223 protein-coding genes, 5 tRNA genes and 1 riboswitch (2 of these 229 only partly in view) are annotated in these 228,542 nt (G+C 59.9%); of the genes, 142 read left to right on the top strand and 86 right to left on the bottom strand.

The window, feature by feature from the left end:
- The 32 genes from fliG to BLU01_RS04615 all read left to right on the top strand — a co-directional run.
- Positions 1-649, top strand: the 3' portion of a protein-coding gene (fliG, locus tag BLU01_RS04765) for a flagellar motor switch protein FliG (RefSeq protein WP_092271459.1). It extends 371 nt beyond the left edge of the window; only the last 649 of its 1,020 coding nucleotides appear in the window; its start codon lies off the left edge, out of view; the stop codon is at positions 647-649.
- 7 nt (positions 650-656) lie between these two features.
- Positions 657-1,523: a flagellar assembly protein FliH gene (gene fliH / locus BLU01_RS04760; RefSeq protein ID WP_092271457.1), complete on the top strand. Its 867-nt coding sequence runs from the start codon at positions 657-659 to the stop codon at positions 1,521-1,523.
- On the top strand, positions 1,513-2,871 hold the full coding sequence (gene fliI, locus BLU01_RS04755; protein ID WP_092271455.1) for a flagellar protein export ATPase FliI: 1,359 nt from the start codon (positions 1,513-1,515) through the stop codon (positions 2,869-2,871). Before fliH ends, fliI begins: the two co-directional genes overlap by 11 nt.
- Positions 2,872-2,877: 6 nt before the next feature.
- Positions 2,878-3,327: a flagellar export protein FliJ gene (gene fliJ / locus BLU01_RS04750; protein WP_092271453.1), complete on the top strand. Its 450-nt coding sequence runs from the start codon at positions 2,878-2,880 to the stop codon at positions 3,325-3,327.
- A 153-nt stretch (positions 3,328-3,480) separates the two neighbouring features.
- Positions 3,481-3,786 (top strand): STAS domain-containing protein, encoded by a 306-nt coding sequence (locus BLU01_RS04745; RefSeq protein ID WP_092271451.1) that lies wholly within the window; start codon positions 3,481-3,483, stop codon positions 3,784-3,786.
- A gap of 5 nt (positions 3,787-3,791) precedes the next feature.
- Complete coding sequence (locus BLU01_RS04740) at positions 3,792-5,498, top strand: fused response regulator/phosphatase (RefSeq protein ID WP_092271449.1); 1,707 nt, start codon at positions 3,792-3,794, stop codon at positions 5,496-5,498.
- Positions 5,499-5,529: 31 nt separating this feature from the next.
- Positions 5,530-5,877, top strand: a complete 348-nt coding sequence (locus BLU01_RS04735; RefSeq protein WP_092271447.1) for an Hpt domain-containing protein — start codon at positions 5,530-5,532, stop codon at positions 5,875-5,877.
- Between the two features lie 105 nt (positions 5,878-5,982).
- Entirely contained in the window at positions 5,983-7,362 is a 1,380-nt protein-coding gene (locus BLU01_RS04730; protein ID WP_092271445.1) for a flagellar hook-length control protein FliK, read from the top strand.
- Between the two features lie 220 nt (positions 7,363-7,582).
- Positions 7,583-8,089: a flagellar basal body-associated protein FliL gene (gene fliL / locus BLU01_RS04725; protein ID WP_092271443.1), complete on the top strand. Its 507-nt coding sequence runs from the start codon at positions 7,583-7,585 to the stop codon at positions 8,087-8,089.
- Between the two features lie 9 nt (positions 8,090-8,098).
- Positions 8,099-9,067, top strand: a complete 969-nt coding sequence (fliM, locus tag BLU01_RS04720) for a flagellar motor switch protein FliM (protein WP_092271441.1) — start codon at positions 8,099-8,101, stop codon at positions 9,065-9,067.
- 69 nt (positions 9,068-9,136) lie between these two features.
- Positions 9,137-9,595, top strand: coding sequence for a flagellar motor switch protein FliN (fliN, locus tag BLU01_RS04715; RefSeq protein ID WP_092271439.1), 459 nt, complete (start codon positions 9,137-9,139; stop codon positions 9,593-9,595).
- The gene (fliO, locus tag BLU01_RS04710; RefSeq protein WP_092271437.1) at positions 9,596-10,069 is read left to right on the top strand and encodes a flagellar biosynthetic protein FliO; all 474 of its coding nucleotides are present in this window, start codon (positions 9,596-9,598) and stop codon (positions 10,067-10,069) included.
- Complete coding sequence (fliP, locus tag BLU01_RS04705; protein ID WP_092271435.1) at positions 10,069-10,827, top strand: flagellar type III secretion system pore protein FliP; 759 nt, start codon at positions 10,069-10,071, stop codon at positions 10,825-10,827. The genes fliO and fliP overlap by 1 nt, the downstream gene beginning before the upstream one ends.
- The gene (fliQ, locus tag BLU01_RS04700; protein WP_092271433.1) at positions 10,824-11,093 is read left to right on the top strand and encodes a flagellar biosynthesis protein FliQ; all 270 of its coding nucleotides are present in this window, start codon (positions 10,824-10,826) and stop codon (positions 11,091-11,093) included. The genes fliP and fliQ overlap by 4 nt, the downstream gene beginning before the upstream one ends.
- Before the next feature lie 3 nt (positions 11,094-11,096).
- Positions 11,097-11,879, top strand: coding sequence for a flagellar biosynthetic protein FliR (gene fliR, locus BLU01_RS04695; protein ID WP_092271431.1), 783 nt, complete (start codon positions 11,097-11,099; stop codon positions 11,877-11,879).
- Between the two features lie 3 nt (positions 11,880-11,882).
- A complete protein-coding gene (gene flhB, locus BLU01_RS04690) occupies positions 11,883-13,022 on the top strand; it encodes a flagellar biosynthesis protein FlhB (RefSeq protein WP_092271429.1) in 1,140 nt (379 codons plus the stop codon).
- 477 nt (positions 13,023-13,499) lie between these two features.
- The gene (locus BLU01_RS27930; RefSeq protein WP_231987094.1) at positions 13,500-13,802 is read left to right on the top strand and encodes a transposase; all 303 of its coding nucleotides are present in this window, start codon (positions 13,500-13,502) and stop codon (positions 13,800-13,802) included.
- Positions 13,799-14,635 (top strand): IS3 family transposase, encoded by an 837-nt coding sequence (locus BLU01_RS04685; protein ID WP_331716149.1) that lies wholly within the window; start codon positions 13,799-13,801, stop codon positions 14,633-14,635. Before BLU01_RS27930 ends, BLU01_RS04685 begins: the two co-directional genes overlap by 4 nt.
- Before the next feature lie 242 nt (positions 14,636-14,877).
- Entirely contained in the window at positions 14,878-17,007 is a 2,130-nt protein-coding gene (flhA, locus tag BLU01_RS04680) for a flagellar biosynthesis protein FlhA (RefSeq protein WP_092271426.1), read from the top strand.
- A gap of 11 nt (positions 17,008-17,018) precedes the next feature.
- On the top strand, positions 17,019-18,353 hold the full coding sequence (flhF, locus tag BLU01_RS04675) for a flagellar biosynthesis protein FlhF (protein WP_092271424.1): 1,335 nt from the start codon (positions 17,019-17,021) through the stop codon (positions 18,351-18,353).
- A gap of 116 nt (positions 18,354-18,469) precedes the next feature.
- On the top strand, positions 18,470-19,300 hold the full coding sequence (fleN, locus tag BLU01_RS04670; RefSeq protein ID WP_003184001.1) for a flagellar synthesis regulator FleN: 831 nt from the start codon (positions 18,470-18,472) through the stop codon (positions 19,298-19,300).
- On the top strand, positions 19,297-20,037 hold the full coding sequence (gene fliA, locus BLU01_RS04665; protein ID WP_092271422.1) for an RNA polymerase sigma factor FliA: 741 nt from the start codon (positions 19,297-19,299) through the stop codon (positions 20,035-20,037). Before fleN ends, fliA begins: the two co-directional genes overlap by 4 nt.
- A gap of 167 nt (positions 20,038-20,204) precedes the next feature.
- Positions 20,205-20,576, top strand: a complete 372-nt coding sequence (locus tag BLU01_RS04660) for a chemotaxis response regulator CheY (RefSeq protein ID WP_024012118.1) — start codon at positions 20,205-20,207, stop codon at positions 20,574-20,576.
- Positions 20,577-20,598: 22 nt separating this feature from the next.
- Positions 20,599-21,387, top strand: a complete 789-nt coding sequence (locus BLU01_RS04655; RefSeq protein ID WP_092271420.1) for a protein phosphatase CheZ — start codon at positions 20,599-20,601, stop codon at positions 21,385-21,387.
- A gap of 54 nt (positions 21,388-21,441) precedes the next feature.
- Positions 21,442-23,721: a chemotaxis protein CheA gene (locus tag BLU01_RS04650; protein ID WP_092271418.1), complete on the top strand. Its 2,280-nt coding sequence runs from the start codon at positions 21,442-21,444 to the stop codon at positions 23,719-23,721.
- Positions 23,722-23,770: 49 nt separating this feature from the next.
- Positions 23,771-24,961, top strand: a complete 1,191-nt coding sequence (locus tag BLU01_RS04645; RefSeq protein WP_092271416.1) for a protein-glutamate methylesterase/protein-glutamine glutaminase — start codon at positions 23,771-23,773, stop codon at positions 24,959-24,961.
- Positions 24,961-25,701: a flagellar motor protein gene (locus BLU01_RS04640; RefSeq protein WP_092271414.1), complete on the top strand. Its 741-nt coding sequence runs from the start codon at positions 24,961-24,963 to the stop codon at positions 25,699-25,701. Before BLU01_RS04645 ends, BLU01_RS04640 begins: the two co-directional genes overlap by 1 nt.
- Before the next feature lie 15 nt (positions 25,702-25,716).
- A complete protein-coding gene (gene motD, locus BLU01_RS04635; RefSeq protein ID WP_092271412.1) occupies positions 25,717-26,607 on the top strand; it encodes a flagellar motor protein MotD in 891 nt (296 codons plus the stop codon).
- Between the two features lie 43 nt (positions 26,608-26,650).
- Positions 26,651-27,439 (top strand): ParA family protein, encoded by a 789-nt coding sequence (locus tag BLU01_RS04630; RefSeq protein ID WP_092271410.1) that lies wholly within the window; start codon positions 26,651-26,653, stop codon positions 27,437-27,439.
- Positions 27,439-28,335: a CheW domain-containing protein gene (locus BLU01_RS04625; RefSeq protein WP_092271408.1), complete on the top strand. Its 897-nt coding sequence runs from the start codon at positions 27,439-27,441 to the stop codon at positions 28,333-28,335. The genes BLU01_RS04630 and BLU01_RS04625 overlap by 1 nt, the downstream gene beginning before the upstream one ends.
- An 87-nt stretch (positions 28,336-28,422) precedes the next feature.
- Positions 28,423-28,908: a chemotaxis protein CheW gene (locus tag BLU01_RS04620; protein WP_059407544.1), complete on the top strand. Its 486-nt coding sequence runs from the start codon at positions 28,423-28,425 to the stop codon at positions 28,906-28,908.
- A complete protein-coding gene (locus BLU01_RS04615) occupies positions 28,909-29,301 on the top strand; it encodes a DUF2802 domain-containing protein (RefSeq protein ID WP_092271406.1) in 393 nt (130 codons plus the stop codon).
- A gap of 190 nt (positions 29,302-29,491) precedes the next feature.
- On the opposite strand, the gene BLU01_RS04610 is transcribed toward BLU01_RS04615, so the two are convergent.
- Both BLU01_RS04610 and fliK read right to left on the bottom strand, forming a co-directional pair.
- The gene (locus BLU01_RS04610; RefSeq protein WP_092271404.1) at positions 29,492-29,821 is read right to left on the bottom strand and encodes an EscU/YscU/HrcU family type III secretion system export apparatus switch protein; all 330 of its coding nucleotides are present in this window, start codon (positions 29,819-29,821) and stop codon (positions 29,492-29,494) included.
- Complete coding sequence (gene fliK / locus BLU01_RS04605; protein WP_092271402.1) at positions 29,818-31,383, bottom strand: flagellar hook-length control protein FliK; 1,566 nt, start codon at positions 31,381-31,383, stop codon at positions 29,818-29,820. Before fliK ends, BLU01_RS04610 begins: the two co-directional genes overlap by 4 nt.
- A gap of 219 nt (positions 31,384-31,602) precedes the next feature.
- On the opposite strand from fliK, the gene ccmA reads away from it, so the two are divergent.
- The 12 genes from ccmA (at position 31,603) to BLU01_RS04545 (ending at position 39,871) form a co-directional block, all read left to right on the top strand.
- Positions 31,603-32,238: a cytochrome c biogenesis heme-transporting ATPase CcmA gene (gene ccmA / locus BLU01_RS04600; protein WP_092271400.1), complete on the top strand. Its 636-nt coding sequence runs from the start codon at positions 31,603-31,605 to the stop codon at positions 32,236-32,238.
- The gene (gene ccmB, locus BLU01_RS04595; RefSeq protein WP_007980754.1) at positions 32,235-32,903 is read left to right on the top strand and encodes a heme exporter protein CcmB; all 669 of its coding nucleotides are present in this window, start codon (positions 32,235-32,237) and stop codon (positions 32,901-32,903) included. The genes ccmA and ccmB overlap by 4 nt, the downstream gene beginning before the upstream one ends.
- A 95-nt stretch (positions 32,904-32,998) precedes the next feature.
- A complete protein-coding gene (locus tag BLU01_RS04590) occupies positions 32,999-33,754 on the top strand; it encodes a heme ABC transporter permease (RefSeq protein ID WP_092271398.1) in 756 nt (251 codons plus the stop codon).
- The gene (gene ccmD / locus BLU01_RS04585; protein ID WP_092271396.1) at positions 33,751-33,927 is read left to right on the top strand and encodes a heme exporter protein CcmD; all 177 of its coding nucleotides are present in this window, start codon (positions 33,751-33,753) and stop codon (positions 33,925-33,927) included. The genes BLU01_RS04590 and ccmD overlap by 4 nt, the downstream gene beginning before the upstream one ends.
- A complete protein-coding gene (gene ccmE, locus BLU01_RS04580) occupies positions 33,924-34,379 on the top strand; it encodes a cytochrome c maturation protein CcmE (protein WP_092271393.1) in 456 nt (151 codons plus the stop codon). The genes ccmD and ccmE overlap by 4 nt, the downstream gene beginning before the upstream one ends.
- Positions 34,380-34,383: 4 nt before the next feature.
- Positions 34,384-36,372, top strand: a complete 1,989-nt coding sequence (locus BLU01_RS04575) for a heme lyase CcmF/NrfE family subunit (protein WP_092281466.1) — start codon at positions 34,384-34,386, stop codon at positions 36,370-36,372.
- Complete coding sequence (locus BLU01_RS04570) at positions 36,369-36,905, top strand: DsbE family thiol:disulfide interchange protein (protein ID WP_092271391.1); 537 nt, start codon at positions 36,369-36,371, stop codon at positions 36,903-36,905. The genes BLU01_RS04575 and BLU01_RS04570 overlap by 4 nt, the downstream gene beginning before the upstream one ends.
- On the top strand, positions 36,902-37,372 hold the full coding sequence (locus tag BLU01_RS04565) for a cytochrome c-type biogenesis protein (protein WP_092271389.1): 471 nt from the start codon (positions 36,902-36,904) through the stop codon (positions 37,370-37,372). The genes BLU01_RS04570 and BLU01_RS04565 overlap by 4 nt, the downstream gene beginning before the upstream one ends.
- Positions 37,369-38,568, top strand: coding sequence for a c-type cytochrome biogenesis protein CcmI (gene ccmI / locus BLU01_RS04560; protein ID WP_092271387.1), 1,200 nt, complete (start codon positions 37,369-37,371; stop codon positions 38,566-38,568). Before BLU01_RS04565 ends, ccmI begins: the two co-directional genes overlap by 4 nt.
- A gap of 14 nt (positions 38,569-38,582) precedes the next feature.
- Positions 38,583-38,999, top strand: a complete 417-nt coding sequence (locus tag BLU01_RS04555; protein WP_092271385.1) for a hypothetical protein — start codon at positions 38,583-38,585, stop codon at positions 38,997-38,999.
- A gap of 255 nt (positions 39,000-39,254) precedes the next feature.
- Positions 39,255-39,467, top strand: a complete 213-nt coding sequence (locus BLU01_RS04550) for a type II toxin-antitoxin system HicA family toxin (protein ID WP_092271383.1) — start codon at positions 39,255-39,257, stop codon at positions 39,465-39,467.
- Positions 39,467-39,871, top strand: coding sequence for a type II toxin-antitoxin system HicB family antitoxin (locus BLU01_RS04545; RefSeq protein WP_092271380.1), 405 nt, complete (start codon positions 39,467-39,469; stop codon positions 39,869-39,871). The genes BLU01_RS04550 and BLU01_RS04545 overlap by 1 nt, the downstream gene beginning before the upstream one ends.
- Positions 39,872-39,962: 91 nt before the next feature.
- On the opposite strand, the gene BLU01_RS04540 is transcribed toward BLU01_RS04545, so the two are convergent.
- On the bottom strand, positions 39,963-41,168 hold the full coding sequence (locus BLU01_RS04540) for an MFS transporter (protein ID WP_092271378.1): 1,206 nt from the start codon (positions 41,166-41,168) through the stop codon (positions 39,963-39,965).
- A 234-nt stretch (positions 41,169-41,402) separates the two neighbouring features.
- Here BLU01_RS04540 and BLU01_RS04535 point away from each other — a divergent pair, with 234 nt between their 5' ends.
- The gene (locus tag BLU01_RS04535; protein WP_181381685.1) at positions 41,403-42,032 is read left to right on the top strand and encodes a DUF5666 domain-containing protein; all 630 of its coding nucleotides are present in this window, start codon (positions 41,403-41,405) and stop codon (positions 42,030-42,032) included.
- Positions 42,033-42,214: 182 nt separating this feature from the next.
- On the opposite strand, the gene BLU01_RS04530 is transcribed toward BLU01_RS04535, so the two are convergent.
- The 8 genes from BLU01_RS04530 to gcl form a co-directional block, all read right to left on the bottom strand.
- Complete coding sequence (locus BLU01_RS04530) at positions 42,215-43,210, bottom strand: sulfate ABC transporter substrate-binding protein (protein WP_092271375.1); 996 nt, start codon at positions 43,208-43,210, stop codon at positions 42,215-42,217.
- Positions 43,211-43,314: 104 nt separating this feature from the next.
- Complete coding sequence (locus tag BLU01_RS04525; protein WP_092271372.1) at positions 43,315-44,139, bottom strand: ion transporter; 825 nt, start codon at positions 44,137-44,139, stop codon at positions 43,315-43,317.
- 21 nt (positions 44,140-44,160) lie between these two features.
- Positions 44,161-45,075 (bottom strand): urea transporter, encoded by a 915-nt coding sequence (locus tag BLU01_RS04520; RefSeq protein ID WP_092271370.1) that lies wholly within the window; start codon positions 45,073-45,075, stop codon positions 44,161-44,163.
- 166 nt (positions 45,076-45,241) lie between these two features.
- Entirely contained in the window at positions 45,242-46,657 is a 1,416-nt protein-coding gene (gene pyk, locus BLU01_RS04515; protein WP_092271368.1) for a pyruvate kinase, read from the bottom strand.
- Positions 46,647-47,927, bottom strand: coding sequence for a glycerate kinase type-2 family protein (locus tag BLU01_RS04510; RefSeq protein ID WP_092271366.1), 1,281 nt, complete (start codon positions 47,925-47,927; stop codon positions 46,647-46,649). The genes pyk and BLU01_RS04510 overlap by 11 nt, the downstream gene beginning before the upstream one ends.
- A gap of 159 nt (positions 47,928-48,086) precedes the next feature.
- Positions 48,087-48,980, bottom strand: a complete 894-nt coding sequence (locus BLU01_RS04505; protein ID WP_092271364.1) for a 2-hydroxy-3-oxopropionate reductase — start codon at positions 48,978-48,980, stop codon at positions 48,087-48,089.
- A 149-nt stretch (positions 48,981-49,129) separates the two neighbouring features.
- Positions 49,130-49,912 carry a hydroxypyruvate isomerase gene (gene hyi / locus BLU01_RS04500; protein ID WP_092271362.1) on the bottom strand — a complete coding sequence of 261 codons (783 nt, stop codon included), beginning with the start codon at positions 49,910-49,912 and terminating at the stop codon, positions 49,130-49,132.
- 159 nt (positions 49,913-50,071) lie between these two features.
- Complete coding sequence (gene gcl, locus BLU01_RS04495; protein ID WP_092271359.1) at positions 50,072-51,847, bottom strand: glyoxylate carboligase; 1,776 nt, start codon at positions 51,845-51,847, stop codon at positions 50,072-50,074.
- Between the two features lie 268 nt (positions 51,848-52,115).
- Here gcl and BLU01_RS04490 point away from each other — a divergent pair, with 268 nt between their 5' ends.
- Complete coding sequence (locus tag BLU01_RS04490) at positions 52,116-52,556, top strand: GlcG/HbpS family heme-binding protein (RefSeq protein WP_092271357.1); 441 nt, start codon at positions 52,116-52,118, stop codon at positions 52,554-52,556.
- Between the two features lie 99 nt (positions 52,557-52,655).
- Positions 52,656-53,723 carry a hypothetical protein gene (locus BLU01_RS04485; protein WP_092271355.1) on the top strand — a complete coding sequence of 356 codons (1,068 nt, stop codon included), beginning with the start codon at positions 52,656-52,658 and terminating at the stop codon, positions 53,721-53,723.
- A gap of 57 nt (positions 53,724-53,780) precedes the next feature.
- Here the strand turns inward: BLU01_RS04485 and BLU01_RS04480 are convergent, their stop codons facing one another.
- Positions 53,781-54,389, bottom strand: coding sequence for a TetR/AcrR family transcriptional regulator (locus BLU01_RS04480; protein WP_092271353.1), 609 nt, complete (start codon positions 54,387-54,389; stop codon positions 53,781-53,783).
- A 152-nt stretch (positions 54,390-54,541) separates the two neighbouring features.
- Between BLU01_RS04480 and BLU01_RS04475 the strand changes: the two genes are divergently transcribed.
- Positions 54,542-55,453 carry a DUF808 domain-containing protein gene (locus BLU01_RS04475; RefSeq protein ID WP_092271351.1) on the top strand — a complete coding sequence of 304 codons (912 nt, stop codon included), beginning with the start codon at positions 54,542-54,544 and terminating at the stop codon, positions 55,451-55,453.
- Positions 55,454-55,655: 202 nt separating this feature from the next.
- Here BLU01_RS04475 and BLU01_RS04470 read toward each other — a convergent pair whose 3' ends face one another.
- Together BLU01_RS04470 and BLU01_RS04465 are read right to left on the bottom strand one after the other, a co-directional pair.
- Positions 55,656-56,444: an MlaA family lipoprotein gene (locus BLU01_RS04470; protein ID WP_092271349.1), complete on the bottom strand. Its 789-nt coding sequence runs from the start codon at positions 56,442-56,444 to the stop codon at positions 55,656-55,658.
- The gene (locus BLU01_RS04465; RefSeq protein WP_092271347.1) at positions 56,437-57,735 is read right to left on the bottom strand and encodes a serine/threonine protein kinase; all 1,299 of its coding nucleotides are present in this window, start codon (positions 57,733-57,735) and stop codon (positions 56,437-56,439) included. The genes BLU01_RS04470 and BLU01_RS04465 overlap by 8 nt, the downstream gene beginning before the upstream one ends.
- Before the next feature lie 225 nt (positions 57,736-57,960).
- Between BLU01_RS04465 and BLU01_RS04460 the strand changes: the two genes are divergently transcribed.
- The gene (locus BLU01_RS04460) at positions 57,961-58,329 is read left to right on the top strand and encodes a hypothetical protein (protein ID WP_092271345.1); all 369 of its coding nucleotides are present in this window, start codon (positions 57,961-57,963) and stop codon (positions 58,327-58,329) included.
- Positions 58,330-58,449: 120 nt separating this feature from the next.
- Here the strand turns inward: BLU01_RS04460 and BLU01_RS04455 are convergent, their stop codons facing one another.
- The gene (locus tag BLU01_RS04455; RefSeq protein ID WP_092281462.1) at positions 58,450-60,045 is read right to left on the bottom strand and encodes a glycoside hydrolase family 17 protein; all 1,596 of its coding nucleotides are present in this window, start codon (positions 60,043-60,045) and stop codon (positions 58,450-58,452) included.
- 34 nt (positions 60,046-60,079) lie between these two features.
- Here BLU01_RS04455 and BLU01_RS04450 point away from each other — a divergent pair, with 34 nt between their 5' ends.
- From BLU01_RS04450 to BLU01_RS04435, 4 genes are all read left to right on the top strand, one after another.
- Complete coding sequence (locus BLU01_RS04450; protein ID WP_231987130.1) at positions 60,080-60,265, top strand: hypothetical protein; 186 nt, start codon at positions 60,080-60,082, stop codon at positions 60,263-60,265.
- A 79-nt stretch (positions 60,266-60,344) separates the two neighbouring features.
- A complete protein-coding gene (locus BLU01_RS04445) occupies positions 60,345-61,196 on the top strand; it encodes a glycine betaine ABC transporter substrate-binding protein (protein ID WP_092271341.1) in 852 nt (283 codons plus the stop codon).
- Between the two features lie 283 nt (positions 61,197-61,479).
- A complete protein-coding gene (locus BLU01_RS04440; RefSeq protein WP_092271339.1) occupies positions 61,480-61,791 on the top strand; it encodes a DUF485 domain-containing protein in 312 nt (103 codons plus the stop codon).
- On the top strand, positions 61,788-63,446 hold the full coding sequence (locus BLU01_RS04435; RefSeq protein ID WP_092271337.1) for a cation acetate symporter: 1,659 nt from the start codon (positions 61,788-61,790) through the stop codon (positions 63,444-63,446). Before BLU01_RS04440 ends, BLU01_RS04435 begins: the two co-directional genes overlap by 4 nt.
- A gap of 538 nt (positions 63,447-63,984) precedes the next feature.
- On the opposite strand, the gene gltA is transcribed toward BLU01_RS04435, so the two are convergent.
- Positions 63,985-65,274: a citrate synthase gene (gltA, locus tag BLU01_RS04430; RefSeq protein ID WP_003222994.1), complete on the bottom strand. Its 1,290-nt coding sequence runs from the start codon at positions 65,272-65,274 to the stop codon at positions 63,985-63,987.
- 349 nt (positions 65,275-65,623) lie between these two features.
- Between gltA and sdhC the strand changes: the two genes are divergently transcribed.
- The 12 genes from sdhC to BLU01_RS04370 all read left to right on the top strand — a co-directional run bounded on the left by sdhC (position 65,624) and on the right by BLU01_RS04370 (position 80,195).
- On the top strand, positions 65,624-66,010 hold the full coding sequence (gene sdhC / locus BLU01_RS04425) for a succinate dehydrogenase, cytochrome b556 subunit (RefSeq protein WP_178076575.1): 387 nt from the start codon (positions 65,624-65,626) through the stop codon (positions 66,008-66,010).
- The gene (gene sdhD, locus BLU01_RS04420; protein ID WP_092271335.1) at positions 66,004-66,372 is read left to right on the top strand and encodes a succinate dehydrogenase, hydrophobic membrane anchor protein; all 369 of its coding nucleotides are present in this window, start codon (positions 66,004-66,006) and stop codon (positions 66,370-66,372) included. Before sdhC ends, sdhD begins: the two co-directional genes overlap by 7 nt.
- A gap of 3 nt (positions 66,373-66,375) precedes the next feature.
- Positions 66,376-68,151, top strand: a complete 1,776-nt coding sequence (gene sdhA / locus BLU01_RS04415; RefSeq protein WP_092271333.1) for a succinate dehydrogenase flavoprotein subunit — start codon at positions 66,376-66,378, stop codon at positions 68,149-68,151.
- Between the two features lie 11 nt (positions 68,152-68,162).
- Entirely contained in the window at positions 68,163-68,867 is a 705-nt protein-coding gene (locus tag BLU01_RS04410) for a succinate dehydrogenase iron-sulfur subunit (protein WP_092271331.1), read from the top strand.
- 259 nt (positions 68,868-69,126) lie between these two features.
- A complete protein-coding gene (locus BLU01_RS04405; RefSeq protein WP_092271329.1) occupies positions 69,127-71,958 on the top strand; it encodes a 2-oxoglutarate dehydrogenase E1 component in 2,832 nt (943 codons plus the stop codon).
- 42 nt (positions 71,959-72,000) lie between these two features.
- A complete protein-coding gene (gene odhB, locus BLU01_RS04400; protein WP_092271327.1) occupies positions 72,001-73,230 on the top strand; it encodes a 2-oxoglutarate dehydrogenase complex dihydrolipoyllysine-residue succinyltransferase in 1,230 nt (409 codons plus the stop codon).
- Between the two features lie 99 nt (positions 73,231-73,329).
- Positions 73,330-74,766, top strand: coding sequence for a dihydrolipoyl dehydrogenase (gene lpdA / locus BLU01_RS04395; RefSeq protein ID WP_092271325.1), 1,437 nt, complete (start codon positions 73,330-73,332; stop codon positions 74,764-74,766).
- Positions 74,767-74,981: 215 nt separating this feature from the next.
- Positions 74,982-76,148 carry an ADP-forming succinate--CoA ligase subunit beta gene (gene sucC / locus BLU01_RS04390; protein ID WP_092271323.1) on the top strand — a complete coding sequence of 389 codons (1,167 nt, stop codon included), beginning with the start codon at positions 74,982-74,984 and terminating at the stop codon, positions 76,146-76,148.
- Positions 76,148-77,029 carry a succinate--CoA ligase subunit alpha gene (gene sucD, locus BLU01_RS04385; protein WP_092271321.1) on the top strand — a complete coding sequence of 294 codons (882 nt, stop codon included), beginning with the start codon at positions 76,148-76,150 and terminating at the stop codon, positions 77,027-77,029. The genes sucC and sucD overlap by 1 nt, the downstream gene beginning before the upstream one ends.
- Before the next feature lie 454 nt (positions 77,030-77,483).
- Positions 77,484-78,797 (top strand): branched-chain amino acid transport system II carrier protein, encoded by a 1,314-nt coding sequence (gene brnQ / locus BLU01_RS04380; protein ID WP_092271319.1) that lies wholly within the window; start codon positions 77,484-77,486, stop codon positions 78,795-78,797.
- Between the two features lie 259 nt (positions 78,798-79,056).
- Positions 79,057-79,794, top strand: a complete 738-nt coding sequence (locus BLU01_RS04375; RefSeq protein ID WP_092271317.1) for a DUF599 domain-containing protein — start codon at positions 79,057-79,059, stop codon at positions 79,792-79,794.
- Positions 79,794-80,195, top strand: a complete 402-nt coding sequence (locus BLU01_RS04370) for an MAPEG family protein (protein ID WP_092271315.1) — start codon at positions 79,794-79,796, stop codon at positions 80,193-80,195. Before BLU01_RS04375 ends, BLU01_RS04370 begins: the two co-directional genes overlap by 1 nt.
- Before the next feature lie 67 nt (positions 80,196-80,262).
- Here BLU01_RS04370 and BLU01_RS04365 read toward each other — a convergent pair whose 3' ends face one another.
- Entirely contained in the window at positions 80,263-80,532 is a 270-nt protein-coding gene (locus BLU01_RS04365; RefSeq protein WP_092271313.1) for a hypothetical protein, read from the bottom strand.
- Between the two features lie 157 nt (positions 80,533-80,689).
- Between BLU01_RS04365 and BLU01_RS04360 the strand changes: the two genes are divergently transcribed.
- The 3 genes from BLU01_RS04360 to htpG all read left to right on the top strand — a co-directional run bounded on the left by BLU01_RS04360 (position 80,690) and on the right by htpG (position 83,601).
- A complete protein-coding gene (locus BLU01_RS04360) occupies positions 80,690-81,166 on the top strand; it encodes a PaaI family thioesterase (protein WP_092271311.1) in 477 nt (158 codons plus the stop codon).
- A complete protein-coding gene (locus BLU01_RS04355) occupies positions 81,163-81,615 on the top strand; it encodes a PaaI family thioesterase (RefSeq protein ID WP_092271309.1) in 453 nt (150 codons plus the stop codon). The genes BLU01_RS04360 and BLU01_RS04355 overlap by 4 nt, the downstream gene beginning before the upstream one ends.
- 81 nt (positions 81,616-81,696) lie before the next feature.
- The gene (gene htpG / locus BLU01_RS04350) at positions 81,697-83,601 is read left to right on the top strand and encodes a molecular chaperone HtpG (RefSeq protein ID WP_092281460.1); all 1,905 of its coding nucleotides are present in this window, start codon (positions 81,697-81,699) and stop codon (positions 83,599-83,601) included.
- 236 nt (positions 83,602-83,837) lie between these two features.
- Here htpG and BLU01_RS04345 read toward each other — a convergent pair whose 3' ends face one another.
- Positions 83,838-84,698 (bottom strand): pirin family protein, encoded by an 861-nt coding sequence (locus BLU01_RS04345; RefSeq protein WP_092271307.1) that lies wholly within the window; start codon positions 84,696-84,698, stop codon positions 83,838-83,840.
- A 61-nt stretch (positions 84,699-84,759) separates the two neighbouring features.
- The gene (locus tag BLU01_RS04340) at positions 84,760-85,176 is read right to left on the bottom strand and encodes an OsmC family protein (protein WP_092271305.1); all 417 of its coding nucleotides are present in this window, start codon (positions 85,174-85,176) and stop codon (positions 84,760-84,762) included.
- Positions 85,177-85,344: 168 nt separating this feature from the next.
- Here BLU01_RS04340 and BLU01_RS04335 point away from each other — a divergent pair, with 168 nt between their 5' ends.
- Positions 85,345-86,352: an amidohydrolase family protein gene (locus BLU01_RS04335; protein ID WP_231987158.1), complete on the top strand. Its 1,008-nt coding sequence runs from the start codon at positions 85,345-85,347 to the stop codon at positions 86,350-86,352.
- Positions 86,353-86,502: 150 nt separating this feature from the next.
- A complete protein-coding gene (locus BLU01_RS04330; protein ID WP_092271301.1) occupies positions 86,503-88,128 on the top strand; it encodes a methyl-accepting chemotaxis protein in 1,626 nt (541 codons plus the stop codon).
- A 191-nt stretch (positions 88,129-88,319) separates the two neighbouring features.
- Here the strand turns inward: BLU01_RS04330 and BLU01_RS04325 are convergent, their stop codons facing one another.
- From BLU01_RS04325 to purM, 3 genes are read right to left on the bottom strand one after another with little or no spacing between them, the layout of a single operon-like run.
- A complete protein-coding gene (locus BLU01_RS04325) occupies positions 88,320-89,033 on the bottom strand; it encodes a DUF3108 domain-containing protein (RefSeq protein WP_092271299.1) in 714 nt (237 codons plus the stop codon).
- 8 nt (positions 89,034-89,041) lie between these two features.
- Entirely contained in the window at positions 89,042-89,692 is a 651-nt protein-coding gene (gene purN / locus BLU01_RS04320; protein ID WP_092271297.1) for a phosphoribosylglycinamide formyltransferase, read from the bottom strand.
- Positions 89,693-89,703: 11 nt separating this feature from the next.
- Positions 89,704-90,762 carry a phosphoribosylformylglycinamidine cyclo-ligase gene (gene purM, locus BLU01_RS04315; RefSeq protein ID WP_092271295.1) on the bottom strand — a complete coding sequence of 353 codons (1,059 nt, stop codon included), beginning with the start codon at positions 90,760-90,762 and terminating at the stop codon, positions 89,704-89,706.
- Positions 90,763-91,155: 393 nt separating this feature from the next.
- Between purM and BLU01_RS04310 the strand changes: the two genes are divergently transcribed.
- From BLU01_RS04310 to BLU01_RS04285, 6 genes are all read left to right on the top strand, one after another.
- Positions 91,156-92,226, top strand: a complete 1,071-nt coding sequence (locus BLU01_RS04310; protein ID WP_092271293.1) for a DUF2066 domain-containing protein — start codon at positions 91,156-91,158, stop codon at positions 92,224-92,226.
- 38 nt (positions 92,227-92,264) lie between these two features.
- Positions 92,265-93,338, top strand: coding sequence for an AI-2E family transporter (locus BLU01_RS04305; RefSeq protein ID WP_092271291.1), 1,074 nt, complete (start codon positions 92,265-92,267; stop codon positions 93,336-93,338).
- A 230-nt stretch (positions 93,339-93,568) separates the two neighbouring features.
- The gene (gene hda, locus BLU01_RS04300) at positions 93,569-94,273 is read left to right on the top strand and encodes a DnaA regulatory inactivator Hda (protein WP_054049492.1); all 705 of its coding nucleotides are present in this window, start codon (positions 93,569-93,571) and stop codon (positions 94,271-94,273) included.
- A 226-nt stretch (positions 94,274-94,499) separates the two neighbouring features.
- A complete protein-coding gene (locus tag BLU01_RS04295; protein ID WP_092271289.1) occupies positions 94,500-95,138 on the top strand; it encodes a C40 family peptidase in 639 nt (212 codons plus the stop codon).
- Positions 95,139-95,303: 165 nt separating this feature from the next.
- Complete coding sequence (locus BLU01_RS04290; protein ID WP_092271287.1) at positions 95,304-95,846, top strand: C40 family peptidase; 543 nt, start codon at positions 95,304-95,306, stop codon at positions 95,844-95,846.
- Positions 95,847-95,867: 21 nt separating this feature from the next.
- Complete coding sequence (locus tag BLU01_RS04285) at positions 95,868-96,521, top strand: O-methyltransferase (RefSeq protein ID WP_092271285.1); 654 nt, start codon at positions 95,868-95,870, stop codon at positions 96,519-96,521.
- A 258-nt stretch (positions 96,522-96,779) separates the two neighbouring features.
- On the opposite strand, the gene BLU01_RS04280 is transcribed toward BLU01_RS04285, so the two are convergent.
- Together BLU01_RS04280 and BLU01_RS04275 are read right to left on the bottom strand one after the other, a co-directional pair.
- On the bottom strand, positions 96,780-98,090 hold the full coding sequence (locus BLU01_RS04280) for a PQQ-dependent sugar dehydrogenase (protein ID WP_092271283.1): 1,311 nt from the start codon (positions 98,088-98,090) through the stop codon (positions 96,780-96,782).
- 89 nt (positions 98,091-98,179) lie between these two features.
- Complete coding sequence (locus BLU01_RS04275; protein ID WP_092271281.1) at positions 98,180-98,764, bottom strand: hypothetical protein; 585 nt, start codon at positions 98,762-98,764, stop codon at positions 98,180-98,182.
- Positions 98,765-98,918: 154 nt separating this feature from the next.
- Positions 98,919-99,150, top strand: a riboswitch (cobalamin riboswitch).
- 81 nt (positions 99,151-99,231) lie between these two features.
- On the opposite strand from BLU01_RS04275, the gene cobO reads away from it, so the two are divergent.
- From cobO to BLU01_RS04210, 14 genes are all read left to right on the top strand, one after another.
- On the top strand, positions 99,232-99,843 hold the full coding sequence (cobO, locus tag BLU01_RS04270) for a cob(I)yrinic acid a,c-diamide adenosyltransferase (protein ID WP_092271279.1): 612 nt from the start codon (positions 99,232-99,234) through the stop codon (positions 99,841-99,843).
- Between the two features lie 10 nt (positions 99,844-99,853).
- Positions 99,854-101,254, top strand: coding sequence for a cobyrinate a,c-diamide synthase (locus tag BLU01_RS04265; RefSeq protein ID WP_092271277.1), 1,401 nt, complete (start codon positions 99,854-99,856; stop codon positions 101,252-101,254).
- Positions 101,251-101,901: a 5,6-dimethylbenzimidazole synthase gene (gene bluB / locus BLU01_RS04260; RefSeq protein ID WP_092271275.1), complete on the top strand. Its 651-nt coding sequence runs from the start codon at positions 101,251-101,253 to the stop codon at positions 101,899-101,901. Before BLU01_RS04265 ends, bluB begins: the two co-directional genes overlap by 4 nt.
- Positions 101,898-102,806 carry an adenosylcobinamide-phosphate synthase CbiB gene (gene cbiB / locus BLU01_RS04255; RefSeq protein ID WP_092271272.1) on the top strand — a complete coding sequence of 303 codons (909 nt, stop codon included), beginning with the start codon at positions 101,898-101,900 and terminating at the stop codon, positions 102,804-102,806. Before bluB ends, cbiB begins: the two co-directional genes overlap by 4 nt.
- Positions 102,799-103,791, top strand: a complete 993-nt coding sequence (gene cobD, locus BLU01_RS04250) for a threonine-phosphate decarboxylase CobD (RefSeq protein ID WP_092271270.1) — start codon at positions 102,799-102,801, stop codon at positions 103,789-103,791. Before cbiB ends, cobD begins: the two co-directional genes overlap by 8 nt.
- Positions 103,788-105,239: a cobyric acid synthase gene (locus BLU01_RS04245; RefSeq protein ID WP_092271268.1), complete on the top strand. Its 1,452-nt coding sequence runs from the start codon at positions 103,788-103,790 to the stop codon at positions 105,237-105,239. Before cobD ends, BLU01_RS04245 begins: the two co-directional genes overlap by 4 nt.
- Positions 105,240-105,353: 114 nt before the next feature.
- Entirely contained in the window at positions 105,354-105,875 is a 522-nt protein-coding gene (gene cobU, locus BLU01_RS04240) for a bifunctional adenosylcobinamide kinase/adenosylcobinamide-phosphate guanylyltransferase (protein ID WP_092271266.1), read from the top strand.
- Entirely contained in the window at positions 105,872-106,927 is a 1,056-nt protein-coding gene (cobT, locus tag BLU01_RS04235) for a nicotinate-nucleotide--dimethylbenzimidazole phosphoribosyltransferase (protein ID WP_092271264.1), read from the top strand. The genes cobU and cobT overlap by 4 nt, the downstream gene beginning before the upstream one ends.
- The gene (gene cobC, locus BLU01_RS04230) at positions 106,924-107,499 is read left to right on the top strand and encodes an alpha-ribazole phosphatase family protein (protein WP_092271262.1); all 576 of its coding nucleotides are present in this window, start codon (positions 106,924-106,926) and stop codon (positions 107,497-107,499) included. The genes cobT and cobC overlap by 4 nt, the downstream gene beginning before the upstream one ends.
- Before the next feature lie 2 nt (positions 107,500-107,501).
- Positions 107,502-108,236, top strand: coding sequence for an adenosylcobinamide-GDP ribazoletransferase (locus BLU01_RS04225; protein WP_092271260.1), 735 nt, complete (start codon positions 107,502-107,504; stop codon positions 108,234-108,236).
- A gap of 249 nt (positions 108,237-108,485) precedes the next feature.
- Positions 108,486-108,890, top strand: a complete 405-nt coding sequence (locus tag BLU01_RS04220) for a MarR family winged helix-turn-helix transcriptional regulator (protein WP_092271258.1) — start codon at positions 108,486-108,488, stop codon at positions 108,888-108,890.
- A gap of 52 nt (positions 108,891-108,942) precedes the next feature.
- Positions 108,943-110,151, top strand: coding sequence for an MFS transporter (locus tag BLU01_RS04215; RefSeq protein WP_092271256.1), 1,209 nt, complete (start codon positions 108,943-108,945; stop codon positions 110,149-110,151).
- Positions 110,148-110,282 carry a hypothetical protein gene (locus BLU01_RS28170; protein ID WP_258306366.1) on the top strand — a complete coding sequence of 45 codons (135 nt, stop codon included), beginning with the start codon at positions 110,148-110,150 and terminating at the stop codon, positions 110,280-110,282. Before BLU01_RS04215 ends, BLU01_RS28170 begins: the two co-directional genes overlap by 4 nt.
- Before the next feature lie 55 nt (positions 110,283-110,337).
- The gene (locus BLU01_RS04210; protein WP_092271254.1) at positions 110,338-110,892 is read left to right on the top strand and encodes a glutathione peroxidase; all 555 of its coding nucleotides are present in this window, start codon (positions 110,338-110,340) and stop codon (positions 110,890-110,892) included.
- Between the two features lie 85 nt (positions 110,893-110,977).
- On the opposite strand, the gene BLU01_RS04205 is transcribed toward BLU01_RS04210, so the two are convergent.
- The 3 genes from BLU01_RS04205 to BLU01_RS04195 form a co-directional block, all read right to left on the bottom strand.
- Complete coding sequence (locus BLU01_RS04205) at positions 110,978-112,249, bottom strand: OmpP1/FadL family transporter (protein ID WP_092271252.1); 1,272 nt, start codon at positions 112,247-112,249, stop codon at positions 110,978-110,980.
- Between the two features lie 146 nt (positions 112,250-112,395).
- Positions 112,396-112,878, bottom strand: coding sequence for a hypothetical protein (locus BLU01_RS04200; protein ID WP_092271250.1), 483 nt, complete (start codon positions 112,876-112,878; stop codon positions 112,396-112,398).
- A 289-nt stretch (positions 112,879-113,167) separates the two neighbouring features.
- Positions 113,168-113,392: a hypothetical protein gene (locus BLU01_RS04195; protein ID WP_092271247.1), complete on the bottom strand. Its 225-nt coding sequence runs from the start codon at positions 113,390-113,392 to the stop codon at positions 113,168-113,170.
- A gap of 1,070 nt (positions 113,393-114,462) precedes the next feature.
- Between BLU01_RS04195 and BLU01_RS04185 the strand changes: the two genes are divergently transcribed.
- Together BLU01_RS04185 and rmuC are read left to right on the top strand one after the other, a co-directional pair.
- Positions 114,463-114,786, top strand: coding sequence for an SEL1-like repeat protein (locus BLU01_RS04185; protein ID WP_092271245.1), 324 nt, complete (start codon positions 114,463-114,465; stop codon positions 114,784-114,786).
- Between the two features lie 249 nt (positions 114,787-115,035).
- The gene (gene rmuC / locus BLU01_RS04180) at positions 115,036-116,400 is read left to right on the top strand and encodes a DNA recombination protein RmuC (protein ID WP_167370464.1); all 1,365 of its coding nucleotides are present in this window, start codon (positions 115,036-115,038) and stop codon (positions 116,398-116,400) included.
- 174 nt (positions 116,401-116,574) lie between these two features.
- On the opposite strand, the gene BLU01_RS04175 is transcribed toward rmuC, so the two are convergent.
- Positions 116,575-120,045 (bottom strand): hybrid sensor histidine kinase/response regulator, encoded by a 3,471-nt coding sequence (locus BLU01_RS04175; RefSeq protein ID WP_092271241.1) that lies wholly within the window; start codon positions 120,043-120,045, stop codon positions 116,575-116,577.
- A 225-nt stretch (positions 120,046-120,270) separates the two neighbouring features.
- Positions 120,271-120,810, bottom strand: coding sequence for a TetR/AcrR family transcriptional regulator (locus BLU01_RS04170; RefSeq protein WP_092271239.1), 540 nt, complete (start codon positions 120,808-120,810; stop codon positions 120,271-120,273).
- A gap of 91 nt (positions 120,811-120,901) precedes the next feature.
- Here BLU01_RS04170 and BLU01_RS04165 point away from each other — a divergent pair, with 91 nt between their 5' ends.
- The 4 genes from BLU01_RS04165 (at position 120,902) to BLU01_RS04150 (ending at position 125,767) form a co-directional block, all read left to right on the top strand.
- Positions 120,902-122,095 (top strand): MFS transporter, encoded by a 1,194-nt coding sequence (locus BLU01_RS04165; protein ID WP_092271237.1) that lies wholly within the window; start codon positions 120,902-120,904, stop codon positions 122,093-122,095.
- A 59-nt stretch (positions 122,096-122,154) separates the two neighbouring features.
- Complete coding sequence (locus BLU01_RS04160) at positions 122,155-122,466, top strand: cupin domain-containing protein (RefSeq protein WP_092271235.1); 312 nt, start codon at positions 122,155-122,157, stop codon at positions 122,464-122,466.
- A gap of 130 nt (positions 122,467-122,596) precedes the next feature.
- Entirely contained in the window at positions 122,597-123,793 is a 1,197-nt protein-coding gene (locus BLU01_RS04155) for a TDT family transporter (protein ID WP_092271233.1), read from the top strand.
- Positions 123,794-123,892: 99 nt separating this feature from the next.
- A complete protein-coding gene (locus tag BLU01_RS04150; RefSeq protein ID WP_092271230.1) occupies positions 123,893-125,767 on the top strand; it encodes an MFS transporter in 1,875 nt (624 codons plus the stop codon).
- Positions 125,768-125,883: 116 nt separating this feature from the next.
- Here the strand turns inward: BLU01_RS04150 and sugE are convergent, their stop codons facing one another.
- From sugE to rdgC, 3 genes are all read right to left on the bottom strand, one after another.
- Positions 125,884-126,198: a quaternary ammonium compound efflux SMR transporter SugE gene (gene sugE / locus BLU01_RS04145; protein WP_092271228.1), complete on the bottom strand. Its 315-nt coding sequence runs from the start codon at positions 126,196-126,198 to the stop codon at positions 125,884-125,886.
- 117 nt (positions 126,199-126,315) lie between these two features.
- Entirely contained in the window at positions 126,316-127,281 is a 966-nt protein-coding gene (locus BLU01_RS04140) for a bile acid:sodium symporter family protein (protein ID WP_092271226.1), read from the bottom strand.
- Positions 127,282-127,431: 150 nt separating this feature from the next.
- Positions 127,432-128,352, bottom strand: a complete 921-nt coding sequence (gene rdgC, locus BLU01_RS04135; RefSeq protein ID WP_092271223.1) for a recombination-associated protein RdgC — start codon at positions 128,350-128,352, stop codon at positions 127,432-127,434.
- A gap of 159 nt (positions 128,353-128,511) precedes the next feature.
- Here rdgC and BLU01_RS04130 point away from each other — a divergent pair.
- The 4 genes from BLU01_RS04130 to BLU01_RS04115 all read left to right on the top strand — a co-directional run bounded on the left by BLU01_RS04130 (position 128,512) and on the right by BLU01_RS04115 (position 129,050).
- A tRNA-Val gene (locus BLU01_RS04130) sits at positions 128,512-128,587 on the top strand.
- Positions 128,588-128,606: 19 nt separating this feature from the next.
- Positions 128,607-128,683 (top strand) — tRNA-Asp (locus BLU01_RS04125).
- A gap of 199 nt (positions 128,684-128,882) precedes the next feature.
- Positions 128,883-128,958, top strand: a tRNA-Val gene (locus BLU01_RS04120).
- A 15-nt stretch (positions 128,959-128,973) separates the two neighbouring features.
- Positions 128,974-129,050 (top strand) — tRNA-Asp (locus BLU01_RS04115).
- 309 nt (positions 129,051-129,359) lie between these two features.
- Here the strand turns inward: BLU01_RS04115 and BLU01_RS04110 are convergent.
- Positions 129,360-130,499: a catalase family protein gene (locus BLU01_RS04110; RefSeq protein WP_092271221.1), complete on the bottom strand. Its 1,140-nt coding sequence runs from the start codon at positions 130,497-130,499 to the stop codon at positions 129,360-129,362.
- Between the two features lie 3 nt (positions 130,500-130,502).
- Positions 130,503-132,335, bottom strand: a complete 1,833-nt coding sequence (locus BLU01_RS04105) for a di-heme-cytochrome C peroxidase (protein ID WP_092271218.1) — start codon at positions 132,333-132,335, stop codon at positions 130,503-130,505.
- A gap of 270 nt (positions 132,336-132,605) precedes the next feature.
- Between BLU01_RS04105 and BLU01_RS04100 the strand changes: the two genes are divergently transcribed.
- From BLU01_RS04100 to BLU01_RS04070, 7 genes are all read left to right on the top strand, one after another.
- Positions 132,606-133,322: an FKBP-type peptidyl-prolyl cis-trans isomerase gene (locus BLU01_RS04100; RefSeq protein ID WP_092271215.1), complete on the top strand. Its 717-nt coding sequence runs from the start codon at positions 132,606-132,608 to the stop codon at positions 133,320-133,322.
- Between the two features lie 296 nt (positions 133,323-133,618).
- Complete coding sequence (locus tag BLU01_RS04095; protein WP_092271212.1) at positions 133,619-134,074, top strand: YkvA family protein; 456 nt, start codon at positions 133,619-133,621, stop codon at positions 134,072-134,074.
- Positions 134,075-134,187: 113 nt separating this feature from the next.
- A complete protein-coding gene (locus BLU01_RS04090; protein ID WP_092281458.1) occupies positions 134,188-134,529 on the top strand; it encodes a helix-turn-helix domain-containing protein in 342 nt (113 codons plus the stop codon).
- On the top strand, positions 134,526-134,897 hold the full coding sequence (locus BLU01_RS04085) for a hypothetical protein (protein WP_003223109.1): 372 nt from the start codon (positions 134,526-134,528) through the stop codon (positions 134,895-134,897). The genes BLU01_RS04090 and BLU01_RS04085 overlap by 4 nt, the downstream gene beginning before the upstream one ends.
- On the top strand, positions 134,898-135,290 hold the full coding sequence (locus tag BLU01_RS04080) for an SEL1-like repeat protein (RefSeq protein WP_092271209.1): 393 nt from the start codon (positions 134,898-134,900) through the stop codon (positions 135,288-135,290).
- An 86-nt stretch (positions 135,291-135,376) separates the two neighbouring features.
- Positions 135,377-136,585, top strand: a complete 1,209-nt coding sequence (gene chrA, locus BLU01_RS04075) for a chromate efflux transporter (protein ID WP_092271206.1) — start codon at positions 135,377-135,379, stop codon at positions 136,583-136,585.
- A gap of 106 nt (positions 136,586-136,691) precedes the next feature.
- Positions 136,692-138,236: a class I SAM-dependent methyltransferase gene (locus BLU01_RS04070; RefSeq protein WP_092271203.1), complete on the top strand. Its 1,545-nt coding sequence runs from the start codon at positions 136,692-136,694 to the stop codon at positions 138,234-138,236.
- 158 nt (positions 138,237-138,394) lie between these two features.
- Here the strand turns inward: BLU01_RS04070 and BLU01_RS27500 are convergent, their stop codons facing one another.
- The 4 genes from BLU01_RS27500 to BLU01_RS04055 form a co-directional block, all read right to left on the bottom strand.
- The gene (locus BLU01_RS27500) at positions 138,395-138,796 is read right to left on the bottom strand and encodes a hypothetical protein (protein WP_157720140.1); all 402 of its coding nucleotides are present in this window, start codon (positions 138,794-138,796) and stop codon (positions 138,395-138,397) included.
- Between the two features lie 18 nt (positions 138,797-138,814).
- Positions 138,815-139,965, bottom strand: a protein-coding gene (locus tag BLU01_RS04065; RefSeq protein WP_092271200.1) for an IS3 family transposase whose coding sequence is annotated in 2 segments (ribosomal slippage) — positions 138,815-139,731 and positions 139,731-139,965 — 1,152 coding nt in all. Because the reading frame shifts where the segments join, the coding sequence is not laid out codon by codon here.
- A gap of 67 nt (positions 139,966-140,032) precedes the next feature.
- Positions 140,033-141,823 carry a bifunctional diguanylate cyclase/phosphodiesterase gene (locus tag BLU01_RS04060; protein ID WP_092271197.1) on the bottom strand — a complete coding sequence of 597 codons (1,791 nt, stop codon included), beginning with the start codon at positions 141,821-141,823 and terminating at the stop codon, positions 140,033-140,035.
- Positions 141,824-141,954: 131 nt separating this feature from the next.
- Positions 141,955-144,036 (bottom strand): carboxy terminal-processing peptidase, encoded by a 2,082-nt coding sequence (locus BLU01_RS04055; RefSeq protein ID WP_167370463.1) that lies wholly within the window; start codon positions 144,034-144,036, stop codon positions 141,955-141,957.
- Positions 144,037-144,176: 140 nt separating this feature from the next.
- Here BLU01_RS04055 and BLU01_RS04050 point away from each other — a divergent pair, with 140 nt between their 5' ends.
- Positions 144,177-145,139, top strand: coding sequence for an NAD(P)H-quinone oxidoreductase (locus BLU01_RS04050; RefSeq protein WP_092271191.1), 963 nt, complete (start codon positions 144,177-144,179; stop codon positions 145,137-145,139).
- Between the two features lie 150 nt (positions 145,140-145,289).
- On the opposite strand, the gene BLU01_RS04045 is transcribed toward BLU01_RS04050, so the two are convergent.
- From BLU01_RS04045 to BLU01_RS04015, 8 genes are all read right to left on the bottom strand, one after another.
- A complete protein-coding gene (locus BLU01_RS04045) occupies positions 145,290-146,114 on the bottom strand; it encodes an IS3 family transposase (RefSeq protein WP_231987151.1) in 825 nt (274 codons plus the stop codon).
- Between the two features lie 8 nt (positions 146,115-146,122).
- Complete coding sequence (locus BLU01_RS27925) at positions 146,123-146,425, bottom strand: transposase (RefSeq protein ID WP_231987094.1); 303 nt, start codon at positions 146,423-146,425, stop codon at positions 146,123-146,125.
- 435 nt (positions 146,426-146,860) lie between these two features.
- The gene (locus BLU01_RS04040) at positions 146,861-147,514 is read right to left on the bottom strand and encodes an HAD family hydrolase (protein ID WP_092271188.1); all 654 of its coding nucleotides are present in this window, start codon (positions 147,512-147,514) and stop codon (positions 146,861-146,863) included.
- A 34-nt stretch (positions 147,515-147,548) separates the two neighbouring features.
- Positions 147,549-148,538, bottom strand: coding sequence for an ABC transporter ATP-binding protein (locus BLU01_RS04035; RefSeq protein ID WP_092271185.1), 990 nt, complete (start codon positions 148,536-148,538; stop codon positions 147,549-147,551).
- Positions 148,535-149,335: an ABC transporter permease gene (locus BLU01_RS04030; protein WP_092271182.1), complete on the bottom strand. Its 801-nt coding sequence runs from the start codon at positions 149,333-149,335 to the stop codon at positions 148,535-148,537. The genes BLU01_RS04035 and BLU01_RS04030 overlap by 4 nt, the downstream gene beginning before the upstream one ends.
- Positions 149,322-150,158, bottom strand: coding sequence for an ABC transporter permease (locus BLU01_RS04025; protein WP_167370462.1), 837 nt, complete (start codon positions 150,156-150,158; stop codon positions 149,322-149,324). The genes BLU01_RS04030 and BLU01_RS04025 overlap by 14 nt, the downstream gene beginning before the upstream one ends.
- Positions 150,159-150,163: 5 nt before the next feature.
- A complete protein-coding gene (locus BLU01_RS04020) occupies positions 150,164-150,970 on the bottom strand; it encodes an alkaline phosphatase family protein (protein ID WP_092271176.1) in 807 nt (268 codons plus the stop codon).
- A gap of 142 nt (positions 150,971-151,112) precedes the next feature.
- A complete protein-coding gene (locus tag BLU01_RS04015; RefSeq protein ID WP_092271173.1) occupies positions 151,113-152,177 on the bottom strand; it encodes an ABC transporter substrate-binding protein in 1,065 nt (354 codons plus the stop codon).
- 361 nt (positions 152,178-152,538) lie between these two features.
- On the opposite strand from BLU01_RS04015, the gene BLU01_RS04010 reads away from it, so the two are divergent.
- The gene (locus BLU01_RS04010; RefSeq protein ID WP_092271169.1) at positions 152,539-153,252 is read left to right on the top strand and encodes a UTRA domain-containing protein; all 714 of its coding nucleotides are present in this window, start codon (positions 152,539-152,541) and stop codon (positions 153,250-153,252) included.
- Positions 153,253-153,458: 206 nt separating this feature from the next.
- Here the strand turns inward: BLU01_RS04010 and BLU01_RS04005 are convergent, their stop codons facing one another.
- The 8 genes from BLU01_RS04005 to minC all read right to left on the bottom strand — a co-directional run bounded on the left by BLU01_RS04005 (position 153,459) and on the right by minC (position 161,915).
- Positions 153,459-154,796: an amidohydrolase gene (locus BLU01_RS04005; protein ID WP_092271166.1), complete on the bottom strand. Its 1,338-nt coding sequence runs from the start codon at positions 154,794-154,796 to the stop codon at positions 153,459-153,461.
- 67 nt (positions 154,797-154,863) lie between these two features.
- Positions 154,864-157,020, bottom strand: a complete 2,157-nt coding sequence (locus tag BLU01_RS04000; protein ID WP_092271161.1) for a mechanosensitive ion channel family protein — start codon at positions 157,018-157,020, stop codon at positions 154,864-154,866.
- Positions 157,021-157,097: 77 nt separating this feature from the next.
- Positions 157,098-157,274: a hypothetical protein gene (locus tag BLU01_RS27725; RefSeq protein WP_167370416.1), complete on the bottom strand. Its 177-nt coding sequence runs from the start codon at positions 157,272-157,274 to the stop codon at positions 157,098-157,100.
- A 147-nt stretch (positions 157,275-157,421) separates the two neighbouring features.
- Positions 157,422-158,711 carry a M18 family aminopeptidase gene (locus BLU01_RS03995; protein WP_092271158.1) on the bottom strand — a complete coding sequence of 430 codons (1,290 nt, stop codon included), beginning with the start codon at positions 158,709-158,711 and terminating at the stop codon, positions 157,422-157,424.
- Between the two features lie 332 nt (positions 158,712-159,043).
- A complete protein-coding gene (locus tag BLU01_RS03990; RefSeq protein ID WP_092271155.1) occupies positions 159,044-159,679 on the bottom strand; it encodes an RluA family pseudouridine synthase in 636 nt (211 codons plus the stop codon).
- 230 nt (positions 159,680-159,909) lie between these two features.
- A complete protein-coding gene (gene minE, locus BLU01_RS03980) occupies positions 159,910-160,164 on the bottom strand; it encodes a cell division topological specificity factor MinE (protein ID WP_007898843.1) in 255 nt (84 codons plus the stop codon).
- Complete coding sequence (gene minD / locus BLU01_RS03975) at positions 160,164-160,976, bottom strand: septum site-determining protein MinD (protein WP_092271146.1); 813 nt, start codon at positions 160,974-160,976, stop codon at positions 160,164-160,166. Before minD ends, minE begins: the two co-directional genes overlap by 1 nt.
- A gap of 201 nt (positions 160,977-161,177) precedes the next feature.
- Positions 161,178-161,915 carry a septum site-determining protein MinC gene (gene minC / locus BLU01_RS03970; RefSeq protein WP_092281456.1) on the bottom strand — a complete coding sequence of 246 codons (738 nt, stop codon included), beginning with the start codon at positions 161,913-161,915 and terminating at the stop codon, positions 161,178-161,180.
- Positions 161,916-162,033: 118 nt separating this feature from the next.
- On the opposite strand from minC, the gene BLU01_RS03965 reads away from it, so the two are divergent.
- Together BLU01_RS03965 and BLU01_RS03960 are read left to right on the top strand one after the other, a co-directional pair.
- Positions 162,034-162,966: a lipid A biosynthesis lauroyl acyltransferase gene (locus tag BLU01_RS03965; protein WP_092271143.1), complete on the top strand. Its 933-nt coding sequence runs from the start codon at positions 162,034-162,036 to the stop codon at positions 162,964-162,966.
- Between the two features lie 157 nt (positions 162,967-163,123).
- Positions 163,124-164,296 (top strand): patatin-like phospholipase family protein, encoded by a 1,173-nt coding sequence (locus BLU01_RS03960; protein ID WP_092271140.1) that lies wholly within the window; start codon positions 163,124-163,126, stop codon positions 164,294-164,296.
- 106 nt (positions 164,297-164,402) lie between these two features.
- On the opposite strand, the gene BLU01_RS03955 is transcribed toward BLU01_RS03960, so the two are convergent.
- The 8 genes from BLU01_RS03955 to puuE all read right to left on the bottom strand — a co-directional run bounded on the left by BLU01_RS03955 (position 164,403) and on the right by puuE (position 172,513).
- The gene (locus BLU01_RS03955) at positions 164,403-165,188 is read right to left on the bottom strand and encodes an outer membrane protein OmpK (RefSeq protein WP_092271137.1); all 786 of its coding nucleotides are present in this window, start codon (positions 165,186-165,188) and stop codon (positions 164,403-164,405) included.
- 376 nt (positions 165,189-165,564) lie between these two features.
- Complete coding sequence (locus BLU01_RS03950; protein WP_092271134.1) at positions 165,565-166,350, bottom strand: outer membrane protein OmpK; 786 nt, start codon at positions 166,348-166,350, stop codon at positions 165,565-165,567.
- Positions 166,351-166,512: 162 nt separating this feature from the next.
- Positions 166,513-167,871, bottom strand: coding sequence for a nucleobase:cation symporter-2 family protein (locus BLU01_RS03945; protein ID WP_092271131.1), 1,359 nt, complete (start codon positions 167,869-167,871; stop codon positions 166,513-166,515).
- A 139-nt stretch (positions 167,872-168,010) separates the two neighbouring features.
- Positions 168,011-169,312: a urate hydroxylase PuuD gene (locus BLU01_RS03940; protein WP_092271128.1), complete on the bottom strand. Its 1,302-nt coding sequence runs from the start codon at positions 169,310-169,312 to the stop codon at positions 168,011-168,013.
- A gap of 50 nt (positions 169,313-169,362) precedes the next feature.
- Entirely contained in the window at positions 169,363-169,866 is a 504-nt protein-coding gene (locus tag BLU01_RS03935) for an ureidoglycolate lyase (protein ID WP_008005655.1), read from the bottom strand.
- A 125-nt stretch (positions 169,867-169,991) separates the two neighbouring features.
- On the bottom strand, positions 169,992-170,987 hold the full coding sequence (gene alc, locus BLU01_RS03930) for an allantoicase (RefSeq protein ID WP_092271125.1): 996 nt from the start codon (positions 170,985-170,987) through the stop codon (positions 169,992-169,994).
- A gap of 87 nt (positions 170,988-171,074) precedes the next feature.
- Entirely contained in the window at positions 171,075-171,590 is a 516-nt protein-coding gene (gene uraD, locus BLU01_RS03925) for a 2-oxo-4-hydroxy-4-carboxy-5-ureidoimidazoline decarboxylase (protein ID WP_092271122.1), read from the bottom strand.
- Positions 171,587-172,513, bottom strand: a complete 927-nt coding sequence (gene puuE, locus BLU01_RS03920) for an allantoinase PuuE (RefSeq protein ID WP_092271119.1) — start codon at positions 172,511-172,513, stop codon at positions 171,587-171,589. The genes uraD and puuE overlap by 4 nt, the downstream gene beginning before the upstream one ends.
- Positions 172,514-172,943: 430 nt before the next feature.
- Here puuE and uraH point away from each other — a divergent pair, with 430 nt between their 5' ends.
- Positions 172,944-173,297, top strand: a complete 354-nt coding sequence (gene uraH, locus BLU01_RS03910; RefSeq protein ID WP_010456673.1) for a hydroxyisourate hydrolase — start codon at positions 172,944-172,946, stop codon at positions 173,295-173,297.
- Between the two features lie 181 nt (positions 173,298-173,478).
- Here the strand turns inward: uraH and BLU01_RS03905 are convergent, their stop codons facing one another.
- The 7 genes from BLU01_RS03905 to BLU01_RS03875 all read right to left on the bottom strand — a co-directional run bounded on the left by BLU01_RS03905 (position 173,479) and on the right by BLU01_RS03875 (position 178,864).
- A complete protein-coding gene (locus tag BLU01_RS03905) occupies positions 173,479-174,105 on the bottom strand; it encodes a LysE family translocator (protein WP_092271114.1) in 627 nt (208 codons plus the stop codon).
- A 104-nt stretch (positions 174,106-174,209) separates the two neighbouring features.
- On the bottom strand, positions 174,210-175,559 hold the full coding sequence (locus BLU01_RS03900) for an NCS2 family permease (protein ID WP_092271111.1): 1,350 nt from the start codon (positions 175,557-175,559) through the stop codon (positions 174,210-174,212).
- Positions 175,560-176,077: 518 nt separating this feature from the next.
- A complete protein-coding gene (locus BLU01_RS03895) occupies positions 176,078-176,449 on the bottom strand; it encodes a glutathione S-transferase N-terminal domain-containing protein (RefSeq protein WP_092271108.1) in 372 nt (123 codons plus the stop codon).
- Positions 176,450-176,550: 101 nt separating this feature from the next.
- Complete coding sequence (folE, locus tag BLU01_RS03890; RefSeq protein WP_003204506.1) at positions 176,551-177,096, bottom strand: GTP cyclohydrolase I FolE; 546 nt, start codon at positions 177,094-177,096, stop codon at positions 176,551-176,553.
- A 77-nt stretch (positions 177,097-177,173) separates the two neighbouring features.
- Positions 177,174-177,731: a Smr/MutS family protein gene (locus BLU01_RS03885; RefSeq protein ID WP_092271105.1), complete on the bottom strand. Its 558-nt coding sequence runs from the start codon at positions 177,729-177,731 to the stop codon at positions 177,174-177,176.
- Positions 177,732-177,821: 90 nt separating this feature from the next.
- Complete coding sequence (locus BLU01_RS03880) at positions 177,822-178,142, bottom strand: hypothetical protein (RefSeq protein ID WP_092271102.1); 321 nt, start codon at positions 178,140-178,142, stop codon at positions 177,822-177,824.
- A 131-nt stretch (positions 178,143-178,273) separates the two neighbouring features.
- Positions 178,274-178,864, bottom strand: coding sequence for a cysteine hydrolase family protein (locus tag BLU01_RS03875; protein WP_092271099.1), 591 nt, complete (start codon positions 178,862-178,864; stop codon positions 178,274-178,276).
- Between the two features lie 253 nt (positions 178,865-179,117).
- On the opposite strand from BLU01_RS03875, the gene prmB reads away from it, so the two are divergent.
- Positions 179,118-180,026: a 50S ribosomal protein L3 N(5)-glutamine methyltransferase gene (gene prmB, locus BLU01_RS03870; protein WP_092271096.1), complete on the top strand. Its 909-nt coding sequence runs from the start codon at positions 179,118-179,120 to the stop codon at positions 180,024-180,026.
- A gap of 168 nt (positions 180,027-180,194) precedes the next feature.
- Here prmB and BLU01_RS03865 read toward each other — a convergent pair whose 3' ends face one another.
- Together BLU01_RS03865 and BLU01_RS03860 are read right to left on the bottom strand one after the other, a co-directional pair.
- Positions 180,195-180,986, bottom strand: coding sequence for a hypothetical protein (locus BLU01_RS03865; protein ID WP_092271093.1), 792 nt, complete (start codon positions 180,984-180,986; stop codon positions 180,195-180,197).
- Between the two features lie 99 nt (positions 180,987-181,085).
- Positions 181,086-182,039 carry an alpha/beta hydrolase gene (locus tag BLU01_RS03860; RefSeq protein WP_092271090.1) on the bottom strand — a complete coding sequence of 318 codons (954 nt, stop codon included), beginning with the start codon at positions 182,037-182,039 and terminating at the stop codon, positions 181,086-181,088.
- 194 nt (positions 182,040-182,233) lie between these two features.
- Between BLU01_RS03860 and aroC the strand changes: the two genes are divergently transcribed.
- From aroC to mtnC, 5 genes are all read left to right on the top strand, one after another.
- Positions 182,234-183,325: a chorismate synthase gene (gene aroC, locus BLU01_RS03855; RefSeq protein ID WP_092271087.1), complete on the top strand. Its 1,092-nt coding sequence runs from the start codon at positions 182,234-182,236 to the stop codon at positions 183,323-183,325.
- A gap of 34 nt (positions 183,326-183,359) precedes the next feature.
- Positions 183,360-184,505, top strand: a complete 1,146-nt coding sequence (locus BLU01_RS03850; RefSeq protein ID WP_092271084.1) for an MFS transporter — start codon at positions 183,360-183,362, stop codon at positions 184,503-184,505.
- Positions 184,502-185,128, top strand: a complete 627-nt coding sequence (locus BLU01_RS03845; RefSeq protein WP_092271081.1) for a methylthioribulose 1-phosphate dehydratase — start codon at positions 184,502-184,504, stop codon at positions 185,126-185,128. Before BLU01_RS03850 ends, BLU01_RS03845 begins: the two co-directional genes overlap by 4 nt.
- Positions 185,129-185,221: 93 nt before the next feature.
- Positions 185,222-185,767, top strand: a complete 546-nt coding sequence (locus tag BLU01_RS03840; protein WP_092271078.1) for a 1,2-dihydroxy-3-keto-5-methylthiopentene dioxygenase — start codon at positions 185,222-185,224, stop codon at positions 185,765-185,767.
- Positions 185,768-185,771: 4 nt separating this feature from the next.
- The gene (gene mtnC, locus BLU01_RS03835) at positions 185,772-186,455 is read left to right on the top strand and encodes an acireductone synthase (RefSeq protein ID WP_092271075.1); all 684 of its coding nucleotides are present in this window, start codon (positions 185,772-185,774) and stop codon (positions 186,453-186,455) included.
- A 217-nt stretch (positions 186,456-186,672) separates the two neighbouring features.
- Here the strand turns inward: mtnC and BLU01_RS03830 are convergent, their stop codons facing one another.
- A complete protein-coding gene (locus BLU01_RS03830; protein WP_092271072.1) occupies positions 186,673-186,951 on the bottom strand; it encodes a DUF3509 domain-containing protein in 279 nt (92 codons plus the stop codon).
- Between the two features lie 343 nt (positions 186,952-187,294).
- On the opposite strand from BLU01_RS03830, the gene BLU01_RS03825 reads away from it, so the two are divergent.
- The 7 genes from BLU01_RS03825 (at position 187,295) to BLU01_RS03795 (ending at position 192,856) form a co-directional block, all read left to right on the top strand.
- Positions 187,295-189,133 (top strand): long-chain-acyl-CoA synthetase, encoded by a 1,839-nt coding sequence (locus tag BLU01_RS03825; RefSeq protein ID WP_092271069.1) that lies wholly within the window; start codon positions 187,295-187,297, stop codon positions 189,131-189,133.
- 96 nt (positions 189,134-189,229) lie between these two features.
- The gene (locus tag BLU01_RS03820) at positions 189,230-189,748 is read left to right on the top strand and encodes an ankyrin repeat domain-containing protein (RefSeq protein ID WP_092271066.1); all 519 of its coding nucleotides are present in this window, start codon (positions 189,230-189,232) and stop codon (positions 189,746-189,748) included.
- 159 nt (positions 189,749-189,907) lie between these two features.
- Positions 189,908-190,438, top strand: coding sequence for a hypothetical protein (locus tag BLU01_RS03815; RefSeq protein WP_092271063.1), 531 nt, complete (start codon positions 189,908-189,910; stop codon positions 190,436-190,438).
- 71 nt (positions 190,439-190,509) lie between these two features.
- Complete coding sequence (locus BLU01_RS03810) at positions 190,510-190,701, top strand: PLDc N-terminal domain-containing protein (RefSeq protein ID WP_092271060.1); 192 nt, start codon at positions 190,510-190,512, stop codon at positions 190,699-190,701.
- 255 nt (positions 190,702-190,956) lie between these two features.
- Positions 190,957-191,832, top strand: a complete 876-nt coding sequence (gene speE / locus BLU01_RS03805) for a polyamine aminopropyltransferase (protein WP_092271057.1) — start codon at positions 190,957-190,959, stop codon at positions 191,830-191,832.
- A 228-nt stretch (positions 191,833-192,060) separates the two neighbouring features.
- Positions 192,061-192,294: a hypothetical protein gene (locus BLU01_RS03800; RefSeq protein WP_092271054.1), complete on the top strand. Its 234-nt coding sequence runs from the start codon at positions 192,061-192,063 to the stop codon at positions 192,292-192,294.
- Positions 192,295-192,514: 220 nt separating this feature from the next.
- Entirely contained in the window at positions 192,515-192,856 is a 342-nt protein-coding gene (locus BLU01_RS03795) for a ribonuclease E inhibitor RraB (RefSeq protein WP_092271051.1), read from the top strand.
- A gap of 311 nt (positions 192,857-193,167) precedes the next feature.
- Here the strand turns inward: BLU01_RS03795 and BLU01_RS03790 are convergent, their stop codons facing one another.
- Complete coding sequence (locus tag BLU01_RS03790; RefSeq protein WP_092271048.1) at positions 193,168-193,989, bottom strand: c-type cytochrome; 822 nt, start codon at positions 193,987-193,989, stop codon at positions 193,168-193,170.
- A gap of 606 nt (positions 193,990-194,595) precedes the next feature.
- On the opposite strand from BLU01_RS03790, the gene BLU01_RS03785 reads away from it, so the two are divergent.
- The 3 genes from BLU01_RS03785 (at position 194,596) to BLU01_RS03775 (ending at position 198,789) form a co-directional block, all read left to right on the top strand.
- A complete protein-coding gene (locus BLU01_RS03785) occupies positions 194,596-195,801 on the top strand; it encodes an acetyl-CoA C-acetyltransferase (RefSeq protein WP_092271045.1) in 1,206 nt (401 codons plus the stop codon).
- A gap of 25 nt (positions 195,802-195,826) precedes the next feature.
- Positions 195,827-197,971, top strand: a complete 2,145-nt coding sequence (locus BLU01_RS03780; RefSeq protein WP_092271041.1) for a 3-hydroxyacyl-CoA dehydrogenase NAD-binding domain-containing protein — start codon at positions 195,827-195,829, stop codon at positions 197,969-197,971.
- 95 nt (positions 197,972-198,066) lie between these two features.
- Positions 198,067-198,789 carry an amidotransferase gene (locus BLU01_RS03775; RefSeq protein WP_092271038.1) on the top strand — a complete coding sequence of 241 codons (723 nt, stop codon included), beginning with the start codon at positions 198,067-198,069 and terminating at the stop codon, positions 198,787-198,789.
- Positions 198,790-198,833: 44 nt separating this feature from the next.
- Here BLU01_RS03775 and BLU01_RS03770 read toward each other — a convergent pair whose 3' ends face one another.
- From BLU01_RS03770 to BLU01_RS03760, 3 genes are all read right to left on the bottom strand, one after another.
- Positions 198,834-199,805: a magnesium and cobalt transport protein CorA gene (locus BLU01_RS03770; protein ID WP_092271035.1), complete on the bottom strand. Its 972-nt coding sequence runs from the start codon at positions 199,803-199,805 to the stop codon at positions 198,834-198,836.
- Between the two features lie 143 nt (positions 199,806-199,948).
- Positions 199,949-200,671, bottom strand: coding sequence for a 1-acylglycerol-3-phosphate O-acyltransferase (locus BLU01_RS03765; RefSeq protein ID WP_092271032.1), 723 nt, complete (start codon positions 200,669-200,671; stop codon positions 199,949-199,951).
- 213 nt (positions 200,672-200,884) lie between these two features.
- A complete protein-coding gene (locus BLU01_RS03760) occupies positions 200,885-201,574 on the bottom strand; it encodes a crotonase/enoyl-CoA hydratase family protein (protein ID WP_092271029.1) in 690 nt (229 codons plus the stop codon).
- Positions 201,575-201,881: 307 nt separating this feature from the next.
- On the opposite strand from BLU01_RS03760, the gene BLU01_RS03755 reads away from it, so the two are divergent.
- The 6 genes from BLU01_RS03755 (at position 201,882) to BLU01_RS03730 (ending at position 204,508) form a co-directional block, all read left to right on the top strand.
- Positions 201,882-201,971: transfer RNA gene (locus BLU01_RS03755), tRNA-Ser, on the top strand.
- A gap of 182 nt (positions 201,972-202,153) precedes the next feature.
- Entirely contained in the window at positions 202,154-202,474 is a 321-nt protein-coding gene (locus BLU01_RS03750; protein WP_092271026.1) for a YbjQ family protein, read from the top strand.
- Positions 202,475-202,715: 241 nt separating this feature from the next.
- Positions 202,716-202,904 carry a hypothetical protein gene (locus tag BLU01_RS03745; protein ID WP_092271023.1) on the top strand — a complete coding sequence of 63 codons (189 nt, stop codon included), beginning with the start codon at positions 202,716-202,718 and terminating at the stop codon, positions 202,902-202,904.
- A 329-nt stretch (positions 202,905-203,233) separates the two neighbouring features.
- Positions 203,234-203,605 carry a YMGG-like glycine zipper-containing protein gene (locus BLU01_RS03740; protein WP_092271020.1) on the top strand — a complete coding sequence of 124 codons (372 nt, stop codon included), beginning with the start codon at positions 203,234-203,236 and terminating at the stop codon, positions 203,603-203,605.
- A gap of 170 nt (positions 203,606-203,775) precedes the next feature.
- Entirely contained in the window at positions 203,776-204,198 is a 423-nt protein-coding gene (locus BLU01_RS03735) for a hypothetical protein (RefSeq protein WP_092271018.1), read from the top strand.
- Between the two features lie 127 nt (positions 204,199-204,325).
- A complete protein-coding gene (locus BLU01_RS03730) occupies positions 204,326-204,508 on the top strand; it encodes a hypothetical protein (protein WP_092271015.1) in 183 nt (60 codons plus the stop codon).
- Positions 204,509-204,766: 258 nt separating this feature from the next.
- Here BLU01_RS03730 and BLU01_RS03725 read toward each other — a convergent pair whose 3' ends face one another.
- A complete protein-coding gene (locus BLU01_RS03725; RefSeq protein ID WP_092271012.1) occupies positions 204,767-205,186 on the bottom strand; it encodes a DUF6896 domain-containing protein in 420 nt (139 codons plus the stop codon).
- Positions 205,183-210,006, bottom strand: a complete 4,824-nt coding sequence (locus BLU01_RS03720) for an RHS repeat-associated core domain-containing protein (RefSeq protein WP_092271009.1) — start codon at positions 210,004-210,006, stop codon at positions 205,183-205,185. The genes BLU01_RS03725 and BLU01_RS03720 overlap by 4 nt, the downstream gene beginning before the upstream one ends.
- Before the next feature lie 258 nt (positions 210,007-210,264).
- Between BLU01_RS03720 and BLU01_RS03715 the strand changes: the two genes are divergently transcribed.
- Positions 210,265-210,960 (top strand): HAD-IA family hydrolase, encoded by a 696-nt coding sequence (locus BLU01_RS03715; RefSeq protein ID WP_092271006.1) that lies wholly within the window; start codon positions 210,265-210,267, stop codon positions 210,958-210,960.
- Between the two features lie 55 nt (positions 210,961-211,015).
- Here the strand turns inward: BLU01_RS03715 and BLU01_RS03710 are convergent, their stop codons facing one another.
- On the bottom strand, positions 211,016-211,762 hold the full coding sequence (locus tag BLU01_RS03710) for a 3-oxoacyl-ACP reductase family protein (RefSeq protein ID WP_092271004.1): 747 nt from the start codon (positions 211,760-211,762) through the stop codon (positions 211,016-211,018).
- A 124-nt stretch (positions 211,763-211,886) separates the two neighbouring features.
- Between BLU01_RS03710 and BLU01_RS03705 the strand changes: the two genes are divergently transcribed.
- Positions 211,887-212,810 carry a LysR family transcriptional regulator gene (locus BLU01_RS03705; protein WP_092271001.1) on the top strand — a complete coding sequence of 308 codons (924 nt, stop codon included), beginning with the start codon at positions 211,887-211,889 and terminating at the stop codon, positions 212,808-212,810.
- Positions 212,811-212,917: 107 nt separating this feature from the next.
- On the opposite strand, the gene BLU01_RS03700 is transcribed toward BLU01_RS03705, so the two are convergent.
- The 3 genes from BLU01_RS03700 to BLU01_RS03690 form a co-directional block, all read right to left on the bottom strand.
- Positions 212,918-213,646 (bottom strand): aspartate/glutamate racemase family protein, encoded by a 729-nt coding sequence (locus BLU01_RS03700; protein WP_092270998.1) that lies wholly within the window; start codon positions 213,644-213,646, stop codon positions 212,918-212,920.
- Between the two features lie 56 nt (positions 213,647-213,702).
- Positions 213,703-215,232 (bottom strand): NCS1 family nucleobase:cation symporter-1, encoded by a 1,530-nt coding sequence (locus BLU01_RS03695; RefSeq protein WP_092270995.1) that lies wholly within the window; start codon positions 215,230-215,232, stop codon positions 213,703-213,705.
- A gap of 556 nt (positions 215,233-215,788) precedes the next feature.
- Positions 215,789-216,529 carry a phosphoadenylyl-sulfate reductase gene (locus tag BLU01_RS03690; RefSeq protein ID WP_092270992.1) on the bottom strand — a complete coding sequence of 247 codons (741 nt, stop codon included), beginning with the start codon at positions 216,527-216,529 and terminating at the stop codon, positions 215,789-215,791.
- 173 nt (positions 216,530-216,702) lie between these two features.
- Here BLU01_RS03690 and thrH point away from each other — a divergent pair, with 173 nt between their 5' ends.
- Entirely contained in the window at positions 216,703-217,320 is a 618-nt protein-coding gene (gene thrH, locus BLU01_RS03685) for a bifunctional phosphoserine phosphatase/homoserine phosphotransferase ThrH (protein ID WP_092270989.1), read from the top strand.
- 117 nt (positions 217,321-217,437) lie between these two features.
- Here thrH and pabB read toward each other — a convergent pair whose 3' ends face one another.
- The 4 genes from pabB to rloA form a co-directional block, all read right to left on the bottom strand.
- On the bottom strand, positions 217,438-218,775 hold the full coding sequence (pabB, locus tag BLU01_RS03680) for an aminodeoxychorismate synthase component I (protein WP_092270986.1): 1,338 nt from the start codon (positions 218,773-218,775) through the stop codon (positions 217,438-217,440).
- Between the two features lie 267 nt (positions 218,776-219,042).
- Complete coding sequence (locus BLU01_RS03675; RefSeq protein WP_092270983.1) at positions 219,043-220,029, bottom strand: alpha-L-glutamate ligase-like protein; 987 nt, start codon at positions 220,027-220,029, stop codon at positions 219,043-219,045.
- Entirely contained in the window at positions 220,029-221,561 is a 1,533-nt protein-coding gene (gene rloB / locus BLU01_RS03670) for an osmotic stress tolerance membrane protein RloB (RefSeq protein ID WP_092270980.1), read from the bottom strand. Before rloB ends, BLU01_RS03675 begins: the two co-directional genes overlap by 1 nt.
- Positions 221,562-221,566: 5 nt before the next feature.
- Positions 221,567-222,103 (bottom strand): retropepsin-like aspartic peptidase RloA, encoded by a 537-nt coding sequence (gene rloA / locus BLU01_RS03665; RefSeq protein WP_092270977.1) that lies wholly within the window; start codon positions 222,101-222,103, stop codon positions 221,567-221,569.
- A gap of 303 nt (positions 222,104-222,406) precedes the next feature.
- On the opposite strand from rloA, the gene BLU01_RS03660 reads away from it, so the two are divergent.
- The 5 genes from BLU01_RS03660 to prpF form a co-directional block, all read left to right on the top strand.
- Positions 222,407-223,132, top strand: a complete 726-nt coding sequence (locus BLU01_RS03660; protein WP_092270974.1) for a GntR family transcriptional regulator — start codon at positions 222,407-222,409, stop codon at positions 223,130-223,132.
- Entirely contained in the window at positions 223,129-224,019 is an 891-nt protein-coding gene (gene prpB, locus BLU01_RS03655; RefSeq protein WP_092270971.1) for a methylisocitrate lyase, read from the top strand. The genes BLU01_RS03660 and prpB overlap by 4 nt, the downstream gene beginning before the upstream one ends.
- A 217-nt stretch (positions 224,020-224,236) precedes the next feature.
- The gene (gene prpC, locus BLU01_RS03650) at positions 224,237-225,364 is read left to right on the top strand and encodes a bifunctional 2-methylcitrate synthase/citrate synthase (RefSeq protein WP_092270969.1); all 1,128 of its coding nucleotides are present in this window, start codon (positions 224,237-224,239) and stop codon (positions 225,362-225,364) included.
- A gap of 182 nt (positions 225,365-225,546) precedes the next feature.
- Positions 225,547-228,144 (top strand): Fe/S-dependent 2-methylisocitrate dehydratase AcnD, encoded by a 2,598-nt coding sequence (acnD, locus tag BLU01_RS03645; RefSeq protein ID WP_092270966.1) that lies wholly within the window; start codon positions 225,547-225,549, stop codon positions 228,142-228,144.
- Positions 228,145-228,199: 55 nt separating this feature from the next.
- Positions 228,200-228,542: the start of a 2-methylaconitate cis-trans isomerase PrpF gene (gene prpF / locus BLU01_RS03640; RefSeq protein ID WP_092270963.1), read on the top strand. 860 nt of this gene lie beyond the right edge of the window; 343 of the gene's 1,203 nt are visible here — the first part of the coding sequence; its start codon is at positions 228,200-228,202; its stop codon lies off the right edge, out of view.

Raw genomic sequence — 228,542 nt, 5'->3', positions numbered from 1 at the left:
CGCCGACGTGATCCGTTTCGAACACCCGCAGATCCAGGCGATCGTGGTCGCGTATCTCGACCCGGACCAGGCCGGCGAAGTGCTCGGCAACTTCGACCACAAGGTGCGTCTGGACATCATCCTGCGCGTCTCGTCGTTGAATACCGTGCAGCCAGCGGCCCTGAAAGAACTCAACCAGATTCTCGAGAAGCAGTTCTCCGGCAACTCGAACGCCTCGCGCACCACCCTCGGTGGCATCAAGCGTGCGGCCGACATCATGAACTTCCTCGACAGCTCGATCGAAGGTCAGTTGATGGATTCGATTCGCGAAGTCGACGAAGACCTGTCCGGTCAGATCGAAGACCTCATGTTCGTGTTCAACAACCTGTCCGATGTCGATGACCGCGGGATTCAGGCGTTGCTGCGCGAAGTGTCCTCCGACGTGCTGGTGCTGGCCCTCAAGGGTTCGGACGAAGGCGTCAAGGAAAAGATCTTCAAGAACATGTCCAAACGAGCGGCCGAACTGTTGCGCGACGACCTCGAGGCCAAAGGCCCGGTGCGCGTCAGCGACGTCGAAACCGCGCAGAAAGAAATCCTCACCATTGCCCGCCGTATGGCCGAAGCCGGAGAAATCGTTCTCGGTGGAAAGGGTGGCGAAGAGATGATCTAAGGTCACTATGTCGTCCAAACATGATGAGTCCAATACCGACCTGATCCGTGGCAAACAGGTCGGCAATTTCGATATCTGGTCGCTGCCAAGCTTCGACCCGCATGTGCCTGAGCCCGAGCCGGCCCCCGAGCCTGAACCGCCGGAAATGGAAGAAGTGCCGCTGGAAGAAGTCCAGCCACTGACCCTCGAAGAGCTCGAAAGCATCCGCCAGGAGGCTTACAACGAAGGCTTTGCCACGGGCGAGAAAGAAGGTTTTCACAGCACCACGCTCAAGGTTCGCCAGGAAGCGGACGTCGCTTTGTCGGCCAAGCTTTCCGCGCTGGAGCAATTGATGGGGCATTTGTTCGAACCCATCGCCGAGCAGGATTCGCAGATTGAAAAATCCCTGGTCGATCTCGTGCAGCACATCACCAAACAGGTGATTCAGCGCGAACTGGCCATCGACTCCACGCAAATCGAAAGCGTCATGCGCGAAGCGCTCAAGCTATTGCCGCTGGGTGTGGGCAATGTGCGGCTGTACATCAATCCGCAGGATTTCGAACAGGTCAAAGCCCTGCGCGAGCGCCATGACGAAACCTGGCGCATCGTCGAGGACGAAGCGCTGCTGCCCGGCGGTTGCCGGGTTGAAACCGAGCACAGCCGCATCGACGCGACCATCGAAACCCGCGTTGCGCGGGTAATGGACAAGCTGTTCGATCAGTTGCACGAACAAGCGCTGCACCCGGCCGCGCCGGACTTGAGTCTGGAACTGCCGGTCGACGCCAAACCGCCTGCCGAGCCAGCTGCCGAGCCAGTTGCCGAGCCAGTTGCCGAGCCTGGTTTTGCGCCAGATGCCAAATTGCCTGCCGAACCGGACCCGACCGATGCGCCTTGATCGCACCAGTTTCGCCAAGCGCCTCAGCGGTTACGTCGAGGCCACGGAGCTGGAAGGCGCGCCGATCCTCGAAGGGCGCTTGCTGCGCATGGTGGGCCTGACCCTCGAAGCCGAAGGTTTGCGCGCCGCCATGGGCAGCCGCTGCATGGTCATCAACGACACCAGTTATAACCCGGTGCAGGTTGAAGCCGAAGTCATGGGCTTCTCCGGCAGCAAAGTATTCCTGATGCCGGTCGGCAGCGTCGCCGGCATTGCGCCCGGCGCACGTGTGGTGCCGCTGGCCGATACCGGTCGTTTGCCGATGGGCATGAGCATGCTCGGGCGGGTGCTTGACGGCGCCGGCCGCGCGCTCGACGGCAAGGGTGGGATGAAAGCCGAGGATTGGGTGCCGATGGACGGCCCGACGATCAACCCGCTCAAACGCCACCCGATCAGTGAACCGCTGGACGTCGGCATTCGCTGCATCAACGGTTTGCTGACGGTCGGTCGCGGCCAGCGTCTGGGCCTGTTCGCCGGTACCGGCGTGGGTAAATCGGTACTGCTGGGGATGATGACGCGCTTCACTGAGGCCGACATTATTGTCGTCGGGCTGATCGGTGAGCGGGGTCGTGAGGTCAAGGAGTTCATCGAGCACATTCTGGGTGAAGAAGGCCTCAAACGCTCCGTCGTGGTCGCCTCGCCGGCGGACGATGCGCCGCTGATGCGCATGCGCGCCGCGATGTATTGCACACGCATTGCCGAGTATTTCCGCGACAAGGGCAAAAACGTCCTGTTGCTAATGGATTCGCTGACCCGTTTCGCCCAGGCCCAGCGCGAAATCGCTTTGGCCATTGGTGAGCCGCCGGCGACCAAGGGTTATCCGCCGTCGGTGTTCGCCAAGTTGCCGAAACTGGTGGAACGCGCCGGTAACGCCGAGAAGGGCGGCGGTTCGATTACCGCGTTTTATACGGTGTTGTCCGAGGGCGACGACCAGCAGGATCCGATTGCCGATGCCGCGCGAGGCGTGCTCGACGGCCACATCGTGCTGTCGCGGCGTCTGGCCGAAGAAGGTCATTACCCAGCCATCGACATCGAAGCTTCGATCAGCCGGGTGATGCCGTCGGTGGTGACGCCGGAACACATGATGCGCGCGCAGTATTTCAAGCAATTGTGGTCGCGTTATCAGCAGAGCCGCGACTTGATCAGTGTTGGCGCCTACGTCGCTGGCGGTGATCGCGAAACCGATTTGGCTATTTCGTTGCAGCCGCAGCTGGTCCGCTACTTGCGCCAGGGGCTGAACGACAGCATCAGCCTCGGCGAAAGCGAAGCGTACCTCGGCAGCATTTTCGCCCCAGCGGCCGGCGGTTAACCGGCCATGGCCCAGAGCCGAGCCGGGCGTTTGGCGCCCGTGGTCGAAATGGCCGAAAAAGCCGAGAAGGCTGCGGTCCAGCGTCTCGGGCATTTTCAGGGCCAGGTACGCCTGGCCGAAAGCAAGCTCGCTGACCTTGAAGCCTTTCGCCTCGACTACCAGGAACAATGGATCGTGCGCGGCAGCGGCGGCGTGTCCGGTCAATGGCTGCTCGGTTATCAGGGCTTTCTCGCGCAACTCGGGACGGCCATCGACCAGCAGCGCCAGAGTCTCGCTTGGCACCAGAACAATCTGAATAAGGCACGGGACGCTTGGCAGCAGGCGTTTGCCCGGGTCGAGGGTTTGCGCAAACTGGTCCAGCGCTACATGGACGAGGCGCGCAAGCTCGAAGATCGGCGCGAGCAGAAGTTACTCGATGAACTGTCGCAGCGGTTGCCGCGACAGGATCCGTATTGAGCCAGATCGAGCGCGTTATCGTTGTTCGCGGGCAAGCCTCGCTCCTGCAGCGAAGGCGATCTGGCTGGCGCGACAATATTTCCTGCCTTGCCGCCTTTCACGGCAGGTGCTAAACCTTGTACACACATTGTTCAATGACAAGGAAGCCGTTAAATGTCAGTCGTTACAGAACTAACTCCGGATGGGCAGAAACTGACGATTGTGATCTCGGGACGATTCGATTTTGCCAAGCATCAGGAATTTCGCGAATCCTACGAAAATCTCCAGCCGAAACCTGAGTCCTTCGAAGTCAATCTCAAGGACGCCACCTATCTCGACAGCTCGGCGCTCGGCATGTTGCTGCTGTTGCGCGATCACGCCGGTGGCGAGGACGCGAACATCAAGTTGTCGTACGCCAACGCCGATGTCCGGAAAATTCTCGCCATCTCCAATTTCGAACAAATCTTCGACGTCGCGTGAGCGCTGTGCAGTCCTCCTTCGAACCGCTGACGATCCTCATCGCTGAAGACAGCGCCGCCGATCGCATGCTGCTGTCGAGCATCGTCCGGCGCCAGGGCCATCAAGTGCTGACGGCCGCCAATGGCGCCGAAGCGGTGCAAGCCTTCCGTCAGCAGCGCCCGCAACTGGTGTTGATGGACGCGATGATGCCGGTGATGGACGGTTTCGAGGCGGCGCAGCAAATCAAGGCGCTCGCCGGGGAAACCCTGGTGCCGATCATCTTCCTGACGTCGCTCACCGAAAGCGAAGCCCTGGCCCGATGCCTGGAGGCCGGCGGCGACGATTTTCTGGCGAAGCCGTACAACCAGGTGATCCTCGCCGCCAAGATCAAGGCGATGGATCGCTTGCGCCGCTTGCAGGCAACGGTACTCGAGCAGCGCGACCAGATCGCCAAACACCACGAATACCTGCTCAACGAGCAACGGGTGGCGAAAGCGGTGTTCGACAAAGTCGCGCATTCCGGTTGCCTCAACGCGCCGAATATTCGTTACCTGCAATCTCCTTACGCGCTGTTCAACGGCGATTTGCTGCTGGCCGCGTTTACCCCGGCCGGCGACATGCACGTGCTGCTCGGCGATTTCACCGGGCACGGTTTGCCGGCAGCGGTCGGCGCCATGCCGCTGGCGGAAGTGTTTTATGGCATGACCGCCAAGGGGTATGGCTTGTCGGAAACCCTTCGGGAAATGAATGCCAAGCTCAAACGCATCCTGCCGGTGGACATGTTTTGTTGCGCCACGTTGTTGTGCCTGAGTTTTCAGAGCCGCTCGGTGGAAGTCTGGAATGGCGGCATGCCCGACGGTTATCTGCACCGCATCGCCACCGGCGAGCGCACGCCGCTGCCGGCGCGGCACTTGCCGTTGGGCGTGTTGAGCCCGCAGACCTTCAATGATCGTACCGAAGTGTTTCCGATGGCACAGGGTGACCGGGTGTTCCTGTTGTCCGACGGGGTGATCGACACCTGCGATGCCAACGACCAGCTATTTGGCGTCGAGCGTTTGCAGCAAGTGTTTGCCGCCAATCGCCAGCCTGACCGGTTGTTCGAGGACATCGAGCAGGCCCTGCGCGACTTTCGTGGCGAGGCGCGGGACGATGTGAGCATGGTCGAGATCAGCCTGCTCGACGCGCAACAGGTGAGCCCGCCAGCGCCGGTATACTCCGACAGCGGCCAGTCGTGCCCGCTGGACTGGTCGGTGAGTTTCGAATTCCGCGCCGCCTCCCTCAAGCGCTTCAATCCATTGCCGTACCTGCTGCAGTTGTTACAGGAAGTGCACGGCCTGCGGGCGCAGAGTGGCGCGTTGTATAGCGTGCTCGCCGAGCTGTATTCCAACGCGCTCGAGCATGGCGTGCTGGGCCTCGATTCCAGTCTCAAGCGCGATGCCTCGGGTTTCGCCCGCTATTATCAGGAGCGCAATACCCGCCTCGATCAGTTGCAGGACGGTTACGTGCGCCTGCATTTGCAGGTCACGCCGACCGAGCAGGGCGGTCGCCTGAACATACGCGTCGACGACAGCGGCAAGGGATTTGATATCGCGCGGGTGATGCAGCGGCCGGTGGATGGCGTCCGTCTGTCGGGCCGTGGCGTCAGTCTGATCCGGCAATTGAGCCACAAGGCGAGCTGGTCCGACGATGGTCGTAGTGCGCACGTGGAGTTTTACTGGGAGGCTCTGGCATAATTCCGCGAATTCTTGATCAAGGAGTGAACAAGTGGCTGATACACATCTGGATCGCGACGTGCTCAGCGCGTTGCAAGAGGTGATGGAAGGTGAGTATCCGACGTTGCTCGATACCTTCATCGCCGATTCCGAAGAGCGCTTGCGCGTGCTGCGCAAGGCCGACGATGCGGTGCAATTGATGAACGCCGCGCACAGCTTCAAGGGCAGCAGCAGCAACATGGGCGCCACGCGCCTCGCCGAGCTGTGCAATGAGCTTGAGCAACGTGCCAAAGATCAAAAGCTGGCCGGAATCGAAAAACTGGTCGGCGAAATCGACGGCGAATTCGCCATCGTCCGTCCACTCTACGAAGCCGAGCGCCAGCGTTCACTGGCTGAGTAATCCCACCGTTCAGCGATTTTTTCTCCGCTGCGGGCATTCTGGCTCGCACCTTGCAATCACCTTTCACAACTGTACCTACGATCCCAGTGCAGCGGAGACCGCGTCATGCCCGTTACCCCCAATTTGCTTCTTCAGGCCGCTACCAAGGCCAAATCTCAAGCTGCCACCGCCAATAACCCGGTAGCGGCCGCTGAGCCTGGGGATAAGGCAGCCAGCTTCGCCAACGTCTTCGCCAAACAGGCGCAAAAAAAGCCTGCCATGCTGGCCGAAGCGCCGGTCAAACCGGCGCGTGACAAGGTCGCGGACGCGCCTGCCAAGAAAGACTTGAGCAATGACAAATCTGCCGCTGCGGACCAGAAGGTTGCCGATAGCGGCAAATCCTTGCCCGCCGATAAACCGGCGGCAGCCGATGACAAGGGTGCCAGCGAGCAAGACGCAGACGCCGCCGAAACGCCGGTAGCTGTGGATGCGCCGCCGGTTGATCCGACGCTCGACCCGGCGCTGGCGCAAGCCACTCAAGCCGTGGCGCCCGCACCTGCGCCGGAAACGCCGCCGACAGTCGCCACCGAGCAACCGCAAGCGCCTGCCGCCGCCGCCGCTGCTGCTGCGGCCGCTGCTGCACTGCCGGTTGCAGTCGCTGCTACTGGCGACACTGATTTCGATCCGGAAGCCGATCCGCTGGATGCCTTGCCGGCCCTGCGCATGGCCATGGAGCAAAGCGGTCACGTTTCGGCCTCCAGCCAGAATCAATCGAAAGCCACCGCGGCGCAGCTCTCCGCCGATGGCGAGCCGACAGCCGCGCAGAACTTCACTGCCGGCATGGCGAACATGCTCGACGTGCAAAGCGACAAGGCCGGCACCGGTCAGGGCGGCGACAAGGCGTTCAGCGGCTTGCTCAATGAAGGCCTGAAAGACTTGTCGTCGAGCAGCAGCGACACCCGCGTCGATGATTTCGCCAGTCGTCTGGCGGCGTTGACCCAGGCCGCTACGCCGAAGACCGCGAACGTCGCCGTGCCGGTCAATCAGCCGATCGCCATGCATCAAAGCGGCTGGACTGAGGAAGTGGTCAATCGCGTCATGTACCTGTCCAGCGTCAACCTGAAGGCTGCTGACATTCAGTTGCAACCGGCTGAGTTGGGGCGCCTGGATATTCGCGTGAACATGGTCCCGGACCAGCAAACCCAAATCACTTTCATGAGCGCGCACCCGAGCGTTCGCGAAGCGCTGGACGGGCAAATGCATCGCTTGCGTGACATGTTTGCGCAGCAGGGCATGGGCCAGGTCGATGTCAACGTCTCCGACCAGTCGCGCGGCTGGCAGGGTCAGGGCCAGGAGCAACAGGCCCAGCAAGGGCAGGGCGGCCGCACCAGCGCCAGTGGCGGACGCGTTGATTCGATGGACGAAGAGATTGCGCCGACGGTTGCCGAAGTGGCGGCCAGCAGCACCAGCGTTATCGGCTCCAGCGCCGTCGATTACTACGCCTGATCAAACGCCAAACCTGTGGGAGCGAGCTGGCTCGCGATTACGGTTCTACATTCAACATTCGTGTCGACTGTGGAATCGCAATCGCGAGCCAGCTCGCTCCCACATTGGTTTTGCGCTGGCTGGCGATCCCTGCTTAAGCGATCTGCAACACTTCTGGCATAACACTTGCTCTTGCCTTGCCGTGCGACTGTGAAAACCTGAATAGTGACGGATTATTGGCATGGCGAAGAGTGAAGCGGCAGCAGTGGTTAAAGACCCTGCAACCAAAGGCAAACTGAAGCTGATCATATTGATCGTGGTGGCGGTGCTGCTGGCCATCGGCTTGTCCGTGGGGGCCACGTGGTACTTCATGCACAACGCTCAAAGCAAGCCCGCCGAGACGGCTGAAACCGCCGCGACCGGCAAACAACCGGCGATTTTCGAAGCGATGGCGCCAGCCTTCGTCGCCAACTACAACCAGAACGGCCGCCAGCGCTACATGCAGGTGAGCATCACCATGCTCGGGCGCAATCAGGCTGACCTTGAGGCACTGAAAGTGCACATGCCGGTCATCCGCAATAACCTCGTCATGCTGTTCTCCGGCCAGGATTTCGCTACTCTGGCGACGCCGGTTGGCCAGGAAATGTTGCGGCAGAAGGCCACTGCCAGCGTCCAGGAAGTGGCGCAGAAAGAACTCGGCAAAGTGGTGATCGAACAGCTGCTTTTCACTAATTTCGTACTGCAGTAGGAACACGACATGGCCGTGCAGGACCTGCTGTCCCAGGATGAGATCGATGCGCTGTTGCATGGCGTCGACGATGGTCTGGTGCAGACCGATACCGCTTCCGAACCCGGCAGCGTCAAAAGTTACGACCTGACCAGCCAGGACCGGATCGTCCGCGGACGCATGCCGACCCTGGAGATGATCAACGAGCGTTTCGCCCGTTACACACGCATCAGCATGTTCAACATGCTGCGCCGCTCGGCCGACGTTGCTGTGGGCGGCGTGCAGGTGATGAAGTTCGGCGAATACGTGCACTCGCTGTACGTGCCGACCAGCCTCAACCTGGTCAAGATCAAACCGTTGCGCGGCACTGCGCTGTTCATCCTCGACGCCAAACTGGTGTTCAAACTGGTGGACAACTTTTTCGGCGGCGATGGCCGTCACGCGAAGATCGAAGGGCGTGAGTTCACCCCGACCGAACTGCGTGTGGTGCGCATGGTGCTGGAGCAGGCGTTCATCGATTTGAAAGAAGCCTGGCAGGCGATCATGGAAGTCAATTTCGAGTACATCAACTCGGAAGTGAACCCGGCCATGGCCAACATCGTCGGCCCGAGCGAAGCGATTGTGGTGTCGACGTTCCACATCGAACTCGATGGCGGTGGCGGCGACCTGCACGTGACCATGCCGTACTCGATGATCGAGCCAGTGCGTGAAATGCTCGACGCCGGTTTCCAGTCCGACCTCGACGATCAGGACGAGCGCTGGGTCAATGCCCTACGCCAGGACGTGCTCGACGTCGATGTGCCGATCGGCGCGACCGTGGCCCGCCGTCAGTTGCGTCTGCGCGACATCCTGCACATGCAGCCGGGCGACATCATCCCGGTCGAGATGCCGGAAGAAATGATCATGCGCGCCAACGGCGTGCCTGCGTTCAAGGTCAAGATGGGCTCGCACAAAGGCAACCTCGCGTTGCAAGTGATCGAGCCGATCGAGCGCCGCTGACCGGCGCTCAATTCCCCCTATTTAACACTGGCCGCTTCCTGTTAAAGAGCGGCCCGCCGAGGACACACGATGAACGACGATATGAACGCCCAGGACGACCAGGCACTGGCTGATGAATGGGCCGCCGCGCTGGAAGAAACCGGCGATGCCAGCCAGGCCGATATCGATGCGCTGCTGGCGGCCGACACCGGCGGCTCGGCGTCCAACCGTCTGCCGATGGAAGAGTTCGGCAGCGTGCCGAGGAACAATGATCAGGTCACCCTGGACGGTCCGAACCTGGACGTGATCCTCGACATTCCGGTGTCGATTTCGATGGAAGTCGGCAGCACCGACATCAACATCCGCAACCTGCTGCAACTCAACCAGGGATCGGTGATCGAGCTTGATCGTCTGGCCGGTGAGCCGCTCGACGTGCTGGTCAACGGCACGCTGATCGCGCATGGCGAAGTAGTGGTGGTCAACGAAAAGTTCGGCATTCGCCTGACCGACGTGATCAGCCCAAGCGAACGTATCAAGAAGCTGCGCTGAGTGAACAAGGTACTGGGTTCTCTGACGGCATTGCTGCTGGCATTGCCAGCCAGTGTGCTCGCGGCCGAGCCGGTTGCGGCGACGGCAGCGACGGCAGCGGCCGCGGCCGCAGCGCCAGCGGTCAACAGCGGCGTGGCCGGGCAATTGACGCAATTGGTCTTCGGCCTGCTGCTGGTGCTGGGGTTGATTTTCTTCCTCGCCTGGCTGTTGCGGCGGGTGCAGCAGGCCGGCCCGGCGGGCAAGGGCCAAGTGATCGAGATCGTCGGTTCGCGCGCACTCGGTCCGCGTGACCGATTGATGCTGGTACAGGTCGGCAACGAACAGATTCTGCTGGGCCTGAGCCCGGGCACCATCACTGCGTTGCATGTGCTCAAGGATCCGGTGCACGTCCCGAGCGCCACGGAAAAAACCACCCCGGAGTTCGCCCAGCGCCTGATGGAACTGTTGGGCAAGGATCAGAAGGATAAGAAGTAATGGGTGCGTTACGCATCGTCTTGACGCTGGCATTGATGCTGGCGGCGCCGCTGGCGTTGGCCGCCGATCCGTTGTCGATCCCGGCAATTACCCTCGGCACCAACGCGCAAGGCGCGCAGGAATACTCGGTCAGTCTGCAGATTCTGCTGATCATGACGGCGCTGAGTTTTATTCCGGCGTTCGTCATGCTGATGACCAGTTTCACCCGGATCATCATCGTCTTCTCGATCCTGCGTCAGGCCCTCGGCCTGCAACAGACGCCGTCGAACCAGATCCTCACCGGCATGGCGCTGTTCCTCACCATGTTCATCATGGCGCCGGTGTTCGACCGGGTGAACAACGATGCCCTGCAGCCGTACCTGGCGGAAACCATGACCGCGCAGGACGCCGTGCTCAAGGCGCAAGTGCCGATCAAGGACTTCATGCTCGCCCAGACGCGCACCAGCGATCTGGAGTTGTTCATGCGTCTGTCCAAACGCACCGACATCGCTACCCCGGATCAGGCGCCGTTGACCATTCTGGTGCCGGCGTTTGTCACCTCCGAGCTTAAAACCGCGTTCCAGATCGGCTTCATGATCTTCATTCCGTTCCTGATCATCGACCTGGTGGTGGCCAGTGTGCTGATGGCGATGGGGATGATGATGCTGTCGCCGCTGATCATTTCGCTGCCGTTCAAGATCATGCTGTTTGTGCTGGTGGATGGCTGGGCGCTGATCATCGGCACGTTGGCCAGCAGTTTTGGAGGTGTTTCGCCATGACCCCGGAAGTCGCCGTAGACATATTTCGCGAAGCGCTGTGGCTGACCACGATGATGGTGGCGGTGCTGGTGATCCCGAGTCTGCTGGTCGGCTTGCTGGTGGCGATGTTCCAGGCCGCAACGCAGATCAACGAACAAACCCTGAGCTTCTTGCCGCGCTTGCTGGTGATGCTGGTGACGTTGATCGTCGCTGGCCCGTGGCTCACGCAAACCTTCATGGAATATATCCTGCAGTTGTACGGCAATATTCCTACGGTCATCGGCTAAGCCATGTCCCTGCTGCAGCTGACCGATACCCAGATCAGCACGTGGGTGGCAACGTTCATGTTGCCGCTGTTTCGCGTCGGCGCGGTGCTGATGTTCATGCCGATTATCGGCACGACCCTGGTGCCGCGTCGCGTGCGCGCCTACTTTGCGCTGGCGATAACCGTGGTCATCACGCCGGCACTGCCGCCGATGCCGCCGGTCAACCCGCTGGACCTGAGCGGGCTGCTGCTGATTGGCGAGCAGATCATCATCGGCGCCGTGCTGGCGTTCTCCTTGCAGCTGTTCTTCCAGGCTTTCGTGATCGCCGGGCAAATCGTAGCGATCCAGATGGGCATGGGCTTCGCCTCGATGATCGACCCCACCAACGGCGTCTCGGTGGCGGTGATCGGGCAGTTTTTCACCATGCTGGTGACGCTGCTGTTCCTGTCGATGAATGGCCACCTTGTGGTGTTCGAAGTGCTCACCGAAAGCTTTACCACGTTGCCGGTCGGCAGCGGGTTCATGGTCAATCATTTCTGGGAATTGGCCGGCAAGCTTGGCTGGGTCCTTGGCGCGGCACTGGTGCTGGTGTTGCCGGCGGTCACGGCGTTGCTGGTGGTCAACATTGCGTTTGGGGTGATGACCCGGGCGGCGCCGCAGTTGAACATTTTCTCCATCGGTTTCCCGCTGACGCTGGTGCTCGGCATGTTCATTCTCTGGGTCAGCCTCGGCGACATTCTCAATCAGTACCAACCCATGGCCTCCGAAGCCCTGCAGTTTTTACGCTCACTGGCACAGGCGACCTGAGCCATGGCTGAGAGCGAAAGTGGTCAGGACAAAACAGAAGACCCCACGGAGAAAAAGAAAAAGGACGCCCGCGACAAGGGCGAGACCGTGCGTTCCAAAGAGCTCAATACGCTGGCGATCATGTTGGTCGGCGCCAGCGCGCTGTTGATTTTCGGCGGTGCCCTGGCGGAAAAATTGATGGGGCTGATGAGCCTGAATTTTTCGCTGCCGCGCGATGTGGTCCTTGATCCGAACTACATGGGCCGCTACCTGATGCAATCCGGGCTGGTGGCCTTGCTGGCGATTCAGCCGATCATGATTTCCCTGGTGCTGGCGGCGCTGATCGGGCCGATTTCTCTCGGTGGCTGGTTGTTCGCGGCGAGCGGTCTGGCACCGAAATTCAGCCGGATGAACCCGTTGAGCGGCCTCAAGCGGATGTTCTCGACCAAGGCCTTGGTGGAGCTGCTCAAGGCCTTCGCCAAATTCATCATCGTGCTGTTTGTGGCGTTGGCGGTGTTGTCGTCGGACATCGACGATTTGCAGCGCATCGCCCACGAGCCGCTGGAGATGGCGATCATTCACAGCTTGCAAGTGGTCGGCTGGAGCACGTTGTGGATGGCCTGCGGCTTGATCATCATCGCCGCCGTCGATGTGCCGGTGCAGTTGTGGGAAGGTCACAAGAAGCTGCTGATGACCAAGCAGGAAGTGCGCGACGAGCACAAGGATCAGGAAGGCAAACCCGAGGTCAAGCAGCGCATCCGTCAGTTGCAGCGCGAGATGTCGCAGCGGCGGATGATGGCGGCGATCCCCGAGGCCGACGTGGTGATTACCAACCCGACGCACTACGCCGTGGCCCTCAAGTACGACCCGGAGAAGGGCGGGGCGCCGATGCTGCTAGCCAAGGGCAGCGACTTCCTGGCGTTGAAAATCCGTGAAATCGCCGTCGCCAATGAAGTGTTGCTGCTCGAATCGCCGGCGCTGGCGCGGTCAATCTATTACTCCACCGAACTCGATCAGGAAATCCCCGGCGGTCTGTACCTGGCGGTCGCGCAAGTGTTGGCCTACGTCTATCAGATCCGCCAACACCGCGCCGGCAAGGGTAAACGCCCGGATCCGCTCAAGGATGACTTGCCGATCCCGCCGGATCTGCGCCGCGATTCCTGATCATCCATAACCTGCGCAAGCGCTCAATCACAAAACCGGCGTGCGAACCCTGTCCCCTGTAAGAGCGAGCTTGCTCGCGATGGCGTCGTATCAGTCAGTTGGGTGTCGGCTGACCCACCGCTATCGCGAGCAAGCTCAGCTCCTACAGAGTTTTGTGCTGGGGCCGGGATTTGTGGTGTGGCCCTAATCCCTGTGGGAGCTGAGCTTGCTCGCGATGGCGTGGTGTCAGTGATTGAAGGATCGGCTGACCCACCGCTTTCGCGAGCAAGCTCAGCTCCTACAGAGTTTTGTGCTGGGCCGGGATTTGTGGTTTGGCCCCAATTCTTGTGGGAGCGAGCTTGCTCGCGATGGCGTGGTGTCAGTGATTAAAGGATGGGCTGACCCACCGCTTTCGCGAGCAAGCTTGAACTGGCCTAATGATTTTGGACACTTCAATCGGGCGCTATGATGGCGCCCAAATCTGAGGTGTTTTTGGATATGCGTAATTCTTATTCAACTGAGTTCAAACTCAAGGCTGCTGGCATGGTGCTGGATGAGGGGATATCGGTTCCCGAGGTTTGCGCCAGTTTAGATATTGGCCCTACCGCCTTGCGTCGCTGGGTCGATCAGGTGCGTAAAGAACGCCAGGGTTCGACCCCGGTGGGAGCCAAAGCGATCACGGCTGACCAGCGAGAAATCCAGGAACTCAAAGCCTTGCTCAGGCAAAAAGACCGGGATATCGAAATCCTAAAAAAGGCCAGTGCTCTCCTGCTTTTGGACGCCAAAGATCATTCTCACTGATCAATGAGCTGGGTGAGCGATACGGCGTTAACGACTGCTGCCGGGTGTTTGAAGTCAGCCGCAGCAGTTTTTATGCCTGGCGTCAGCGCCAAGGCAAGGTGAACCCTGAGCGGGAGAAACTCAAAGCCATGCTGGTCGAGCATCACAAGGAATCCAGAGCTTCCGCGGGGGCGCGCACCCTTTCCAGGGAGCTGCAAGCCAAGGGGCATCGCGTCGGGAGGCACATGGCTCGCAGCTTGATGCGAGAAGCCGGCGTGGTCAGTCGTCAGCGCCGACGTCACAAATACAAGTCATCTGGCGTTGAAGCCTTGGTGGCGCCGCACGTGCTTAAGCGCGAGTTTGATGTCACGGCGATCAACCAAGTGTGGTGCGCGGACGTGACGTACATCAAGGTCGGCACGCGGTGGATGTATTTTGCAGCGGTTCTGGATCTGTTCGCCCGCCGGCTCGTGGGGTGGGCGTTTTCGATGATCTCGGATGCGGAGCTGACCTGCGAGGCCCTACGGATGGCGGTTGAGCTGCGAGGCAAACCCAAAGACGTGCTGTTTCACTCCGATCAAGGCTGCCAGTACACCAGCCATAAGTTCAGGAATGAGTTGCTGGCGAATGGACTGCGGCAAAGCATGAGTCGTAAAGGCGAATGCTGGGATAACGCCCCGATGGAGCGTTTCTTTGGAAGTCTGAAATCAGAGTGGGTGCCTGAAGCCGGTTACCGCTCGGAGTATGAAGCCCGGGCTGATTTGCAGCGCTACGTGGTGCGCTACAACAACTTCAGGCTCCATAGCTACAACGATTACCGTTCACCGGTCGCCATGGAGAAAATGGCGGCGTGAAAAAACCGTAATTGGTGTCCAGGATTACTTGACCAGATCAGCTCAGCTCCTACAGGGTTTTGTGCTGGCGCCAATCCTTGTAGGAGTGAGCCTGCTCGCGATGGCGCCGGTCCGGACCACGCAAATCCTTCAATGAGCACCTCTATTCCCACCCTCTGCGAAAGTTGGAAGGCTTCTTGCAGTAGCCGTCCTGCGCCTGCTTCGGGCGTCAAAAGTTTGCTTTAAAGGAACGGGGAAAACCGGTGGATCGCTCTCAGTTACTCAACAGTGCTCGCACAAACGTCGCCGACTTGAGTCGGGGAAATCTGGGTGTGCCGCTGTTGCTGCTGGTCATGTTGGCGATGATGATGTTGCCGATCCCGCCGTTCCTGCTGGACGTTTTTTTCACGTTCAACATTGCCTTGTCGATCGTCGTTCTGCTGGTCTGCGTCTACGCCTTGCGGCCGCTGGATTTCGCCGTGTTCCCGACCATTTTGCTGGTGGCGACATTGATGCGCCTGGCGCTCAACGTCGCATCGACGCGGGTGGTCATGCTCCACGGCCAGGACGGCCACGCCGCCGCCGGCAAGGTGATCCAGGCCTTCGGTGAAGTAGTGATCGGCGGTAACTACGTGGTCGGTATCGTCGTGTTCGCGATTTTGATGATCATCAACTTCGTCGTCGTGACCAAAGGTGCCGGGCGTATTTCCGAGGTGAGCGCGCGCTTCACCCTCGACGCCATGCCCGGCAAACAGATGGCCATCGACGCCGACCTCAACGCCGGCCTGATCGATCAAAACCAGGCCAAATTGCGCCGCATGGAAGTCGCCCAGGAAGCCGAGTTCTACGGTTCCATGGACGGTGCGAGCAAATTCGTTCGCGGTGACGCCATCGCCGGCCTGCTGATTCTGTTTATCAACCTGATCGGCGGCATGGCGGTCGGTATCTTCCAGCACGGCATGACCTTCGGCGACGCCGGCCGGGTTTACGCGCTGTTGACCATCGGTGACGGTTTGGTGGCGCAATTGCCATCACTGCTGTTGTCCACCGCCGCGGCCATCATGGTGACCCGAGCGTCCGGCTCGGAAGACATGGGCAAACAGATCAATCGGCAGATGTTCGCCTCGCCCAAAGCCTTGGCGGTTGCAGCCGGTTTGATGGCGGTCATGGGCCTGGTGCCGGGCATGCCGCACTTCTCCTTCCTGAGCATGGCCGCGTTGGCGGCTGGCGGTGCTTACCTGTTCTGGAAGAAGCAAAGCGTGGTCAAGGTTCAGGCCTTGCAAGAGGTCAAGCGTCAGCAGGAATTGCTGCCATCGCCGGCCCGCGCCCAGGAAACCAAGGAACTCGGCTGGGACGACGTGACTCCTATCGACATGATCGGCCTGGAAGTGGGCTACCGGCTGATCCCGTTGGTCGATCGCAATCAGGGTGGTCAGTTGCTGGCGCGGATCAAAGGCGTGCGCAAAAAGCTCTCGCAGGATCTGGGCTTCCTGATGCCGACTGTGCATATCCGTGACAACCTCGACCTTGCGCCGAGTGCTTATCGCCTGACCCTGATGGGTGTGATCCTCGCCGAAGCGGAGATTTACCCGGATCGTGAACTGGCGATCAACCCAGGGCAGGTCTACGGCTCGCTCAACGGCATTACCGCCAAAGATCCGGCTTTTGGTCTTGAAGCGGTCTGGATCGAAATCAGCCAGCGTGCGCAGGCCCAGTCACTCGGTTACACCGTGGTCGATGCCAGTACGGTAGTGGCAACCCACTTGAACCAGATTTTGTACAAGCACTCCAGTGAGCTGATTGGCCACGAAGAAGTGCAGCAACTCATGCAATTGCTGGCCAAAAGCTCGCCAAAACTGGCGGAAGAGCTGGTGCCGGGCGTGGTGTCGCTGTCGCAGCTGCTCAAGGTTTTGCAAGCGCTGCTGGCCGAACAAGTGCCGGTTCGCGACATTCGCAGCATTGCCGAGGCCATCGCCAACAATGCCGCCAAGAGTCAAGATACTGCCGCGCTGGTGGCTGCAGTGCGCGTTGGCGTAAGCCGCGCAATCGTCCAAAGCATTGTAGGGACTGAGTCTGAGCTGCCAGTTATCACCCTGGAGCCAAGGTTGGAACAGATATTGCTCAATAGTCTGCAGAAGGCAGGACAAGGCTCGGAAGAGGGCGTTCTGCTGGAGCCAAGCATGGCGGAAAAGCTGCAGCGCTCGTTGATCGAAGCGGCGCAGCGTCAAGAGATGCAAGGTCAACCGGTGATTCTGCTGGTGGCCGGTCCGGTTCGCGCGATGCTCTCGCGATTCGGCAGGCTGGCAGTTCCGGGTTTGCACGTGTTGGCGTATCAGGAAATTCCTGACAACAAGCAAGTGACCATCGTTGCGACAGTAGGGCCCAACGGCTGAGGTAGCAGTTTATGCAAGTTAAGCGTTTTTTCGCCGCCGATATGCGTCAGGCCATGAAGCTGGTTCGTGATGAGCTGGGCGCTGATGCCGCAATCATCGGCAACCGCCGGATCGCCGGCGGTGTCGAGCTGACGGCTGCGCTGGATTACAAATTGTCGGCGCTGGCCCCGCGCGTTCCGAACATGGAACTCGAGGACGAGCTGCGCAAGACGCAGTCGCGCATCGCTACCGCCCAGGCCGAATTGACCCTGCGCAGCGAAGGCGAGACCGAAGGTGACAAGACCACCAATCGCCAGTTGTTCGCCGGCCTGCCACTGACCGCCGCCGAGCCGCTGATCGAACCGACTTACAGCGAACCACGTCGTGCTGCGCCGGCCCCTGCGCCAGCCGCCGGCGGGGTCGACCCGCGCGCTTTCGACTCGATGCGTTTCGAGCTCAACAGCCTGCGCGAACTGATGGAAGTGCAACTTGGCTCGCTGGCCTGGAATCAGCTGCAAGGCAGCCGTCCGGCCCAGGCCAACCTGTGGCGTCGTCTGCAACGCATCGGCTTGTCCGGCCCGTTGTCGCGCGACCTGCTGGCGCTGATCACCGAAATTCAAGAGCCTCGTCAGGCCTGGCGCATGTTGCTGGCGCACCTGGCGCGGATGATTGCGACCCCGGAAGTCGAGCCACTGGAAGAGGGCGGCGTGATTGCCATGGTCGGCCCTGCCGGTATGGGCAAGACCACCACGCTGGCCAAACTCGCCGCGCGCTATGTGCTCAAGTACGGCGCGCAAAGCATCGCGCTGGTGAGCATGGACAGCTACCGCATCGGGGCGCAGGAACAACTGAAAACGCTGGGCCGAATCCTCAATGTCTCGGTGACCCACGTCGATCCGGGTCAGTCGCTGGTGCAGGCATTGGATCCGTTGCTGCGCAAACGGGTGATTTTGATTGATACTGCCGGCCTTCAGGCCAGCGACCCGGCCCTGCGTATGCAGCTCGAAAGCCTGGCCGGTCGCGGCATCAAGTCAAAGAATTATCTGGTTCTGGCTACCACCAGCCAGAAACAGGTGCTGACCGCCGCTTATCACAGTTACAAGCGGTGCGGGCTGGCCGGCTGCATCCTGACTAAACTGGATGAAACGGCAAGTCTGGGCGAGGTGTTGAGCCTGGCCATCAGTCATGAATTGCCGGTGGCTTACCTCACCGATGGCCCGCGTATTCCAGATGATCTGCATCTGCCGCGACGTCACCAGTTGGTCAGTCGCGCGGTCAGCGTGCAAATGCAGGAAGAACCCAGCGAAGAAGCCATGGCTGACATGTTCGCTGATATTTACCACAGTCCGACCAAGCAGGTGGGCTGAGGTGCTAATGAACAGTTTTTGTACCTACATCGATGGTCTGCCATGCATTGTTCAGATTGTGAACGCGCAGCCAGTAATGTGGCCTCCGTCTATGCAAGACAAGGTAAAGAAATAACATGGGCAGCATGCATCCCGTACAGGTGATCGCGGTGACCGGCGGCAAAGGTGGCGTCGGCAAGACTAACGTGTCAGTGAACTTGTCCCTGGCTCTGGCAGAGCTTGGCCGACGGGTCATGCTGCTGGACGCCGATCTGGGTCTGGCGAACGTTGACGTTCTGCTGGGACTGACGCCCAAACGTACTCTGGCCGACGTAATTGAAGGCCGCTGCGAGCTGCGCGACGTTCTGTTGCAAGGCCCCGGCGGCATTCGCATCGTCCCGGCCGCGTCCGGCACGCAAAGCATGGTTCATCTGACCCCTGCGCAGCACGCCGGCCTGATCCAGGCGTTCAGCGATATCGGCGATAACCTCGACGTATTGGTGATCGACACGGCTGCGGGTATTGGTGACTCGGTAGTCAGTTTTGTTCGCGCCGCCCAGGAAGTGTTGCTGGTGGTGTGCGACGAGCCGACTTCGATTACCGACGCCTACGCGCTGATCAAGTTGCTCAACCGCGATTACGGCATGAACCGCTTCCGTGTCCTGGCCAACATGGCCCAGAGCCCGCAGGAAGGTCGCAACCTGTTCGCCAAGTTGACCAAGGTCACGGACCGCTTCCTCGACGTCGCCCTACAATACGTCGGCGCCGTGCCTTACGACGAAAGCGTGCGCAAGGCTGTGCAGAAACAACGTGCTGTCTACGAAGCCTTCCCGCGCTCCAAGTGCGCACTGGCGTTCAAGGCGATTGCACAGAAGGTCGACACTTGGCCGTTGCCCGCCAACCCGCGCGGACACCTGGAGTTTTTCGTCGAACGTCTCGTGCAACAAACCGCAGGACCCGTCCTATGACAGCCAGTGGCTACAACCTCTACCAGAAGTCGGCACGTGATGCGCAATACGAGCTGATCGAGCGTTACGCGCCACTGGTCAAACGCATTGCTTACCACTTGCTGGCGCGTTTGCCGGCCAGTGTCCAGGTGGAAGACCTGATCCAGGCCGGGATGATCGGCCTGCTTGAAGTGTCGACCAAATATGACGCCAGCAAAGGCGCGAGCTTCGAAACGTACGCGGGCATTCGAATCCGTGGCGCGATGCTCGATGAAGTACGCAAAGGGGACTGGGCGCCACGTTCGGTCCACCGCAATACCCGCATGGTCAGCGACGCAATTCGCTCGATTGAAGCTAAAACCGGTCGTGACGCTAAAGATCACGAGGTTGCGGCCGAACTCCAATTGAGTCTCGACGATTATTACGGGATTTTGAACGATACCTTGGGCAGCCGCCTGTTCAGTTTCGACGACCTGTTGCAGGACGGCGAACACGAAGGGCTGCACGAGGATGGCGCCAGTGCTCATCTGGAGCCGTCGCGCGATCTGGAAGATGAACGCTTCCAGGCCGCTTTGGCGGACGCGATTGCCAATTTGCCGGAGCGTGAGCGGCTGGTGTTGGCGCTGTACTACGACGAAGAGCTGAACCTCAAGGAAATCGGTGAAGTCCTTGGCGTCAGTGAATCGCGGGTCAGCCAGTTACACAGCCAGTGCGCGGCCCGTTTGCGGGGGCGTTTGGGGGAGTGGCGAGCGCGCTGAAGGCAGTGTGGGGACACTGCGAACGAGGCTGGTGCGGTGATGAACCGCAGCGGTCTCGATCTGTTGTGCTCCAGACAGTCATCGAATGCTTTGCCTGATTGAATGAAATGGCGTGTCCAGGTGCTGGGCGCGTTTAAGACTGCTTGGAGGTCGAATTGGACAAGAACATGAAAATCCTCATCGTTGATGACTTCTCAACGATGCGGCGGATCATTAAAAACCTGTTGCGTGACCTCGGGTTCACCAACACGGTCGAGGCTGACGATGGCACCACTGCCATCCCGGTTCTCAACAGCGGCAGCATCGACTTTCTGGTAACGGACTGGAACATGCCGGGCATGACCGGCATCGATCTGCTGCGCCACGTGCGCGCCGATGAAAAACTCAAGCACTTGCCAGTGCTGATGGTGACCGCTGAAGCCAAGCGCGAGCAGATCATCGAAGCGGCCCAGGCCGGTGTAAACGGCTATGTGGTCAAACCCTTCACGGCCCAGGCGTTGAAAGACAAGATCGAAAAGATTTTCGAACGCATCGGTTGAGCAACTGCGCCACGGGGGAGCTATGGAGCATAAAGAATCTTCACAGGGCGATTTTGAGTCGACCCTGAAAAAACACGCCGTCGAACTGGTCGAAAGCCTTGAAAAGGGCAGGTTTGGCGACGCTGTGCAACTGATCCATGAGCTCAACCAGACCCGTGACCGCGGCCTGTATCAGGAAGTGGGCAAGCTCACTCGCGAGCTGCATAGCGCGATCGTCAATTTTCAGATTGACCCGAATATGCCGCAAGCCGAGGAAGTCTCGCAGATCACCGACGCCACCGAGCGTCTGGGGTATGTGGTCAAGCTCACCGAGGCCGCTGCCAACCGCACCATGGACCTGGTGGAAAACGCCACGCCGCTGGTCAATGGCCTGAGCACTGAAGCCCAGGCATTGAGCGCCGACTGGGGCCGGTTCATGCGTCGCGAAGTCGGGGCTGAAGAGTTCCGTGAGCTGGCGCGTCGTGTCGACGGTTTCCTGACACGCAGCAGCGAAGACAACCGCGTGGTGTCGAGCAATCTCAACGACATCCTGCTGGCTCAGGATTACCAGGACCTCACCGGTCAGGTGATCAAGCGCGTGACCCAGTTGGTCACCGAAGTCGAAAGCAATCTGCTCAAGCTCGTACTCATGGCCAGCCAGGTAGACCGCTTTGCGGGTATCGAACATGACCGTGACGCGATGCTGGCTGAAAAAGATCCGCAAAAACATCTCTCTCAGGGTGAAGGTCCGCAGATTCATGCCGATAAGAGAGAAGACGTTGTGTCCGGTCAGGACGATGTGGACGATTTGTTATCCAGCCTGGGATTTTAGAGTTTTAGAATTTTAGGTTTTTTAGGTTTTTAGACCTGTAGGAGCACCCCCTTAATGAGCTTCGGCGCCGATGAAGAGATCCTTCAGGATTTCCTGGTTGAGGCCGGCGAGATTCTAGAGCTACTGTCCGAGCAACTGGTCGAGCTGGAAAGCCGACCGGATGATGCGGACTTGCTCAATGCAATTTTTCGCGGTTTTCACACTGTAAAAGGGGGCGCCGGCTTCCTCCAGCTCAATGAACTGGTGGAGTGCTGTCACATCGCCGAGAACGTGTTCGACATCCTGCGCAAGGGTGAACGCCGCGTCGACTCGGAACTGATGGACGTGGTTCTCGAAGCGCTGGATGCGGTGAACGGCATGTTCACCGAAGTCCGCGAACGCAGCCCGATCACCGCTGCCACTCCAGAATTGCTCGCGGCACTGGCCCGTCTGGCCGAGCCGCAATCCGCCGACGAAGCCGCCCCGGTGGCCGACGTGGTGGAAGAACCGACCGCTGAAAGCGCCTCCGGCGACGACAGCGGCGACATTACCGACAATGAATTTGAACAACTGCTGGATTCGCTGAACGCCGTCAAGGCTCAGGCTGAAGCCCCGGCACCCGTCGCTGCGCCAGCGCCGAGCAGCAGCACCGCCGCCGCCAGCGACGAAATCACCGATGACGAGTTCGAGTCGTTGCTCGATCAGTTGCACGGCAAAGGTCAGTTCGCGGTGGATGCCGTCGCTGCGCCTGCGTCCGCGCCAAGTCCCGCAGCACCGGCCGCGCCAAAAGCGGCGGGCGACAGCTCGGACATCACCGACGACGAATTCGAAGCGTTGCTCGATCAACTGCACGGCAAGGGCAACTTTGCCGTTGACGCACTGGAGTCGGCCATTGCCGCGACACCAGTGCCGGCAGCACCTACCGCGAAAGCGGCCGGCGGTGATCTGATTTCCGATCACGAGTTCGAATCGCTGCTCGACGAATTGCACGGCAAAGGCAAGTTCACCGAAGTCGGCACTGGCGCAGTGGTTTCTGCTCCTGTGGCCAAGGCCCCGGCGCCTGCGGCAGCACCCAAGCCTGTGGCGAAAGCGCCTGAGCCGAAAGCTGAACCGGCCAAGCCTGCGGCAGCTCCAGCGCCTGCCCGCGCTGCGTCGCCGCCACCGGCGGAAAAACCGGCCAGTGAAGCCGAGACCACCGTGCGGGTTGATACCGCGCGTCTCGACGAAATCATGAACATGGTGGGCGAACTGGTATTGGTGCGTAACCGCTTGGTCCGTCTGGGCCTCAATAGCGGCGACGAAGCCATGTCCAAGGCTGTGTCGAACCTCGACGTGGTCACCGCTGACCTGCAAACCGCGGTCATGAAGACCCGGATGCAACCGATCAAGAAAGTCTTCGGGCGCTTCCCGCGCCTGGTTCGTGACCTGGCTCGCCAGCTCAAGAAAGAGATCAACCTGGAACTGGTCGGCGAAGAAACCGACCTCGACAAGAACCTTGTCGAGGCCTTGGCCGACCCGCTGGTCCACTTGGTGCGCAACGCGGTCGACCACGGCATCGAGTCGCCGGAAGAACGCGAAGCCTCGGGCAAATCCCGTGGCGGCAAAGTGATTCTGGCGGCTGAACAGGAAGGCGATCACATCCTGCTGTCGATTTCCGATGACGGCAAAGGCATGGACCCGAACGTCCTGCGTTCGATCGCGGTAAAACGCGGCGTGATGGACAAGGACGCGGCCGATCGCTTGAGCGATACCGAGTGCTACAACCTGATTTTCGCCCCGGGTTTCTCGACCAAAACCGAGATCTCCGACGTGTCGGGTCGTGGCGTGGGCATGGACGTGGTGAAAACCAAGATTTCCCAGCTCAACGGTTCGATCAACATTTATTCGACCAAGGGCCAGGGCTCGAAGATCGTCATCAAGGTGCCGCTGACCCTGGCGATCATGCCGACGCTGATGGTCATGCTCGGCAACCAGGCGTTTGCGTTCCCGCTGGTCAACGTCAACGAAATCTTCCACCTCGACCTCTCGCGCACCAACGTCGTCGACGGTCAGGAAGTGGTGATCGTGCGGGACAAGGCGCTGCCCTTGTTCTATCTCAAACGCTGGCTGGTCAGCTCCGCCGCTCATGAAGAGCAGCGCGAGGGCCATGTGGTGATCCTTTCGGTGGGCACGCAGCGGATCGGATTTGTCGTCGATCAACTGGTGGGCCAGGAAGAAGTGGTGATCAAGCCATTGGGCAAAATGCTCCAGGGAACCCCCGGCATGTCCGGCGCCACCATCACCGGTGACGGGCGCATTGCGCTGATTCTGGATGTACCGAGCATGCTCAAGCGTTACGCCGCACGGCGTATTTGATTCTGGTGGAGCGGGGCGACTGTGCCTCGCTCCGTCTAACGGAGTGTTTATGGTAGTCAAAGTCCTGGTGGTCGACGATTCGGGTTTTTTCCGTCGCCGCGTTTCGGAAATTCTTTCAGCAGATCCGAACATCCAGGTTGTCGGTACGGCGACCAACGGAAAAGAGGCGATTGATCAGGCCCTGGCCCTCAAGCCAGACGTGATCACCATGGACTACGAGATGCCGATGATGGATGGCATCACGGCGGTGCGGCACATCATGCAGCGCTGCCCGACACCGGTCTTGATGTTCTCCTCACTGACGCACGAAGGCGCCCGGGTCACTCTGGATGCGCTGGACGCCGGTGCGGTGGACTTCCTGCCGAAGAATTTCGAAGACATCTCGCGCAACCCCGAGAAGGTCAAGCAACTGCTGTGCGAGAAGATCCTGAGCATCTCGCGCAGTAACCGTCGCGCCAACACCTACAGCGCCCCGGCGCCAGTGACGGCACACGCCCCAACGCCAACACCAACACCAACACCAACACCTGCTCCGGCACCCAGCCATTCAAGCCATGGCAGCACCAGCAGCTATGGCAGCAGCACGCCCGCGCGTCCGGCCCCGGCACCATTGCCGGCCCGTGCGCCAGCGCCGGCGAGCACGCATTCAAGTGCTTCGTCCGCCAGTGCCAAACGCAAAGCCTACAAACTGGTCGCCATCGGCACGTCCACCGGCGGCCCGGTGGCGCTGCAGCGGGTATTGACCCAGTTACCGGCGAACTTCCCGGCACCGATCGTGTTAATCCAGCACATGCCGGCGGCGTTCACCAAGGCGTTCGCCGAGCGTCTGGACAAGCTCTGCCGCATCAGCGTCAAGGAAGCCGAGGATGGCGACATCCTGCGTCCGGGCCTGGCCTTGCTGGCGCCGGGCGGCAAGCAAATGATGGTCGATGGCCGGGGCGCGGTGAAAATCCTCCCAGGCGATGAGCGTCTGAACTACAAGCCGTGCGTGGACATCACCTTCGGCTCGGCGGCCAAGTCCTACGGTGACAAAGTTCTGGCGGTGGTGCTCACCGGCATGGGCGCCGACGGTCGTGAAGGTGCGCGTCTGCTCAAGCAGGGCGGCAGCTCGATCTGGGCGCAGGATGAAGCCAGCTGCGTGATCTACGGCATGCCGATGGCCATCGTCAAAGCCGACCTCGCCGACGCGATCTACAGCCTCGACGACATTGGCAGACACCTGGTCGAGGCGTGTATCTGATGGATGTACTGAGCCTTATCGGGATCATCATGGCGTTTGTCGCGATCATCGGCGGCAACTACCTTGAAGGCGGTCACCTCGGCGCATTGGCTAACGGCCCGGCGGCGTTGATCGTGATTGGCGGCACCGTCGGCGCGGCGCTGCTGCAATCGCCGATGAGCGCATTCAAGCGCTCGATGCAGATCCTCGCGTGGATCCTGTTTCCGCCGCGCGTGGACTTGGCCGGCGGCATCGATCGCGTGGTCAACTGGAGCCTCACGGCACGCAAGGAAGGCCTGCTTGGCCTGGAAGGAGTGGCTGACGCCGAACCGGACAATTACTCGCGCAAAGGCCTGCAATTGCTGGTCGATGGCGCCGAGCCGGAAGCGATTCGGAGCATCCTCGAAGTCGATTTCTACACCCAGGAAAGCCGCGACATCGAAGCCGCCAAAGTCTTCGAAAGCATGGGCGGTTATGCGCCGACCATCGGCATCATCGGTGCGGTGATGGGCCTGATTCACGTCATGGGCAACCTCGCCGATCCGTCGCAACTGGGCAGCGGGATTGCCGTGGCGTTCGTCGCGACCATCTACGGCGTGGCCAGCGCCAACCTGGTGTTGCTGCCGGTCGCGGCCAAACTCAAGTCCATCGCGTTGCGCCAGTCGCGTTATCGCGAAATGTTGCTGGAAGGAATTCTGTCGATCGCCGAAGGTGAAAACCCTCGCTCTATTGAGTTGAAGCTTCAGGGCTTCATGGATTGATGGGAGACATGGACCATGGCACGTCGCCGGCAACCTGAAGAACACGTCAATCACGAGCGGTGGCTGGTTTCGTATGCCGACTTCATCACGTTGCTGTTCGCGTTCTTCGTGGTCATGTACTCGATTTCTTCGATCAACGAAGGCAAGTACAAGGTCATCTCCGAAGCGTTGGTCGGCGTGTTCACCGATTCCGACCGTGCCCTCAAGCCGATCCCGATTGGCGATGAGCGACCGCACACGGTGACTCCGGCCAAACCGCTGGTGCAGGACGCCGAGCAGATCGACGCGGGCATCGCCGGTGGCAGTGATCCGCTGAAAAGCATCGCCGATGACATCAGCGCCGCGTTCGGCGACTTGATCCGCTCCAACCAGATGACCGTGCGTGGCAACGAGTTGTGGGTCGAGATCGAACTCAATTCCAGCCTGTTGTTCGGCAGCGGCGACGCGATGCCGAGCGACATGGCGTTCAACATCATCGACAAGGTTGCGGGCATTTTGAAACCGTTCGACAACCCGATCCACGTCGAAGGTTTTACTGACGATCAGCCGATCCGCACCGCGCAGTACCCGACTAACTGGGAACTGTCTTCGGCGCGTTCGGCGAGCATCGTGCGCATGCTGGCGATGCAGGGCGTCAATCCCGGTCGCCTGGCTTCGGTGGGTTACGGTGAATTCCAGCCAGTCGCCAATAACGCCACGGCTGAAGGGCGCGCGCGCAATCGTCGGGTGGTGTTGGTGGTTTCGCGCAATCTCGATGTGCGCCGCAGCCTGACCGGCACCGGCACCGCTCATGCACAACCGGACGCGGCGTTGAAGCGTGCTGGCACACAAACTGCACCGACCCCGGTCAAGTCGCCGGGACGAGAGAGCGCCGTCAATTCTCCGTCACCCGCATTAACACGTTGAGCTATTTCTCGGTCGGCGCTTTCGCCCGAGAGGAACCATTCGAATGAGAGTCTGGGCAGTTGCCAATCAAAAGGGTGGTGTTGGTAAAACCACTTCCTCTATTGCTTTAGCCGGTTTGCTGGCCGAGGCGGGCAAGCGCGTGGTCATTGTCGACCTCGACCCGCACGGCTCGATGACCAGCTATTTCGGTTACGACCCCGACAGCCTCGAGCACAGCTGCTACGACCTGTTCCTGAATCGCGGCAGCGTGCCTCAAGGGTTGCCCGGGCAGTTGCTGTTGCCGACCAGTCACGAAAGTATTTCGCTGTTGCCGTCGAGCACCGCGCTGGCGACGCTGGAACGTCAGTCGCCGGGGCAAAGCGGTCTGGGCCTGGTGATCGCCAAGAGTCTGGCGCAATTGTGGCAAGACTTCGATTACGCGGTGATCGACAGCCCGCCGTTGCTCGGCTTGTTGATGGTCAACGCCTTGGCCGCGAGCCAGCAATTGGTGATCCCTGTGCAGACCGAGCACCTGGCCGTCAAAGGCCTGGAGCGCATGGTCAACACGCTGGCGATGATCAACCGTTCACGCAAACAGGCGTTGCCGTTCAGCATCGTCCCGACCCTGTTCGACCGCCGGACTCAGGCGTCCCTCAGCACCTTGCGTGTGCTGCGCGACAAATACCCGGAAGAAATCTGGCAGGGCTACATCCCGGTCGATACGCGCTTGCGCGATGCGAGCCGGGCCGGGGTCACGCCTTCGCAATTCGACGGTAAAAGCCGTGGAGTGCTGGCGTACCGCGCGTTGCTCAAACATTTGCTGGCCGCCCAACTTGTTCCGGCGGTGGCCTGATGAACCGTCCGGTCAAAACCACTTCGCGACCGCAACTGGCGCTGCAAACCTACCTCGACAATTTGTTGATGGAGGCGACTGAAGTGTTGCCGGCGCCCGTTGAAGTGGTGGCTGAGGTCGTTGAGGTCATTGAGGTCGTTGATTCGGTCGAAGAGCAAGCAGCGCTGGATGAGTTTCAGGCTGCGATGCTGGAAGAGCAGGCGCGTGATGCGTTGCCAGCGGCTGTCGAAGCTGCGCCAGTGCATACGCCGGTTATCGAGAAAGCGCCGCTGACGGTGATTGAAGCGCCGGCGCCGGTACTGGCCTCGGTCTCGACCATTGCGCCGCTGTTGCAAGCGCTGGTGCCGCCGGTGGTCGAAGTCCACATGCCGCCGAGCATCACGCCGCCACCGGTGGAAACCGATGGCCGTCCGACGTGGGCTGCCGAGCCGTTCGAATGCCTGTTGTTCGATGTCGCCGGGCTGACCCTGGCCGTGCCGCTGGTGTGCTTGGGCTCGATTTATTCGCTGGCCGGTCACGAGCTGACGCCGTTGTTCGGTCAGCCGGAATGGTTCCTCGGGATCCTGCCGAGCCAGGCCGGCAACCTGAAAGTCCTGGATACCGCGCGCTGGGTCATGCCCGACCGCTACCGCGACGATTTCCGCCAGGGCCTGCAATACGTCATATCGGTGCAGGGCTATGAGTGGGGGCTGGCGGTGCATCAAGTCAGCCGTTCGTTGCGCCTGGACCCCAACGAAATCAAATGGAGAAGTCATCGAGGTCAGCGGCCATGGCTCGCGGGCACGGTGATTGAGCACATGTGTGCGCTGCTGGACGTTGCCGCGCTGGCCGAGTTGATCGCCAGCGGTGGGGCAAAGCACATTGGCGGCAGCAAGCCGCTACACAAATCGACATAACAGCCGACATAACAAGTAGGCGACGGCATTGTTGAATGCCGCCACACAGAACACACACCGCCAGAAGCGGTTTTCGAGGGGTCAGGTATGAGTAATCACGCGACGAATGCAAAGGGTTCTGAAGATCCGATCCTGCAATGGGTAACCTTCAAACTGGACAACGAAACCTACGGCATCAACGTGATGCGCGTTCAGGAAGTCCTGCGTTACACCGAAATCGCCCCGGTCCCGGGTGCCCCGAGCTACGTGCTGGGCATCATCAACCTGCGCGGTAACGTGGTCACCGTGATCGACACCCGTCAGCGCTTCGGCCTGATGAATGCCGAGATCAGCGACAACACCCGGATCGTCATCATCGAAGCCGACAAGCAAGTCGTCGGGATCATGGTCGACAGCGTTGCCGAAGTGGTTTACCTGCGTCAGTCGGAAATCGAAACCGCGCCAAACGTCGGTAACGAAGAATCCGCCAAGTTCATTCAGGGCGTGTGCAACAAGAACAACGAACTGCTGATCCTGGTCGAGCTCGACAAGATGATGAGCGAAGAAGAATGGTCGGATCTGGAGAACATCTGATTGATTCTTGAGGTTGCTGTCATTGTCCTGTTCCTGTTTTGGGCAGGCACGCTGGCGATGTTCCTGGCCTACATCCGCGGCCAGCGGCTGATCGCCGCGCAACAGGCCGAGGGTGATGCGCTGCGCGATCAGCGCATCAAGGACCTGGCCAAACGCGTCGACAACTATCAGAACGGCATCGTGCGCATGGGTGAAGACCTGCACGAACTGCGCGCCGTCGTCAGCCCGTTGCCAGACAAACTGGCGACCCTGGAACAGCGCGACCCCTCAAGCCTGTCGTTCGCCCAAGCGGCACGCCTGGTCGGCATGGGCGCCAGCGTCGATGAACTGACCCAGTCCTGCGGCCTGACCCAGGCTGAGGCGGAATTGATGAGAAAGATGCACAAGAACTGATCCTTGCGGCTCAGCTCGGAACGCTTCGCGAGCAGGCTCGCTCCCACAGTAGATTGGCGATGTGCACAGATTTGTGTCCATCACCCGCCTGCTGTGGGAGCGGGCCTTCTTGTTATGGCGGGTTTGAAGTCTTTTACTGGAGGCGATGAGTTTCCTGTGGCGTGAGTTCGCCGCAACGCAAGTCCGCCGATCAGTAGTCATCCCCCCGATCGGTAATGTCCTTCTCCACCATCGGCGCATTCGGATCCTGGCCCGCCGGGAACTTGCCCTTCAGATTCCACGCGAATGCGATGATTTCGGCGATCGTGCGATACAGCTCTTCCGGGATGCTGTCGCCCAATTCCATTTTCGCCAGCAGCCTGACCAGTTCCGGGTTTTCGTAGATCGGCACTTCACATTCGCGGGCGATTTTGAGGATGGCTTCGGCCAGTTCTTCGTCGCCCTTGGCGGTGAGGGTCGGGGCGTGGCTGCCGTCGTATTTGAGGGCGATGGCCTGGCGTGGGGCGTTTGGGTTTCTCATGCGGTTTCGTCGACCCAGCGTTGTTCGAGACGGGTTTGCGCGCCTTGGGGTGGGGTGCCGAGGTGGCAATCGAGGTCGCCGACATTGAGGCCGGACGCCAGTAATTGCTCGCGCAAGGCTGCCAGATTGCTTTCGATCAGGCTCGCGGTGTACGGCCGTTCGGCCCACAACTGGCTGGACAGGCTGCCCTGAATCAGTTGCGCCTGAACCTGCAATGGGCCGAGCGGTTCCATGTCGAAGGCGAGTTCCACGCGCCACAGTTGTTGCTTGGGTTCGCGCTCGTCACGCCGTTCGTTTTGCGGCTGTTTTTCCGGCGCTTCTTCGCGCTGGAATTTGACTTGCAGCGGCACGATGTCCTGCAAGTTGCGCATCGGAATCTCAAGCTGCCATGTGCTCATCAACCGACCATCGTCGGTGACGCCGGTTTGTTCCAGGCTCGACAGTTGGTGGCTCTGCAGGCGTGAAACGGCAGCGGCGGCCAGGCGCAGCAGATGTTCCAGATCACCTTCGCCGTCCTGGCTCTGCAGCGATCGCTCGGGCAAAGGGAAATGCGTCGGCAATGGTTTGGCGCTGACCTGGCCGAGCATGCCCAAGGCGCTGCGGACGAAACTTGGCATCGCCTGAGCGAGGGTGTTCGCGGCAATCACCGCGCCGAGGTTGCTGTTGGGCGGCGTCAGTTGCGCGATGAGTTTCAGCAGGTCGGCTTTCATGTCCGGGGCGAGGGTGGGCGTCTGCCCTGCGAGCAATTTTGATTCGAGGAACAGACCGCTGTTGGCCAGCGCCAACGCCAGGCCTTTGGGCGTGCTCAATTGTTGAACGTCCGGCAGGCCGGCGAGCAATTTGTTCACGGCCGCTCGCAGGTCCGCGGAGGTTTCGTCGGTCGGCGGCAAGTTCTGCAAGGCGCTGAGCAAACTGTTCAGCGAACCTTGGCGGCTCTGCTGAGTAGTCAACTGCTGGGTCACTGCCAATTGGTCCTGACGATTGCTCAACGGCACGAATTTCAGGGTTTGCGTGTCTTGCACCAATGCGCTCAGCAAAGTGCCGATGCGCAGCGGCTGCGGGCTGTCGATGGTCAGCGTGCTGCCGCTCAGCGCGGTATTCAGGAGACTGACCATCGAACGAAAAACCGTCGGTTGCCCCGGCGTCTGCGGCAGCACTTGCGACGTCAGCACTTTACCCTGCAGCAAGGTGCCGGCCGGCAGTTGCGCGGTGTCGATGCGGGTGAGGGTGGCGACGTTGGAGGCCACAGTCTGTTGCACCGCAATCGCCAGGTTGCTGGCGGACGGTTGAGTGATCGCGAGGTTGGTGCCGGTCGGCAACGGTTGCGTACTGGTGGCCTGGACCGTGGTCTGGCGACCGCCATCGACGGTGACTTTGAGCAGCAATTGAAAGGTCTGGTCCGCCTGTTTCAGCGACAACACTTCGGCATTGGCAGTCTTGCCCGCACTGATCAGGCCCTCGATCGGCGTCAATAACTTGAGCAAATCACCGCTGACCACCTGCGGGCGCGTGGCCGTCGGGGTGGTCGGGGGCACTGGGAGGATGTTCATTTCGCCTGTCATACGCGGTCACAACCTTCGGAAAATGCGCTCTTTAGAGTAAGGCATGGCATGTATAATGCCGCCCGTCTTCAGGGAGCGGTGAAAACATTCAATTGTTTTGATCCAGCTCTCTAAAACCGGCTGCCGATGCATCTATGCTGCATCTCTTTAGCGGCCGCGCCACTGCTGACTTGAACCCGACTTGAACCGCCGACTTGAAACGTAAAGGCCTTTGATCTCTTGACCAGTCCAGTCCTGCAAACCGTTGACCTCGCCTGTGAGCGAGACCTTCGGCTGCTTTTCGAAAATCTCGAATTGCGACTGTGCAGTGGCGAAATGCTGCAGATCAGCGGCCCCAACGGCAGCGGCAAGACCAGCTTGTTGCGTTTGCTCAGCGGCCTGATGCAACCGACCGCCGGCCAGGTGCTGCTCAATGGCCAGCCGCTGAACGCGCAACCCGGCGAACTGGCGCGCAATCTGTTGTGGATCGGGCATGCCGCCGGGATCAAGGATTTGCTCACGCCGGAAGAAAACCTCAGCTGGCTCTGCGCCCTGCATCAACCGGCGAGCCGTGAGGCGATCTGGCAAGCGCTGGCCGCGGTCGGTTTACGCGGTTTCGAGGATGTGCCGTGCCACACCTTGTCGGCAGGCCAGCAGCGGCGCGTGGCTCTGGCGCGGCTTTACCTCGACAGCCCGCCGCTGTGGATTCTCGACGAACCGTTTACCGCGCTCGACAAGCAAGGCGTGGCGCAGCTCGAAGAACACCTGGCCGGGCACTGCGAACGCGGCGGCATGGTGATCCTGACCACGCATCACACACTGAGCCGAATGCCGGCCGGCTACCGCGACATTGATCTGGGGAACTGGGCCGTATGAGTGTTTTCGGCCTGTTGGTCGCCCGAGAAGCGCGCTTGCTGTTCCGTCGTCCGGCGGAATTGGCCAATCCGTTGGTATTCTTCGCCATCGTGGTGTCGCTGTTCCCGTTGGCGGTCGGACCCGAGTCTCAATTGTTGCAAACCTTGTCTCCGGGACTGGTCTGGGTCGCAGCGCTTTTATCGGTCCTGCTCTCGCTGGACGGGCTTTTCCGCAGTGATTTCGAGGACGGATCGCTGGAACAGTGGGTCCTTTCGCCGCACCCCCTGGCTCTTCTGGTTTTGGCCAAGGTACTGGCACACTGGGCCTTCTCCGGGCTGGCGCTGGTGTTGCTCGCGCCACTGCTGGCGTTGATGCTCGGTTTGCCTGCCGCCTGTCTGCCGGTGTTGCTGCTTTCTTTATTGCTGGGTACACCGGTGCTGAGCCTGCTCGGTGCGGTGGGCGCAGCGTTGACGGTAGGATTGAAACGCGGCGGCCTGTTACTGGCGCTGCTGATTCTGCCGCTGTACATCCCGGTGTTGATTCTCGGCAGTGGCGCCTTGCAGGCAGCCTTGCAGGGCATGCCGGCGACCGGTTATCTCCTGTGGCTTGGTAGCCTGACCGCCCTGGCGATAACGCTTACACCCTTTGCAATAGCTGCTGGCCTGAAGATCAGCGTCGGCGAATAATAATGAGGTCTGGTTATTTTTTAACCATGTTGGTTAAAGCCAGCAGACCCTTGGCTAGCTCGTGACAACGAGCAGCAACCGTGATGGAAACAGCAATGAACTGGACCTGGTTTCATAAGCTCGGCTCACCCAAATGGTTTTATGGCATCAGTGGCAGACTGCTGCCGTGGCTGAGCGTCGCGGCGTTGCTGCTGATCGCCGTCGGCGTAGTCTGGGGCCTGGCCTTCGCGCCGCCGGATTACCAGCAGGGCAACAGCTTTCGCATCATCTATATCCACGTTCCGGCGGCGATGCTCGCGCAGTCCATCTACGTGATGCTGGCGGTGTGCGGCATCGTCGGGCTGGTCTGGAAGATGAAACTGGCCGACGTCGCTCTGCAATGCGCGGCGCCGATCGGTGCCTGGATGACCGCCGTGGCGCTGGTCACTGGGGCGATCTGGGGCAAACCGACGTGGGGCTCGTGGTGGGTCTGGGACGCACGACTGACGTCGATGCTGATTCTGCTGTTTCTGTACTTCGGGTTGATTGCGCTGGGTAACGCCATCAGCAATCGCGACAGCGCGGCCAAGGCCTGCGCGGTGTTGGCGATTGTTGGCGTGATCAATATCCCGATCATCAAATACTCGGTGGAGTGGTGGAACACCCTGCACCAGGGCGCGACATTCACCCTCACCGAAAAACCGGCGATGCCTGCCGAAATGTGGCTGCCGCTGCTGCTGACGGTGCTGGGTTTCTACTGTTTCTTCGGTGCGGTGCTGTTGCTGCGCATGCGTCTTGAAGTGCTCAAACGCGAAGCGCGGGCGAGCTGGGTCAAGGCCGAAGTGCAGAACAGTCTGGAGGTCGCACGATGAGTTTTGCTTCATTCGGCGACTTCATCGCCATGGGCCATCATGGCCTGTATGTCTGGTCCGCCTATGGCATCTGCCTGGCCGTGCTGGTCCTCAACGTGGCGGCGCCGATCCTGGCCCGCAAGCGGTATCTGCAACAAGAGGCGCGTCGTTTGCGCCGGGAGAACGGCAAGTGAATCCGCTGCGCAAAAAGCGTCTTATCATCATTCTCGCGATTCTCGTCGGGGTCGGCGCAGCCGTTGGCCTGGCCCTGAGCGCGCTGCAGCAGAACATCAATCTGTTTTACACACCGACCCAGATCGCCAACGGCGAAGCCCCGCAAGACACGCGCATCCGTGCCGGCGGCATGGTCGAGGCAGGGTCGCTGCAACGTTCCGGTGATTCGCTGGACGTCAAATTCATCGTCACCGACTTCAACAAATCCGTGACCATCAGCTATCGCGGGATCCTCCCGGACCTGTTCCGCGAAGGGCAGGGCATCGTTGCGCTGGGCAAAATCAACGCCGATGGCGTAGTGGTCGCCGACGAAGTGCTGGCCAAGCACGACGAGAAATACATGCCGCCCGAAGTCACCAAGGCGTTGAAAGACAGCGGTCAATCCGCGCCCACCCCAGCAAAGGAGGGTTGATGTGATGACCTCTGCACTGTTCATTCCGGAATTGGGCCAACTGGCCATGATTCTCGCGCTGTGTTTTGCGCTGGTTCAGGCCTTCGTGCCGTTGATGGGCGCCTGGCGCGGCGACCGCTTGTGGATGAGCCTCGCGCAGCCCGCCGCGTGGGGCCAGTTTGCCTTCCTGTTGTTTTCCTTCGGTTGCCTGACTTACGCGTTCATGACCGACGATTTCTCCGTCGCTTACGTGGCCAGCAATTCCAACACCGCGTTGCCGTGGTACTACAAATTCAGTGCAGTGTGGGGCGCGCACGAAGGCTCGTTGCTGCTCTGGGCGCTGATCCTCGGCGGCTGGACCTTCGCGGTGTCGGTGTTCTCCCGCCAGTTGCCGCAAGTCATGCTCGCCCGCGTACTGGCGGTGATGGGCATGATCAGCACCGGTTTCCTGCTGTTCCTGATCCTCACGTCCAACCCGTTCGCGCGCATCCTGCCGCAGATCCCGACTGATGGTCGTGACCTCAATCCATTGCTGCAAGACATCGGCCTGATCGTGCATCCGCCGATGCTGTACATGGGTTACGTCGGTTTCTCGGTCGCTTTCGCTTTCGCCATCGCCGCACTGTTGGGCGGTCGACTGGATGCGGCATGGGCGCGCTGGTCGCGGCCGTGGACCATCGTTGCATGGGCGTTCCTCGGCATCGGCATCACGCTGGGCTCGTGGTGGGCGTATTACGAACTCGGCTGGGGCGGCTGGTGGTTCTGGGATCCGGTGGAAAACGCTTCGTTCATGCCTTGGCTGGTCGGCACGGCGCTGATTCACTCGTTGGCGGTCACCGAAAAACGTGGCGTGTTCAAGAGCTGGACGGTGTTGCTGGCAATCGCCGCGTTCTCGCTGAGCCTGCTCGGGACATTCCTCGTGCGTTCAGGGGTGTTGACCTCGGTGCACGCCTTCGCCTCCGATCCTGAGCGCGGCGTGTTTATCCTGATCTTCCTGCTGTTTGTGGTCGGTGGTTCGCTGACGCTGTTCGCCCTGCGCGCGCCAGTGGTCAAAAGCCATGTCGGTTTCAACCTCTGGTCCCGCGAAACCCTGTTGCTGGGCAATAACCTGGTACTGGTGGTGGCCGCTTCGATGATCCTGCTCGGTACGTTGTACCCGCTGATCCTCGATGCGATGACCGGCGCCAAGCTGTCGGTCGGCCCGCCGTACTTCAATGCGTTGTTCATTCCGTTGATGGCATTGCTGATGGTAGTGATGGCCATCGGCATGCTGGTGCGCTGGAAGGACACCCCGGTCAAATGGCTGGTCGGCATGCTGACCCCGGTGTTGCTCGGCAGCGCGGCGTTGGCCGTGGTCGCCGGCATTGCCTACGGCGATTTCAATTGGGCGGTGCTCGCCACGTTCATGCTCGCCGCGTGGGTGTTGCTGGCCGGCGTGCGCGACATCATCGACAAGACTCGCCACAAAGGCCTGATCAAAGGCCTGCCGAGCCTGACCCGCAGCTATTGGGGCATGCAGATTGCGCACTTGGGCATCGCCGTGTGCGCGCTCGGCGTGGTGTTGTCGAGCCAGAACAGTGCCGAGCGCGACTTGCGCCTGGCGCCGGGCGAGTCCATGGACCTGGCCGGTTATCACTTCATCTTCGAAGGCGCCAAGCATTTTGAAGGGCCGAACTTCACGTCCGACAAGGGCACCATCCGCGTTGTGCGCGATGGCAAGGAAGTCAGCGTGCTGCACCCGGAAAAACGTCTGTACACGGTGCAAAACTCGGTGATGACCGAAGCCGGGATCGACGCCGGTTTCACCCGCGACATCTACGTCGCCCTCGGCGAACCGCTGGGCGATGGCGCCTGGGCCGTGCGTGTGCACGTCAAACCGTTCGTGCGCTGGATCTGGTTCGGCGGCTTGCTCACCGGCGCCGGCGGCTTGCTCGCGGCGATGGACCGGCGTTATCGGGTCAAGGTGAAAAGCCGCGTGCGTGAAGCATTGGGCATGACGGGAGCCACGGTATGAAACGTTGGTTGATGGTGTTGCCGCTGGCGATTTTCCTGCTGGTGGCGGTGTTCCTTTATCGCGGCTTGTACCTGGACCCGGCCGAGCTGCCGTCGGCAATGATCAACAAGCCGTTCCCGGAGTTTTCCCTACCGGCCGTGCAGGGCGACAAAACCCTGACCAAGGCTGACATCCTCGGCAAACCGGCGCTGGTCAACGTTTGGGGCACCTGGTGCATTTCCTGCCGGGTCGAACACCCGGTGCTGAACAAACTGGCCGAGAAGGGCGTGGTGATCTACGGCATCAACTATAAGGACGTCAATGCCGACGCCTTGAAGTGGCTGGCCGAATTTCACAATCCCTATCAACTGGACATCCGTGACGACGAAGGCACGCTGGGCCTGAACCTCGGTGTCTACGGCGCGCCGGAAACCTTTTTCATCGACGCCAAGGGCATCATCCGCGACAAGTTCGTCGGCGTGATCGACGAACAGGTCTGGCGCGAAAAACTCGCGGCCAAGTATCAGGCACTGGTCGATGAGGCCAAGCCATGAAGCGCTGGCTCGCCGCGGTTGTTTTGGGTTTGAGCATGGCCGGCGTGGCGCACGCGGCCATCGACACTTACGAGTTCGCCAAGGAAGGTGACCGCGAGCGTTTTCGCGAGCTGACCAAGGAGCTGCGTTGCCCCAAGTGCCAGAATCAGGACATTGCCGATTCCAACGCACCGATCGCCGCCGACCTGCGCAAAGAGATTTTCCGCATGTTGGGCGAGGGCAAGGACAACCAGCAGATCATCGATTTCATGGTCGACCGTTACGGTGATTTCGTCCGCTACAAACCCGCTCTCAACGCCAAGACTGCCTTGCTCTGGTTCGGCCCCGCCGGACTTTTGCTCGGCGGTTTCGTGATCATCGCCGTGATCGTCCGCCGTCGTCGTGTGCAACGCGCTGACACCCCGGACACGCTTTCTGCCGAGGAGCGTCAACGCCTCGACCACCTGTTGGATAAAAACCAAGAATGATTGATTTCTGGCTCGCTGCAGGTCTGCTACTTCTGGTTGCCCTGAGTTTTCTGTTGATCCCGGTGTTGCGCGGTCGTCGCGCTCAGCTCGAAGAGGATCGTACTGCCCTGAACGTCGCGCTGTATCAGGAGCGCGTGGCTGAGTTGCAGACTCAGCAGGAGGAGGGCGTGCTCAACGCGACGCAACTGGACACCGGCCGCGCCGAGGCCGCCCGCGAGTTGCTTGCCGACACCGAAGGCGTTGCGGCGCCGCGTGTATCGCGTCTGGGCAAACCGCTGCCCTTGCTGGCGGCGATTCTGGTGCCGGTTCTGGGCTTGGCGCTGTACCTGCATTTCGGCGCCAGCGACAAAGTCGAATTGACCCGCGAGTTCGCCCAGGCACCGCAGTCGATGGAAGAAATGACCCGTCGTCTGGAGCGTGCCGTCGAGGCGCAGCCGGATTCGGCGGAGGGTTTGTACTTCCTCGGTCGCACCTACATGGCTCAGGATCGGCCGGGTGATGCGGCAAAGATTTTCGAGCGCACAGTCAATCTGGCGGGCCGTCAGCCGGAATTGCTCGGCCAATGGGCGCAGGCGCAGTATTTTGCCGATGGCAAAAAGTGGTCGGACAAGATCCAGGCCCTGACCGACGAAGCATTGAAAGCCGATCCGAAGGAAGTCACCAGCCTGGGTCTGCTCGGCATCGCCGCGTTTGAGGCCGAGCGTTTCCAGGACGCCATCGACTATTGGAATCGCCTGCTGGCGCAACTGCCGCCGGACGACAATTCCCGTGGCGCGCTGCAGGGCGGCATCGCCCGCGCTACCGAGAAACTTGAGGCCGGCGGCGGCAAAGTGGCCCAGGCCCCAGCAGCGAAAGGCGCGTTGCTCAAGGTTCGCGTTGACCTCGCGGCGGAGCTGAAAGCCAAGGTCCAACCGGGCGACAGCGTGTTCATTTTCGCCCGTGCCACCTCCGGCCCACCGGCACCGCTGGCCGCCAAACGCCTGACCGTCGCGGACCTGCCGGCCACCGTCGAACTGGGCGATGCCGACGCAATGATGCCGCAGTTGAAACTGTCGAACTTCCCTGAAGTCCAACTGGTTGCGCGCATTTCCCGCGCCGGCCAACCGACTGCCGGCGAATGGATCGGTCGCAGCCAGCCACTGGCCAGCAGTACCACCGCGCCCCAAGCAGTGACCATCGACAGCCCGGATAAATAACAGGAACCGCCACCATGACGACCGCCTTCGCTCGAATCACCCTGCTCAGTCTGGTCATGGGGTTAAGCGCTTGTGCGGTCCATCGGCCGGAGCCGGCACCGCTGCCGCCGATCCCGCCCTCGCAGCCAAGCCCGACGCCTTCACCGACGCCATCGCCAGGCAAGCCGAGCATCCCGGCCAAACCGGCAAAACCGGCAAAACCGGTTCCACGCACCTCCGCCAGCTTCGCCCCACCACCGGGTGGCAACAGCCACTGGGACGCGAAGATGGGCGTCTACGTCCTCGACGACCAAACCAACACCTTCTACCGCCAGCGCACCTACTACCGCTGGAACAACGGCTGGAGCCGCTCAATCAGCCCCAACGGCCCGTGGGAAGAAACCGACATCCACGGCGTACCGGGTGGGTTGGGCAGACAGTTTGGGCAGTAAGTGAATGAAAGCGGCGATCTTCGGATCGCCTTTTTTTTTGTGGATTGTGAGAGGAGCACGGCTGGTCTCGCTGGACCTGCTCAATAAACGCCCGGCTATACGCTGAAAGATTCCCTCGTCAGACACATCGAATGATTCGCCGCCAACCCACACCTCACATCCCGCAAAACAACCAAGCGTCGCCATCACTTATTTTGTGCTTGAGTAAAGATAACTCTAGGGTTACTTTTGATTGGCCCGAGCAAGGAGGCTGGTGTGCAGAGCAGGTTACTGATCAAGGAGCTGGAAGAGGCGGGCTGGACGTTGGATCGGGTCACCGGCAGTCACCATCTCTTCACTCACCGTTACAACCCGTACACGATTCCCGTTCCGCAGCCGAAAAAGGATTTGCCGATTGGAACGGTAAAAAGCATCAGGGGGCGCGCCGGGCTGCACTGCCCGCCAGCCAGTTACGCAGGAGATCCATAATGCAATATCCCATCTGCATCGAGTGGGGCGACGAGAACACCGCGATCGGTATTCAGATCCCCGACATTCCTGGCGCAGTAACGGCCGGAGATACATTTGAATTCGCCTATAACGCGGCGGTCGAGGTTGCTCACATCATGCTGCAGGAAATCGCTGCGGACGGAGAGCCGATTCCGATGCCGACCTCAGCCGCCACGCACCGGGGCAATCCTGAATTTGCCGACATGGGCTGGGGAATGCTGGAACTGGACATCTCGCCGTACATGGGCAAAACCGAGAAGGTCAATGTGACGTTGCCCGGCTACGTCATCCAGCGGATTGACCGTTATGTGCGCGAGCACAACGTCAAAAGCCGCTCGTCCTTCCTCGCCGATGCGGCGATGGAGAAGCTGGTTCGGCACTAAGTCCTACACATCAACTTCGCAGGCAGCTCCGCCCCGACTGGCCCCACACGAATCCTGTAGGAGCGAGGCTTGCCCGCGAAGCTTTTCAGGTTCACGCCGTCGCCAGTGAGCCCTTCTGCGACACACTCAAAAACCGCACCAGTGCCAGCAGCGGAAACGCGCTGCCGACGATCACGATCCACAACCAGCCGCCATGTTCGTACACGGCACTGGCGATTGACGAGCCGAACGCGCCGCCGATGAAGATGCTGGTCATGTACAACGCGTTCAGGCGGCTGCGGCTTTTGGCGTCGAGGGCGTAGACCGCGCGTTGGCCGAGGACCATGTTCATCTGCACGCAAAAGTCGAGCACCACGCCGGTGACGGCGAGGCCGATGACGCTGTAGATCGGATGAATGAACGCTGGCAGGAAGCTCAGGCTGGCGAACAGCAGGGCCAGCAGCGATGCCATACGGGTGTGGCCGGCATCGGCCAGGCGCCCGGCGATGGGCGCGGCGATTGCACCGATGGCGCCGACCAGAGCGAAGATTGCGATCTGGGTCTGGCTCAAGCCATGATTGCGCGCCAGTTCCAGCGGCACGGCGGTCCAGAACAGGCTGAACGTGGCGAACATGCAACCCTGATAAAACGCCCGTTGACGCAGTACCGGTTGTTGCCGCAGCAATGTCCACAGCGAGCCGAGCAATTGCCCGTAAGAAGCCGTGTGATCAGGCTGGCGCTTGGGAATGGTCATCGCCAGCACGATGCTGATCGCCGCCATCAATGCCGCCGCGATCATGAACATCGCCCGCCAGCCCAAATGGTCGGCCACCAGGCTGGACACCGGACGCGCCAGCAAAATGCCCAGCAACAAACCGCCCATGATCCCGCCCACGACGCGGCCGCGAGAAGCTTCCGGCGTCAGGTGCGCGGCGAGCGGAATCAGGATCTGCACCGACACCGAGCTGAAACCGACCAGCAACGAGATCAGCAGAAACACATTCGGCTGATCGGTAAACGCCGCGCCCAGTAAGCTGGCGATCGCCACGACAGTGGTAATGATCATCAACTTGCGGTTTTCCAGCAGATCGCCCAACGGCACCAGAAAAAACAGGCCCAGCGCATAACCAATCTGGGTCAGCGAAACGATGAAACTGGCCATGGTGCTGCTCAGGCCAATGTCCGGCGCTATCAGGCCGATGATGGGTTGGGCGTAATAAATGTTGGCAACGATGGCGCCGCAGCAGAAGGCGAACAGCAGCACCATGCCTCGGGTCATTGTCGCGGCGCCGTGGGGCGCCTGGGTTGCTGGGTTCATGACGGGTCTCGCTGAACAATTGAGGATGCGCGCAGGCTAGCGGGCTGACCGGTAAGGCGGAAGTGAGATTGAAGTGATAACAATCATTGCTGTGCGCAATGATCGGCAAACATGCCGGTGGCTGCCGAAGGCACCTTCGCTGGCTCTTTGAGGTCGGATGATACATTCACTTACATCCCGTTCGATAGCGTGCTTATGTTCTCTCTCAACGTTTCATTAAAGGAAGGCGTTTCCATGAATGCGATGCTCCGTCAGCTGTTTCGTAGCACCTCAGCCATCACCCTGGTTACCCTGTTTTCAGCGGGACTGGCGCAAGCGGCCGACGCGCCAGGCATGCGCATCGGCGTGCGCGGCGAGATCACCGGCGTCAATTCCGACAGCCTGAAAGTGCATGTCACCACTGGCGAAAACGTCGTGGTTCATCTGGACAGCGACACCAAGGTTCGCGGCGTGACCCTGGCGAAAATCGAAGACATCAAACCCGGCAGCTACGTCGGCTCGGCTGCGGTGCCGCAGGATGACGGCACGCTCAAAGCGCTGGAAGTTCACGTATTCCCGCCAGAACTCGCCGGCAGCGGCGACGGCCATCGGCCGTTCGACCTGGCTAAGGGCAGCAGCATGACCAATGGCAGCGTCGGTGATCTGGTGGTCAGCAACGGTCGGGTGCTGACCGTTAATTACAAGGGCGGCCAGCAGAAGATTCTGGTGCCGGAGGATGTGCCGATCGTCAACCTGGTGCCGGGCGATCGCAGCTTGCTCAAGGTCGGGGTGAAGATCGTGACGTTTGTGACGCAAAGCGCGGACGGCACGCTGACGGCGCAATCGATCTCGGCAGGCAAGGACGGCGTAACACCACCGATGTGATGAGTCCCTGTGGGGCGAGCTTGCTCGCGATAGCGGTGTGCCAGACAACGAAGATGTTGAATGTGCCGGCCTTATCGCGAGCAAGCTCGCTCCCACAGGGGATGTTCGGCGGACGCAGCTCTTTTGTTCAGCCAAAAAAAAGGCGACCTCTGCAGGTCGCCTTTTTCATGGTTGATCAGCTTTTACTGCGCATAGATCTGATCAAAAATCCCGCCATCATTGAAGTGGGTTTTCTGCACAGTGCGCCAGTCACCAAAGGTCTTTTCCACAGACAGGAAATCGACTTTCGGGAAACGATCGGTGTACTTGGCCAACACTGCCGGGTCGCGTGGGCGCAGGTAGTTGGCGGCAGCAATTTCCTGACCTTCCGGCGACCACAGGTACTTCAGGTATTCCTCGGCAGCGGCGCGGGTACCTTTTTTATCGACGACTTTATCGACCACAGAAACCGGCGGCTCGGCCTCAGCTGAAACGCTCGGGTAAATCACTTCGAACTGATCACGGCCAAACTCGCGGGCAATCATTTCCGCTTCGTTCTCGAAGGTCACCAGCACGTCGCCGATCTGGTTGGTCATGAACGTAGTGGTCGCGGCACGGCCACCGGTATCGAGCACCGGCGCTTGCTTGAACAGTTTGCCGACGAAGGCTTTGGCCTTGTTTTCGTCGCCGCCGTTCTTCAGCACATAACCCCAGGCGGACAGGTAGGTGTAGCGGCCGTTGCCCGAAGTTTTCGGGTTGGGCACGATCACTTGCACGCCATCCTTGAGCAGGTCCGGCCAGTCTTTCAGGGCTTTCGGGTTGCCCTTGCGGACGATGAACACGGTGGCCGAAGTGAACGGCGCGCTGTTGTTCGGCAGGCGCGTGACCCAGTTGTCCGGGACCAGTTTGCCGTTGTCCGCCAGGGCGTTGATGTCGGTGGCCATGTTCATGGTGATGACGTCAGCCGGCAGGCCGTCGATCACCGAGCGCGCCTGTTTGCTCGAGCCGCCGAACGACATCTGCAACGTGATGTTTTCGTTGTGCTCGGCTTGCCAGTGCTTCTGAAAAGCAGTGTTGTAGTCCTTGTAGAAATCGCGCATCACGTCGTAGGAAACGTTGAGCAGGGTCGGTGCGGCCTGAGCCACGCTGGTCAGGGCCAGGCCAGCGGCCAGAAGTGAGGCGCCAAAGAGTTTTTTCACTGCGCATTCCTTGTTCGAAAAAGTGTTTTTATTAAAAGCGAGGCAATTTGCCAGCGACTATAGCCGGGCGGGCATAGTCCTTTAAAGATTAAAAAGCACTTTGCTTATTCCAGTTTCTTAAACAGCTGATTGCCGCATCGCGAACAAAACGCCGCACCTGCTTCGTGGCTGTTTTTCTTGCACACCGGGCAGTCATGTTGCAGCTGTTCACCGCGCATCGCGTTGGCCAGTTCAGCAGTGAAAATCCCCGTCGGCACAGCGATGATCGAGTAACCGGTGATCATCACCAGCGACGAAATCACCTGGCCCAGCGGCGTCTTCGGCACGATGTCGCCGAAACCGACGGTGGTCAGCGTGACGATCGCCCAGTAGATGCCTTTGGGAATGCTGGTGAAGCCATGTTCCGGGCCTTCGATCACGTACATCAGCGTGCCGAACACCGTCACCAGCGTGCAGACGCTGACCAGAAACACGACGATCTTCTGCTTGCTGCCGCGCAGCGCCGACATCAAATAGTTGGCTTGCTTGAGGTATGGGCTGAGCTTGAGCACGCGGAAAATCCGCAACATGCGGATGATTCGGATGATCAGCAAATACTGGGCATCGGCGTAATACAACGCGAGAATGCCCGGCACAATCGCCAGCAAGTCCACCAGTCCATAAAAGCTAAATGCGTAGCGCAGCGGCTTCGGCGAGCAGTACAGGCGCAAGCCGTACTCGATGGCGAAAATAACCGTGAAGCCCCACTCGATGTACGCCAGCACGTTGGCGTAGTTCTGGTGGATCGAGTCGATGCTGTCGAGCATCACGATCACGATGCTGGCGAGAATGATCAACAGCAAGATGCCGTCGAAGCGCCGCCCAGCCTTGGTGTCGCTCTGGAAAACCATGACGTAAAGCTCTTCACGCCAGTTTTTGCTGCTGTCCATGGATACCGCCTGAACCAATGATCAGCGAAGCCTAGGGTGATTCTCCCCGGTAGCGCAAGGCGCACTTTCAACGGCGGCTTTAGTGAACATCTGCACAGCGCTGCGGATCAGCCAGCAGGCGAGGATAAATGGTGCGGTCAGGGTCGGCAGACCGACCAGGGCGAACAGCGGCGTCAGCATCAGCGCCGCGCCAATCGCCAGCAGTGGCAGCCACGGTTGGCGGCGCTGCGAGCTGAAGGCGAGGGCGGCGAGCACCGCGTTATAGCCGCCGAGGCCGAGCAGTGCGCTGTAGACATCCTGGTGCAACAAACTCCAGCTCATCCCCGCAAAAGACCCGAACAACGCCCAGCAGAAAGCGCGGCGATCAGCGATCAGCAGACCGACGGCAATCAGCGCTCCGGCCAGTGGATGGCCGAGAAACATCACTTGGCCAAGGCCTTTGAACGGCGCGGCGAGGGTGTTGAGCGCAGTGATTTCAATCAAGTGCGCCTGAGTCGAGGGCGTGGCAAAACACAGCAGCACCCAGCTCAGCCCGACGAAGGGCGCGGTGCAGGCCGGCAAATATTGGCTGAGGCGGGCGTGCTTGAGCCATTGTTGGGTGAGCATGGCGCTGAGGCCGCCGGCAGCGATGATCAGCGGCGGCAACAGCGCTGACCAGGGGAAATACAGGCTCAGCAACAAGCCGAGCAAAACACCGTTGTAGCTGAACAAACCGGCTTGGCGATCAGCCTTGGCATAACCGCGCCGTTGCGCCGTGAGCAACCCGGCAACCCCGCCCAGCAGTGCGCCGCCGAGCAAAGTGGGCGCGGTAAACAGAATCGCCAACAGGCACAGCAGACCGCACAGCGGATGCCGCTGCAGGAAAATCTGGCTGAAACCGTTGAGCAGGGCAGTGGCCCAGTCGGGGCAATGGGTGTTGAAGTGGTTGGCAGGCATGATGACGTCTGTGTTGTTTCAGTTAGATCGTGGTGCCTGCATCGCGAGCAAGCTCGCTCCCACATTGAATCTCTGTTCAGTCGATGGATCTGTGAAAATCACACATCCACTGTGGGAGCGAGCTTGCTCGCGATGAGGCCAGTGCAGGCGCCACAAAGGTCGGTCTTTAAATCAACGTTTCGATACGCAACGAGTTAGTCGACCCCGGCTGCCCGAACGGCACACCTGCAGTGATCAACAGTGTGTCACCGCGTTGCGCCATGCCTTGGGCCTGGGCGATTTCCAGCGCCGTCGAGCACACCTCATCGACCTGCCGCAGCCGGTCATTGACCACCGAATGCACGCCCCACGCCACGGTCAAGCGGCGCGCGGTTTGCAGGTTCGGCGTGAGGTTGAGGATCGGCACGGTCGGCCGTTCCCGTGCCGCACGCAGGCTCGACGTCCCCGATTCGCTGTAATTCACCAGCACTGCCACCGGCAGCACATTGCTGATGCGGCGAATCGCGCAACTGATCGCGTCGGAAACCGTTGCTTCGGCTTTTGGCCGGCTGACGTCCAGTTGCGTTTGATAGTCCGGACCGTTTTCCACTTGGCGAATGATCTTGCTCATCATCTGCACCGCTTCCAGCGGGTATTCGCCGGACGCGGTTTCTGCCGACAACATCACCGCATCCGCGCCTTCGGCCACGGCGTTGGCGACGTCCGTCACCTCGGCACGGGTTGGGGCAGGGGAGAAGCGCATCGACTCGAGCATTTGCGTCGCCACCACCACCGGTTTGCCCAACTGGCGGCACGTGCTGATGATGTTTTTCTGAATCTGCGGCACGCTTTCGGCCGGCACTTCCACGCCCAGGTCGCCGCGAGCGACCATGATTGCGTCGCTCAATTCGGCGATTTCACGCAGTTGGGTCACGGCCGACGGTTTCTCGATTTTCGCCATCAAAAACGCCTTGTCGCCGATCAGCGCGCGGGCTTCGCGAATGTCTTCCGGGCGCTGCACAAACGACAGCGCCACCCAATCCACGCCGAGCTCCAGACCGAAGCTCAGATCGCGGCGATCCTTGGCGGTCAGCGGGCTCAGATCCAGCACCGCTTGCGGCACGTTCACGCCTTTGCGGTCGGACAGTTCGCCGCCATTGAGCACCGTGGTGTCGATCGCGTCGGAATACTTGGTGACCACGCGCAGACGCAATTTGCCGTCATCGAGCAGCAGGTCCATGCCCGGCTCCAGCGCCGCGATGATCTCTGGATGCGGCAAGTTAACCCGGCGCTCGTCGCCCGGCGTGGTATCGAGATCCAGGCGCAACGCCTGGCCGCGATGCAGTTGCACTTTGCCCTCGGCGAACTTGCCGACCCGCAGTTTCGGGCCTTGCAGGTCCATCAGAATCCCCAGCGGGTAATTCAACTGGCGCTCGACTTCACGAATCCACTGATAGCGCTGCGCATGATCGGCGTGATCGCCGTGGCTGAAATTCAACCGGAAGATATTCACTCCGGCCTCGACCAGTTCGCGGATGTCTTCGATGCCGTGGGTGGCCGGGCCGAGGGTGGCGAGGATTTTGACCTTTTTATCAGGCGTCATTTTTTGTGCTCTCGAGAATCAGGATGGCGCGGAAGTCGTTGACGTTGGTGCGCGTCGGCTCGGTGACGATCAGCGCGTCGAGCGCCTCGAAATAGCCGTAGCCATTGTTGTTGTCCAACTCGTCGCTGGCGCTCAAACCTAGGGCGGCGGCGCGGGCGTAGCTGTCCGGGGTCATGATCGCGCCGGCATTGTCTTCGGAGCCGTCGATGCCATCGGTGTCGCCGGCCAGCGCATAGACGCCCGGCAGGCCTTTGAGGCTGTCGGTCAGGCTCAGGAGGAATTCGGCGTTGCGTCCGCCACGACCGTTGCCGCGCACGGTGACCGTGGTTTCGCCGCCGGAAAGAATCACGCACGGTGCGGCCAATGGCTGGCCGTGCAGAATGATCTGCCGCGCGATGCCGGCATGGACCTTCGCCACTTCGCGCGATTCGCCTTCCAGGTCGCCGAGGATCAGCGGGCTGAAACCGGCCTGGCGGCACTTCACCGCAGCCGCTTCAAGCGATTGCTGCGGACGCGCGATCAGCTGGAAATGACTGCGCGCCAGGCTCGGGTCGCCGGGTTTGACAGTTTCCGACTCGGGACTTTGCAGCCAGTTGCGCACCGACACCGGCACTTCAATCGCGTAGCGCTTGAGGATCGCCAGCGCTTCGGCCGAAGTGCTTGGGTCGGCCACGGTCGGGCCGGAAGCGATGACTGTTGCAAGGTCGCCCGGCACATCGGAAATCGCGTAGGTATAAACAGTCGCCGGCCAGCAGGCTTTGCCGAGACGGCCGCCCTTGATCGCCGAGAGGTGCTTGCGCACGCAGTTCATCTCGCCGATGGTCGCGCCGGATTTGAGCAGCGCCTTGTTGATCGATTGCTTGTCGGCGAGGGTGATGCCTTCGGCCGGGAGGGCTAGCAGTGCCGAGCCGCCGCCGGAGAGCAGGAAGATCACGCGGTCGTCTTCGGTGAGGTTGCTGACCAGCTCCAGCACGCGCTTGGCTACGGCCAGACCCGCCGCGTCCGGCACCGGGTGAGCGGCTTCGACCACTTCGATTTTTTCGCACGGCGCGCCGTGGCCGTAGCGGGTCACCACCAGCCCTGAGACTTCGCCCTGCCAGCAGCGCTCGACCACTTGCGCCATGGCGGCTGCGGCTTTGCCGGCGCCGATGACGATCACACGACCGCTGCGATCGCTGGGCAGGTGGGCTTCAAGGACTTGCTGCGGATGCGCCGCGTCAATGGCTGTGGCAAACAGCTCGCGCAGCAGTTGTTGCGGATCGACCGACATGGCGGGCTCCCGGAATTCTTGTTATTGGAAGACGACTCGAACCCCTGTAGGAGCGAGGCTTGCCCGCGAAGGCGTCAGTACTAACGCCGTTGAGAGTCAGTCAGACCGAGGCGCTACCTTCGCGGGCAAGCCTCGCTCCTACAGGGGGTAGGGGATGGCTTACTTGTTATCGCGGATCGAGAAATTGGCCATATGCTCCAGGCCTTTGATCAGCGCCGAGTGGTCCCAGTTGCTGCCACCGATGGCCGCGCAGGTGCTGAACACTTGCTGGGCGTTGGCGGTGTTTGGCAAGTTGATGTTGAGTTCCTTGGCGCCTTGCAGGGCCAGGTTCAGGTCCTTCTGGTGCAGGCTGATGCGGAAGCCCGGATCAAAGGTGCCTTTGATCATGCGCTCGCCGTGTACTTCGAGGATCTTCGACGAGGCGAAACCGCCCATCAGTGCTTCACGAACCTTGGCTGGATCGGCGCCGTTTTTCGAAGCGAACAACAGCGCTTCGGCGACGGCCTGGATGTTCAGCGCAACGATGATCTGGTTCGCCACTTTCGCGGTTTGACCGTCGCCATTGCCACCGACCAGGGTGATGTTCTTGCCCATCGCCTGGAACAGCGGCAGGGCGCGTTCGAAGGCGTCGGCATCGCCGCCGATCATGATGCTCAGGCTCGCAGCCTTGGCGCCGACTTCACCGCCGGAGACTGGCGCGTCGAGGTATTGCGCGCCTTTTTCGTTGACCTTGGCGGCGAAGGTTTTGGTCGCGGTCGGCGAGATCGAGCTCATGTCGATGACGATTTTGCCTTTGCCGACACCGGCGGCAATCCCGTCGGCGCGGAACAGCACGTCGTCGACCTGCGGGGTGTCCGGAACCATGATGATGATGAATTCAGCTTCTTGCGCGACTTCCTTCGGGTTGGCCAGAGCGATTGCGCCGCCCGCCACCAGATCAGCCGGCGCGGCGTCGTGGTGCGCCGACAGGAACAGGCTGTGACCGGCTTTCTGCAGGTTCAACGCCATTGGGTGGCCCATGATGCCGGTGCCGATAAATCCGATTTTAGCCATGAGAAAATCCTCTTGTTTTTATTGCTCTGTTCGCAAAATTCGTGGGGTGTCAGCGAGGGCGCCTTCGCGGGCAAGCCTCGCTCCTACAGACAGCCTGGCCCCCTGTAGGAGCGAGGCTTGCCCGCGAAGAACGATGACGCGGTGTCAGATCAGATCGCGTTATGGGTTTTCAGCCAGCCGAGGCTCGCTTCAGTGGTGGTCAGCGGTTTGTACTCGCAGCCAACCCAACCCTGATAACCAATGCGATCGAGGTGTTCGAACAGGAAGCGGTAGTTGATCTCACCGGTGCCCGGTTCGTTACGCCCAGGGTTGTCCGCCAGTTGCACATGGTTGATCTCAGCCAGGTGCGATTGCAGCGTGCGCGCCAGGTCGCCTTCCATGATTTGCATGTGATAGATGTCGTATTGCAGGAACAGATTGGCACTGCCGACCTGCTCGCGAATCGACAGGGCTTGCGCGGTGTTGTTCAGGTAGAAACCCGGGATGTCGCGGGTGTTGATCGCTTCCATCACCAGTTTGATCCCCGCCGCTTGCAGCTTGTCGGCCGCGTACTTGAGGTTGCTGACGAACGTCTTTTCCACCGTGGCATCGTCGACGCCTTGTGGACGGATACCGGCCAGGCAGTTGATCTGCTTATTGCCCAACACTTGCGCGTATGCAATCGCCAGATCGACGCCGGCACGAAACTCTTCGACACGATCCGGCAGGCACGCGATGCCGCGCTCACCTTTGGCCCAATCACCGGCCGGCAGGTTGAACAGCACTTGGGTCAGACCGTTGGCGTCGAGCTTGGCTTTGATTTCGGCGGAGCTGAAGTCGTAAGGGAACAGGTACTCGACACCACTGAAACCGGCTTTGGCGGCCGCTTCGAAACGGGCAAGAAAATCCTGTTCGGTGAACAGCATGGACAGGTTGGCTGCGAAACGCGGCATGGTGGTCTCCCGTAAAATATAGGACCTGTAGCAGCTGCCGAGGCACGAGGCTGCGTTGGGCTGCGAAGCGGCCCCCGCGATGGCGGCCCTTCGATGGCGGTCCTGCGGACACGCAACGCAGCCTCGTGCCTCGGCAGCTGCTACAGGTTCAGGTCATTCTCAATCAAGCATCGAAATCGCCGTTGGCGCATCGTTGCCGACCAGCGCCAGGTCTTCGAATTCGTTGACGGCGTTGATCTCGGTGCCCATCGAAATGTTGGTCACGCGCTCCAGAATAATCTCGACGATCACCGGCACCTTGAACTCTTCGATCAGTTCCTGAGCCTTGCGCAGGGCAGGCTGGATCTGCGCCGGTTCGAATACGCGCAGTGCCTTGCAGCCGAGGCCTTCGGCAACCGCGACGTGGTCGACACCGTAACCGTTGAGCTCCGGTGCGTTGAGGTTATCGAAGGACAACTGCACGCAGTAGTCCATGTCGAAACCGCGCTGGGCCTGACGGATCAGCCCCAGGTACGAGTTGTTCACCACAACGTGGATGTACGGCAGTTTGAACTGCGCGCCCACCGCCAACTCTTCGATCATGAACTGGAAATCATAGTCGCCCGACAGTGCCACAACCTTGCGCGTCGGATCAGCCTTGACCACGCCCAGCGCTGCCGGAATGGTCCAGCCCAACGGGCCGGCCTGACCGCAGTTGATCCAGTGACGCGGCTTGTAGACGTGCAGGAACTGCGCGCCGGCAATCTGCGACAGACCAATGGTGCTGACGTAGCAGGTGTCTTTGCCGAATACTTGGTTCATCTCTTCATATACGCGCTGCGGCTTGACCGGCACGTTGTCGAAGTGGGTCTTGCGTTGCAGGCTGGCCTTGCGCTGCTGGCAATCCTGCAGCCAGGCGCTGCGGTTTTTCAGCTTGCCGGCGGCTTGCCACTCGCGAGCGACTTCGATGAACACGGTCAGCGCGGCGGCGGCGTCGGACACGATGCCCAGGTCCGGGTTGAACACGCGGCCAATCTGCGTCGGCTCGATGTCGACGTGAATGAATTTGCGACCTTCGGTGTAGACGTCGATCGAACCGGTGTGACGGTTGGCCCAACGGTTACCGACGCCCAACACCACGTCAGATTTGAGCAATGTCGCGTTGCCGTAGCGGTGCGAGGTTTGCAGGCCAACCATGCCGACCATCAACGGGTGATCGTCGGGGATGGTGCCCCAGCCCATCAGTGTCGGGATAACCGGGATGCCGGTCAGCTCGGCGAATTCGACCAGCAACTCGCTGGCGTCGGCGTTGATGATGCCGCCACCGGCGACCAGCAACGGCCGCTCAGCCTGATCGAGCATGGCCAGGGCCTTCTCGATTTGCACGCGGTTGGCGGTGGGCTTGGCCAGTGGCAGCGGCTGGTAGGCGTCGATGTCGAATTCGATTTCGGCCATCTGCACGTCGAACGGCAGGTCGATCAGCACCGGGCCAGGGCGCCCGGAGCGCATTTCGTAGAAGGCTTTCTGGAACGCGTAAGGCACCTGGCCCGGCTCCATGACGGTGGTTGCCCACTTGGTCACTGGCTTGACGATCGCGGTGATGTCGACGGCCTGGAAGTCTTCTTTATGCATGCGCGCCCGCGGTGCCTGGCCGGTGATGCAAAGAATCGGGATCGAGTCGGCCGAGGCGCTGTAAAGGCCGGTGACCATGTCGGTACCTGCCGGGCCAGAGGTGCCGATGCACACGCCGATGTTGCCGGCCTTGGTGCGCGTGTAACCCTCGGCCATGTGCGAAGCGCCTTCAACGTGGCGAGCGAGCACGTGATCGATGCCACCGACCTTCTGCAGGGCGGAGTACAGCGGGTTGATCGCGGCGCCCGGGATGCCGAAAGCGGTATCAACCCCTTCACGGCGCATCACCAGAACGGCGGCTTCGATTGCTCTCATTTTGCTCATGGTTTTGGTGCCTCTTACGTTTTGTAATTGTATACAAGTGGCTTTGCGCAGAGTGTATTCACGGCGGACGGCGCAGGTCAATCCATTTTCTCAAGCGTCTGTTTCATTCGTCGGAAGCCTGTTCTGCTGTGGCTTTTCGTCGCATGTGGCGCTTTTCGAGAATTATTGTATACAAATAAATAATCTATTGTGTTCTATTTGTTGCATCGGTCTGCGGCGAAAGCACGCAGCCCAACAGCTTTCCCTATAACAAAATGAGGACGGCACCATGAGCGCTTTAACCTTGAAAGTGGCAGTCAGCCTGGTCGATCAGACCATCGCCGCAGGACGTGCAATTTCCGCAGCCCCACTGACCATCGCCGTGCTGGACGCCGGCGGTCACTTGGTCACCTTGCAGCGCGAAGACGGCGCCAGCCTGCTGCGCCCGCAAATCGCCATCGGCAAAGCCTGGGGCGCGATCGCTTTAGGCAAAGGTTCACGCCTGCTGGCGCTGGACGCCCAACAACGCCCGGCATTCATCGCCGCACTCAACAGCCTGGGGCAGGGCAGCGTCGTCCCGGCCCCGGGTGGCGTGTTGATTCGGGATCAGGATGGCAACGTGCTGGGTGCGGTCGGGATCAGCGGCGATCTGTCGGATGTCGATGAGCAGTGTGCGATCAGCGCGATAGAAGCGTTGGGGTTGCGGGCGGATGCGGGGGTGACCGCTTGATCTGAAGTAATTCGACAGCGCCAACAGCGCAGTGGTGACGAAGCGGGGCGGGGTCGATAGACTGCCGCCCCTCTCGTTTTTGTATCAAGGAAGATCTGCGTGAAGACGCTACTTGGCATCACCCTGGCCACGGCCATGACCCTCTGCACACCCTTTCTGCACGCCGCCGAACCGCTGGACGCCGATGACATCGCGTTCCAGGCACTCAGCCCGGTGGTCACCGCGCTGCTCAACGCCGACGACGTCGATGAGCTGATGGCGAGGGCCGAAACGCTCGAAGAAACCGACACCTTGCAAGCCATCGCGGTTTATCTGGCGGCCAGCCGTGAAGATCCCAAGCAAATGCTCGCGCCTTATCAGGTGGCGGCGCTGTTTGCCCGGCGCGGCGATGACAAACTGGCGCAGCGCTTCCTGAGGGAAGCCGATGATCGCGGCATGTGGTTCGGCCCGATGCTAGCCAGCGACGAAGACTTTTCCGAGCTGCGCCAGACCGCCACTTACAAAACCGTGCTGGCCAATGCCCAGCAGCGCTATCAGAAAATCGCCCCCGGCAAGGTCGGCGCGATTTCGGTGCTCAATCCTCCTGCCAGTGTTCCCGTGCCCGCCGCGTGCCGACCGGTGCTGGTCTGGATGCATGGTTACGGGGTCAACGGTGAGGTCGATGATTATCAGTCGCTCGCGGACACCGGCGTGATCGTTCTCGGCATCAACGGCACCGAGATGATCAATGCGGTAGACAGCTTCCGCTGGATCGGTCCGGGCTTTGAAGGCACCCATAAAGCGGTGCAGAACGGCTTGAAAGAACTGGAGGCGCAGCAATGCATCGACCGCAAGCATGTTTACCTGATGGGCTTCTCCCAAGGCTCGCAACATGCCAGCGCGCTGTTGGCGCAGCATCCGGATGACTACGCCGGCGCACTGCTGCTGTCGCCCGGTGGCATGCAGCCAACCCCGGCCGTGAGCAAGGCCCATGGCAAACGGGTGTTCGTGATCAACGGCAAGATGGAAGGGCCGCGCAACCAGCAGATGGCCACCGATTTCCGCAAGCTGTTCAGTGACGGCAACGAGGTCAAATCCCGCACCCACGAAGAAGGGCACACGTTCCCGGATGACTGGCGAACTTCGTTCCCGCAAGCGCTGCGTTGGTTGATGGGCAGCGAAGCTTAAAAGCAAAAGATCGCAGGCTTGCGAAGGCTGCGATCTTTTCCTGATTGACGACCGGATCTACCGATCCGGCTCACACCCCTTGAGCACCAGGCGAATAATCGTCTGCGCCGCCGCTTCATAATCCGCCTCATCCAGCTTCGTCTTGCCGGTCACCGCCGAAATCTGCCAATCGAAATCAGCATACGTCTGGGTCGCCGCCCAGATGCTGAACATCAGGTGGTTGGGGTCGATCGGGGCGATTTGGCCGCGGTCGATCCAGGTCTGGATGCAGTCGATGTTGTGCTTGGCCTGGCCGTTGAGGCGTTCGACCAGGTCGGCGCTCAAGTGCGGGGCGCCGTGCATGATTTCGCTGGCGAACACTTTGGAGGCGAACGGCAGGTCGCGGGAGATGCGGATTTTCGAACGGATGTAACCGCTCAGCACTTCGCCCGGCACGCCGTCAGCGTTGAACGGCGTCGAGGCCTGCAGGATCGGCTCGATGATGCTCTGCAAAACCTCGCGGTAGAGGTTTTCCTTGGACTTGAAGTAGTAATAGACGTTGGGCTTGGGCAATCCCGCTTTGGCCGCGATATCACTGGTTTTGGTCGCAGCGAAGCCCTTGTCGGCAAACTCTTCACTGGCGGCACGCAGGATCAGTTCTTTGTTGCGCTCGCGGATAGTGCTCATAAACCAGTTAGTTCCTTGAACCAGGGAGTTCCTTGCCTGTTCTGGCGGTTGCGCATGGTAGCACCGGGCTCGCGCAGCGCTCAAGAATGCCCCACGGTGCGCCGGCTCGCGCTATGCTGCGCGGCATTCCACATTTGAAGGAAACCTGATTCATGGCAGGAAGCAGTTTGCTGTTGCTGATCGACGACATCGCCGCGGTACTCGACGATGTAGCGTTGATGACCAAAATGGCCGCGAAGAAGACCGCTGGCGTGCTCGGCGACGACCTGGCGCTCAACGCCCAGCAAGTCAGTGGCGTGCGCGCCGAGCGGGAAATCCCGGTGGTGTGGGCGGTAGCCAAGGGCTCGTTCCTCAACAAGCTGATCCTGGTGCCTTCGGCGCTGGCCATCAGCGCGTTCATTCCATGGCTGGTGACGCCGCTGTTGATGGTCGGCGGCGCTTACCTGTGCTTCGAAGGTTTCGAGAAACTCGCGCACAAGTTCCTGCACAAAGAAGAAGCTAAGGCTGAGCACGCGCAACTGGTCGAAGCAGTGGCTGACCCGGCGACCGATCTGGTGGCGTTCGAAAAGGGCAAGATCAAAGGCGCGATCCGCACCGACTTCATTCTCTCCGCGGAAATCATCGCCATCACCCTCGGCACCGTGGCAGACGCGTCGCTGACCCAGCAAGTGATCGTGCTGTCGGGTATCGCCATTGTCATGACCATCGGCGTTTACGGCTTGGTGGCGGGCATCGTCAAACTCGATGACTTGGGCCTGTGGTTGACGCAGAAGCCGGGTCAAGTGGCCAAAAGCATCGGCGGCGCGATTCTGCGTGCGGCGCCGTACATGATGAAAAGCCTGTCGGTGATCGGCACTGCCGCGATGTTTCTGGTCGGCGGCGGGATTCTCACCCACGGCTTACCGGTAGTGCATCACTGGATCGAAGGCGTCAGCGCCAGCGCCGGCGGGGCAGCGTTTATCGTGCCGACGTTGCTCAACGCGGTGGCGGGCATTGTTGCCGGCGCGGCGGTATTGGCGGTTGTGATGCTGGTGGGCAAACTCTGGAAATCAGTCAAAGGCTGAAGCCGACGCTGATCATGGTGGGAGCGAGCTTGCTCGCGATGGCGGTGTAACAGTCAGCGTATATGTTGAATGTTATGCCCTCATCGCGAGCAAGCTCGCTCCCACAGGGGATTTCGGGTGTAGGATCCACCGCGCAAAAAAAGGCCATTCGACTCGCATCGAATGGCCTTTTTTGTTGCCCGCAGATTATGTAATGCCAGGGTTACTCGGCGATCTGCAACTTGCGCGACTCGGTGTAGACGTAACGCACCTTCTCGTACTCGAACGGCGAGTTGAGCTGGCCGTAGCGGAAGCTGTTCTGGTGGCGCTTGTCGACCGCGCGCAAAGCCCAGATTTCCGGATGGTTGGAGCTGACTTCAGAGACGTTCAAGAAGTTGACCGCCGCCTCGCCGCTGTAGTCGACCACCAGGCCTGCGGTGTCACGCAGGTTCGATGGGCCGAGGATCGGCAGCACGAAGTAGGCGCCACCCGGCACGCCGTAGAAGCCCAGCGTCTGGCCGAAGTCTTCGCTCTGGCGCGGCAGGCCCATGGCGGTCGCCGGGTCCCACAGGCCGGCGACGCCGATCGTGGTGTTGAGCAGCAGCCGCGCGGTGGTTTCCAGCGAGCGATGGCCCTTCAACTGCAACATGCTGTTAAGCAGGTTCGGCACGTCGCCGAGGTTGTTGAAGAAGTTGCTCACGCCGGTGCGCAGGAAGCTTGGGGTGATGTAGCGATAGCCATCGACCACGGGCAGGAACACCCATTCATCGAAACGGTAGTTGAAGTGGTAAACCCGACGGTTCCACTCTTCCAGCGGGTCGTAGACGTTCAGCGCGTTGAGCGTCGAACGCTCGAATTCGCGTTGGTCCAGGCCCGGGTTGAACTTGAGTTTGCTCAGCGGTTCCTTGAAGCCGTCACCGTCGATCACCACGGGTGCGTTGGCTTTGCTGTTGTCGGCATTGGCGACGCCTGCACAGAGTAACGCTGCGATAAGCAGGAGATATTTAGCCACGGAAGAACTCCAGCATGGCGTCGCTGTTGACGCGATAGTTAAGGTTGCCGCAATGGCCGCCCAATGGGTAAACGGTCAAGCGGTCACCGAATGTCTTGCGCAGGAAACCGAGGTCGCCTGGGCCGAGAATCACGTCGTCAGCGTTGTGCATGACCGAGATTTTCGGACTGTCGCGCAGGTAATCCGTCAGCGCATACAAGCTCACCTGATCGATCAGTTGCAGCAGGCTGCCGCCGTCGGTGCGGGCGCGCCACATCGGGATCACTTGTTCGGTGATGTAGCAGTCGAAATCGCATTGCAGCGCACGCTTGAGGAACGGCGTGAGGCTGGTGCCTTCGGTGATCGGGTATTTCGGCGGCGTGATCAGACCGCGACGGTTGATCAGGTCGGAGGTAAAGGCAATGTCGGCGGCCGAGAAACGGAACGAGGTGCCGATCAGCATGGCCATCTGTTCGTTGCTCAGGTGCTGCTTGGACTGTTGGAAGTCATACAGCAGCGCATCGTTGAGGTCGATGTAGCCTTTTTGCTGGAAGTAGCGGGTCAGCTTGTTCAGCACCAATTCGTAGAACGTGGTGCTGTTGTTGATGCCTTTAACCTCGGTCTGGACCAGTTTGTCCAGGTTGGTGATCGAGGTGTAGAGGTTCACCGGCGGATTCAACAGCAAGACTTTCTTGAAGTTGAAGCTGCGACGGGTTTCGTCCAGATGCGCGACGAACGCGGCATCCAGCGCACCCAGGCTGTAACCGGTGAGGTAGTACTCGGTGACCGGCGTTTTCGGGTTTTGCGCCCGAACGGCCTGCATCACCCGGTACATGTCCTCGGCGTCTTCCTTGGTAATGCCCGGCGTGGCGAAGCGTGACGCAGCGCTGATGAAGTCGAAACTGGTCGGCGACGACAGCTGCACCACGTGGTAACCGGCTTTGTAATAAAGCTTCTTCAGGTATTCGTTGAGGCTGCTGTCATAACGCGCGCCGGTACCGGCGATCAGAAAAATCAGCGGTGCCGCGTGATCCTGGGTGGCGATGCGATAGGTGAGCTTTTTTACCGGCCAGAAGTTATCCGGCAGGCTGAACTCACGTTCAGGGCGCAACCGCACACTACGGTCTTCCTGATTGATGTCTTCGTTGGCCGGCAACTCCGGGCGCAAGTCCGGTGGTGTGGTGGCAATCGTCGCCTCGAACGGATTCGTCAAGGGGAAGCCATAGCTGGCGGCGTCGATGTCGACCGCCAGTGCGGACGCACTCAAAATAAGGCCGCCAAACAGGGCGGCGAAGCGCAAGGAACGGAGCATGACTAAATCCCTTAGAGGAAAGGTGCCGAATGAAGTTCGCAGGCTATGACCACGGGGTTTGCGCCAAAGTGCCATGGAGCGGCACCAATCAGGGCTGAATTCGGAGTAATAGTAGCGGGACGATACACTTTGCAGCGATTGCTTGCCCAGTTAACTGTTGTTAAGGCTTGCACAAGGCTGGCGGGAGATTAAGCTGGCCGCCGTTTTCGCTTATTGGAGTGCTCCATGTCTCGCCGTCTGCCCGTGATTCTGCTGCTTGTTTTGCTGCCCTTGTGGCTGGCCGCCAGTTATGGCGCGCGTTATGGCTTCATGGAGGACGCGCAATGGGTCGGCCTCTGCGTGGACGAGGCGAGCCGCTGGGAATGCCAGGTGCGCTCGAACCTGGGTCTGATGATTCACTTCAAGGTGTTGGGCTGGGGCGCGTTGGCCGCAGCGCTGATCGGTTTTGTCGTGCCGGGCCGCGCCGGTTGGTGGCTGGCAGTGTTGGCGCTGGTGCTGGGGTTCCCGGCGTTGGCGTTGTACAACACGACGTTAGCGGTGTTTGCGGTAGTGATTGCGGCGTTGCGCTTGGTCCGGGAAAGCCGCAGCGTTTGACAGATCGCATCGCGGGCAAGCCTTGCTCCTACAGGGTTGCGTCGTACACAAATGATGTGAACGACACAAATCCGTAGGAGCAAGGCTTGCCCGCGATGAGGCCCGTAAAGGCTCCGAAGATCAGCCCTTGCGAACCCGCAAACACCGCCACAACGCTGCAACCATCAACACGCTCAACAGCGCCCAACCCCAGGCCTGCTGGTTCTGCAAACCTTCACGAAACAGCTGCGGCGCAATGCCGGCGCCGATGATGAAGGTCAGCAAGGCAATTTCCCGACGCGGCACACTCACTGGACGGCACAGGTACACCAGCGCCGGCAGGATGAACGCGACGCTCGGAAAGCTGCGATAACGCGGATCGAAAACCAATTCCAACATCATCACCGCCGCCGCAAACCCGGCCGCGGCGACCAGCCAGCCCGCCCAGCGTTCCAGCACAGCAAAGGCCTTGGCGCGCCAACCGGTGCGGGCGCTCAAGGTCAGTGCGGCATGCGCCAGCACCAGCAGATTCAGCGCGGTCAGCAAGCCCACCCACAACCATTCGCTGGCAAAGCGTGTGGTGACTCGCGCCAGATCGCCCCAGGCGCCAATCGAGCAAGCCGCCAGTGCGCCCAGCAGCGGCAACACCAACGCCGCGCGAGTGCTGCGAACCCGGCCGCCCAGCAGCAAGGTGCCGAGGAAGATCAGCGCGCCCACCGCCAGCCATTGCGACCAGTACGGCACGTTCGACACCGGGCCGGCCAGCACACCTTTGTCCTGACGATCGGCATCGTACAAACCCCAATAACCGCCGACGGCACCTTCACTGGCGCGTTTCCATGGCTGGTCAAACGCTTCGATCAGGTTGTAATGCCAATTCTGCTCTTCGGCCATCGCTACAAAACCACGGATGAACTTGGCCTCGTTGACCCGGCTCGGCAGCGCGGTTTCACGCTGGCGGCCTTCGCTCGGCCAGCCGGTTTCGCCGATCATCACGTCTTTGGGTGCGAACTTGTTGCCGAACACCTGGCGCACTTCAGCGACGTGTTGCAGGGCGGCGTCGATGTTCGACGGATCATCTTCCCAGTAAGGCAGCAAATGGATGGTCAGGAAATCCACCGCTGGCGCGACTTCCGGGTGCTTCAACCAGAATTCCCAGACGTCGGCATAGGTAACGGGTTGCTTGATCGCGCTCTTGACCTTGTTGATCAGTTTGGCCAATTGCGCGCCGGTGACTTCTTTGCGAAGCAAGGCTTCGTTGCCGACGATCACCGAGGTTACGACGTCCGGGTTGGCGTTGGCCGAGGCAATCAGCAGGTCGACTTCCTTGGCGGTGTCGACCGGGTTGTTGTTGACCCAGGCGCCGATCATCAGCTTCAAACCGTGCTTGCGCGCCAGGTCGGGCAGGGCTTCGAGGCCGGTCATGGAATACGTGCGGATGCATTCAAAGCGTGTGGCCAGCAGCGCGAGGTCGGCGTCCATGCGCTCGGGGCGCAATTTGAACGGCTGATCGAACGGCGACTGGTCTTTGTCGAATGGCGTGTACGAGGCGCATTGCAACTTGTGCGTGGCGCTGGCCGCGTCCGGCAGAATCACCGGTTTGCCGAGGCCGTACCAGAAGCCGCCGAGGGCAAACAGCCCCAGCAGGCAAGCGAATAGATAGGCAAAAAAAGGAAAGCGTGAAGTCGCGGGCATGGTCTGGCCGTCTGGGAGCAAAGCCGCGCATGTTACCTGTATTTGCCGCGCGCTTGGGGCCTTGCATGATTTTGACATGCAAAGTTCGGGCGGATCGGTGAGGGTGTTTGCGCTGGTCGCGATTAATGGCCTTCTGATGTCGTTTCTCGATGCCTTGAGGTCGCTGGCAGAGCAGGTCGCGGATGGCGTCAGGTTGATTATCGAGGCGTCAGTGTTCTCCTTGATCAATCGCGCCGATGCGCGCGCAGTTGCGTTCAGGTGAAGTGGGGGCGCTGTGCACCATAACAATACGTTGACGCCGCTCGGCATCCGTCGGGCGCAGCACTTTCGGGGAAGTAACGATGAAGATGCGACGACTTTTAGGCGCGAGTGCCGCACTGGTGCTTGCGATTGGCTCCACATTCGCCAATGCCGAGACCAAGACCCTGAGCATCGGTTACGTTGACGGCTGGTCCGACAGCGTCGCGACCACCCACGTGGCCGCGGAAGTGATCAAGCAGAAACTCGGTTATGACGTGAAGCTGCAAGCCGTCGCCACCGGGATCATGTGGCAAGGCGTGGCGACCGGCAAACTCGACGCCATGCTCTCGGCGTGGCTGCCCGTGACCCACGGCGAATACTGGACCAAGAACAAGGATCAGGTCGTCGATTACGGCCCGAACTTCAAGGATGCAAAAATCGGCCTGATCGTGCCGGAGTACGTCAAAGCCAAGTCCATCGACGATCTGAAAACCGATGACACCTTCAAAAATCGCATCGTCGGCATCGACGCCGGGTCGGGCGTGATGCTCAAGACCGATCAGGCGATCAAGGACTACGGCCTGAGCAACTACACGCTCAAAGCCAGTTCCGGCGCCGGCATGATTGCCGAGCTGACCCGTGCCGAGAAGAAAAACGAATCCATCGCCGTCACCGGTTGGGTGCCGCACTGGATGTTTGCCAAGTGGAAACTGCGTTTCCTCGACGATCCGAAAGGCGTATACGGCGCGGCGGAAACCGTGAACAACATTGGCAGCAAGGATTTGGCGACCAAGGCGCCGGAAGTGGCGAAATTCCTGAAAAACTTCCAGTGGGCGTCGAAGGACGAAATCGGCGAAGTCATGCTGGCGATCCAGGACGGCGCCAAGCCTGACGCGGCGGCCAAGGCCTGGGTGGCAAAACACCCGGAACGTGTTGCCGACTGGATCAAGTGATCTAGCTAGAAGTGTCTAGCCCGTACTTCTCAAGGCCCTTTGGCAAAACTGCCAAGGGGCCTTTTGCATTTCTGTAGGAGCACGGCTTGACCGCGATGGCGTTCTCGCAATCGCCATCGCGGGCAAGCCTTGCTCGCACAGGTACAAAGCAAGCTAATTATTTAGTTCTGGAAAATGGCAATTCTGTCATGTCGTTCTAATACTAAGGTCGTCTGGAAGCCGTCCCGCAGCCGCATAAAGTGGCTACGTTCTAACAATAATCTGTGCTGCGAGGATAAAAACAATGAACGACAGCATTTACCTCTCGATTCAAAACAGCCCGCGCTTCAAGGAGCTGGTTGGTAAGCGAGAAAAGTTCGCCTGGATTCTATCGGCGATCATGCTTGGGCTTTACTCCGGCTTCATCCTTCTGATCGCTTACGGCCCGCATGTGCTGGGCGCGAAGATCAGCCCCGAGTCTTCTATTACCTGGGGGATACCGATTGGTGTCGGGTTGATCCTGTCAGCGTTTGTCCTGACCGGAATCTACGTAAAACGCGCCAATGGCGAATTTGACGACCTGAACAATGCGATTCTCAAGGAGGCTCAGCAATGATCCGGGGTCTAATCGCTCTATTGAGCATTGCAGCGTTCGCACCGGGCGTTTGGGCGGCTGAAGCGCTGACCGGCGAAGTGCACAAACAACCGCTGAACGTGTCCGCGATCCTGATGTTCGTGGCGTTCGTCGGTTTGACCCTGTGCATCACGTACTGGGCGTCCAAGCGCAACAACTCGGCGGCCGACTACTATGCGGCCGGCGGCAAGATCACCGGTTTCCAGAACGGCTTGGCGATTGCCGGCGACTACATGTCGGCGGCGTCTTTCCTGGGTATTTCCGCGCTGGTGTTCACCTCTGGCTACGACGGCTTGATCTACTCGATCGGCTTCCTCGTGGGTTGGCCGATCATTCTGTTCCTGATCGCCGAGCGCCTGCGTAACCTGGGCAAATACACGTTTGCCGACGTGGCGTCCTACCGCCTCGGGCAAACCCAGATCCGCACCTTGTCTGCCTGCGGTTCGCTGGTGGTGGTGGCTTTCTACCTGATCGCGCAAATGGTCGGTGCCGGCAAGCTGATCCAACTGCTGTTCGGCCTCGACTACTACGTCGCGGTGATCCTCGTCGGTATCCTGATGTGCATGTACGTGCTGTTCGGCGGCATGTTGGCGACCACTTGGGTGCAGATCATCAAGGCTGTGCTGCTGCTGTCCGGTGCCTCGTTCATGGCGCTGATGGTGATGAAACACGTCAACTTCGACTTCAACATGCTGTTCTCCGAAGCGATCAAGGTGCACCCGAAAGGCGAGGCGATCATGAGCCCTGGCGGACTGGTGAAAGACCCGATTTCGGCGTTCTCGCTGGGTCTGGCGCTGATGTTCGGTACCGCTGGCCTGCCGCACATTCTGATGCGCTTCTTCACCGTGAGTGACGCAAAAGAAGCGCGCAAGAGCGTGCTGTACGCAACTGGCTTCATTGGCTACTTCTACATTCTTACGTTCATCATCGGTTTTGGCGCGATCCTGTTGGTCAGCACCAATCCTGCGTTCAAGGACGCGGCTGGCGCATTGTTGGGCGGTAACAACATGGCGGCGGTGCACTTGGCCAATGCGGTCGGTGGCAGTGTGTTCCTCGGCTTCATTTCGGCGGTAGCGTTCGCGACCATTCTGGCGGTTGTGGCAGGTTTGACGCTGGCCGGTGCAACGGCGGTGTCGCATGACTTGTATGCCAGTGTGATCAAGAAGGGCAAAGCCAACGATAAGGATGAGATCCGCGTTTCGAAGATCACCACGGTTGCGCTGGGGGTACTGGCGATTGGCCTGGGGATTTTGTTCGAGAGCCAGAACATTGCGTTCATGGTTGGCTTGGCGTTCTCGATTGCGGCGAGCTGTAACTTCCCGGTGTTGTTGCTTTCGATGTACTGGAAGAAGCTGACGACCCGTGGCGCGATGATTGGCGGCTGGTTGGGGCTGATCAGTGCGGTTGGTTTGATGGTGCTCGGGCCAACCATTTGGGTGCAGATTCTGCATAACGAAAAGGCAATTTTCCCGTACGAGTATCCAGCGCTGTTTTCGATGGCGATTGCGTTTGTCGGGATCTGGTTTTTCTCGGTTACTGACAAGTCGACAGCTGGGGTGAATGAACGGGCGTTGTTCTTCCCGCAATTCGTTCGGTCGCAGACTGGGTTGGGGGCGAGCGGGGCGGTTTCGCACTGATGCCGTTGTAGAGGTTGTTTGAATTGAAATGCCCTGGTCGAAAGACCGGGGCATTTTTTTTGGCTTTGGTTTTTGTAGGAGTGAGCCTGCTCGCGATGGCGGTGTGTCTGGCGGCATATGCATTGACTGAGCCACCGCTTTCGCGAGCAAGCTCAGCTCCTACAGGATCGATGCCAGGCCTGAATCCGGCATACACAGCCAATTCCCTGTGGGAGCGAGCTTGCTCGCGATGGCGTGGTGTCTGGCGGCATATGCATTGACTGAGCCACCGCTTTCGCGAGCAAGCTCAGCTCCTACAGGATCGATGCCAGGCCTGAATCCGGCATCCACAGCCAAGTCCCTGTGGGAGTGAGCCTGCTCGCGATGGCGTCTTGTCTGTTGGTGTATGAACCAGCTCCAAAGTGACTCGCTGTAAGAGCGAAACCGCCCGCAAGCGCAGTCGGTCCCATCGCTGCTGAGACCCCACAAACAAAAAACGGCCTCTATATAAATAGAGACCGTTCCCGGTACAACCTAAGACGTTATCGCAAGACAAATCTTATTTGCGGTCTTCCAGCTTGGTGATATCACGCGACTCATACCCAGTGTACAACTGGCGCGGACGGCCAATCTTGTACGGGCTGGAGAGCATTTCCTTCCAGTGAGAAATCCAGCCCACAGTCCGCGCCAAAGCGAAGATCACGGTGAACATGCTGGTCGGAATGCCGATCGCCTTGAGAATAATCCCCGAGTAGAAATCGACGTTCGGGTACAGCGAGCGCTCGATGAAGTACGGGTCAGTCAACGCAATCTCTTCCAGGCGCATCGCCAGTTCGAGTTGCGGATCGTTATTGATCCCCAGTTCCTTCAGCACTTCGTCGCACGTCTGCTTCATGACGGTAGCGCGTGGGTCGCGGTTTTTGTAAACCCGGTGACCGAAGCCCATCAATTTGAACGGATCGTTCTTGTCCTTGGCCTTGGCGATGAACTTGTCGATGTTCGACACATCGCCAATCTCGTCGAGCATGGTCAGAACTGCTTCGTTGGCGCCGCCGTGAGCAGGGCCCCACAGTGCAGCGATACCGGCGGCGATACAGGCGAACGGGTTGGCACCCGAAGAACCGGCCAGGCGTACGGTGGAAGTCGATGCGTTCTGCTCGTGGTCGGCGTGGAGGATGAAGATCCGGTCCATTGCCTTGGCGAGTACCGGGCTGATCGGTTTGATCTCGCACGGCGTGTTGAACATCATGTGCAGGAAGTTTTCCGCGTACGTCAGGTCGTTGCGCGGGTACATCATGGGTTGACCCATGGAGTACTTGTAAACCATCGCTGCCAGGGTCGGCATCTTGGCAACCAGGCGGATCGCGGAGATTTCGCGATGCTGCGGGTTATTGATGTCCAGGGAGTCGTGGTAGAAGGCCGAGAGGGCGCCAACTACACCGCACATGACGGCCATCGGGTGGGCGTCGCGACGGAAGCCGTTGAAGAAGGTCTTCAATTGCTCGTGAACCATGGTGTGGTTCTTCACGGTACTGACGAACTGGGCCTTCTGTTCTGCGGTCGGCAATTCGCCGTTGAGCAGCAGATAGCAGGTTTCCAGATAGTCCGACTTTTCAGCCAGCTGTTCGATCGGGTAGCCGCGGTGCAGCAGGATGCCGTTGTCGCCGTCGATATAGGTGATCTTCGACTCGCAGGAAGCTGTCGACATGAAGCCAGGGTCAAAGGTGAAACGGCCCGTGGCCGTCAGGCCCCGAACATCGATTACATCGGGACCAACGGTGCCGGTTAAAATGGGCAGCTCGACGGGGGCTGCGCCCTCGATGATCAACTGCGCTTTTTTGTCAGCCATGTGGCCTCCTATTTATGCTTGAAATCATCAGACAGACCCCCCACGCAGGGCCCGCACTACTATAGTGAGATAAATCCGAATGTCAATTTGCCTAAAGTCTTGCTCCAGAAGGCTTTAACCGTACTTTTTCCTCGAAATTGCCTGCCATTTACGCCTTTTATACAACTTGTGCAATGCGCTATTAGGGGAAGGTGAACGCGTTGTCATTAGTAGCCTAACTGTCTATACTCGGCCACCGACCGCCAGGGGCTTTTGGGCCTGCTTTATTGGGGGTCGCATCCCTGGGTGGTGGTTACCTGACCAGTGCACTCCCCAACAACTTTGCCCTGATTGTTAGGGGCTCTTCAGTGTGAAAAAAGCCGTGAAAAGCCAACGACCTGTAAACCTAGACCTAAGGACCATCAAACTCCCCATCACCGGCGTTACGTCGTTTCTTCACCGTGTTTCCGGCATCATCCTCTTCCTGGGCATTGGCTTCATGCTGTACGCATTGAGCAAATCCTTGGGTTCCGAGGAAGGTTTTGCCGACGTGAAGGCAACCTTGACCAGCCCGCTGGCCAAGTTCGTAGCATGGGGCCTCCTGTCCGCTTTGCTGTATCACCTGGTAGCCGGTGTGCGCCACTTGATCATGGACATGGGCATCGGTGAGACGCTGGAAGGCGGCAAGCTGGGCTCGAAAATCATTATCGCCGTGTCTGCGGTGTTGATCGTTCTGGCAGGAGTTTGGATATGGTAACCAGCGTTACGAACCTGTCGCGTTCGGGCCTCTATGACTGGATGGCACAGCGCGTGTCGGCGGTTGTCCTCGCGGCTTATTTCATCTTCCTGATCGGGTACCTGGCAATGCACCCCGGCATTGGCTATGTCCAATGGCATGAGCTGTTTGCAAGCAACGGGATGCGTATCTTCAGTCTGCTGGCCCTTGTAGCCCTGGGCGCTCACGCCTGGGTCGGCATGTGGACCATCGCGACCGACTACCTGACGCCAATGGCGCTGGGCAAGTCCGCGACTGCAGTACGTTTCCTCTTCCAGGCAGTATGCGGCGTTGCGATGTTCGCCTACTTCGTCTGGGGTGTGCAGATTCTTTGGGGTATCTGATTCATGTCTACTACAGTTAATACGCTTTCGTTCGACGCCATTATTGTTGGCGGCGGCGGTGCTGGCATGCGTGCCGCACTGCAGCTGGCACAAGGCGGTCACAAGACTGCCGTGGTTACCAAGGTTTTCCCGACTCGCTCGCACACTGTATCCGCCCAGGGTGGCATCACCTGCGCCATCGCCTCCGCTGATCCAAACGATGACTGGCGCTGGCACATGTACGATACCGTCAAGGGTTCCGACTATATCGGTGACCAGGACGCTATCGAATACATGTGTTCCGTAGGTCCGGAAGCGGTATTCGAGCTCGAGCACATGGGCTTGCCGTTCTCCCGTACCGAGCAGGGCCGCATCTACCAGCGTCCGTTCGGCGGTCAGTCGAAAGACTTCGGCAAGGGTGGCCAGGCTGCACGTACGTGCGCCGCTGCCGACCGTACCGGTCACGCTCTGCTGCACACTCTGTACCAGGCCAACCTCAAGGCCGGCACCGTATTCCTCAACGAATACTACGGCGTCGACCTGGTGAAGAACGAAGATGGTGCCTTTGTCGGCATGATCGTCATCTGCATCGAGACTGGCGAAACTTCCTACGTTCGTGCCAACGCCACCGTACTGGCGACTGGCGGCGCAGGTCGTATCTACTCGTCCACCACCAATGCCCTGATCAACACCGGTGACGGCGTCGGCATGGCTCTGCGTGCTGGCGTGCCGGTACAAGACATTGAAATGTGGCAGTTCCACCCGACCGGCATCGCCGGCGCCGGTGTACTGGTTACAGAAGGTTGCCGCGGTGAAGGCGGTTACCTGATCAACAAGCACGGCGAGCGTTTCATGGAGCGTTATGCTCCGAACGCCAAAGACCTGGCTGGTCGTGACGTGGTTGCTCGCTCGATGGTTAAAGAAATCATCGCCGGCAACGGTTGCGGTCCTGATGGCGACCACGTGATGCTGAAACTCGATCACCTCGGTGAAGAAGTTCTGCACAGCCGTCTGCCAGGGATCATGGAACTGTCCAAGACCTTCGCCCACGTCGATCCAGCCGTGGCGCCGATTCCGGTCGTTCCAACCTGCCACTACATGATGGGCGGCGTGCCGACCAACATTCATGGTCAGGCGATCACCCAGGACGCTGAAGGCGTGGACCAGATCATTCCGGGCCTGTTCGCTGTAGGCGAAGTGGCTTGCGTATCGGTTCACGGCGCCAACCGTCTGGGCGGCAACTCGCTGCTCGACCTGGTGGTATTCGGTCGTGCTGCTGGCCTGTTCCTGGAACAGACCCTGAAAGAAGGCGTCGACTACGCCCGTCCACGCCAGTCCGACATCGACGCTGCCCTGGCACGTCTCGATGGCCTGAACTCGCGGACCGAAGGCGAAGACGTTGCAACTCTGCGTAAAGAGCTGCAAAGCTGCATGCAGAACTACTTCGGTGTATTCCGTACCGGCGAATACATGCAGAAGGGTATTGCCCAGTTGGCCGATCTGCGTGGGCGTATCGCCAACGTCAAGATCAACGACAAGAGCCAGGCGTTCAACACCGCTCGAATCGAAGCCCTGGAACTGCAAAACCTGCTGGAAGTGGCCGAAGCCACCGCCATCGCTGCAGAGATCCGTAAAGAGTCGCGCGGCGCTCACGCCCGTGAAGACTTCGAAGATCGCGACGATGAAAACTGGCTGTGCCACACCTTGTACTTCCCGGGTGACAAGCGCGTTACCAAGCGTGCCGTGAACTTCTCGCCGAAGACTGTTCCGACTTTTGAACCCAAGATTCGGACTTATTAAGGGTGGCTGCCATGTTGAAAGTCAGTGTTTATCGCTACAACCCTGATCAGGACGCTGCGCCGTTCATGCAGGAATTCCAGGTTGATACCGGTGGTAAAGACCTGATGGTGCTGGACGTGCTGGCCCTGATCAAAGAGCAGGACGAGGGTTTCTCCTATCGTCGCTCTTGCCGTGAAGGTGTTTGCGGTTCCGACGGCATGAACATCAACGGCAAAAACGGCCTGGCATGCGTGACGCCGCTGTCGTCTGTCGTAAAAGGTAACAAGCTGGTTGTTCGTCCGCTGCCTGGTTTGCCGGTTATCCGTGACCTGGTCGTCGATATGAGCATCTTCTACAAGCAATACGAGAAGGTGAAGCCATTCCTGCAGAACGACACGCCGGCTCCGGCCATCGAGCGTCTGCAGACTCCGGAAGAGCGTGAAAAGCTTGACGGTCTGTACGAGTGCATCCTGTGCGCTTGCTGCTCGACCTCTTGCCCGTCCTTCTGGTGGAACCCCGACAAGTTCCTGGGCCCAGCTGCCCTGCTGCAAGCGTATCGCTTCCTGGCAGACAGCCGCGACACCAAGACTGCCGAGCGTCTGTCTTCGCTGGATGACCCGTTCAGCGTATTCCGCTGCCGCGGGATCATGAACTGCGTCAACGTCTGTCCAAAAGGCCTGAACCCGACTAAGGCCATCGGACACGTACGTAACATGCTGCTGCAAAACGGCGTGTGATACAGCTGTAAACGCAGGACCGCTGTACCCGTAGATGCTACGGCGCAGGCTTCAACCGGCGCCGTAGTTTTAACCTGAGCAGCAGCCCATAAAGCTGCAGCTCTTATTTTGAAGAAATGAGACAAGCAGGGGCATCCGGGCTGGTACCCGGACTATCAGCGTGATCCTAAGTGGCTTGTTTTAGTCGCTGCATTCGGACTTCTGCAAGTTTGCTCGGTGTCGACGCCGGTGGTGTTCCCCTAACCGAGGGTGACCAAGCATGCAAGAAAGCGTGATGCAGCGCATGTGGAACAGCGCCTACCTATCCGGTAGTAACGCTGCCTATGTGGAAGAGCTCTATGAGCTCTACCTGCACGACCCTAACGCTGTGCCAGAAGAGTGGCGCACCTACTTTCAGAAGTTGCCTTCCGACGGCAACACTGCCACCGATGTTTCGCACTCCACGATTCGCGATCATTTCGTCTTGCTGGCAAAGAACCAGCGCCGCGCCCAACCGGTATCTGCCGGGAGCGTGAGCAGCGAGCACGAGAAGAAGCAAGTTGAAGTGCTGCGATTGATCCAGGCCTACCGTATGCGTGGCCACCAGGCAGCCCAGCTTGACCCGCTGGGGCTGTGGCAGCGTCCTGCACCTGCAGACCTGTCAATCAATCATTACGGCTTGACCAATGCCGATCTTGATACGACCTTCCGTGCCGGCGACCTGTTCATCGGCAAAGAGGAGGCGAGCCTACGCGAAATTCACGAAGCTTTGCAGCAGACATATTGCCGCACCATCGGCGCTGAATTTACGCACATCGTCGATTCCGAGCAGCGTCACTGGTTCCAGCAGCGTCTGGAAAGCGTGCGCGGTCGTCCGGCGTTCTCGGCAGATATCAAGAGCCACCTGCTTGAGCGCGTTACCGCCGCTGAAGGTTTGGAAAAATACCTGGGCACCAAATACCCGGGCACCAAGCGTTTCGGTCTGGAAGGTGGCGAGAGCCTGATCCCGTTGCTCGACGAGCTGATCCAGCGTTCCGGTTCCTACGGCACCAAGGAAATCGTTATCGGCATGGCCCACCGTGGCCGTCTGAACGTGCTGGTCAACACCTTCGGCAAGAACCCGCGCGAGCTGTTCGACGAGTTCGAAGGCAAGAAGAAGGTCGAGCTGGGTTCCGGTGACGTCAAATATCACCAGGGCTTCTCGTCCAACGTCATGACCACCGGCGGTGAAGTTCACCTGGCCATGGCCTTCAACCCGTCCCACCTGGAAATCGTTTCTCCAGTGGTCGAGGGTTCGGTGCGTGCCCGTCAGGATCGTCGTAACGACCCTACCGGTGAAAAAGTCCTGCCGATTTCCATCCACGGTGACGCTGCATTCGCAGGTCAGGGTGTGGTCATGGAAACCTTCCAGATGTCGCAGACCCGCGGCTTCAAGACTGGCGGTACGGTTCACCTGGTGATCAACAACCAGGTCGGCTTCACCATCAGCAATCCGGAAGACTCGCGCTCCACCGAGTACGCGACCGACGTCGCGAAAATGATCCAGGCGCCGATTCTCCATGTGAATGGTGATGATCCGGAAGCCGTATTGTTCGTGACCCAGCTGGCCATCGATTACCGCATGCAGTTCAAGCGTGACGTGGTTATCGACCTGGTTTGCTACCGTCGTCGCGGCCACAACGAAGCTGACGAGCCTAGCGGCACCCAGCCTCTGATGTACCAGCAGATCGCCAAACAGCGCACCACGCGTGAGCTGTACGCCGAACGCCTGACCCAGGCCGGTGTGGTTGATGATGCGCGCGTACAGGCCAAGATCGACGAATACCGCAACGCGCTGGACAACGGTCTGCACGTTGTGAAAAGCCTGGTCAAAGAGCCGAACAAAGAGTTGTTCGTGGACTGGCGTCCGTACCTGGGCCACGCCTGGACTGCACGTCACGACACGCGTTTCGACTTGAAGACCTTGCAGGAACTGTCCGCCAAGCTGCTGGAAATTCCGGAAGGCTTCGTGGTTCAGCGCCAGGTTTCGAAAATCTACGAAGACCGTCAGAAGATGCAAGTCGGCGGCCTGCCGATCAACTGGGGTTACGCCGAAACCATGGCGTACGCGACCCTGGCGTTCGAAGGTCACCCGATCCGCATGACGGGTCAGGACATCGGCCGCGGTACGTTCTCGCACCGTCACGCTGTGCTGCACAACCAGAAAGACGCGGGCAGCTACATCCCGTTGCAGAACCTGTACAAAGGCCAGCCACGTTTCGACCTGTACGATTCGTTCCTGTCCGAAGAAGCCGTACTGGCGTTCGAATACGGTTACTCGACCACCACGCCTGAGGCGCTGGTGATCTGGGAAGCCCAGTTCGGCGACTTCGCCAACGGTGCCCAAGTGGTTATCGACCAGTTCATCACCAGTGGCGAGCACAAGTGGGGCCGTCTCTGCGGTCTGACCATGCTGCTGCCGCACGGTTATGAAGGTCAGGGGCCGGAGCACTCTTCGGCACGTCTGGAGCGTTACCTGCAATTGTGCGCCGAGCACAACATTCAGGTAGCCGTGCCGACGACCCCGGCGCAGATCTACCACTTGCTGCGTCGTCAGGTGATCCGTCCGCTGCGCAAGCCGTTGATCGTGCTGACTCCGAAGTCGCTGCTGCGTCACAAACTGGCTGTTTCGACCCTGGAAGATCTGGCCGAAGGTTCGTTCCAGACCGTTATCCCGGAAATCGATGCCCAAGACCCGTTGAAGGTCGAGCGCGTTGTTCTGTGTAGCGGCAAGGTCTACTACGACCTGCTGGAAAAACGTCGTGCCGAAGGTCGTGATGACATCGCCATCGTGCGTATCGAGCAGCTGTACCCATTCCCTGAGGACGACTTGAACGAAGTCCTGGCTCCGTATTCCAACCTCAAACACATTGTTTGGTGTCAGGAAGAGCCGATGAACCAGGGTGCGTGGTACTGCAGCCAACACCACATGCGCCGCATCATTGGCAATCACATCAAGTCGCTCGTACTCGAATACGCCGGCCGTGATGCTTCTGCTGCACCTGCATGCGGTTACGCATCGATGCACGCTGAGCAGCAGGAAAAACTGCTGCAAGACGCCTTTACTGTTTAACGCCTTCGCGCACCTGAAACCGAATTTAAGGACCCACAGATAATGGCTATCGAAATCAAAGCCCCCACTTTCCCGGAATCGGTTGCCGATGGCACCGTTGCCACTTGGCACAAGCAACCAGGCGACGCGGTAAAGCGTGACGACCTGATCGTCGACATCGAGACCGACAAAGTTGTGCTGGAAGTGTTGGCTACTGCCGACGGCGTGCTGGGCGCAATCGTCAAGAACGAAGGCGACACCGTTCTGTCCGACGAAGTCCTGGGCTCGATCGAAGAGGGCGGCGCTGCTGCCGCTCCGGCTCCTGCTGCTGCCGCTGCTGCTCCGGCCGCCGCACAAGCCGCTGCTCCAGCCGCCGATGGCGAAGACGATCCTGTTGCTGCACCGGCTGCTCGCAAGCTGGCTGAAGAAAACGGCATCAACATCGCTTCCGTTTCCGGCACCGGCAAGGGTGGTCGTGTCACCAAGGAAGACGTCGTCGCTGCTGTTGCTGCCAAGAAAGCCGCACCGGCCGCCGCACCTGCCAAGGCTGCTGCACCTGCCGCCGCTGCTCCAGTGTTCGCCGCTGGCGACCGCATCGAGAAGCGCGTACCGATGACCCGCGTGCGGGCCACCGTTGCCAAGCGTCTGGTTGAAGCGCAGTCGAACATGGCGATGCTGACCACGTTCAACGAAGTCGACATGACCGAAGTCATGGCCCTGCGTTCGAAGTACAAGGATCTGTTCGAGAAGTCCCACAACGGCGTACGCCTGGGCTTCATGTCGTTCTTCGTCAAAGCGGCCACCGAAGCGCTGAAACGCTTCCCGGCAGTCAACGCTTCGATCGACGGCGCCGACATCGTTTACCACGGTTATGCCGACGTTGGTGTTGCTGTTTCCAGCGACCGTGGCCTGGTAGTACCGGTCCTGCGCAACGCCGAAATGATGAGCCTGGCTGAAATCGAAGGCGGCATCGCCACCTTCGGCAAGAAGGCTCGCGACGGCAAACTGTCGATGGACGAAATGACCGGTGGTACGTTCACCATCACCAACGGTGGTACCTTCGGTTCGATGATGTCGACGCCGATCGTCAACCCGCCGCAAGCGGCCATCCTGGGCATGCACAACATTCTGCAGCGCCCGATGGCGATCAACGGTCAGGTGGTTATCCGTCCGATGATGTACCTGGCTCTGTCCTACGATCACCGTCTGATCGATGGCAAAGAAGCTGTGACCTTCCTGGTTACCATCAAGAACCTGCTGGAAGACCCGGCTCGTTTGCTGCTGGATATCTGATAGAAGCAGCTGCAGGTTTCAAGTCTCCAACTGCCGGAAACGGCAGTCTGGCTTGAGGCTTGCGGCTTTAAGCTTGCCGCAAAAAAGAGGATTTTTTGAATGTCGCAGAAATTTGACGTAGTAGTGATCGGTGCCGGCCCTGGTGGCTACGTGGCTGCCATCAAGGCAGCACAGCTCGGTCTTTCGACTGCCTGCATCGAGAAGTACACCGACAAGGAAGGCAAACTGGCTCTGGGCGGTACTTGCCTGAACGTCGGCTGCATTCCATCCAAGGCGCTGCTGGACAGCTCCTGGAAGTACAAGGAAGCCAAAGACGGCTTCGCCATCCACGGTATCAATCACGCTGGCGTGACCATGGACGTGGCAGCAATGGTTGGCCGTAAAGCCACCATCGTCAAAGGCCTGACCTCTGGCGTTGCGACCCTGTTCAAAGCCAACGGTGTTACTTCCCTGCAAGGCCACGGCAAACTGCTGGCCGGCAAGAAAGTCGAACTGACCAAGCCTGACGGCACCGTCGAAATCATCGAAGCCGAGAACGTGATCCTCGCTTCGGGCTCGCGTCCGATCGACATTCCACCAGCTCCAGTTGACCAGAACGTGATCGTCGATTCGACCGGCGCGCTGGAATTCCAAGCGGTACCTAAGCGTCTGGGCGTGATCGGCGCTGGCGTGATCGGCCTGGAACTGGGTTCGGTGTGGTCGCGTCTGGGTTCCGAAGTCGTGGTTCTGGAAGCGCTGGAGAAGTTCCTGCCGGCTGCTGACGAAGCGGTTTCCAAGGAAGCCTACAAAACCCTGACCAAACAAGGTCTGGACATCAAGCTGGGCGCTCGCGTCACCGGTTCGAAAGTCAACGGCGACGAAGTCGTTGTGAACTACACCGATGCCAACGGCGAACAGAACATCACCTTCGACAAGCTGATCGTTGCCGTTGGTCGCCGTCCGGTGACCACCGAGCTGCTGGCAGCTGACAGCGGCGTGAACATCGACGAACGTGGTTTCGTTTTCGTTGACGACCAGTGCGCGACCAGCGTACCGGGCGTTTTCGCAATCGGTGACGTGGTTCGCGGCATGATGCTGGCGCACAAGGCGTCCGAAGAAGGCATCATGGTGGTTGAGCGCATCAAGGGCCACAAAGCCCAAATCAACTATGACCTGATCCCGTCTGTTATTTATACTCACCCGGAAATCGCGTGGGTCGGCAAGACCGAGCAGACCTTGAAGGCTGAAGGCGTTGAAGTTAACGTCGGCACCTTCCCGTTCGCAGCCAGTGGCCGTGCCATGGCAGCCAACGATACCGGCGGTTTCGTGAAAGTCATCGCTGATGCCAAGACTGACCGCGTATTGGGCGTCCACGTAATTGGCCCGAGCGCTGCAGAACTGGTTCAGCAGGGCGCAATCGGTATGGAATTCGGCACCAGTGCCGAAGACCTGGGCATGATGGTTTTCTCCCATCCGACCCTGTCCGAAGCCTTGCACGAAGCTGCTCTGGCAGTGAATGGCGGCGCCATTCACATCGCCAACCGCAAGAAGCGTTAAGACAAGACAATAAGAAACCACGGCGGAAGGCCCGTCGTGAGCCTTGCGTGCAAGACTCACCGCGGAATGTCCGCCGGACGCAGCCTTGCGTAGTCTCACCGGCTATCCGGAACACCGGTTATCCGCAACGCTACGCAAGCAGCAGTCACAGGTGGTGCGGCACTTGAACGAGTGCAGCACCGAATGCGCAGTACCTAACGAAGACGGTAATAAGCATGAATCTTCACGAGTATCAGGGTAAGCAGCTGTTCGCTGAGTACGGCCTGCCAGTATCCCAGGGTTTCGCCGTAGACACCCCGGAAGCAGCAGCAGAAGCGTGCGACAAAATCGGCGGGACCGAATGGGTTGTCAAAGCCCAGGTTCACGCAGGTGGTCGCGGTAAAGCGGGCGGCGTCAAGCTGGTTCGCAGCAGAGAAGACGCCAAGGCATTCGCTCAACAGTGGTTGGGCAAGCGTCTGGTGACTTACCAGACTGACGCCAATGGCCAGCCAGTCACCAAGATCCTGGTTGAGTCGTGCACTGATATCGCTAAAGAGCTGTACCTGGGCGCTGTCGTTGACCGTTCGAGCCGTCGCATCGTGTTCATGGCTTCCACCGAAGGTGGCGTGGACATCGAGAAAATCGCTCACGACACTCCAGAAAAAATTCTGAAAGCCACTATCGATCCACTGGTTGGCGCTCAGCCATTCCAAGGTCGCGAGCTGGCATTCCAGTTGGGTCTGGAAGGCAAGCAAGTTGCTCAGTTCGCCAAGATCTTCGTCGGTCTGGCCAAGCTGTTCAAGGATCACGACCTGGCTCTGCTGGAAGTGAACCCGCTGGTGATCAAGGCTGACGGCGATCTGCATTGCCTCGACGCCAAGATCAACATCGACGCCAACGCCATGTACCGTCAGCCTAAGCTGAAAACTTTCCACGATCCGTCGCAAGACGATCCGCGCGAAGCGCACGCTGCCAAGTTCGAACTGAACTACGTAGCACTGGAAGGCAACATCGGTTGCATGGTCAACGGTGCTGGCCTGGCCATGGGTACCATGGACATCGTCAACCTGCATGGCGGCAAACCTGCCAACTTCCTCGACGTGGGCGGCGGTGCTACCAAAGAACGCGTTACCGAAGCGTTCAAGATCATCCTGTCCGACACTAACGTCGCTGCAGTATTGGTCAACATCTTCGGCGGCATCGTTCGTTGCGACATGATTGCCGAAGGCATCATCGGCGCAGTGAAAGAAGTTGGCGTGAAAATCCCGGTTGTTGTTCGCCTTGAAGGCAACAACGCTGAGCTGGGCGCTAAAGTACTGGCAGAAAGCGGTTTGAACATCATCGCTGCTACCAGCCTGACCGACGCTGCTCAACAAGTTGTCAAAGCTGCGGAGGGCAAATAATGAGCGTCCTGATCAATAAAGACACCAAAGTTATCTGCCAGGGTATTACCGGTTCGCAAGGTAGTTTCCACACCCAGCAAGCCATCGAATACGGCACCAAGATGGTCGGTGGCGTTACTCCGGGCAAGGGCGGCACCGAGCACCTGGGTCTGCCAGTGTTCAACACCGTGAAAGACGCTGTTGCTCAAACTGGCGCGACTGCCAGCGTGATCTACGTACCAGCTCCTTTCTGCAAGGACTCCATCCTGGAAGCGGCATTCGGCGGCATCAAGCTGATCGTTTGCATCACCGAAGGCATTCCTACCCTGGACATGCTGGACGCTAAAGTTAAGTGCGACGAGCTGGGCGTAGTCCTGATCGGCCCTAACTGCCCAGGCGTGATCACTCCAGGCGAATGCAAGATCGGCATCATGCCAGGTCACATTCACTTGCCAGGCAAGGTCGGTATCGTTTCCCGTTCCGGCACCCTGACCTACGAAGCTGTGAAGCAGACTACTGACGCCGGTTTCGGTCAGTCGACTTGCGTCGGCATCGGCGGTGACCCGATCCCGGGTTCGAACTTCATCGACATCCTGAAGCTGTTCCAGGAAGACCCGAAGACCGAAGCGATCGTAATGATCGGTGAGATCGGCGGTTCGGCTGAAGAAGAAGCGGCTGCCTACATCAAGGCACACGTGACCAAGCCGGTTGTTTCCTACATCGCTGGTGTGACTGCCCCTGCGGGCAAGCGCATGGGCCATGCTGGCGCAATCATCTCTGGCGGCAAGGGCACTGCAGACGAGAAGTTTGCTGCCCTGGAAGACGCAGGCGTGAAAACCGTGCGTTCGCTGGCAGACATCGGCAAGGCTTTGTCCGAGCTGACCGGTTGGGCTGTCAAGTAAGCCTCGCGCTTAGCTGACGCTTCACCAAACAAAGGCCACCTTCGGGTGGCCTTTGTCGTTTCCGGGGTTTCGCCCGGCTCCTGCGGCGAGGGGGCTCGCCGCCGTTGGGTTGCAGAGCAACCCCGAAACCGAAGATCGCGTTACCTCAGGCAGATCCATCTGTTCGGTTGCGACTGCTGCGCAGCCGAACGGGGGCAAGCCCCCTCGCCACAGGTCCTTGTGCGGGTAATTAAAATACGTAAACGCGACATCGCAATGTCGCGTATCGGAATGTTCGCCCTCTAACAGTGCGTTTGTCAGGCAAATTCGTTAGGCTAGCAGCCATTTTTGCGCCCGCAGCCCACAAGGCAGCTACGCGCTGAACGGGTCGGCCCTATGCGGATCGACAGCATTTCCCTCACCCACAAGGGAAATCCCTCTCTAAATTCCGATTCAGTAGTGTGGTATTTCCTTAATGAAAGTGTTGAAAGGCCAGGACATTCTGGCACTTGGTTTTATGACGTTTGCCCTGTTCGTCGGGGCCGGCAATATCATCTTCCCGCCTATCGTCGGTTTGCAGTCCGGGCCTCATGTCTGGATGGCGGCGCTGGGTTTCCTGATCACCGCAGTCGGTTTGCCAGTGATCACCGTGGTCGCGCTGGCCAAGGTTGGCGGTGCAATGGATGCCTTGAGCAGCCCGATCGGTAAAATCGCCGGCGGCATTCTCGCCGCTGCGTGCTACCTGGCGGTCGGCCCGTTGTTCGCCACCCCGCGCACCGCCACGGTGTCGTTCGAAGTGGGCCTGGCGCCCCTGACCGGCGAGAGCCCGTTGGCGCTGTTCCTCTACAGCTCGGTGTACTTCCTGCTGGTGTTCTTCATTTCGCTCTATCCGGGTCGACTGCTCGACACCGTAGGACGTTTCCTCGCACCGCTGAAGATTATTGCCCTGGCCGTTCTCGGCATTGCGGCGTTTGCGCTGCCGGCCGGTGACATTGGCACGGCCACGCCTGAATACGTCGCGGCGCCGTTCTCCCAAGGTTTCATCAATGGTTACCTGACCATGGATACCCTGGGCGCATTGGTGTTCGGCATCGTCATCGTCAACGCGATCCGCTCGCGTGGCGTCGAGTCGCCAGCGCTGATCACCCGTTACGCGATCATCGCCGGGATGATTGCCGGCGTCGGTCTGGCGCTGGTTTACGTCAGCCTGTTCCGTCTTGGTTCGGGCAGCCACGAAGTCGCTGCCGGTGCTGCCAATGGCGCGGCAGTGCTGCACGCTTACGTGCAACACACCTTCGGTTCGCTGGGCAGCGGCTTCCTCGCTGTGCTGATTTCGTTGGCATGTCTGGTTACAGCCGTTGGCCTGACCTGCGCTTGCGCCGAATACTTCAGCCGGGTGCTGCCACTGTCCTACAAGACATTGGTCATTATCCTCGCGGTGTTCTCGCTGTTTGTCTCCAACCTGGGCCTGACCAAGCTGATCGCGTTCTCGATCCCGGTGCTGACCGCGATCTATCCGCCGTGCATCGTCCTGGTCGCGCTGAGCTTCTGCAAAGACTTCTGGCGCGAACAGGGGCGCATCGTTGGCCCGGTAATGCTGGTGTCGTTCATCTTCGGCCTGATCGACGCGCTGAAAGGCGCAGGTCTGGCGGACTGGATGCCGGCGCAACTGACTCACTTGCCGCTGAGCGAGCAAGGCCTGGCGTGGCTGGTGCCGTCGGTGATGACCCTGGTGGTCGCAGCCGTGTGCGATCGCATGCTCGGCAAGCGCGCCGAAGCGTTGGCCTGAACCTGAGCGCCCGCCACGAGCGGGTCATCGGTTAAAACAGAAATGCCCCGTATCAATCGATACGGGGCATTTTTTATGCGCCTGAGGCAGTGTCTTTTCCCACCATCCAACGTCGAAGCACTACCCAAACTCCATGTGGGAGCGAGCTTGCTCGCGATGAGTGCATAACATCCAATAGCGATGTTGACTGAAAGTCCGCTATCGCGAGCAAGCTCGCTCCCACAGTTTTGCCGTTACCCAATACATCACAAGGACCTGCATGTCGTTCATCCACGCCAACCTGATCCATCTGCTCGCCGCGTTGTGGTTTGTCATCTGCTGGGGCGGCTATACCCGATACGCGACGTGGAAGGGCCGCGACACCGCGTGCCTGGCCAGCGTGCTGCACCTGTACCGCGAAGACTGGATGCGCCGAATGCTCCTGCGCGACAACCGCATCGCCGACGCCAGTGTGATCGGCAACCTGGAGCGCAACGCCTCGTTCTTCGCCTCAAGCACCCTGATTATCCTCGCCGGTATTCTCACCGTGCTCGGCGCCTCCGAGCGCGCAGTGTCGCTACTCGCCGACATACCGATGGTGCAGCAGGCCTCGCAAGGCATGTCCGAGATCAAATTGCTGTGCCTGGCGATGGTGTTCGTCTACGCGTTTTTCACCTTCAGTTGGTGCATGCGCCAATACAACTTCGCCGCGATCCTCGTCGGCTCGGCGCCGATGATCGGCGAGCGACATGTTTCCGAGCAGGAGCGCAAAGCCTTTGCCGCACGCGCAGCGCGGGTAATCTCGATGGCCGCCAACCAGTTCAACTTCGGCCTGCGTTCCTATTACTTCGGCATGACCATGCTGGCGTGGTTCGTCAGCCCGTGGTTATTCATGTTGATGAGCACCGGCGTGGTGTTGGTGTTATACCGTCGCGAGTTTCATTCCGACGTTCTCGACGTGATGGTCTATACCCCTACAGAGGCACCCTTGCCCGACGCCAATAAAGAGGCCGCTTGATGAGTATTCCGTTCTGGTGTGTGTTTATCAGCGCACTGCTGATTTATGTAGCGCGTATGCCCGTGGCCAAAGCCATGAAAGAGCAGGGCGGTTACAACAACAATCTGCCGCGTCAGCAACAGGCGCAACTGACCGGTTTCGGCGCTCGCGCACTGGCGGCGCATCAAAACAGTATTGAAGCGTTTATTCTGTTTGCCGTCGGTGTGCTGATGGCGCATACCACGCAAACGGCGGGATGGCTGATTGATTCACTGGCAATCATCTTTGTGATTGCACGCATCATCTACTTGCTGTGCTATTGGGGCGATCTGGCGTGGCAGCGCAGCCTGGTATGGCTGGTCGGCTTGATCTGTTCGTTGTTGCTGATGATTAGTCCGACTTTTAGAACGGTGTTGCTCTAACACGACAAATAACAGGCAAAAGAAAACCCGCACTAGGCGGGTTTTCTTTTATCACGCTAAAAACGACTTAGTTTTTAGGTGCTTCTACTGGAGCGGCTGGAGCTACAGGGGCAGTGCCTTCCTGAGCGGCAGCTTTGTTCGATTCAGCCTGATCTTTGGCGGCTTCGGCGTTTTCTTTCGCCGCGTCGTTCACTTTATCCTGAGCTTCGTTCATTTTTTCCTGAGCTTGCTCAGCATGTTGGTTGGCATCTTGAGCTTTGTCCTCGGATTTTTTATCGCAAGCAGCGAGACCGAGGGAAGCGGTCAACATCAAGGCAATAGCTAAAGTCTTACGCATGGGGTGTATCTCCTTATGGATATTATCTACTGGCCTTTCGAGCTCAGGCGTCAGCGATAAGTTCCTCATTTCACACAGATATATAAGTTTTTATCCGGCGGAACTTTTACAGCACCCACCGACGCTTTACCAGCGAACTAAAAAGAGTTTTCCTCAAATGGCCGAAAACCCCGTTTTTGAGCGTGCGACGCGCTTTTTATCAGCATTGAGACACTGCCAGGTACTCGGTTTGCGCGTGCACAGCGCCAGTGAAGATGGACTAACGGTAGTCCTTCCTTACAGCCCGCAAATCGTCGGCAATCCACAAACCGGAGTCATTCACGGCGGCGCGTTGACCTCGCTGATGGACACCGCGTGCGGCATGTCGACGTTGTGCGTGTTGCCGGAATTCGAAGTGTGCCCGACCCTCGATCTGCGCATCGACTACATGCACGCCGCCGAACCGCATAAAGATGTCTACGGTTTCGCCCAATGTTATCGGGTGACCACCGACGTGATCTTCGCTCGAGGTTTTGCTTATCAGGACGATTCCGAGCAGCCCATCGCGCATGTCGTCGGCACCTTCATGCGCATGGGCAAAGGCATCAAGGGCACTAAAGGCTTCGGCGGTGTGGTTGCAGGGGAGAAGAAATGAGCGATTCGTTCAAGGAGCAACTGCAGCAAGCGCACGAGCAGGGCGACTACGCTTCGCTGCTGCACCTGATTCCCTACGCCAAGCTGATTGGGATTGAATGCTCGCGGGTCGGCGATGAGCTGCTGTTTCGTTTGCCGGCGAACAAGGACAATATTGGTAACCCTTTATTACCGGCAATCCATGGCGGGGTGATTGCCGGGTTCATGGAGCTGTCGGCGGCGTTGCATTTGCTGATTTTTACCGGTTCGCCGGGTGTGCCGAAGATCATCGACTTTTCCCTCGATTACCTGCGCGCCGGGCAGTTTCGCGATACCTGGGCGCGTTGCCAGGTGTGTCGGCAGGGCCGGCGCGTGGCGAATGTGGCGGTTACGGCGTGGCAAAGCACCGAAGCCGAGCCGATTGCCACCGCGCGCGGGCATTTCAAAATCGAAGAGCCCTTGAAATCCTGAACTCAGCCCCAAACTCTGATGACAACCCGCCGTCGACCCTGAAGGTCGCGGCCACTGCCATCTGATTGGAGTTTGATGACCATGAGTGTGGAAACTCAAAAGGAAACCCTGGGCTTCCAGACCGAGGTGAAGCAACTGCTGCACCTCATGATCCATTCGCTGTATTCCAACAAGGAAATTTTCCTTCGCGAATTGATCTCGAACGCCTCTGACGCTGTCGACAAATTACGCTTCGAAGCCCTGTCCAAGCCTGAGTTGCTGGAAGGTGGCGCTGAACTGAAAATCCGTGTGAGCTTCGACAAAGACGCGAAAACCGTCACCCTCGAAGACAACGGCATCGGCATGAGCCGCGAAGACGCGATCACCCACTTGGGCACCATCGCCAAGTCCGGCACCGCTGATTTCATGAAACACCTGTCCGGCGATCAGAAGAAGGATTCGCACCTGATCGGTCAGTTCGGCGTCGGTTTCTACTCTGCATTCATCGTTGCCGACAAGGTTGACGTGTTCAGCCGTCGTGCCGGCGCTGCTGCGAGCGAAGGCGTGCACTGGTCGTCGAAAGGCGAGGGCGACTTCGAAGTGGCCACCGTCGAGAAGGCTGAGCGTGGCACCCGCATCGTTCTGCACCTGAAATCCGGTGAAGACGAGTTCGCTGACGGCTACCGTCTGCGCAACATCATCAAGAAATACTCCGACCACATCGCTTTGCCGATCGAGCTGCCGAAAGAAGTGGCTGCCGCTGAAGGCGAAGAGCAGCCAGCCGTTGAGTGGGAAACCGTCAACCGTGCCAGCGCCCTGTGGACCCGTCCTCGCACCGAGATCAAGGACGAGGAATACCAGGAGTTCTACAAACACATCGCTCACGATTTCGAAAATCCGCTGAGCTGGAGCCACAACAAGGTCGAAGGCAAGCTCGAATACAGCTCGCTGCTCTACGTGCCGACCCGTGCGCCGTTCGACCTGTACCAGCGTGAAGCGCCGAAAGGCCTGAAGCTGTACGTGCAACGCGTGTTCGTGATGGATCAGGCCGAGTCGTTCCTGCCGCTGTACCTGCGCTTCATCAAAGGCGTGGTCGATTCCAACGACTTGTCGCTGAACGTGTCGCGGGAAATCCTGCAGAAAGACCCGATCATCGATTCGATGAAATCGGCGCTGACCAAGCGTGTTCTCGACATGCTGGAAAAACTGGCGAAGAACGAGCCTGAGCAATACAAAGGCTTCTGGAAAAACTTCGGTCAGGTCATGAAAGAAGGCCCGGCAGAAGATTTCGCCAACAAGGAAAAAATCGCCGGCCTGCTGCGTTTTGCCTCCACTCAGGGCGAAGAAGGCGAGCAAGTGGTCGGTCTGGCCGATTACCTGGCTCGCGCCAAGGAAGGTCAGGACAAGATCTACTACCTGACCGGCGAGACCTACGCGCAAGTCAAAAACAGCCCGCACCTGGAAGTCTTCCGCAAGAAAGGCATCGAAGTGCTGCTGCTGACCGACCGCATCGACGAGTGGCTGATGAGCTACCTCAGCGATTTCGACGGCAAGAGCTTTGTCGACGTGGCGCGCGGTGATCTGGACCTCGGCAATCTGGACTCGGAAGAGGACAAGAAAGCTGCGGAAGAAGTCGCCAAGTCCAAAGAAGGTCTGGTTGAGCGTCTGAAAACCGCACTGGGCGATTCCGTCGCTGAAGTCCGGGTTTCCCATCGTCTGACCGATTCCCCGGCGATTCTCGCGATTGGCGAGCAAGACCTGGGCCTGCAAATGCGTCAGATCCTTGAAGCGAGCGGGCAGAAGGTTCCGGATTCGAAGCCGATTTTCGAATTCAACCCGGCGCATCCGCTGATCGAGAAACTCGACGCCGAACAGAGCGACGAGCGCTTCGGCGACCTGTCGCACATCCTGTTCGATCAAGCGGCCCTGGCGGCCGGCGACAGCTTGAAAGACCCGGCAGCCTACGTGCGCCGTCTCAACAAGCTGTTGGTTGAACTGTCGGTTTAACCGAGCTGCAGAAAAAAACCCGCTTCGGCGGGTTTTTTTGTTTCTGCCCTTGGGCGCTTTTCGCGCAGGGATTTCACTGTATCGGCGTCAGTGCCGGCCTCATCGCGAGCAGGCTCATTCCTACCCTGGAATGCATTCCCCCGTAGGAGCGAGGCTTGCCCGCGAAGGCAATGTCATTGACACCCCATCTCGGAGCAAGCCTGCTCGCGATGGCGCACTAACCGGCGCCGACGATCTCACGGCAACTCAATCCGCTCGCTTTCCCCCGGCACCGTCGGCCAATCCCCGGCCGCCCAGCGCCGCCGCGCTTCATCGATCGCGGCCGGATCGCTCGCAACAAAATTCCAGTTGATCCGCCGTGGCCCGTCCAGCGCAGCGCCGCCAAACAGCACCGCATGGCAATCGCTCTCGGCGAACAACGTCATCTCTTCACCCGTCGGCAACACCACCAGCGAATGCGCTTCAACCGCCTCGCCATCCAGCTGCACTTCACCGTCCAGCACATACAGCGCGCGCTCTTCATGCTCGGTCGGGATCAACAAAGTCGTCGCGGTCTGCAGGTGCAGTTCCGCGTACAGCGTAGGAGAAAGCACTGGCACCGGCGATTCCAGGCAAAAGCCTGACCCGGCAATCATCCGAATCTTCACCCCAAGGTTATCGCTGACCGGCAACGTCGCTGCCGGGTGATGGCTGTAATGCCCCGGACCCTGCTCGTGCTCCTTGGGCGACGCCAGCCAAACCTGCAAGCCATGCATCGAAAACCCGCTTTCCTGCAGCGCTTGCGGCGTGCGCTCGACATGCGCAATCGCGCTGCCAGCCGTCATCCAGCTGACGTCCCCGGCGTCCACCACCTGATCGGAGCCGAGGCTGTCCTTGTGCTGGAGTTGCCCAACAAACAAATAGGTGAGAGTCGACAGACCAATGTGTGGATGTTGGCGGATGTTCATGCCGCGGCCCGGCGGATAGCGGGTTTCGAGCATGTGATCGAAAAACACGAAAGGCCCGACACTGCGGCATTTGGCTGAGGGTAATGGACGAAGAATCGGCTGACCTTCGACATCTTCGGCGCGGGGGCGAATCACGAGCGGAGTGTTCATGTTGCATTCCAGGCTGAGCGGGTGATGCGTGGAGCATAACCCGCTCGCGCAGCCGGTGCCGCTACTGGCTGAAAGCGCCTTCGGACAGATGGGTTTCGATGCTCACTTCGGAGGTGGTCATCAATTTGTGCACCGGGCAGCGATCAGCCACGCGGTGCAGCTCTTCGCGCTGGGCGTCGGTGAGCACGCCTTTGAGCGTCAGTTTGACGTGCAGCGCATATTTGCCCTGCTGCTCCTGACTGTTGTCGCGTTTGACCTCGACGGTGACACCGGTCAGCGGAATGTCTTTTTTCTTCGCGTACATCTTCAGCGTCAGTGCTTTGCAGGCACCCAGCGCGGCGTCGAAATAGTCGTGAGGCTCCGGCGCCGTGCCTTCGCCGCCGGCCGTGGTCGGCACATCGGCAAAGAGTTCGTGGTCATCGATCTGGACGCTGTGACGAAAACCTTCACTGGAAACGGTATTAACGGTAACAGTCATGGGAAACCTCATCGGCAGTAGGAAAAGTCATTCGATCAAAAAAGGACCCTGAAGTTATAGAGCATCTGTGCTGTTCTGCGTTCCACTTTCCTGCTCGATGAACCCTGATCAGCGCCGCGCGGTCTATCACGCTAATGCCCCCGGAGATTCCCCGTGCCCCAGTCCCGCCTGAGCCTCGCCTGCCTGTTGACGCTGAGCAGCGTCTTTTTATCGCCAAGCCATGCCCACGCTCGCGAATATGCCTACAGCGATGCGCACCTGCATTACGTGGATTTTTTCCAGGAAAGCGCCGGCATGCCGAAATTGCTCCAGGCGATGTCGGAAAACTCCATCGATCACGTAATGATTTCCGGCATTCCGGTGGCGAAAAAGTGGCACGAAGACGAACCGAAGCGCCCGCGCTATTACGCCGGGGATGACGCCGATGCGTACTGGTACAGCGCGACCGACGTGATTGTCGCCGCTGCCGTGAACAAGCTCACCCCGGAGCAGCGCCAGCGTTTTCACCCCTTCCTGTCCGGCTTCAATCCCAACGACAAGAACTCGGCGGCGCACATCCAGCGCATGCTCGATCTCAATCCGGGGCTGTGGCAGGGCATCGGCGAAGTGTTTACCCGCCACGACGACCTGACCGCGTTGACCTCCGGCGACACGCCGCGCGCCAACAACGAGGCGATGACCCGGATTTATCACCTCGCCGCCGAGAACGACTTGCCGGTGATGCTGCATTCCAACATCACTTCCAAACGTGAGAAAAATCCGCTGTACCTCGCGGAAATCGAAGAGCCGCTGCGCAATCACCCGCACACGCGGTTCATCTGGGCGCACGCCGGCACCAGCGCGGAAATCCATCGCCATCAGACCCAACTGGATTTTCTTCTGCCGACCCTGACGCGGATGCTGGAGGCCTACCCGAATCTGTTTATCGACCTGTCGTGGAGCATGCTTACGCCGTACTTGCTGGACGAGCAGGGCAAACCTCGGGAAGAGTGGCTGAGGCTGGTGGAGCGCCATCCGGATCGCTTCATGATCGGCTCGGACGTTGTCGGACGTTTCAACAAGCTCGGTAAGGAAATTCGCAGCTTCGACCCGTTCCTCGACGCCTTGCCGGAAGACGTCGCGCGTAAAGTCGCGCGCGACAACTTCCTCGCGATCCTGCCCCGCGCGGTGCGCTAAGTCCGCCGCGCAGCGATGCACACCCATGTTCGAAGTAGCAAACCGTTCCAATATGTCCTTTTGATCTTACGCAAATTGCCTGTAGGCCGATAACGTCTAGAGCAGCCCGCTGCAGGGATGATGCAGATTCATTCGGAAGGAACCAGAACAATGAGCATTCGAAGCCTCAATATCGCCCCGCGCGCGAGCATCGGGTTTGGCCTGTTGGCGTTGATGGTGTTTGGTCTGGGCGCGTTTGCCTTGCTGCAAATGTCGAACATGCGCGCGCAGTCCGATCAGGTCGATAACAACTGGCTGCCCAGCGTGATAGCAGTCGGCGAAATGAGTCAGGACATGCTGCGGTTGCGCGCCTTGACCATGCGTCTGCTGATCAACCGCGACCCGCAGGCGCTGGAGCAGAATGTCGGCAAACTCAACGAACTGAAAAGTTCGCTCGGCCAAGCGCAGCAGCGTTATGACGCGTTGATCGCGTTGCCCGAAGAGCGCGCACTGTTTGATCGCTTCAAAGCCTCCGAGCAGAAGTATCTGGAATTTCAGGACCAAGTGATGGGCCTGTCCGCGCAGGGGCAGGTTGCCAATGCGGCGGCGATTCTGAATGGCGAAATGAGCCCGTTGGCTGACGAAATCGCCGTGACCCTGAAAGCGCTGGTCGAACTGAACAAACACAATGCCACCCTCGCCACCGAAGCCGCGCGGCTGGTGTTCAGCAGCTCGCGAGTCTGGGTCGGCGTGATGGTAACGATTGCCGCGCTGATGACCATTGGCCTGGCGTTGCTGCTGACGCGCAGCATCGTCCTGCCGTTGGCGCAGTCGTTGCGCGTCGCCGAAGTGGTCGCGGGCGGTGACTTGACCGGCGACATTCGCATCACCGGCAAGGACGAACCGGCGCGGCTGCTTCAAGCGCTGAAAAGCATGCAGCACAACCTGCGCGACACCATTCGGCGCATCTCCGACTCGTCCAGTCAGTTGGCCTCGGCCTCCGAAGAGCTCAGTTGCGTCACTGAAGACGCCACGCGCGGGTTGCATCAGCAGAGCCTGGAAATCGAGCAGGCTGCCACGGCGGTCAATCAGATGACGGCGGCGGTGGAAGAGGTGGCGAGCAACGCGGTGGCCACCTCCGAAGCCTCGCGGGAATCCGACCGCATTGCCCAGCATGGCCGCGCGCAGGTGCATCAAACGGTGCTGTCGATCGAATCGCTAGCGGACGATGTCACCGCCAATGCCACGCAGGTCGAGGATCTGGCGCAGAAGGTCTATGGCATCAGCAAAGTGCTGGATGTGATTCGCTCGATTGCCGAGCAGACCAATTTGCTCGCACTCAACGCCGCCATCGAAGCAGCCCGGGCGGGCGATGCCGGGCGCGGATTTGCCGTGGTGGCCGATGAGGTGCGGGCGCTGGCGCACCGCACGCAGCAGTCGACTCAGGAAATCGAGCAGATGATCAGCGGCATTCAGCAGGGTACCGATTCGGCGGTCAGCTCGATGCAGCAGAGCAACAGCCGCGCGCGCTCGACCCTGGAAGTGGCGAAAGCGGCGGGCATCGCGCTGGAGGAGATTGCCTCGGCGTTTACCCTGATCAACGAGCGCAACACGGTGATTGCCAGCGCTTCGGAAGAGCAGGCGGCTGTGGCGCGCGAGGTTGATCGCAATCTGATGAACATCCGCGATCTGGCGTTGCAAACCTCAGCGGGGGCTAATCAGACCAGCGCAGCGAGCCAGGAGTTGTCGCGGCTGGCGGTGGATTTGAACAGCATGGTGGCGCGGTTTTCTGTCTAGTTGATGGCAGCGCTCAACCCTGTGGGAGCGAGCTTGCTCGCGATGGCGGTCTCATACTCAGCACATGTGTTGTCTGTCAGTCCGCTATCGCGAGCAAGCTCGCTCCCACAGGTTTTTCATCTGGTTCAATATTTCCTTTTTCCAAGGCGAAAAAAAGCCCCGCATTTGCGGGGCTTTTCATTTCAAGCGGATCAGTTGCCTTTGACAGCCTTGCCGTTGACCGTGCCGTCGAGGAGCATGATGTTGTACTCCTTGCCGTCGGTTTCAACTTGTTGCAGGCGGACCAGCAGGTAATCCCAGTCTTTCGCAAACCACATCACGGTGATGCGCTTGCTTTGCGTCGGGTCGCGTACGCGCTCGACTTTGATTGCATCGATCTGGCCAGCCTTGGTCTCGACTTTTTCCGCACCCAGCACGCGGAAGTCATAAGTATCGATCTCGCCGTCATCGACGACCTGATAGCTCATGCTTTTCTTACCGGCGGCGACGTCATGTTGCAGCGCCAACTGGTAAGTGGATTTGTCGACCATGCCGCGGTTCAGCGGGATCTTGACCGCGTCGCCACGATCGGTGCCGGTGACCATTTTGGTCGCCCAGTCGAAGTCCAGATCAGCCTTTTTCGCTTTGCCCAGACCGCCACGTTCGAAGTGGTAGGACTGTGGCAGCAGCGTGTCTTTGTCCAGGGTCAGGGTGCTTTCTTCGCTCAGGCTGGCGATCATCATCGACGCCTTGAAGCTGAGTTTCCAGACGCCGTTGGCTTCCTTGGTCAGGCTGCGTTCGGCGGTGCCGCTCATGGGCAGCTGTTTCCAGTCGGCGGTGTAGCTGGCGGAGAACGGTTGAAGGTCTGCCGCCTGTGCCAGAGGCAGTGCAAACAAAGCGCAAGCGAAGAGCAGGGCGCGACGCATAAAATCTCCTAGGTACGAATCAAGTGGCCGCTGGCCGCGAGTAACTGTCCATCCAGTAAGGCACCGTGTTCACCGAGGGCCAGACGACCCTCGGCAAACCAGCGTACGGCCAGCGGGTAGATCAGGTGTTCCTGAACATGAACCCGCTGCGCCAGACTCTGCGGCGAATCGTGCAACTCTACCGGTATTACTGCCTGTACGACCAGAGGTCCGCCATCGAGTTCCTCGGTGACGAAATGCACAGAGCAGCCGTGCTCGGCGTCTCCGGCCTCCAGCGCGCGCTGGTGAGTGTGTAACCCTTTGTATTTGGGCAGCAGCGAAGGATGGATATTGAGCAGGCGACCCGCGTAGTGACGCACGAAGTCAGCGCTGAGAATGCGCATGAATCCGGCGAGTACCACGAGTTTGGGGTTGAAGGCGTCGATCAGTTCGATCAGCGCGGCATCGAAGGCCTCGCGGCCCTCGAAAGCCTTGTGATCCAGCGAGCGGGTGGCAATCCCCGCATCTCTGGCGCGTTGCAGGCCGAAGGCGTCGGCGCGGTTGGAAATCACCGCAGCGATGCGGACCGGGCTGTCGCCGGTCCGCGTGCTGTCGATCAAGGCCTGCAAGTTACTGCCGGTGCCGGACAGCAGCACCACCACATCACACGTGGCGGACATCCGCTCTTGCATCAGTGGGCCTTAAGGTTATTCAGTACGACCTGCGCCGCGCCTTCGGCAGCGGTGGAGATCTGGCCGATGACCCAAGGCTGCTCGCCGGCTTCGCGCAGCACGTTCAGCGCGGTTTCGACGTGTTCCTGGCCAACACAGATGACCATGCCGACGCCGCAGTTGAGCACGCGGTGCATTTCGTTTTCGTCAACGTTGCCTTGCTCTTGCAGCCAGTCGAACACGGCCGGGCGAGTCCAGCTTGCGACGTCAACCACTGCTTGTGCGCCTTTTGGCAGAACGCGCGGGATGTTGTCGAGCAGGCCGCCGCCGGTGATGTGGGCCATGGCTTTGACCGCGCCGGTGTCTTTGATCAGCTTGAGCAGCGGCTTCACGTAGATGCGGGTCGGAGCCATCAGCAGGTCGGTCAGCGGTTTGCCGTCGAGCTGGATGTTTTCGATGTCGGCACCGGACACTTCGATGATCTTGCGGATCAGCGAGTAGCCGTTGGAGTGCGGACCGGACGATGGCAGGGCGAGCAGGGCGTCACCGGCAGCGACTTTCGAACCGTCGATGATTTCGGATTTTTCCACAACGCCGACGCAGAAACCGGCCAGGTCGTAGTCTTCGCCTTCGTACATGCCAGGCATTTCTGCGGTTTCGCCGCCAACCAGCGAGCAGCCAGACAGTTCGCAGCCAGCGCCGATGCCGGTCACGACCTGGGTCGCGGTTTCGACATTGAGCTTGCCGGTGGCGTAGTAATCAAGGAAGAACAGCGGCTCGGCGCCGCACACCACCAGGTCGTTGACGCACATGGCGACCAGGTCGATGCCGATGCTGTCGTGCTTGTTCAGGTTCAAGGCCAGGCGCAGCTTGGTGCCGACGCCGTCAGTACCGGAAACCAGCACAGGCTGCTTGTAGCCGGCCGGGATTTCGCAGAGGGCGCCGAAACCGCCCAGGCCGCCCATGACTTCCGGGCGCGCAGTGCGCTTGGCGACGCTCTTGATGCGTTCGACCAATGCTTCACCGGCGTCGATGTCTACACCGGCGTCCTTGTAGCTCAGGGAGGGTTGCTTGCTCATGATCCAGGCCTTTAGGGGGGATTCAGGGGTAACGACCGAGTTCAGCGGGAACGCCGAATCGATGGGGCGATTGCCTCACGCGCGATTCGGACAGTGCCCGGTTGTAGCCGGTCTGCGAAGGCGCGCGATTTTATCAGGCTTGAAGGGCAGCGGCCATCCTCGCGCCGACAGCAGGGGCATATCGGCCGAAAAAAACCGCGATTGGTCGTTTCACTTGCGCCGTGCAAGCCTGAACCAAGCCCGGTATAAGGTATCGCCATTAACCGTCTATCGTTAGCACAGTGCGAAAAACTCTCGGGGTCTGGTGAATGTTTTGCGCGGGGCGATGGTCACAGCCTTGCTCAATGTATTCACGCGGCCCGTTCCAGCCGCTCTTGTCGTCAGGAATCTTCCATGCGTTTTTTTTCTAAATCCCTGTTTGTCGCCGGCTGTTTGTCACTGGTCAGCCTGGCGAGTCATGCCGAAAACGTCAAAGGCCTGTATCAGGTCCGCCAGCCCGTCAGCAGCCAGAGTCCCGAGGTCCGTGATCAAGCGACCCAGGAAGCGCTGGACACATTGGTGCTGCGCCTGACCGGCGATCCTAAAGCTGTACAGAATCCGGGGCTGGCGGCGATCCGCAAAGACCCGCAACAGATCATCAGCCAATACGGTTTTGATGCCGGGCCACCGGAAGTGCTGAAAGTCGACTTCGACCCGGCGACCACCGAAGCGGCGCTGCGCCGTGCCGGGTTGTCGCTGTGGGGCGCCAATCGCCCGTCGATCCTTGGCTGGTGGTTGAATGATTCCACCGAGGGTTCGAGCCTGGTCGGTGATGGTCAGTCCAGCGCCGCGCCACTGCGCCGCGCCGCGCAACATCGTGGTTTGCCATTGCGCTTGCCGCTGGCCGACCTGAGTGAACAATTGGTCGCGACTGCGCCAAATCTGGAAGGTAACGATGCAGCGCCGTTGCGCGATGCCTCGGAACGTTACAACGCCGACGCCTTGCTCGCCGTGCACGCCCATGAAGAGGGCGGGCAATGGCAGGCCAAATGGCATTTGTGGCTGGGTGATCAAAAAGAAGCGGGCAATGTGCAGGGCGCGGATCAAGCCGCCGTCGCCGATGCGGTGATGCTGGCGATCAGTCAGCGTCTGGCGCCACGCTTTGTGGTCAAGCCGGGCGTTGCGGGCGAACAGTTGCTGGAAGTGCAAGGCATGAGTCTGGAGCGCTACGCGGCGCTGGGGCGTTTGCTCGATCCGTTCGGCGCGCGTCTGCAAAGCGTCGAGGGCGACCGGATTCTGTATCGGGTCAATGGCAGCGTCGAGCAACTGCGCTCGCAATTGTCGTTGGCGAAGTTGCAGGAGGTTCCGGCAGGTGAGGCTCCGGCGCCAGTGGTACCGGTTCAGCCGGTGGCGGACGGGTCGGCGCCAGTGGCAGCGCCCGCGCCGGTTCCTGCCCCGGTGCCGAGCTTGCGATTCCGTTGGTAGGATTTTCTTTCTTTATATAGAAGCATATGGAGTGGTTCATGGCCGATACGCGGCGTTGGTTCTGGTTGGGTGGGGTTGTACTGCTCTGCGTGTTTGTCTGGCTGTTGCATCCGATTCTGACGCCGTTCCTGGTGGCGCTGCTGTTGGCTTATCTGTTCGATCCGCTGGTGGATCGGCTGGAGAAAGCCGGGCTGTCACGGACGTGGGGCGTTGTCGCGGTGTTTGCGCTGTTTACGTTGATCTTCACCACATTGCTGTTGGTGCTGGTGCCGATGCTCGCCAAGCAGTTATTCCGCTTGTACGAGCTGACGCCGCAAATCCTCGATTGGCTGCAACACACCGCGTTGCCGTGGGCGCAGTCGAAATTTGGTCTGTCGGATAACTTCTGGAAGTTCGACAAGGTCAAAGCCGCGATCAGCGAACACATGGGCCAGACCACTGATATCGTCGGTGTCGTGCTCAGTCAGGCGACGGCGTCCGGGCTGGCATTGATCGGCTTGTTGGCCAATCTGGTGCTGATCCCGGTAGTCAGCTTCTACTTGCTGCGCGACTGGGACCTGATGATGGCGAAAATCCGCAGCCTGCTGCCGCGCGACCGTGAAGAGCGCGTGGTGCACTTGGCCGGCGAATGCCATGAAGTGCTCGGCGCGTTCGTGCGCGGGCAGTTGCTGGTAATGGTTGCGCTCGGCGTGATCTATGCGGCGGGCCTGATGGCGATCGGCCTGGAGCTGGGGTTGTTGATCGGCCTGATCGCCGGTCTGGCGGCAATTGTGCCGTACATGGGTTTTGTCATCGGCATCGGCGCGGCGTTGATTGCCGGGCTGTTCCAGTTCGGCGGCGACCTGTACCCGATGATCGGCATCGTCGCGGTGTTCATGGTCGGGCAAGCGCTGGAAGGCATGGTGCTCACGCCTCTGCTGGTCGGCGATCGTATTGGCCTGCACCCGGTAGCGGTGATCTTCGCGATCCTTGCTGGCGGCGAGCTGTTCGGTTTCACCGGCGTGCTGCTGGCGTTGCCAGTGGCGGCAGTGATCATGGTGCTGGTGCGCCATATGCATGATTTGTATAAAGATTCTGAAATCTACAGCGGCGCCGATGACCCCGAGCTTTAGCCGGGTTTGAGCGTGCGAGGCGGCCGACCTGGTTCAGCATCAGGTCGGCCTGCTGGCTGTTGGTGGCAGTCACCAGTGCCGCCAGAGAAACAGTCATGAAACCAGTGCGTTAACGCAAACCTTTGATTTTGCTTGTGGTCTGCCGCATTGTGCGGGCTGGCCCACGGGTATAAACTTCGCAAACTTTACACAGAGGCCACTAACGGTTCCTTTGGAACTGTTCAGTCAGCATGAAACCGATTCAGCTGCCCCTAGGTGTGCGTCTGCGTGACGACGCTACCTTTATCAATTACTACCCAGGCGCCAATGCCGCTGCACTCGGCTATGTGGAGCGGCTATGCGAAGCCGACGCCGGCTGGACCGAAAGCCTGATTTATCTCTGGGGCAAGGACGGGGTAGGGCGCACGCATTTGTTGCAAGCCGCGTGTCTGCGTTTCGAGCAGATGGGCGAGCCCGCCGTGTATCTGCCGCTGGCCGAGTTGCTGGATCGCGGCATCGAAATCCTCGACAACCTCGAACAATACGAACTGGTGTGCCTGGATGATCTGCAAGCCGTGGCCGGCCGCGCGGATTGGGAAGAGGCGCTGTTTCACCTGTTCAATCGTCTGCGTGACAGCGGCCGGCGTTTGCTGATTGCCGCCTCGACCTCGCCGCGTGAATTGCCGGTGAAGCTCGCGGATCTGAAATCGCGCCTGACCCTGGCACTGATTTTCCAGATGCGCCCGTTGTCCGATGAAGACAAACTGCGCGCCCTGCAATTGCGCGCATCGCGTCGCGGCTTGCACCTGACGGACGAAGTCGGGCATTTCATCCTGACGCGCGGCACGCGCAGCATGAGCGCGTTGTTCGAGCTGTTGGAACGCCTCGATCAGGCCTCGCTTCAGGCCCAGCGCAAGCTGACCATTCCCTTCTTGAAAGAAACCCTTGGCTGGTAGCAAGTCCCGCTGATTCGGGGGCTTTAGCCGTTTTTGGTCTAAGGCAGACGGCACAAATCGCGCTTTCCTGCAGGGCTGCAGGCCGCGTAAACATGCAAAACGGGCTTTAGCGCTTAGATGTGCAGACGAAACCGGGAAGTCACATTAAGTTCGATTGAATTTGCAAATCGACTTGATAGCGGGCATAGTCTCGCCTTCTTTACAACTATCAGCCACGGTCGTGCCCATGCTAAATCGCTTCGCACCCCTCGTGCCTCTCGCACTCGTCACCCTGTTGTTCGGTTGCGCCAGCCACACCCCAGTGGTTGAACAAGCCCCGCAGCAGCAGGTTAAAAGCTCTGTTACCGCCCAATCTTCGGCTCGTTATCAAGAGCCTTTGTTCCTCGAAGAAACGGCCACCGAAAAAGAACTGGCGACCTTTGCCGACGGCAAGTCGTACCAGCTTCCGGTCCTTGCTGACAGCATCCTCGAACGCGGCATGTCCCTGATCGGTACTCGTTACCGTTTCGGCGGTACCTCTGAGTCCGGTTTCGACTGCAGCGGTTTCATCGGTTATCTGTTTCGTGAAGAGGCCGGCATGAATCTGCCGCGCTCCACTCGCGAAATGATCAACGTGGACGCGCCGCTGGTTTCGCGCAACAATCTGAAACCTGGTGATTTGCTGTTCTTCGCCACCAATGGTCGTCGCGGTCGTGTCAGTCACGCCGGGATCTACCTCGGTGATGACCAGTTCATCCACTCCAGCAGCCGCAAAAGCGGTGGCGTACGAGTCGATAGCCTGGGCGACAGCTACTGGAGCAAAACCTTCATCGAAGCCAAGCGCGCACTCGCGATGGCACCGACTGTGGTCACCGCTCGAAAGTAAGCACACTTTATGTAGGGCGAACTTAAAGTCTTACTTGAAGTTTGGCGCATAAGCGCTAGAATCCTGATCTATTATTGATGGCGAACCGCCCGTGCCCAGCGCTGGCGGTTTTGTTTTCTGTCTCCCGACAGGAAAAAGCCGCAGCCAGATCAGGATGCTCTGCTTATGACGATGTCGGCCCGCCTCACCCTGATGCTCCTCGCAGCCCTGCTCAGCGGCTGCGCCAGTCGCACGCCACCGCCGCCCGCTGCGCCGGTGATTCGCGCGCCGATTGTGTTCGCGCCTGCGCAGTCTTTCTCTCCCGAAGCAGAAGACGTGTTGTTCCGCGCCCTCGGGCTCGTCGGCACGCCATATCGCTGGGGCGGCAACACGCCGGATTCAGGTTTCGATTGCAGTGGCTTGATCGGCTACGTCTACCGCGATGTCACCGGCATATCGCTGCCACGCACCACGCGCGAAATGATCGGCATGCAAGCGGCGAACGTTGGCAAGGAAGGCCTGCAGACCGGCGACCTGATCTTCTTCGCCACCAATGGCGGCTCGCAGGTCAGCCACGCCGGCATCTACGTCGGCGAAGGCCGCTTTGTTCATGCGCCAGCCACGGGCGGCACGGTCAAGCTCGACAGCTTGTCGAAAGCCTATTGGCAGAAGGCCTACCTGAGCGCCAAACGCGTGTTGCAACCTGAGCACCTGGCGCGTAATCAATAGGTTTTCTTCGCGGAGGTGTTGATGACCGCTCGCACGCTCAATCTCGACGATTCCCTTTATCAATACCTGCTCGACGTTTCCCTCAGGGAAACGTCGCTGCTCAAGCGCTTGCGCGACGAAACCCAGGCACTGCCGATGGCGCGCTGGCAAGTGGCGCCGGAGCAGGGGCAATTCCTCGCGTTACTGGTCAAACTCACCGGCGCCAAGCGCTTGCTGGAAGTCGGCACCTTCACCGGCTACAGCGCGTTGTGCATGGCGCAAGCGTTGCCCGATGACGGCTCGCTGATCTGCTGCGATATTGCCGGCGACTACAACGCCATCGCGCGCCGCTACTGGCAGGAGGCGGGCGTTGCCCAGCGTATCGATCTGCGCCTGGCGCCGGCGCTGGAAACCCTCGCCACGCTCGATCAGCCAGGGCAGTTTGACCTGCTGTTCATCGACGCCGACAAAGCCAATTACCCGAATTACCTCGAACACGCCCTGCGCTTGCTGCGGGTCGGTGGTCTGGCAGTCTTCGATAACACGCTGTGGAGCGGGCGGGTGCTGGAAAGCAATCCCGAAAGCGCGGATACGCGGGCGATTCAAGCGTTGAATCGAGCGTTAAAAGAAGACCAGCGCGTGGACTTGTCGCTGCTGCCGATAGGCGACGGCCTGACCCTGTGCCGTAAACGCTAGCCATAAACACCGATCAACCTGTAGGAGTGAGCCTGCTCGCGATGACGGCGTTACATTCAACACAGATGTTGAATGTTGAGGCCCCATCGCGAGCAGGCTCACTCCTACATGGGTTATGCGGTGGGGCGCAAACACCGATCAAAACTGTGGGAGCGAGCTTGCTCGCGATGACGGCCTAATATTCAACATTGATGTCGAATGTCATGGCCCCATCGCGAGCAAGCTCGCTCCCACATGGGTTGCGCGCTGGCGCCGGGGTTACTTAACCGCCGAAACCCGCCACACCTTGTTCCCCACGTCATCAGCCACCAGCAAGCTGCCTTGCTGATCAATCACCACACCCACCGGGCGGCCCATGGCTTTTTCGTCCTTGTCGAGGAATCCGGTCAGCACATCCACCGGTTGTCCGGTCGGTTTGCCGGCGCTGAACGGCACGAAAATCACTTTGTAGCCGCTGTACGGTTTGCGGTTCCAGGAGCCGTGCTGGCCGATGAATGCGCCGCTGGTGAACGACGGCAATTTGCTGCCCTCCGCAAACGTCAGGCCGAGCGAAGCGGTGTGTGGGCCGACCGCGTAATCCGGGGCGATGGCTTTGGCCACCAGATCGGGGTTTTGCGGTTCGACGCGTACGTCAACGTGCTGCCCGTAATAGCTGAACGGCCAGCCATAAAACGCGCCGTCCTTGACCGAGGTGATGTAGTCCGGCACCAGATCGCTGCCGATCTCGTCGCGCTCGTTCACTGCCGTCCACAACGCGCCGCTGGTAGGTTCCCAGCTCATGCCATTAGGGTTACGCAGGCCCGACGCGAAGATCCGGTGATTGCCGGTGGCGCGGTCGACTTCCCAGATGGCCGCGCGACCTTCTTCCTGGTCCAGGCCGTTTTCGCCGACGTTGCTGTTCGAGCCAACGGTCACGTACAGCTTGCTGCCGTCCTTGCTGGCAATGACGTTTTTGGTCCAGTGGTGGTTCAACGTGCCACCCGGCAAATCGACGACTTTGATCGGCTCGGACTTGATCGACGTTGCCCCGGTTTCATAGTTGAAACGCAGCAAACGGTCGGTGTCGGCAACATACAAATCATTGCCGACCAGCGTCATGCCGAACGGCGAATTGAGGTTTTCCAGGAACACCGTGCGGGTTTCGGCGACACCGTCGTGGTCCTGATCGCGCAGCAGCGTGATGCGGTTGGCGCTCGGCACGCCGGCACCGGCGCGGCCCATGACCTTCTCCATCACCCAGCCACGAATGCCTTTGCTGTCATCAGGTTTCGGCGGCGCGTTGGTTTCGGCCACCAACACATCACCGTTCGGCAGCACGTAGAGCCAGCGCGGGTGATCGAGGTTTTCGGCGAACGCGGCGACTTGGGTTCCGGCGGCAGCAGTCGGTTTGGCGCCGGCCGGCCAGCCAATCGCGGGGGCGATATTGACTGTCGGGATCAGGGTTTTGTTTGGTTCGGGCAACTTCGGCGATGGGCCGGTGCCGTCCGAGACTTGCAGGCTGGACGTCTCGCCGCAGGCAGCAAGGCCTCCGGCGAGCGCGATGACAAAAACGAGCTGGGGCTTGCGCATGCTGACCTTCCCTATGAATGCACTGGTTTATTCATAGAGAAGCGAACCGCCGCGATGGTTCAACCCATCGACCCTAAGCAATCAACCCGTCAACCGCGGGCCTCTTTGAGCAGCACGGCGATCCCCGGGTGATAGTGGCCGCCCTCGTTGCGCAATTTGCGGTAGGCGTAAGGGAAATACCAGGCGACCGCGCACGTGTGTTCCTTTTGCAGATCGTCGAGCATGTCCTGCAATTCTTCCGGGGTGGCGCTTTGCTGCGGCTTGTGCGGCGTGACAAACAGACAGCCGAGTTTCAGGTCGCTGGCGTAGCTGATTCGCCTCGCGTCACTGGTGATATCGGCCAGTGCCTGGGTCAGATTCAAGCCGTTGACCTTCGGCCAGCGCTGGCTGGTCTGCAACCAGACGCGTTCATCGCTGGTGGCAATCATCAAGTCGGCGCGGCCATTACGGTCGCCATCCTCAGTCTGCTTGCGCGTCGGCGTCTGCTGCAACGTGACCATTTCGGCCATCCACGCCGCCGCCGACAGCAGCCCGCGATTGGCGTTTTCGTCGAACCAGTACGGCGCATCGTTATCGCCGCGCACCGCGTTATAGCGGTCGATACAGTCAAACCAGCGTTCCAGCAGCGGACGTAGGAATTCCAGCTTCGGATTGCTGATGATCATGCCTTGCATGGTGCTCACCCTTGTTATTGTGATGTGAGATTGTGGCTCTTTGATATCGCTGCCAAGCGTAGTGCACAAGATCAGCCACGACAAATGGATCGAAGGCAGTTATTCACCCGCACGGCGCCCGGCTTTAATTGACGCTCCACCCCCAACCCTCTAACCTTCGCGGCTTGTTTCAGGTGCTCTGTGACTGCGGTCGACAGGGTGAAACAGGGAAGCCGGTGCGTGCGTCGATTCAAGCAATCGACAAGCATCATCCCGGCGCTGCCCCCGCAACGGTAAATGAGTCAAAGACTGCGCCAACAGCCACTGTGTCGAACGACATGGGAAGGCGCGCAGTCCGGCATCCGCCACTCATGAGCCCGGAGACCGGCCTGATCCATCCAGCGGCATCACGGTGGGCGATGCCAGGCTTCTTGCCGTCTATTCTTGTGCCTGCCCGCCGTTATCCAGCCTCAACGGAGAGCTCCCCCATGACTGATACCCCCGATCGTGACGAACGCCATTTGGCGCGCATGTTGCGCAAAAAAGCGGTGATCGACGAACGCATCGCCAACTCGCCGAACGAATGCGGTTTGCTCCTGGTACTGACCGGCAACGGCAAAGGCAAAAGCAGTTCGGCGTTCGGCATGCTCGCCCGCTCCATGGGCCACGGCATGCAGTGCGGCGTGGTGCAGTTCATCAAGGGTCGCAACAGCACCGGCGAAGAATTGTTCTTTCGGCGCTTCCCGGAACAGGTGCGTTTTCACGTGATGGGCGAGGGCTTCACCTGGGAAACCCAGGACCGCCAGCGCGACATCGCGGCGGCCGAAGGGGCGTGGCAAGTGTCCCGCGAACTGCTGCGCGATCCGTCGATTGGCCTGGTGGTGCTGGATGAACTGAACATTGCCCTGAAGCACGGCTACCTCGACCTCGATCAAGTGCTCAGCGATTTGCAGGCGCGTCCGCCGATGCAGCACGTGGTGGTCACCGGTCGCGGGGCTAAAGCGGAAATGATCGAACTCGCTGACACGGTCACCGAAATGGGCGTGATCAAGCATGCGTTCCACGCCGGGATCAAAGCGCAAAAAGGCGTCGAATTGTGAGTTCTGCTTTATGAATATCAGCCGTCATTGCCCGGCGGTGCTGATCGCCGCGCCGGCCTCCGGTCAGGGCAAGACCACCGTCACCGCCGCGTTGGCCCGCTTGCATCGCAATCAGGGGCGCAAGGTGCGCGTGTTCAAATGCGGCCCGGACTTTCTCGACCCGATGATTCTCGAGCGCGCCAGCGGTGCGCCGGTCTATCAATTGGACATGTGGATGGTCGGCGAGCAGGAAAGCCGTCGACTGTTGTGGGAAGCCGCCGGCGAAGCCGATCTGATCCTGATCGAAGGCGTCATGGGCCTGTTCGACGGCACGCCGTCCAGTGCTGACCTGGCGCGGCACTTCGGGGTGCCGGTGCTCGGCGTGATCGACGGCACCGCCATGGCCCAGACCTTTGGCGCCTTGGCATTGGGCCTGGCGCGCTATCAACCAGACTTGCCGTTTGCTGGCGTTTTGGCCAATCGTGTCGGCACCTTGCGTCACGCGCAATTGCTCGAAGGCAGCCTCACCGAAGGCCTGCGCTGGTACGGCGCGTTGTCGCGCGAAACCGGGATCGAACTGCCGAGCCGTCACCTCGGACTGGTCCAGGCCAGCGAGCTCAACGACCTCGACCTGCGCCTCGACGCCGCCGCCGATGCGCTCGCCAGCAGTTGCGAGGTAGCGCTGCCACCGGCAGTCGAATTCGCTACCCCGGATGTGCTCGAAGCCGAGCCGCTGCTCGCCGGCGTGCGCATTGCCGTGGCGCGCGACGAAGCGTTCGCCTTCACCTACGGCGCCAGCCTCGATTTGCTGCGAGCGATGGGCGCCGAATTGCTGTTCTTCTCGCCCATCCGCGACAGCCAGTTGCCCGAAGCAGACAGCCTTTATCTGCCGGGCGGTTACCCGGAACTGCACCACGTCGCGCTGGCGCAAAACACTTCGATGCTCAACGCCATCCGCGCGCATCACGCCGCTGGCAAACCGCTGCTCGCGGAATGTGGCGGCATGCTTTATCTGCTCGATTCGTTGACCGATGTCGATGGCACACGCGCCGAACTGGTCGGTTTGCTGACCGGTGCTGCGGTGATGCAAAAGCGCTTGGCGGCGCTGGCGTTGCAAGCGGTCGAATTGCCCGAAGGTTTATTGCGCGGGCATACCTATCACCACTCGTTGACCAGCACTGAGCTGGAGCCGATTGCCCGAGGTTTGAGCCCGAATGGTGGGCGTGGGGCGGAGGCGGTTTACCGTCAGGGGCGGATGACGGCGTCGTATGTGCACTTTTATTTCCCGTCGAATCCGCAAGCGATCGCCGCACTGTTTTTGCCTGAATCGGATGCCGCCATCGCGAGCAAGCTCGCTCCCACAGGTGAAACTGTATTACCTGAAGAAACGCGGACCCCTGTAGGAGCGAGCCTGCTCGCGAAGCGGCCATGACCGACACCGCATTTTCCGAAGCCGAGCGCGCAGCGGTCTACCGAGCCATCGCCGAGCGTCGCGACATGCGCCACTTCAGCGGCGGCAGCGTCGAGCCGACCTTGCTCCGACGCCTGCTCGAAGCCGCGCATCAGGCCCCCAGCGTCGGCCTGATGCAACCGTGGCGCTTCATCCGTATCAGCGACCGAGCCCTGCGCGGGCAGATCCAGCAAGTGGTGGAAGAAGAACGCGTGCGCACCGCCGAAGCCCTCGGCGAACGCAGCGACGAATTCATGAAACTCAAAGTCGAAGGCATCAACGACTGTGCCGAAGTGTTGGTCGCCGCGCTGATGGACGACCGCGAACGGCACATCTTCGGTCGGCGCACCTTGCCGGAGATGGACATGGCGTCGTTGTCCTGCGCAATTCAAAACCTTTGGCTGGCGGCCCGTGCCGAAGGCCTCGGCATGGGCTGGGTGTCGTTGTTCGAGCCGCAAGCCCTGGCCGACCTGCTCGGTTTGCCGGCCGGCGCCAAGCCGCTGGCGATCCTCTGCCTCGGCCCGGTCAAGGAATTTTACCCGGCGCCGATGCTGGTGCTCGAAGGCTGGGCGCAGGCGCGTCCGCTGAATGAACTGCTGTACGAAAATTTTTGGGGAGTGAGGCAATGAGTGTGGCGTTGTTGAGTGTCGCTGCGGTTGCGCTGGATGCGCTGCTCGGTGAACCGAAACGCTGGCATCCGCTGGTGGCGTTCGGCGGCTTTGCCGATCGCATCGAGCAACGTTTCAACTCCGCCGGGCGCGGTTGGCGCAGTCACGGCGTCACCGCGTGGGTGATCGCGGTAGTGCCGCTGACCTTGCTCGCCACCGCGCTGTCCTGGGCGCCTTACGTCGGTTGGCTGGTGGAAATTCTGGCGCTGTATTGCGCGCTGGGCATGCGCAGCCTCGGCGAACATGTCGAGCCGGTGGCCAAGGCCTTGCGCAGCGATGATCTTGAAGAAGCGCGCAAACGCGTCGGCTATCTGGTCAGCCGCCAGACCAGCGAACTGGACAAAACCGCAGTCGCCCGCGCCGCCACCGAATCGGTGCTGGAAAACGGCAGCGACGCGGTATTCGCTGCACTGTTCTGGTTTGCCGTGGCCGGCGCGCCGGGCGTGGTTCTCTATCGTTTGAGCAACACGCTCGACGCGATGTGGGGTTATCGCAACGAACGCTTTGAACGCTTCGGCTGGGCCGCGGCGAAAATCGACGACGTGCTCAACTACATTCCTGCACGTCTGGTGGCGTTGACCTACGCGCTGCTGGGCAAAACCCGACTCGCGCTGAAATGCTGGCGCAACCAGGGCCCGACCTGGGACAGCCCGAATGCCGGACCCGTGATGGCCGCCGGTGCCGGTGCGTTGGGCGTCGAGTTGGGCGGGGCGGCGATTTATCACGGTGAACTGCACCAGCGTCCACAGCTCGGCGAAGGCCCGCCAGCGGACGCCGACTCCATCGACCGTGGCTGGCAATTGGTCCAGCGCGGCGTATGGTTATGGCTGCTGATTCTCTGTGTCGGAGCCGAATTCTATGCTTGAGCACGGTGGCCGGCTGCGCAAGGCAGCCCTCGATTACGCGATTGCCGAGGCCGACTGGCTCGACCTCTCCAGCGGCCTGGCGCCGTGGCCGTTTCCGATTCCGCCGATTCCGTTGCGCGCCTGGGCGCGGTTGCCGGAATCCGATGACGGCCTGGAGCAAGCCGCCTGCGATTATTACGGCGCAGCGCAAGTGTTGCCGGTCGCCGGTTCGCAAATGGCCATCCAGTTGCTGCCGCGTTTGCGCCGCGCCGGCAAGGTCGGTGTGCTGTCGCCGTGTTACGCCGAACACGCCGAAGCCTGGCGCCGCAGCGGCTACATCGTGCGCGAAGTGCTGGAGCAGGAAGTCGACTTCTTTATCGACAACCTCGACGTGCTGGTGGTGGTCAATCCGAACAATCCTACCGGCCTGAGCCTGAGCCCGAATCGCTTGCTCGACTGGCACTCGCGGCTGGCCCAGCGCGGTGGCTGGCTGGTAGTCGACGAAGCGTTTATGGACAACACGCCGCAATTGAGTCTGGCGGCGTTCGCCAATCAGGTCGGTTTGATTGTGTTGCGCTCCTTTGGCAAGTTTTTCGGCCTCGCCGGGGTACGTTTGGGATTCGTTTTGGCTGAGCGCAAGTTGCTCAAATTGCTTGCCGAGCAAGTCGGCCCGTGGGCGGTAAGCGGCCCGACGCGGGTGTTGGGCCAGGCCTGTTTGCAAGACACCGAGGGCCATGCGCGGCAACGCCTGCGCAGTGAACAGGCAAGTGAGCGCCTCGCCGCCATGCTCGAACGTTACGACCTCAAGCCGCAGGGCGGTTGCGCGCTGTTTCAATGGCTGATCACCGAGCGCGCCGAAGAACTGCATGAGTTCATGGCCCGGCGCGGCATCCTGCTGCGGTTATTCACCCACAACAGCAGCCTGCGGTTCGGTCTGCCTGCCGACGCCGCTGAAGAAGCGCGCCTCGAACAAGCGCTGCAAGCCTTCGCCAAGGAAAGCCAATGACTACGTTGATGGTGCAGGGCACCACGTCCGACGCCGGTAAAAGCACGCTGGTGACGGCGTTGTGCCGTTGGGTGCGGCGCCACGGCGTCAGCGTCGTGCCGTTCAAACCGCAGAACATGGCGTTGAACAGCGCGGTAACGGCTGACGGTGGCGAAATCGGCCGCGCGCAAGCGGTGCAGGCCCAGGCCGCCCACCTTGAGCCGCACACCGACATGAACCCGGTGCTGCTCAAACCCAACAGCGACACCGGCGCGCAAGTGATCATCCACGGTCGCGCCGTCACCACCATGAACGCCGTGGCGTATCACGATTACAAAAGCATCGCCATGCAAGCCGTTTTGCAATCGCACCAACGCCTGAGCGCGGCGTATCCAGTGGTCATGGTTGAAGGCGCGGGCTCGCCGGCCGAGATCAACCTGCGCGCCGGCGACATCGCCAACATGGGTTTCGCCGAAGCGGTGGATTGCCCGGTGGTGTTGATCGCCGACATCAATCGCGGCGGGGTTTTCGCGCATTTGGTCGGCACCCTGGAGTTGCTGTCGCCGACTGAGCAGGCGCGGGTCAAAGGCTTCATCATCAATCGTTTTCGCGGCGACATCGCATTGCTGCAGCCGGGCCTCGACTGGCTCGAAGCACGCACCGGCAAACCAGTGATCGGCGTGCTGCCGTATGTGATGGACCTGCATCTGGAGGCCGAGGACGGCATTGATCAGCGCCAGACCGGCAAGGCTGATCAAGTGCTTAAAGTGGTGGTGCCGGTGCTGCCGCGCATCAGTAATCACACCGATTTCGATCCGCTGCGCCTGCATCCACAAGTCGATCTGCAATTCATCGGCCCCGGCCAGCCGATTCCATCCGCGGATTTGATCATTCTTCCCGGCTCGAAAAGCGTTCGGCATGACCTCGCGTATTTGCGCGCCAATGGCTGGGACACGGCGATTTCGCGGCACCTGCGCTATGGCGGCAAAGTGCTGGGGATTTGCGGCGGTTTGCAGATGCTCGGCGAACAGGTCCACGACCCGCTGGGCCTCGAAGGCGCGCCGGGTTCGAGTGCCGGCCTGGGCTTGCTGGCGTTCGAAACCTTGCTCGAGGCAGAGAAGCAGTTGCGCAACGTGCGCGGGCATCTGGCGCTGGAGAATGCCGAAGTGGTCGGTTATGAAATCCACGCTGGCGTAACCACTGGGCCGGCGCTGGAACACGCGGCGGTGCAACTGGACGATGGTCGCTGCGATGGCGCGCAAAGCCTCGACGGGCAGATTTTCGGCACGTACCTGCATGGCTTGTTCGAATCCCCGGCGGCGAGCAGTGCGCTGCTGCGCTGGGCCGGTTTGCACGACGTGCAAGATGTCGATTACCACGGCTTGCGCGAGCGTGATATCGAGCGCTTGGCGGATTTGGTGGAGAAGCATTTGGATACGCGACTGCTCCGAGAGCTTTGTGGGTTTTGAGGACGCCTTCGCGGGCAAGCCTCGCTCCTACAGGTGGTGCGCCGCATCTCTGTAGGAGCGAGACTTGCCCGCGAAGAGGCCCGCAAGAACACCGACGATTTTAAGGAATGAACCATGCTCCAACTAATCCTCGGCGGCGCCCGCTCCGGCAAAAGTCGCCTCGCTGAAAAACTCGCCGCAGACACTCAACTGCACGTCACCTACATCGCCACCAGCCAACCCCTCGACGGTGAAATGAATCAACGGGTCGCCCATCACCGCGCCCGTCGTCCGGCCGAATGGGCGCTGATCGAAGAGCCGCTGCAACTCGCCCGCGTCCTGCGCGAAAACGCCAGCGCCGAGCACTGCCTGCTGGTCGATTGTCTGACCCTGTGGCTGACCAATCTGCTGATGCTCGACGACCCCGAACGCCTCGGCGCCGAGCGCGATGCCTTGCTCGATTGCCTGGCGTCATTGCCGGGTGAAATCATTTTTGTCAGCAACGAGACCGGAATGGGTGTCGTGCCGCTGGGCGAATTGACTCGCCGCTACGTCGATGAAGCCGGTTGGCTGCATCAAGCTTTGGCTGAGCGCTGTCAGCGTGTTGTCCTGACGGTCGCCGGCCTGCCCCTGACTTTGAAAGGAACTGCGTTATGACCCAATCCTGGTGGCTGAACCCGTGCAAGCCGATTGATGCGGCGGCCGTCGAACGGGCTGAGGCGCGGCAACAGCAACTGACCAAACCGGCCGGTTCGCTCGGGCGGCTGGAGTCGGTAGCAGTGCAACTCGCCGGGTTGCAGGGCCAGGTCAAACCGCGCCTCGAGCAGCTGTGGATTGCGATTTTCGCCGGTGATCACGGCGTGGTCGCTGAAGGTGTGTCGGCGTATCCGCAGGAAGTCACCGGGCAAATGCTCCACAACTTCGTCAGCGGCGGCGCGGCGATCAGCGTATTGGCGCGGCAGTTGGGCGCGGCGCTGGAAGTGGTCGACCTCGGCACCGTCACGCCGTCGCTTGACCTGCCAGGCGTGCGTCATTTGCACATCGGCGCCGGCACCGCCAATTTCGCGCACGGCCCGGCCATGACTGTCGCCCAAGGTGAACTCGCCTTGCAGGCCGGTCGCGACAGCGTGTTGCGCGCCCGCGAAACTGGCGCGCAGCTGTTTATCGGCGGCGAAATGGGTATCGGCAACACCACCGCCGCCAGTGCGCTGGCCTGCGCATTGCTCGACTGCCCGGTGGCGCATTTGACGGGGCCGGGCACCGGGCTCGACGCTGCCGGTGTCAGCCACAAGGCGCAGGTGATCGAGCGTGCAATAGCGTTGCATGCCGCGCAGCGTGGTGATGCGCTGCAAACCCTGTTCAACCTCGGCGGTTTCGAAGTCGCCGCGCTGGTCGGCGCTTATCTGGGCTGCGCGCAGGAAGGCATTGCAGTGCTGGTCGACGGCTTTATCTGCAGCGTCGCTGCGCTGGTCGCGGTGCGCGTGAACCCGCAGTGCCGTGACTGGCTGTTGTTCGGCCATCGCGGCGCCGAGCCGGGCCATCGCCACGTCCTCGAATCTTTGAACGCCGAGCCGTTGCTCGACCTCGGTTTGCGCCTCGGCGAGGGCAGCGGTGCGGCGTTGGCGGTGCCGTTGTTGCGCCTCGCCTGCGACCTTCATGGGCAAATGGCGACGTTTGCCGAAGCGGCTGTGGCGGATCGTCCGGCATGACCTTGCACCTGGATTTGCTGCGCCACGGCGAGACCGAGCTCGGCGGCGGCCTGCGCGGCAGCCTCGACGATGCGCTGACCGAAAAAGGCTGGGCGCAGATGCGCGCAGCGGTGATCAAGCAAGGCCCGTGGGATCGCTTGGTCAGTTCGCCGTTGCAGCGTTGCGCGCGGTTTGCCGACGAACTCGGCGCGCACCTGGGCTTGCCGGTGCAAATTGAAACGGACCTGCAGGAACTGCATTTCGGCGCCTGGGAAGGGCAGAGCACCGCAGCGCTGATGGACACCAGCGCCGAGGCGTTGGGCCGATTCTGGAGCGATCCTTACGCGTTTACCCCGCCCGACGGTGAGCCGGTCGCGGACTTCTCGGCGCGGGTGCTGGCAGCGGTTGGACGTTTACACGCCGCGCATGCCGGCGAACGCGTGTTGCTGATCACCCACGGCGGCGTGATGAAACTGCTCTTGGCGCAGGCGCGAGGTTTGCCGCGCGAGCAGTTGCTGAATGTCGACGTCGCGCACGCGTCGTTGCATTCGCTGTCGGTCGGCGCGGGTGCCTTGTTACGGGAGGCGAGCTGAGCATGTTGCCGTTCTGGATCGCCCTGCAATTTTTGAGCAGCCTGCCGATTCGTCTGCCGGGCATGCCGGAGCCGAAAGAGCTGGGGCGTTCGCTGCTGTTTTATCCGCTGGTCGGCCTGCTGTTTGGCTTGATTCTCTGGGGAATGAACATCGCGCTGGCGGGAGCGCCATTGTTGCTGCATGCCGCGCTGTTGCTGACGGTTTGGGTATTGCTCAGCGGCGCGCTGCATCTGGACGGTCTGGCCGACAGCGCGGATGCGTGGCTGGGCGGATTCGGCGATCGCGAACGCACGCTGACGATCATGAAAGACCCGCGCAGTGGGCCGATTGCGGTAGTGACGCTGGTGTTGGTGTTGCTGCTGAAATTTGCCGCGTTGCTGGCGTTGATCGAACAGGGGCAGGGCGCGGTGTTGCTCATCGTGCCGCTGCTTGGGCGGGCGGCGCTGCTGGGGTTGTTTCTGACCACGCCGTATGTGCGCGCCGGTGGCTTGGGCCAGGCGCTCGCGGATCATTTGCCGCGCACCGCCGGTTGGCGGGTGTTGGCCCTGAGTGCGCTGGGGTGTTTGCTGCTCGGCGGGATGATCGATGGCTTGGTTGCGCTGGTGATCGCGATTGCGGTGTTTATCTGGTTACGGCAGGTGATGCTGCGGCGCTTGGGCGGGAGCACCGGCGATACGGCGGGGGCGTTGCTGGAATTGCTCGAGATGGCGGTGTTGGTGGGGTTGGCGCTGGTTTGATGGGTTTGGTGGTGACTGCGCGGGCGCCATCGCGAGCAGGCTCACTCCTACAAGGGATCGCGGTTGCACATTGAATTGCGTTGTTGCATGGGATCGCGGTCACCTGTGGGAGCAAGGCTTGCCCGCGAAGAACGATTACGCCGTTTGCCTGTCGGACCGCAGCGCATTCTTCGCGGGCAAGCCTTGCTCCCACACGCCGTCTGTAACATAAAATTTGCTTTCATTTAACCGCGGGTATATACACGCACCATGCTCGATTCCCAATGTTTATGTATCAACCTGCGTCGCGCCGCTCGTGGCGTCAGCAGGCATTACGACGGCGCTCTCGACGGCTTCGGCATCAACGTTGCCCAGTATTCTTTGCTGTGCAATCTGCAGCGTCTGGATCAGCCAAGTATTTCCACGCTCGCCGAAGCCATGGGGCTGGACCGCAGCACGCTTGGGCGCAATTTGCGCGTGCTTGAAGGCGAAGGCCTGGTGCAACTGGTCGAGGGCGAAGACATGCGCAACCGCATCGTCAAGCTCACCGAGGCGGGTGCGCAACGGCTGGCTGCCGCACTGCCAGCGTGGGAAGCGGCCCAGCAGCGACTGGTCGATCGCCTCGGCGCCGAGAAACGTGAAACCTTGCTGAAATTGCTGGACGAACTGGCTTGAGGCCAGTTTGTTCGATCTTAAGCGGGTATATACCCGCTACCGGAGAATAAGAATGACATCGATGTGGCGGACGTGCGGTTGGGTGTTGGTCGGGAGTGCGCTGATCCTCGCGTTGTCCCTCGGTGTGCGCCACGGTTTCGGGCTGTTTCTCGCGCCGATGAGCAGCGAATTCGGCTGGGGCCGCGAGACGTTTGCGTTCGCCATCGCCCTGCAAAACCTCATCTGGGGCCTGGCGCAGCCGTTCACCGGGGCGCTGGCCGACCGCTTCGGTGCCGCCAAAGTGGTGCTGATCGGCGGCGTGCTGTACGCGGCAGGGCTGATCTGCATGGGCTTCTCCGACTCGGCAGTGACGTTGTCGCTGAGCGCCGGCCTGCTGATCGGCATCGGCCTGTCCGGTACTTCGTTCTCGGTGATCCTCGGCGTGGTCGGCCGCGCCGTGCCACCGGAAAAACGCAGCATGGGCATGGGCATTGCCAGCGCCGCCGGTTCGTTCGGCCAGTTCGCCATGTTGCCCGGCACCTTGGGCCTGATCGGCTGGCTCGGCTGGTCCGCAGCATTGCTGGTGCTCGGCTTGCTGGTCGCGTTGATCGTGCCGCTGGTGAGCATGCTCAAGGACAAACCGCTGCCGACCCTCGGCCATGATCAAACCTTGGCCGAAGCCTTGCGCGAAGCCTGTTCGCACTCCGGTTTCTGGTTGCTGGCGTTCGGCTTTTTTGTCTGCGGTTTTCAAGTGGTGTTCATCGGCGTGCATTTGCCGGCGTATCTGGTCGATCAACACTTGCCGGCCACGGTCGGCACCACGGTGCTGGCGTTGATCGGGCTGTTCAATATCTTCGGCACTTACACCGCCGGTTGGCTCGGCGGGCGCATGTCCAAGCCGCGCTTGCTCACCGGTTTGTACCTGCTGCGGGCGGTGGTGATCGGCTTGTTTCTGTGGGCGCCGGTGACGACGACCAGCGCTTACCTGTTCGGCATGGCGATGGGCTTCCTCTGGTTGTCCACCGTGCCCTTGACCAACGGCACCGTGGCGACCTTGTTCGGTGTACGAAACCTGTCCATGCTCGGTGGGATTGTTTTCCTGTTCCATCAGCTCGGTTCGTTCCTCGGCGGCTGGTTGGGCGGGGTGGTTTACGACCGAACCGGGAGCTACGACTTGATCTGGCAAGTGGCGATTCTCTTGAGCCTGTTGGCGGCGGCGCTGAACTGGCCGGTGCGCGAACGGCCGGTGGCGCGCCTGCAAACGCAAATGAGCGCGGTATGAACAGCCTCTGGCCACGGGTCATCGGCGTCGCTGCCGGCGCGTTGTTACTGGCATTGCTGCTGGCGCTGGTGTGGTGGGGCTGGCAGCGGGGCGGGTTGGCGTTGATGCAATTGGGCATGGGTGCTTGCTAGGCGGCTGCGAGGGCGAGTAGCTTGTTGGCTGACGACCTCTCAAGGATGCCCTGACATGCTCAAACGCTGGCTTGCAGTCCCCGCGTTGCTGATGACGTTTGCCGCCGCGACGCAGGCGGCCGAGTGCCCGGATCTGTTGCAAGGCTCATTGCCGAAATTGCGCGCCAAGGAATCCATCGACCTGTGCCAGCGCTTCGCCGGCAAGCCGCTGGTGGTGGTCAATACCGCGAGTTTCTGCGGTTTCGCCCCGCAGTTCAAAGGCCTCGAAGCGCTTTATCAGCGCTACAAGGGCCAGGGTCTGGAAGTGATCGGCGTGCCGTCGAATGACTTCAAGCAAGAGTCGAAGGACGGCGAAGAAACCGCCAAGGTCTGCTACGTCAATTACGGCGTGACCTTCACCATGACCGAGCCGCAGAAAGTCCGCGGCGACGACGCCACGCACCTGTTCAAAAACCTCGCCGAGCAGAGCAGCGCGCCGAAGTGGAATTTCTACAAGTACGTGGTCGATCGCCAAGGCAAGGTGATTGCCGATTTCTCCAGCCTGACCAAACCCGACGACCCGCAATTCCTCGAAGCGGTCGAGCAAGCCTTGGCCTCGAAACCTGAATGACGGCCACTAAAAAGCCCCGCCTCTGAACAAGAGCGCGGGGCTTTTTGGGTGTTGCTGGCGAGTGGTTCAGGCTCGCCGTGAATCATCAGAAGCGGTAGGTTGCGCCGACCCCGAAACCGTTCGCCCAGTTTTGATACTTGGCGTTGTAGCTCTGGCCACGGTCGTTGCTGTTGTTGACCTTGACCGACTCTTCGCGCAGGTACGAATAGGCGACGTCGATGGTCAGGTCGTCGGTTGGGCTCCAGCCGGCGCCGAGGCTGAAGATCTTGCGATCGCCAGTCGGAATGCGTGGGGAGCGGTCGACGTTGTTGGTCGGTGCCTGGTCAAAGGACAGGCCGGTACGCAGCACCCATTGCTTGTTCAACTGGTACGAAGCGCCGATGGCGTGCGCCCAGGTGTCGTGCCAGTTCTGGTCTTCGGTGATGTTGCCGAACTGACCGTTGAGGACCGCCGGAACACCTTTGTTTTCCACGGTGATTTCTTTCAGACGGCTCCAGCGAGTCCAGGTGCTGCCTGCGTACAGGGTCCACTTGTCGTCGAGCTCGTGAGTGACCGAGAAGTCCACCGATTCAGGCGTCGTCAGGTCCAGCGAGGCGTCGAACTTCTGGTTCGGGTTCTGGCCGATCAGGCCCAGCACGCCGTAGTTGACCTTGGTGTTGCCTTCGAGCTTGTACTTCACTTTCGAGTGATAAGTCAGGCCGACGCGGGTGCTGTCGGTGGCTTGCACCAACAGGCCGATGTTGTAGCCCAGCGCGGTGTCGTCACCCTTGATCTTGACCTTGCCGTCCGGCGCTGCCTGGGTAATCGACAGGTTCGATTCCAGCTTGCCGTCGATGCGGTTGATGGTCGGACCGAAACCGATCGACACCTTGTCGTTGAAGGCGTAGCTGATGGTCGGTTGCAGGGTCACGACTTTAACGTCGCTGGTGCTGCCGAAGTAACGGCCGGCAAAGCCGTTTTCGTAGTCGGTCACCAGACCGAACGGCGCGTACATGCCAATACCAACTGCCCAGTGATCATCGATAGGCTTGACGTAGTAGCCCATGGGCACGGCAATGAAAGGAACCATGTTGCCGTGGCTGCTGCCGTTGTTTGGCGCAGAGTCGGCATTGCTGATATCGGTGTGTGCGTCGAGCATTGCAGCACCGCCGGTGACTTGTTCACGCTTGATGCGCGACATGCCGGCAGGGTTGCCAAAAATTGTGCTTGCGTCATCGGCAGAGGAAGATCGCCCGGCAAAACCTGTACCCATCCCGCTGATACTTTGTTCGTTGATGGCAAAGCCAGCTGCGAAGATCTGGGTGGATGCCAAGGTAACGGCGAGGCTAAGGGTGGTTTTGAGCATTACTTTTTTCATTATTAGAACTCCTGGTGATCACCGGGGCGAAAATTACCAACATTTTCGTCCCAGCGCTATAGTCCGTATGCCTTGAGTTAGAGCGGTTTTGTAGGACAATCCGACCAGAATCGCGACCCGTTACGGGATCTTTCGAAACCGGTGGGTCAGCAAGCGACCTGATTCAGCGATGAAACACAGGTTTGCCAGGCGCAGGTGAAGTCGCGCAGGCGTCCCTGAGGCTGAAACGTCTGGCGCCAGATTCGCGCCATGCCCAGCACATCATCGGGATCGGGGAGGGGAGTGTTCTGTTGTTCGACCAGCAGCCAGGCGATGGCGGTGGCGTAACGCAGGTTGACGGTCAGTTCCAGGTGCGGGCTGCTGAGAAATGCGTGCTGGCTGGCGAGGCCTCGGACCAGGCTCGCGCGTTCCGGGTCGAGCGCCAGGTAATGATCCCAAAGTGCCCGGTGGCGGATCTCGGCGATCCGGTACAAGCCGTGGCCACGGCGGTCGTGCAGGGCTGAGCCAAGGGCTGACTGACTGGAGGCGATGCCCAGCAGCAGGGATTCGGCAGTTGCGCTGTGGCGCCCGAGATAAATCAAGGTCGGGCGGATCACATAGCGGCACAGTTCGCTGGCAGCGATACCCATAAAGCCCTCGAAGCAAAGCCCTTGAAGCAGGAAATGGGCGGCGATACCTGAAAGGGCCTTGGCAGCGGTGGATCGACTCAGGCTCGCCGGAAGCGGATCACCCCGCTTGAGTTGAAGTGTAGTGTCATATTCGCGCTGTAAAGGTCTGTTTTTACAATATTTCCGGCTGGCAGTTATAACCGTTATATCGGTTAGTGCTTAAGCGCGAGGGGCGAAAAGAGAAATATCAGGCAATAAAAAGCCCTGCTTTAAGGGCAGGGCTTTTGCGGTTTTCAGCCGTTCTGGCGTCTCAGGCAACCAGTGCCTGGCGAGTACGATCGATCACGGCCTGCAGCGGTTCAGCGCTGGAGTATTGATCGGGGTACAGGCGTTCGCTGTGACGAGCGATGCCGTGTTCGTTGACCAGAGTGAAGCTGAAGCAGCCTTTGCGAGCGGCCATGATCAGGCAGTTCATTGGTGCAAAAGCGTTGGTTAGGGTGCGAATGGCATCCTGAGTATGGATTTGAGCAGACATTATTAGGTGTTCCTACAAGCGACACGGATAAGAGCCGTGCAAAATTAAAACGTTCCAGTGACGACGACCACCATTGGTCGAACGAAGAACCCGACTGGAACAAAGCAGCCAGTTTGAAGCGCTAAAAAATTTGGCGCGCTTGGGCTGGCAGGTAGGTACTTAGGAGGGCAGGCAACACATCAAGGGCAAAGGTTCGTGGCCCGGGGTGAAGATCCTGATCAATTTGCAGGCTGGTTCGGTCAGAGTAAGTGAGCTTGGCAACACCCTTTGCTTTCATTTCAAAGGCCGTGTTGGAGCAAGTATTACCTGGAAACCATCGAGGTGGTCGATCCTGCTTTGTCGGTGGAGGCTTCTCAACGAAGGCTACCGGGAGGATTTGTTCGACCAGAATTGACTTTCAGCTTGGTACTAACGCCGCGGATACTAACGGATTGAATTCGAGAAAGGAAGTGTGGTAGCAAAAAAACTTTCTCTTCCCCGCAAAACACCGCCCCTTGTAGCAGCTGGCGAAGCCTGCGTTCGGCTGCGCAGCAGTCGTAAAACCTGCCAACGCGGTAATCCTGATCTACTGCGGCGCTCAATTCGGCGACTGCTGCGCAGCCGAACGCAGGCTTCGCCAGCTGCTACAGGGTTATGGGTTGGCCGTGGATTACCGTTGGTCGTCGCTTCGAGGCGGCTCCGGCGTGGGTTGGCCAAGGCTTATCCCCAACCTTGGCTACAAAAAACCGCGTGGATATAACCGTGTCGAAGGTACTTGTGCACATTAGTTGCGCGGGCTGTAACGCCACTGTCACATCGGATCGAACGGCAGTGGGTGCCTGCAATGAAAATTTAAGTCAATGAAAAACATCACTTTTTTTTACTGGTGAAAAAATCGTCAGTTTGACTGCGAGCCCCATTCCACAAGGGTTTTGAAGAGTTCCAGGCGGGTTGTCCACTGAGTTATCCACAGCTTCTGTGGATTGTCCCGAGCGCTTGCTCTAGGACGGGCGTGCCGGGTTTTTTTCGACTTTACCTGTGGGAAAAAAAGAGTAGAGTGGCGCGCCTTCCGTTCTGCCCCACAGTGCTTTATGAAGTTTCGCTCAGTATCAGATCCTGTTACCGCAACACCACCCGGTGTTACCCCGCCAAAACGTTTTTCCATGCGTGTGGCCGAGTGGCTGCTCGACAGCCCGCGCCTGGGCGAAAACCTCAACGTCAAACACTTTGCCGGACGTTTGCTCAAGCAACCGGCGCGCGAAGGCGTGGTGGCTGCGCAAAGTCGGCTCGGCCAATTGATGTGCCGCGAGTGCGGCAACGCCCGCGACCGCCGCATCGGCCACGACCTGCTGCGCCAAGCCGCGCGTGCCGGTGACCGCCGCGCCTTGCGCGAACTGGGCCTGCTCGAAGACTGAGACGTGCAAAGCCTGGTTGTGCAAAACCAAGTCGTGCAAAACCGAGCTGTCTAAAACAAGCTGTCTAAAACCAGGCTGGGCAAGACCTGATGCCTTGGTTAACCTTCTGGCTTCAACACATCGGCAGGAATCTCTATGGCTATGGACTTGACCAGCCTTTTGCTTGGTCTGGCGGGCGCGGCATTGCCATTGCTGGCGCTGGCCTGGCACATCCAGCGCCGGGCGAGCGCGGGGCAGGCCGGCATGGCGCTGCTGGAAGAGCGGCTGACCATGGCGCAACTGGCGCAGGACGGTTTGAACGCTCAGCTCGATGCCTGTCGCGACGAAATCGGCGACTTGAGCCAAGCCAACGCCGCCAAGCAGGCTGACCTCGCCGCCGTACGCCGCGAAGTCGAATTGCTGCAAATCGAGCGCGACGATGCGCGCGACGCCGCCCACGCCTGGAACATCGAACGCGCCGGCAAAGAAGCTGAGTTACGGCGCCTCGACGCGCAAACCGCTTCGCTCAACGCCGAGCTGCGCGAACAGCAGGAAAGCCATCAGCAGCGCCTCAGCGACCTACAGGGCTCCCGCGATGAGCTGCGTGCGCAGTTCGCCGAGCTGGCGGGCAAGATCTTCGATGAGCGCGAACAGCGTTTTGCCGAAACCAGCCAACAGCGCCTCGGGCAATTGCTCGATCCGTTGAAGGAACGCATTCAGTCCTTCGAAAAACGTGTGGAAGAAAGCTATCAGTCCGAGGCGCGGGAGCGGTTTTCCCTGGCCAAGGAACTGGAGCGTTTGCAGCAGTTGAACCTGCGTTTGAGCGACGAAGCGACCAACCTTACCCGCGCGTTGAAAGGGCAGAAAACCCAGGGCAACTGGGGCGAGTTGATTCTGGAGCGCGTGCTAGAACACGCCGGCCTGGAGAAGGGCCGCGAGTACCAGACGCAGGTCAATCTGAAAGGCCCGGACGGCGAGCGGTTCCAGCCGGACGTGATCATTTACCTGCCCGGCGACAAGCAAGTGGTGGTCGACTCCAAGGTCAGCCTGACGGCGTATCAGCAGTACGTTTCGGCGGAGGACGACGCGATCGGCCAGATCGCGATCAAGCAGCACGTGCTGTCGCTGCGCAATCACGTCAAAGGATTGTCCGGCAAGGATTACAAGCGACTCGATGGCATCCACAGCCTGGATTTTGTGCTGCTGTTCGTGCCGATCGAAGCGGCGTTTTCCGCCGCGCTGCAGGCTGAGCCGACGCTGTTCCAGGACGCGTTCGACCGCAATATCGTGATCGTCAGCCCGACCACGCTGCTGGCAACGTTGCGGGTGATCGACAGTTTGTGGAAGCAGGAACGGCAGAGCCAGAACGCCCGGGAAATCGCCGAGCGGGCGGGGTGGCTGTACGACAAATTTGTGCTGTTTATTCAGGATCTGGATGAAGTCGGCAATCGCTTGCAACAGCTGGACAAAGCCTACAGCTCAGCGCGCAACAAGCTGACAGAAGGCCGCGGCAACCTCGTCAGCCGCAGCGAACAACTGAAACTGCTCGGCGCCCGCGCCAGCAAAAGCCTGCCGGCGGACCTGCTGGAACGGGCAATGACCGACGTCGACGGCCTCGCCGAAATGCCCGAGTAGAGAAAGACGTCAACGCCGACACCCAAATTAAAACGATCCCCGTGGCGAGGGGGCTTGCCCCCGTTCGGTTGCGCAGCAGCCGTAAAATCGTGTGTCACTGCGCAAGACGGGGCCGCTGCGCGTCCCAACGGGGGCAAGCCCCCTCGCCACGGGTTTAGCGCCGGTTTCGAGAATTTACAACGGCAAATGCCGACTCAACAGCGCCCGCAGCGCCGCCGGTTTCACTGGTTTCGCCAGGTAATCCAGGCCTGCCGCGTGGACTTGCGCGACCGTTTCCGGGCGGCCGTCGGCGCTGATGACCACGCCGGGCACCGGCTCGCCGAGGCGGGTGCGCAGCCACGCCATCAGCTCGGTGCCGGTTTCGCCATCGTCCAAGTGATAATCCACCAGCGCCAATTGCGGACGCATGCCGTCGCCAAGCAAGGTTGCGCATTCCTCGCGATTGCGCGCAGTCCAGACCTGGCAACCCCAGCGCGTCAGCAGGCTGTTCATGCCGATCAAAATGCTGTCCTCGTTATCGACACACAACACCTGCGCGCCCGTCGGCAGTTTGCCATTGAGCTCAGTAACGTTGTGCGGCAGCGCCACCTGCGCGCGGGCCAGCGGCACGCTGACGCTGAACACACTGCCGCGCCCCGGCCACGAACGCACGCGCAAACGGTGCCCGAGCACGCGGCATAAACCGTCGGCAATCGCCAGGCCCAGCCCCAGGCCTTTCTCGGCGCGGGTCTGGTGGCTGTCGAGGCGTTTGAATTCTTCGAAAATCACTTGCTGCTTATCTTCCGGAATCCCCGGGCCACGGTCCCAGACTTCCAGGCACAACTCACCTTTGCGCCGCCGAACCCCGAGCAACACCGGGCCTTTGGCATAGCGGAACGCGTTGGTGAGGAAGTTCTGCAAAATGCGCCGCAGCAGTTTGATGTCGCTGTCGATGCGCAACGTGCTGCCGCGCAGACGGAATTTGATCCCCTGTTCGTCGGCCAGAACCTTGAACTCGGCGCCGAGGATATCGAACAGCTCGTTGAGCACAAACGGCTTCGGATCAGGGTTGATCTTGCCGTTCTCCAGACGCGAAATATCCAGCAAATCGCTGATCAAGTCCTCGGCCGAACGCAACGACGTGTCCAGATGCTGGATCAGTTTCTGCGCCTCGGCCGACAAGCCATCGTCCTGATGCGTCAGCGCGGCGGAGAACAAACGTGCGGCGTTCAACGGTTGCATCAAGTCATGGCTGACCGCCGCGAGAAAACGGGTTTTCGACTGGTTGGCCGACTCGGCGGTGCCTTTGGCCTCGGTCAGCGCGACGTTGAGTTGCGACAGTTCGTGGGTGCGCGCGGTGACCCGTTGCTCCAGCCCTTCGTTGGCCTCGGTCAGCGCCTGCTCGGCTTCGCGGAACGCGGTGATGTCGGTGAAACTCATGACAAAACCGCCGCCGGGCATCGGGTTGCCGATCAACTCGATCACCCGGCCATTCGGAAACAAACGCTCGGAAGTGTGCGCGCGGCCCTGACGCATCCAGTGCAGACGGCGCGCAACGTGCACTTCCGCTTCACCGGGGCCACACAAACCGCGCTCGGCGTTGTGCCGAATGATGTCGGCAATCGGCCGGCCAACGCTGATCAAACCGTCCGGGTAATTGAACAATTCGAGATAACGCCGGTTCCAGGCCACCAGTTTCAACGACTGGTCGACCACGCTGATGCCTTGGGTAATGTTCTCGATTGCGCCTTGCAGCAGCGCGCGGTTGAACTGCAAAACTTCTGACGCCTCGTCAGCGATACGGACTACGTCCTCAAGCTGCATTTCCCGACCTTCGATGGCGGCTTTGACCACCGCACGCGTCGAAGAAGCGCCGAGCACACCGGCGAGCAAACGTTCGGTATGGGCGATCCATTCGCCATCGGCGTTCTGGTTCGGGTTGAAGCCTTTGCCCTGGCGGTAGGCGAAACGGATAAAACTCTGCCGGGCGCGTTCTTCGCCGACAAAACGGGCGGCGAGTTGCAGCAGATCGTCGATTTGCACCGCGAGCATCGAGCGTGCGCTCGGTCGGGCGCTGATTTCCTGACCGATGAAACGCCCGGCCTGCCAGTGTTCCGAAACCCGCGTGCGCGACAGCACCGAAACCCAGGCAAACAGCGTGAAGTTGGCCGCCAGGGACAACACCACGCCTTGGGTCAGCGGCGTCAGCGGCAGGTTCAGCGGGTTGCTGTGCAGCCACGCCAACCCCGGAAAACTGCTCAGCGACAAGCCGAGGCTGTGCGCGGCAATCGGCAGGATCAGCGTGTAAAACCACAGGAATGTGCCGGCAGCGAGGCCGGCAAACACGCCGCGACGGTTAGCCTGTTTCCAGTACAGCGCGCCGAGCATCGCCGGCGCCAGTTGGGTCACGGCGGCGAAAGCAATCTGGCCGATAGTGGCGAGGCTGGCCGTCGAGCCGAGCAGGCGATAGCTGACATAGGCCAGCAGCAAAATCACCACAATGCTCACGCGCCGCACCGACAGCATCCATTGGCGGAACACTTCGAACGGCCGCTCGGCGTTGTTTCGGCGCAGCAACCACGGCAATAGCATGTCGTTGGAAACCATGGTCGACAGCGCCACACTGGCAACAATCACCATGCCGGTGGCCGCCGAAGCGCCGCCGATAAATGCCAGCAATGCCAGTGCCGGATGGGCCTGAGCCAGTGGCAGGCTGATCACGAAGGAGTCCGGCAGTACCGAACTTGGCAGCAACATCTGACCGGCCAAAGCGATTGGGACTACAAACAACGCGGCCAACGCCAGGTAGGCCGGGAACACCCATTTCGCCAGACGCAGATCCTGCGGTTCGATGTTCTCCACCACGGTCACGTGAAACTGACGCGGCAGGCAGATGATCGCCATCATCGCGACGCCGGTTTGCACCACCATCGACGGCCAATTGATGGTTTCTTTCCAATACTGTTCGAGGCGCGGGGCGAGCATCGCCTGGTCGAACAAGTCATCAAAACCGTCGTACAAACCGTAGGTGACGAAGGCGCCGACGGCGAGGAAAGCGAACAGCTTGACCAGCGATTCGAAGGCAATCGCCAGCACCATGCCACGGTGGTGTTCGGTGGCGTCGAGGTTGCGCGTGCCGAAGACGATGGTGAACAGCGCCAGCACCAGCGAGACGATCAGCGCCGTGTCCTGCGCGCGCGTGCCCATGGCGTCGGGGCCGGCGCCGATCAGCAGGTTGACGCCGAGGACGATGCCTTTGAGTTGCAGGGCGATGTAGGGCAGCACGCCGACCAGGCAGATCAACGCGACCACCACGGCCAGCGATTGCGATTTGCCGTAACGCGCGGCGATGAAGTCGGCGATGGAGGTGATGTTCTCCTGTTTGCTGATCATCACCATTTTTTGCAGGACCCAAGGCGCGCACACCAGCAGCAGGATCGGCCCGAGGTAGATCGGCAGGAATGACCAGAGCTGTTCGGCGGCCTGGCCGACCGCGCCGAAGAAGGTCCAACTGGTGCAATAAACGGCCAGCGACAGGCTGTACACCCACGCACGCACGCGCGGCGGCAACGGCGTGCTGCGGCGGTCGCCGTAGAAGGCGATGGCGAACATGATGGCCATATAGGCCAGGGCAACGGCGGCGATCAGCCCGCTGGACAGCGACATGGAAACTCCAGACAAAAGACATCCGGGTTCGCGCCCGGTCCGACAGTCTCGCACGACGGCTGCGGATAGTCAGTGTCGACCAAGGTCGTGGCGTGGCGGGGTGTCGCAGGCAGTTTTTCGGGGCTCATCGCGAGCAAGCTCGCTCCCACAGGGGATCGTGGTTGGACACAGAACAGTGGTTCGCCGCAAATCACTGTGGGAGCGAGCTTGCTCGCGATGACGGCCTCACTGACTCAACGCCATCTCAACCAACCGATGCAATTCCCCAACCTCCAGCGCCGCCGTCGAAAACAGAATGCTGAACACTGTCGGCGCCGCCAGCAGGTTGATCAGCCGGTCTACGCTCGGCAACGGTTGGTCAGGATACCGATCCAGAATCGTCTGCAATTGCCCGCCAATGATCGTCGCGCAGAACCCCGGCGTGGCGCTGCATTGCACGTCGCGCAGCATCTGGCGGCCGGGCTCGGAGCTCATCTCGTCGAGATATTGCTCGGCCCACGCGCGCAAATCACCGCGCAGGCTGCCGGTGTCGGCGGCCTCGGTGTCGGGGCGCATGCGCGCGAGGGCGACGTCGGCGAGCAATGCCGACAAATCCCCCCAGCGCCGATAAATCGTCGACGGCGTCACCCCCGCGCGCGTGGCGATTTGCGGCACGGTCACGGCCGCTCGGTCCTGTTCTTCAAGGAGCGCACGGACTGCCGAATGCACCGACTCTTGCACCCGGGCACTGCGGCCGCCGGGGCGTAAACCTTCTTTAATAGCCATAGGGCGGACCTTAACACAAAGAATTTGCTTTAAGCGCTAGCCAGTAGCACACTCCGCAAAAGCAAATACTTAGCTTTTGCGGAGTGTGCCCATGTCTCATCCAACATCAAACCTTGTCAGCCTGTGGTTTCTGGCGGTCACGTTACTGAGTTTTCTCGCCGCGTCCACGGCGCCGACGCCGTTGTATCACTTGTATCAGCAACAGCTGCAATTTTCGGCGGCAACCCTGACGCTGATTTTCGGCGTCTACGCCTTGAGTCTGCTGGCGGCATTGCTGACGGTCGGTTCGCTCTCGGATCACCTGGGACGCAAACCGGTGATTTTCACCGCTGTGTTACTCAACATGTTGGCGATGCTGCTGTTTATCAACGCCGACAGCGTCGCGTGGCTGATCAGCGCCCGTGTGCTTCAGGGGTTCGCCACTGGCATGGCCACGGCGGTGTTGAGCGCCGCGCTGCTCGACACCGACCGCCAGCAAGGGCCGCTGGTCAACAGCGTCGCGCCCTTGCTGGGTATGGCCGTCGGCGCGATGGGTTGCGGCTTGCTCGCCGAATTTGCGCCGTTGCCGTTGCAACTGACGTTTTGGCTGCTGTTCGGGTTGTTTGCGCTGCAAGCGCTGTACGTCTGGCGCCTGCCGGAAAGCGTCAGCCGCCTGCCGGGTGCGTGGGCGTCGCTGCGTCCGACCTTGCATGTGCCGGTGCAAGTGCGGCGGACTTTGTGGTCGGTGCTGCCCATCAACACCGCGGTCTGGGCGCTCGGCGGATTCTTCGCCTCGTTGGCGCCCTCGCTGGTGCACACGGCGACGGGCTCGACGTCGAACCTGATCGGCGGCGCCACCGTTGCCGCGCTGACCGTGACCGGTGCGCTGATGATCTACACCTTGCGCAATCACCCGGCGGACAAAGTGCTGCGCCTCGGCGCCAGTTTGCTGCCGGCCGGGGTGGCGCTGATCCTGATCGCCGTGCACAGCGCCAGCCTCGTGCTGTTTTTCATCGGCACATTGCTCGCCGGCTGCGGATTTGGCGCAGGTTTCCTCGGCGCTGTGCGCAGCCTCGTACCGCTGGCCTTGCCGCATGAGCGGGCGGGTTTGATGTCGGCGTTTTACGTGCTGAGCTACCTGGCGTTTTGCTTGCCGTCCTTGCTCGCCGGGAGCCTGGTCCGCAGCTTCGGCCTGATCGCCACCACCGATGGTTATGGCACGGTGCTGATCATCCTGGCCGTCGGCGCGCTGCTGGCGTTGCTGCGCGAGCGCTCGCTGAAAGTCTGTGGCGCCAACGGTCAATGATCGCTAGCCTTGCCTCGCCACAATTCCTAGCCTCTCGCCACTATTCGACGGACCGGCCCATGAAAATCATCCGCAGTAAATCTTTCACCGCCGAGCGTGCCTGGGGCGCGCTGGACATCGCCAACATGAACGGCATCACCACGCGTTTGCACTGGACTGATCAGCCGTACAAATGGCACGTCAACGATGGCGAAGAAGTGTTCGTGGTGCTTGATGGCCAGGTGCGCATGCATTATCGCGAGGAGGGCGTGGAGCAGCAGACGTTGCTCGATGTCGGCGATATTTTCTACGCCTCGGTCGGCACCGAGCATGTCGCACATCCACTGGGCGCGGCGCGGATTCTGGTGATCGAAACCGAGGGCAGCGTCTGACCTGTATCTGCACTACATATCTACACTACTTATCTGTAAAGCAGATAACAGTTAGAGATATTCCCCGTTATATAGATATTCGATTGGCTTCTATCATGGGCTCTACCTCATCAGAGGACAGGAGTTCGCCATGAATCGCCCCGATACTATTTGCCCCGAAACTATCAGCCCCAGAACTGATTGCTCCAAGGCCAGCAAGCCCAGCTTCAAACCTTTCAGCCATTTGCCGCGTCCCTTGGAAGCGATCCGCCAGTTCACCCCGAACTGGTTCGCCGCGACCATGGGCACCGGCGTGCTCGCCTTGGCGCTGGCGCAATTGCCCGGCGCCAATCCCGCGCTGCACATGGTCGCCGAAGGTCTGTGGCTGTTCAACATTGTGCTGTTCGTGTTGTTCAGCGCTGTGTACGCCGCACGCTGGGTGCTGTTCTTTGATGAAGCGCGGCGAATTTTCGGCCACTCCACGGTTTCAATGTTCTTCGGCACGATCCCGATGGGTTTGGCGACCATCATCAATGGCTTCCTGCTGTTCGGTTTGCCGCGTTGGGGCGATGGCGTGATTGCTGTCGCCGAAGTGCTGTGGTGGCTGGACGTGACGATGTCGCTGGCCTGCGGCGTGTTGATTCCGTACATGATGTTCACCCGCCAGGAACACAGCATCGACCAGATGACGGCCGTTTGGCTGTTGCCAGTGGTCGCCGCAGAAGTTGCAGCGGCCAGCGGTGGGCTGCTGGCGCCGCACCTCGCCGAGGCGCATTCGCAACTGGTGATGCTGGTGACGAGCTACGTACTGTGGGCATTTTCCCTACCCGTGGCGTTCAGCATTCTGACAATCCTGTTGCTGCGCATGGCCCTGCATAAACTCCCGCACGAAAGCATGGCAGCGTCGAGTTGGCTGGCGCTCGGCCCAATCGGCACCGGCGCACTGGGCATGTTGCTGCTCGGCGCCGATGCCCCGGCGATCTTCGCTGCCAACGGTATGCCAGGCATTGGCGAAATCGCCGAAGGGCTGGGGCTGGTGGCCGGGATCACGTTATGGGGTTTTGGGCTGTGGTGGATGCTGATTGCGCTGCTGATCACCGCCCGTTACCTGCGCGCAGGCATCCCGTTCAACCTCGGCTGGTGGGGTTTTACCTTCCCGTTGGGCGTGTGTTCGCTGGCGACGCTGCGACTGGCGAGCACGCTTAACCTGACATTTTTCAGTGTGTTTGGCTGCGCGTTGGTCGGGTTGTTGGCAGTGATGTGGCTGATCGTCGGCAAGCGCACCGTGCAAGGCGCGTGGCGCGGCGAGCTGTTTGTCTCGCCGTGCATTGCAGGATTAAAGCAATAACCGGCAAAGTTTAGGTAATGTGTGGCCTGGATCGGCGTGCGGTATTCCAATAACAGCCTGCATCGCCACTCTTTAGCCAACATCAGGGACACACGGAAGATGAGTCATCCCTCACAATTCAGCCTGCTTCGCACCCGGCGTTTCCTGCCGTTTTTCGTGACACAGTCCCTTGGGGCGTTCAACGACAACATCTTTAAGCAGTCGCTGATCCTCGCCATTCTGTACAAATTGACCATCGACGGTGACCGTTCGATCTGGGTCAATTTGTGCGCGTTGCTGTTTATCCTGCCGTTTTTTCTGTTCTCGGCGCTGGCCGGGCAGTTCGGCGAGAAATTCGCCAAGGACGCGCTGATCCGGCTGATCAAGCTCGGCGAAATCGCGATCATGGCGGTCGGCGCGGTCGGTTTCATGTTCGATCACCTGTCGCTGATGCTGGTGGCGCTGTTTGCCATGGGCACTCACTCGGCGCTGTTCGGACCGGTGAAATACTCGATCCTGCCGCAAGCGCTGCATGAAGAAGAGCTGGTCGGCGGCAACGGCCTGGTGGAAATGGGCACGTTCCTGGCGATTCTCGCCGGGACCATCGGCGCCGGGATCATGATGTCGTCGGGGCACTACGCACCGATTGTGTCGACGGCGATCATCGGCATCGCGGTGCTCGGTTACCTCGCTAGCCGCAGCATCCCGCGCGCCGCCGCCGCGTCGCCGGAAATGCGCCTGAACTGGAACATTTTTACCCAGTCGTGGGCCACGCTGAAGCTCGGTCTGGGGCAGACGCCTGCGGTGTCGCGTTCGATTGTCGGCAATTCATGGTTCTGGTTTGTCGGGGCGATTTACCTGACGCAAATCCCGGCCTACGCCAAGGAATGGATGCACGGCGACGAAACCGTGGTGACGCTGATTCTCACCGTGTTCTCGGTTGGCATCGCCCTCGGTTCGATGCTTTGCGAAAAGCTCTCCGGGCGCAAAGTCGAAATTGGTCTGGTGCCGTTCGGCTCGTTTGGCCTGACCGTGTTTGGGCTGCTGTTGTGGTGGCATTCCGGCGGAATTCCCGACAGCGTCACCGGCCACGGCTGGCTCGAAGTCCTCGGTTTCGGCCACACCTGGCTGGTGCTGATCGACATCCTCGGGCTCGGGGTTTTCGGTGGTTTCTACATCGTGCCGCTGTACGCGCTGATCCAGTCGCGCACCGCCGAGAACGAACGCGCGCGGGTAATTGCCGCAAACAACATTCTCAATGCGCTGTTTATGGTGGTGTCGGCGATTGTCTCGATCGTGCTGTTGAGCATGGTCAAACTGTCGATTCCGCAGCTGTTTCTGGTGGTGTCGGTGCTGAACATCGGCGTCAACGCCTACATCTTCAGCATCGTTCCCGAGTTCAGCATGCGTTTCATGATCTGGCTGCTCAGCCATTCCATGTACCGCGTCGAGCACCGCAATCTCGATCTGATTCCCGATGAAGGCGCGGCGCTGCTGGTGTGCAACCACGTTTCGTTTGTGGATGCGCTGCTGATTGGCGGCGCGGTGCGTAGGCCGATTCGCTTTGTGATGTATTACAAAATCTACAACTTGCCGGTGCTGAACTTTATCTTCCGCACCGCCGGGACTATTCCTATCGCCGGGCGCAACGAAGACATTCAAATCTACGAAAAGGCCTTCACGCGCATCGCCCAATATCTGAAGGATGGCGAGCTGGTGTGCATCTTCCCCGAGGGCAAGTTGACTGCTGACGGCGAGATCAATGAGTTTCGCGGCGGGCTGACGCGGATTCTCGAAGAGACGCCGGTGCCGGTGATTCCGCTGGCGTTGCAAGGGTTGTGGGGGAGTTTCTTCAGTCGCGATCCGGGCAAAGGGCTGTTTCGTCGGTTGTGGTCGCGGGTAACGATCGTGGCGGGGCCGGCAGTGGCGGTGGAAGTGGCTGAGCCGGCGAAACTGCAGGTGTTGGTGGGGGAGTTGCGCGGCAGCGTCAGGTAGTGGGTGAATTGGATGGACTCTTCGCGGGCAAGCCTCGCTCCTACAGGTACGGGATTGTTCGCGTCTGATGCGCGAACCTGTAGGAGCGAGGCTTGCCCGCGAAGGCCATCTAATGGCTAGGCGCTAATCTTCAGCCCAACCAACCCGGCGATAATCAGCGCCACGCTGGCCAACCGAAACAGCGCCATGGATTCGCCAAACAGAATGATCCCGGCGATTACCGTGCCCACCGCGCCGACGCCAGTCCAGATCGCGTAGGCGGTGCCCAGTGGCAATTCCTTCACGGCGAGACCGAGCAAACCCAGGCTGATCACCATGGCGCCAACGGTTAATACGGTAGGGAGAGGGCGGCTGAAGCCGTCGGTGTATTTCAGGCCAACGGCCCAGCCGACTTCAAACAGGCCAGCGAAAAACAGAATGATCCAGAACATGCGAGACCTCCATCGATTGACGGGGTCGTCCCCAGATTAATGACTCAATCGAGTCGCAAGGTCGTCCTCGCGTTGGGCAATAGTGCCCAGCATTAATCCGGGGATCAAGTTCGGCGCTTACTCGGTGGCTTGCCGCGCAGCGGTTTCGCGATCTTCTTTCTCGCTCATGCGACGGAAATAAGTCGAGAGCAACGCCCCGGAAATGTTGTGCCACACACTGAACAGCGCGCTCGGCACCGCCGCCAGCGGCGAGAAGTGCGCACTGGCCAGCGCGGCGCCCAACCCCGAGTTCTGCATGCCGACTTCCAGAGCCAGCGATTTACGCTGTGGCAGCGGCAGTTTGAACAGGCGCCCGGTGAAGTAGCCGAGCAAGTAACCGAAGCTGTTGTGCAGCATCACCACCGCCATGATCAACAGCCCGGACTCGGCGATTTTCGCCTGACTGGCCGCGACCACTGCCGCGACGATGATCACAATGCTGACCACCGACACCAGCGGCAACACTTCCACGGCGTGGCGAACCTTGTCGCCGAGGATCCGCTGCGCGACGACGCCGAGGATGATCGGCAACAACACCACTTGCAGGATCGACCAGAACAGTTCCATGAACGAAACCGGCAACCACGCCGAGGCCAGCAGCCAGATCAGCGCCGGCGTCAGCAGCGGGGCGAGGAGGGTGGTGACGGCGGCGATGGCCACCGATAACGCCAGGTCGCCGCGCGCCAGCCAGGTCATCACGTTCGACGAAGTGCCGCTTGGGCAGCAGCCGACCAGAATCACCCCGACGGCGATCTCCGGCGGCAGGTGAAATACCTGGCAAAGCAACCACGCCATACCGGGCATGATCACGAAATGTGCGACCACGCCCAACGCCACGCGCCACGGATGGCGGGCGACTTCGGCGAAGTCTTCGAGTTTGAGGGTCAGGCCCATGCCGAACATCACCAGCCCCAGCAGCGGCACGATGGCGCCTTTCAGGCCGATGAACCACGCCGGTTGCAGGAATGCCAGAACGGCGAAAATCAGCACCCAGTAAGCGAAAGTGTTGCCGACGAAGCGGCTTAAAGCGGCGAGTGCGCGCATGGCCCGATCCTTTTTTTATTTAGTAGCAGCACAAAACCAAATGTAGGAGTGAGCCTGCTCGCGATAGCGGATGTTCAGTCAACAGGTGTGTTGAATGTCAGTCCCTCATCGCGAGCAGGCTCACTCCTACAGGTTGGATGTCACCAGGTTTTAGATACCCTGCGGGGTTTCTTCGCCGCCCAGCGCTTCAACCAGCGCCGGCAGGAAGTCGCCGAAGGTCAGCATCATCAGGGTGAAGCTGGCATCGAGTTGGCCCAGGGCCTCTTCGCCGCCGTCCTGTTCCGCTTGATCCTGCAACAGGTCTTCGAACTTCAGGCGCTTGACGGTCATTTTGTCGTCGAGCATGAACGACAACTTGTCCTGCCATGCCAGCGACAGCTGCGTCACCACTTTGCCGGTGCTCAAGTGCAGCTGGATTTCTTCGCTGGTCAGGTCCTGACGTTTGCAACGCACGATGCCGCCGTCTTCGTGGGTGTCGCGCAGTTCGCACTCGTCCAATACAAAGAAGTCGTCCGCGGCTTTCTGAGTCTTGACCCAGTCAGTCATGGTGGCGGTCGGGGCCATTTTCACGGTCAACGGACGCACCGGCAGCGAGCCGACCACTTCACGCAACGTCGACAACAAGTCTTCGGCACGTTTCGGGCTGGCGGAGTTAACCAGGATCAGGCCTTGTTTCGGCGCAATCGCAGCAAACGTCGACGAGCGACGAATAAAGGCACGCGGCAGGAATTCGAGGATGATTTCATCCTTGATCTGGTCGCGTTCCTTTTTATAGACCTTGCGCATTTGCGTGGCTTCGATCTCTTCGACCTTTTCCTTGACCGCGTCGCGCACGACGCTGCCCGGCAGAATGCGTTCTTCTTTACGTGCAGCGATCAACAGGAAGTCGCCACTGACGTGCGCCAGCGGAGCATCTTCGCCCTTGCCGAATGGCGCGACGAAACCGTAGGTGGTCAACTCCTGGCTTGCACATGGACGCGCCAGTTTGGTCGCCAGTGCAGTTTCCAACGCCTCGGCATCAAAAGGCAGATCTTGGGTCAGGCGATAGATAAGCAGGTTTTTGAACCACATGGGGCGAGTCTCTCCTTTATACAAAGGGGGGCATTATTCTCTTCGCGGCGCCATAGGCCAACCCTTCTCTAAGCCTTTGGAAGGCCTCGGAAAATTAATTAAAAAAGTGCTTGCCAGAGGTGGGGGTGCTCCGTAGAATGCGCGCCACACCGAAACGAAGGGTGATTAGCTCAGCTGGGAGAGCGTCTGCCTTACAAGCAGAATGTCGGCGGTTCGATCCCGTCATCACCCACCATTCGTTCTTAGTGTTACGCGCAGCGGTAGTTCAGTCGGTTAGAATACCGGCCTGTCACGCCGGGGGTCGCGGGTTCGAGTCCCGTCCGCTGCGCCATATTCGGTAACCTGGAATGCTGAACGCCAGGTCACCACGGAAAAGCCCGCTCACGCGGGTTTTTTTCTGTCTGTTGTTTGTCTGTTGTTCCCGCGGGATGTGTCGTTTCACTGGTTTTCGGATTTATTTGAAAAATTATTCAATTAAATCAACACGTTACGAAAACTTGTGGCATAATGCGCCCCGCAACGAAGGTAAAGGGTGATTAGCTCAGCTGGGAGAGCGTCTGCCTTACAAGCAGAATGTCGGCGGTTCGATCCCGTCATCACCCACCACTTTCAACGCTACGCGCAGCGGTAGTTCAGTCGGTTAGAATACCGGCCTGTCACGCCGGGGGTCGCGGGTTCGAGTCCCGTCCGCTGCGCCATATTCGGTAACCTGGAACGCTGAACGCCAGGTCACCACACAGAAAGCCCGCTAAATGCGGGCTTTTTGCTGTCTGGGGTTTTTTTTTACGGGTTTGGGTTTTACGGGTTTTGGGCTGAATAGGCTTTCTGTTGAACAGGGAATGGCAAGTCGCCCCGCAAACCTGTAGCAGCTGGCGAAGCCTGCGTTCGGCTGCGAAGCAGTCGCAAAACCTGCGAACGAATTCTGCCTGACCCCGCGCGGCGCCCGATTCACGACTGCTGCGCAGCCGAACGCAGGCTGCGCCAGCTGCTACAAGGAAGGGGTGTGTCTACTGCTGCTCGGCATTACGGCTGTGCCGGTAATCGCTGACCGCTTCGTACACCGCTTTTCGCAGCCGATTGATCCCACCAATCGGCCGATGCGCTTCCACGCCGAACCATGGGTTGAATGACTGGTTATCGCATTGCAGATTCAGCGCCGGTGTATCGAAATCTTGCGCCGGCAGATTGATCTTCGCCACCGTCTCGAACGGCGCATCACTTTCCCGCCATTCCACACTCGTGTCCTCGATCGGCATGTACTTGGCCGCATTCTGCCGCTGAATCTGCAGAACAAAACACGCCGGTACTCGATCCGTCGACAACTGCTGATTCAACGCATTGCGCAGAAAGTTCGGCAACGCCTGATTTTGCTTCGGCAAGGTGTAAGCGGGGCAACTGGCCGGGTCCGGCATCACGCGAAACTTGGCATTACCCTGACCAAATTTGTAGGGCGAAACCGAAAAGTATGTAGTCTGCGTCGGGCTGTCCGGTGCCGGGGACAGCGTCGCCAGTGCGATAAACAAATGCCGAACCTGCCAGGTGCGCGGATCCCAACCGGGAAAGAACGCCATGACCTTCTTGCCGTCAGCCTGTGCGGCCACGTTCTGACGGTACTCGGCGACATCGCTGACAAAGAAATTCGGGTGACTGAACATGACGAAATCCTGCTCGCGCCGCCCAGCCTGATCCGCCAGTAGTTGCTTGCCCGGCACGTCGAGCAACTTGATCGCCATGCCCCGCGCATCACGAATGCTGTCGAATTGCGGATACGCGTTGCCGTTGGACAAGCGCACCGTCGCTTGCCAGGTTTTGCCCGGCTCACTGAACACACCTTGACGCAAATCCGCCGACAGCTGCGGCAACACCTGAACCTCGGCTTTCACGCAGCCATGCGCTTTGGCGTGAGCATCGCGCAGGTAGCGCGTGCTTTCGCGGTGCTGATCGACGATGCGCACGGCGGTCTGAATGATGTCCTGAGTCATCGCTGTTTCACCGCTGGGGATCTGCTCTTCAGCAGACACCGCGCCGCTGTGCTGCCAGGCAAACCACGCGGTGGCCAGCGCCCAGCCAAGCAATCCCAGCCCCAGCAACCACAACAGCAATTTTCCGAGGAAGGCGCCAAGGCGCAGCCAAAGGGTGATCAGCATTATTCAGTCCTTTTGAATGGCGACAATTTCTGGCAGTTGCGCTTCCAGCGGACCGCCCAGCACTTTCAGGTATTCGAGCAGCGCCCAACGTTCCTGCGGTTGCAGCAAACGGCCAATAACGCCGTTGCCACGCTTGCCGGCGCGGAATTCGTGACCGCTGTTGTGATTGCCGGTGATGCGCGTATCGAACAGGAAACCGTCGCTGAACGCTTGCGTGCGATAACCCAAGTGTTTCGGGTCGTACTCGAACGTGCCTTTATAGAAGCTGCTCGCGCGCTCATCCTGCGGCGAGAGCAATTGATACAGGCTCGGCACTGAACCGTTGTGCAGAAACGGCGCCGTCGCCCACACGCCTGCCAGCGGCCGGGCCTTGTAGGCGCGCAGTTCCTGGACGCCGATGGGCAGGCCGAAACCGTCCAGTTCCGGACGTTCTGCCGCGGTGACGCCGGCATCGCGGTAAGCGCGGTTCTCGACGAAAGCGGTGACATACGCCAACCCTTTGGCCACCGAAAGTCTGCTCAAGTCCAGTGGCTCGGTGGGTTTCGGGTGCAATTGCACATCGAGTTGCGCGAGTTCTGCCGGGTCCCATTGCAGCGCGCTCAGGTCGAAACGATGGTCGGCAATGTTGTCGGCAGCGGTGGGGTCGGTGCCGATGGCGGCGACCGGCAACAGATGCAGTTGCTGCACATCGCGCCCGTTAATCGTCTTCACCCGTGGCACATGGCAACTGGCGCAGTTCTCGGTGAACAGCGTTCGGCCCTTGGCGGCCAAGGGTTTGTCGACGCTGCCCAATACGTCTTCCGGCCACGTCGGCGGCTGGAGCCGTTGCAGGGTTTGTTCGATCAAGTGCAGGTCGCGCACGCGCACGCTCGACGGGTAACGCGCATCGCCCTTGAGCGGCTGACCATTGGCGTCGAAGAAATTCAGCGTCGCGCCCACGCCCAACGCCTCGCCGATATTGCGCGCCATCGGTTGCTGGGCCGAACCGTTCCACTGCACCCAATCAAACGTCCACATGTCCCACAACTGCGGGTAGTCCACCGGCGCGTTGGCCACGCGATAGTTGTCCGGCGAAATCGCGTCGCCGAAACTGGCATTGGCGATACGCCCGAACGCATCGGCGCGGCCGGGGCCTTCTTCGGTGGGGTAGAGCCCGCGATGGGTGTCGTTCCAGGCGACTTTGAGAAACATGTCCAGCGAGCGTTTGTAGTCCGCGCGTAGGGATTGATGCCCGTCCTCGTAGTCCGCGCCCAACACGTTGCGTGCGAAACGTTCGAATTTCCACGGGTTGTAATAGGTCGCGGCAAGGCTCGCGACCAGCGCCTGACCAAAACTGCCGCCACGCAGGGTCGGCACCGTCGACGGCAAAACATGCAGCGCCGCGCCGCCATCGATGCGCACAGCCTGGCCGTTGAAACGCAATTCGCCGGTGTGGCATGCGGCGCAAGTGATGTCCAGGAATTGCGCCTGGCTGCCGGGGTTCTGGTGGCGGGCGAACCCTACGGGCAGGTTGCCGGGGTTGTCCGGCGTAGCTTTTTGCGCGGGATCGACCAGAAAACCGAAACGCGCCAAGTATTCCGGCGCGGCAAAACGCTGCTGCGAGAACGGCAGTTCCAGCGCCTGAAACCAGTCGTAATGCAGGCCTTTGACCTGAGTGCCCTGCGGCGTGAAGTAATAGGTCTGGCGGTCGGCGGCGCTCCACTGCTCCAGGTAATGCAGCTGTTGCGCGGGGGTGTAGGCCGGCAGTTTTGGGTTGGCGATGTAGTACACAACCACAGCGAGGCCAAGCCCTAGCAGTACGGCGATCAGAACCAGCAAGCGGAGTAGGAGGCGCAAGATAAAACGTCCTTGTCGATTTATAGCGCCTTTATGCATCAGTGGCTCGGGTGGCGGCAAGTGGCCATTACGCCAAGTCGTAGGAACTCGCATCAGTGCGCGTCAGACGAACCTGACAGAAACTTCATCCCGCGCATTCCTGAAATGCTTTAAAAGACCTGAACTTATCGGCTGTTTCCTGCTCTCATGCCGGTAGCCATTGGTCGTGGCCGCCTGATAAGCTCGCGGCTTTATTCGATTGCCCTTTAGGCGCATGAACAAGGAAATAGCATGAAACAGCATCGGTTGGCGGCGGCGGTGGCCCTGGTTAGCCTGGTACTTGCGGGTTGTGATTCGCAGACCAGCGTAGAGCTGAAAACCCCGGCGCAAAAAGCTTCCTACGGGATTGGCCTGAACATGGGCAAAAGCCTGGCTCAGGAAGGCATGGACGATCTGGATTCCAAGGCCGTCGCTCAAGGCATCGAAGATGCCGTCGGCAAGAAAGAACAAAAGCTGAAGGACGACGAACTGGTCGAGGCCTTCGCAGCACTGCAAAAGCGTGCAGAAGAACGCATGGCGAAAATGAGCGAAGAGTCGGCATCCGCCGGCAAGAAATTCCTCGAAGAAAACGCCAAGAAGGCCGGTGTAGTGACCACTGCTTCCGGTCTGCAATACGAAGTCGTGAAAAAAGCCGATGGTGCTCAGCCTAAGCCGACCGACGTAGTGACTGTTCACTACACCGGCAAGCTGACCAACGGCACCACGTTTGACAGCTCGGTTGATCGCGGTAGCCCGATCGACCTGCCAGTCAGCGGCGTGATCCCGGGTTGGGTCGAAGGCCTGCAACTGATGCACGTCGGCGAGAAGTACAAGCTGTACATTCCTAGCGACCTGGCTTACGGCGCGCAAAGCCCGAGCCCGGCAATCCCGGCCAACTCGGTGCTGGTGTTCGATCTGGAACTGTTGGCGATCAAAGATCCAGCAAAACAAGACGACGCTGCCAAGTAAGCGCCGTTTGCTGCAAAAACAACGCCTCGCATTATGCGGGGCGTTGTTGTATCCGGGGTTTGACAAACCGCGATCAAAGCGAACGGATGCGCAAGGTTGCAGTCATAGCCATTGAGGACGCCAGTGCTAGCCACACCTCGGCGCCAAGTCAATGAAATCTTGGGTTTTTTTATGTGAGTAAAAAACGCCCGATCTGAGCTCAGCCCTTATGAAACGCGGCTTCCAGCCGCGAAATGCAGCTCTGTTCACAAGGTTATCCACAATTTGTGTGGATAACATTTCAGCGGGAGGAAAACATGAAAGCACCCTGGAATCTGGCCCGTTTTCTGCCATTGGCCGGCCGTTTGCTGGCTCGTGGCCGCCTGCCAACGCTGCTGTTCGCCGTCGCCAGCAAGGCCGGCAACGAAGGCAATCGCCTGGGCAAACTCAAGGATGATCTGCGCTTGTTGCAGGCCTTGTGCCTGGCTTACTGGCGCGGCGAATACCGTGGCATCAGCCGCAAATCGATCCTCACTGTCGTCGCTGGCCTGATGTATTTCCTCAGCCCGCTGGATGCCATCCCGGATTTCATCCCGGTGCTGGGCATGTTCGACGACATCGCCGTGCTGGCGTGGATCATGAAAACCCTCGACGACGAGCTCAACGCTTTCCGTGCCTGGCGCAATCGTCAGTTACCGGAGAAGTTGGCCAGGGTCGAACGCCTGCCCGATACCCCGGAACAGCTGCAATTGCAGAAACCCAAAGATCTTTGATCAGGTTGATCTTCAACCTTAGATGCATGCCCCCGCGACCTTGGCCGCTGTTAGGATTACACTTCAACGGAAAAGCGCCGACTCGCTAAGTGTCGTTGTCCTACGGGGAAGTCATGGATATTCAGATAATCACACGCGAAGGCGAGCCCGAATATGCAGTTTTGCCATGGGCTCAGTACCAAGCTCTACTGAAAGCAGCAGGCATCGAACCACAACCGCCGCGAGCCGCCACAGCGCGTCCCGCGGCGACCCCGGACCAGATTCTTCCTGGTCTGGACCAACTCCGCAGTTTGCGCGAAGGGAAGGGCATCGCCATTGAGGCGCTTGCCCGCACGGTAGGCATCAGCCCGTCTTATCTGGCCTTGATCGAAAGTGGCGAGCGTCAACCTGACGCAGCGATTCGTCGCAGTCTGGCCTGGGAATTGACGGTGCCAGGATGGAGGGATGAATCGTGAGCGTACGCATCAGTCGTCAACATTGGGACGGGTTGTTAGGTGAACTGGACCAGGCGCGCCGCCAGCGCCATCTACTGACCTACCGCGCGTTGCTCGAACGATTGCAATTGCCCACGCCGGCCATGCAAACCCTCACCGCCGCCCTCGAACACCTCGCCGCCCTCGATGCCAAAGCCGAGCAGCCGTTGCGCAGCTCGCTGGTCATCAGCCAAGGCGCGAGCCGCCTGCCACGCACCGGTTTTTTCGAGTGCGTCGAACGCCTGGGGCGCTTCTCCGGCCCTTCGGACGGAGTCGCCGCCGCCTCTTGGCATGCTTCCGAAGTGGTGCGTGTGTTCGAATACGAGTACCCCGAATCCGCGGAGGCTTGAGTGTTTTTACGACTCAAGGCGCGGGCAAGTTACTGGTTGGCCCGTAGGCTGTTTCACTGGCAATGGTTTGTGCGCTCGCCGCGCGGCTGGAAATGGCTCGAAGGCCAATTCGCGCGCATGGCCAACCTCGGCGACGTCGGCGCGCAAAGCTTCTATGGCCACATCCTGACCTTCCGCGGCGTCGGCCTCGGTGCGCGTGAAGAAGGCGTGCGCTTGCTGCGCCTCGCGGCGTTGGCGGGGGATGGCAAAGCGGCGTATCAGGTCGGCGTGATTTGTCTGGCAGGCACGCCGAGCAAAGCACCAGACGCTGCAGAGGCGGCGCGGTTCTGGCAGATTGCCGTGAAAGCCGGGCACCCGTTGGCCGAAATCAAGTTGAAAGAATTGCTCGGGTGATCGTTCCCATGCTCTGCGTGGGAGGATATTTTTCATAACCTGAATACGCTCCCATCGCTCAATGAATGAACCTGGAACCGCGACCTATGGCCGATTTCCCTAGCGCCGAGCGCATCAATGCCTGGTCGGTATTCCTGATCTTCCTGCGCCTCGGATTGACCTCGTTCGGCGGGCCAGTCGCGCACCTGGGATATTTCCATAATGAGTTCGTCATCCGCCGACGTTGGCTGACCGAGCGCGGTTATGCGGATCTGGTAGCGCTGTGCCAGTTTCTGCCGGGGCCGGCGAGCAGTCAGGTCGGTATCGCGTTGGGCCTGTCCCGCGCAGGTTACGGCGGGGCGCTCGCGGCGTGGATAGGGTTTACCCTGCCGTCCGCGACGATGATGATCTTGTTGGCGCTGGGTCTCTCTCATTACGGCACGGCCGTTGCGCCCGGCGCGCTGCATGGCCTCAAAGTCGTCGCTGTCGCGGTTGTCGCCCAAGCCGTCTGGAGCATGGCCAAAACACTGTGTGCTGACCTGCCGCGAGTGACCCTGATGGCCATTGCTGCCTGCGTCGCGCTGCTTGCGCCGTCCGTTTGGACCCAGGTCGGCGTGATTGTTGTTGCCGGGCTTGCAGGCCTGTTGCTGTTCAATCCGCCGCAAAGCACCCGGCATGATGCGCTGCCGATCAACATTAGCCGCAGGGCCGGAGCGCTCTGGCTGACGCTTTTTGTGCTGCTGCTGGCCGGGCTGCCGCTGCTGACCAAGCTATTGCCCAATCAAAGCCTCGCACTGGTGGATTCGTTTTACCGTTCCGGCGCATTGGTATTTGGTGGTGGTCATGTCGTCCTGCCGCTGTTGCAAGCCGAAGTGGTGCCCACCGGATGGGTCAGCAATGAAGCATTCCTCGCCGGTTATGGCGCTGCGCAGGCTATGCCCGGCCCGTTGTTTTCGTTCGCGGCGTTCCTTGGCGCGTCGATGAACCTCACGCCGTCGGGCTGGGCCGGTGGGTTGATCTGCCTGTTGGCGATCTTCGCCCCAGCCTTTTTGCTGGTGCTGGGGGCCTTGCCTTTCTGGGAGCGACTGCGCAGCAATGTGCGCGCGCAAGCCGCACTGGTCGGGGTCAATGCAGCGGTGGTCGGCCTGCTGTTGGCCGCGTTCTATCAGCCGGTCTGGACCAGCGCCATCGTCAAACCGCAGGACTTTGGGTTGGCGCTTGTTGCGCTGCTTGCCTTGATGTTTTGGAAGTTGCCACCGTGGTTGGTGGTGGTTGCAAGCGGCGTAGCGGGGTGGGCGGCCAGTGTCATTGCTTGAACGGACCCGTCGAAAAGAATCTTGCTGCCACGCGTTTCTTCTTGTGGCCCGCAACAACTCCCCCTATAAGAACAACTTTTCCTCCTCGAAATAAAAGGATGCACGCATGAGCTCAGCCTGGAACGAAGGGTATTTCACGGACGAGGGTTACACCTACGGGTATTCCCGCGAAATCAATCCAGTGTTCCAGCGCTATTGCTTGTTGCTGCGCGGTTTTGCCGCCCTGGAAAGCGCCGAGGCCTGGCACTGCGAATTGGGCTTCGGCCAAGGCGTGTCGATCAATATCCACGCCGCCGCCAACCCGGGATCCTATGTCGGCACCGACTTCCTCCCGGCCCAAGCGGCGCACGCCAGTGGGCTCGCAACCGCGTGGGGCAGCGATGCGCGGCTGTACGACGACAGCTTCGAGCAACTGCTGGCGCGCAATGACTTGCCGCAATTCGACAGCATCAGCCTGCACGGCATCTGGACCTGGGTCAGCCGCGACAACCAGAAACTCATCGTCGAATTCGCCCGGCGCCACCTCAAACCCGGCGGCATGCTCTACATCAGCTACAACTGCTTGCCAGGCTGGTCGCCATCCGCACCGTTGCGCCAGTTGTTCAGCCTGCACAACCGCTTTGCGTCGCACACGTCCGCGCGCCCGAACGAGCGCATTGACGCCGCGCTGCAATTCTCCGAAGCACTGCTGGCCGCCAACCCCAAATACGCCCAAGCCGCGCCGAACCTCGGCGCCAAGCTGCAAAGCGTTAAAGGTCAGGATCGCCAATACGTCGCCCACGAATACTTCAACCGCGACTGGGACTGCATGTATTTCACCGACGTGGTCGACGCCCTCGCGCCCGCCAAACTCGACTACGCCGCCACCGCGCTGCCGCTGGACTCGGTCGACCCGCTCAACCTCAGCGCCGAAGGCATGGACTTCCTCGAAGGCATCGAACACCCGATCATGCGCGAACAGGCGCGCGACTACTTCGTCAACCAGAGCTTCCGCCGCGACCTCTACGTGCGCGGCGCCAACCGCCTGTCCACCGCCGAGCACCGCGAAGCCATGCTCAACACGCGTTTCGTGCTGCTGCAAGTCATAGAAAGCGTCCCCGGCACCGTCACCGGCCCCGTCGGCGAAGCCTCGTTACAACCGGAAATCTACGACCCGATCCTCGAAGCGCTGGCAGCCAAGGCCTACGCGCCGAAAACCTTGCGCCAGCTAATCAGCGCCGTGCCGTCGATGACTTACCACGACGTCGAACAGGCCCTTAACGTATTGATCGGCATGCACGCCATCGCGCCATGCCAGAGCGAAGCGGCCGAGAAACTGGTGCAAGCGCGTTGCAGCACCCTCAACTTGCAACTGTGCAAACGCTCACTGTTCGCCAACAAGATCCAAGTACTGTCGAGCCCGGTTACGGGTGGCGGCGTGCCTGTGAGCCGATTCCAGCAGTTGTTTTTGATCGCGGTCATGCAAGGGAAAAAACTGCCGAGCGAATGGGCGCAGTTCGCCTGGGACATTATTGGTGGGCAGGGCGAGGGGATATTGAAAGGGGATAGGGCGCTGACGACGGCGGAGGAGAATATTGCGGAGTTGAAGGAACAGGCTGTGGGGTTTGCTGAGACGTCGATGGTGGTTTTGAAGGCTTTGCGGGTTGTTTGAGGTTTGTGATGAACTGTGTGCGACCGGTTTGAGCTGTAGGCATTTTTTGCTTTTATAGCCGACCGTTACTATCAGTGGCTGCTTTGCCGAAGCAGGCCTTGGTAATCCTGCTTTCGGCTAATTGCGGTCATTCTGTCTGTCTACGAGAATTGGGACGATTAAATTGATAGGTGGACCTGATTATTTATGCAGTATGTGGACAGTTCGGCATCACTAATTTCATCATCTAAAAGCCTCAATAGATCTGGTGTTATTTTTGAGTAGTTACCTACGCCATAACCGCCGATGTATACATCTTCGGTTTCACCAGCTTCTGGAACAGGGAAATATAGTTCAATTCCATCAAAGCCAAAAGGCAACACTGCTTTCAGTATTTGGGACTTGTGGCTTGCAGGCATTATAGGGTTTAAAGAAATCGTCCAAGCCTCGGGGATTGCTTTCGTGAGCCTGTTACCTATGGTAGATGCAATCGGTATGCCCGATGAATGCAACGAGTCCTTGATCTTTTTGTAATTTGGATGCAGGCAATTAATGCTGACTTGCCAGTTTTTCCAGTCCAATGAATCGCCCCGGGTTTTCTAGACACTCTCCAGGCTCGCTGCGTAACGCTTTTCAAACTCTACCGGTGACAGCTGATTGTTGAAACTGTGGCGTCGTTTTGGGTTGTAAAACATCTCGATGTAATCGAACACATCATCCCGAGCATCCTGGCGTGTAGTGTAGATTTTACGCTTGATCCGTTCCCGCTTTAGCAGCTGGAAAAAGCTCTCCGCCACAGCGTTGTCGTGGCAGTTACCTCGACGACTCATGCTGGCCACCAGGTTGTTAGCTTTCAAGAAGCTTCGCCAGTCTGAGCTGCTGTACTGACTGCCTTGATCTGAGTGGATCATCACCTCTTGCTTCGGCTTACGTCTCCAAACCGCCATCAGCAGTGCATCAATGGCTACGTCGCTGGTCATCTGCGACTTCATTGACCAACCAATGATCTGGCGTGAAAACAGATCGAGCACCACGGCCAAATACAGCCAGCCTTCATATGTTCGGATGTAGGTAATGTCTGTGACCCAGACTTTGTTGGGTTCTCTGACATCGAATTGGCGCTTCAGTAAGTTCGGTGAGGCAACGGCTGGTTTACCGCCATATTTTCCCGGCCTCCGTCGATACCCAGTCTGAGAACGTAAACCCTCAAGGCGCATCAACCTAGCCACCCGGTGACGGCCACAGCTCTCACCAACCTCTCGCAGGTCATCATGGATCTTGCGATAGCCATAAACGCCACCGCTTTCCAGCCAGGAGTGTTTGATCAATCCAAGCAGTCGCTGATCGTCCTTGGCTCGCGCAGATTTTGGTTCTGATAGCCACGCGTAGTAGCCGCTGGGATGAACCTTGAGCGTCAGGCAAAGCCGTCGAATCGCGTAATGACCCGATTGCTGCTTAATAAAGGCGTACTTCAGCCGCACTCCTTGGCAAAGTACGCGGCGGCCTTTTTTAAGATGTCTCGCTCCTCCGTCACCCGTTTCAGCTCGGCACGTAGACGACGAACCTCAGCGCTTTGATCATCCTCCTCAACGCGCTGTTCTTGGGGCTTGGTGTAGCGCTTAACCCAGGCATAGAGGCTGTGCACGGACACACCCAATCGTGCAGCCACCTCCGAGACAGGAAGCTGCTTTTCGGTCACTTGCTTGACCGCCTGGATTTTGAATTCTTCGGGATATCGCTGGTTGCTCATGGCACCTCCTAATGGGCCTCATTTTAAGGCTTGGAGGTGTCTACGAAACTAGGGGCGATTCAGTTTGTTACCGCTGGCCCATCAGTAATTCACTTTCTCGCCAGTGCACGGCGAGGCTATCGATTACGTGCACGCTGTAGCCCGGCACGTTTTTCGCGTGGTGTTTGGCTTGGGAGGCCATCTCGGCCAGCAGGCTTGCGTCCAGCCCGGCGCAGGCTTGGGGGTGCAGGTGCACGACGCCAATCGACAATGACAACAACGGGAATTCTTGCCTCACGCCTTGGCGGTTGGGGGCGATGAAGCAGCCGGCGTCGAGGTGTTCGCTGCGGTAAAAGCGTCGGCACTGGCTCTGGAAGTCGTCGAGTAACTGGTTCAGGCGTTTGCGCCAATCTTCCGGACCGAGCACCAGTAAGAAGTCGTCGCCACCGATGTGTCCGACGAAGTCGCGGGACGGGTCGACGCGGTCGTTCAGGCATTGCGCCAGGCACAACAAGACTTCGTCGCCGCGGCCGTAGCCGTAGATGTCGTTGAAGGGTTTGAAGCTGTCGATGTCGACGTAGCAGATCACCGATTCGCGCGCCTGTTGCAGCAGGCGGGTCAGGCATTGCTGGATCGGCACGTTGCCGGGCAGCAGGGTCAGCGGGTTGGCGTAGCGCGCTTGTTGGATTTTCAGTTCGGTGATGAGTTTGAGCACGTCGATGACTCGGCCCAGGCCCAGGTAACCGCCGTTGAGGGTGATGATGAAGTCTTCTTCGATGCGTTGGCGGGCGCGGCTGGTGATCAGCCGGCTGACTTGTTGCAGCGACTGGCTCATTTCGACGGCGAGAAAATCGTCGTTCATCAAGCGGCTGATCGGTTTGCGCGCGAACAGGTCGGTGGCGAAGGGCTTGAGCAGCGCGTCGGAGAGCGAATGGCGGTGGACGATGCCGCACGGCTGGCCTTGTTCGTCGAGCACCGCCAGCGAGTTGAGGTTGGCTTGGCGGCGGAATGCTTCGAGTACGGTGGCGGTCGGGGTGTCGCGGTTGACTGCCGGTTGCTCGTTGAGCAGGGCGCTGAGGTCGCTGCCTTCATCATTCAGCGCAACGGCTGCGCTGTCGTGTTTGGGCATCAGGTTGCGCGCGTCGCGCGGCGGTTGTTCCTGCGGGCGGCAGAGCAAATAGCCTTGCACCAGGTCGACGCCCATTTCGGTCAACACCGCGAGTTCTTCCGGCAGCTCGATGCCTTCGGCGATCACTTGCGCGCGCGAGGCTTTGGCGATCTGCAAAATCGAACCGACGAACTCGCGTTTGAGCGCGTCCTGATGAATGCCGTCGATAAAGTGCCGGTCAATCTTCACGTAGTCCGGCCGCAGCTCGGACCACAAACGCAAACTCGAGTAACCCGCGCCCAGATCATCCAGCGCGATGGAAAAACCCATCGCCCGGTAGTGATGCAGGGCGTTTTGCAGCAACTGGAAATCGTCGGTCGGGGTTTGTTCGGTGAGTTCGATGACCACTTGGCTCGGCGGGATGCCGAAGTCTTGCAGCAGTTGCAGGGTGCGGCCCGGCTGGTGCGCGGCTTCGAGCAGCGATTCCGGCGAGACGTTGAGAAACAGTTTGCCCGGCAGTTGCTGTTCGTTGAAGCGTCGGCAAGCGCTGGCGCGGCAGGCTATTTCCAGTTCGCTGAGACGCCCGGCCTGACGGGCCACGGCGAACAGCGCGATGGGGGAGTGCAGCGGACTGTTGGACGGGCCGCGGCTGAGGGCTTCGTAACCGATGATTCGTCTTTCGGAGAGCGAGATGATCGGCTGGAACAAGCTGTGCAAGCCGCTTTGAGCCAGTATTGAACTCAAGGCACTCAGCTGTTCGGTCATGGTCATGGCGATCTCTGGCAATAAAAAAAGGACTGGGAGCGACTCTTGTTGAAGAGGCGGTCCCAATCCTTTATTTCACGACAGATTGATGACTGTTTGATGACGCTCCGAGGAGCGTCAGCGTTAAATTGCCATCATTAGTGCTTGGCTACCGTGGTGTTCAGTTTCAAGTAATCCAGCAGAATCCGCCCGGTCTCGCTCAGGTAGGCATCGTCTTCCGGTTTGGTCTTGTCCGGCTCGGCCGCGATCACATCTTCGTCTTCTTTCTTCAGCTCTTTGAGCGGTTCTTCGCCCTTGGCTTTGCGACGGATGTTTTCCATGACCAGTTGCTTGGCTTCGATGTCGGCGTGTTGCTTGCGACGATCGGCTTCGTTGAGGCTGACGGTTTTTTCTTCCATCAGTTTCTGCGCCAGGGCCAGCTTGTCACGGATGAACACGAACTCGGCATCTTTGGCCGAACGCACGTCATGCTCGGATTTGAGCTCGGTGAGGTACGGCTTGAACGGGTCGCTCGCAGGCTTGATCGCCGCTTTGATGGTGTCCCACGGCATGGCTTCCGGCAGGGCGCTTTCGCCAATTTCCTTGGTGTCGATGATCGACGGGAAATCGACATCCGGCAGCACGCCTTGATGCTGGGTGCTCTGGCCGGAAACCCGGTAGAACTTGGCTAGGGTCAGTTTCAGTTCGCCATGGTTCAGCGGCTGAATGGTCTGCACGGTGCCTTTGCCGAAGGTCTGGCCGCCGACGATCAACGCGCGGTGATAGTCCTGCATGGCGCCGGCGAAAATCTCCGAAGCCGAGGCGGACAAGCGGTTGACCAGCAACGCCATTGGGCCTTTGTAGAACGCGCCCGGGTTTTCATCTTCGAGCACATCGACCCGGCCATCGGCGTTACGCACGAGGACAGTCGGACCTTTGTCGATGAACAGGCTGGTCAGCTCGGTGGCTTCCTGCAGGGAACCGCCGCCGTTGTTGCGCAGGTCGATGACCACGCCGTCAACTTTGTCTTTCTGCAGCTCGGTCAGCAGTTTCTTGACGTCGCGCGTGGTGCTCTTGTAGTCCGGATCGCCAGCGCGGAACGCTTTGAAGTCGAGATAGAAGGCTGGAATCTCGATGACGCCGAGTTTGTAGTCCTTGCCATCCTGTTTCAGGTTGAGGACCGACTTCTTCACAGCCTGGTCTTCAAGCTTCACGGCTTCGCGGGTGATCGGCACGATCTTGGTGGTCTGGTCGTTCGGCGCATTGCTCGCCGGGATGACTTCCAGGCGCACGATGGTGCCTTTCGGACCACGGATCAGTTTGACCACTTCGTCGAGACGCCAGCCAACCACGTCGACCATCTCTTTGTTGCCTTGGGCAACGCCGATGATCTTGTCGGCCGGTGCAACCTGTTTGGTCTTGTCGGCCGGGCCGGCTGGCACCAGACGCACGACTTTCACCTGGTCGTTGTCGCTCTGCAACACGGCGCCGATGCCTTCGAGGGACAGGCTCATGTTGATGTCGAAGTTTTCCGCGTTATCCGGCGACAGATAGTTGGTGTGCGGGTCGTAGGACATGGCGAAGGTGTTGATGTACGCCTGGAAGATATCTTCCGGGCGGGTCTGGTCCAGACGCGACAGTTGGTTCTTGTAGCGCTTGGTCAGGGTTTCCTGGATTTGCTTGGAATCCTTGCCGGCGATCTTCATCCGCAGCACTTCGTCCTTGACGCGTTTGCGCCACAGGTCGTCGAGTTCGGCGGTGGATTTGAGCCACGCAGCGTCCTTGCGATCAATCAGCAAGGTTTCTTTGGTGGTGAAGTCGATTTTGTCGACGCCTTTGTTCAGCTCGGCAAGGGCGAAGTCCAGACGCGCTTTGACGCGGTCCAGGTAGCGCTTGTAGATGGTGAACCCGGCGTTCAGATCGCCGCTTTTGAGGAAGTCGTCAAACTGGGTTTTCCATTTGTCGAATTCGGCGATGTCGCTGGCCATGAAGTAGCTGCGCGATGGATCCAGCAGCTTGAGGTAGCTGTCGTAGATGATCACCGAGCGCGCATCGTCGAGCGGCGGCTTGCTGTAGTGGTGGCGTTTGAGCAGCTCGACGACGTTCAGACTGGCGATTACTTCGTCACGATCAGGCTGAAGTTTGTCCCAGCTATTGGCTGCAAACGAATTGCTCGACATCGGCAGAAGGCCGATACCAATGAATAGGGCTAGGGCGGTGCTGGGGAACAGTTGCTTCATGCTGATTCGACGCGGGGACAATTGATCACGCATATTAGGCCGTCTTTGAAGTCGCCGGTTCCACAAAGGGCCGGTCACATAATGCAAGAAAGCCCGGTGATACAGCGCCGGGCTCAGTCCAGACTCACTATGGAGGCACTGTGAAAGCATTGCAAGGCGTTGACGGTCAAGTGGAGTGGGTTGAAGAGCCGAGTCCTACGTGTGATGTAGGACAAGTGCGGATTCGGGTGGCGGCAGCGGGCCTCAATCGCGCCGATTTGTTACAGAAGGCAGGCCTTTATCCGCCCCCGCCGGGAGCCAGTCAGGTGCTGGGTCTTGAGTGTTCGGGGGTGATCAGCGAGGTCGGCGCGGGCTCGTCCTGGCAGGTCGGGGACCGGGTTTGCGCCTTGCTGGCCGGGGGCGGCATGGCCGAGGAAGTGGTTGTCGACGGACGGCACGTGTTGCCGGTTCCCGAAGGTGTGTCGCTGGCCGAGGCCGCCGGGTTGCCGGAAGTGTATGCAACTGTTTGGTTAAATTTATTTCATCTTGCCGCGCTCAAGCCCGGTGAGAAAGTTCTGCTGCACGCTGGAGCGAGTGGCATCGGTTCTGCGGCGATCCAGTTGTGCAAGGCGTTCGGCAGCCCGTGCTGGGTCAGCGTCGGTTCGGCTGAGCGTCTGGCGTACTGCGAAGCCCTCGGCGCGCAGGGCGGCGTGGTGCGCACTGGCGACCTGGAGAGCTTGAGTGATCTGGGGCCGTTCAACGTGATTCTCGATCCGGTGGGCGGCAATTACGCGGCGTTGAACTTGAAGCTGACGGCGCTGGATGGCCGTTGGGTGTTGATCGGTTTGATGGGCGGCCGTGAGGCCAAGCTCGATCTGGCGCAGGTATTGGGCAAACGCGTGCAGTTGCTGGGCTCGACGTTGCGCAGCCGCGATGATCAGTTCAAGGCTGATTTGTTCAGCGAACTGAGCCAGCACGTTTGGCCATTGTTTGCCGAAGGTCGGTTGAAACCGCAGTTGGCGAAGGCCTTCAAAATCAAGGACGCCGAAGCGGCCTTCGCGGAACTGGCGAGCAACACAGTCTCGGGGAAACTGGTCCTGCTGATCGACGAAAGCCTGACCTGAAACCCCAGATCTCCGCGCGAACCGATGCCCTTGTAGGAGCGAGGCTTGCCCGCGAAGAACGATAACGCGGTCCGTCAGTTAAACCGCGTCGCCCCATTCGCGGGCAAGCCTGATCTGGTCAAGTAATCCTGGACACCAATTACGGTTTTTTCACGCCGCCATTTTCTCCATGGCGACCGGTGACCGGTAATCGTTGTAGCTATGGAGCCTGAAGTTGTTGTAGCGCACCACGTAGCGCTGCAAATCAGCCCGGGCTTCATACTCCGAGCGGTAACCGGCTTCAGGCACCCACTCTGATTTCAGACTTCCAAAGAAACGCTCCATCGGGGCGTTATCCCAGCATTCGCCTTTACGACTCATGCTTTGCCGCAGTCCATTCGCCAGCAACTCATTCCTGAACTTATGGCTGGTGTACTGGCAGCCTTGATCGGAGTGAAACAGCACGTCTTTGGGTTTGCCTCGCAGCTCAACCGCCATCCGTAGGGCCTCGCAGGTCAGCTCCGCATCCGAGATCATCGAAAACGCCCACCCCACGAGCCGGCGGGCGAACAGATCCAGAACCGCTGCAAAATACATCCACCGCGTGCCGACCTTGATGTACGTCACGTCCGCGCACCACACTTGGTTGATCGCCGTGACATCAAACTCGCGCTTAAGCACGTGCGGCGCCACCAAGGCTTCAACGCCAGATGACTTGTATTTGTGACGTCGGCGCTGACGACTGACCACGCCGGCTTCTCGCATCAAGCTGCGAGCCATGTGCCTCCCGACGCGATGCCCCTTGGCTTGCAGCTCCCTGGAAAGGGTGCGCGCCCCCGCGGAAGCTCTGGATTCCTTGTGATGCTCGACCAGCATGGCTTTGAGTTTCTCCCGCTCAGGGTTCACCTTGCCTTGGCGCTGACGCCAGGCATAAAAACTGCTGCGGCTGACTTCAAACACCCGGCAGCAGTCGTTAACGCCGTATCGCTCACCCAGCTCATTGATCAGTGAGAATGATCTTTGGCGTCCAAAAGCAGGAGAGCACTGGCCTTTTTTAGGATTTCGATATCCCGGTCTTTTTGCCTGAGCAAGGCTTTGAGTTCCTGGATTTCTCGCTGGTCAGCCGTGATCGCTTTGGCTCCCACCGGGGTCGAACCCTGGCGTTCTTTACGCACCTGATCGACCCAGCGACGCAAGGCGGTAGGGCCAATATCTAAACTGGCGCAAACCTCGGGAACCGATATCCCCTCATCCAGCACCATGCCAGCAGCCTTGAGTTTGAACTCAGTTGAATAAGAATTACGCATATCCAAAAACACCTCAGATTTGGGCGACATCATAGCGCCCGATTGAAGTGTCCAAAATCATTAGGCCAGTTCAGCCTCGCTCCTACAGGTTTCGCGCCGCCCTTGTAGGAGCAAAGCTTGCTCGCGAAGAACGATAACGCGGTCCACCAGTCGGACCGCGTCGCGGCAATCGCGGGCAAGCCTTGCTCCCACAGGTTCTGTGCGGTCCTTGTAGGAGCGAGGCTTGCCCGCGAAGAACGATAACGCGGTCCGTCAGTAGAACGGCGTCGCGGCATTCGCGGGCAAGCCTCGCTCCTACAGGTTTTGCGCCGCCCTTGTAGGAGCAAAGCTTGCCCGCGAAGAACGATAACGCGGTCCGTCAGTCGGACCGCGTCGCGGCAATCGCGGGCAAGCCTTGCTCCTACAGGTTTTGTGCGGTCCCTGTGGGGGTATCGGTTATTTCCAGAGGTGGATTGGCCAGCCGGCTTTTTCGGCGTGCTCAAGCAGCACCGGGTCCGGGTTGACCACGTGCGGGAAGTCGACTTTCAGCAGCAGTGGCAGGTCGTTGCGTGAATCGGAGTAGAAGCTTGCGCCTTCGAGGTTTTCCTCTTCGGCGTCGAGCCATTCCAGCAATCGGGTGATTTTGCCTTCGCGGTAGGTCAGCGTGCCAACTGTGTTGCCGCTGTAAACGCCGTGCGCCACTTCCAGTTCGATGGCGAGAATCTCGTCGATGCCCAGCCGATCAGCAATCGGCCTGACCAAATGCGTGCCCGACGCCGAAATCACCAGAATCCGGTTACCGGCCTTGCGGTGCGCGGCGATGGTTTTGGTGGCGTCGCTGAAAATAATCGGCTCGATAAAGTCTTCAACCCACGGGCCGACCAAGTGATCGACTTCTTCCGGCGTGCGCCCGATCATCGGTTCGAGGCTGAACGCCATGTAGTCCTCCATCCGCAGTTTGCCGTGGCTGTAGGCGTCCATCAGCTCATTGTTCTGCCGCATGAACGACTCGGGATCAACCCAGCCCAGCCGGCCCATCTGTTCGCTCCAGAGGGTGGCGCAGTCGCCATGAATCAGGGTTTCGTCCAGATCAAAAATTGCCAGGGCCATCAGTGCAGTTCTCTCTTCAACATCAGCAAAGGCATCAGGCTACCTCACACAGGGCAGTCGGATCGATGGAAAGCGCCAGGCGCTGACCGTCGGGATGCAGATCCGCCGCCGAGCGGTTCAACACATCCACCACCAATTCCACGCCTCGGGCCTCGACCCGGTAGCGGATCACGTTGCCCAACAGGCTGTGGCTGCGGATCTGCGCGTCGAGTTCGCCGTTGAGGCTCAGTTCGATGGCTTCCGGGCGAATCGCGATGCGGCTGTTGATCGGTCGCTGCAACAGTTTTGTCGCGCTGTCGGCGTCGAGCAGGTTGTAGTTGCCGATAAAACCGGCGGCGAACACATCGACGGGCGCGGTGTAGAGGGTTTCGGCGTCGCCGCTTTGTACGATTTTTCCCTGATTCATCAGGAAAATGCGATCAGACATCGTCAGCGCTTCTTCCTGATCGTGTGTGACGAAAATCGTGGTCAAGCCAAGTTCGCGCTGAATCTGACGGATCTGTTCGCGCAGATGTTTACGAATCCGCGCATCCAGCGCCGACAACGGCTCATCCAGCAGCAACAGGCGAGGCCGCGTAACCAACGAACGCGCCAGCGCCACCCGCTGACATTGACCGCCAGACAGTTGATGCGGATAACGCGCGGCGAACTCGTTGAGCTCCACCAGTTTCAGCACGTCGGCGACGCGTCGGTGGCTGTCGTCGGCGTTGACCTTTTGCATGCGCAAACCAAACGCGACGTTCTGTTCCACCGTCATGTTCGGGAACAGTGCATAGCTCTGAAACACCATGCCGATTCCGCGTTTCTGCGGGCTCAGCGGCACGATATCGACGCCATCAAGCAGGATCTTGCCGCCATCCACCGAGGTCAGCCCGGCGATACAGCGCAGCAACGTCGACTTGCCACAACCGGAAGGGCCGAGGAGGGTGACGAATTCACCCTTCTGAATTTCGCAATTGATATCGCTGAAGACAGGCGTGCCGGCATAGCTTTTTTGCAGGTGTTGGACGCTGACGTAGCTCATTCGCTTTTGTCCTTGTTCAAGATATTGGCCGCCCAGGTCAGAACCAGCACAAAGAAGAAATAGGAAATCACCAGCGCGCTGGTGAAGTGGCCGCTGCTGTTGCGCATGTTGTTGAGGTACACCTGCAAGGTTTCGTAACGCGTGCCGACGAGGATGTTGGCGAACACGAACTCACCGAACAGGAACGAGAACGACAGCAGCAACGCCACCATCAAACCCTTGCGCAAGTTCGGCAGCACTACCAGGAATGCCGCTTGAAAAGTGCTGGCGCCGAGCAGTTGCGCGGCGTCCATCAGGTCGCGCAGATTGATCGCTTGCAGGTTGTTGGTGATCGCGCGGTACATGAACGGCAGGGCGACGGTGAAGTAGCAACCGATCAGAATCCACGGCGTGCCGACCATCGCCAACGGCCCGGAACCGTACAGTTGCAGCAGGCCGACCGAGGACACCACCGGCGGCACCGCGAAGGGCAGCAGGATCAGGATGTTCATCAGCGCATCGAGTTTCGGGAAGTGGTAATGCACGACAAACAGCAGCGGCAGAATCAGCACCACTGAGAGGATCAGCGCGCCGACGCACACCAGCAGCGACTGGCCGAAAGCGTGGAGGAAACGCGGATCGCTCCACAGCTGCAAATACCATTTGAAGGTGAAACCGCTGGGCAGAATGGTCGCCGACCAACTGCTGGAGATCGAATAGATCAGCGTGCCGAGCAGTGGCAATAACAGGATCGCAAACAGCAGATACACCACGACCCGGTGGTAGACGCCGACGGGGCCCAATTCAGCGCGAGACATGGTAGCTCCTCTTCAACAGCAACTGATGGACGATGGTCACCAGGGTCATCAACGCCACCAGCACCACGGCGAGGGCGCTGGCCATGTTCGGGTCGAGGGAGATGTCGCCGGAAACCATCGCCGCGATGCGGATCGGCAGCACGTTGAAGTTGCCGGTGGTCAGCGCGTAAACCGTGGCGTAGGCGCCGAGGGCGTTGGCCAGCAGGATCACGAAGGTGCCGAGCAGCGCCGGGGTCAGCACCGGCAAACCGATGTGGCGCCAGAATTGCCAACCGTTGGCGCCGAGCAGTTCGGCAGACTCGCGCCAGTCTTCGCGCAAGGCATCGAACGCCGGGTACAGCAGCAACACGCCAAGCGGGATCTGGAAGTAGGTGTAGAGAATGATCAGGCCGGTTTTCGAGTACAGGTTGAAGTCCTGAATGATCCCGGCCTGCTTGAGCATGATGGTGAAGCTGCCGTTGAAGCCGAGCAGAATGATGAACGCGAAGGCCAGTGGCACGCCGGCGAAGTTGCTGGTCATGTTGGCGAAGGCGTTGACGAAGTTGCGCAGTTTGGAGTCGACCCGGCGCAACGAATACGCGCCAAGCACGGCGATGATGATGCCGAATACGCTCGACCAGAAACTGATTTCGAGGCTGTACTGGATCGCCTGCAAATAGAACTTCGAGCTGAAGATTTTGCTGAAGTTGGCCACGCCCCAACCGAACTCTTCCGATTGCAGGCTGTTGATCATCACCCAGACCAGCGGGGCGATTTCGAACACGATAAAGAACAGGGCGAAGGGCACCAGACACAGCGCCGCCAGCCATTTGCCGCGAGTCATGGCGTTCACTTGAGCAGCTCCCGGCACACAGGTTTGTCGTGGGGCACGCCGAGCAGTTCGCAGACGCTGCCGCAGATTTCGATTTGTTTCGGCGCCGCGTCGGGGTTGAGGCTGAAGGCGTCGCCGAGGACAAACAGCGGCACTTCGCGTTCTTCCGGCAGCAGGCCGTTGTGCGAGCGGTCGTTGTTCATGCCGTGGTCAGCGGTCACCAATACCTGGTGGCCGGCGTCGAGCCAGGTTTGCAGGTAATCGGCGAGAATGATGTCGGCCGAGCGCGCGCTGTTGCGGTATTGCGGCGTGTCGAGGCCGTGCTTGTGCCCGGCGTCGTCGATGTTCATTGGGTGGATCAGCAGAAAATTCGGTGCATGGCGCAGGCGCAGGTTTTCCGCGTCGGCGAACAGGTGCGAATCGGGGTAGTGGTCGTTCCAGTAGAAGTGCCCGTGCTGGATCGGCAGCTCGGCGTCGTCGGTGTGACGATCGCGGGCGGCGACAAATGGCGAACGGTTGTACAGCTCGCTGACCCAGTGATAAGCCGCGGCGGCGGTGGTCAGGCCGGCGTCGCGCGCGTAGTGATAGATGCTGCGCTGGTTGGACAGGCGCGAGACGTTGTTGTGGACGATGCCGCTGTCGATCGGCGTAACGCCGGTCAGGATGCATTCGTAAAGCGGTCGGGACAGGGCCGGCAGTTCGCACTCCAGTTTGTACAGCGCTGCGCGTCCTGCGCCAACGTAAGCCTGCAGGTGCCCCATGGCGTGGCGTGCGACCTCGTAATTGAGGCCGTCGAGCACGACAAGGATGACGTTGTGCTTCATAGGGGCGAGAGCTCCGCAAAACAGTAGATAACAACAAAACCTGTAGGAGCGAGGCTTGCCCGCGAAGGCGGACTTTCAGCCAACATCAATGTTGAATGTCAGTCCGTCTTCGCGAGCAAGCTTTGCTCCTACAGATGAAGCATCACTTCATTTCAACAATGACTTCTTCGTTCCACTTCTGCGGCAGGGCTTTGGAGGTTTTTTCCCATGCGTCGGGGTCTTTGATCGGGGTCACGCCTTTGTACTGCTCGTTCGGCAGCAATTTGGCCTGGACCTCGGCGGGCAGTTGCAGGTGTTCGGCGCGGATCGGACGAGCGTTGCCGCGCGCCAGGTTGATCTGGCCGGCGTCGCTGAAGATGTATTCGCGGGTCAGCTTGGCGGCGTTCGGGTTCTTCGCGTATTTGTTGATGATGGTGGTGTAACCGGAAATCACCGAACCGTCGGACGGGATCAGCACGGTGTAGTCATCCGGGTTAGCCATCTTGGCTTTGTAGCTCAGGCCGTTGAAGTCCCAGACCACGCCGACTTCGATTTCGCCTTTTTCCATGGTGGCGATGGTCGGGTTGGCCATCGACAGACGCCCTTGCTTGGCGATGTCGGCGAACAGCAGCAGGGCCGGAGCCAGGTTTTTCTCGTCACCGCCATTGGCGTAAGCAGCCGCCAGAACGCCGTTGGCGGCTTGCGCGGCGGTGCTCACGTCACCGATGGAAACCTTGTATTTGCCGGTTTTCAGGTCAGCCCATTTGGTTGGCGATTCGGAGCCGTGCAGGAGTTTCTTGTTGACGATGAATGCGATGGTGCCGGTGTAGGCCAGCGCCCAGTTGCCGTCGGTGTCTTTGGCCCAGGCCGGAATTTGTTCCCAGGTGGTTGGCTTATACGGTTGCACCACGCCTTGCTTGACCGCGATCGGGCCGAAGGCCGCACCGACGTCGCCGATGTCGGCGCTGGCGTTGTCTTTCTCAGCGGCGAACTTGGCGATTTCCTGCGCCGAGCTCATGTCGGTGTCGACGTGTTTGAGGCCGTATTTTTTCGCCAGGTCTTCCCACGTGCCTTTCCAGTTCGCCCAGTCATCGGGCATGCCGACGCTGTTGACTGCACCTTCCGCTTTCGCTGCGGCTTCCAGGGTTTTCAAATCATCAGCCGCCATCGCGGCGGTGCACATGGCAATGGTCGAGCCTAACAGTGATGCCAGGAAAAGCTGTTTCATCCGAAGCTCCTTTGGGCGTTTTCAACGCTGCGATTGCGGTGGTGTTGGTCTAGGTCAGCAACACCTGAGCCAATTTAGGCGGACTGCATGACACTTTCATGTCGGCGGTCGCCCGACGGGGCTTTTATTTGCCCGGATCTGGCGGGTGCCCGGTAAGCGTAGACCATGGGCAGCGGCCCGCTGAGCTGGGACTTGGCCGATGTATTGCAAGGTTTGCGCGGGTGCTTTTGATGACCGTTGGGCGGCTTTGTCATCTGTTGGTCATCTGGGCTGCCTAGGCTTGCTGGACGTTGCTCAGGCGGTTTTTGCCGGCAGCGGTGCCCCGATTCAGTGCTGGTCTAGTCCAGATAGGTAACGTTTGATGCGCGATGAGGCAATCAAAGCGGTGACAGCGATTGGCCAGGTGTTGCAGGAGCAACTGGGCCATGGGTTGTTGGCGGCCGGGAGCAAGTTGCCGGCCGAGCGCAAGCTCAGTGAGTTGTTCGGGACGACGCGCATTACCGTGCGCGAGGCGTTGTTGCAGTTGGAGGCGCAGGGGCAGATTTATCGGGAGGAGCGCCGTGGCTGGTTTGTTTCGCCGCCGCGTCTTGCTTATAACCTGATGCAGCGCAGTCATTTTCACGCGATGGTGAGTGCGCAGGGGCGGGTGCCGTCGACGGAGGTGATTTCAGCGCGGTTGCAGCCGGCTTCGGCGGCGGTGTGCGAGTGGTTGCAGTTGCCGGCGTTGTCGAGTGTGATTCAGGTGTGTCGGGCGCGGCGGATTGATGGGCGGTTGGTGTTGTACGTGGAGCATTATCTGAATCCGCAGTTTTTTCCGGGGATTCTGGATTTTGATTTGAATGAGTCGATTACCGAGTTGTATGCGCGGCATTACGATTTGCATTATGGCCGGGTGCGTTTTGAGATTGTGCCGACGGCGTTGTCAGTGGATGCGGCTTCTGCGTTGAGGGTGTCGGTGGGGAGTCCGGGGTTGAGGATTGTTCGGGTCAATTATGATCAGCGGGGGAGGCTGATCGACTGTGATTTGGAGTTTTGGCGCCATGATGCGATTCATGTCGGGGTTGATGTGGTCTGAGTCTGGCGACCTCACAGACCACCTGTTTTCCCAAACACACCCAGCCCCCTGTAGGAGCGAGGCTTGCCCGCGAAGGCGTCCTCACAGACCACCTGTTCCCCCCAACACACCCAATTCCCCCTGTAGGAGCGAGCCTGCTCGCGATAACCCCCTCCCAGCCACCCAATCCCTCCCAGACTCCCCCAATCCCCCCACCCTAAACCCCATCAAGGCTTCCCATTCGCATACAAATAATCTGTAGCCAACGAAGCCATCGTCCGCACCCCAACCACCAGCGCCGACTCATCCACAAAGAACCCCGGATTATGATTCGGCGCCGCTTTGCTCAAATCCTGATCCCTGGGCGTCACGCCCAAGAACACAAACAACCCCGGCACTTCTTTCGCATAGAACGAAAAATCCTCCGCGCCGCCCACCAGCGGCCCTTGCACCACGTCGTCTCTCGCCGCCCAGCGCAGGGTCGGCAGCATTTTTTCGGTCAGCGCCGGGTTGTTAATCGTCGGGTCGTATTTTTCGATGATGGTCACTTCGGCTTTCGCGCCGCCGCTTTCGGCGATTTTTTCCACGGTTTGGCGGACGTCGGCGTGCAGTTTCTGGCGGATGCCGTAGTCGTAGGAGCGGATGGTCCCGGTCATGTCGAGTGATTCGGGAATGATGTTGTAGCGTGTGCCGCCGTTGATGGTGCCGATGCTGACGACCGAAGGGTAGGACGAGATGTCGGTGCGGCGGCTGACCACGGTTTGCAGACCGACGATGGTTTGGGCACCGACGGTGATCGGGTCGATGCCGTCCCAAGGGCGCCCGGCGTGGGTTTGTTTGCCGAGGATTTTGATGCGCAGGTCGTCAGAGCTGGCGAGGGTCGGGCCGGGGCGGTAGGCGATTTGCCCGGCGGGGACGCCGGCCCAGACGTGCAAGCCGAACACCGCGTCGGGTTTCGGCGATTGCATCGCGCCTTCAGCGATCATCATTTTTGCGCCCCAGGTATTCGTGCCATCCGGGATGAAGTCGCTTGGGCCTTCTTCGGCCGGTTGGAAGTAGAACACCACCGTGCCGGGCAGCGTTTCGCGCAGGCCTGTAAGAATTTTCGCCGTGCTCAGCAGGATCGCGGTGTGCGCGTCGTGGCCGCATGCGTGCATCACGTCGACTTCTTTGTTGAGGTAGGTGCCTTTGGCTTTCGAGGCGAATGGCAGGTCCGCGACTTCCTTGACCGGCAGCGCATCCATGTCGGCGCGCAGGGCCACGGTCGGGCCGGGCAGGGCGCCTTTGAGGACGGCGACCACGCCGGTGCGGGCGACGCCGGTTTTGACCTCCAGGCCCATCGCGCGCAGTTGTTTGGCGACCAGTTCGGCAGTGCGTTTCTCGGTGTTACCGAGCTCTGGATGCGCGTGGATGTCGCGGCGGGTTTCCAGCAGTTCGGGTTCGAGCGCCTTGGCTTGCTCGGCGATGTAGCTGCGGCTGGTTTCCCGGGTGTCGGCGCCGGCGTGGGTGGCCAGCGCGCCGCACAGGGTCAGCAGGCAGGTTTGGGCAATGCGAGTCAGCGGCATCGGTCTTCTCCATGGCTGTTGTTTTTGTTGGCTTCAATGCCTGTGACCGGAGCCGCCGCCCAGAGTGCTATTCCTTCTGCACGCCGCCGCCCGCGGTGATCACCTGCACACTCATCCGCGGCGTCGCCAGATCCAGCCCGGCCTCATCCAAATGCCGTTTCAGCGACAAGTTGAACGCGCGCGACACTTCCCACTGTTTGATCGGCGCCGTCTTGAACCGCGCCCGCAGAATCGCGCTGCCGGACTCGAAACTCTCGACGCCTTGAATCTCCAGCGGTGACCAGATGTTGCGGCGTTGCAGCGGGTCGGTGCGCATTTTCTGGCCGACCTCGCGCATCAGTTTGATCGCCTCGTCGATTTCCATGTTGTACGGCACCGCCACGCGGAAAATCGCGTAGCCGAATTCGCGCGAGTAGTTCTTGATGCTTTTGATTTCGCTGAACGGGATGGTGTGGACGATGCCGTCGATGTCGCGCAGGCGCACGGTGCGGATAGTCAGGCCTTCGACGGTGCCGAGGTGGCCGCCGACGTCCACGTAGTCGTCGATGGCCAGCGAGTCTTCGATGATGATGAACAGGCCGGTGATCAAGTCGGCAACCAGCGATTGCGCGCCGAAACCGATGGCCAGACCGATCACACCGGCACCCGCCAGCAGTGGCGTGACGTTCATGCCCATGTTCGCCAGCGCGACGATCAGCGCGATGATGAAAATCGCCACGAACAGCACGTTGCGGATCAGCGGCATCATCGTTTGCGCCCGCGCGTTGGCCAGGCCTTTGCGCGAACGGGTGAGGGCGTGGTGCACGGCGGTGTCGCTGAGAATCCAGATCAGCCAGGCAAAAATCAGCGTACCGGCGAGGCTGAACAGTTTGACACTGACTTCATGCCCTTCGCCCTCGGTGAAGGAAATCAGCGACATGCCCCAGACGCGCAAACCGAGCTCGATGAACACCAGCCACACGAACAAATGCGCGAGGGTGTAGCAGAAGCTTTTCAGTCGGTCGGAATACAGCGCGTGGCGTTTCACCCCGCGTTGCGGCTTCAGTGAATGGCGGCGCACCAGGCCATTGATGACCATGCACAACACCAGCAGCACGGTGCAGATCAGCGATTGGCGCAACGCGGTGCTGGTGTCGCCGGCCGAGAAGAATGTCGCAAACAGCGAAATGCACACCAGCACCAGCGCCGGTACGTACCAGAACGTTCCGAGGATATCGATGGTGTCGCTGAGGGCGCGGCGGGTCAGGCGTCGCGACAACGGCTGGTTGCGGATCAGGTGCGCGATCGGGCGGCGGAAGCGCAGGATGAACAGCCCGGTGGACAGCGCGGCCATGACATTGGCGATGGTCGCGGCGGTGTGAGCCAGGTGCGTGCCGAGGCTGGCGACCAGTCGCGGGTCGCTCAGGGCTTCACCGAACGCGGCGAAACTGCCGATCAGCCACAGCGGCCGGAACGCCTGATGACGCAGGATGTACAAGGCGCGATGGCGGTGCGGGCCGTCGAGCACGGAGAACGCAATCACGCAGATCGCCGAGAAACAGGTGCCGACCACCAGCGCATACGCCAGCACCATCGCCAGGCTTTTGCCCAGCGAGGACGGCAGCGCGTAGCTCATGTAAACCGTCATCACCAGCGCAATCAGCCACGGCCCGAGCTTGCGCAGGGCGAAGCGCAGCATGTCGAGGGCTTTGGGGTGTTGCGGCAATTCTTCGGTGAGGCCGAAGCGCATGCGCACGCGGTGGCTGATCCAGATCAGCGCGGCGGCGAGCAGGCTCCAGACCATCAGGATCATCGCGAAGGCAAAAATGATCGGCAGCCATTCGTTGGCCGGGAGCATCAGCGCGGAGAATTCTTCCTTGGCCAGCTCAAATTCCGTGGACCAGCGCGTGACCGGGCTGTCGGCTCCGGAAAATTTGCTTTCGAAACTGGCGAGCGTGCCGCCGATCAAGCCCAGCACGCCTTCTTCGGCGGTTGGTTGGGCTTTTTTGGTGACGTCGCGGAGCTTTTTCAGATCGGCGAGCAGCTTGGTGCGTTGTTGATCGTTTTCCAGCGACTTGATCACTTCGTCGAGCGATTGCCCCAGCGGTGCCTGGGCTTCGGGTTGGGTTTTCGACGAGTTGTTGAGCAGGCCGGGCAAACCGACGGCCTGGGCAGGCGCGATCGGCAGCAACGTCATGAGGCAGATGAGGAGGAAACAAGGCAGGGCAAAAAGACGAGCGAACACTAGGCGGTCAACCTCGGGATGAGCGGATCGGCCGAGTGTACGAGGCCGTCAAAATCAATGCGAGCCGGGGCGCGGATTTATTCGTTGAGTTTGGCGAGGATTTTATACACGACGGTGGCGAGGATCAGCAGCATGCCGAGCCACATGGCGAAGACGCCGGCGTTTTTGTCACGGAAGTTGAAGCCGATTGCCAGCATGATCATCCCGGCCAGAATCGGGATCAGCATGGCGTGGAAGGAAGACATCGTAATCATGGCGACAGCCTTGTCGTAGGGGATTACTCAAGTCTAGGTGGGTTTTGCGTGAGCGCAGACTGACACCTGTAGGAGCATGGCTTGCCCGCGATGGCGATCTCATTGACGCCATCGCGGGCAAGCCTTGCTCCTACAGGGGCGCAGCGTCTACGGCAACTCGCGGCAGGTGTAGAACGCGCTCAGGACTTTGACCAGATGCGCCAGGTCGTGGCTGCCGCACAGTTCGCGGATCGAGTGCATGGCGAACGTCGGCAGGCCGATGTCCACGGTGCGCACGCCGAGGTGGCTGGCGGTGATCGGGCCGATGGTCGAGCCGCAGCCCATGTCGCTGCGCACCACGAAGCTTTGCACCGGCACTTCTTCGGCCATGCACAGATGGCGGAAGAACCCGGCGGTTTCGCTGTTGGTGGCGTAGCGCTGGTTGCTGTTGACCTTGATCACCGGGCCGGCGTTGAGTTTCGGGCCGTGGTTGGCGTCGTGTTTCTCGGCGTAGTTGGGGTGTACGCCGTGGGCGTTGTCGGCGGAAATCAGCAGCGATTTCTGGATTGTGCGGACGAACTCGTCACCTTCCGGCAACAAGCGGCGCAGCGTCTGCTCAAGCATCGGGCCGTCGGCGCCGCACGCCGAGCAGGAGCCGACTTCTTCGTGGTCGTTGGCGACAAACACGCAGGTTTCGTCGGTTTCGGTGGTCAGCAACGCTTGCAGGCCGGCGTAGCACGACAGCAAGTTGTCGAGGCGCGCGCCGGCAATGAAATCGCCGTGCAAACCAATCACTGCAGCGCTTTGCGTGTCGTAAAAGCTCAGCTCGTAATCAAGCACCACGTCGGCGTTCAGTCCGTGTTCGCGCGCCAGTTGATCGGTGAGCACGGCGCGGAAGTCCACGCGTTCGTCACCGGCAAATTGCGCGAGGATCGGCGGCAGTTCGGTTTGTGCGTTGATCGCCCAACCCATGTTGGCTTCACGGTTGAGGTGAATGGCCAAGTTGGGAATGGTCGCGATCGGCGCCTTGAAGTCGATCAATTGGCTTTCGACTTTGCCATCGCGGCGGAAGGTCACGCGGCCGGCCAGCGACAGGTCGCGGTCGAACCACGGTGCCAGCAGCGCGCCGCCATAGACTTCGACGCCCAACTGCCAGAAGCCCTGGCGTTGCAGTTCCGGTTGCGGTTTGACCCGCAGGCACGGGCTGTCGGTGTGAGCGCCGACCATGCGAATGCCGCCGTGCAGGGGCGAGTGACGGCCCATTTTGAAGGCGACAATCGAGGAATCATTGCGGGTGACGTAGTAACGACCGTTGGTTTCGACGGCCCACGGTTCACGCTCGTCAAGACGCGAGAAACCCGCCGCTTCCAAGCGCTGAACAAGGCTGGCAGTGGCATGAAACGGGGTAGGGGAGGCCTTGAGGAAGTCGATCAGGCCTTGGTTCAACTCTTCGCGCATAAGAAACTCCAGACAGCAATGGGCGCGAGTTTAACGCAAAGTGCGTCGGGCGCCGAACCTCAGTGCATGAAGATCATCGTGGCAAGCGAGCTTGGTCTGGCGAGGTGTTTCACTGTGACGAGGGGGTTCACTATGGCGAGGGGGCTTGCTGTGGCGAGGGGGCTTGCCCCCGTTCGGCTGCGAAGCAGCCGCCAATCAGGCAACCGCAATCTCCCTGACGCAACGGTGGCGAAAGTTTGGGGGCGCTGCGCACTCCAACGGGGGCAAGCCCCCTCGCCACGGCCAGCCTCTTTAGCCACGAAAGCTCGCGGCCACAGGTTAATTACATGTCTTCAGAACGGTGCGGGGCATTCGAAGCGCAGGCGTTCGCCGGTTTGCGGCTGGGTGAAGCTCAGCATGCTCGCGTGCAAACACAGGCGCGGCCAGGCAGCCAAAGCCTGTTCGTGGGCGTAGAGGCCGTCGCCGAGCAGCGGATGGCCGATCGACAGCATGTGCACACGCAACTGATGCGAGCGGCCGGTGATCGGCGTCAGCTCCACGCGGCACCAGTCTCCGCAACGTTCCAGCACGCGCCAGAACGTCAGGGCATTCTTGCCGAATTCGTGATCGACCACATGCCGGGGTTTGGTCGGCGGATCGTAGCGCAACGGCAAATCGATGCTGCCGCTGTCCAGCTCCGGTTGGCCCCAGCACAGCGCGGTGTAGGCTTTTTCGGTTTCGCGGTCGTGAAACTGTCGAGACAATTCGCGGTGCGTGTCCGGGTCGCGGGCCAGCAGAATGATGCCGGAGGTTTCCCAATCCAGCCGATGGACGATGCGCGCTTCCGGGTAGCCGTTTTCTTGCAGACGGGTAATCAGGCAGTCCTTGTTGTCATCGGCCCGGCCAGGCACGGAGAGCAACAGGGTCGGTTTGTTCACCACCAGAACGGCGGCGTCCTGATGAATGATCTGGATGTTCGACAACGGCATTAAAACAGCCTCGTAACAAACGCCAACGGCGACTCAGAGCCCCGCGCCCCGTGGGAGCAAAGTGTGGCGAGGGGGCTTGCCCCCGTTGGGTTGCGCAGCAGCCCCAAAACTTCCGGCGTACCGAAGGTCTTGTGAGTGCTGCGCACTCAAACGGGGGCAAGCCCCCTCGCCACAGTTTGCTCCTACAGGGACGCAGGAAACCTGAGTCGCCGTGGCTCCCGCTGGTTCGACTAGCGATCCGGCAGGGTGATATTGAGTTCCAGAATCGAGCAGCTACCCTGGTTTTCCAGGGCGACGTGCACGTCATCGGACCCGATATTGACGTACTTGCGGATCACTTCCACCAGTTCCTTCTGCAAGGCTGGCAGGTAATCCGGGGTACTGCGTTGGCCGCGTTCATGCGCCACGATGATCTGTAGACGCTCTTTCGCTACCGACGCGGTACTAACCTTTTTACTGGCACGAAAGAAGTCAAAAAGATTCATTATTTACCTCCAAACAGGCGCTCGAAGAAGCCCTTCTTCGTCACATCGAGAAAACGATGTGCCTTTTCTTTGCCAAGGAGGCGATCGACCGCATCGCCGTAGGCCTGACCGGCGTCGCTCTGGTCGTCGAGAATCACCGGCACGCCAGAGTTGGAGGCTTTCAGAACCGCTTGGGATTCCGGAATGACGCCCAGCAGGGTCACCGCGAGAATTTCCTTAACGTCTTCAACGCCGAGCATTTCGCCGTCGTTGACGCGCTGCGGGTTGTAGCGAGTCAGCAGCAAGTGTTCCTTGATCGGATCTTCGCCACGTTCGGCGCGACGCGACTTGCTCGCCAGCAGGCCGAGCATGCGGTCCGAGTCACGTACCGAGGACACTTCCGGGTTGGTCACGATGATCGCTTCATCAGCGAAGTACATCGCCAGGTGCGCGCCTTTCTCGATACCGGCAGGGGAGTCGCAGACCACGAACTCAAATTGTTCCTTGAGCTCCATCAGGACTTTTTCCACGCCTTCGACGGTCAGCGCGTCTTTGTCGCGGGTCTGACTGGCGGCCAGCACGTAGAGGTTTTCCAGACGTTTGTCTTTGATCAGCGCCTGCTGCAGGTTGGCTTCACCGTTGACCACGTTGACGAAGTCATACACCACGCGACGTTCGCAACCCATGATCAGGTCGAGGTTACGCAAACCGACGTCGAAGTCGACGATCACTGTTTTGTGGCCGCGCAGAGCGAGGCCGGTACCGATAGCGGCGCTGGTGGTGGTCTTACCCACACCACCCTTGCCGGATGTAACCACGAGAATCTTGGCCAAGGTGTTTCACCCCTAAGGAAAAAGGACATTTAGCCCCTGAAAAACATCTCTTGAAAAACTACTGCAGTCGGACAGCCTTGGCTGGAATCCGGTCCTGGGCGGCACTTACTTTGGGTAAACACTGCTTGTGGCCTTTTTCCTACTTCGTTTGAGCCGTTTTCGCTACGTTTTAGAGATGCTTGGAAAATGCGGCAGTATCCGTTAAAGACGAATGATGTTCAACACGTCGCCCGACAGGCTGACTTGAACGCCCGAGCCCCACAGTGGATCGCGACGCAGGTCTTCGGAAACCTTGTAATGGCCGGCGATGGAGAGCAATTCCGCGCTCATCTGCTGACAGAAAATCCGCGCTTTCCAGTCGCCCTTGACCCCGGCCAAGGCACGACCGCGCATCGGGCCGTATACATGGATGTTGCCATCGGCGAGAAGTTCCGCCCCCGGGCTGACCGAAGAAATCACTACCAGATCGCCACCCTGGGCATATATCTGTTGGCCACCACGTACTGGCGAAGTGATGACTTTGGTCGGTTTGATCGTCGGCTCCGGCGGTTTCTCCGGTTTTTTCACCACCACGCCTTCGTTCGGCTCCAGCGGACGCTCACGCGCGCCGGAGGGCGGCAGCACCGGCAGGTCGACGGCGATGGCAGCAGCGATGTCTTCGATGCGGCTGGCGCGGATCGCCAACGTGCGCAGGCCGTGCGAGCGGCAAACGCGCATCAGCCCCGGCAAATCGACAGCGCCTTCGCTCGGCGGCAGCTTGTCCAGCGCCAGCACGAGCGGCGCGTTGCTGAAGAAATTCGGCGCCTGGGCGACCTTGGCGGCCAGTTGTCGATCGAGGCTCTCGAGGTCGTTACGCGCCAGCTCCAGCACCGTAATGGCGAGCATGCTGCCCTTCAACTGGAACACGGGATCTTGGTCTAGCGGATCGGTTTGGCTCATGGTCGGCATACAACGGCTTGTCACTAAAAGTGCCGAGACTTATAACGAGAACGCCCGCAGGCCGCAAGCCGGGTCGAACGATGTAGAATGCGCGGCCATTGTCTTTCCGGAACCTTTAATGGATCGCCCGCGTTTTCGTACAGCATTTCTTTCTCCGCGTTTCTGGCCGCTGTGGTGCGGGCTGGGGCTGTTGTGGCTGATCGTGCAGTTGCCGTACCCGGCGCTGCTGTTTGTCGGCCGCGCCCTCGGTGCGCTGATGTACCGCGTGGCGGGCGACCGACGGCGCATTGCCAAACGCAACCTTGAACTGTGTTTCCCGGAAAAATCCGCGGCCGAACGCAAGCGCCTGCTCAAGGAAAACTTCGCCTCCACCGGCATTGCCTTCTTCGAAATGGCCATGAGTTGGTGGTGGTCACGCGAGCGTCTGGCCAAATTGGCGCATGTCGAAGGCCTTGAGCATCTGAAAAAAGCCCAGCGCGACGGCAAAGGCGTGATTCTGATGGCGCTGCACTTCACCACGCTGGAAATCGGCGCGGCGTTGCTCGGTCAGCAGCACACCATCGACGGCATGTACCGCGAACACAAAAATCCGTTGTTCGACTACATCCAGCGTCGCGGTCGCGAGCGGCATAACCTCGATTCGCTGGCGGTGGAGCGTGACGACGTGCGCGGCATGCTCAAGTTGCTGCGCGCCGGCCGGGCGATCTGGTACGCGCCGGATCAGGACTATGGCGCCAAGCAAAGTATCTTTGTGCCGCTGTTCGGGATTCAGGCGGCGACGGTCACCGCGACCAGCAAATTTGCCCGTTTGGGCAAGGCGCTGGTGGTGCCGTTCACGCAGGAGCGTCTGGCGGACGGCAGCGGTTATCGCTTGGTGATTCATGCGCCGCTCGAAGGTTTCCCCGGCGAAACCGAAGAGGCCGACTGCATCCGCATCAATCAATGGGTCGAAGGCGCCTTGCGCGATTGCCCGGAGCAATACCTCTGGGCCCATCGCCGCTTTAAAAGCCGCCCGCCCGGCGAGCCTAAACTGTACGCAAAACGCGGCTGAACCCCGATCCCCTGTAGGAGCGAGGCTTGCCCGCGAAGGCGTCATCTGCGACACCCAGAAACCGAGGTGAAGCCTTCGCGGGCAAGCCTCGCTCCTACAGGTTTTGTGTTAGACAGGGCTGGATAATGATCCCGTCCAGCACCATGGAGCGTTGTGCATGAATCCAGGCGAACCGGTTACAGGATTGATTCTCTCCGGCGGTGGTGCTCGGGCGGCGTATCAGGTGGGCGTGCTGGCTGCGATTGCCGAATTGTTGCCGGTGGGCGCTGACAATCCGTTTCCAGTGATCGTCGGCACTTCCGCCGGGGCGATCAACGCGGTCAGTCTGGCCAGCGGCGCAATGGATTTTCGCAGCGCCATCGAGCGCCTCACCGCGTTCTGGCAGGGCTTTCGCAGCCATCAAGTGTTGCGCAGCGATTGGCCGGGGGTGATCCATCAGGCCGCGCGGTTTGTCAGTCGCAGCTTGTTGGGTATCGGCGCGCCGGTGCCGGTGGCGCTGCTCAACAGTTCGCCGCTGCGCAATCTGCTCAACGAAAAATTACAGATGAACGGCATCGCCGAGGCCATCGCGCGCAAGCAATTGCAAGCAGTGGCGGTGACCGCGTTCGGTTATGAATCGGGGCAGGCGGTCACGTTCTATCAGGGCGGCGGGACGATTGATGCGTGGTTGCGCCATCGCCGCATCGGCGTGCCGACCCAATTGAGCGTGGAACATTTGCTCGCCAGTTCGGCGATTCCGCTGTTGTTTGCGCCGGTGAAAATCGGCGACGAATTTTTCGGCGATGGCGCGGTGCGGCAGTCGGCGCCGATCAGCCCGGCGCTGCACCTTGGCGCCACGCGCGTGCTGGTGGTCGGCGTCAGCGGCAACCCGCGCGGCGTCGATCCCGAGCAACCGCTGCAACGCGCGTACACCGGCCAGCAGCCGACGCTGGCGCAGATTGGCGGGCACATGCTCAACAGCACGTTCATCGATAGCCTGGAAAGCGATATCGAGTTGTTGCAGCGTCTGAATCAGTTCAGCCATTTGCTCCCCGATGGCACGCCGACCCGCGCGCTGGGCGTGGCGCCGGTGGAGGTGCTGGTGATTTCGCCGAGCCAGCCGATCGATGAAATCGCGGCGCGCCATCGCCAGGAATTGCCGGCGGCGTTGCGCCTGTTTTTGCGCGGGCCGGGGGCGACCAAGACGAGCGGGGCGGGGGTGCTGAGTTATCTGCTGTTCGAGGCGGGGTATTGCAGCGAATTGATCGAGCTGGGGCGGCGCGATGCGTTGGCCAAGCGCGCGGAGTTGTCCCGGTTTTTGGGGTTGTCGGAGGCGGTTGTTCCAGCTTGAGATCGGCGCTGATGCCATCGCGAGCAGGCTCACTCCCACAAGGGATACGCGATCACCTGTAGGAGCGAGGCTTGCCCGCGAAGGCGTCTTTTCAGACGCCGCCGGATCAGAAGTGGAACTTCACCAAAAAGCTCGTCACGTTCTGGTTGGTGGTGAACGCACGGGTGTCGTCGATCCCGTATTTGTTCTTCCAGTAGTCGTACTCGACACCGACATAGAGCTGCTTCTCGCCGAAATTCAGCGCCTTGCCCAAGTCGTATTTGACCTGCGGGTTGAAGTGCAGGTTGGCGTGGTAATCACCCTTGGAATTGGAGTCGTTGTCGACCACCCAGTCCATGAAACCGTCGATCAGGATGTTCGAGTTGCCCACCGGAATCGTGTAAGCCCATACCGGGGTGATCTGCCAGACGTTGTCGCCAGCACGTGCGCCTTCGGTCTGACGCTGATAGAAGTTCAGCTGGAAGTAATCGAAACCGGGGATCGCCAGGTCGAAACCCGGACCGATCAAGTACGACTCGGTATCGCCTTCGCCGAACTCATACGTCATCGCCAGCAACACGTCTTTGATCGGGCCGAATTCGATCTTCTGGCCAAGCACCTTGCCCAACGAAATACGCGGGCTGAACTCGCCGTAGTAAGTGTTCGGGCCAACGTTGAAATCCTTGTCACCGTTGTAAAAGATCTTGTCGAGGAAGAAGAAGTTGTCCCCATATTTCCAGCCGTCAGCGTGCTCGAAAGTGACGGTCTGCTGGATCGCCGGATTGACTTTGAAGTCTTTGCCATACAGGTAGGTCAGGCTGTTGTCCTGCCACTGCAGCAAGTCGCCGGCCATCGCCTGGCCGCCGGCCAACAAAGAGCCCGCGAGCATCAGGCTGGTGCACGTACGTTTCATTCGGTTGCTCCCAAAAAGTAGGTGGTTCCACGTTGTTTTTCTTAGGTCGGCGCTCTGGTGTGGCGCCTTTTTTCGTTGCGCTGAAAATTCATCCAATCGGTCAGCTTCAGTGCAGTTAGCAAGAGCTGAGCCAAGGCTTCCAAAAAGCAAAAAAACTCCCGCTCGGCTGTTCTGAAACAGTCGATTGAGAGGTTTTTTGGAGCGCCTTGGGACCGTCCAGGGCCGGGATAAGTTGGCTTTCTGGTCAGGAATTAAATCCGGGCTTTTTTTTAAAGCGGATTCGGGCGGCGGCGGAGAATACTGACTCCTTCGCCAGGTCTCAAGTGCCCCGCAACAGAGCACCGGCGGCAAGTGTGGGGCAATGTTGCGGGCCATCTTAGAAATGCACCTTGAGCAACAGGCTGGCGGTGTTTTGGTTGGTGTCGAGATTGGCGCTGTTTTCGACCCCGTACTTGTTTTTCCAGTAGCTGTACTCGGTGCCGACGTACACCTGTTTGTGGCTCCAGCCGAGTGCTTTGCCGAGGTCGTATTTTAGCTGCGGATTGACGTGCAGGTTGGCGTGGTAGGTGCCGCGCGAATTCTGATCGTTGTCCACCACCCAATCGATGTAACCGTCGAACAGCAAATCCGAATTGCCCAGAGGAATGCTGTAGGACCACGCCGGGGTGATCTGCCACACGCCATCGCCGGGGCGCGGGCCTTCGGTCTGGCGGCGATAGAAGTTCAGGGTGAAATAGTTGAAACCCGGCACGGCGAGGTCGAAGCCCGGGCCGATCAGGTAAGCCTCGCTGTCGCCTTCGCCGTACTCGTAAGTCATGGCCAGCAACACATCTTTGATCGGGCCGTATTCGAGGCGTTTGTCGAAGATCTTGCCAAACGACAGGCGTGGGCTGAACTCACCGTAGAAGGCGTGGCGACCTTTGTTCCGGTCTTCTGCACCGTTGTAGAAGATCTTGTCGACGAACAGAAAGTTGTCGCCGTATTTCCATTTATCGGCGTGCTCGAACGTCACAGTCTGCTGGATCGACGGATTGATCGCGAAGTTCTTGCCGTACAAATAGCTCAGGCTGTTGCTCTGCCACAGCAGCAGGTCGCCGGCCATGGCTTGACTGGCGGCGAGCAGGCCACCGCTTAACAGCAGATTGGTTTGCGTGCGAATCATCTGATGCTCCCTGTTGTTTTTATTTTTTCAGGCGCAAAGCTGTTGCTGCCCCTGTAGGAGCGAGCCTGCTGGCGATGGCGGTGAATCAGTCAACGATGATGTCGGGGCTGATGACGCTATCGCGAGCAGGCTCGCTCCTACGGGGTTCCATAGGTGTTGCTGTTAGTGCTGGTGCGCGTGGCAGTCGTTGATCGCGGCGCGTTCCTTGCCGCCGAGGATGTTGAACAGCAGGTTCAGCGCCAGCGCACTCAGAGTCGCCATCGCAATACCGCTGTGGGTGATCGGGCTCATCCACAGTGGCAGGTGCGCGAAGAACTCCGGACGTACCACCGGGATCAGGCCCATGCCGATGCTCACCGCCACCAGCAATTGGTTGCGGCGGTCACCGATGTCGGCTTCCTGGAGAATCTTGATCCCGGTGGCCGCGACCATGCCGAACATCGCAATCGCCGCGCCGCCGAGTACCGCCGGCGGAATCGATGCGACCAGGAACGCCGCTTTCGGCAGCAGGCTCAACAGGATCAGCAAGCCGCCGGCAACGATCGTCACCGAGCGGCAGCGCACGCCGGTCATCTGCACCAGGCCGATGTTCTGTGCGAACGAGGAGTGGGTGAAGGTGTTGAAGAACCCGGCGAAAAACGACGCGCCGGCATCACACAGCAAGCCGCGACGGAGCATCCGTGGGCAGACTTCCTGGCCGGTGATTTTGCCGAGTGCGAGGAACATGCCGGTGGACTCGACGAAGATGATCACCACCACCAGACACATCGACAGGATCGGCGCGAGTTCGAATTTCGGCATGCCGAAGTGCAGCGGGGTGACGATCTGCAACCATGGCGCCTCGGCCATGCCGCTGAGGTCGACCATGCCGATCACGCCGCAAATCGCGTAGCCCAGGCACATGCCGATCAACACCGAAATGTTCACCCAGAAACCGCGCATGAAGCGATGCACCAGCAGGATGGTCGCCAGCACCAGGGCGGCGATGGCGAGGTAAATCGGTGAGCCGAATTGCGTGGCGCTGGCACCGCCGCCGGCCCAATTCACGGCCACGGGGAACAGCGACAAACCGATCGAGGTGATGACCGTGCCGGTCACCAGGGGCGGGAAGAAGCGCACGACTTTGGACATGAACGGCGCGATGAGCATGCCGAAGAACCCGGCGGCGATGGTTGCGCCGAAGATCCCTTGCAGGCCAATCCCCGGCATGCCGGCCATGGCGACCATGCTGCCGACGGCGGCAAAACTGGCGCCCATCATCACTGGCATGCGAATGCCCATCGGGCCGATGCCCAGCGACTGGACGATGGTGGCGATGCCGGCGACCAGCAGGTCGGCGTTGATCAGGAAGGCGATTTCTTCACGACTCAGGCCAGCGGCCTGTCCGATGATCAGCGGCACCGCGATGGCACCGCCGTACATCAGCAGAACATGTTGCAGACCGACCAGGATCAGTTGCAAAAGGGGCAAACGCTGAATGGCGGGTGCGTCGGGGATGCGCGCTTGGGAGAGCTCGGACATGCAACACCTCGGATCTTTTTTATTCTTGTGATTTTGTGCATCAGGCGACCGCTGCGCGGCCGTTCGCGGGCAAGCCTCGCTCCTACAGGTTCTGCGCAAATCCTGTAGGAGCGAGGCTTGCCCGCGAAGCTTCTAACGATTAATTGGTCTGGGCTCCCTGAACAATCCAGGCGCCGATCAGGTCACGTTCCTGCTGGGTCATCTGGGTGATGTTGCCCAGTGGCATGATCTGGCTGGTGACCGCTTGCGCCTGAATGCGCGGGGCGTTCTGGCGGATCTGGTCAGGGGTATCGAACATCACGCCGGCCGGCGCGGCACTGAACAACGGGCTGGTCGGTTTGGCCGAGTGGCAGACCGAGCAACGTTCCTGGATCACGCTGTGCACCTTGTCGAAACTCGGGCCAGCGTTGGATGCCTGGGCCGGTGCAGCGGCAGGCGCAGCAGGTTTCGCGTCAACGGGTTTGGCCCCGCCACCGATTGCGGTTTCCGGCAACGGCTGGTACTCGATGGTGCCAGGCGCCTTGGCCACTTCCGGTGAACTCGGCATTTGCGCCGGGCCAGTCACGTAAGCCAGGCAGATCATGCCGACGGCGGCGACCGGCAAGGTCCAGGCGAACTTGTGGCTGTCGTGACGGGTGTTGAAGTAGTGACGCACCAACACCGCCAGCACCGCGATCCCGGCCAGGATCAGCCAGTTGTATTGGCTGCCGTACGTGCTCGGGAAGTGGTTGCTGATCATGATGAACAGCACTGGCAAGGTGAAGTAATTGTTGTGACGCGAACGCAACAGGCCTTTGGCCGGCAGTGCCGGATCGGGCGTGCGGTTCTCGGCAATCGCCGCTACCAGTGCACGTTGCGCCGGCATGATGATGCGGAACACGTTGCCGACCATGATGGTGCCGATGATCGCGCCGACGTGCAGGTACGCACCACGACCGCTGAACACTTTGCTGAAGCCGTAAGCCGCGCCAATGATCAGCACAAACAGGATGAAACCGAGCAGGGCAGGGCGTTTGCCCAAGGCCGAGTCGCAAAGGAAGGAGTAGACGAACCAGCCGACGAACAATGAAGCGATGCCCAGGGCAACACCTTCAGGACCGGTCAGGCTGCTGCCGGGTGCCAGCAGGTAGAGCGTCGGGTTGGAGTAGAACACCACGCACAGCAGCGCGATCCCCGACAGCCAGGTGAAGTAGGCTTCCCATTTGAACCAGTGCAGGTTGTCCGGCATGGTCGGTGGAGCCAGTTTGTATTTTTCCAGGTGATAGATACCGCCGCCATGGATCGCCCACAGATCACCGGCCAGACCACTTTTCGGGTTGACCCGATTGAGGTTGTTTTCCAGCCAGACGAAATAGAACGACGCACCGATCCAGGCCACGCCAGTAATCATGTGAACCCAGCGCACGCTCAGGTTCAGCCATTCAAACAGATGTGCTTCCACAGTCTTTACCTCTCGCCTGTCACTCTGTTGTCGAGTGATCAGACCTTCTCTTATTGGTGGGGGGCAAGGATCAAACGCTCATCCTCTTTGAAAAAATGCTCATCGCAGTTATTGCCTGTGCCACTGCGATCAACCACCAGGAAGTCATCCCGCTTTTCGATCGTCAGCACCGGATGGTGCCAAACGCCGCGATGGTAATTAATGCCCTGCCTGCCGTTGGTGACGAAGGCGCGGACCAAGCCTGATACAGGTTCATCGCCAAGTGGCGCGACCACGATCAGAAAGGGGTTGCCGAGCAGCGGAATGAAAGCCTGGCTGCCCAGCGGGTGACGCTCCAGCATGCACACGGTCAGCGGCATGTCCTGCGCGTCGGCGCGGAAGATGCTGATGATCGCGTTGTCTTCTGGCGTGGCGGTTTCTACCGTCGCCAGTTTATGAAAGCGCATGGTCGAACCGTTGTTGATCATGAAGTGATCGCTGCCATCGGTTTCGATCACGTCACCGAACGGGGCGAAAGCTTCTTTGGTCAGCGGTTCAATCGTCAATGTGCGCATGCTGGTCTTCTTACCTTGAGTTCGTTGTTGTGTTGCCTTTTGTGGGAGCACAGCTTGCTGGCGATGGGGCCCTCACTGACGCCATCGCCAGCAAGCTGCGCTCCCACAGGTTTTTCATCAACCGCTTACTTGGCGACTTTGCCCAAAACGCGCAGGCGGCTCACACCACCATCCGGGAACACGTTGAGGCGGATGTGGGTGATCGGGCCCAGTGCCTTGATCTGCTCGGCGAAGCTGTGTTCGGCGTGCATTTCCAGTTTTTGTGCCGGCAACAATTCGCGCCAGAACAGCGATTGGGTTTCGATCTGGCTGTCGGTGCCGCCCTTGACGAATGCGCCCTGGATCGAGCACGTGTCCGGGTAGTTGCCTTTGAAGTGCAGGGTGTCGACGATGACTTTCTCGACTTCACCGGCATGCCCCAGCGCGACGATTACCCAGTCATTGCCCGGCGTACGACGACGTGCAGTTTCCCAGCCGTCGCCCATGTTGATGCCACGACCCGGGTTGAGGATGTTGCTCATGCGGCCGAAGTGTTCGTCGGAGCAGGCGAGGGCGCGGCCACCATTCAGGGCTGCGGCCAAATCGATCTGCTCGTTGTCGCCCACAGCGGACCAGTCGCGGTGCGGCACGCCGTACACACGCAGACGCGCTACGCCGCCATCCGGGTAGATGTTGAAACGCAGGTGGCTGAATGCCTGATCGTTATTGATTTCGTGGAAGTGATGGCTGTTGCCTTGCAGCTCGACGGCCGACAGTACTTCAACCCACTGGGTGCTTTCAGTCGGTTCGCCTTCAGCGAGGAAACACGCTTCCAGGGAGGCCGACGGCGGGAAGTTGCCGGTGAAGAATGAAGTGTCGATGTCCACGCCTTTGATCGAGCCTGGAACGCCCAGGCGAATCACCGCGCTGTCGTAACCTTCGAAACGCTTGCGGCGCGATTCCCAGCCGTCCATCCACTTGCCGTTGTCATCGAACACGCCTTCTTTCCACACCGCCGGGGTCGGCTGGAACAGGCGGTTGGCATCAGCGAACCAGTCATCGGTGACCGAGATGATTTTGGTGCCCAGACGGGCGTCGGCCAGGTTGACGAACTTCTCGAAAGGTACGGCGTAAGCTTTCATTCTTCTTGTCTGCCTTTAATAAGTTGGCTTGGGATGCTTGCAGTGCCCTGGGCGACGTTTGCGTTCTAGGCGCTCGGGCAAGGCTCGCTATAGGGTCAGTAATCGGAACAGGGCGATCTTGTTGATCTCCGCCAGCGCGCATTTGAATTCGGCGTCTTGCGAATTGTTAATGCGCGTTTCGAACGCCGCGAGGATCTGATGCCGGTTGCTGCCTTTTACCGCCATGATGAAGGGAAACTTGAACTTGGCTTTGTAGGCGTCGTTCAGCTCGGTGAAGCGCTGGAACTCTTCGGCCGTGCATTGGTGAATACCGGCGCCAGCTTGTTCATTGGTACTGGCTTCGGTCAGTTGGCCCTGGACGGCGGCTTTGCCGGCCAGGTCCGGGTGAGCGTTGATCAGGGCCAATTGGCTTTGATGATCAGCGCTCAACAGGATGTCGCTCATGCGCTGGTGCAGGGTTTCGATCTGGTCGATCGAAGTGTCCTGGCCCAGGTCGAAGGCCTTCTCGGCCACCCATGGCGAATGTTCGTAGATGTCGGCGAAAGCGGCGACAAACGCGTCGCGGCTCAGGGTCGAAGGTTGGATGGTTTGGAACTGGCTCATTTCGCGGCCTCTTGATACGGGTGGGTTTCGTGCCAGTGGCGAGCGATGTCGACGCGACGGCTGAACCACACCTGTTCATGACTTTTAGCGTATTCGATAAAGCGTTTCAGCGAGGCCAGACGCGCCGGACGGCCGATCAGGCGGCAGTGCAGGCCGATCGAGAGCATCTTCGGCGCTTCGGCACCTTCGGCGTAGAGCACGTCGAATGCGTCTTTGAGGTATTCGAAGAAGTCATCGCCCTTGTTGAAACCCTGGACCTGGGTGAAGCGCATGTCGTTGGTGTCCAGCGTGTACGGGATCACCAAGTGCGGTTTGCCGGTCGGGTTGTTCGGTTCCCAGTAGGGCAGGTCGTCGTCGTAGGTGTCGCAGTCATAGAGGAAACCGCCTTCTTCCATCACCAGCCGACGGGTGTTCGGGCCGGTGCGGCCGGTGTACCAGCCCAATGGGCGTTCGCCGGTGAGTTCGGTGAGGATGCGGATCGCTTCGAGCATGTGCTCGCGTTCCTGCGCTTCGTCCATGTACTGATAGTCGATCCAGCGATAGCCGTGGCTGCAAATCTCGTGGCCGGCCTCGACCATCGCGCGGATCACGTCCGGGTGGCGCTGGGCGGCCATGGCGACGGCGAAGATGGTCAGCGGAATGTCGAATTCCTTGAACAGTTTCAGAATCCGCCAGACGCCGGCACGGCTGCCATACTCGTAAAGCGATTCCATGCTCATGTTGCGCGCGCCTTGCAGCGGCTGCGCCGAGACCATTTCCGAGAGGAAGGCTTCAGACTCTTTGTCGCCGTGCAGAATGTTGCGCTCGCCACCTTCTTCGTAATTCAGCACGAAGGACAGGGCGATGCGGGCATTGCCCGGCCAGTGTGGGTGCGGAGGGTTACTGCCGTAACCGACCAGGTCGCGTGGGTAGTCAGCGCTCACTGCAGTCTTCCTTTTTATTCGTGGCTTGTACAAAGTCCGGTTAGGTGTGGCGGCCTGGGATCGATTCACAGGCTGGCGTCACAGCGATGGGCTGATTGTATACAACTTTATATCGACTTTGTAAGCCTGAATTTTTGCATTTTTCATTGGCTGTCATCCAAACGTGATACTGCAAGAAACCTGCCTGAATGGTCAGCTAATGGACAGGAGGTCCGCTGATCGTCTGGTCCGGGGTGTGATTCGGCGCAAATCGGTAGATGGCGTTGGTCGTGAGAAAAATGTCGTTTTTATTGTGTACAATTTTTTTGAAAAGTGTCTTAATCAGTCGCTCGCCGCAGCTTTTCGTGCTCCGAAACGGTGCGGTCTCCTTTCAACTGACTTCGGGAGGCGCGAGGCCTGACTGCACTGAGCAGTCAGGCGCGCAGAATCAATGGGACGTTTGACTACACACGTTTTAGACGCTGCACACGGTTGCCCGGGCAGCTCGATCAAAGTCGAGTTGTACCGCGTTGAAGGTTCGCAGCTGGAATTGGTCGCCAGCGCGATAACCAACAGCGATGGCCGTGTCGATGCACCGCTGTTGCAGGGTGATGATTACCGTTCCGGGGTCTATCAGGTTCAGTTCCATGCGGGCGATTACTACCGCGCCCGTGGCGTTCAGCTGCCGGAGCCGGCGTTCCTGGATGTGGTGGTGCTGCGGTTCGGCATCTCTGCCGAGCAGGATCACTACCATGTGCCGTTGCTGATTTCGCCATACAGCTATTCGACCTACAGAGGAAGCTAGGTCCCCCAAGCCGCTTCTTCTGAAAAAAGCTGCGCATAAAGCTTCTTTGGTCTTTCGCCCGCTCACACTGCGGGCTTTTTTTTGCCTTGAGAAATATGCTGTTGCGGACGGCGCCTTCGCGGGCAAGCCTCGCTCCTACGGTCGGTGATACCTGTAGGAGCGAGGCTTGCCCGCGAAGCTTTTAGCGGCTCAACAACGACGCCGCGCCCGCGCCACTGAACAACCCGGCACTGACCCGGTTAAACCAACTCTGCCCCTTGCCGCTGCGCAGATACCGCGCCGCGCCGTGCGCGCCCAGCCCATACGCCAACTTGCACAGCAGATCGAGCACCGTCCAGGTCGCGATCATCACCAGCAATTGCGGGAGAAACGGCTGCTCGGCGCTCAAGAATTGCGGCAGAAACGCGGCGAAGAACAGGATGTCTTTCGGATTGCTCGCGCCCAGCACAAACGCGCGCCCGAACAGCGCCCGAAAGCGCGGCACCGCGGCGGTCTGCGGCACTTCGGCACCCACCGACGGCTGGCGCGATTGCTGCCAGCTCTGCCAGGCGAGGTAAAACAGGTACAGCGCGCCGACGATCTTCAGCGCGCTGAACAACTGTTCCGACGCCAGCAGCAGGGCGCCCAGGCCCAGTGCCGAGGCGCTGAGCAGACAGATCGAAGCAATCACGCCACCGAGGAATGCCGGATAAGATCGGCGCAAACCGTAATTCAAGCTGTTGCTGATCATCAGCAAAGACAACGGCCCCGGGATCAGGATTACCACCAGCGCAGCGCCGCTGAACAGCAGCCAGGTTTCCAGACTCATCACTTTCCTCCTAATGTGCAAAAGCCCCACCCGACGGGGTGAGGCTGTTTTGAAGCACCGTTTTGAAAAAACTGTTTTGAAAACTGTTTTGAAACGTAGACGGCTTACAGAAAAACGAACTTGGCGATGAAGATCGCGCAGAGCACCCACAAACTGATGGAAATTTCCTTGTGTTTACCGGTGCAAGCCTTCAACACCACGTAAGTGATAAAGCCCAGCGCGATGCCGTCGGCGACCGAGAAGGTCAGCGGCATCATGATCGCGGTCACGATGGCCGGAATGCTGTCGGTGGCTTCGTCCCATTCGATGTGCGCCATGCCGCCCATCATCAGCATCGCGACATAAATCAGTGCGCCGGCGGTGGCGTAAGCCGGAATCATGCCGGCCAGCGGTGCGAAAAACATTGCGGCAATAAATAGCACACCTACGGTCACAGCGGTAAGACCAGTCCGACCACCCGCTGCCACACCGGCGGCACTTTCTACATAACTGGTGACCGGCGGCACGCCGACCATCGCGCCGAATACGCTCGACGCACTGTCAGCCTTGAGTGCGCGGGAGAGGTTTTCGATTTTGCCGTCGGCGTTGACCAGACCGGCGCGCTGGGCGACGCCCATCAAGGTGCCCGCGGTGTCGAACATGTGCACGAAGAGGAACGCCAACACCACGCTGATCATGCTGATGTTGAACACGCCGGCGACGTCCATGGCCATCCAGGTCGGCGCCAGACTTGGCGGTGCCGACATCAGGCCTTGATAGTGAACCAGGCCCAGGCCCCAACCGGCCAATGTCACGGCGATGATACTGATCAAAATGGCGCCGAACACTCGGTGATAGCTGAGCACGGCGATCATCAGGAAGCAGATGGCCGCGAGCAGCGGGCCGGGCTCGCGCAGGGAGCCGAGTTTGATCAGGGTGGCCGGGCTGTCGACGACGATGCCGGCGGTTTTCAGGCCGATCAGGCCGAGGAACAGGCCGACGCCGGCGCCCATGGCGTAGCGCAGGCTGACTGGAATGCTGTTGAGCAACCATTCGCGGATCCGCGAAAAGGTCAGGAACATGAACAACACGCCCGAGATAAACACCGCGCCGAGGGCGGTTTCCCAGTTGTAGCCCATGGTGCCGACCACGGTATAGGTGAAGAACGCGTTGAGGCCCATGCCCGGCGCGAGGCCGACCGGCCAGTTCGCGTACAGGCCCATCAGCAGGCAGCCGAGCGCGGCGGCGATGCAAGTGGCAACAAACGCCGCACCGTGGTCGATGCCAGCGTCAGCCATGATGTTCGGGTTGACGAAGATGATGTACGCCATGGTAATGAAGGTTGTCAGACCGGCGATCAGCTCGGTCTTCACCGTGGTGCCATGCAAGCTGAGTTTGAAGATGCGCTCCAGCCAGCCTTTGCGTAACGGCGGCGAGAGATCCAGCGACGGGGCTTCGGATTTGCGGCTTTCCACAGCGAGTACTCCTCAAGAGTTTTATTTTTATTTCCAGGACCGGACCCATGAGGGTGGCAGCGGTCCTTTGAGGCACTTGCGAATTTGTTGACCGCTTGGTCAGGAACTCGCACGAAGTGGATTATGCTTTTGTATACAAATAAAGCAAATAATGTTTTTGGTTTTGTAGACGAATTTTTTGGCGTTAGCGATATATCGCCTGTTCCGACGCCATCGCGAGCAGGCTCACTCCTCCAGTCGACCGCATTTCCCTGTAGGAGCGAGCCTGCTCGCGATAGGGCTCAGACTGGCGACGGTGGTGCGGCAGGCGCAGGCGTTGCAGGCTGCGTGAAGGCATAAAAAAACCGGCTCGAGGGCCGGTTTTTTTGGGTCTGTGAATTGTGGTGTCTGGGCTGGCCTCATCGCGAGCAAGCTCGCTCCCGCAAGGGATCGAAGGTGCCGCCTATTTCCATCACCCCACAAAACCCTGCGGGAGCGAGCTTGCTCGCGATGGCATCAAACAGGACACTGCAAATCCATCAAACCGCAGCAAAGCGCTTATCCAGATAATCAATAATCACCTTGGATTCATACATCCAGGTGGTCTGCCCATTTTCTTCGATGCGCAGGCACGGGACTTTGATTTTGCCGCCCTGATCCAGCAACGCCTGGCGATCCTGCTCGTTGTTTTTCGCATCACGCAACGCCACCGGCACATTCAAGCGGCGCAGCGTGCGGCGGGTTTTCACGCAGAACGGGCAGGCGTGGAACTGATACAGCGTCAGGTCCTTGGCTGCCGCGTTGACCTTGGCTTGATGTTCCGCCGGGCGCTGCTTCTTGCCGGGGCGGGTGATGAAGTCGATGAAGATGATCAGTTGGCCAAGGCCGACACGAAGCGCTTTTACGAACACGGTATAAGCCTCACGGGGCGAAAGAAGGCGCGCAGCTTACCGTACTTTTCACGGGCGAAAAAAAACCGGCGATGAATGCCGGTTTTCTTCGTGCTGCCGAATTACTTGATCAGGCTGAGAAACTCGCTGCGGGTAGCGGCGTTTTCGCGGAACTCGCCGAGCATCACCGAAGTGATCATCGACGAATTCTGTTTCTCGACACCGCGCATCATCATGCACATGTGCTTGGCCTCGATCACCACTGCAACGCCCAGGGCGCCGGTGACTTGCTGGACCGCGTCGGCGATCTGGCGGCTGAGGTTTTCCTGGATCTGCAGGCGGCGGGCGTACATATCGACGATCCGCGCGACTTTCGACAGCCCCAACACCTTGCCGCTCGGGATATAGGCGACGTGCGCCTTGCCGATAAACGGCAGCAAATGGTGTTCGCACAACGAGTAGAGCTCGATGTCCTTGACCAGCACCATTTCGCTGTTGTCGGAGCTGAACAAGGCACCATTGGTGACTTCTTCAAGCGTCTGTTCATAACCGCGGCAGAGGTACTGCATGGCTTTGGCGGCACGCTTTGGCGTGTCGAGCAGGCCCTCGCGGGAAACGTCCTCGCCCAATTGGCCGAGAATCGCGGTGTAATTCTGTTCCAGGGACATGAAACTACCTGTGGGATTTTACGCAAAGGGCAAGGGTACGGTGGCGGACACGGCGCTGCAAGCGTGAAGCGACAGCTTTACTCGTCGCGACCTTCCATCATGGTCCGTTTGAGCAGCACATAAACCGCTCCGGCGCCGCCGTGTTTAGCTTGGCAAGAGGTGAAGCCGAGTACTTGGGAATGCTGGCGCAGCCAGGTGTTGACGTGGCTTTTGATCATCGGCCGCTTGCCGTCCAGGCGCACCGCTTTGCCGTGGGTGACGCGCACGCAGCGGATTTCGAATTTGGTCGCTTCGGCAAGGAACGCCCACAGGGTTTCGCGGGCCTTTCCGACATTCATGCCGTGCAGGTCGAGGCTGCCTTCGAAGGGGATCTGGCCAATCTTCAGTTTGCGGATCTGGCTTTCCTGAACCCCGTCGCGGGCCCACATGAGCTCGTCTTCCGGGCCAACGTCGATCACAAACTGATCGGACAGGCCGTCGACGGTGGTCGCATCGGTGCGCACGGTGGCAGCCTGACGCAGCTTGGCAATCTGCGCGCGGTCAGCCTTGGGTTTGCCGGTTTCGGCGCGATCGTGCTTGATCGGCTTGACGCCTTGGATCGCACTTTTGAACAGGGAAAAATCGTCGTCTTGCATGTCAGCCTCCGCGAAGGAGGGCAGTTTACCCAAGTCACGACGCTATCCATAACAAACAATTGGAGCCCGGCCAGTGCCGAGCTCGAGGATTCAGTCGTGTTTTTTCATCAGATGCGGAGCCATGTTCAGCTCTTGCGACTGGCGCGAGCGACGTCTGCAACGACGCCACAGCCAGACGCCGATGTACAACACCAGCAGGCCAATCACCAGGATCACCGCCGCGCCGGCCTTGTTGGTGTTCAGTTCGCCCATCGCGGGCGCGTGGCCGAGCAGACTGGCGCCGCCGGCCAGTGCCATCAGCACACCGAGCATCGCCAGCAGCGCGGCAATCGTTGCGCCGATTCGAAAACGCCAGTTGCTTTGGCCTTTGGGCCGCAAGCGGCGTGCGTCAAAACCATCGGATAACTTCATTCCGACCTTCCTCAATGGGTATCGGCCCTTCGACCGGGAGTTGACCGGGATGTTCCTGAGGCTAAGGCAATTGCAGCAAATGAGAGGCTTTTGCGGATGAGCGGCGGCATCGACCGCTCAGCGTCAGGCGATCAGATCAAATCGTGGGTCAGGGTGAGGGTGGCGAAGTTGTCCGCCATGATCGCCATTTCGGTCTGCTGCACATGTTCGGCGCTCAGCACGCTGTCCTTGTAGGGCAAATCGCGAGTGGCGCAGGCGTCTTCAACGAGTGTGCAACGGAAACCCAGGTTTTTCGCCGCGCGTACCGTGGTGCTGACGCTGGAATGGCTCATGAAACCGGCAACGATCAGGTCCAGCGAACCGAGTTCCTGCAAACGATCGTACAGCGGGGTGCCGTGAAACGCGCTCGGCAGCAACTTGCCGATGATGGTTTCGTCGCCCTGTGGCTCCAGGCCCGGGATGAATTCACCGCGTTCGCCTTGCGGATCGAACAGCCCGCCGACGGTGCCGAGGTGGCGCACATGGACGATCGGCCGACCGGCTGCGCGGGCAGCGCTCACCAGTTGCTTGATGTTGGCGACGGCATTATCCATGCCGCTCAGGGCCAGCGGGCCGCTGAGGTATTCCTTCTGCGCATCGATGATGATCAGCGTCGCCTGGCTCAGTTTGGCCGCCGGGTAACCGCGGCCGCTGAGATGAAACATCGTTTGTGGAACGGACATTCTGGGGCTCCTTGGAGTGGGGCTTTTGCGACATTGTCCTCTGGCTGAGCGGTTCTGTGAATCGCTACTATCGCAGGCGCCGTCGTTGCTGGCGTGCAGCCTTGTCAAGATGCGCATTGTGTTCAATAGCCAATGGAAAATACAGATAAGTCCTACATCTGCTCCGGTGTTTTTCCCGCGTCGTCGTGGCGCGCTTTGGCTGGTAGAATCGCCAGTCGTTTTATTGCCACTCGTTTTATTTGGAGTTTGCCTCGTGATCACTTCCCGACTTCGTACCCTGCGCGACCATATCCGTTGGGCCGTCAGCCGCTTCCATGGGGAGGATCTGTTTTTCGGCCATGGGACCGACAACGCCTGGGACGAAGCCCGTCAACTGGTGTTGGGTTCGCTGCACTTGCCGTGGGAAATCGCCGACAGCTACCTCGATTGCGCGTTGGAAGACGACGAGCTGGTCAAGCTGCAACGGCTGCTCAAGCGCCGCATCGAGGAGCGCATTCCCACCGCTTACCTGTTGGGCGAGGCCTGGTTCTGCGGCATGTCGTTCATCGTTGACGAGCGTGTGCTGATCCCGCGTTCACCGATTGGTGAGCTGATCGAAAAGCGCTTTGCGCCTTGGCTGGGCAACGATCCGGCACGCATTCTCGACCTCTGCACCGGTTCCGGTTGCATCGGCATTGCCTGTGCCTACGAGTTCCAGAACGCCGAAGTGGTGCTGGCCGATCTGTCGTTCGAAGCGCTCGAAGTGGCGAACCAGAACATCGAGCGCCACGGCGTCGATGAGCGCGTGTACACGGTTCAGGGCGATGGTTTTGATGGTTTGCCGGGGCAACGTTTCGACTTGATCGTGTCGAACCCGCCTTACGTCGATGCCGAAGATTTCGCCGACATGCCGGATGAATACCAGCACGAACCGGAGCTGGGCCTGGCGTGTGGTGAGGATGGTTTGAACCTGGTGCGCCGGATGCTCGCCGAAGCGGCGGATCACCTGACCGAGAAGGGTTTGTTGATTGTCGAAGTGGGCAACAGCCAGGTTCACGTTGAAGCGCTATACCCGGAAGTCGATTTCGCCTGGCTCGATTTCGAGCGCGGCGGGCATGGCGTGTTCATGCTGACAGCGGAGCAATGCCGCGAGCATCAGGCCGTCTTCGCGTCCCGCGTCTGACCGCTATCATTTGTGGCGAGGGGGCTTGCTCCCGTTGGGTCGCGAGGCGGCCCGCGCATTTCCCCGCGCATTTCAGCGTTAAACCGCAGCAAGCGGTTTACGACTGCTGCGCAGCCGAACGGGGGCAAGCCCCCTCGCCACAACAAGCCCCATCGCCACAAAGTGTTGCTACCGGTGCGTAGCAATCCAGATCAGCAATCCCGCCTGAAACACTGCAAATGCCACCAGGCAGGTAATGGTGAAGCGCAGCCCGGCGTCTTCACGTTTGTACTTGCTGACTTTCTCTTCGTGCTTCTTCAGCTTCACTTCCTGCTCAGCCAGGTTGTGCTCGGCTTGCTGAAGCATCTGCGCGGCTTCGAGAATTTCCACCTGCTGGAGCTTTTCGCTGTTCCAGTCCGCGAGTAAATCACCAACCTTCACTTCTTTGACGCTGCCCTTCAAATGCTGGGCATCGGCATACGCCACTTCAAAACCGTGCGCGCGCAAAAAGTGATCGCGGCGCAGGCGAGTGTCTTCGTTCAGCGCGTCTTTGTTGTTCAGGTCGGTGCCGTCGACGGTGTAGCCCGGCCAGCGTTTCTTCGCCCAACTGATGCCTTGAGCGGCGAGGTAACGGCCGATGCCACGGTTCAGCGGTTCGATCTGCAGCCCGCTGTCAGGGCCGAAATGCACGCGGCGGGTCTGGTGATCGACCCACACGTCCAGCAGATTCTGTTCCTTGCGCACCCGCTGGCCCGGCAGCTTGATGGTCAGGCGCATCAGGCTGAGTTCTTTGCTGTTGCGCTCGGCGTAACCGAATTCAACAAAACGCAACGGCCGCCCGCCGGTGTTGCGATCGGTCTTCAACGGCGCCAGACGCAGCATTCTGTGGTGCTCGGCATGCACATCCGCCCACGGCAGCTCGACCGCTGGCGGTGCTTCTTTTTCAGCGCTGGTGTCGGGTGAAGTCTGGGTATCAGTCATAACGGCGAGATCCTGTCCAAGCTCTGCTTGCCGCCAGTCTTAGCGCTGGCGACAAAGGCTTATCGGCCGTTTTACTCAAGACTGGAGGGCAATCAGCGCTTAACGGGTGCGAAGTCCGTCAATAAACCCAAGGATGCGCGCACCCAGTTCGGCGGCCAGCGGCAATTGCGGGTCCTTGTACGAGGCCAATTGCCGCTTCACGTCGTTGGGGACGATGCGCATCACGTGGTTCATGCCTTCAATCACCGCCAGTTCGGCGTCCGGTTTGGCTTCCTTGAGCAGCTTGGCGTCACCGACGCCGACCTGGATATCGTTGGTGCCCTGAACGATAAGCGCCGGCATTTTCAGTTTGGCAAACGCGGCGGCCGGGTCCTGACGGAACAATGAAATCAGGTAGGGCTGCACGCTCGGACGGAAAATCACCTGCAATTGTGGCGGGACATTTTCGTCGGTGCGCCCGGCCTTGAGGCTGTCGAGCAATTCATTGCTGCGCAGCATCAGCGGTGGCGGCAGGCGATTGCTCAATTGCTGACGCAACACTTGGTCAACCGGGCGCGCGCTGCCGGACATGGAAATCACCGCCGACGCATCGACACTCGGCGCCGCCAGCGTGGCGATCAATGCGCCTTCGCTGTGGCCCAGCAGAATCAACGGGCCAAAACGCGGATCAGCCTTGAGCTTCTGGCCCCAGGCTTCGGCGTCGGCAACGTAGGCTTCCACCGACAGATTGCGCTCGTCCGGGGTCGCGGCAAGGCTCGCCGCGACGCCGCGCTTGTCGTAGCGCACGCTGGCAATATTGTGTTTGGCCAACACCCACGCCAGCCGTTTGAGGCTGTCGTTGCGTCCGCCATCCGGATTATTGCCGTCGCGATCTGTAGGACCGGAGCCGGAAATGATCAGGACAACGGGCACAGGCGTGTCGGATTTAGGCAACAGCAGGGAGCCGAAAAGCTCCCCGGTGCCGGTGATCAAACTGATTGGCCGCTGTAGGACAGTGGCCTGGGCGAAGCCGGTAAACAGGGTAAGGCTCAAGACTAGAACTCGCAGCATCATCACGCCATCATCAACAAGGTTGCCGGTTGGACTCGCGGGCACCCAATAAGGTTCGCAGGTGGAAAGGTTCAGGGGTGGAAAGGTTCAAGGGTGGAAAGGTTAAGGCTAGAAAGGTTCGAGGATGAACTACTTGGGTAGCCTGCGTATACTGGCGCGCATTACGTATTCAGGTTCGATTTCACGGAGCGTCCCGCATGTCCGGCAATACCTACGGCAAGCTGTTCACGGTCACCACCGCTGGCGAAAGCCATGGTCCGGCGTTGGTCGCCATTGTCGACGGCTGCCCGCCGGGGCTGGAGATTTCCCTGGAGGATCTGCAGCGTGACCTTGATCGGCGCAAGCCCGGCACCAGCCGCCACACCACGCAACGCCAGGAAGCCGACGAAGTCGAAATCCTCAGCGGCGTGTTTGAAGGCCGCACCACCGGTTGCGCGATTGGCCTGTTGATCCGCAACACCGACCAGAAGTCCAAGGACTACTCGGCGATCAAAGACCTGTTCCGCCCGGCGCACGCCGACTACACCTACCACCACAAGTACGGCGAACGCGATTACCGCGGCGGCGGTCGCAGCTCGGCGCGGGAAACCGCGATGCGCGTGGCGGCGGGGGCGATTGCCAAGAAATACCTGGCGAGCCAAGGCATCGTCATTCGCGGTTACATGAGCCAGCTCGGCCCGATCGAAATCCCGTTCAAGACTTGGGATTCGGTAGAAGACAACGCGTTCTTCAGCCCCGACCCGGACAAAGTGCCGGAACTGGAAGCCTATATGGACCAGTTGCGCCGCGACCAGGATTCGGTCGGTGCAAAAATCACCGTGGTTGCCGAAGGCGTGATGCCCGGCCTCGGCGAGCCGATCTTCGATCGCCTCGACGCCGAACTGGCCCACGCGCTGATGAGCATCAACGCGGTCAAAGGCGTGGAAATCGGCGCCGGTTTCGCCAGTGTCGCCCAGCGCGGCACCGAGCACCGCGACGAAATGACCCCGGACGGTTTCCTCAGCAACAATGCCGGCGGCATCCTCGGCGGGATCTCCTCCGGCCAGCCAATCGTCGCGCACCTGGCGTTGAAGCCCACCTCCAGCATTACCACGCCGGGCCGCTCGATTGACGTCAATGGCAACCCGGTCGATGTCATCACCAAGGGCCGTCACGACCCGTGCGTCGGCATCCGCGCCACGCCGATTGCCGAGGCGATGATGGCCATTGTGTTGATGGATCACCTGCTGCGTCATCGTGGGCAAAACGCCGATGTGCGCGTCAACACGCCGGTGTTGGGTCAGCTGTAATGGCTGACCTCAAAGCCGTTTTGGTCTGAGGACCATGGCGGCGCTCCCGTACTGGCGGCTGTCCAGTTTTTACCTGTTCTATTTCGCCTTGCTCGGTTCGACAGCGCCATTTCTGGCGCTGTATTTCGATCACCTCGGATTTTCCAGCGCGCGCATCGGCGAGCTGGTGGCGATTCCGATGTTGATGCGCTGCGTCGCGCCTAACATCTGGGGCTGGCTCGGCGACTACACTGGCCGGCGCCTGGCCATCGTGCGTTTCGGCGCCGTCTGTACGTTGCTCACGTTCTCGCTGATCTTCGTCAGCAAAACCTACGCCTGGCTGGCGATGGTCATGGCGCTGCACGCATTCTTCTGGCACGCGGTGTTGCCGCAATTCGAAGTGATCACGCTCGCACATTTGAACGGTCAGACCTCGCGTTACAGCCAGATTCGCTTGTGGGGCTCGATCGGTTTCATCATCACCGTGGTCGCGCTCGGGCGCGTGTTCGAATGGCTGAGCCTGGACGTCTACCCGATTGCGCTGGTGCTGATCATGGCCGGGATTGTCGTCAGCAGCGTGTGGGTGCCGAACGCGCAACCGCTGCACAGCGAACGCGTGGCGGGGCAGGGTTTTCTCAAGCAATTGCGCAGCCCCGGCGTATTGGCGTTTTATGCCTGCGTGGCGCTGATGCAGATGAGCCACGGCCCGTATTACACCTTTCTGACTTTGCACCTTGAGCGACTCGGTTATAGCCGCGGCGTGATCGGCATGCTCTGGGCGGTCGGCGTGGTCGCTGAAGTGCTGATGTTCCTGGCCATGAGCAAAATCCTCGCGCGCTTCTCGGTGCGCCGGGTGCTGATGGCGAGTTTTCTGCTGGCGGCGCTGCGCTGGTTGCTGCTAGGTTCGTTTGCCGAATTTCTCTGGGTGTTGCTGTTCGCGCAAGTGCTGCACGCGGCAACGTTCGGCAGCTTTCACGCTGCTGCCATCCAGTTCGTGCAACGTAGTTTCGGCGCACGCCAGCAAGGTCAGGGCCAGGCGTTATACGCGGCGTTGGCCGGCACCGGCGGCGCGCTCGGCGCGTTGTATTCCGGTTACAGCTGGAATGCCCTCGGCGCAACATTGACCTTTAGTATTGCCAGCCTCGCAGCCTTCGCCGCTGCCGTTATCATTGCCACACGCATGCAAGAGGACCGGCCATGAGCCTTACCCGTGAACACCTCGCCCTGGAAATCATCGACGCCGGGCGTTTTCTCTATGGACGCGGTTGGTCGCCGGCCACCAGCAGCAATTACTCGACGCGCCTGTCGCCGACCGAAGCGCTGCTGACCGTATCCGGCAAGCACAAAGGCCAGCTCGGCATCGACGATGTGCTGGCCACCGACCTGTCGGGCAATAGCCTGGAGCCGGGCAAAAAACCGTCCGCCGAAACCTTGTTGCACACGCAGCTGTATAGCTGGCGCACGGAGATCGGCGCGGTGTTGCACACGCATTCGGTCAACGCCACGGTGCTGTCGCGCCTGACGCCGGAAGATTTTATCGAGTTCGAAGACTACGAATTGCAGAAAGCCTTCAGCGGTATTTCGACCCACGAATCGTTGGTGCGCGTGCCGATTTTCGACAATGATCAAGACATTGCGCGCCTCGCCGCCAAGGTGCAGCCTTGGCTCGACGCCCATCCCGATTGCGTTGGTTATCTGATCCGTGGCCACGGCCTTTACACCTGGGGCGCGCGCATGAGCGACGCGTTGCGGCAGATCGAAGCTTTTGAATTTTTGTTCGAGTGCGAGTTGAAGACCCGCAGCGTCCTGAACCGCCAAGGCTGACTTCACCAGAAGCAGCGTGTTTGCCTGTTTAAACGCCGCGCCCGACCGGTCTGCAAGAACCGGACGGCGCTGCCGCTACCGAGGAATTGCCCCATGAGCAGCCTGTCCGTTTATCACGTCTCCAGCCCGGAAATACCCAACAAGGTATTGACCCATTTCGAAGACATCGCTTCGACCCTCGCCGAACAAGGCGTGCGTTTCGACCGCTGGCAAGCCGCCGCAAAAATCCAGCCCGGCGCCAGTCAGGAAAAAGTGATCGCTGCGTATCAGGAACAAATCGACAAACTGATGACCGAGCGCGGTTACGTCACTGTCGATGTCATCAGCCTGAACAGCGACCATCCGCAGAAAGCCGAGTTGCGCGCCAAGTTTCTCGATGAGCACCGACATGGCGAAGACGAAGTCAGATTTTTCGTCGCCGGGCGTGGCTTGTTTACCCTGCACATCGACGATTACGTGTACGCCGTGCTCTGCGAAAAAAACGACCTGATTTCGGTGCCGGCCGGCACGCCGCACTGGTTCGACATGGGCGAACATCCGCATTTCGTGGCGATTCGTCTGTTTAACAATGCTGAAGGCTGGGTGGCCAAATTCACCGGCGAAGACATCGCCAGCCGTTTCCCACGCCTGGAGGACTGAGCCGATGCCGATCAAAGCGATTCTCACCGACATCGAAGGCACCACCAGCGCGGTGAGTTTTGTCTTCGACGTGCTGTTCCCGTACGCCGCCAAACACTTGCCGGACTTCGTTCGGCAAAACGCTGGTCGCGCCGATGTCGCCGAGCAACTGGATGCCGTGCGCCGTGACAGCAATGAACCGCAGGCGGATGTCGAGCGAGTCATCGAGATTCTGCTGGGCTGGATCGCCGAAGACCGCAAAGCCACGCCGCTGAAGGCAATCCAGGGCATGGTCTGGGAGCAGGGTTATCAGGCCGGGCAGTTGAAGGGCCACGTTTACCCGGACGCGGTTGACGCGCTGAAGCGCTGGCATCAGGACGGTTTTCAACTGTTTGTGTATTCCTCCGGCTCGATCCAGGCACAGAAGCTGATCTTCGGTTGCTCGGAGGCGGGGGATTTGTCGCCGCTGTTCAGCGGGTATTTCGACACGACCTCCGGGCCGAAACGTGAGGCGCAGTCGTATCAGCGCATTACCCAGGCGATTGGCGTGACAGCGGGGGAGATTCTGTTCCTGTCCGACATCGTCGAAGAACTCGACGCGGCGCGAACTGCGGGCATGGCAACGTGCGGGTTGGCGCGTGAGGGTGGCGAGTTGGCAGGGCACGTGACCGTCGACAGCTTCGGCAAAATCGATCCCTGCGTGTTCTAAACCACCAAACCTGCGCAACACCACAATCCCTGTGGGAGCGAGCTTGCTCGCGATAGCGTCCGATCAGTTAACCAATGGATGACTGCTAGACCGCCATCGCGAGCAAGCTCGCTCCCACAGGGTGTGCGCAGGATTCAATAGGGTTGCAGACCCCACAAACAACTCAGGCCGTGAAGCGATAACGCTCACGGCCTGTCTGTTTGCAGCGTCGAACGATTTACGCCGAGTGGTACGTCGGCAGGGCAAATCGTTGTTGGCTCTGCAGCATCGAAATCTGCGGCAGTTCACTGGCCTGTTCAGCCAGGTCACGGCGGATCGCGCTGATCACCCACGACAACTGATCGCCAGCGTGCAACTGCTGGTAAGAGATCGAGCGTTTGAACACTTTGCCTTCGGCGCTGCGCAATGTCAGCAGGATGCCACCGTCAGGTCGAGCCTGGGTGGTCACGTCGAAGTTGGAGAACAGGGAGTTAAATTTTTCTTGGATCAGGCTCATGTCTATCAGCTCCGTTAGCACTTGATTAGCAAGCATGGAGAGGTAGTTGCAGTGATTGTGCCAGCACGAGGCAATTAAAAAATCGTTATAAATCAACAAGTTATTTATATGTCGAATTTGTGCTTTCGTGCAATCTGCATGAATAGCCATCGTGCATCCTGCATTTTGCGTGGTTTTGCACGATTCAACGGAACCAAAGGCACAAGCAAGGATCGTGTTTTCGCGTGTCCCGGCAGCGGATACAAAACATTGCAAAAACCGCGTGTACAGCGTCGGAACGGCTGACGTATTTTCGGGCTCATTCCATGCCGCCCGATAATAAGAAGACCGACCGGGAGCTACCATGCGCGACACGATCACCTGGGGCATGATGCTCCGCAAATTACCGACGATCGCCAAAGCCATTCCCCGCGTGGTGAAGGGCATGAAAGTCGCCAACGTCAAGGACCCGACCCAACCGTGTGGCCTTGCCTGGACCTTCGAACAGGCGACTTTGCGCAACCCCGACGGCCTCGCGCTGCTGCAAAACGACGTGGCGCTGACCTATGCGCAGGTCAATCAGTGGGCCAATCGCATCGCTCATCATCTGATCAGCCAAGGCATCGGCAAGGGCGACGCGGTGGCGATTTTCATCGAGAACCGCCCGGAACTGCTGGTGAGCATTCTCGCCGTGGCCAAGGTCGGCGCGATCAGCGCGTTGCTCAACACTTCGCAGACTCGTGACGCGCTGGTTCACAGCCTTAACCTCGTGGCGCCGGTCGCGATCATCGTCGGCGAAGAGCTGGTGCCGGCGTATTCCGCAGTCCGCCAGCGCGTAGCGATTGCCGAAACCCGCACCTGGTTTGTCGCCGACCGCGAAACTTATGGCAGTCCGGGCATTTCGCCCGACGGCTTTATCAACTTGATGGAAGTCAGCGCCGACGCTGGCGACGCCAGCCGAAACCACAACCCGCCAAGCAGCCAACAGGTGTTTTGCGATGACACCTGCTTTTACATCTACACCTCCGGCACCACCGGGCTGCCCAAGGCCGGCGTGTTCAAACACGGGCGCTGGATGCGCAGCTCGGCGAGTTTTGGTTTGATCGCGTTGGACATGCGCCCCGAAGACGTCGTCTATTGCCCGTTGCCGCTGTATCACGCCACCGGCCTGTGCGTGTGCTGGGGCTCGGCGATCAGCGGCGCCTCGGCGTTTGCGATTCGCCGCAAATTCAGCGCCAGCCAGTTCTGGAGCGACGTGCGCAAATACCGCGCGACCACCCTCGGTTATGTCGGCGAATTGTGCCGTTACCTGGTCGATCAACCGCCCAGCGCCGATGACAACCAACACGGCGTGACCAAGATGATCGGCAACGGCCTGCGCCCCGGCGCGTGGCAACAATTCAAGACGCGCTTCGGCGTCGGCCACATCTGCGAGCTCTACGCGGCGAGCGACGGCAACATTGGTTTCAGCAACATTCTCAACTTCGACAACACCATCGGTTTCTCATTGATGAACTGGGAGCTGGTGGCGTACGACCACGACAGCGGCGCGCCAATTCGCAACGCCAAGGGTTTGATGAGCAAAGTCGCCAAGGGCGGGCAGGGTTTATTGCTCGCCAGAATCGACGACAAAGCGCCGCTGGACGGCTACACCGATCCGCAGAAAACCGAAAAAGTCGTGCTCCGCGATGTGTTCAGCAAAGGCGACCGCTATTTCAATACCGGCGACTTGTTGCGCAACATCGGTTTTGGCCATGCGCAGTTTGTTGATCGCTTGGGCGACACTTATCGCTGGAAGGGCGAAAACGTCTCGACCACCGAAGTCGAAAACATTCTGCTGCTGCACCCGAACATTTCCGAAGCCGTGGCGTACGGCGTGGAAATCTGCAACACCAATGGCCGCGCCGGCATGGCCGCGATCACGCCGGCCGAGTCGCTGGCGACCCTGGATTTCAGCGAATTGCTGAGTTTTTTGCAGGCACAAATGCCGGCGTACGCAGTGCCGTTGTTTCTGCGGGTGAAGGTCAAAATGGAAACCACCGGGACCTTCAAATATCAGAAAACCCGGCTCAAGGATGAGGGTTTCGATCCGGGCAAAACCGCTGATGATCCGATCTATGCGTGGCTGCCGGGCAGCCAGACTTACGTGCAAGTGACCACGCAGGTACTGGCAGATATTTACGCGGGCAAGTACCGCTATTAAATCTGGCTATGGCAGCGCATGAGAAAAAATGAGTGACAGGCGCGAGGGCGCTCGGGAAACTGTCGGCTTTTGCGAACGACCAATTATGGAGTCCCTATGTCAGACCAAAGCCGCCAGATGACGCCCGAAGAAGCTGCTGAATTTGCCGAACAGGTGTTCAACAAAGCGCGCGAGGGCGATGCCGCGATGATGGCTGCGCTGCTGACCAAAGGCTTGCCGCCGAACCTGCGCAACCACAAGGGCGACACGTTGTTGATGCTCGCTGCGTACCACTGTCACGCCGAGACGGTGAAAGTATTGCTCGAGCACAAGGCCGATCCCGAGATCCGCAACGACAACGGCCAGAGCCCGATTGCCGGCGCCGCGTACAAGGGCGATCTGGCGGTGGTCAAAGCGCTGGTGGAAGGCGGGGCGCAGGTTGACGGCTCGTCGTTCGATGGCCGCACGGCGCTGATGATGGCGGCGATGTTCAACCGCGTGGAAATCGTCGATTACCTGATCAGCAAAGGTGCCGACCCGCGCGCCAAGGACGCCAATGGCGTGACCGCAATCGATGCGGCGAAAACCATGGGCGCGGTGGATACCATGGCGCAACTGGAGAAGCTGCTGGCCTGAACCCGAACCTGCCGCTGATCCCGTAGGAGCCTGGCTTGCCCGCGATGGCGATTTTGCTGATGTCATCGCGGGCAAGCCAGGCTCCTACAGCGTCAATGGGCGGCGTAATGCTGTATCCTTCGCGCCCTCAAAATTCTCCTTCGCTACAGGATCCGCGCCATGAAAACCGCACTCGTCGAACTCATCAGCAAAATCAGCTCCGGGTGCATGGGCGATGACGAAATCCTCAAGATCGCTGACGAAGCGGCGCAGGCCTACGCTGATCCGCAAGCTTTCCTGACAGCCAATCCCGACATCAACTACGACGACACCTTCCCGATGCCATTGGGCGAGTGGGTGGTGGTCGGCAGTCTGCCGGAAACCGTCCTGTTTCAGGCTGACACCTACATGGACTTGTTCGCGCAGATCGTCGCCTCGTTCGGCCCCGGCGTCGACTTCAACGTCAAACCCAAGCAACTGGCCAAGACTGAAGCCCTGACGGCGCTCAACCGCATCCAGGTGCAGATGAGCAGCATGAACAAGGAAAACGGCGGTTACACGCTGATGAACTTCAGCCAGTTGCTCGACGACGAACTGCAAGTGGTGCTGGTTTACGGCAACGACGTGCCGCGTGTTCTGCAGTTGTGCGCCGAAGTCGGCATCGCTGCCGCGCCGTCTCTGGAAGCGCTGAAAGTGGCGATTCACGTTTAATGCAATAAAACGGAACCCTCGTCAGGGCCGGCTATCCTAAGACTGCATGCCACTATCTAGGGAGCAACACCATGGGTTCGACGTTTAACGGTCTGATTGGCCTGATCATTTTCGCCCTCGACATCTGGGCCATCATCAACGTGCTGAAAAGCGGCGCTACCACCGGGATGAAAATCGTCTGGGTGCTGCTGATCCTGTTGCTGCCGGTGCTGGGCCTGATCATCTGGGCCATCGCCGGACCACGAGGCAATGTGCGCATCTGACCTTGTACCCGGCTCCCCTGCAGGGGCGAGGCTTGCCCGCGAAGAGGTCGTGTCATTCGACATTGATATCGACTGACACTACGCCGTCGCGGGCAAGCCTCGCTCCTGCAGGAATTCGGTGCGTGATCATGTGAGGTTCGACCTGTCATGTTCCGCAACGTAGAATGCGCGCCTTTCCCGGGCAATCGAGCCTTTCGATTGGCCATCATGGGCGGGTAACCGTCCGTTGCCGCCGCATTCATCGGAGCACTTCCCATGAGCACCACCAAGACCAGCGAATACCTGGAAACCCTGTACGAAGGCTACGGCCAGCGTTTTCGCATGGAAAAACTGCTGCACGAAGTGCGCACCGAACACCAGCATCTGGTGATCTTCGAAAACCCGCGCATGGGCCGGGTCATGGCGCTGGACGGTGTGATCCAGACCACCGAAGCCGACGAATTCATCTACCACGAAATGCTCACCCACGTGCCGATCCTCGCCCACGGCGCCGCCAAGCGTGTGCTGATCATCGGCGGCGGCGACGGCGGCATGCTGCGCGAAGTAGCGAAACACGGCAGCGTCGAGCACATCACCATGGTCGAGATTGACGGCACCGTGGTCGACATGTGCAAAGAGTTTCTGCCGAACCACTCGAAGGGTGCTTACGACGACCCACGGCTGAACCTGGTCATCGACGACGGCATGCGGTTCGTCGCCACCACCACGGAAAAATTCGACGTGATCATCTCCGACTCCACCGACCCGATCGGGCCGGGCGAAGTGCTGTTCTCGGAGAACTTCTACCAGGCGTGCCACCGCTGCCTGAACGAGGGCGGCATTCTGGTGACGCAAAACGGCACGCCGTTCATGCAACTGGGCGAAGTGCAAACCACCGCCGGACGCCTGCGCAGCCTGTTCCCGGACTGGCATTTCTATCAAGCCGCAGTGCCGACTTACATTGGCGGCGCGATGACGTTTGCCTGGGGCGCGACCAACACCGCTTACCGCAAACTGTCGCGCGAAACCCTGCAACAGCGCTTCGCCGGCAGCGGCATCGTTACCCGTTACTACAACCCGGAAGTGCACATCGGCGCCTTCGCCATGCCGCAGTACGTGTTGAACGCGATCAACAAGCCAAGTAACGACTAACCCGTTCCGAAGCAACGAAATCCCCGTAGGAGCAGAGCTTGCTCGCGAAAGCGGTGTACCCGTCGACAGATGTTTTGACTGATACAGCGTCTTCGCGAGCAAGCTTTGCTTCTACAGGGTTGCGGTAAGTTTTTGCTGACCCAGTGACGCAATCCGTTTGAACGATCACACAGTGCAAAAGTCCAGATAGTTGTAAGCCCATTTGCGGGTTTGATCGAGGAGGCACTGATGTCAAAGTGGAAAATCACTTTCGTAGATGATCACGGTGAAACGGTCGATGAAGTCTTCGAGTGCGAGGAATGCCCGGATAACGAGCACGCCGCCAAACTCATCAAGGCTCGATTCCTGCCGGTGGCTGCCGAGCTGGATCTGAATGATCTGGAAGGCCGGACCACTGATGCCAGCGTCAAAAGTCTGAAAACCCAGAACAGCATAGAAATCCTCGGCATTACGCCTGCCTGAACCTCATCTGTCTCATTCTCAACCAGACCTTGGCAGCAGCTCCGAGATGGGGCTACTCTGCAAGCGAGATCAGCGATTGGATCGCTAAGGTCTGGTCTTGTCAGCTACATGCTTAAACCCCGGCGGCAACCTGATGACGGGTTGGCGTAATGTCCTCGCCAATCGGTCGCGGGCAATGGGAGTACGGAAAGTCTATCCATATTTTTCAGGAGGACGATTCATGAGCACAGCCTATCAAGAAGACATCAGCACCAGCGTGCTGCGCCGCATGAAGGAAGGCGGTTTCGATTTTTCACGGTTCCATCCCATCGAGTTTTACGCAATTTTCCCGGACGAGGAACGGGCCCGCAGAGCAGCAGTGCATTTTTGTGGTGAATCGCTGAACGCGCAGGTCAGCGTGCGTGACGACGGCGCCTGGCATTTGGAATTAAGCAAAGTGATGCACGCCACCTACGACGGTATTGGCGATTTCGAGCAGGATTTCGAGGCGGTGGTCGAGCCTCTGGGCGGAATTATCGAGGGCTGGGGCGTCAAGCAGGAGGTACGAGGGCTACTCGCATAACACTATGAACAGCGACAACATCCACTAACGGCTGACCTTCGGGTTGGCCGTTCTCGTTTTTGCGCAGGCACAAATCCTTGTAGGAGCTGAGCTTGCTCGCGAAGGCGTCCGATCAGACACAACTCTATTGCCTGACCCACCGCTATCGCGAGCAAGCTTGGCTCCCACAGGGGTTGCGTGCGTTTCGCCCTTGTGGGAGCTGAGCTTGCTCGCGAAGGCGTCCTGCCAGAAAGAACTGCATCGGCTGACCCACCGCTATCGCGAGCAAGCTCGGCTCCCACAGGGATTGGGTGTATTGGAGTGAGCGCGTGTCACGGCTGGGTTTTGCGCCCGGCCATGTGTTGCAGATACGCGACCAACTTATCCAGGTCCGCCGCCGGCAATACCTGCTCGGAGAAGCCCGGCATTTTCGCCTGTGGCCAATGGCGCAGGCTTTGCGGGTCGCGGATGTAGCGTTTGAGGAAGTCGACGCCGAAATATTCGGTGGGGTTGTACGGGATATTCAGGTCCGGCCCAAACTGCGCATCGCCCGCGCCATTAAGCCGATGGCACGCCAGGCAATTCTGCTGAAACAGCGCAAATCCCTGATTCACCGGATCGTCCGCCTTCAACGCCGGATCCGGCAACAACGCCGGAAAGCGCTCGGCCACCGGCGCCATGCGCTTGATGCTGGCGACCTGAAACGGCCATTGCTCGGGGCTGATATCGCCGGCCTGCGGATCGGTCCAGACCAGATAAAACGGCCCGGCGCTGGGCTTGCTCGCCGACAGCGCCGGCCACGGTTTGCCCGGATCTTCAATCGCCAGCCAAGCCTGCGCGCCGTGCTTATTGAGCAACGGCGCGGCCGCCAATTCAGCAGCAAAACCATCGAGTGCCACGGCTTGCAGATGATCTTCAGGTTTAACGCCAGTCAACAACGCCGCCAGCGGCACCGCTTGATAGCGCATGTCGCGTTTGTAGGAAACGTCGTTGCTGATATTGATGGTCTGGACTTGAGGATGCTTGAGCAACTCCTCGGTCTGCCAGGTGCGAGTGCTCGCGCCCAGCTGCAGGTTCAGCTGTGCGGCAAACAGGGGCGTGCCGAACAGCATGGCCCCAATCAGTAAAAAAGCTCTCAAATGATCGCCGTCCATGTCGTGGAAGTGCCGGGAAGGTTGGCACACCCACGCTGGCTCGGGTAGCGAGCCAGGCAACTTTTCCAATCAAAGCCGTTCGGGCGATAACAAAACCTGGCGCCGTTTTCGATCAGCCGCCTAACCAATCACCTTGGTCAGGTTGGGCAAAATCAACAACAGCGTGGTGGCGAATAAGATGAGTCCCGCTTGACGTACTTTCGAATGTTTGAACATGGCTGACCGCCTTTTTTGTTATTTGCTGATGCCTGCCTGCATATCTCCATGACGGCAAAGCGCTGCACTTCCTGTAAGACGAGTGCCTCGGCAAAACCCGACGACAACTTCGTACATGTTCACCTTAGAGCCCGCGTCACTCGTGGTTTAGATCCATTTCGTCTGGTGTGCAGGAAAAAAGCTCTTAAAAAGGCATGAGGCCTATCGCCAGCTGCGTGGACGCCCGTTGGCTAGACACCTTGGTCACCTGAAACGGTTAATCCGATAGCTGACTACCGTCCGTCTGAGCGTGAGCGTCAACGTCGATGAGCATTGCGGTCATTGAATCCAACGCCGCTGGGCTTAAGGTGACCACTCAGCATTCACTCCCCGTACAGGTTCGAGGACGTCATGACCCAAGCTTTGATTTTCGACGCGCTACGCACGCCCCGTGGCAAAGGCAAGGCTGATGGCGCGCTGCACAGCGTCAAACCGGTGAACCTGGTGGCCGGGTTGCTGACGGCGTTGCAACAACGCACGTCCCTCGACACCAGCCAGGTCGATGACGTGGTGCTCGGTTGCGTCACGCCGATCGGCGATCAAGGTTCGGACATCGCCAAGACCGCCACGCAAGTTGCCGATTGGGACGTCAGCGTCGCGGGCGTGCAAATCAACCGGTTCTGCGCTTCGGGCCTGGAAGCGGTGAACCTCGGCGCAATGAAAGTTCGTTCCGGTTTCGAGGATCTGGTGGTGGTCGGCGGCGTCGAGTCGATGTCGCGCGTGCCGATGGGCAGCGACGGCGGCGCATGGGCGCTGGACCCGGCAACCAACCTGCACAGCCATTTCACCCCGCAAGGCGTCGGCGCCGACCTGATCGCCACCATCGAAGGTTTCAGCCGTCAGGACGTCGATGCCTACGCGCTGCACTCGCAACAAAAAGCTGCGCGGGCGAGGGCGGATGGGTCGTTCAACAAATCACTGGTGCCGGTACAGGACCAGAACGGCATCATCCTGCTCGATCACGATGAATTCATCCGCGCCGAATCGACGCTGGAAGGCCTCGGCAAGCTCAAGCCGAGTTTCGAGATGATGGGGCAAATGGGTTTCGACGCCACTGCGCTGCGTGTGTACAGCCACATCGAGCGGATCAACCACGTGCACACGCCGGGCAACAGCTCCGGGATCGTCGACGGCGCGGCGCTGATGCTGATCGGTTCCGAAGCCAAGGGCCGCGCGCTGGGTCTGCAACCGCGAGCGCGGATCGTCGCGACGGCGGTCACCAGCACCGACCCGACGATCATGCTCACCGGCCCGGCGCCGGCCACGCGCAAAGCCTTGGCCAAAGCCGGGCTGCGCGTCGAAGACATCGATCTGTTCGAGGTCAACGAGGCCTTCGCCTCGGTGGTGTTGAAGTTCATCAAAGACATGGCGATCGACCCGGACAAGGTCAACGTCAATGGCGGCTCGATTGCCATGGGCCATCCGTTGGGGGCCACTGGTTGCGCGATCCTCGGCACCTTGCTCGATGAACTGGAAACCCGGCGTCTGCGTTATGGCCTCGCGACCCTGTGTGTCGGCGGCGGCATGGGCATTGCCACCATCATCGAACGCCTCTGAGCCCCGACTTCAAGGAAATTCCCTCATGACTGAAGCGATTCGTTACGACAAAGGCCAAGACCAGATCGTGGTCCTGACCATCGACATGCCGGGCCAGAGCGCCAACACCATGAACGCGGTTTACCGCGACGCCATGGCCACCTGCGTCGCCCGGCTGGTGGCGGACAAGGACAACATCGCCGGGGTGATCATCACTTCGGCGAAGAAGACTTTTTTTGCCGGGGGCGACCTCAACGAGCTGATCAAGGTTGGCAAACCCGAAGCCAAAGCGTTCTACGACATGGTGCTGACCCTGAAAGGGCAATTGCGTACCCTGGAAACACTGGGCAAACCGGTGGTCGCCGCAATCAACGGCGCGGCGCTGGGCGGCGGCTGGGAAATCTGCCTGGCCTGCCATCATCGTGTCGCGCTGGACAATCCAGCGGTGCAACTCGGCCTGCCGGAAGTCACGCTCGGCTTGCTGCCGGGCGGCGGCGGGGTGGTGCGCATGGTGCGCATGTTGGGCTTGGAGAAAGCGTTGCCGTACTTGCTCGAAGGCAAAAAGGTCCGCCCGCAACAGGCGTTGCAAGCAGGGTTGATCGATCAATTGGCAGCGGATCAGGATGAATTGCTCGGCAAGGCGCGGGCTTGGATCGTGGCCAATCCGAGCGCCGTGCAGCGCTGGGACGTGAAGGGTTATCAGATCCCGGGCGGCACGCCGTCGAACCCGAAAGTCGCGCAGATGCTGGCCATCGCGCCGTCGATCCTGCGCGCCAAAACCCAGGGCTGCATGCCCGCGCCGGAAAAAATCCTCTGTGCGGCAGTCGAAGGCGCACAGGTCGATTTCGACACTGCGCACTTGATCGAGACGCGTTATTTCACCGAATTGACCACCGGCCAAGTCGCGAAAAACCTCATTGGCACGTTCTGGTTTCAACTGAATGAGATCAATGCCGGCGGTTCGCGGCCGCAGGGTTTTGCGCCTTATGTGACCAAGAAGGTCGGCGTGCTTGGCGCCGGCATGATGGGCGCCGGGATTGCTTTCGTCAGCGCTTCGGCGGGCATCGAGGTGGTGCTCAAGGACATCAACGTTGCGGCGGCGGAGAAGGGTAAAGCGCATTCCGCTTCGTTGCTGGAGAAGAAAGTGGCGCGCGGTCAGTTGAGCGCCGAACAGCGCGACGCGGTGCTGGCGCGGATCAAAACCACCGACAGCGATGCCGACCTGGCCAGTTGCGACCTGATCATTGAAGCGGTGTTTGAAGATCGCGAATTGAAAGCCAAGGTGTCTGCGGCGGCGCAGCAAGTCGTCGGCGCCGACGCGTTGATCGCGTCCAATACCTCGACCTTGCCAATCAGCGGCCTGGCCACTGCGGTGCCGGATCAAAGCAAATTCATTGGCCTGCACTTCTTCAGTCCAGTGGAAAAAATGCCGCTGGTGGAAATCATCAAAGGCAGCCACACCAGTGACGAAAGCCTGGCGCGCGGTTTCGATTTCGTCCTGCAAATCAGGAAAACCCCGATTGTCGTCAACGACAGTCGCGGCTTCTTTACCTCGCGGGTGTTCGGCACGTTCACCAATGAAGGCATCGCCATGCTCGGCGAAGGCGTGAGCGCGCCGATGATCGAGACCGAGGCGCGCAAAGCCGGGATGCCGATCGGGCCGCTGGCGATCTCCGACGAAGTTTCCCTCAGCCTCATGAGCCACATCCGACAACAAACGGCGAAGGATCTGCAAGCAGAAGGGAAGCCGCTGATTGAGCACCCGGCGTTCGCCGTAATTGACTTGCTGCTCAACGAGTACAAGCGTCCGGGCAAAGCCGCTCGCGCGGGTTTTTACGATTACCCGGCCGCCGGGCAGAAACATTTGTGGGCGGAACTGAAGACGCGTTTCGAGAAGGCCGACGGGCAGATTTCGCCGAAGGACGTGCGTGATCGGCTGCTGTTCGTGCAAGCAATCGAAACCGTGCGCTGTGTGGAGGAGGGCGTGCTCACCTCGACGGCGGACGCCAACATTGGCTCGATTTTCGGCATCGGCTTTGCCGCGTGGACCGGCGGCGCGTTGCAGTTCATCAATCAATATGGCCTGAAAGACTTTGTTGCCCGCGCGCAATATTTGGCTGAACAGTACGGCGAACGCTTTGCCCCGCCCGCGTTGCTGCTGGAAAAAGCCGCGAAAGGTGAGGCGTTTTAAGGGATCGATGACGCACGCCGGGGCTTGCCTTGCCACCGTGTTTCGAGGCAGGCTTCGGGGTGTGCATTATTCCCATCACGTGTCAGGTATTTTTTATGTCGTTACGCATCTGCATTCTTGAAACCGACAACCTGCGTCCAGAGCTGGTCGATCAATATCAGGGTTACGGGCAGATGTTCCAGCGTCTGTTTTCGCAGCAACCGATCGAAGCCGAGTTCACCGTTTACAACGTGGTGCAGGGCGAATACCCGAGTGATGAGCTGACGTTCGACGCTTACCTGATCACCGGCAGCAAGGCCGATTCCTTCGGCACCGACCCATGGATCGAAACCCTGCGTACTTACTTGCTGAAGCGCTACGAGCGCGGCGACAAATTGATTGGCGTGTGCTTCGGCCATCAGTTGCTGGCGTTGTTGCTGGGTGGCAAGAGCGAGCGCTCGACCGCAGGCTGGGGCGTTGGCACTCACAACTACAAACTGGCGGCAAAAGCGCCGTGGATGAGCCCGGTTCGCGAAGAGCTGACGCTGCTGATCAGTCACCAGGACCAGGTCACCGCGCTGCCGGAAAACGCCACGGTGATTGCTTCAAGCGATTTCTGCCCGTTTGCCGCGTACCACATCAACGATCAGGTGCTGTGCTTCCAGGGTCACCCGGAATTCATTCACGATTACTCGCGCGCGCTGCTGGATATTCGTCAGGAAGCGTTGGGCGAACAGGTCTATTCGAAAGGCGTGGCCAGCCTTGAAAGTGAACACCACGGCACCACGGTGGCGGAATGGATGATGCGCTTTGTGGCGCACAAGCCAGCAGCTGTCTGAGCCAAATCTGTGGCGAGGGGGCTTGCCCCCTCACCGCAAGATTTCTACAACCAGCCGGACTTTTTGAAACTCGCCCACAAACTTACACATCCCACCGCAATAAACCCCAGCACGCCGAAATAGCCGTAATGCCAGCTCAACTCCGGCATGTTCTGGAAATTCATCCCGTAAATCCCCGCCACCGCTGTCGGGAACGCGAGAATCGCTGCCCACGCCGCAAACTTGCGCTGCACCACGCTTTGGCGTGACGCTTCCAGCAACACCCCGACCTCAATGGTCTGGCTGGCGATATCCGCCAACGTCGTCAGGTCTTCCATTTGCCGCGTGACGTGAATCTGCACATCGCGGAAATACGGGCGCATGTTCTTGTCGATAAACGGGAAGCTGAGCTTTTGCAGTTCCTCGCCAATCTCGACCATCGGCGCCGCGTAACGCCGCAAGCGCAATACGTCGCGCCGCAAGCCGTGAAGTTTCTGGATATCGCGCTCGTTCAGCGCGCTGCACAACACGTTGCGTTCCAGCTCATCAATCTCCGCGTGAATTGCTTCGCCGACCGGCTGATAGTTCTCGATGACAAAATCGAGAATCGCGTAAAGGACAAAATCCTCGCCGTGTTCGAGCAAAATCGGACGCGCTTCGCAGCGTTGTCTGACATACGCGTAGGACGCCGAGTGGCCGTTGCGGGCGGTGATGATGTAGCCGGTGCCGGCAAAGATGTGAGTTTCGATGAACTCCAGTTTGCCGTCATTGCGAATGGGCGAGTAGGTAACGATGAACAGCGCGTCGCCGAAGGTTTCCAGCTTCGGGCGGCTGTGTTTTTCCATGGCGTCTTCGATGGCCAGTTCGTGCAGGTTGAACTGGCTTTGCAGCGCGGTGAGCTCATCGGCGCTCGGCTCTTCGAGGCCGATCCACACAAAGTGGCCGGGCTTGGCGGCCCACGCCGCGCCTTCATCGAGGGTGATATTGGTGATTTTCTTACCGGCGCTGTAAACCGCAGCAGCAACAACTCTACCCATGGTGTTGGTTCACTTCTTGTCAGCAAATGGCAGTGGCAGGCAGTGTGCAGCTTAGCCTTGTGTTGCTTGAGATTCAGTGAAACCTGCAGAGTTCGCCGGCAGAAAAAATCCTCTGTTTTTCAGCAGTGTTTGCGTACGCCAGTTCAGGCGATTTTCAGCTGCTGATCCATCGAGGCGATGCACTCGCGCATCTGCTCGCGGCATTGGGCGATCAGCTGCGGCATGTCATCCATGCTCAAACCGGCTGTAGGAATTGCCGGCAGCGAGCGGATCAGAATTTTCCCACTGCGCCAGCGGTTTAATCGCATGTGTTTGACGTAACTGCTGACACACACCGGGATGATCGGCACGCCGGCGGCGATAGCCATCTGGAACGCGCCTTTTTTGAACGGCAGCAAATCCTCGCCCAGATTGCGCGTGCCTTCCGGGAAGACCCAAATCGATGTGTCTTCGTGTTGCAAGGTGTGCGTGGTAGTCAGCATCGACTGGCGCGCCTTGTGCGCGTTGCCCCGGTCGATCAGCACGTTGCCCGCCAACCAGAACAACTGGCCGAACAGCGGCACCCACTTCAGGCTCTTCTTGCCGATGCACACGGTGCGGCGCGGCACCACGTTGCCGAGGACAAACAGATCATAGTTGGATTGGTGATTGGCGATGATTACGCAGCTTTCAGGTTTGTCCATCATCGGCCCGACGTCAGCCTTGACCCGCAGGCGCAAAATGCACATCGCCGGCCAGGCATACAGCCGCGCGCACAAACGACTGTTGTCCGGATTGAACGGCCGGCACAGCCCAAGCAGCACGCCCAACACGCCAGCGAGAATAAAGTGCAGGCCCATCAATAACATACGAAACACAAACAGCATTTACAGGCCCCACCGGACAAAAGGTGGCGCAGTGTACGGATGTGCACTGTTTTCGGCAATTGCCGCTATAGAGGTAGGAGATAGGCGATGTTTAAGCGCATGTTTCAGAGTTGCATGTCAGACGCAGCCTAGAGCGCTTGCATACTTTTCGACGCGGCACGTAAGAAAAAGCCCGACACGACGGTCGGGCTTTTCGCTGTCACAGCTTTTGGCTCAGCCCAGATGTTCCTGATCCTGGATGATCGCGTTGTCCAGCGTCTCCAGCAGCGCCTTGCGCACTTTCAACTTTGTGGCCTTGTGCGCGTTCATGTTGATCTTCTTCAACTGACGCGCCGCCGCCAGTGCTGCACCTTGCAGTTCTTCGGCCGCGACCACGACATCGAGGAAACCGGCCGCAATCGCGCTCTGCGGGTTGAACATCTCACCATTGATCACCGAGCGATGAAACGCCGCGTTGCTCAGGCGATCGCGAGCCAGTTCGATGCCGGCGTGGTGCATGGTCATGCCGATCTGCACTTCATTCAGGCCAATGCTGAAAGCACCATCAACGCCGATGCGGTAATCGGCGGACAACAACAGGAACGCGCCCTTGGCCACCGCGTGCCCGGTACACGCCACGATCACCGGGAACGGGTGCGCGAGCAAACGGCGAGCCAGCGTCGAACCGGCGGTGACCAGCGCGACGGCTTCTTTAGGCCCGGCGGTCATTACTTTCAGGTCATAACCACCGGACAAAATCCCTGGCGTGCCGGTAATGATCACCACCGCACGATCAGTCACAGCCTGATCCAGCGCAGCGTTGAACGCCGCAATCACGTCCGGCGAAATGGCATTCACCTTGCCGTTGGCCAACGTCAGGGTCGCGATACCGTCTTCGAGGTGGTAGGAAATCAACTCACTCATGACGCTATTCCTTGTATGAAAGTTGAGGCAGACGTTACCCACCGCCGCCGGCCAGGTAAAGCGCCGTGACTGACTCGCCAGTCATGCTTTGCCAGTCGCAGAAGGGTAGCCGACCGCGCCGGCCGTGCATTCTTGTCTATATAGAAGAGAGCGCCGCGCCGGAGATTGGCCGGTTTGCCATAGCCACGAAACTGCCGGAAGCTGTGAATCGCTAAGCGCATGAAAATTCTGAAAAAATATTTGCCATCGGAAAAGCTTTCGACTACATTAGCGCGCCTCGACAGACAGAACATGTTTGCAGAGATACGGTGAAGTGTCCGAGTGGCTTAAGGAGCACGCCTGGAAAGTGTGTATACAAGAAATTGTATCGAGAGTTCGAATCTCTCCTTCACCGCCAAATTCGTTGTAACCAGAACCCCTGATTTCGAAAGAAGTCAGGGGTTTTGTGGTTTCTGGCGTATGGTTTTTCAGATCGAGGAGGGCACGCTAACTTGCATCCTGCGGCCAGCAAATGCGCCAATGAACCGGTAACCTTGCCCGGTTTGCCTCGAAGCGAAAATCCATCCATAAGGAAATCCCATGATCACCACGACTACCCACACCGTCGAAGGTCGGCAGATCACCGCTTACCTGGATATCGTCAGCGCCGAGTCGGTGCAGGGCGTGAACGTGATTCGCGACATGTTCGCCGGGATGCGCGATTTTTTCGGCGGGCGGTCGCAAACGCTGGAACGGGCGTTGATGGAGGCGCGCGTGCAGGCGACGGACGAGATCAAGGAGCGGGCGCGAGCGTTGCAGGCGGATGCGGTGGTCGGCATGGATTTCGAGATCAGCATGCCGGCGGGCAAGGGCGGAATGGTCGTGGTGTTCGTGACCGGGACGGCCGTAAAACTGAGGTGAGGTTTTCGACTGGCCGTACGTTGCGCATACGGGTCGTTGTCGAGAGCTGCCTGAGCCACCTGGGCTCGCTGGAACTCCTGAGAGTGCGGGTCGGATGAGCTTTTTCCATTCGTCGGCGCTTGGCTAATCTGAACCGCAAGTCCAGTAATGACCGGCTAGTCTCAAAAGCCTTGGAGGTCGATATTTTTCAGGCAATCAGGGCTTGCCGGTGTCGACCCCGTTTTGCGAAAGGGGCAGAAAAATGGCTGATCCGTATATCGAAGACGACGGGGCTGAGTTTCCAATCAACAATTGCGTGCAGTGTGGCCAGACGGAGTACGTGGCCAGTTTCGGCGAGGATCAGGTCAAGACCGGCAAGATCAAATCGAAGGCTACGCGAGGTTTGAAGTCGAAGTTCCTGCCGAAAATGGCAGTGTCCTCCAGGAAGTAACCGTTACAAACGCCAACCCCGCCATCGAGCGGGGTTTTTTGTGCGCGGACCGTATCGAGGAAATGCCTTACAGCCACTTGACGTTCTTGCGATTTTTCTTTCACAAAGTTTTCACAAGGACTTACGTAGTCTCAGCTCATCCGTTAGAAAGCAGTACTCCAGCCCGTTCCCCAGCGGGCTTTTTTTTGCCTGTCATAAAACCTTTCCCGTAAACGCTGTCCAACCGTCGCTGATTGCGGCGGTTGCGCGGGATTTGTGTCTGGATGATGGCATCGCTAAGACATTCGATCAGCGACTTCTTGTTTCCCCCATTTTTTGAGGTTTTCGACATGCGTTTAACACTGCCTGCTCTGGTTCTCGGGCTTCTGGTTGCTCAAGGTGCATTGGCTGCGGGCGAAGGCACTGCCGCGCTCGGTGGTGGCCTGGGTGGCGCGCTGGGTAATGTGGTCGGTCAGAAAATGGGCGGCAGCACCGGCGCAGTGATTGGTGCGGGTGTCGCGGGTGCGGCCGGCAGCGCGATTGCCGCGCCGAAACGTAGCCGCACTAAAGCGGCGATCGGCGGTGGCGTCGGCGCGGCTGGCGGCTCGGTCATCGGCAACAGCTTGGGCGGCAAGAACGGCGCAACCATCGGCGCAGGCCTGGGTGGTGCGGCGGGTGGCGCCGTCGGGACCAATTTGTCGAAGGGCCACAAACGCCACTGATTTTTTGCAGGTCGGAGCAAAAGCCCGGTTCGCTACCGGGCTTTTGCGTTTCTGAACGTTTTATTCGAATCCGCCTCCAATCTCTTGCAACACCCTCTTCGTTAGCGAGTACCGTGTGGGCGGGCTGATGCACTTGCGAGCCCTGATGCGGAAAATCTGAGGTTCATATCATGCGTTTGACATTGTCCACGTTGTTTTTAGGTGTGTTGGTCGCTCAGGGCGCCATGGCGGCCGGAGATGGCACTGCAGCGGTCGGCGGCGGTCTCGGCGGGGCGCTGGGTAATGTGGTCGGCCAGCAAATGGGCGGCAGCACCGGCGCGGCAATTGGTGCTGGTGTCGGTGGCGCGGCGGGTGGCGCAGTCGCCGCACCGAAGGGCAGCCGCACTGCAGCGGCACTCGGTGGCGGTGTTGGCGCAGCAGGCGGTTCAGTAGTCGGCCACAGCTTGGGCGGCTCCACTGGTTCGACCATTGGCGCAGGCCTCGGCGGCGCGGCGGGTGGCGCGGTTGGCAACAACTTGGGTACCGACAGCGGCAAATCCCATTCTGGCGGCGGCCATAAGCACAAGAACAAACACAAAAACAAACATCGCTGATTGTTTTTGTGTGACGCGAAAAACCCGGCCTGGCGCCGGGTTTTTTGTTTCTGCGATTTGGCGGCGGAACGTTTGGTTCGTGGGTGCCTCGAACTTTATACACTCCGCGAAATATGTGAGGCAGGCCATGGCACTTTCAACCGAAGTGAAGGAACAGGACGACCGCAGCGGCGACCCGTATTTGAATGATCCCGGCAATGAGGATCCGGGCTCGCTGATGGACGACGCGACCGTGCCGCTAAACGATTCGGACGATGCCGGCGATGTCGGTAACACCGAGTATGAAGACGAGGATGTGGACTTGGATTGATCGTCGGCTGATTGATCGTACCGAGTTCAATGAGAGGTGATTTATGAACGCTGATCCTAAAGTCGAAGATGTCGACGAAACACCGGAATACCCGCTGCCTTCACCTACGGATTCACTGCCCCGTGATCAGCGTCCGCCTGATGATGAGGATGAGGTTGGGGTGGAGCAGGTGTCGGAGGGTGATGGGGGGCGTAGTTAAGAAATTCATTTGGATTGTTAAATGTTAAAGCCCGGTGTTTCCGGGCTCAACATGTCAGATCACCAAAGTAGCTCGTCTTTGAAGTAAAGATTCGACATTACGCTCTGAATTCTTTTAACTTTCCCTGCAGTTATGTATTCATCTAGATCGCGCTCTACTATTTCCAGTTCTGTGTACTGCGGATGCCTTTCTGGGAATTCATTTGCATAGATATACAGTCTCCAAGAATCGAATCCGTCGATCCTTCCATCGGGACCATAATCAAAGTCAATACAAGCCTCGGGCAAATAAACGCGGCATCCAACACCGTGCAACTCATAAGTGACGTTGCCGCTGACACTTCCTCGCTGGGGGATTTTCTTGCTCCCCCATAATCTCAGAATGAACCTGTCGCCGAATTTTTTTTCCAGCATTGCAGTCGCTTTGTCGACTTTTTCTAAAAAGTCTTCTATCAAATACTCTAGCGCTAAATTTTTCATCTTCGAGGTCTCGTCAGTCTGTCTAACCCTACAGAGTCTGCAGACTCTTTCACTTCTTCTACGGTGGTAAAAATACTCTTTTTGTGGGCTGCAATGTCCGTGATTAGTTTGATTGTCACTGGAGTATGAGTGCGTCTCGCGGCTGACGCCCTATGGTGTCCATCCACAATATAGCGTTCGCCTTCGTGCTCAACTACGTCGATAGGCCAATCGTCATCAAAGCCATTTGCCTGCATTCTGCCAGCAACGTCTTCTACCCGTTTCGTAGAACTCTTTCCTTCAATCGCATGAACCCGCCTGAGGCTATTTGGGTCAACGTTTCTGACAATATCAGGTAAAGCTGGCTCCCCCTCATCAACCCTAACCTTACCCGCCGGATCCTCACCCCCATCCCCCGGCAAATCACACCCATCCCCCGGCAAATCACACCCATCCCCACCCGGACAATCGCTCAACCCCAACGGATCAACCCACCCCGTCGGATTCACCGCATACCGATACCCATTGACCCCGCCAGCCAATTTCACCGGGTCCGGAGTCAGATACCGCCCGACATCCGGGTTGTAATACCGATGGCGGTTGTAATGCAGGCCCGTTTCCGCGTCGAAGTACTGGCCCTGAAAACGCAGCGGTTGATCCAGCACCTGGTCGGTGTCGCGGTTTAAGCGGGTGAGTCGGCCGTGGGCGGTGTATTGGGCGGCCCAGACGATTTCGCCGCTGTAGTCGGTCAATTCTTGTGGTGTGCCGAGGTGGTCGAGTTGGTAGTAGAACGGGCAGGCCTGGCGCGAGCCTTTGCCGTCGAGCATGGCCAGCGGACGGAAGGTGCCGGGTTCGTAGACATAGCTGCGGTGATGTTCATGGCTGCTTTCCGCGACCAGGTGATCGCCTTGCCAGAAAAATTCGGTGGTTTTGCCATCGACGGTTTTCGCGATTCGGCGGCCGAAGGCGTCGTAGCGATAACTGGCGCAGCGGCCATCAGGAAGCGTGACGCCGACTAGTCGGTGCTGGCAGTCGTAGCGATATTCGGTGACGAGTTTTTGCGCGGTGCCGCGCCGTTCGCGGATCAGGTTGCCGAAGGCGTCATAGTCGTAATGCCGATCACCCTGCATCAGCAGACGGTTACCCAATACTTTCGCCGCGCCGGGGCGGTCCGGCATCAGCAAATTGCCGGCAGGGTCGTGGGCGAAGCTTTCCGGCAGGTGGTCGCGGGAATGACGGACGCGGATCAGGCGGTCGAGCGCATCGTATTGATAGCTGCGCTGGCCATGACGGGTGTCGGCGATGCGGTCGAGGTTACCGTTGGCGCTGTAGGCATAATCGCGGCGGTACAGCGGTTGACGTTGTTGGCTGACGGAATGGGCTTTGAGGCGACCCTGTTCGTCGTATTGGTAGTCGCTGAGCAGCAGACCTTGTTGGCGTTGCTGCTCGCGGCCAGCGGAAAAGGTATGCGTCGTCAGCTGCGCGCCGTTCAAGTCGATGGCCGTCAGCGCGCCACCCTTGGCGTGGTGGTAGGCGAGTTTGCTGCCGTCGGGCAGGCGCATGTGGTTGAGCTGACCGCACGCGTCATAGCCATAACGCAAAGTGCCCCAGCCCTGATGCTCGGTGATCAGCCGGTCCTGCAGGTCGTACTCGAATTCCAACGGGTGATCGTGACTGTCGTCGACGCTGACCAGGCGCCCGAGGCTGTCGTAGCGATATTCGACAGTGCTTGCGTCCGGCAGGGTTTTAACCAGCAACCGACCTGAGGCATCACGCTGATAACCGGTGATCAGCTGCGAACCGTCATCGCCGAACTCGGTTTTCTTCAGCAGGTGTCCGCCGGCGTCGTAGGCATACGCCGTGCGTTGACCATCAAATCCGGTTTCTTGTCGGATCAATCCGTCAGGCGTGTAATCCAGCTGATATTTCTCGCCGGACTCATTCTCGATTTCCGTCAGCAACAGCTGCGCATTGTCGTAGCGGTAACTCAGTTGCGTGCCGTCGGGATTGGTCCGGCGGCTGACCAGATGCAGGTCGTCGGCATATTCGTAACGGGTGATGCGACCGAGTTCGTCCTGCTCAGCCGTCACCTTGCCGTAGGCGTTGTAACTGAATGCGCGCGTGGCGCCTGTAGGAAGCGTGGTCTGGATCAGTCGGCCAATGGCGTCCCATCGATAGGCCGTGATCGCGCCATGTTCGTCCTTGCTGGTAGCCCGTCGCCCCAGCGAGTCGTAGGAAAAATAGCGCTGCCCGCCATCCGGCAAGGTCTCTTCGACCAATTGCCCTAGATCATTCCAGACCAGCAGGTGCCGACTGGCATCCGGGTAGCGGGTCGACAACAAGCGGCCGCGAGCATCGTAGTGATAGTGCGTGACCTGACCGTCGGGGTCGGTCGCCTCGGTCACATCACCCTCGGCGTTGCGCTGATATTTCCAGACTGCTTTGCCGCGACGCCGCGCGTGCAGGAAACCATTACGGTATTCGTAGGACGTCGGCTCACTTTCGGGAGGAATCGAGGCGATCAGCCGTCCGATGTCGTCGTAGCGATAGTGGGTAATTGCCCCGAGCGGATCCTGCTCGGCAATCAACCGACCCTGTTCGTCGTAACGTTTGCGGTGTTCGCCGCCGCCCGGCTCGACGCGCCGCACCAGTCGCGCCTTATCGTCGTGGACATAAGTTTCTTCGCTGCCATCGACGTTTTTCACCACCACGCCGCCCTGGTCATCCCAGGTGTAAGCGGTGTCCATCTGCGAAAACGTTGCGCGGTGGCGGATGCATCGCGCAGCCTTGCCCGACCTTTCCCACTCCCAGAAGTAACTCGCGCCACCGGGCAATTGCCGCTGGAGGATGACGTGCTGGTCGTCGTAGTCGTAACGCTCGCTTTCGCCCGCGGCATTGGCGACTTCGACCAAGTGATGACGCGCGTCGTAGCGATAGGAAACCAGCGTCTGTTCGGTGCGCCAGCCATCGCTCAGCGTGTCGGCGGGGCGAAAGAGCTGATACTCGATTGCGATCAGATGTCCGCGTTCGTAGCTGAGCAGCAGCGAGCGTCCAGCGCCGTTATCCAGGCGTTGAATGCGCTCCATCCGATCGCGGGTAATCAGCAGGCGGTTGTCGTAGGCATCGCTGATCGCCGTCAGTTGGCCGTTGTGGAAGTGATAAAACCGCGGCGCCTCGCCAGCCATTGCGACGATCAGTTCTTGTGCGTTGTCGCCCAGATAAATCGCCGCTCGCGAGAGGCTGTTGTGGATCGCCGGGCGTTCGATGTTCGGCAGGGGGAAGGGCGTGCGGCGGTTCTCGTGGTCGATCCAGACGACTTTATCGCCGTCGAATTCCAGGCGATGCGCCAGCGAATGGCTCCAGCCCCAGCCCAGTCCGCAGTCGAGTTCCGCCGCGCTGGTGCGGTACAACCGGGTGAAATCGAATGGCAGTACGCCGTCGAGCGCGCCATCGGTGAGGGTCAGCAGTTCTTCACCGGTGACCATCGATACCGGGCAACCGTTGGTACAGGTCAGCGGGGCGCAATCGGCGCTGTCGCCGTTGGTGTTTTTGGCTTGTTCCGGCGCATCGTCGTGCGGTTCCTGTCGGACCATTCGCGTTTGCGCGTCGGATTTTTTGCGAGCGATGGCGGCGGGGTTTTTCACCCGCAAAGCCGTGCCGTCGTCGCTGCGAATGTCCAGCGGCACCGTGGGTGTCGGCCGCAACGGAGCCTGGCGCGCATTGACCGCCAACGGTTTGAACGCGGCGGCATGGCTGTCGAGGCGAGAGTCGGAGCTCAGTTCGCTCAAGCGCAACGTCGCGGCCGCCAGCCATTGCCGCGCTCGAGGGGATTTGATCTTGCCGAGGATCTTCGCGCTCAAACCGAGCTTCAGGCCCACGCGGCGCGTGACGATTGTCAGGAGGAAGGCGATCAGCAGGTCAGTGCGGATTTGCGCCACCACTTCAGCGGCAAACTGCGGCGGCAGCATCTTCAGCCAACTGGTGAGCGCGGCGAGGTGAATAAACAGCAGCGGCTCGTCGCTCAATACCAGCAAGCCGTTGGCGATGGCTTCAGCCGAGGCGTCGAGCAAGGCATCCAACTCAGCCTGGGAAATGTATTCCAGCAATTTTTCGCTGTTGGCCTGCAAGTCGGCGAGCAACTCGTAGACCTGTTTCACTTCATCCCAGACGCCTTGCAACGAGTTGCCGACGCCGCGCCAATCGGCTTCTTGCAGTTGACCGTAGCGCTCGAGAAATCCGCCGCTGGCGAATTCTTTCCACAGCGGCTCGAATTGGTTGCTCCACTCCGCGCGCAGCCAGCCCTCGAGTCCGTCGAGCAAGCCCTGATAGGAGGCGTAAAGCACTTTGACGTGCTCGGCGGACACATCGGGAAAGAAGGTGATGCGATAACGCTGGCCCCGCGGGCAACCGGAAACTTCGAGAATGCCGCTCGGGCCAATGGTCTCGTGGACCGGCTCGCCGAGTGTCAGCTCGCCGTCGCGTTCCGCGATCACCGGCTCGAGCATCACCGGCGTATTGCCGATCGGCACGAACCGCGCGGCGTCGAACATGTGCACCAAAGTCAATGAGCCGGCCGCGCTGCATTGGGCAACCACTGAACTGACGGGTTTATCCGGTTTCAGCGGCGCGCTGAGGCGAACATCGTTGCCAACCTTGAATACTTGCTCGACATCCAGCGCCCAGCCGCTCCAGAAGTTTTCCGCCCAGCGTTCGTAGTCGTTAAGGCAGAGGCGGAACTCGCCGAGCACGCTTTCGACGTCAGGCCGCTGCGGGTTCATCGCGGCAACCACCAGCAGGCCGATGGTGTTGTTCAGAGCCAGCAGTCGATTGGGTTCGAACATTCGCAGTCACTCGCGCTCAGCATTAAGGAGCGCCAGACTTTGCGTTGCATCAGCCGAGAAAGAAGTCGGGAAAAGAGGTGAATGCTGTAGGGATATTCGCTAAATGACGACGAGCACGCGAATGACGATTTTTACCCGACGGATTTTCCCGGTTGCCCCAGGCGGGCCGTGCTCGTTATGCTGCTGAACCCTTTAATCGATCCGAGTCATGGCCGTAGCTGAGCCGCCTGGGATGTCATCAAGAACGGATCAGATGCGATGAATGCACCACTGAAAGCGTTTGGCCCGATCAAGGCCGTTATTTTCGACATGGATGGTTTGTTGCTGGATACGGAAGGCATCTACACCGAAGTCACATCGATGATCGTCGAACGGTACGGCCGCACCTTCGACTGGAGCGTGAAGCAAAACATCATTGGCCGCGGCGCGGGCGACCTTGCGCGTTACGTGGTCGAAGCGTTGGATTTGCCGATCACCGCCGAAGAGTTTCTGGTGATCCGTGAACCGCTGATGCGCGAGCGTTTTCCCTCGGCATTGGCGATGCCTGGCGCCGAAGAACTGGTGCGGCACTTGAAGGCCAACAACATTCCGATTGCGGTGGGCACCAGTTCTTCGCGCCAATCGTTCGGCCAGAAAACCACCCTGCACCGTGACTGGTTTGCGCTGTTCGACTTCGTCGTTACGGCCGATGACCCGGAAGTCGGCGCGGCGAAACCGGCGCCGGATATCTTCCTGGCCGCCGCGCGCCGTCTCGGTGTCGCGCCGCAGGATTGCCTGGTGTTCGAGGATTCGCCGTTTGGCGTGACCGCAGCGAAAGCGGCGGGGATGACCGCGATTGCGATCCCGGATGCGGCCATGGCCGATGAAAAATACGCACACGCCGATGTGATTCTTCGTACGTTGAAAGCATTCACCCCGAGCGCGTGTGGTCTGCCGGCGCTTGAATGGGCCTGATGCAAAAAAGTGGGAGCGGTAGGCTCGCTCCCACATTTGGATGCCTTTTAAGGCATCAAGCGCCGAAACCACCATCGATCGTCAGGCTCGCGCCGGTGATGTAGCCCGCTTCCGGGCCGGCCAGGTAGGCGACGAAACTGGCGATTTCTTCCACTTTGCCGTAACGGCCGACAGCCATCAGCGGGATCAGACTTTCAGCGAAGTCGCCGCTGGCCGGGTTCATGTCGGTGTCGACCGGGCCCGGTTGCACGTTGTTGACGGTGATGCCGCGCGGGCCGAGGTCGCGCGACAAGCCTTTGGTCAGGCCGACCAGCGCCGCTTTGCTCATGGCGTACGGGCCGCCACCGGCGAAGGGCATGCGGTCGGCGTTGGTGCTGCCGATGTTGATCACGCGGCCGCCCTCGGTCATGTGTTTGGCGGCAGCCTGAGTGGCGATGAATACACTGCGTACGTTGATGGCCAGGGTCTGGTCGAAATCTTCCAGTTTGAATTCTTCCAGCGGGGCGACGGCCAGCACACCGGCGTTGTTGACCAGGATGTCGAGGCGGCCAAAGGCTTCGACAGTAGCGGTCACGGCGTTGCGAATGGCTTCGGCGTCAGCACTGTCAGCCTTGATCGCCAAGGCTTGGCCGCCATTGCCGGTAATGCTGTTTTGCAGCTCTTCAGCTTTTGCGCTCGAGCTGACGTAAGTGAAGGCAACGGTCGCGCCTTCGGCGGCCAGGCGTTTGACGATGGCGGCGCCGATGCCGCGGGATCCGCCTTGAATGAGAGCTACTTTGCCGCTGAGATTTTGCGTGGTCATGTCGATCTCCAGAAATTCAAGGCGGGATGCCTTGTGGTTGGCGTCGAGTATCGGCCGCGCATTACCTCCTGTGTAGACCATAATTACGATTGTCTGTGTAAACCAAAAGTTTATAGTGGCGACCATGGAAAACTTCAGCAGCATCGAATGCTTCGTCCGCAGCGCCGAAGTCGGCAGCTTTGCCGAGGCCGCGCGGCGCCTTAGTCTGACGCCCGCCGCCGTCGGCAAAAGCGTCGCCAAACTTGAGGCGCGCCTTGGCGTGCGGTTGTTTCAGCGCAGTACCCGCAGCCTGACGTTGACCGAAGCCGGTCAGCTGTTTTTGAGCGAAGTCAGTGCCAGCCTGTACACCATTCAAAACGCCGTGGCCAATCTGGCCAGTGCTGAAGGGCAGCCGGCCGGCACGCTGAAGGTAAGCATGGGCACGGTGTTCGGGCGCTTATATGTGGTGCCATTGCTCGGGGAATTCTTGCGGCGTTTTCCGGCGATCAACCCGGACTGGCATTTCGATAATCGCCAGGTTGACCTGATCGGGCAGGGTTTCGACGCGGCCATTGGCGGCGGCTTTGAATTGCCGCAAGGCGTGGTGGCGCGCAAGTTGACCCCGGCGCATCGGGTGTTGGTGGCTTCGGTGGATTATCTGGCGCAGCGTGAGGCGATTGTCGGCCCGGACGACCTCGAGCACTGTGACGGGATTTTGATCCGCTCGCCGCAAACCGGTCGCGTGCGCTCCTGGCAACTGACCAGCCGCACCCGGCAACACAGCCCGCTGGTGCTCAAGCCACGGATGACCATGAGCGATTCGGAAGCGGCGTGCGCCACCGCAGCGCAGGGTTTGGGGATTGCGCTGGTGAGTTTGCCGTTTGCCGTCGGTTATCTGCAGGCCGGGACCTTGCAGCGGGTGTTGCCGGATTGGTATGTCGACGATGGCAACATTTCGATTTATTACGCCGAGCACAAATTGTTGCCGGGCAAGACTCGGGCGTTTGTCGATTTCATTATTGAGCAGTTTGCCGAGCAGGGGTTGGCGGAGCGGTTCAGTGCGGTTTGAGTTCGGCTGTTGACCGAGGTCAGGCGTTCGCGGGCAAGCCTCGCTCCTACAGAGATTTTGCAGGTCCTGTAGGAGCGAGGCTTACCCGCGAAGAACGATAACGCGGTCTACCGCCCAAACCGCCCCGGCCAGCCGATAATCGCTTTCGGCCGCGGCGTCGCATACGTCCGCACTTTCGACGTCGACAACCCCAAGCGCACCAGCGACTCGGCAATCGTCACCGCCGCTGTCACGCCGTCCACCACCGGCACGCCGGTGCGCTGGCGGATCTGCTCGTCCAGCCCGGCCATGCCGCCGCAGCCCAGGCAAATCACCTCGGCTTTATCCTCCAGCACCGCCAATTCCGCCTGACGAACAATCGCTTCCAGTGCGCGTTGCGGCTCGGATTCCAGCTCCAGCACAGCCAGACCACTGGCGCGCACCGAGGCGCAACGGTCCCACAATCCAGACAGTTTCAGGCGATCCTCGATCAGCGGCACGGTGCGGTCCAGCGTGGTGACCACCGAATACGCGTGGCCGAGAAACATCGCGGTGCTCGCCGCCGCATCGGTGATGTCCACCACTGGCACGTTGAGCAATTCCTGCAAACCTTCGCGACCGTGTTCGCCGTAACCCGCTTGGATCACCGCGTCGAACGGTTGGTCGTCGGCCATCACCCGGTCCATCACGGCGATGGCGGCGAGGTAGCTTTCGAAATTGCCTTCAATCGAATCGGCACCGAAGTACGGCGTCAGGCCGACGATTTCAGTGCCCGGCGCGGCGACCGATTGCGCCTGACGGGCGATGGCCTGGGTGATGGATTCGGTGGTGTTGACGTTGACCACGAGAATTCGCATGGGAAATCCTTATAACGGGTGGTTCGGCGGCCCGACATCGCCGGGCCGCGAGGGAGTTAATGGCTGACGTTATCGACCGCGATGCATTCGCCGCTGACATCGGCGTAATGCGCCTCGCGCTTGGCGATGATCAGGTACAGCATCCCGGCAATCCCGGCGCCGATCAGCCACGAGAACGGCGACACCAAGTGGAAACCCGGCACCAGCGCCAGGACGATGGCGATCAGTGCTGCAGGAATAAACGCCGCGACTGCGCGCAGGTTGACCCCGCGGCTGTAGTAATAAGCGCCGTTGGGGTCTTCGCTGTACAACTGCGGCACGTTGATCTGAGCTTTTCGTACGAGCCAGTAGTCGACCATGATCACCCCGTACAACGGGCCGAGCAGGGCGCCGAGGCCGGAGAGGAAATACACGATCACCAGTGGGCTGTTGTAGAGATTCCACGGCAGGATCAGCACGGCGATGGTCGCGCTGATCAGGCCGGCGCGGCGGAACGTCAGGTATTTCGGCGCCAGGTTGCTGAGGACGAAGGCTGGCGCGACGAAGTTGGCCATGATGTTCACCGCCACGGTGACGATCAGGAACGCCAGGCAACCGAGCACCAGAAAGAACGTGTTGGGAATCGAGGCGATGATTTCCGTCGGGCTTTCGATGATCCGGCCATTGATCTGAAATTGCGCGCCGCAGAGCAGAACGGTGATGGCCGCGAACACCAGAATATTCACCGGCAGGCCCCAGAAATTGCCGACCTTGATGGTTTTGCGGCACGGCGAGGAACGCGCGAAGTCGCAGAAATTGAGGATCAGCGTGCCGTAGATCGCCAGCCACAATGCGCCGCCGGCAAAGATATTGCGCCACATCTCGGCGCCAGTCAGCGGCTCGCGAGTCGACCAGGCAATGGTCGCGTTGGCCTGAAAATACATCCACCCGGCGAGGGCGGCGACCGTCAGCAGAATCACCGGCCCGGCGAACGCCTCGTAGCGCCGGACCATTTCCATGCCGTACGCGAGGATCGCCAGTTGCACCAACCAGATCGCGACAAAACAGATCCAGCCCAGCGTCGATAAGCCGAGGATCGAGTTGTGGTCGTAATCGGCGAATCCGGGATGCACGGCGGTCAGCAGCACGCGAAAAACCACTGACGCCAGGTAGGTCTGAATGCCGAACCAGGCGATGGCGATCACCGCGCGGATCAGTGCAGGGATCTGCGCGCCGTGGATGCCGAAGCTGATCCGGCTGATCACCGGGAACGGCACGCCGGTTTTCTGCCCCATGTAACCGGACAGGTTCATGAAGCAATACACCAGCGCCGCGCCGATCCCCAGCGACAGGAGGATTTGCCAGCCGCCGAGGCCCAACGCGTAGAGACCGATGGCGAACGAGTAGTTGGCGATGTTGTGAACGTCGTTGGTCCACAGCGCAAAGATGCTGTAACGCCCCCAACGCCTGCCTTCAGCCTTGGTCGGCGCGAGGTCTTTGTTGTGCAGGCGAGGGCTGAGGACCACGGGTTGATTGTGGGTGTCGAGGACAGGGGGTGAGGAGGGCAGATCCAGCGCGATGTTGTTATTGGAGAGGCTAGTACGCATTCCGGCAGGCTCCTGAAGCTTGGCATCGCGATGACTGTGCGTGAGCGTCGGCTCGACAAATCTTCGTCGCGGGCAATGAGCATCATTGGTTACGGGGCATCTGCAGCCTGTACGGGATAGGGCGCTTCAGGCTTGCGGATCGAAAGTGTGTGTATGTCTTGTCGGTGATTGTATACAAAACATGTATGCACTTAAGCCAGATCTATGCCAGTTCAGGATCTATGAAAAACCCTGCTCATTTCGAATGGTTATCGATGGGTGATAAGTGGTTGAAAAAAAGGCGATATAAATTGACCGATTGAACAGGTATTTATTTTTTGGCGGGGTTTGTGGGCAACGGTTACTGAGGGAGTCAGGAAGGAGTTGTGTAACTTTTCAGGGCGCTGAAATGAAAAGTGCACACATAAATGGCACCGATGGTGACAGTCGTGTGTACACATTTACGTGGGAGCAAAGCTTGCTCGCGATACCGGACTGACATTCAAAATCGATGTCGACCTTTATACCGCTATCGCGAGCAAGCTTTGCTCCTACGGTGGATGGCGCGAGGGTTGGTTTACACCTTGGACTTGCTGATGATATTCCCCGCATGCAGCCCGCATTCTTTCTGCGTGGCTTCTTCCCACCACCAGCGGCCTTCGCGTTCGTGCTGGTTTGGCAACACCGGGCGGGTGCAGGGCTCGCAGCCGATGCTGATAAAACCGCGCTCGTGCAGGCTGTTGTATGGCAACTCCAGCATGCGGATGTAACCCCAGATTTCTTCACTGGTCATCTGCGCCAGCGGGTTGAATTTGTACAGCGTGCGTTCCGGCGTCGAGAACGCGGTGTCGATTTCCAGCACCGCCACTGCGCTGCGGGTGCCGGGGCTCTGGTCGCGGCGCTGGCCGGTGGCCCAGGCGCGGACAGTCGACAGTTTGCGCCGCAGCGGTTCGATCTTGCGAATCCCGCAGCATTCGCCGTGGCCGTCCTTGTAGAAACTGAACAGGCCTTTTTCCTTCACGAACGGTTCAAGTTTCGTGTAGTCCGGCGACACCAGTTCGATGTCGATCTTGTAGTGCTCGCGCACTTGGTCGATGAACCGATAGGTCTCCGGGTGCAGGCGGCCGGTGTCGAGGCTGAACACTTTGACGTTCTTGTTCAGCTTCCAGGCCATGTCCACCAGCACCACGTCTTCGGCGCCGCTGAAAGATATCCACAGCTCATCGCCGAACTCGGCAAAGGCGAGTTTGAGGATGTCCTGGGCGGATTTGTTGGCATAGGTCGTGGCGAGTTCCACGACATCGAACGATGGGCTCATCAGGGCGGCTTCCTACAGGTCGGTGGCGCTGGGCGCTCTATATGGCGCCGATGGTAACAAAAACCCGCTGCCGCTGGCGCGCCCTCTGCGTTGCGCAGCCCCGTGCGAGTCGCTAGAGTTCGGCAGTCCTTTTGCTCGCTCGACTCAATAATCACTACAAATGGGAGTGTCTTGTGGAAATTGCCTGTCTGGATCTTGAAGGTGTGCTGGTCCCGGAAATCTGGATCGCTTTCGCGGAAAAAACCGGGATCGAATCACTCCGGGCCACCACTCGGGACATTCCCGATTACGACGTATTAATGAAGCAACGCCTGCGCATTCTCGACGAGCATGGCTTGAAGCTGTCCGACATTCAGGAGGTGATCGCCACCCTGCAACCGCTGGACGGCGCCATCGAGTTCGTCAACTGGCTGCGCGAGCGCTTTCAAGTGGTGATTCTGTCGGACACCTTCTACGAGTTTTCCCAGCCGCTGATGCGTCAGTTGGGTTTCCCGACGTTGCTCTGCCATCGGCTGATTACTGATGACACCGGGCGGGTGACGAGTTATCAGTTGCGTCAGAAAGACCCCAAGCGCCAGTCGGTGCTGGCGTTCAAGAGCCTTTATTACCGAGTGATCGCGGCGGGGGATTCGTATAACGACACGACGATGCTCGGCGAGGCAGATGCGGGGATCTTGTTCCACGCGCCGGACAACGTGATTCGCGAGTTTCCGCAATTCCCGGCGGTGCACAGTTTTGCGGATTTGAAGCAGGAATTCATCAAGGCCTCCAACCGGCCGTTGAGTTTGTAGTCGACCGGGAGGACGCCTTCGCGGGCAAGCCTCGCTCCTACAGGATTGATTGTTCCCACGCGTGGGAACGATCAAACGCCGCAAAACCCGTAGGAGCGAGGCTTGCCCGCGAAGCTCTTAAAGGTTCTGCAAAGTATCGAGCAGCACTTTCACTTTGGTGATCGATTCCTGATATTCGGCCTGCCACTCGGAATCCGCGACAATCCCGCCGCCGCCCCAGCAACACACCTGCCCATCCTTGACCAGCAAGCTGCGGATGGCGATGGAGCTGTCCATCTCGCCGCGCACGTCCAGGTACAGCAGCGAACCGCAATACAACCCGCGCCGGGTCGGCTCGAGTTCATCGATGATCTGCATCGCGCGGATCTTCGGTGCGCCGGTAATCGAACCGCCGGGGAAGCTGCCGGCGATCAGGTCCAGCGCATCCTTGTCCTCGGCCAATTCGCCGGTGACGCTGCTCACCAAGTGATGCACGTTGGGATAACTTTCGAGGCTGAACAACTCCGGCACCCGCACCGAGCCGATGCGGCACGTGCGGCCGAGGTCGTTGCGCAGCAGGTCGACGATCATCAGGTTTTCTGCGCGATCCTTGGGGCTGGCCAGCAGTTCGGCGGCGTTGGCGGCGTCTTCGGCCGGGGTCACGCCGCGCGGGCGCGTGCCTTTGATCGGGCGGGTTTCAACCTGGCGTTGGCTGACTTTGACGAAACGTTCGGGCGACAGGCTCAGCACTGCGCCGCCGTCGGGCAAGCTCTGAAACCCGGAAAACGGCGTCGGGCAGGCTTCTCGCAGTGCGCAATAAGCGGTCCACGGGTCGCCCGCGCACTCGGCGCGGAACCGTTGAGCGAAGTTCACCTGATAACAATCGCCAGCCCGGATGTATTGCTGAATCCGCTCCAGCGCCTGGCGATAGTCGTCAGCACTGAGGTCGGCGTTCATCGGCGCTTGCAGTTTGAACGGCGCGACCGGGTTATCCACAGGCTGGCCGAACAGGTCGATCAGGCGCTGGTGTTCGCTGGCGGGCAGCGACGGGTGAAACACCAATTGGCTGGTCATACGCAGGTGATCGCTGATCAACGCCCAGTCATACAAACCAAACCGCGCATCCGGCAAGTGCAAGTCGTCCTGCGCCTGACTTGGCAGGTGTTCCAGATGACGGCCGAAGTCGTAACTCAGGTAACCGATCAGACCTCCGGCGAACGGCAGTTCATCCGCGACAGACGCTTCGCCGAGTGCCGTCAGATGGCTGCGCAACCGTTGCAGGAAATCGCCACCGCTTTCGTCCGGCAATACCGCCAGTTGTTGCAGCGGCCAGGCGCTGAGCAAATCGAAGCGCCCGCGATCCGCCGTCGGCCGGCCACTGTCGAGCAGCACGGCGCCGGGGGCATGACGAATCGCCGCGAAGTAGTCGGCGGGGTTGCTGCGATAGGGCAGTGGGTGTACGGAGCAGGTCAACATGGGCGGGGCGTATCAGCCATCGAGGCGGGGTGGCGATTGTAGTCCCCTGAGGGATTTGCTCCTAGAGGGGATGTCGGTGTTGAGTAGATTGGCAGCGACTGGCGCGAAACCTGTGGCGAGGGGGCTTGCCCCCGTTCGGCTGCGCAGCAGTCGTAAAACCGGCTAACGCGGTCTGCCTGACGCTATTGAATTGGATGGTTTGGAGCTGCTTCGCTGCCCAACGGGGGCAAGCCCCCTCGCCACAAGCATCTGGGTGATCCTGGACGATCAACCCTCGACCGGTGGAATATGCCCGAACATTTCCTGCGCAAACGCTACCCGTTCCTCAACCGTCTCGACCACTCCACGCGCCTTCAGCTCTTCCAGCCGTGCTTCGACCGCGTGGGTGCGCAACGTCAGGCCGCAATCGTTGGCAATCTGGATGTTCAGCCCCGGCCGCGCGTTGAGTTCAAGAATCAGCGGGCCTTTTTCCTGATCGAGCACCATGTCGACGCCGATGTAACCCAGGCCGCACAACTCATAGCAGCCTGCCGCGAGTTTCATGAAACCGTCCCAGTAGGGCAGTTGCACGCCATCCACCGCGTTGGTGGTGTCCGGGTGTTTGGTGATGATGTTGTTCAGCCAGGTGCCGCGCAGCGTCAGGCCGGTGGCCAGATCGACGCCGACGCCGATGGCGCCCTGGTGCAGGTTGGCCTTGCCACCTGACTGCCGCGTCGGCAGGCGCAACATGGCCATCACCGGATAACCCATCAACACAATGATGCGGATATCCGGCACACCTTCGTAACTGATGCTTTTGAAGATCTGGTCCGGCGTCACGCGGTATTCGATCAGCGCGCGGTCGCGGTGACCACCGAGCGAATACAGGCCGGTGAGGATGCTCGAGATATGGTGCTCGATCTCCTCGTGGCTGATGATCTTGCCCGACACCGTGCGATAGCGGCCTTCAAAACGGTCGGCGATCACGATAATGCCGTCACCGCCGGCGCCCTGGGCCGGTTTGATCACGAAGTCGCTGCGGCCGCCAATGATGTCATTGAGGTTGTCGATTTCCTTCTCGGTGGAAATCACCCCGTACATCTCCGGCACGTTGATGCCGGCGGAGAGCGCGCGTTCCTTGGTGATGATCTTGTCATCCACAATCGGGTACAGACTGCGCTTGTTGTACTTGAGCACGTAGTCGGCGTTACGCCGATTGATGCCCATGATGCCCCGGGCTTCCAGAGCCTTCCAGGTCTTCCAGAAACCGAACATTACGAATCAGCCTTGAGGAACGCTTTGAAGCGCACCAGTTCGGTCAGGCGATAGCCGCGATAGCGACCCATGGCCAGCATGAAGCCAACGAGGATCAGCAGAATCGCCGGGAACGTGAACACGAAGTACACCAGTTCCGGCACGCTCATGATCAGGTGCGCCAGCGACGCTGCGAACAGCGTACCAATCGCCACTTTCATCGCGTGCCCGGCACCGCGTTCTTCCCAGGTGATCGACAGGCGTTCGATGGTCATGGTCAGAATCACCATCGGGAACAGCGCCACCGACAACCCGCGTTCGAGGCCGAGTTTGTGGCTGAACAGGCTGATCGCGGCGATCAGCACCACAACAAACGTCAGCACCACCGACAGCCTCGGCAACATTTGCAGCTTCAAATGCTCTAGGTAGGAACGCAGCGACAGCCCCAGCGCGGTGATGATCGTAAACAGCACGATGCCGAAACCGAGTTGCGTTTCGCGGAACGCCAGGGCGATCAGCACCGGGGTAAACGTGCCGAGAGTCTGCAGGCCGATCAGGTTACGCAGGATCAGGATCACCAGCACGCCAATCGGGATCATCACCATGATCATGAACGTCTGCTGGGTTTGCAGCGGCAAGCCGTACAGCGAGTATTCGAGGAAGTTGGCGTCAGTGTTTTCGTCGGTCAGCTTGGCCAGGCGAATCGCGTTCATTTCGCTGTTGTTGAGGCTGAACGTCACGTTGGCTTTCTTGCCGCCATCAACGGTGATCAGGTTTTCATCGCCGGTCCACCAAAGCAGGCGGTCGGTCGGCAGGCCCTGTTCGCCGGTTTCCGGGTTGAAGTACAACCAATCGGTGCCGTTGAAACTGCGCAACCACAATTCCGGGGTTTGCGGTTGGTCGGCGACGAGGCGGATGGTGTGGACTTTTTCCACCGGCACGTGCGCGATCGACAGCACCAGTTCGACGATCTTGGCTTTGTGCCCGCTCGACGGATCGCCGCCCAGCAGCAGTTTCACGTTGTCATCGTTGACGTTGTTGACCCGCTTGATCGCCTCGCCAATAAAGGTTTCGACGTCGGCGGAGTGTTGGCGGATCGGCGCGAGCAGGGCTTCGGCGGCGACCTTCTCCGCGCCTTCGACGGCAATGCTGTCGCGGAAGGTCGGGCCTTTGATCTTGGCTTTTTCGCCGGTGTAACGCTTGGTCAGGACCAAACGGTAATAAAGAGTCTGATTGCCCTTGGCCCGACGTGCCGACCAGGTGACCTTGCGGTTGCCATCGACGCGGTTCACCGCAACGCCGTAATTATTCGAAATGAAGCTTTCGTTCAGGCTCACATAGTCGCGGCTCAACGGCGGCACGAACATCTGGATCTTGACCGGGTCCTTGGCGCTGGCGACGAACTCGACCTTGGCGTCGATGTTCCACAGGTCGTCCGTGGCGTCTTCGGTCACGGGGATGCCGAGCACGAAAATCTGATAGGCCGTAACTGAAATGCCCAGCACCACCAGAATGGCGATGAGGATTTTCAGGTGAAGGTTGATAGAGCGCATTGGAATTACTCTGCGGTATGTGCGTCGGTGGCGCAGGCGGGTTTGCCAGCAGCGTATTTAAGACTGGGGTCGACCAGCGCGTCGAAGCGTTTCAGCGCTTCGGAGCCGATCAGCAGCGGATATTGGAAGGCGCTGCGGTCGGTCAGGTTCACTTCGATGCTGCGTAATGCCGAACCCATGCAGATATCCAGTTCGATGACCGGGCGGGCCGTGTACTTCTTGCCTTCTTCCGGGTCGTAATCACCGGCCCGGCGCTTGATTTTGCTGACGCGCGCCAGTGGTCGTTCGATCGGGTGCGAATGCGCGGTGTCGATCGCCAAGTAGAAGCGTACCCACGATTCGCCATTGCGCTTGAAACGTTTGATGTCGCGTGCACTTAAAGAAGCGGTTTTCGCCCCGGTGTCGAGTTTGGCCGCGACTTCGAGGTCGATGCCATCCAGCGCAGCGTATTCGTTGAGGCCGTACACGGTTTTCTCTCCCGCAGCGGCAACGCCGGGCAGGAAGAGCAGGGATAAAAATGTGGCGAAGGGCTTGAGTCTCATAAATCCTGGTGCGCGGAGGTCCGTTTTTCGATTCTAGGCCCTGGCATCACTGCGCAAGCTCCCTCGTATGCCTATCAGCTATTTATGACAAGCCGTGCAGATGCAGATGACAAGCAAATGCGGGCGGCATTCTAGCACGGTGGTTTTATGGCGCCAGCGCTGGCAGGGGGCTATAACCGACAGTGCCGATTCGTTATGGCGCGGGCGGTTATTAGACGATTGTCGACAATACCCATTTATCCTTTGACTCCAAGGGTCGTATTCGCTAGTTTTTGCCGCATCAGCTTTCGAGGTGTCAACAATATGCTGGATCAACTCGATCCCCCGGTGATGGTGCAGGACGATTCGGAGACACTTTCCGAGAATGTCTTCCGGCGCATTCAGGCCGCTATCGTCAAAGGCGAGATCGCCCCGGGCAGCAAAATCTCCGAGCCCGAGCTGGCGCGCACCTACGGCATCAGTCGCGGGCCGCTGCGTGAAGCGATCCATCGCCTCGAAGGCCAGCGCCTGCTGGTGCGCGTGCCGCATGTCGGCGCGCGCGTGGTGTCACTGAGCCATGCCGAGCTGCTCGAACTCTACGAAATCCGCGAATCCCTTGAAGGCATGGCCTGTCGCCTCGCTGCCGAACGCATGACCCTTGAAGAAATCGACGAGCTGCGCCGGGTTCTCGAAACCCACGAGCGCGATGCGGCGTTTCAGGCCGGCGTCGGTTATTACCAGCAGGAAGGCGATTTCGACTTTCATTACCGGATCATCCAGGGCAGCGGCAACCGCACGCTGACGCAGATGCTTTGCGGCGAGCTCTATCAACTGGTGCGCATGTACCGCATCCAGTTTTCCACCACGCCCAACCGCCCGCGCCAGGCATTTGCCGAGCATCACCGAATTCTCGACGCCATCGCCGACCGTGACGGTGAACTGGCCGAGTTGTTGATGCGCCGCCACATCGGCGCCTCCAAACGCAATATCGCCCGTCATTACCAGGACGGCGCCAACAATAAGACAGCCACTGAACGAGGTGAGTCATGAGTTCCAACAAGAGCACTCCAGGCCAGCGTTTCCGCGATGCGGTCGCCAGCGAACATCCGCTGCAAGTGGTCGGCGCGATCAACGCCAACCACGCGCTGCTGGCCAAGCGCGCCGGTTTCAAGGCTATTTACCTGTCGGGTGGCGGGGTGGCTGCCGGCTCCCTCGGCGTGCCGGACCTGGGCATTACCGGCCTGGATGACGTGCTCACCGACGTGCGCCGCATCACCGACGTCTGCGACCTGCCGCTGCTGGTCGACGTCGACACCGGTTTCGGTTCCTCGGCGTTCAACGTCGCGCGCACCGTCAAGTCGATGAGCAAGTTCGGCGCGGCGGCGATTCACATCGAAGACCAGGTCGGCGCCAAGCGCTGCGGTCATCGTCCGAATAAAGAGATCGTGTCGTTGCAGGAAATGGTCGACCGGATCAAAGCCGCCGTCGACGCGCGCACCGATGACAGCTTCGTGATCATGGCGCGCACCGATGCGCTGGCCGTCGAAGGCCTGGAATCCGCGCTGGATCGCGCCGCCGCGTGCATCGAGGCCGGCGCTGACATGATCTTCCCGGAAGCCATCACCGAACTGGACATGTACAAGCTGTTCGCCAACCGCGTGAAAGCGCCGATTCTGGCCAACATCACCGAATTCGGCGCGACGCCGCTGTACACCACCGAGCAACTCGCCGCTGCCGACGTGTCGCTGGTGCTGTACCCGCTGTCGGCGTTCCGCGCGATGAACAAGGCTGCGGAAAACGTCTACACCGCGATCCGCCGCGACGGCACGCAACAGAATGTGATCGACACCATGCAAACGCGCATGGAGCTCTACGATCGCATCGACTACCACACGTTCGAGCAGAAGCTCGATGCGCTGTTTGCCGCCAAGAAGTAGAGGTTTATGTAGCAGCTGCCGAGCCTGCGAGGCTGCGTCCGAGGCCGAAGGACTCGCCAGACCAGGCGCTTGAGTTTTTCTGCTCGTAGCGCGTATGCCGGGTTTACGTCGGCTGCGCCGCCGGACGCAGCCTCGCGCTGCTCGGCAGCTGCTACAAAATCACGATAACCGTACAGAAATTGCAGATTCCCTAAAAATTTCAAGATTGGAGACAGCAATGGCCGAAGCAAAAGTACTCAGTGGCGCCGGGCTCCGTGGCCAGGTTGCCGGGCAAACCGCACTGTCCACCGTGGGCCAATCCGGTGCCGGCCTGACCTATCGCGGCTACGACGTTCGCGAACTGGCGGCGGACGCGCAATTTGAAGAAGTCGCCTACCTGCTGCTGTACGGCGAACTGCCGAACAAGTCGCAACTGGACGGCTACATCAGCAAACTGAGCAAGCTGCGCGACCTGCCGCAAGCGCTGAAAGAAGTGCTGGAACGGATCCCCGCCGACGCCCACCCGATGGACGTGATGCGCACCGGTTGCTCGTTCCTCGGCAACATCGAACCGGAGAAAGACTTCGGCGCCCAACACGACGTCACCGACCGTCTGCTGGCCGCGTTCCCGGCGATCATGTGTTACTGGTATCGCTTCAGCCACGACGGCAAACGCATCAATTGCGTGACCGACGAAGCGACCATCGGCGGGCATTTCCTGCAACTGCTGCACGACAAGAAGCCGAGCGACCTGCACGTCAAAGTGATGAACGTGTCGCTGATCCTTTACGCCGAACACGAATTCAACGCCTCGACGTTCACCGCGCGTGTCTGCGCGTCGACCCTGTCCGACATGTATTCCTGCGTCACCGCTGCCATCGGTTCGTTGCGCGGCCCGCTGCACGGCGGCGCCAACGAAGCGGCGATGGAAATGATCGAGCGCTTCAAGTCGCCGGAAGAGGCGATCAAAGGCACGCTTGGCATGCTTGAGCGCAAAGACAAGATCATGGGTTTCGGCCACGCGATCTATAAGGACAACGATCCGCGCAACGAGGTGATCAAGGGCTGGTCGAAAAAACTCGCGGACGAAGTGGGCGATACCGTGCTGTTCCCGGTCTCGGAAGCCATCGACAAAACCATGTGGGAGCAGAAGAAACTGTTCCCGAACGCCGACTTCTACCACGCGTCGACGTATCACTTCATGGGCATTCCGACCAAGTTGTTCACGCCGATTTTCGTCTGCTCGCGCCTGACCGGCTGGGCCGCGCACGTGTTCGAACAACGCGCCAACAACCGCATCATCCGCCCGAGCGCCGAATACATCGGCGTCGAACAGCGCAAGTTCGTGCCAATCGAACAACGCTGATCGGGGGAGGGCCGACGCGAACGCCGATACCCCTGTAGGAGCGAAGCTTGCTCGCGAAGACGGACCGACATTCAACATTGATGTCGACAGATAGACCGCTTTCGCGAGCAAGCTTCGCTCCTACAGGATCGGATTCAGATCGGCCCCACCTTTTGCACTTACCGTGACCGAGTCCTGACCTGATGAACACTGAATTCCGCAAACCGCTGCCCGGCACCGCTCTGGATTACTTCGACGTCCGCGCGGCGGTGGAAGCGATCCAGCCCGGCGCCTATGACAGCCTGCCGTACACCTCCCGCGTGCTCGCGGAAAACCTGGTGCGTCGCTGTGACCCGGCCACGCTCACCGACTCCCTGAAGCAATTCATCGAGCGCAAACGCGACCTCGATTTCCCATGGTTCCCGGCGCGCGTGGTCTGCCACGACATCCTCGGCCAGACCGCGCTGGTCGACCTCGCCGGCCTGCGCGACGCCATTGCGTTGCAGGGCGGCGACCCGGCGCAAGTCAACCCGGTGGTGCCGACACAATTGATCGTCGACCACTCGCTGGCCGTCGAGCGCGGTGGTTTTGATCCAGAGGCGTTCGAGAAAAATCGCGCCATCGAAGATCGCCGCAACGAAGACCGTTTTCACTTCATCAACTGGACCAAAAAAGCCTTCAAGAACGTTGATGTGATCCCGCCGGGCAACGGCATCATGCACCAGATCAACCTGGAGAAAATGTCTCCGGTGATCCAGGTGCGCGACGGCGTGGCGTTCCCCGATACCTGCGTCGGCACCGACAGCCACACGCCGCACGTCGATGCGCTGGGCGTGATCGCCATTGGCGTCGGTGGCCTCGAAGCCGAGAGCGTGATGCTCGGCCGCGCGTCGTGGATGCGTCTGCCGGAAAGCGTCGGCGTCGAGCTGACGGGCAAGCTGCAACCGGGCATCACCGCCACCGACATGGTGCTGGCGCTGACCGAGTTCCTGCGCAAACAGAAAGTCGTTGGCGCCTGGCTGGAATTCTTCGGCGAAGGTGCTTCAGCGCTGACCCTCGGCGACCGCGCGACCATCTCCAACATGGCCCCGGAATACGGCGCCACCGCCGCGATGTTCTACATCGACCAGCAAACCATTGATTACCTGAAACTCACCGGTCGCGAAGACGAGCAAGTGCAGTTGGTCGAGACCTACGCCAAGACCACCGGCCTGTGGGCCGACAGCCTCAAAGGCGCGCAATACGAGCGTGGCTTGAGCTTCGATTTGTCCTCGGTGGTGCGCAACATGGCCGGCCCGAGCAACCCGCACGCACGGGTCGCAACCACCGATTTGGCTGCGCAAGGCATCTCCGGGCAGTGGACCGAAGTGCCGGGCCAAATGCCCGATGGCGCGGTGATCATCGCCGCCATCACCAGTTGCACCAACACCAGCAACCCGCGCAACGTCATCGCCGCCGGCCTGCTGGCGCGCAATGCCAACAAGCTCGGTTTGACCCGCAAGCCGTGGGTCAAGTCGTCGCTGGCGCCGGGCTCGAAAACCGTCGCGCTGTACCTCGATGAAGCCGGCCTGACCAATGAGCTGGAACAGCTCGGTTTTGGCATCGTCGCGTTCGCCTGCACCACCTGCAACGGCATGTCCGGCGCGCTCGATCCGGCGATCCAGCAAGAGATCATCGACCGCGACCTGTACGCCACTGCCGTGCTGTCCGGCAACCGCAACTTCGACGGGCGGATTCACCCGTACGCGAAGAATGCGTTTCTTGCTTCGCCGCCATTGGTAGTCGCTTACGCGATCGCCGGGACGATTCGTTTCGACATCGAAAAAGACGTGCTTGGCCTCGACGCCGACGGCAAGGAAATCCGCCTGAAAGACATCTGGCCGAGCGACGAAGAAATCGACGCAGTGGTCAAAGCCTCGGTCAAACCGGAGCAGTTCCGCCAGGTCTACATTCCGATGTTTGCCATCCATGAAGACACCGGCCCGAAAGTCACGCCGCTGTACGACTGGCGCGAAATGAGCACTTACATCCGCCGTCCGCCGTACTGGGAAGGCGCGCTGGCCGGCGCCCGTCCGCTGAAAGGCATGCGCCCGTTGGCGGTGCTGCCGGACAACATCACCACCGATCACTTGTCGCCGTCGAACGCAATCATGCTCGACAGCGCCGCCGGCGAATACCTGGCGAAAATGGGCTTGCCGGAAGAGGATTTCAACTCTTACGCCACCCACCGTGGCGACCACTTGACCGCGCAGCGCGCGACGTTCGCCAACCCGAAACTGTTCAATGAAATGGTCAAGGAAAACGGCAAGGTCAAGCAGGGTTCGCTGGCCCGCGTCGAGCCGGAAGGCCAGGTCATGCGCATGTGGGAAGCCATCGAAACCTACATGGAACGCAAGCAACCGCTGATCATCATTGCCGGCGCCGATTACGGTCAGGGCTCGTCCCGCGACTGGGCGGCGAAAGGCGTGCGGCTGGCCGGCGTCGAGGCGATTGCCGCCGAAGGTTTCGAGCGCATTCACCGCACCAACCTCGTCGGCATGGGCGTGTTGCCGCTGGAGTTTCTGCCGGGCACTGATCGCCATACGTTGGCCATCGATGGCAGCGAAACCTACGACGTCATCGGTGACCGCACACCGCGTGCGCAACTGACGTTGGTGATCAATCGTCTGAATGGCGAACGTGTGGAAGTGCCGGTGACTTGCCGTCTCGACACGGCTGAAGAAGTGTCGATCTACGAGGCGGGCGGCGTGTTGCAGCGTTTTGCCCAGGACTTCCTTGAAGAGTCGGCAGTCGCCGTTTAATACACGATGTGCGGGCACGGGATTACGGATCCCGTGCCCGCTTATAAGGAGAACCATGGCTCACGCACCGCAAATCGCTCCCCAAATCAGAATCCCCGCCACCTACATGCGCGGCGGCACCAGCAAAGGCGTGTTTTTCAGCCTCAAGGATTTGCCCGAAGCGGCGCAGGTTCCCGGTCCGGCGCGCGATGCCTTGTTGCTGCGGGTGATCGGCAGCCCCGACCCGTACGACAAGCAAATCGACGGCATGGGCGGCGCGACGTCGAGCACCAGCAAAACCGTGATCCTGTCGAAAAGCATCAAGGCTGATCACGACGTCGATTACCTGTTCGGCCAAGTCTCGATCGACAAGCCTTTTGTCGATTGGAGCGGCAACTGCGGGAACCTCTCGGCGGCGG

Origin of the sequence: Pseudomonas prosekii (assembly GCF_900105155.1) — a bacterium.
GTDB classification, from domain to species: domain Bacteria; phylum Pseudomonadota; class Gammaproteobacteria; order Pseudomonadales; family Pseudomonadaceae; genus Aquipseudomonas; species Aquipseudomonas prosekii.
Note: the sequence above shows the minus strand (reverse complement) of the source record. Positions and strands in the feature narration are given on the sequence as shown.

Coding starts and splice junctions, on each gene's coding strand:
- BLU01_RS04465 (WP_092271347.1), bottom strand. CDS start 57,735: ATGCTCCGTTCCTTGCGCTTCGCCGCCCTGTTTGGCGGCCTTATTTTG.
- BLU01_RS04030 (WP_092271182.1), bottom strand. CDS start 149,335: ATGTCTCGCGCTGAATTGGGCCCCGTCGGCGTCTACCACCGGGTCGTG.
- BLU01_RS04025 (WP_167370462.1), bottom strand. CDS start 150,158: ATGACTCGCGGCAAATGGCTGGCGGCGCTGTGTCTGGTGCCCTTCGCC.
- BLU01_RS04205 (WP_092271252.1), bottom strand. CDS start 112,249: ATGAAAAAAGTAATGCTCAAAACCACCCTTAGCCTCGCCGTTACCTTG.
- BLU01_RS04655 (WP_092271420.1), top strand. CDS start 20,599: ATGGAGCATAAAGAATCTTCACAGGGCGATTTTGAGTCGACCCTGAAA.
- BLU01_RS03745 (WP_092271023.1), top strand. CDS start 202,716: ATGGCTGATCCGTATATCGAAGACGACGGGGCTGAGTTTCCAATCAAC.
- BLU01_RS04650 (WP_092271418.1), top strand. CDS start 21,442: ATGAGCTTCGGCGCCGATGAAGAGATCCTTCAGGATTTCCTGGTTGAG.
- BLU01_RS03780 (WP_092271041.1), top strand. CDS start 195,827: ATGACTGAAGCGATTCGTTACGACAAAGGCCAAGACCAGATCGTGGTC.
- BLU01_RS04565 (WP_092271389.1), top strand. CDS start 36,902: ATGAAGCGCTGGCTCGCCGCGGTTGTTTTGGGTTTGAGCATGGCCGGC.
- BLU01_RS04015 (WP_092271173.1), bottom strand. CDS start 152,177: ATGAAACAGCTTTTCCTGGCATCACTGTTAGGCTCGACCATTGCCATG.
- fliR (WP_092271431.1), top strand. CDS start 11,097: ATGTCCCTGCTGCAGCTGACCGATACCCAGATCAGCACGTGGGTGGCA.
- BLU01_RS04140 (WP_092271226.1), bottom strand. CDS start 127,281: ATGCGCGCACTCGCCGCTTTAAGCCGCTTCGTCGGCAACACTTTCGCT.
- BLU01_RS03660 (WP_092270974.1), top strand. CDS start 222,407: ATGCTGGATCAACTCGATCCCCCGGTGATGGTGCAGGACGATTCGGAG.
- BLU01_RS04590 (WP_092271398.1), top strand. CDS start 32,999: ATGAACTGGACCTGGTTTCATAAGCTCGGCTCACCCAAATGGTTTTAT.
- BLU01_RS04160 (WP_092271235.1), top strand. CDS start 122,155: ATGAAAATCATCCGCAGTAAATCTTTCACCGCCGAGCGTGCCTGGGGC.
- BLU01_RS04195 (WP_092271247.1), bottom strand. CDS start 113,392: ATGTCTGCTCAAATCCATACTCAGGATGCCATTCGCACCCTAACCAAC.
- BLU01_RS04005 (WP_092271166.1), bottom strand. CDS start 154,796: ATGCCGCTGACTCGCATTGCCCAAACCTGCCTGCTGACCCTGTGCGGC.
- BLU01_RS03770 (WP_092271035.1), bottom strand. CDS start 199,805: ATGGGTAGAGTTGTTGCTGCTGCGGTTTACAGCGCCGGTAAGAAAATC.
- BLU01_RS04110 (WP_092271221.1), bottom strand. CDS start 130,499: ATGCTGATCACCCTTTGGCTGCGCCTTGGCGCCTTCCTCGGAAAATTG.
- BLU01_RS28170 (WP_258306366.1), top strand. CDS start 110,148: ATGAACAGCCTCTGGCCACGGGTCATCGGCGTCGCTGCCGGCGCGTTG.
- folE (WP_003204506.1), bottom strand. CDS start 177,096: ATGTCCCTGGAACAGAATTACACCGCGATTCTCGGCCAATTGGGCGAG.
- BLU01_RS03950 (WP_092271134.1), bottom strand. CDS start 166,350: ATGATTCGCACGCAAACCAATCTGCTGTTAAGCGGTGGCCTGCTCGCC.
- BLU01_RS04460 (WP_092271345.1), top strand. CDS start 57,961: ATGTCTCGCCGTCTGCCCGTGATTCTGCTGCTTGTTTTGCTGCCCTTG.
- BLU01_RS04410 (WP_092271331.1), top strand. CDS start 68,163: ATGTTGAAAGTCAGTGTTTATCGCTACAACCCTGATCAGGACGCTGCG.
- sugE (WP_092271228.1), bottom strand. CDS start 126,198: ATGTTCTGGATCATTCTGTTTTTCGCTGGCCTGTTTGAAGTCGGCTGG.
- fliJ (WP_092271453.1), top strand. CDS start 2,878: ATGGCCCAGAGCCGAGCCGGGCGTTTGGCGCCCGTGGTCGAAATGGCC.
- BLU01_RS04040 (WP_092271188.1), bottom strand. CDS start 147,514: ATGGCCCTGGCAATTTTTGATCTGGACGAAACCCTGATTCATGGCGAC.
- fliK (WP_092271402.1), bottom strand. CDS start 31,383: ATGACAGGCGAAATGAACATCCTCCCAGTGCCCCCGACCACCCCGACG.
- BLU01_RS04405 (WP_092271329.1), top strand. CDS start 69,127: ATGCAAGAAAGCGTGATGCAGCGCATGTGGAACAGCGCCTACCTATCC.
- fliH (WP_092271457.1), top strand. CDS start 657: ATGTCGTCCAAACATGATGAGTCCAATACCGACCTGATCCGTGGCAAA.
- sdhA (WP_092271333.1), top strand. CDS start 66,376: ATGTCTACTACAGTTAATACGCTTTCGTTCGACGCCATTATTGTTGGC.
- BLU01_RS03735 (WP_092271018.1), top strand. CDS start 203,776: ATGCGTTTGACATTGTCCACGTTGTTTTTAGGTGTGTTGGTCGCTCAG.
- flhF (WP_092271424.1), top strand. CDS start 17,019: ATGCAAGTTAAGCGTTTTTTCGCCGCCGATATGCGTCAGGCCATGAAG.
- BLU01_RS04290 (WP_092271287.1), top strand. CDS start 95,304: ATGACGATGTCGGCCCGCCTCACCCTGATGCTCCTCGCAGCCCTGCTC.
- BLU01_RS03995 (WP_092271158.1), bottom strand. CDS start 158,711: ATGCGCGAAGAGTTGAACCAAGGCCTGATCGACTTCCTCAAGGCCTCC.
- odhB (WP_092271327.1), top strand. CDS start 72,001: ATGGCTATCGAAATCAAAGCCCCCACTTTCCCGGAATCGGTTGCCGAT.
- BLU01_RS03725 (WP_092271012.1), bottom strand. CDS start 205,186: ATGAAAAATTTAGCGCTAGAGTATTTGATAGAAGACTTTTTAGAAAAA.
- BLU01_RS04625 (WP_092271408.1), top strand. CDS start 27,439: ATGAACCGTCCGGTCAAAACCACTTCGCGACCGCAACTGGCGCTGCAA.
- BLU01_RS03875 (WP_092271099.1), bottom strand. CDS start 178,864: ATGTCCGTTCCACAAACGATGTTTCATCTCAGCGGCCGCGGTTACCCG.
- sucD (WP_092271321.1), top strand. CDS start 76,148: ATGAGCGTCCTGATCAATAAAGACACCAAAGTTATCTGCCAGGGTATT.
- BLU01_RS04365 (WP_092271313.1), bottom strand. CDS start 80,532: ATGCGTAAGACTTTAGCTATTGCCTTGATGTTGACCGCTTCCCTCGGT.
- BLU01_RS03705 (WP_092271001.1), top strand. CDS start 211,887: ATGGAAAACTTCAGCAGCATCGAATGCTTCGTCCGCAGCGCCGAAGTC.
- minE (WP_007898843.1), bottom strand. CDS start 160,164: ATGAATCTTTTTGACTTCTTTCGTGCCAGTAAAAAGGTTAGTACCGCG.
- BLU01_RS04745 (WP_092271451.1), top strand. CDS start 3,481: ATGTCAGTCGTTACAGAACTAACTCCGGATGGGCAGAAACTGACGATT.
- hda (WP_054049492.1), top strand. CDS start 93,569: ATGAAACCGATTCAGCTGCCCCTAGGTGTGCGTCTGCGTGACGACGCT.
- BLU01_RS03730 (WP_092271015.1), top strand. CDS start 204,326: ATGGCACTTTCAACCGAAGTGAAGGAACAGGACGACCGCAGCGGCGAC.
- BLU01_RS03750 (WP_092271026.1), top strand. CDS start 202,154: ATGATCACCACGACTACCCACACCGTCGAAGGTCGGCAGATCACCGCT.
- fliP (WP_092271435.1), top strand. CDS start 10,069: ATGGGTGCGTTACGCATCGTCTTGACGCTGGCATTGATGCTGGCGGCG.
- BLU01_RS04570 (WP_092271391.1), top strand. CDS start 36,369: ATGAAACGTTGGTTGATGGTGTTGCCGCTGGCGATTTTCCTGCTGGTG.
- gcl (WP_092271359.1), bottom strand. CDS start 51,847: ATGAGCAAAATGAGAGCAATCGAAGCCGCCGTTCTGGTGATGCGCCGT.
- mtnC (WP_092271075.1), top strand. CDS start 185,772: ATGCCGATCAAAGCGATTCTCACCGACATCGAAGGCACCACCAGCGCG.
- htpG (WP_092281460.1), top strand. CDS start 81,697: ATGAGTGTGGAAACTCAAAAGGAAACCCTGGGCTTCCAGACCGAGGTG.
- BLU01_RS04210 (WP_092271254.1), top strand. CDS start 110,338: ATGCTCAAACGCTGGCTTGCAGTCCCCGCGTTGCTGATGACGTTTGCC.
- BLU01_RS04060 (WP_092271197.1), bottom strand. CDS start 141,823: ATGACCATGACCGAACAGCTGAGTGCCTTGAGTTCAATACTGGCTCAA.
- BLU01_RS04340 (WP_092271305.1), bottom strand. CDS start 85,176: ATGACTGTTACCGTTAATACCGTTTCCAGTGAAGGTTTTCGTCACAGC.
- BLU01_RS04505 (WP_092271364.1), bottom strand. CDS start 48,980: ATGGCTAAAATCGGATTTATCGGCACCGGCATCATGGGCCACCCAATG.
- BLU01_RS04435 (WP_092271337.1), top strand. CDS start 61,788: ATGATCCGGGGTCTAATCGCTCTATTGAGCATTGCAGCGTTCGCACCG.
- speE (WP_092271057.1), top strand. CDS start 190,957: ATGAGCACCACCAAGACCAGCGAATACCTGGAAACCCTGTACGAAGGC.
- BLU01_RS03775 (WP_092271038.1), top strand. CDS start 198,067: ATGTCGTTACGCATCTGCATTCTTGAAACCGACAACCTGCGTCCAGAG.
- BLU01_RS04620 (WP_059407544.1), top strand. CDS start 28,423: ATGAGTAATCACGCGACGAATGCAAAGGGTTCTGAAGATCCGATCCTG.
- BLU01_RS03720 (WP_092271009.1), bottom strand. CDS start 210,006: ATGTTCGAACCCAATCGACTGCTGGCTCTGAACAACACCATCGGCCTG.
- ccmI (WP_092271387.1), top strand. CDS start 37,369: ATGATTGATTTCTGGCTCGCTGCAGGTCTGCTACTTCTGGTTGCCCTG.
- minC (WP_092281456.1), bottom strand. CDS start 161,915: ATGAGCCAAACCGATCCGCTAGACCAAGATCCCGTGTTCCAGTTGAAG.
- BLU01_RS03905 (WP_092271114.1), bottom strand. CDS start 174,105: ATGAGTCTGGAAACCTGGCTGCTGTTCAGCGGCGCTGCGCTGGTGGTA.
- BLU01_RS03740 (WP_092271020.1), top strand. CDS start 203,234: ATGCGTTTAACACTGCCTGCTCTGGTTCTCGGGCTTCTGGTTGCTCAA.
- BLU01_RS04215 (WP_092271256.1), top strand. CDS start 108,943: ATGACATCGATGTGGCGGACGTGCGGTTGGGTGTTGGTCGGGAGTGCG.
- BLU01_RS03880 (WP_092271102.1), bottom strand. CDS start 178,142: ATGAAGTTATCCGATGGTTTTGACGCACGCCGCTTGCGGCCCAAAGGC.
- fliL (WP_092271443.1), top strand. CDS start 7,583: ATGGCGAAGAGTGAAGCGGCAGCAGTGGTTAAAGACCCTGCAACCAAA.
- BLU01_RS03800 (WP_092271054.1), top strand. CDS start 192,061: ATGTCAAAGTGGAAAATCACTTTCGTAGATGATCACGGTGAAACGGTC.
- purN (WP_092271297.1), bottom strand. CDS start 89,692: ATGTCCGCCACGTGTGATGTGGTGGTGCTGCTGTCCGGCACCGGCAGT.
- BLU01_RS04640 (WP_092271414.1), top strand. CDS start 24,961: ATGGATGTACTGAGCCTTATCGGGATCATCATGGCGTTTGTCGCGATC.
- cobT (WP_092271264.1), top strand. CDS start 105,872: ATGACCCAATCCTGGTGGCTGAACCCGTGCAAGCCGATTGATGCGGCG.
- BLU01_RS04185 (WP_092271245.1), top strand. CDS start 114,463: ATGAAGTTTCGCTCAGTATCAGATCCTGTTACCGCAACACCACCCGGT.
- fliQ (WP_092271433.1), top strand. CDS start 10,824: ATGACCCCGGAAGTCGCCGTAGACATATTTCGCGAAGCGCTGTGGCTG.
- BLU01_RS04575 (WP_092281466.1), top strand. CDS start 34,384: ATGACCTCTGCACTGTTCATTCCGGAATTGGGCCAACTGGCCATGATT.
- BLU01_RS04330 (WP_092271301.1), top strand. CDS start 86,503: ATGAGCATTCGAAGCCTCAATATCGCCCCGCGCGCGAGCATCGGGTTT.
- BLU01_RS04265 (WP_092271277.1), top strand. CDS start 99,854: ATGAATATCAGCCGTCATTGCCCGGCGGTGCTGATCGCCGCGCCGGCC.
- BLU01_RS04090 (WP_092281458.1), top strand. CDS start 134,188: ATGGATATTCAGATAATCACACGCGAAGGCGAGCCCGAATATGCAGTT.
- fleN (WP_003184001.1), top strand. CDS start 18,470: ATGGGCAGCATGCATCCCGTACAGGTGATCGCGGTGACCGGCGGCAAA.
- BLU01_RS04055 (WP_167370463.1), bottom strand. CDS start 144,036: ATGAAGCAACTGTTCCCCAGCACCGCCCTAGCCCTATTCATTGGTATC.
- BLU01_RS04305 (WP_092271291.1), top strand. CDS start 92,265: ATGGCCGATACGCGGCGTTGGTTCTGGTTGGGTGGGGTTGTACTGCTC.
- BLU01_RS03825 (WP_092271069.1), top strand. CDS start 187,295: ATGCGCGACACGATCACCTGGGGCATGATGCTCCGCAAATTACCGACG.
- pabB (WP_092270986.1), bottom strand. CDS start 218,775: ATGTTGACCTGCTCCGTACACCCACTGCCCTATCGCAGCAACCCCGCC.
- prpC (WP_092270969.1), top strand. CDS start 224,237: ATGGCCGAAGCAAAAGTACTCAGTGGCGCCGGGCTCCGTGGCCAGGTT.
- BLU01_RS04100 (WP_092271215.1), top strand. CDS start 132,606: ATGAAACAGCATCGGTTGGCGGCGGCGGTGGCCCTGGTTAGCCTGGTA.
- BLU01_RS04630 (WP_092271410.1), top strand. CDS start 26,651: ATGAGAGTCTGGGCAGTTGCCAATCAAAAGGGTGGTGTTGGTAAAACC.
- BLU01_RS04225 (WP_092271260.1), top strand. CDS start 107,502: ATGTTGCCGTTCTGGATCGCCCTGCAATTTTTGAGCAGCCTGCCGATT.
- BLU01_RS03860 (WP_092271090.1), bottom strand. CDS start 182,039: ATGATGCTGCGAGTTCTAGTCTTGAGCCTTACCCTGTTTACCGGCTTC.
- alc (WP_092271125.1), bottom strand. CDS start 170,987: ATGAAAGCTTACGCCGTACCTTTCGAGAAGTTCGTCAACCTGGCCGAC.
- BLU01_RS03965 (WP_092271143.1), top strand. CDS start 162,034: ATGGATCGCCCGCGTTTTCGTACAGCATTTCTTTCTCCGCGTTTCTGG.
- prpB (WP_092270971.1), top strand. CDS start 223,129: ATGAGTTCCAACAAGAGCACTCCAGGCCAGCGTTTCCGCGATGCGGTC.
- BLU01_RS04175 (WP_092271241.1), bottom strand. CDS start 120,045: ATGTCGCTGTCCAGCGGGCTGATCGCCGCCGTTGCCCTGGCCTATATG.
- brnQ (WP_092271319.1), top strand. CDS start 77,484: ATGAAAGTGTTGAAAGGCCAGGACATTCTGGCACTTGGTTTTATGACG.
- BLU01_RS03675 (WP_092270983.1), bottom strand. CDS start 220,029: ATGTTCGGTTTCTGGAAGACCTGGAAGGCTCTGGAAGCCCGGGGCATC.
- BLU01_RS03785 (WP_092271045.1), top strand. CDS start 194,596: ATGACCCAAGCTTTGATTTTCGACGCGCTACGCACGCCCCGTGGCAAA.
- BLU01_RS04445 (WP_092271341.1), top strand. CDS start 60,345: ATGAAGATGCGACGACTTTTAGGCGCGAGTGCCGCACTGGTGCTTGCG.
- cbiB (WP_092271272.1), top strand. CDS start 101,898: ATGAGTGTGGCGTTGTTGAGTGTCGCTGCGGTTGCGCTGGATGCGCTG.
- BLU01_RS04170 (WP_092271239.1), bottom strand. CDS start 120,810: ATGGCTATTAAAGAAGGTTTACGCCCCGGCGGCCGCAGTGCCCGGGTG.
- ccmB (WP_007980754.1), top strand. CDS start 32,235: ATGAGTGTTTTCGGCCTGTTGGTCGCCCGAGAAGCGCGCTTGCTGTTC.
- acnD (WP_092270966.1), top strand. CDS start 225,547: ATGAACACTGAATTCCGCAAACCGCTGCCCGGCACCGCTCTGGATTAC.
- BLU01_RS03885 (WP_092271105.1), bottom strand. CDS start 177,731: ATGCAAGACGACGATTTTTCCCTGTTCAAAAGTGCGATCCAAGGCGTC.
- BLU01_RS27925 (WP_231987094.1), bottom strand. CDS start 146,425: ATGCGTAATTCTTATTCAACTGAGTTCAAACTCAAGGCTGCTGGCATG.
- BLU01_RS03715 (WP_092271006.1), top strand. CDS start 210,265: ATGAATGCACCACTGAAAGCGTTTGGCCCGATCAAGGCCGTTATTTTC.
- BLU01_RS03845 (WP_092271081.1), top strand. CDS start 184,502: ATGAGCCTTACCCGTGAACACCTCGCCCTGGAAATCATCGACGCCGGG.
- BLU01_RS04540 (WP_092271378.1), bottom strand. CDS start 41,168: ATGAACCCAGCAACCCAGGCGCCCCACGGCGCCGCGACAATGACCCGA.
- fliI (WP_092271455.1), top strand. CDS start 1,513: ATGCGCCTTGATCGCACCAGTTTCGCCAAGCGCCTCAGCGGTTACGTC.
- BLU01_RS04555 (WP_092271385.1), top strand. CDS start 38,583: ATGACGACCGCCTTCGCTCGAATCACCCTGCTCAGTCTGGTCATGGGG.
- motD (WP_092271412.1), top strand. CDS start 25,717: ATGGCACGTCGCCGGCAACCTGAAGAACACGTCAATCACGAGCGGTGG.
- BLU01_RS04155 (WP_092271233.1), top strand. CDS start 122,597: ATGAATCGCCCCGATACTATTTGCCCCGAAACTATCAGCCCCAGAACT.
- BLU01_RS04610 (WP_092271404.1), bottom strand. CDS start 29,821: ATGAGAAACCCAAACGCCCCACGCCAGGCCATCGCCCTCAAATACGAC.
- BLU01_RS03945 (WP_092271131.1), bottom strand. CDS start 167,871: ATGTCCGAGCTCTCCCAAGCGCGCATCCCCGACGCACCCGCCATTCAG.
- uraH (WP_010456673.1), top strand. CDS start 172,944: ATGGGACGTTTGACTACACACGTTTTAGACGCTGCACACGGTTGCCCG.
- BLU01_RS04020 (WP_092271176.1), bottom strand. CDS start 150,970: ATGAAGCACAACGTCATCCTTGTCGTGCTCGACGGCCTCAATTACGAG.
- BLU01_RS03830 (WP_092271072.1), bottom strand. CDS start 186,951: ATGAGCCTGATCCAAGAAAAATTTAACTCCCTGTTCTCCAACTTCGAC.
- BLU01_RS04440 (WP_092271339.1), top strand. CDS start 61,480: ATGAACGACAGCATTTACCTCTCGATTCAAAACAGCCCGCGCTTCAAG.
- BLU01_RS04285 (WP_092271285.1), top strand. CDS start 95,868: ATGACCGCTCGCACGCTCAATCTCGACGATTCCCTTTATCAATACCTG.
- BLU01_RS03815 (WP_092271063.1), top strand. CDS start 189,908: ATGAAAACCGCACTCGTCGAACTCATCAGCAAAATCAGCTCCGGGTGC.
- BLU01_RS03955 (WP_092271137.1), bottom strand. CDS start 165,188: ATGAAACGTACGTGCACCAGCCTGATGCTCGCGGGCTCTTTGTTGGCC.
- flhB (WP_092271429.1), top strand. CDS start 11,883: ATGGCTGAGAGCGAAAGTGGTCAGGACAAAACAGAAGACCCCACGGAG.
- BLU01_RS27725 (WP_167370416.1), bottom strand. CDS start 157,274: ATGATTACGATGTCTTCCTTCCACGCCATGCTGATCCCGATTCTGGCC.
- cobC (WP_092271262.1), top strand. CDS start 106,924: ATGACCTTGCACCTGGATTTGCTGCGCCACGGCGAGACCGAGCTCGGC.
- BLU01_RS04730 (WP_092271445.1), top strand. CDS start 5,983: ATGCCCGTTACCCCCAATTTGCTTCTTCAGGCCGCTACCAAGGCCAAA.
- BLU01_RS04475 (WP_092271351.1), top strand. CDS start 54,542: ATGGCAGGAAGCAGTTTGCTGTTGCTGATCGACGACATCGCCGCGGTA.
- BLU01_RS04325 (WP_092271299.1), bottom strand. CDS start 89,033: ATGCGTCGCGCCCTGCTCTTCGCTTGCGCTTTGTTTGCACTGCCTCTG.
- rdgC (WP_092271223.1), bottom strand. CDS start 128,352: ATGTGGTTCAAAAACCTGCTTATCTATCGCCTGACCCAAGATCTGCCT.
- BLU01_RS04295 (WP_092271289.1), top strand. CDS start 94,500: ATGCTAAATCGCTTCGCACCCCTCGTGCCTCTCGCACTCGTCACCCTG.
- BLU01_RS03710 (WP_092271004.1), bottom strand. CDS start 211,762: ATGACCACGCAAAATCTCAGCGGCAAAGTAGCTCTCATTCAAGGCGGA.
- BLU01_RS04545 (WP_092271380.1), top strand. CDS start 39,467: ATGCAATATCCCATCTGCATCGAGTGGGGCGACGAGAACACCGCGATC.
- BLU01_RS04520 (WP_092271370.1), bottom strand. CDS start 45,075: ATGCCTGCCAACCACTTCAACACCCATTGCCCCGACTGGGCCACTGCC.
- BLU01_RS04660 (WP_024012118.1), top strand. CDS start 20,205: ATGAAAATCCTCATCGTTGATGACTTCTCAACGATGCGGCGGATCATT.
- BLU01_RS04070 (WP_092271203.1), top strand. CDS start 136,692: ATGAGCTCAGCCTGGAACGAAGGGTATTTCACGGACGAGGGTTACACC.
- BLU01_RS04370 (WP_092271315.1), top strand. CDS start 79,794: ATGAGTATTCCGTTCTGGTGTGTGTTTATCAGCGCACTGCTGATTTAT.
- BLU01_RS03840 (WP_092271078.1), top strand. CDS start 185,222: ATGAGCAGCCTGTCCGTTTATCACGTCTCCAGCCCGGAAATACCCAAC.
- BLU01_RS04525 (WP_092271372.1), bottom strand. CDS start 44,139: ATGGACAGCAGCAAAAACTGGCGTGAAGAGCTTTACGTCATGGTTTTC.
- BLU01_RS04280 (WP_092271283.1), bottom strand. CDS start 98,090: ATGCGCAAGCCCCAGCTCGTTTTTGTCATCGCGCTCGCCGGAGGCCTT.
- chrA (WP_092271206.1), top strand. CDS start 135,377: ATGGCCGATTTCCCTAGCGCCGAGCGCATCAATGCCTGGTCGGTATTC.
- BLU01_RS27930 (WP_231987094.1), top strand. CDS start 13,500: ATGCGTAATTCTTATTCAACTGAGTTCAAACTCAAGGCTGCTGGCATG.
- BLU01_RS04480 (WP_092271353.1), bottom strand. CDS start 54,389: ATGAGCACTATCCGCGAGCGCAACAAAGAACTGATCCTGCGTGCCGCC.
- aroC (WP_092271087.1), top strand. CDS start 182,234: ATGTCCGGCAATACCTACGGCAAGCTGTTCACGGTCACCACCGCTGGC.
- BLU01_RS04310 (WP_092271293.1), top strand. CDS start 91,156: ATGCGTTTTTTTTCTAAATCCCTGTTTGTCGCCGGCTGTTTGTCACTG.
- BLU01_RS03935 (WP_008005655.1), bottom strand. CDS start 169,866: ATGCGCACATTGACGATTGAACCGCTGACCAAAGAAGCTTTCGCCCCG.
- BLU01_RS03695 (WP_092270995.1), bottom strand. CDS start 215,232: ATGCGTACTAGCCTCTCCAATAACAACATCGCGCTGGATCTGCCCTCC.
- BLU01_RS04450 (WP_231987130.1), top strand. CDS start 60,080: ATGCAAAGTTCGGGCGGATCGGTGAGGGTGTTTGCGCTGGTCGCGATT.
- rloA (WP_092270977.1), bottom strand. CDS start 222,103: ATGAGACTCAAGCCCTTCGCCACATTTTTATCCCTGCTCTTCCTGCCC.
- purM (WP_092271295.1), bottom strand. CDS start 90,762: ATGAGCAAGCAACCCTCCCTGAGCTACAAGGACGCCGGTGTAGACATC.
- BLU01_RS04220 (WP_092271258.1), top strand. CDS start 108,486: ATGCTCGATTCCCAATGTTTATGTATCAACCTGCGTCGCGCCGCTCGT.
- pyk (WP_092271368.1), bottom strand. CDS start 46,657: ATGACGCCTGATAAAAAGGTCAAAATCCTCGCCACCCTCGGCCCGGCC.
- BLU01_RS04535 (WP_181381685.1), top strand. CDS start 41,403: ATGAATGCGATGCTCCGTCAGCTGTTTCGTAGCACCTCAGCCATCACC.
- BLU01_RS04150 (WP_092271230.1), top strand. CDS start 123,893: ATGAGTCATCCCTCACAATTCAGCCTGCTTCGCACCCGGCGTTTCCTG.
- BLU01_RS03960 (WP_092271140.1), top strand. CDS start 163,124: ATGAATCCAGGCGAACCGGTTACAGGATTGATTCTCTCCGGCGGTGGT.
- BLU01_RS04095 (WP_092271212.1), top strand. CDS start 133,619: ATGAAAGCACCCTGGAATCTGGCCCGTTTTCTGCCATTGGCCGGCCGT.
- sdhD (WP_092271335.1), top strand. CDS start 66,004: ATGGTAACCAGCGTTACGAACCTGTCGCGTTCGGGCCTCTATGACTGG.
- BLU01_RS04200 (WP_092271250.1), bottom strand. CDS start 112,878: ATGGGTATCGCTGCCAGCGAACTGTGCCGCTATGTGATCCGCCCGACC.
- BLU01_RS04510 (WP_092271366.1), bottom strand. CDS start 47,927: ATGTCGGTCGATCCGCAACAACTGCTGCGCGAGCTGTTTGCCACAGCC.
- BLU01_RS04345 (WP_092271307.1), bottom strand. CDS start 84,698: ATGAACACTCCGCTCGTGATTCGCCCCCGCGCCGAAGATGTCGAAGGT.
- BLU01_RS03790 (WP_092271048.1), bottom strand. CDS start 193,989: ATGGACGGCGATCATTTGAGAGCTTTTTTACTGATTGGGGCCATGCTG.
- fliN (WP_092271439.1), top strand. CDS start 9,137: ATGAACGACGATATGAACGCCCAGGACGACCAGGCACTGGCTGATGAA.
- fliA (WP_092271422.1), top strand. CDS start 19,297: ATGACAGCCAGTGGCTACAACCTCTACCAGAAGTCGGCACGTGATGCG.
- uraD (WP_092271122.1), bottom strand. CDS start 171,590: ATGAGCCAGTTCCAAACCATCCAACCTTCGACCCTGAGCCGCGACGCG.
- BLU01_RS03850 (WP_092271084.1), top strand. CDS start 183,360: ATGGCGGCGCTCCCGTACTGGCGGCTGTCCAGTTTTTACCTGTTCTAT.
- ccmD (WP_092271396.1), top strand. CDS start 33,751: ATGAGTTTTGCTTCATTCGGCGACTTCATCGCCATGGGCCATCATGGC.
- BLU01_RS04645 (WP_092271416.1), top strand. CDS start 23,771: ATGGTAGTCAAAGTCCTGGTGGTCGACGATTCGGGTTTTTTCCGTCGC.
- BLU01_RS03810 (WP_092271060.1), top strand. CDS start 190,510: ATGGGTTCGACGTTTAACGGTCTGATTGGCCTGATCATTTTCGCCCTC.
- cobO (WP_092271279.1), top strand. CDS start 99,232: ATGACTGATACCCCCGATCGTGACGAACGCCATTTGGCGCGCATGTTG.
- rloB (WP_092270980.1), bottom strand. CDS start 221,561: ATGCGCTCTATCAACCTTCACCTGAAAATCCTCATCGCCATTCTGGTG.
- BLU01_RS04355 (WP_092271309.1), top strand. CDS start 81,163: ATGAGCGATTCGTTCAAGGAGCAACTGCAGCAAGCGCACGAGCAGGGC.
- BLU01_RS04035 (WP_092271185.1), bottom strand. CDS start 148,538: ATGAGCTACGTCAGCGTCCAACACCTGCAAAAAAGCTATGCCGGCACG.
- sucC (WP_092271323.1), top strand. CDS start 74,982: ATGAATCTTCACGAGTATCAGGGTAAGCAGCTGTTCGCTGAGTACGGC.
- BLU01_RS03700 (WP_092270998.1), bottom strand. CDS start 213,646: ATGCGAATTCTCGTGGTCAACGTCAACACCACCGAATCCATCACCCAG.
- BLU01_RS03820 (WP_092271066.1), top strand. CDS start 189,230: ATGTCAGACCAAAGCCGCCAGATGACGCCCGAAGAAGCTGCTGAATTT.
- cobD (WP_092271270.1), top strand. CDS start 102,799: ATGCTTGAGCACGGTGGCCGGCTGCGCAAGGCAGCCCTCGATTACGCG.
- lpdA (WP_092271325.1), top strand. CDS start 73,330: ATGTCGCAGAAATTTGACGTAGTAGTGATCGGTGCCGGCCCTGGTGGC.
- BLU01_RS04375 (WP_092271317.1), top strand. CDS start 79,057: ATGTCGTTCATCCACGCCAACCTGATCCATCTGCTCGCCGCGTTGTGG.
- BLU01_RS04490 (WP_092271357.1), top strand. CDS start 52,116: ATGAGCGCTTTAACCTTGAAAGTGGCAGTCAGCCTGGTCGATCAGACC.
- BLU01_RS04010 (WP_092271169.1), top strand. CDS start 152,539: ATGCGCGATGAGGCAATCAAAGCGGTGACAGCGATTGGCCAGGTGTTG.
- BLU01_RS03690 (WP_092270992.1), bottom strand. CDS start 216,529: ATGAGCCCATCGTTCGATGTCGTGGAACTCGCCACGACCTATGCCAAC.
- BLU01_RS03760 (WP_092271029.1), bottom strand. CDS start 201,574: ATGAGTGAGTTGATTTCCTACCACCTCGAAGACGGTATCGCGACCCTG.
- BLU01_RS04360 (WP_092271311.1), top strand. CDS start 80,690: ATGGCCGAAAACCCCGTTTTTGAGCGTGCGACGCGCTTTTTATCAGCA.
- fliM (WP_092271441.1), top strand. CDS start 8,099: ATGGCCGTGCAGGACCTGCTGTCCCAGGATGAGATCGATGCGCTGTTG.
- BLU01_RS03865 (WP_092271093.1), bottom strand. CDS start 180,986: ATGACTGATACCCAGACTTCACCCGACACCAGCGCTGAAAAAGAAGCA.
- BLU01_RS04245 (WP_092271268.1), top strand. CDS start 103,788: ATGACTACGTTGATGGTGCAGGGCACCACGTCCGACGCCGGTAAAAGC.
- cobU (WP_092271266.1), top strand. CDS start 105,354: ATGCTCCAACTAATCCTCGGCGGCGCCCGCTCCGGCAAAAGTCGCCTC.
- hyi (WP_092271362.1), bottom strand. CDS start 49,912: ATGCCGCGTTTCGCAGCCAACCTGTCCATGCTGTTCACCGAACAGGAT.
- BLU01_RS04275 (WP_092271281.1), bottom strand. CDS start 98,764: ATGCAAGGCATGATCATCAGCAATCCGAAGCTGGAATTCCTACGTCCG.
- BLU01_RS03795 (WP_092271051.1), top strand. CDS start 192,515: ATGAGCACAGCCTATCAAGAAGACATCAGCACCAGCGTGCTGCGCCGC.
- bluB (WP_092271275.1), top strand. CDS start 101,251: ATGACCGACACCGCATTTTCCGAAGCCGAGCGCGCAGCGGTCTACCGA.
- BLU01_RS03765 (WP_092271032.1), bottom strand. CDS start 200,671: ATGCTGTTTGTGTTTCGTATGTTATTGATGGGCCTGCACTTTATTCTC.
- BLU01_RS03990 (WP_092271155.1), bottom strand. CDS start 159,679: ATGCCGTTGTCGAACATCCAGATCATTCATCAGGACGCCGCCGTTCTG.
- gltA (WP_003222994.1), bottom strand. CDS start 65,274: ATGGCTGACAAAAAAGCGCAGTTGATCATCGAGGGCGCAGCCCCCGTC.
- BLU01_RS04165 (WP_092271237.1), top strand. CDS start 120,902: ATGTCTCATCCAACATCAAACCTTGTCAGCCTGTGGTTTCTGGCGGTC.